The organism is Paenibacillus sp. OK076 (assembly GCF_900110055.1).
GTDB lineage: Bacteria > Bacillota > Bacilli > Paenibacillales > Paenibacillaceae > Paenibacillus.
This window is the reverse complement of record NZ_FOCH01000001.1, coordinates 922,743-1,153,428: the sequence shown is the minus strand read 5'-3', so window position 1 is coordinate 1,153,428 and position 230,686 is coordinate 922,743. Positions and strand designations below refer to the sequence as shown.

Here is a 230,686-nt window from a genome sequence, read left to right as displayed (position 1 = left end):
GATATTTTGCCCGTTATCGCAAAAAAGGCGGCAACGCCCTGCTGCGTTTTGGTTCATTCAACAGTCTGATGCGCATGCTTCAAGGCAGACACGGTAAACAGCTCCGCGGTTATGTCGTTCAACAAGGTATCCGGCTCATTGAGATTGAGGAATGTCCGATTGATTTCCGCTTTCACATGCATAAAAACGGAAACAATCAATGGGTGGTTGTTGGTATTGGCGCCAAGAAGGCTGGCCGAGGCAGCGTAACCACACATATCAAAAATGGCGGTTCCCTGATGACCCCTGAGCAGGCGCTCAGCCGCAACTTTGGCGACCGAGCGGGTGAAGTGCTTCAGCATGCCAAATCCGTCGCTATTACACTGGCCCAGGCGATTGAAACCCAGCACCAGCATCTAATTGGTGAGATTGGCTTTGATCTGGGCATTGATCAGGAGGAACATGTATGGATGTTCGAAGCGAACGCCAAACCCGGCCGCTCCATTTTCCGTCATCCTTCGCTCCGGCAGGAAGGAAAATCTTCGGTGGAACACATCCTGGAACATTGCCTGTATTTGAGCAAATTCCGGAAGAGAGACAGCATTTGATGAGCCTGCAGGATGAGTTCAAACCCATCATTGCCGTCCTGACCATGCACGATGATCAACGGATGTTCAGAGGAAACCATCAAAATTTCCTGGATATTGTGCAGACAGGCGAAAATATGGGATATGTGGTGTACGTCGTGACTGTACGAGATTTAAATGTGAGCGGCCCCACGGTGAAAGGATACACGTACAACAATGGGATTGGGAGATGGACTTCACAGTTCTTCCCCCTTCCCCATGTACTCTACAATCGGATTCCCAATCGGGAAGATGAACGCAAACCTTCAGTACAGCGAAAAATTGAAGAATGCATGCATTCTGGCATCGAACTGTATAACCCGTTCTTCTTCAATAAATGGAATCTGTTCGAATGGCTCAAGAAATCCAAGTCTACCCAGCAGCTGATTCCCTATACTCGCCGAATGCGAACAGCAACCGCTCTGGGGACGGTGCTTCGATCGTATCCTTACCTGTATCTGAAACCAGAGAGCGGCAAAGCCGGCAAAGGCATCATGATGCTCAAGCTCCAGGAAAGAGAACGTCTTCCTTACCGGCTTAAAATACAGAGTACCCGAAAAAGCACCACGTACAAAGCCGCAACCCTTTCCAAGTTATGGGCAAGAATTCGCAAGGAGACAGGACACACGCCTTATATCATGCAGCAGGGTATTGAGCTGGCTTCGTCCCATAAGCGTCCATTCGATCTACGGGTACTTGTGCAGAAAAACGGCAAAGGACAGTGGAGCGTAACCGGTGTTGGCGCCCGTCTCGCCGGCTCTCGAAGCATTACGACCCACGTTCCGCGTGGAGGTACGGTGGAGGACCCTGAGAAGCTGCTCACTGAACTGTTCGGGGAAGAAATGTCAACTTCACTGATGAAGCGGGTGAAGTCCACTTCATTGTTGATCGCGAGACAAGTGGAACGAGGCTCAGGGCATACGCTTGGTGAGATGTCTATGGATCTGGGCGTTGACGATCTGGGCGAGATCTGGTTCTTCGAAGCGAATGCAAAGCCGATGAAGTTCGATGAACCGCAGATTCGGCGCAGATCATTGGAACGTATTTTTCAGTACAGCGCCTACCTTGCCCGTCAGTCCAAACGATGATGAACAGGAATAACAGCTAAAGAAGGTGATTGTTTGTGTCCTCACCTGTTCTGGGCATTATGACGTTGTACTTAAATGAGCACCGCGCTCTGGAAGAACGGAGCATATACCGCAGAATGATCCTTGAAGGGCGCAAGAGGGGACTCGATATTTATGTGTTCACACCTGCCGATGTACATCCAGGAGGCAAACAGATTGAGGCCATGGTCTTTCGTTCGGGAAAAGGCTGGTCCCGGGAATGGCGTTCATTCCCGGATATCATCTTCGACCGCTGCCGCATACAGCGCAATCGCAGATTTCAGCAGTTGCTTGCCTTTCGGCAAAGGTATGGTCACTTGCTCTTTCTCAACCGCCCGTTGCGTAATAAATGGACCATCCATCAGACGCTCTCCGCGAAGTCAGCCTTTCACGAGCATTTGCCCGACACTCTTCTGTATCAGGATATGTCCGACGTCAATCGAATGCTGAAGGCCAACCCCCTAATTTATTTGAAGCCTATTAATGGAACCGGAGGGCGTGGAATTCTACGCATCGAACGCAATGACAACGAGGCCAATACAGTTCTTGTACAGGGACGGGACCAGAAACGCCGGATCATCACCCCACGCAAAGTCCATCTGTCACGCTTGGGTTCACTTCTCCAGAACTGGAATATGAAAGACAAATACTTGGTTCAACAGGGGATTCAACTCCAGCTTCCGAACGGCCGTGTTCATGATTATCGCATGCTGGTCCAAAAGAACGGTGAAGGACAGTGGGAGTTAACAGGATGTGCCGGACGAATGGGTGCGGAGAAAAGTGTTACCTCCAATCTGCATGGTGGTGGTCAGGCCATAGCGATGCACAAACTGATGAAACAATGGATCACCGATGAGAAACAGCGAGTAGAAATTTATGCAACGGCCGAGAAATTCGGGATTGATGTAGCTACGTTTCTGGAAAACACCTATGGCGACTTGTGTGAATTGGCTCTCGATTTGGCGATTGACAAGAGTGGGCACATCTATCTGATTGAAGTGAATCCGAAGCCTGCACGTGAGGTGTTTGCCCGTATTGGTGAGAATGATATCTATTCCAAAGCGATTACCCAACCATTGGATTACGCCTTGTGGGTGTACCGCAATCATGCCAATGCCATTCGTCCCCCTCGTGGGGTAAAGGTAACCAAACCGGTCAAACGCGTAAAAGGTAAATCGGCGACCCTCAAAAGGACTAGAGGATCGCAGTGAGGATCGGAGAATTCATATGATAGTGAACCGAATCCTCCTTGAACCCAAAAAAACCGACCACTCCAACGTCCGAATGGACTTGGGGTGGTCGGTTTTGTTCTACCGTTTCTACTCGGCTTCCCGATACAAACGAAGCAGTTCCGTAAAATCAGAGATCAGTACATCTGATCCTGCAAGTTCTTCGTCACGTCCGAACCCAGCATAGGCACAGCCGATGACGGTCTGGTTGTTCATTTTGCCTGCCTCCACATCAGAAGAGCGATCCCCAACCATCCATGCGTCCTGAATCCGATGCTTCTCAAGCAGGATCTGAACCAAGTTAACTTTGGAAGGGGTCTTGTACTGTCCTGCACTATACACGCCTTCAAAGAGCGGCATGATCTCATGGGCAAAGGCCACGCCTTTAACATAGTCCTCCAGCCCGTTGCTGGCGACAAACAACCGCACACCCTGTTCTTTCAACGCTTTCAGCGTCTCTTTTACTTGTGGGTACAGCTGCGAGCTCCCCCCATCCAGTCCTTCAATCTCCAACTGAAGCAGCAGTTCGTCTGCACGTCGATGGGCCGCAACTGAAGCTTCGGGCATAACCACTTTCCATATATCTTCTAGCAACATTCCCAGGCTTCCCAGCATTCGTTCTTCAGGAGGAGTCTCTCCCTCAAAATGTCCTTCGGCCCGCAATGTATCAAACAGCTGATGATAGGCTGGCAACAACAGGGTTTCCGTCTGAAACAATGTACCATCCATATCAAAAATCATCGCTTCCGGTTTACGCAATACCGTCTCTTTTGTCATGTCCAATGTTCCTTTCGGATTGGGATATGTATTCGGAATCGTTCCCCTTCCATGATAAACATAAACGTTTGGCAGTGTAAACCGCGCAATGTAAAACAACTGTGTCATCTACGTTATACACAATCCACAAACATTATACTTAAATTAAACAAACTATATACAATTGAACTTCCTTTCAGTATAATACGGAAAATAGTTCTTTAGACACCTAATCTTTAGAACTACAAGACCTATCATTCTAGTTTTTTCGACAAATACATATACCCCAGGGAGAGGAATAACAAACATGAAAAAGCACAGGACCTTCAAAATTTTTTATAAGATTGGTTTGGGCTATTTACTCGTACTCGCAGTACTTGCTGGCTCTATTTTATTAATTCAGAACAGCATCAGCCAGTTACAACGAGAACTGGACTTTCTGGTGGATCATGATATGAAGGTACATGATCTAACCTATGAGATCGAGAATATTATGGTGAACATGGAGACAGGACAACGAGGCTATGTAATTACAGGACAAGAAAGCTATCTGGACCCTTATAACACAGGCGTTCAACAGAAGAATGTGCTCAAGGATCAACTGGCGGTGCTTGTCTCGGATAACCCTGCACAGCTGGCACTTCTTGAAGAAATTTCAGCCAAAACGAATGACTGGATTCAAGTCGCTGGCGAGCCGGTTATTGCACTTCGAAAAGCGAATGATATAGAGGCGATCCGGCAATTTTTTGTGGAAGATCCTGGCAAGAAGGATATGGATGAAATTCGTGGTCTATTGAATACATTTCGCACCAATGAGCTGACGTTGACTGAAAATCGCACTGAAGCGCTAAAGCAAAAGAACAAAATTTTGAACTGGGAGCTATACGGAGCACTTGTCGTTGTAGCCTTGATCTCGATCTTTGCAGCCTTGATTCTGTCCCGTTCCATTGTAAAAAACATCCGTACAGTAATCCGCGCGCTGAATGACATCGGCTCCTCTAATGGCGATCTAACGCTGCGCATTGCCACGCCGATGAAGGATGAAACGCGGGAACTTGCGGAAGCAGCCAATACGATGCTTTTTGGTTTACAGCAGATGATGTTGGACGTGCAAAGCAACGCTACCACCCTGAACGCCGCATCTGACCGGCTGGATAAAGGCGTGTCGGATAGTCATCTGGCTGGAAAGGAAATTGCCGCAGCCATGGAACGTGTTGCCGAAGGCGCAGATGAGCAGGTTGCTCTTACTCAAACCATGGTCGCTGCGATGGAACAATCCCTAACCGGACTCAACCGAGTTGCTGGCTCCGCATCGGAGGCTGCTGAACGCGCTGTACGCACGGAGACCATTGCACTGGATGGACAACAGCGAATTAATAATGCGGTTGGTAAAATGGGAACTATCGAGCAATCCTTCCTTTCCGTCCAGGGAGCCATTCATGAAATATCGAAAATGTCCGATCAAGTCATCAACATTGCCGAGTCCATGTCAGGTATTGCAAGACAAACGAATTTGCTCGCACTCAATGCCGGAATCGAAGCCGCGCGTGCAGGAGAGCATGGCCGCGGATTCGCTGTAGTCGCTGGCGAAATTCGGAATCTCGCAGATCAAAGCGCCACCTCAGCCACAGAAATTACGAGCATTCTGGAGACGGTCGTAGCTGGTGTACAGAGTACCGTTCATGAAGTCGAAGCCAGTACATCTCATGTCAGCGAAGGCTTGCGAACGATTGAAGATGCAGGCCAAGCCTTTGCGAATATTACGCAGCACATTCAAGACCTCAGTGCTGAAATGCTGGATGTATCCGCTGTGGTTGAAGAGCTTACCTCGGGCAGCGAAGCAGTAATGACATCCATTAACGAAGTATCAGCTGTTGTGGAGGACACCGCATCTGCCACGGAGGAAGTATCCGCTATGACCGAGGAGCAGCTTGCATCGTTACAGGAAATGGCGGATACGTCCAAACAGTTAAACGAAATGTCCGATGCACTCGATCAATTGGTAAATCGATTCAAGCTGTCTTGACCCTATGGATCAAATCCAAATAACACAAAGAAGCAGCCCCTTCTCCATGAGAGGATCTGCTTCTTTTTTTCAAAAGGAAAGAAACTTTAACATGAATCTCTTCTAGCCTTGTACCCTATTGGGATCAAGATTGATCCGGATTACGAAGCGCTTCAAGAACAAGCTGTGCATGATAGCCATCGTTGAAATCGTATATTTGGGCAGGTTGGCCCTGAAGACGGGCAATGACGTGTTTGAGTACAGGAAGCTGGCTTAAGGATTCCTCGACTTCGACGGGGACAAGCGGCTCTCCGATGCGTCCACTCCATAGTTGATCCCAGTTTTCCAAAGCAATTGACCCTTCTTTACCGTAAACCACCATGGATACACGCTCTTCACCTGCAAAATGAGCAATCCCATTTAACTGAATTCGGGTTCCATCCTCCAGCTCCATCGCAGCCTGAACTTCATGTTCACATTCACCTGTATTTTGAGGAAATTGAACCTGACTGTTAATCACCCGGATAGCCCCAAACACTTTTTGAATCATATGAATCCAGTGGATTCCCACTTCAAGAATAAATCCACCCTGCTCGCGGCTGGTAATCCAGGCATTTTGCTGCCACGCTCGTGGCCACTGAGGAAATTGCAGAATCAGATCGATTTTGCGAATCTCACCAATCGTTTTCTGCCGGATCAATTTCTGCAGCATCACTACAGATGGTTCATGCGGCATGGAGAAATGGATTGCATGTACTACACCAGCCTTCTCGGCTGCCTCCAGCATTGCTCTGGCTTCCTCCACGCTGTTTGCCAGTGGTTTCTCACAGAATACATGAATCTTGCGCTTCAGTGCCTCCATAACGACGGCATAGTGATATTTAGGCGGGACCGCAATGTACAGCAAATCAACCGCATGTGTTTCGAGTAATTGCATAAAATCCGTGTACATCTTCGTCTCAGGATGAGAGGATGCAAACGAGGTCAAATGTTCCTCACTGGAATCGCATACCGCTACAATCTCTACTTTTTCGGATAGATCTGCCTGTGTTGCCTGATGTATCATATGTAATCCCATTTTGCCTAGTCCAATTACAGCCATTTTTATCATTGTCATTCAACTCACTCCCATCGAATTTCAGTATAACAGAAAGCTTAACATTGCCAATCTTTGCACGGATGTGAAATGGAAAGCACAGGATCTTCATTTGATCTACACAATACAAATCTATCATATTATATATAAATTTACATTTTATGATACAAATTAAGTTTATAGGTAATTTGTTGCAGGAATATATAACCAATTTATTTTTACTTATGGGACAAGACATTAAGCGGTTACAACTTAAGAATCAGGAATTTATACTCATAAAATCGGTTGACAAAAAACCACAAAAAAAGCTACTCTTCCTATTAACAAGGATTTATTTCCTTTTACACCTTAGACAACGACATATACTCCAAAAACGGAACTTGACCTATGGGTCCAAAAACCTATTTTGTGAAGCGAGGTGTCCCGCATGAGAACAGTTGCGGACTATTTGGCAGAAGCTCTGCGTAATTTAGGCGTTACTCATGTCTTTGGTATTATCGGAAAATCCATCTGTCCTGCTGTCCTGAAAATGGTCGATTACGGTTTGGAATTCATTCCAGGTCGCCATGAATCCAGTTCAGGCTTTGCCGCATCGGGCTATGCCCTCCAAACAGGAAAACTGGGCGTGGCCTTTGCCACCTCTGGTCCGGGCGGAACCAACTTGCTCACCGCCGCAGCCCATGCCAAGGCCAATAATTTGCCCGTCCTGTTTATTACTGGTCATCAATCCATTCAGGAATTGGGAATTCCGCAATGTCAGGACTCCTCTTCCTACTTGGCTGATCTGGCGGAGATGTTCCGTCCTGCCACACTATTCAGCAAGCTGGTGGAGCGCGGTGATCATTTCAGCACCATATTGAACCATGCCCTTTCCATTGCACTCGGTCCCAACAAAGGTCCGGTCCATCTCTGTCTTCCATTTGATGTACAAACCGAACAGCTCACTGACTTTCGGGTTGTCATCCCCGAGCCAGAACCCCTGATTAGCGTGTCCAACCTGAATCGTATCCTCCCCTTACTTCAACAGTCCAGTCACCCTTTAATAATTGCTGGTAAAGGCGTCACTCGCGCCAGAGCCCATGATGAATTGCTTCATTTGGCCGAACATTTCAATATTCCTGTCATTACTTCTCCTGGAGGCAAAGGCGCCATTGCCTGGGATCATCCCCTTTACCATGGGCCTTGCGGTGTTGGCGGCTTCCCTCATGCAGATGAACTACTGAATCAAAGTGACCTCTACATCGTACTCGGCTCACGTCTGAGTGATATGACGATCTGTAATTTGAAGCCTGAAAACCATCCTGCCCACCTGATTCAATTCGATGCTGATCCTACATTCGTTGGTAAAATACTTCACGCACAAACCTTACATATCACCGGCGATTTGAAGGACAATCTGCAGTTTTTGCTCGGTACACTGACAGAACAACCTGTCGTTCCAAGAGAAACGACCGCTGTGGATTACTCCGTAGCTCTCCCGGATCTGCCGCGTCTGTCCTTGGCTTCCATCTTGGAAGAAATGAGTGAATTGCTTCCATATGATCATAAGCTGTTTGTGGATGATGGCAGTCATGGGTTTCATGCGGTTCAACGATATAAAGTCAAGAAACCCGGCAGCTTTGTGTTTGACGCCTACTTTGCCTGCATGGGTAATGCCATCGGCATGGCTATTGGGGCCAAGACTGCCGCACCGGAAGAAACCATCGTATGCATTACAGGTGACGGATGCTTCATGATGCTTGGAACCGAGATTAACACCGCTGTGTGCAATAATCTGCCTGTCATCTTCATCGTCGTGAACAATAAACAGCTGGATATGGCACTGAAAGGCATGGAAAAAACGACAGGACGAATCGATGGCACCTTGTACGAGGTTCCCATGGATGCAGCAAAATTTGCGGAGTCTCTCGGTGCGGTTGCTTTCAAGGCGGAAACCCGGGCGGAATTCACCTCTGCTCTCCAGACCGCGCAGAAGCTAAACCAGGTTACTGTCATTGAGCTTCTTACCGATCGCGACGAAATTCCACCCACGGCTCACCGTACCGTGACTTTGAATTAGGAGGAACATAGCATGAGTGAACAAGTGACTCAAGGATTGGAGCGTTTTGCAAAGCTTTCCGGTGAATATGGCGCAAAAGCACTGGCACCCATTAAGGAGCAGTTCCCTGAGCTAGCCGAGTTTATTATGGGAACGGCTTACGGGGATATTTTTCAGCGTACAATCATTACCGATCAATGGAAGGAAGTTGCGATTATCTCCTCACTGATCTCCATGGGACAATATGAGCAGCTGGGAGTTCATTATGCAATGGCACTCAGCGTCGGTGTAACCGTGGATCAGCTCAAAGGAATTCTGCTGCATCTGGCACCGTGTGTTGGTGCTCCACGGATCATCAGTGCATTTAATGTATTGCTCGCTACACTGGATGAAATCCAATAATTCAATCTTCTACATTTTTATACATGATTCGACTTTTTTATTGATCTTATTACATCTCTACCTTTATAATATGGTTAAATTATCCTTCGAATCCGCCTACATCACAGAAGCAGTCAACGAGGGCCTCAAGGCCTATGTCTTGGGTAGCAGGATAGCCTTAACTCATTTAAAGGAGAGAGAACAATCATGGGAAGTTTTATACTGAAAACTGACGTTCCGAGCAAGGTGCTAAACATTGAACTGGAGGGCTCTTTCTCTCAAGAAGACGGTTTACGCTCCATTTCGGCATATCAGGACACAATCGCTTCGATTAATACCAAGGAGTATCAGCTGAACATCGATTGCAAAAAGTTGAATGTTACCGCTCCGGAAATTGTGCCTCTTCTCGAGGGCTGCCTGCAGATGTTCAAAAAAGATGAATATAAAAAAGTGGTGTTGACGCTTGAGAATAATGCCATTCTGAAAATGCAGCTGTCCCGTCTCGGACGGTCTGTCGGACTGGACAATCTTGAAATCATCTCCACAGTTACGACCTAATAAATCAGGCGGACAAGCTGAGGGTTCACCCATCCGCTCAAGAGGAGAATGAAGATGGCTGGAATTCGTATTGTAGATATCGATATCTATCATCCCACGAACAAGGTGGGCAATGACTTTTACATTGAACATTTTGATGCAAGAGGTGTAGATATTCGGGGATTGTTAAAGGCACTTGGACGTGATACACGTTACAAAATTGACAACGATGATGAAAACTCACTAAGCATGGCCTTTGAGGCCGCCAGTAATTTGCTCGAAAAGACCGGACTTACCGGTGCCGATATTGATCTGATTGCTTATGCAAGTCAAACGCCGGAATACATCTTTCCTACGAATTCCTTAATGATTCATCGCCTGATTAACGGGGCATCCCATACGATCTGCATTGACAGCAATGCCAACTGTGCGGGCATGACCGCAGCCTTTGAACAAGTTAGCCGCCAGATGCTGGGCAATCCCAGAATTCGTCGGGCTTTGATTATCGGCTCGGATTACGTCGCTCCTCACGCCAGTCCGGACGATCCAGTATACTTCGCGAACTTCGGAGACGCAGCAGCGGCTGTTATTGTTGAACGGGACGAGCAGGCTGTCGGTTTTATTGACTCGATCTATCAGACCGATACCTGTGTGTACGGCAATTCCCTCTTCCCGGCACAAGGTCTTGCAAAACTGGGCCAAACCGGCGTTGACGCAGGTGCCTTCCATGTCAAATTCATACCGTTTGATGATTCCATCTGTGTAGGTGCAGCTTCTGAATCGATTCGTACTTTGCTGAGTCGTAACGAGATCGGAGCAGACGAAATCAAAGCTGCTTGTTTCTCCCAATTATCCATTGCGAATATACGTGCTGTATCCGAAAACATTGGCATTGGCGAAGATATTGCCGTCTACATTGGAGACGAGTTCGGGTACACCTCAACCAGCAGTCCGTTTATTGCATTGCATCGAGCCATATCATCCGGACAAATTCAGCGTGGTGATAAAGTGCTGTTCTGGACCGTTGGCGCTGGGTGGCAAAATGTTGCCATGGTCGTTGAATACTGAGAGCTTGACACGTAACCCCAAAAAGCAGGGCAGCCTTTTTAAATAAAAAAGGATGGTCCTGTTTTTTATTATTTTATATTTGAAATGATAATTATTACTGGATAACATCGCATTCCCATTCACTCAAAACCAATGAGGAGCATGCTCTGAACGTGCCTTTCATTGCAAAAACCGTTCCCTTGGCAGAGAACGGCAATGAGGTCGATATGTTGTCCTTTTCAGAAAATCTTCTTCGTCTCCCGATCATCCTTCAGAATCTCGACTGCCTCACGAAAACGCAAGGAATGCACAATCTCCCGTTCCCTCAGAAACTTGAGACTATCCTGCAGATCCACATCATCCGTCAGATCGATTAACCATTGATATGTAGCCCGTGCCTTCTCTTCCGCTGCAATATCCTCGTACAAATCCGCGATAGGATCTCCCTTCGAGGCAATATAGGCTGCTGTAAATGGCACACCCGAAGAATTCGTATAGAACAAAGCAGAATCACGCTGAGCATAGTTTGGCCCAAGCCCCGCTTCTTCCAGCTGCTGCACCGTTGCATCCTTTGTTAGCTTGTAGATCATGGTGGCAATCATCTCAAGGTGAGCAAATTCCTCCGTGCCTATGTCGTTCAACAGCCCGATAATCTTGTCCGGAATTGTATACCGCTGGTTCAAATACCGCAGGGCAGCCGCCAGTTCTCCGTCTGCGCCTCCATACTGTTCCGCCAGCAATTTCGCCATATGAGGATCACATTTGCTAACCCGAACGGGATATTGCAATTTTTTCTCATACACCCACATGCAGACGCCTCCTTTTTTATATCAAATCCAATCTGTTACGATCCCTCGAGCTCCCGGCCTGGAATGACTGCAAGGAAACCCGAGGATGTTATCTCACACTTGCCAAGGCCATGGCGTCTGGGACCATTCCCACGGATATTTGGAGAAAGCATGCCCAAAGTTCATCAACGGTCCGTACAATTGCTGAAACTCATGTGCCACCCTCATCCGCTCCTGGCTGAATTTGTTGTATTGCTCAATGCTCTGATAGTCACCCGGGTGGGTGTCCAGATACAGATTCAGCTCAACCAATACAAAATCCAGGGCCTGAAGTTCCTCCAGCAGCTCATAGTATTTTGCATCACAGGCTTTGGGTGCTTCAGGTTCCATCTGCTTCCACCTTCCTTCCCTTCGAGCTCGCAGGTGTATACGGACTGTATAAAGCAGGCCACAAAGTTCCAATTCTTAAGGCTTCTGCGGGACTGTACTGCGGCCAGCCCATCGGCTGAAATGGGATAAACAATTGCGGAGGAACCAGGTACGTGCGAATCGTCTTCGGTGGACATGGATCAAACGGGCCCACAAAAGGGGCGTAAGCACGAAGCTGCGGATCTGACACAGAACAACGCCTCCTTCATCTTTGATTTGGTACATTTAACATCCCATCATTACAAGCTTTCATTTCCCGTCTCTATAACCATATGTCGCTGTCCCCAAGTTAATCCCAAATTTAGCTGAACGCAAAAAAAGACCTTCGAACGACTCACCCCGCTGGGCAGTCTCCGAAGGTCACTTCAATGGATATGGGGACCCTATGTATCGATGATTATTTCATCAAAACTCAGTCCCTGTTACGTTCACGATTACCATCCTGTAAGGAGGCTGGTTCCTGTTCTCCTAATTCCACCTTATTTTCTTCATCAGCAGGTCGCTTATATACCTTCACTCGAGTAATTCGGAGACGGGTGGACTCTTCCACTTCAAAGACATAACCGTTTTGCTCCCGTGTTTTACCTTTGACCGCGCTGCCTTCCAATTCCTTGAACAGCCAGCCGCCAATCGTATCGACTTCCTCATCCTCAATGACAGCACCGGTCCATTCATGAACCTCTTCAATCAGGGAACGACCATCGATGGAAAAGGCTTCTCCACTGCGCTCCATATGTGGACGTTCGTCCTCAAATTCATCATACAGATCACCGACGATCTCTTCCAAAATCTCTTCCGCAGTCAGCAAGCCGGCTGTACCGCCGTATTCGTCAACCACCAATGTCATCTGGGAGTGCTTTTTCTGCATCAGACGAAGTACATGACTGATCTCCATCGATTCAGGAACATTCAGAATGGGACGAACAAGCGCAGCCAGATCATGCTGCTGGTCTGGTTCAGCGAGAAGCAAATCGGTAATGTGGATAAATCCGATAATCTCATCCTTATCCTCAACAGCCACAGGGTAACGGGAATGCTTCGTTGCATTAATAATTTTCAGGTTTTCTTCCAGCGACATATGAGTATACAGACAGTCCATATCCGTACGTGGCAGCATAATTTCACGTGCCAGCATGTCCGAGAAATCAAAGATGTTATCCATCAGTTTGATTTCATCCTTGTCGATGACACCACTCTTCGCACTTTGCTTCATCAAAATGCGAAGCTCATCTTCCGAATGAGCCTCCCCTTCGCTGGCGGGTTCAATGCCTGCCAAGCGCAGCAGTGCATTGGCTGAAGCGTTCAGTACCCAGATGAATGGGAAGAAAATTTTATAAAATAACAGCAACGGTGCCGATAGCAGCAAAGCCACTCCGTCTGTTTTTTGAATCGCCAGAGATTTGGGCGCTAGCTCACCCAGCACAATGTGCAAAAACGTAATGATACAGAAACCGATGATGACCGATACCGTGGATATAAGTCCTGTATCCGTTACACCAAGCTTGAACATCAGAGGCTCGACCAGCAATTCGGAAATGGCTGGTTCACCGAGCCAACCAAGCCCCAGTGATGTCAGCGTGATTCCGAACTGGGTTGCCGATAGATAGGCATCCAATTTACCATTCACCTTCAGTGCATAACCAGCCAACTTATTCCCTTCACTCTGTAATTGAGTGAGGCGTGTTTGTCTAACTTTGACCAGAGAAAATTCCGCTGCGACAAATACGCCATTCAAAAATACGAGCAGAAACACACAGACCAGATTAAATACCAACTGCCCGAGATGAAATTCGGTATGAATACCCAAGTCGAAACTCCCCTTTTTGATCTATTTCAGGAATACACCTGGAATATCAACGTGTAATTGCTTTTCTCGATTTGAAATCCACACCTTTATAATACATATCTGCCACCAGCAGATTTGGACCGCAGCAAGAAGCAGCATCACAATGGCAGTTCACTGTCTGATTCAAGGGATGTTCCGCTGACCACTCATGGAATACATCATCCAGCTTCCGGTCACGGATGTTGCCAAACGCCGGGATGTCAGCAAAATCGGTAACATACACGTTCCCGGTGAACATGTTGACGTTGACGCGGTTACGACCGTCGGGATCATTACGAACCGTCACTTTAGGCTCGCTGTATAGTCGGTTAATCAGTTCGCGATCCTGCTCTGCTGCACTGCATGCGAAGAACGGAAGTGTACCAAACAGCATCCACATATCCTTGTCACGCACATCCAACAAACGGTGAATAGCCGTTCTCATATGATCAAGGGAAAGCACTGGCAGCGAAGAAGCAAAATTCGAATTATACATCGGATGCACTTCGTGACGCACACAGCCCATCTCACGGATCAATTGATGAATGCCCTCAAGCTTGTCATGGGTACGGAAATTAATCATGGACTCCGCAGAGATAAACATGCCTGCTTCACTGAGTTTTTGGGAATTTTCAATCATTTTCTCATACATCTTCACCGCGACTTCCCGCTTTACAGGTCTACCACTGTTGGCAAACCCGACTTGGTGAAAGTCATCGGCATTCAAATAATTGAATGAGATATGCATAACGTCCAGATAAGGCAGAAGCTGCTCGTAGCGACGGTAATCCAGGGTCAGATTCGAGTTGATCTGGGAACGAATGCCCCGTTCCTTGGCATATTTGAGGAGCGGAATGATCATCTCATCCACAGTCTTCTGGCTGAAGCTCGGCTCACCGCCCGTCAGACTGATGGTCTGAAGGTGCTCCACCTCATCCAGCCTTTTAAGCATCAAAGGCAGCGGAAGCGCTGGTGCTTCACGCATCGTTAACATATCTCCTACCGCACAATGCTCACAGCGCATATTGCACAGATGAGTCACGGTCATTTCTACACTGGTCAGCACATGGCGTCCATATGTACGCAAAGAGCCGATCGGATCCCAAGGATCATTAGTCGGCGATAAAGGCATCGGCTCTACCGATCCTGAGTTTAGCATGGTCATTGTTCTTCACCTTATTCCTTTTATTAACCTAAAAAGTTTTATTTACAACATACCCCGTCTTCATCTTTTGGAGTTATCTTTAATCATAGCACAATTTCCTGTACTCTGGCATGAGCATGCTCTGTCCATTACATGACAAAAAACGCCCGCGTAATATCGGGCCAGCTCGGCCACGATATTACGATATGAGCGTTGATCTATGCTCCATTAGACGTCAGGATATCAAAATAATTCGCCACGCGCTGAAGCTGGCGTAGCGTCTTCCACACCTTCAACACCTGTAATCATAACAGACAACGCTGTGGACAGATCGATCTCGTAGGGTGCACTTAATGTCTGGCCGTAAGCATCCTTGAGCACACGAATGCGTGGTCGTTGCGGAACGCGGGGATGGATTTCTGCAACAACGCCGATCTCCCCCGTACTTAGCGTTACGGAAATACCTAAAGGATAAATAGCTACACAGTCACGGAACCTCTCCAGCATTCGCTGTTCATAAAGTGTCCCTGAACCCGTGTATAATACTTCTACAGCTTGATGTGGCAGCAAGGCCTGTTTATACACCCGATTGGTTGTCATCGCATCATACGAATCGGCAAGAGCCAGCCATTTGGCATACTCATGAATCTCTTTGTCTTTCAAGCCAAAAGGATAGCCGCTGCCATCAATCCGTTCATGGTGCTGTAATGCGCAATGGGCAGCAAGGAGCGGTATACCCGGTTCGTCTTTGAGAATACGATGTCCATATGTAGTATGCTGCTGTATGATTTTAAATTCCTCATCGCTTAATTTGGCAGGCTTGTGCAAAATCTCTGGAGCGATCTGCGTTTTACCGATATCATGCAACAGAGCTCCAAGTCCAATCTCCATTAACTGCTGCCGAGTATAGCCCGATGCCACACCAAGAACCAGCGTATACACACATACATTGAGAGAATGATTATATAGGTCAAAATCACTGGCGTTCATATCCATCAGCATAATCATTGCTTCCTTCTGACTGCCAATGTCCTCCAGAATCGTATTCATTATCCCGCTAAGTGCTTTTCCGAAGTGTGGGATCCGGCTTTTGGTTTTGAGACCCGACATACTCTGAAACTGCTGTTTGATCTCTACTAGCGCTCTGCGCCTGGTCTCTTCCTGCAGCATATCCGGAATAATGATATCCTCTGTTGCTGCATCAGATATATACACATATCCAATCCCCAGATCCTTCAGACGTCCAATCAACCGACTGGTCAGCTCTACTCCCTCACTGAGCAGAACCAAACCCTCTTCACTATAAATTCGTTTCCCCAGCTTCATGCCAGGCTGCAATAGGTTTATATGTACTAAACGCACAGCCTATCCTCTCCCGCTCCGTAGATGTAATTTCCACTAGCCGCCGCTTCAGCAGAAGGCAAGTACTTGTTAGATTTCGTGCCAACGGGATCGCAGGCTGTCGTCCAGCGCCCCTGGCCTTTTTAATTCCGTTTCAAGCAGGTCACGTATGAATTCAGGAAGTCGATACGATGTATCCGTTCCAAGAGCAAGAGACGGATAACCTACGTTAAACGTAAACATGTCGAGTGTTCCTACCACATATTCATGTTCATCAAGAATCGGCTCGCCCTCAATATATATGGCACGGATTTTCTCGTATGGAGGCGAATGGGGATCATACTCCACATCCATTCCATCCATGCACAATGTTCCTAAAATATCCCCGCGGAATCCAAACCCGATAATCGGTTTACGCGAAAACTCTGACAACAGGGACTGCTCCAGAGCCTCCCGAATCTGAACTCCATTCAAGCATATTGTACAGGCATTAATGGGAGATGGACATAGGGAATGTAACATTCCCTTTGTAATATTCCCCTGGGGAAGATCTCCAAGAAGCTGCCCGGCGTTAACAAGAGACAACTTTGCCCCAGTGAACTGACGAACAGCCTGGGCAAGCAATGACGCAAACGGAGACTCATGATCGTAATCAATGGTCAGCGTCCTGTCCGTAATCACGGCTGTTTGACCAAGCGCACGCTCAGCTTCAGTCCGGTGTGTGTCTATAGCCAGCGATACGCTCTCTTCGAGCAACATGTTCTGGACTGGAACACAGCCGCTGCTCACTAATGTAAGTTCGTTCGCTTCATATTCCCACTCCAGTACCACCTTACCAAGCCACTGACCAAACTTGCCTGCCGCTCCAAGCACCGTCTGACCAATGACTAAGGGTTCTTCCAGTACATGATGTGTATGTCCACCCAGAATGACATCGATGCCCTGGATCTGTTCGGCCAATCTGCGATCTGTGGAAAGCCCCAGATGGGACAAGATAACGACTACATCCACCTGAGCACGCAGAGCTTCAACCTGCTCACGCAGCGTCTCTACCGGGTCCAATACATCCCAACCCAGCAATTCATAAAACGCGGTAAAGGGTGCTGTAGCACCAAGCAGACCAATGCGAAATGGCCCCTTCTCCAAAACGAGAGAGGATTTCATCCAGACTGGTGGCAGGCCTGTAGCCTGGTCTACCACATTTCCACATACAACAGGACACAGAAGTCCAGAGTAAGACTGCGCCAGTTGTTCGGGTGTAAAAGTTAGTCCTTCGTTGTTCCCGATCGTTATCGCATCGTAACCGGTCAGGTTAATGACATCCACGTTGGCTGCCCCGAGGGTACCCTCCGTCTCCACAGCCATCCGGTCCATATGATCTCCGATATCCACGACCAGAAATTCCCCAGCCTGTTCCCTCTCATGTCCGATCATGGCGGCGATGGAGCTCATGGAGCCAAAATGACTATGGATGTCATTGGTGTGTAATATCGTTAATGTTTGCGTCTTCTTGGTGCTCATCACACCGCCTCCCTCTTATCGTTTATAACGTACATTCCTCTAATGGACAAGCATAACATTTTCCGCGTCGTTATGATATATTTATAGGGTTTAGAGATTAAAAAGAGGTGAGTTATTCCCATGAAATTAACAATTCAACTATTTGCAGGCATCGCTGAACGTTTGGGCACATCCCTGCTTAAATATGATTACCCCGGAACAGATCCGACTCCAGTGGAATTAAAAGAAAAACTGAGCCTTGCTTACCCTGAAGCGGCTGCTCAAATACGTGTTTCTTTTCTGGCAGTAAACCAGCAGTATGCTTCTGCCGATATTATAATTAAGGCTCAGGATGAACTCGCCTTAATTCCCCCTGTGTCAGGAGGAGAGGGTACCCATTTGAATGGTGACGGACATCGCTCAGCCCATCCTGAGCATCGTACGGATGACGGATTATTCCTGATCACCCAGTCCCCACTGTCCGTGGAAGCTACAACGAAGCTCGTCATCACAGCAAACCATGGAGCAGCACTAACCTTTGTTGGGACCACCCGTGAAATGACCGGACAGCAACGAACGGTTCATCTTGAATATGAGGCCTATGTACCTATGGCACTTTCTCAGATGGCAGCGATCGGTAGGGAAATCAATGAGCGCTGGCCAGGCGTAAAATGTGCGATTAGCCATCGGATTGGGAAGGTCGACGTAGCAGAGATCAGCGTTGTTATTGCTGTTTCCTCTCCCCATCGCAGTGACTGTTACGATGCAAGCCGTTACGCGATCGAAAGACTCAAACAGACTGTCCCCATCTGGAAAAAAGAAATATGGGAAGATGGTTCCGAATGGAAAGGTCATCAACTAGGACCCTGGAACCCCACAGACAACTAAATAACTAGTCATTCGACCTGTTGAACAGGTGACGAAATTAGTAAATAAGTCGTTGTCAACCCATTTTTTTCTTGTTATTATAATGACATGTGTCGATATTAGTCGAGGAAAAGGTGGTTTATACGTGAGAGTGCATGTTACTGATCTTAAAACTGGCGACCTGTTAAAAAATGATGTGTACAACAGTTCGGGTCTCCACATGCTGATGAAAGGTTCCACACTCAGCGACGATGATATTGCCAAGCTGCTGCAGCATGGAATCGATTATGCAGATGTAGAGCATACAACATCTGACCTACACTCTGATGCACAAACCTTACCTTCCGATCAAACCCGTCTGTTAACTAACCTGTTTAACGATACGATCAAAGGTACAGAATCTCTGTTTGAACAAGCGATGGAGAAGGGTTTTATTGATGAGACTCAGGTCGATGAGATTTTGATGACCCTAACAGGACAGCTTGAAAAACAAAAGGACGTTGTCTCCCTGCTGCTGATGCTTGACGGGGATAACGACTACACCTACAACCATTCCTTACAAGTCGGAATGCTCGCTTTTTATATCGCCAGCTGGATGGGATATAACCCTGAGGAATGTCTAACCGTAGCCAAAGCAGGATATCTTCACGATATCGGTAAATCCAAGATTCCTTCTGAAATGTTACATAAGCCGGGCAAGTTAACGCCCGAAGAATTCGAAGAAATGAAGAAACATACGTTATATGGTTATGAGATTGTCAAAGAGTCCACTCAGGACGAGATTCTTGCAACCGTTGCCCTTCAACATCATGAGCGCGAAGATGGAAGTGGCTACCCTTACGGATTGAAAGGCGACGAGATTCATCCATTTGCCCGTATAACGGCTGTAGCCGATGTGTACAGCGCGATGACGACCAATCGGGTGTATCAGACGAAGCAAGAGCTCATCTCCGTGCTATGCGAATTGTACAGCCTCAGCTTCGGTCAGTTGAATGCTGAAGTTACGCAGGAACTCATTAAACATATGCTACCCAATTTTATTGGCAAAAGGGTTCTGCTCACGACTGGCGAAACCGGTCTGATTGTCCTGAACAACCCTGCGGATTATTTCCGCCCACTCGTTCAGACCTCTACAGCCTTCATCGATTTAGCGAAGGAAAGAGATGTAGCTATCGTTGAAATTTATATCCAGTAAGATTAGCATTCAGTTCAATGCGCAGCAGGCGTTAGAGGAACCATACTCAAGAACACATTTTTACACTTTTACATGGTATGCACGTAAAAAAGGGAAGCCGATAAGGCTTCCCTTTTGGTATTTCATTTCGCTCATATGAGTTTAAACGCAGAAGGCTTTTGTGATGATAACCAACAGAATGAACAGTACCAAGATCGCACCTGTGTTGGTGAACATATTGTATCCGCCTACGCCGCCTACGTTGCCACCACAGCCATATCCAACCTCGCTCATGTGATTGCCTCCTCTTCATCAGGTATACCCTAACATATGATATTTGCGTTTGGTTGAACCGGGCGAACTGGCAACATTCAATAAATGGTTGTCTGCCTGCTTTTTCCTAAATCAAGCTTCGCGCATACTCCTGATCTGTTCATTAATTTGAGGAACCGGAAGAGATCTTTATGCCCTTCTCCTTGCGATACATGATGACAAGCATTCTCCAAAAATCATAACTGCCCGTATCGTTCATTATATAGGGTTGGTAATAATGATAAGCTTCCTCTGCCCAGGACGGACAAGCCATACTGGAAATGCTTTTCTGCTGCTGTATCCAGGCCGACTGGGATTCCAGCATCTTCTCCATTGCTGTTAACCGCTCTCTTTCCTCCGTCGTCATTGGGGTCCCCTCCTGTTCTTCAACCGTTGAACTATATTCAGATTGCAAGTAGATTCCTGGATCAACAACACCATTCTCGCTAGCTGTGTATCCATACGAAGGGGAGCTCGTTTTGCGAACCTCATAATGCACATGCGGGCCCGTGCTTTCCCCTGTGCTTCCCTGGTTGCCAAGAAGCTGCCCTTGTTTCACTTGTTGTCCAACTTTTACTGCAATTCGGGAAAGGTGAGCGTAACAATGCAAGTAGCCCCTGTGATCCTGTACCGCTACCGTAAGCCCGTAACCCCCAAATCCTGAGCCTGTAGCCCCTTCTGCGGCAAAACGTACAGTCCCGTCCATAAATGCATGTATGGGCCCATTCCATGGCTCTGTGACGAGATCGATGCCACGATGAAATGTATGTCCGCCAGAAATAGGATGAATTCGGTAGCCAAATGAACTTGTAATCCGATATCCCTTGAACGGATTTATGCTCATGTGTTCACATCCTTTTCTATCATTAGATGCTTAAATCTAGTAAATGGCTTGTGCTATTGATCTTATTTTATTACAAAAAAGAACCGCTCAGAATGTTTATTGGTCCAAACCCTGCGGTCTTTTCCAATAATGCATATTCCAAGCGGTGCTATAGTTTATAGACAAGTTACAGTAAATCTGTCCTCTATCGTTCTAAACGTAAAATTAAGGTTGGACACGCTTATAAATAACTCCAAGCTGATCAATCTCCTGGTCGGCTCTTCCATAAAACCCGGCAATATACCATCCCGCAGGCGCGTCCAAAATGATCTGCTCTGAAGTCTTTTGACCCCCTGCAATTTTATTACCCAGATTGGTCATTAATTCAAGGTGAAAGATTCGTTTATCTCCATTTCGTGTCCCCTGACTGATCGTTGCTCGTGTTACATATTCACCATTAGAGAGATTCAGTGTGGAAGTATTGGATTTTCCTCCATGGGTCAGACTCGTTCCATCTCGATACAACGTCGTAATACCGTCAACACGGTTGCCTGTGTCCAGTACAATTGAGTCAGGCTGCACATCAGGGATGCGGTCCAAGTCATTAAACCCAGTCCCGCCTACCCCTCCTATGGTAGAACTGAGTCGATATTCAGGGGAAACATTGTATACAAAATTCGCTGTAATCGGAAAATGATCGGAAAGTTGATTTCCAGACGGATCAACGAATTTTTGATCCTCCACACGATAACTTGCGGCATTCAACGTTAAAGCTCTGCTTCCACGATATAAAATTTTGTCAACAATTTCATAACTGGGGCCATTGACGTTGCCAGAATCCATGAGGGCATCTCCGTCTGCAGGAATGCTTCCACCCCGAACGAGATCAATCCACGGATCATGCAATCCATTATCCGTCAGCAGCATCTCGATGTTGTCCGAAGCGCGGGTATAACGAGTATTCGTATCGCCGAATACAATGACCGCATTACCTTCAGAGTTCTTTTTTATGTAATCGGACAGCTGTTTGATGTTATCACGTCTGGCCTCAAGCGATTTATCATCATCACCTGCATCTGCATGCAGATTATATACATCCACTTTCACGTTAGGTGCAATCTCATAGGTTGCTGCGGTGAAGCCTTTGGGCGTCAGCTCATCACTCCCATTGTCAAACAGGCCGGAGCGCTTATTCCAGGTAACCCTTTTCAAATCACGGAACGGATACCGGGATAAACTGTTCAACCCGCTTCCAAAGCCCGCTACCCCACTAGTTTGAGTCAAATAAGGCAGGGTCACTTGCGAAATTAATTGATTATGGTAATTAAAATCCTCCTGCACATTAATGATATCATAATCGTTCAGCTTGGGGGAAATCTGCTCCGTATACTCTTGGGGCTTGGAACTGGAAACGAAACTGGGGAGACCTCCTACATTATAACTTAGAATATTGAACGAACCAGAGAACACTCCGTCCTCAGCAGCATGTACAGCAGGGGAATACAGGGGTAATATGCTGAATGTAACCAATGCTGACAATAATAAGGCCTTTGTTCTTTTCCCTACTCGTTGTCTCATCAAACTATCCCTCCTCATATTTAATTCCATTTAAATATATGTAATAAGTGTTACGAGAAAATAAATCAAATGTATAATTTTGTATTCTGAATCATTTCATATTCGCATACACGAGCAGCTGTTCCGCACAACAAAAAAGACCGAGGGAAAATCCCTCGATCTTTTGTTTTGCAGCGGTATTAACCGATACTGCCTTCCATTTCGAACTTGATCAATCTGTTCATCTCTACCGCATATTCCATCGGCAGTTCCTTCGTGAACGGTTCAATAAAGCCCATGATGATCATCTGTGTTGCTTCTGCATCAGTCAAACCACGGCTCATCAGGTAGAAGAGCTGATCTTCAGACACTTTGGATACTGTAGCTTCATGCTCCAGCATGATGTTATCATTCATGATTTCATTGTAAGGAATCGTATCAGATGTGGACTCATTATCCAAAATGAGCGTATCACATTTGATATTGGATTTTGCACCTTCCGCTTGGCGACCAAAGGAAGCCAGACCACGGTAGGTTACTTTACCACCATGTTTACTGATCGACTTGGATACAATGGTTGATGTTGTATCTGGAGCCAAGTGAATCATTTTCGCGCCTGCATCCTGATGCTGATTTTTACCAGCTACAGCGATGGACAGAACCGAACCTTTAGCTCCGCGGCCTTTCAGTACAACGGCTGGATATTTCATCGTCAGTTTGGAACCGATGTTGCCATCGACCCATTCCATCGTTGCATTTTCTTCAGCAACCGCACGTTTCGTAACCAGGTTGTAGATGTTTGGTGCCCAGTTTTGAATCGTTGTGTAACGAACACGGGCATTTTTCTTACAGATAATCTCAACGACCGCACTGTGCAGTGAGTTCGTGCTGTAGATCGGAGCTGTACAGCCCTCTACATAGTGAACGAAGCTGTCTTCGTCCGCAATGATGAGTGTACGCTCGAATTGTCCCATATTTTCGGAGTTAATCCGGAAATAAGCTTGCAGAGGCACTTCACATTTCACGCCTTTAGGTACGTAGATGAAGCTTCCTCCGGACCATACGGCACTGTTCAAAGCAGCAAATTTGTTATCTGCTGGTGGAATAACCGTTGCGAAATATTCACGCAGGATTTCCGGATGCTCTCTAAGTGCAGTATCCGTATCCATGAAGATTACGCCCTGATCTTCCAATTCTTTTTGCATGTTGTGGTATACAACCTCGGACTCATACTGAGCCGATACACCTGCGAGGAACTTTTGTTCCGCTTCAGGGATACCCAGTTTATCAAAAGTTTCCTTGATTTCGGAAGGAACCTCTTCCCATGTTTTCCCTTGTTTTTCAGAAGGACGAACATAGTACTGAATATCATTGAAATCCAATCCGTCAAGATCTCCGCCCCATTTAGGCATCGGCATTTTTTCGAATTGTTTCAGGGATTTCAAACGGAATTCCAACATCCACTCCGGTTCGTTCTTGATTTTGGAAATTTCGGTAACGACTTCTGCAGTCAGACCTTTACCGGTTTGAAAGATGGATTTGTGTTCATCGCGAAAACCATATTTATACTCTTCCATTTCTGGTGCTTTTTTAGCCATCTTGCTCTACCTCCCTATCGTTATTGTACATTGTCCTCTTCGTCAATTCCTTTGCGTAGTGCATTCCAGGCCAATGTGGCACATTTGATGCGTGCAGGGAACTTGTTCACACCGGATAGGGCTTCGAGATCTTCATAATCGTCGAAATCGACTTCTTCCCCTTTCATCAGTGAGGAAAAACGGTTAGCCATGTCGAGTGCCTGATCCATCGTTTTGCCTTTGACTGCCTCGGTCATCATTGATGCCGAGGACATGCTGATGGAACAACCTTCCCCCGTATACTTGGCCTCCTGAACGATTCCGTCTTTCAGCAAAAGTTGCAGTGAAATCCGGTCGCCGCACGTTGGATTGTTCAAATTCACCGTGACAGCTTCATTATCAAACGTTCCGCGGTTCCGCGGATTTTTGTAGTGGTCCATTATGACACGCCGGTACAGATCATCAAGTTGCATCGCCAAAATACTCCTTTGTCTGGATTAAGGCGCTGACAAGCCGGTCCACATCTTGTTCGTTATTGTATAGATAGAAACTGGCACGAGCTGTTGAACTGACTTCCAGCCAGCGCATCAGCGGTTGGCAGCAGTGGTGTCCTGCACGAATGGCTACGCCACTCGCATCCAGCACAGTTGCCACATCATGCGGGTGTACATCACCGAGGTTAAATGTAACCACTCCGACATGACGCTTGGCTGGTCCATAAATGGTCAGTCCGTCAATCTCGGCCATACGTTCCGTTGCATAAGCTGCCAGCACACTTTCATGATGAGCAATCTCATCCATGCCAATCTGCTCCAGGAAATCGATAGCTGCACCCAATCCTACCGCACCTGCGATAATCGGTGTTCCGCCTTCGAATTTCCAAGGAAGCTCTTTCCAATTGGATTCATAGAGACCAACATCATCAATCATTTCACCGCCGAACTCAACCGGCTCCATGGACTCCAGCAGCGCCTTTTTGCCGTAAAGTGCACCGATCCCGGTTGGTCCGCACATCTTATGGCCGGATAATGCGTAGAAATCACAGTCCAGATCCTGCACATCCACCTTCATATGTGGTGTGCTCTGTGCGCCATCCACGACGATGACAGCACCTTTGCGGTGTGCAATCTCAGCGATTTGTTTTACCGGATGAACAACACCCATAACATTGGATACATAAGCGATTGCTACAATTTTGGTATTGTTCGTAATCGTCTTCTCCACATCAGCCAAATCGATGTTGCCATCCGGCTGAAGCGGAATGTATTTCAATGTTGCTCCTGTTTCCTTGGCGACCTGCTGCCATGGAATCAGATTGCTATGATGTTCCATCTGCGTAATAACAATTTCGTCGCCTTCTTTGCAGACTGCGCGTCCGTAGGACGAAGCCACCAAATTCAAAGCAGTCGTTGTCCCACGGGTGAAAATGATCTCCTGTGTACGCCGGGCGTTGATAAACTTGGCAACCTTCTCGCGTGCGCCTTCATAAGCATCCGTTGCACGGCTTCCAAGCGTATGAACACCACGATGCACATTGGAGTTCTCATATTCATAATAATGTTTAATCGCTTCGATTACAGCCAGCGGCTTCTGGGAAGTCGCTGCGTTATCTAGGTATACAAGCGGGTGTCCGTTGATTTCCTGGTGGAGGATCGGGAACTGCTCGCGGATAGCCGGGTTCATTGTCCCAGTTTCCGTTCGATGAGAGACTGCAATTGGGTACGCAGTGCTTCCAGAGGAATATCCGCCACCACCGGAGCCAGGAAGCCGTAAATGATCAGGCGTTCCGCATCCGTACGGTTAATCCCGCGCGACATCAAGTAATGAATTTGCTCCACATTGACTTGACCTACAGAAGCCGCGTGACCTGCTGTTACATCATCCTCATCAATGAGAAGGATTGGGTTGGCGTCTCCACGCGCTTTCGGGCTCAGCATCAGTACTTTCTCTGTTTGCTGACCGTCCGCTTTGGTAGCGCCTTTCTCAATCTTCGTAATTCCGTTAATAATTGCAGAAGCCTCTTCACGCATAACTGCACGTGTAATCATCTGGCTTGGCGTGTTTTTGCCGAAGTGACGAGCTTCTGTTGTGTAGTTCAGTTTCTGGGAACCGGAACCTACTGCAATCACTTTGGAATCGGAGCTTGAGCCATTTCCTTTAAGAACCGTCATCGTGTTGCTTGCAGTATCACCGTTGTTCATCTCACCAACGATCCACTCGATCGAACCGTCATTCTCCACCACTGCACGGCGGAAAGATACGTCAGTAACATTCGTGCTCAGTTGGTGAACCGAAGCGAAACGAACTTTGGCACCAGCTTTCACGAATACTTCCACAACACCGTTATGGAATACAGGTGAAGACAGTTCGCCAGATACATAGTTATCCACATAAGTAACGGAGCTGTTGGACTCAGCAATGACAAGCACGTGCGGTGCAAACGTTGCAGTAGCATCATCTGTGAGCAGTACCGCTTGCAGCGGAACTTCAATCTCTACGTTTTTCGGAACATAGAGGAATACCCCACCGTTCCAAAGTGCTGCATGCAGTGCAGCAAGGGAATGCTCATCTGCTTTTACAGCTGTATTCAGATAAGGTTTTACCAGATCACTATGTTCGCGAACTGCTGTCGCCAGATCTGTGAAGATAACTCCTTTTGCTGCAAGATCCGCAGACAACTTGGAATATACCGCACCGGAATTACGCTGGATAACCAGACTGCCTTCCGCTTGGTCCTTAACCAGATCTTTAATGGAAGCTGGTACTTCCTCAAGGGAAGCAATCGCTTCACTAGCTTTGTATGTGCCGTACTCGCTGACATTCCAGCGTTCGATTTTTTGTTTTTCCAGTTTGGGAAGCGCAAGCCCACTTGCAAGCTTAAGGGCTTCGAGCCGCTGCTCGGTCAACCAGCCGGGTTCATTGTTGCTCTCCGACAAGGCGCGAAGCGCTTCAGATTCAACCGGAAGAATTGTTTGTGTAGTCATTGATTATCCTCCTCCGTTTTGTCTTTACGCTTCTTGACCTACAGTTTCATCTGTAATTCCCAGCTCTTCCTTAACCCAGTCATATCCTTCAGCTTCCAGACGGTGAGCCAGTTCAGGTCCGCCAGACTTCACGATACGACCTTGCATCATTACGTGTACATAGTCAGGAGTAATGTAGTTCAACAGGCGTTGGTAGTGAGTGATGATCAGGAATCCGCGATCTTCGCTCTTCATTGCGTTTACACCGTTTGCCACGATTTTCAGAGCATCGATATCCAGACCGGAGTCAATTTCATCGAGTACTACAATTTTTGGATCAAGCAGCATCATTTGCAAAATCTCGTTCCGTTTTTTCTCACCACCGGAGAAACCTTCGTTCAGGTAACGGTGAGCAAACTCAGGATTCATGTCGAGTTCTTTCATTTTACCTTCCATTTGGCGAATGAACTTGATCAAAGAGATCTCGTTGCCTTCACCACGACGTGCATTGATTGCGCTGCGCAGGAAGTCAGAATTCGTTACACCAGCAATTTCACTTGGGTATTGCATAGCCAGGAACAGACCTGCACGAGCACGCTCGTCTACAGCCATATCCAGTACATCTTCACCATCAAGTGTAATCGTACCTTCTGTTACTTCATATTTAGGGTGCCCCATAAGTGCAGAAGCCAGAGTTGATTTACCAGTTCCGTTCGGACCCATGATTGCGTGGATTTCTCCACCTTTCATTTCCAGGTTGATGCCTTTTAGGATTTCCTTACCTTCGATCGTCGCTTTCAGACCTTCAATGACGAAATTCGTAGCCATGTGTATTGTTTCCCTCCATTGATTAAATTGATGTTTACTGTCGAAAACGAAAAAGCACCTATTAATATCTGAACAGGGCTTCCCCTGAATTTCTCCTGTACTCCAATCTCCAAAGCAAGAATCACTTTAGAATAATTCTAAACTGATTCTCAATGATTATCAAGTCATTTCCTAAGAACTCTTGTCCCTTACAGGAAACATTATTCTATCTGATTCTATAATAAAAGCAAGATTGAATCAAATGACAAAACTTCTTCGTCATAAATAGACAGTGAGAAAAATCACAGGGATTCAATCTTTTATCCAATCTGCTCCTCTCAACCGAAAAAGGACCTATCCATATCATGGACAAGTCCTTTCGATAAATAACATTACATTTTGAGCGTCTCGTTAATCTTCTGTACCTGTTCGTCAAAATCCGCAACGTCCACCACCGGCGTCATTTCGCACGGCACCGAACCATTCGGAATGGAAATCCATGAACGGCATCCGTTGTATTCAGGTAATACGGGAATCTCCATCGGTTCTTTTAAACGGTACACTCGGAGTATCAATACATGGAGTGGATCTTTGCGTTTCCACTTTAGGCGGTCTTCGGCAAAATCCGCAGTCCACATATGAAAGTCAAGAAGTCGATCCAGCATCTCCTGATCTCTGATCTCCAAATCCTGTGTCACCTCAGCATACGCTGTGAGACGGATCGTCGAAGCTTCAGGCACCCAGTCGGCCAGTGATTCCTCAACATAGAAATGATCAGAGGACTTTATCAGTTCTTTACGCTGATGTTCATAAGTCGGATACAGATAGAACGCTGGACTTTTCAACTCAAAACGTCGGGTTTCCTCCACAATCCCGCCTTTGCGCATCACCATAATCTGGCGACCCGTTTCCAGTGCTTTGATTGCGGAGGCCCATTCTTTTAATGCGGGTACAGTTGTGCCTATCATAAGTTCTCCCCCCGAAGTCAGTCTTGTCAGCAGTATAGACGCTGGGCGCTATCCTGACAACGTGAAAGTTAGGGTGGAGTAAATGTATGTTTATAAGGCAGCAAACTCGGTAAGTGAAGGTGGAATCAGCCCAAGAAAGAGCGAAGCATCCACATATGTTTCTCCAGATCAGCCTTGAAGCCTGTCAGCATATCGGATGTTGGTTGATCTTCCGCAGCTTCTGCCACTTCAATACCTTCTTGGTACTCGTTCGATAATGTAGCAAAATCCTCGATCAGATTCTGTACCATTGTGTTGGCATCTTCGCCACCAGCGGCCTCTTGAATGGAGGACAACTCCAGATATTCTTTCATTGTAGCTGCAGGGCTGCCTTTGAGGGTAAGAATGCGTTCAGCGATTTCATCCATTTGTACAGTCACTTCGTTGTAGAATTCTTCGAATTTCACGTGCAGCGTGAAAAAGTTAGGTCCTTTTACATACCAGTGATAGTTATGGATTTTAACATACAGGACGTTCAGGTTTGCCACCTGACGATTAAGTACTTGTTCCACCGATTTTGCTTGATTTGTTTTGTTTTTTGTAGCCATCTTAATCCCATCCTTTTATTATAAAATTAGTCTGACATTCACTTGATTCAGGTCAACCTGAATGTAAATGACAGAGATTTAACATTTCGGCACCACCAAGTGGTGGGAAGCCTTGTCGGCGGTATTTCTGTCAACCGTCCGGCCTATTTGTTTTTACCCGTACACCGGAAGTTCGAAACAAGTTCGGCATAGGCTGTCTCAAAAAAAAGGGTACAAAAGCACAGTTATTTCCGATATACTGACATATACCAAGCAAAGAAGTGGGTTTTCCTGTTTCTTCATATATATGGAGGTGGCATTCTTGTCCCAATATCGCCCTTTAACACCCCAAGATGCAATCGAACTGGCCAAAACAATACCGGGTCCGTTTGAGGCAGATGCGAATCTGGAATGTCGTGAGATCGGTGACGGCAATCTGAATTTGGTCTTCCATATCACGGATCAGAACTCCGATAAAAGTATCATTATCAAACAAGCTCTTCCTTATGCGAAAGTGGTCGGAGAATCATGGCCATTGTCTCTGGTACGTGCCAGAATTGAACGGGAAATCCTGCAGGAAGAGCATCGTTTATGTCCGGGAATGGTGCCCGAAGTGTACCATTATGATGATGATCTCGCCTTAACCGTGATGGAGGATTTGAGCGATCATGTGATTATGCGTAAAGGCCTCATCGATGGCGGAACATATCCTCTTTTTGCAGAACATATCGGGGAGTTCATGGCGAGAACATTGTTTTTCACATCAGATCTTGGCATGAACCAGCAATTGAAGAAAGAGAAACAGGGCAGATTCGTCAATCCGGATCAATGTAAAATAACCGAGGATCTGATCTTTGATGAACCGTATCGCATTGCGGAGAAAAATAATTATGAGGCTTCTATTGAAGATGAGGCGGAAGCACTTCGTACAGATGGAGAACTTCATCTTGAAGTAGCTTTGCTGCGTGAGAAATTTCTCACCCATGGACAAGCCCTACTTCATGGTGACTTGCACACAGGCAGTATTTTTGTGACACCTGAATCCACGAAAGTCATTGACCCCGAATTTGCCTATTTCGGTCCAATGGGATTTGATGTAGGAGCCGTGCTTGCTAATCTGCTTCTCCACTACGCCTCGCTGCCAGGTCGAATTCAGGAGCAGAAGGCTCTTCATGAGCGTGAAACGATTTTGCTGGATATGGTTCGTGACGTGTGGACTGAATTTGAATCCCGCTTCCGTGGTTTGTGGACTTCCGACCTGGTTGATCCTATGGCTAAGGCGCCTGGATACGAAGATCTTTATGTACAACAATTATTCAGAGATTCTGCTGGCTTTGCCGGCGCGAAAATGGTCCGCCGTATCGTTGGACTTGCGCATGTCGCAGATATCGATACGATTGAAGATGCAACACAACGTGAATGTGCTCAGCGCAAAGCGTTGGCAATCGGTAAAGCACTTATCAAGCGTAATCGCAATCTGAATACCATTGGTGAACTTCTAGATACAGTAGCTACAGCGGTTACTTCTATTAAAGCCTGACTCAAAGAATGATACGGCTTAACTCAAGGAACGGAGGAACATCCATGACAACCCCTGAACATCAGCCTCTGTCCTCTCTTATATGGAAACAGGACAAGCTTGAAATGCTTGACCAGCGTCTGCTGCCTGAAACAATTCTTATGCTGAAACTATACACGCCCGAAGAAGTATGGGAATCCATCCACTCGATGAAAGTACGCGGCGCTCCCGCCATCGGGATTGCTGCTGCATTCGGCGTCGTACTAGGTGCCAAAGCATATGACGGACTTGCCATACAAGGCTGGCTGGATCACGTAAAATCCATCTGTGCTCACCTTGCCACTTCCCGTCCAACGGCTGTTAACCTGTTCTGGGCGCTGGATCGCATGATGCAAAAAGCCAGTGACCTCGCTGAATCCGGTGCAAGCATCGAAGATAGCAATGCTGCTCTCGAAGCGGAAGCTCTCTTGATTCAGAAAGAAGACGAAGAAGTTTGCCGCCTTATCGGTGAAAACGCTCTTCCTTTGTTCGCAGACGGTATGGGTGTACTTACCCACTGTAATGCAGGCGGACTTGCAACCGCAAAATACGGAACGGCGACTGCACCGATGTACCTCGCTCACGAGCGCGGCATCAACCTGAAAGTATTCGCAGACGAAACCCGCCCTGTCCTTCAGGGTGCACGCCTTACGGCCTTCGAGCTCCAGCAAGCTGGTATTGACGTTACCTTGATCTGCGACAACATGGCAGGCATGGTCATGTCCAAAGGCTGGATTCAGGCCGTTATCGTGGGTACTGACCGCGTTGCTGCCAATGGGGATGTGGCTAACAAAATCGGAACTTACAGCGTAGCGGTCCTTGCCAAAGCGCACAATATTCCATTCTATGTTGCCAGCCCACTGTCCACCATTGACCTGTCTACACCATCCGGCGATCTCATTCCGATTGAGGAACGGGCTGCCGAGGAAGTAACTGAAGGTTTTGGCAAACGTACGGCACCACAAGGTGTGAAAGTATTCAACCCGGCGTTTGACGTTACTCCTAACGAATATGTAACGGCCATTATTACGGAAAAAGGCGTCGTTCGCGCTCCCTTCAAAGAGAATCTCGCTGCCTTGTTCTCCAAGGATGAAGCTTAATTAGTGGAAATAAGTTTTAGCGCTAGTGTAGGATGGTGTACAAAAAAAGGCTTCCCAATGGGGAGCCCTTTTTTTGTAGTTGCAGATGTATTCGACGTTGAGATGAGTACTGGTGTCACAAAAGTCGACTTTGATAAAGGGATTGATCATCCATAATCATCTGTAATCACCCTTGGACTTAGATCATCTTGAGCAATGCTTCTACACCCGTCATGCCAACCGTAATGCCCATAGCTTCGGCTTCCGTGGTCACCGACTCCATAGGTGCATGCAGCAGCTGTTCCAATGTGCGCACGCCAACCGCCCGAGCTGCAATAATTTTGCGATCCCCAAGCTTCTCATTAAGTAATCCCACATCCAGTGCTCCGCACATGATATATCCTTTGGATGTATTAATCGTCAGTAATGTCGTTTTTGGCAGCTTTACCTCTACCCCGACCAGAACATGTTCTCCAACCACAATCGGCTCCATCGTCACCATAATTTCCCGATACACCTCCTCGTTCCGCAGGTCACGATAATTGTATGCCTCATTCTGGATAGCGGTGTGGACACCTGCGGAAAAGGATTGGAAATGCATATGGTTTTACTTGAATTAGCCTAAGGGGTTCCCCTCATTTTCTATGTCTCCAGCACTATGATTATTGCCATTTTAATGATATAGTGTATTGAAGCATGTTTTTTGCTGACATATCTTTTAACGGGGCTGGGATGAATGAAAGAAACCTTATCCAACGAAGAAGAAATCGGCTTTTTATTCAATGTCGATATTCTTATTAAGAGCCGCTCGAATGCATTGGCACTGCAGTCCCTGTTGGAGTTCATAAACAAAGAGGAACAAATTGCGGACTTCCGGATTCAATCCGGCATAGAGCTTGGCAAAATTATTGAAGTGACACTGCAGTCCAAAAAGGACTCATTCGCCTTTCTTCATAAAGAAAGAAAAAAATCACAATCCAATGCAAGACAAAAAAGCACATCACCAAATCAAGCGACGGCTTCAACCGTTCCAGTCACACCACAAAGTGAAATCGATACATCTGCTTCCCAGAAAGCTCCTTCAACTGAAGCATCCAACACTACCAACGGAAATTCATTCGATGTATGGATTGATACCCTTATCAAAGAAAACCGTCTTACTCGGATCGTTGTGAACAACAAAAATGGCAGGCATCAGAGCATTCCATGCCGCATTTTGAATTTTGATCGGGATACCAGTGTTGTAAGCGTCTACCATGTGGATGAAAAACAAGTGTATACGTTCCGAACCAATGAAATTGATGAGTTTCTTTAACTCCATGAACATTCAAACGAAAAGCAACTTACGGGGGAATTCCATAACATTTCCCAGGCAAGTTGCTTTTTTAGGTGTTCATTCACGTAACAATGAGTTGGCACATCGTTAGTTATCCTTAATCTACGCCCAAGCATTGTAAATCATCATTAGCGATCTTTTCCACGTTGCCATACGTCTATTGCTAATAACAACCATCCGACAATAAAGGCTACCCCGCCGATTGGCGTGATGGCTCCCCATATTTTAATACCTGAAATACTCAGTACATACAAACTGCCCGAGAATATGATAATTCCGATAAACAGCAAGCGTGCTGCCCACTTGAGCTTGGTAGAAGGTCCAAGTTGACCCGCTGTAAGACCAATAATGAGCAATCCGATTGCATGTATCATGTGGTACTGCACTCCGGTTTCATACACGGCTATGGCATCTGCACCAATTTTTTCCTTGAGCATATGTGCACCAAACGCACCAATAGCTACAGAAAGCATTGTCAGTACAGCACCAAGCATCATCCATTTCCGTTGCATTTGCCTTCTCTCCCTTAATTCATCTCTCAACTATTCATTTTAACGAATCCTTGCAGTGTTTACCAGCCAGCTACGATGTGAAGGCATTTATATGTCTGGTTATATATACTTTGCTTCGCTTTTGCCTCAAAATCGACGAAAACTGGCGTGAAACCTTGATTTTTATCGATTTTTATGGAAAAGTAAAAAGGAATGCCTTCATTCTCTTGATGGGAATCATAATACCCGGATTAGGTTAATTACACTCATGACCACGATTAAGGGAGGGATAAACCATTTATGGATAATCAAAATAACCAGAATCGTCACCATCCTTACGAATCCAGTTCCGCTGCGGATTATTCAGATCCCAATCATGATAATTTGTTTACACCTTACCCCTCCGACCTGAAAGATCCATCCATGGATCGATTGAAACATTCCGGGCCTGGTATTGCAAGTTTTGTGATTGGATTGGTCTCAATCATTGGTTACATGCTGACTTTATTTATTGCTACGATGGCTATCAACAGTGCAGTTGGCGTCGTAACCACACCGATTCAAGTGGAAGAGATTGCATTACATCCAGCAGTTGTTCTGGCTTCTCTGGCTGTTCTTGTTTGTTTGGTTCTTAATCTCGCCGGACTCATTCTCGGTGTGATTGGGCTAATTCTCAAGAATCGAAAAAAAGTCTTTGCTATCATCGGAACCATTCTCAGCGGAGTCATGATTCTGGCGTTTGCAGTACTTATTATTGCTGGTATCTATATGATGTAAAAGCTTATATCCGCTTGACATTCATTCCACAAAAATGATAGTGAAGTAACACTAATCCACCTCAACTGGATTCATATGATCCATTCTATTGCCAAATTTTCGTATCCAAAGGAGATTGACATGTCGCGAATTAAAATTTTCACGGACAGCACAAGTGATCTGGCCCCAGCATGGATCCAGCAGCACGATATCGGTATCATCCCTTTATATGTCGTGTTCGGTGAGGAATCACTGAAGGACGGTGCTGAAATGAAGCCGGAACAGCTCTATGAACGTGTAAGCAGAGATGGGCGTCTGCCCAAAACGGCTGCACCTTCACCTGCTGATTTCATGACGGCATTTCAACCTTACATAGAACAAGGGTATGATATCTTATATATCAGCTTGTCCTCTGAACTTTCGTCAACTTACCAAAATGCAAGATTGGCCAGTTCCGAATTTCCGGAAGGCCGCATCTCTGTCGTGGATTCTCTGAATCTTTCTTCCGGGATTGGCCTAATGGTCATGAAGGCAGTTCATGCAGCAGAAAAAGGGCAGAGCCTGACGGAGATTACACAACTCGTCGAAGCCATCAAACCGAATGTGCGGACTGAATTTGTTATCGATACGTTGGAGTATTTATACAAAGGTGGACGCTGCTCTGGCATGCAAAACCTGATTGGCAGTCTGCTCAAAATTCGTCCCGTCATTCGTGTAGCCGATGGCAAGATGTCTCCTGCGTACAAAGTCCGTGGCAAACGGGAAAAGGCGCTGGAACAAATGCTGCAAAACACACTTAGCCATAAGGAACAGATTGACCGCGATCTCGTTATCGTTGTGCATACCATGGCCGAGGAAGACGCGCTTGATTTACAGAAGTCTCTGCAGGAGCAAACCGGAGCACGAGTGGAATTGACTACGGCTGGCTGCGTTATATGTAGTCATTGTGGTCCCAAAACGATCGGCATTATTTATAACACAGTTCTATAAAAGTCCTTTCATCACACAACATGTTTCCTTAATAATTAGTATTACGTCCGTTAAAACCATCAAAAATCAAGCCAGAAAGGGCATCCCAAGCTATTTATCCTAGCTCAGGATGCCCTTTTTCGATGGTAACCATGTAACCTTAATAACTTTTTGTTTTCAGGTCATTCAAACTTTTGAACGCATAGCCTTGCTTACGTGCCTCATCAATAATGGAGGCGAGCGCCTCCGTGTTATCCTTCGACACAGAGTGAAGCAGAATGACTGCTCCCGGATGAAGCTGTTTCAGAACTTGCTGACGTGCATAATCTGTCCCACGTTGCACTTTGGTATCCCAATCTTTATAGGCAACGGACCAAAACACATTAACGTAACCTTGGGCGTGGCTCTCTGCAAGCGTCCGATTGTTAAAAATGCCACGTGGTGGCCGCAAGAAGGTCGCTTGCTGTCCAGTCAACCGATTGACCTCAGATCGTACCTGATCAAGTTCTGTTCTTATTTTTTCATTGGAAACTCGGGTCATATCGGGATGGCTCCAGGAGTGGTTACCCACAATATGGCCTTCTGCCGCCATTCGCTTCACGAGCTCAGGCTGGTCTTTCAGATAATGGCCGGTGACAAAAAAAGCAGCTGGCACTTTCTTATCACGCAGAACATCCAATATAGCTGGCGTGAACCCATTTTCATAGCCGTTATCAAACGTTAGAAACAGCTCTTTCTGTTTCGTATCCCCCAGGAAAATGGCATCGTTATGCTGCAATATCTCCTTAAATCCTTCCTGATCAATGGAAGGCAACTGTCCGTTTTGGCTTTTTTTGAAGCCAAAATGATAAGCTCCATTTATTGGCGATGCTTCAGTATGTGCCGGTAATATACCGAACGTCAATACAGCCAGCAGCATGTAAAGAACCATTCGCTTCATTGCTATCCGCTCCTGTTCCTGAAAAATTCGGTTTGTCGTTTCCTAGCACGAACACCTTCAGGTAATATGCCACAGGAACAGCTAATGTATGTAAATTTCGATTACAGATCACTTCACATACATACACCAATGGGACCCCACTTCTCATTACTTGATTCAAAACCGTTTATTATCTCGCTCGGGATGATGAAACAATTCAAGTAAAGTCTGAGGTTTCCCACTGGAAGCCAGCCACTCTCTAACCATTTCTATAGCACGTGTCTGACCGTCACCACTATCCCGCCAGGTAAGCAGCTCAATAACTTTAATAATCAGGGCAGACATATTATGGTTATCATGTTCAGAGCGATCTGCCCGCAATTTATGATATAGAGCCTCCTGCTCCCAATCCAGCAAAATCTCGTCACCAATGGTAGGCTTCATCAAGGTGTATGCTCTACCACATCCTGAACAGCGAACCGCACTGACCTGCTCTTGAGCAAAGATTACCTGGATATCCTGATCGCAATCCGCGCACTGGAAATAAACCTTTATGTTGTGTATGTTATTGTTCATGTTGGTGTTCCTCCTGCTATGTATGTACTACATCTATACCCGAATTGTCGTTGCTTCACGCTAAATTCCGCCAAATTCAGAAGGTGCTACAATCTTGTAAATATGTTAAAATATTATACATATCATAAGTAGGAAGAGGCGGATATTCATGTCGAAGGAAGAGCGTAACATTACCTGGCAGCAATCCAGCTTAAACAGGCAGGACAGGGAGAAACATAACGGTCATCGCAGTCGTGCCTTATGGTTTACCGGCTTATCCGGTGCAGGAAAATCATCGCTTGCATTTGCCCTGGAGCAGTACCTGTACGAAAAAGGGGTTCATTGTTACGTACTTGATGGGGATAACGTACGTCATGGACTGAATCGGGATCTTGGATTCACGGCCGAGGATCGGCAAGAAAATCTGCGCCGGATTGGTGAAGTATCCAAGCTGATGGTAGATGCCGGGTTATTTGTTCTTTCCGCCTTTATCTCGCCAGATGCACAAGATCGGAATAAGGTTAAACAGCTCTTTGAAGCTGATGATTTCATTGAAATTTATGTTCGTTGTTCAATTGAAGAATGTGAACGACGTGATCCAAAGGGACTTTACAAAAAGGCGCGCAGCGGTGCCATTCCACATTTCACAGGGATTTCGGCCCCTTATGATATTCCAGAAGATCCTACACTGATTATTGATACCGAAGAGCTGTCCATCGAAGAGGCCGTGCAAGAAATTGTGCAGCATCTGGAACGTGTTGGTGCTTTTCAGCTGCCGAAGCCTGTTAGCAATGCCATCGTTCACTAATTGAAAATGGCAATCATATTGAATTACTTCCCTATTACATATACATCAAAGGCGCTGCCTCAAATGGCGCGCCTTTTTGCTTTGTTCATTTCCGGATTTACCGAGAAACTCATTGCCCCACCACACCCGCCTGCATATTCAACAGTTTGCTGAACGTGCCCACCGGATCAGTAGACAATTGCTGATAACCCCCTTGTTGGATAACCCGGCCCTCATCCAATACAATCACTCGATCCGCTGTTCGAATGGTGGATAAACGGTGGGCGATAACAATAACGGTAACATGCCCTTTCAGGCGCTCAAGGGCCTCATGAATATGCTGTTCGTTCTCACTATCCAACGCACTCGTCGCCTCATCCAATATTAATACAGAAGGGTTCCGAAGCATGGCGCGGGCAAGCACCAAACGCTGACGTTCACCGCCAGATAAACGAATGCCCCGATCTCCAATAATGGTATCCAGTCCTTGCGGAAGTTTGCGGACGAACGTTGCAGACGAAGAAAACTGTAATGCCCGCCACATCTGCTCCTCGCTGGCATTTGGGTCAACCAGGCGCAAATTTTCACGAATGCTCGTATGGAACAGAAAAGGGTCCTGAGAGACATAACCAATTGAACTCCTCCAGGCTAACAATCGATTCTCGGTTAACGGCACCCCATCCACCAAAATCTGACCGCTCTCCGGACGAATGAGGCCCATAATTAGATCAATCATCGTGCTCTTCCCAGCTCCCGACTTGCCTACAATAGCCGTCATGCCTTTCGCAGGGATGGATGCATACGCTTCGAATAATGAGTAGGAATCACTGCCTTCGTAGCGATAATTGACTTGCTGACACTCGATGGACTCCTTAAGCACCAAGGGTTCAATAGGCGGCACATCGCCATATTCCTGCTCATTCGGCTTGACCTGGGCCTTCATTCTAACTGATCGTGGACCGGGAACCGTTAGCTCCTGATCGTATGGTTCACCAGCATTAACCGTTTGCTCGCTAATCTCACGGCTTTTCTCAGTCTCTGTCTGTAACTCTCTCACAATCTGAAACGCGGGCAGCATCGAACTCATATACTCCAGATTGGATTGAATGGATGTGAATCGTGGCCACAACCGTGAAAAGATCAGAATGATGAGCAATAAACTTGCCGGAGGGACAGCGAGCACATGTAGAGATAAATAGATAAAAGCAGCAATAATGACCGCCGCCGATATTCGATGAATCAATTGTGTGCCGCTGTTCAACTGGCTGAATTGAATCACGTTACGTTCAATCCGCCCACACATACGTTCAAACCAGTGAATATGTGATTTTTCGAGCATATTGCTCTTAATATCCTTGATTCCGTTAAAGTGTTCTGTAATACCGTTATAATAGCTCTGGGAATATTCCGACGTCTGATCACCAATCTGTTTTGCCCGTTTCACGAATTTTCTCAAAACAATAAACAATACCAATCCGCACACCAGAACTAGGGTAGTTAACTTGGCAGACAACCAGAAGGCCAGGCCGATTTGAATGCCGGTAAAGATCAAGGAAGCCGCCATTTGCAGCATAATATTCGTTCCTTGACTGACACGGGCAAGTTCGGTCGTTAATATATGATTAAAATCGGATTTTCGTTTTTGGAGAAAAAAAGACCACTGCGCCATAATGATGGCACGATAGGTTTCCATGCGCAGCGTTCGAACAAATTGCTGCTGAATGCGAGTGTTGCGAATCGTCTGAAGACGTTGTAGCCACGCCTGTCCAGAGACAATAAGGACAAAGGTCAGCAGCACCAGCAGCAGCCGGCCATTTTCCGGAAAACGATTTAAAAATTCAGATATCCAGGGTAAATGCAGACCTGTTGAACCCATTTCAAAAATACCAATAAGACTTAACATCGGAACGAGCATATATATGCCAATTCCTTCCATCAGACTGATGCAGATCATGCCCAGCAGGTTCCAATACAATACTGGGCCCGTTACACGATGCAGCTTGCGCATAAAAAATTGCAGTTCCGAAATCATACGTTATCCCCTCTCCGTCATCGTGTTCCTTTTGATTCGCCGCCAGAACCAGAGAAACGGACGTAACGGAAAATACAAAAAATGCAGTGAACGCGGAAGCGGTAGTTGGTCGACATCCCAGGTGCTCGGATACAAACGTTCGATGAAGAAAAACAGCTTCTGCCTTGTGCTTCGCAGAGCAAACAGATAAGAACGATAACTCTTTACATCTGCCGGACTCTCAATCATCTCATTCATGAACATTACGCCACGTCTGGCTAACTTCTCACCCGCACGTTCGTGGGAAGACAATAAGGCAAGATAATTGGCATCCAGAGGAGTGTCCATTAATACGGAAGCCAAATGAAGAGCTTGTGCACCGATAGATAATCTGCCTTCTGCTTTTAGGCGTCGCTCCACTTTTTTGACGTCCAGTGGCATATAGCGAATCATCTGGTCGATATCCAGTAACCAGCGCAGTCTGAACCATCCATGTCTTGCGCCGTGCGTCACCAAATATGCCCACAGATCTTCCCTTTCCAGCATACGGACAGGCGTCTGGGTGTAAGTGCTGAATCGACTGCGTTTCCACAGTAATTCAAAATCGGTTTCTCTTCCGGAATCCGGGTTAAGCCGCCAATGAATCTCCACTTGGGTTCTTTTCACCGGGTGTTTGTAACATATATGATGTTCCCGCCATTTCCAGCTGGCAACGGTTGGTGTTCTCTTACCTTCCTTCGATTCATAACCAAGTGATTCAAGGATCTCTTCAGCGGACTCCACGTCATTAAAAGGAATGAGAATATCCAGATCTTTCGATGTCCGCAACGAGATATCCCCGTATAGATCATGAGCCAGTGCAGGCCCTTTGAGCGTAATATTGCGAATGCCTCGTTCACGAAAAGCGCCACATACCTGCTCCATCTCGGCTGTCAGATGTAACATGCGGAACGTATTGGCTGTATATTGCTTTTTCAGGTTTTCCACTACAAAAGCGGGAATAAGCGCTAAGTCCAATTCTTTTATTTTCAAATAGAGAACAGAGTACAGTCGATGATGATGGGCGAGCCGCAAAAAGAGCTGCCAGTCCATACCCTTCGTTCGTATTTGGGCGTCCTCAGAGGTTATTGCTGTTAGATCGCCTTTAATCATGCTCAAAATCAGCTTAAGCTCCTGCGGAAAATCGGCTGTATATTGTTCCCACTCATGTATCGTAGACAATCTCCCCAGCTCCCTTCTCAGGACACCGCTTGCCAAACACGCCGACAACCGTATATTGGTCCATTGTATCTGCTCCGGTCACAATTAATTTCCCACTTCTCAGCCATGCATGAGCCATCATTTGGCCTTGTTCATTCCGTGCAGTACCCATATATAGAGTACTCTCGACTTTACGGCGTTCCAGCATTTTCATCGCTGCAATAGCCATCACCAGACAACGGCTTTCCCATAATGTGTATTTGCTGGCTACCAGTATGGCTTTGGAGATATTTCGTATCGTCTTCACTTCACTTCTTTGAAGTCCACTCATCGGCGTTTCGTACATTGGTGTACCCAAACCTGGAGCAATCTTGGCAAAGGGCATCGCCTTCAGGATTCGTGCCCATCCAAGATGGATGTAAGCCTCCCACACCAATCCACGAATTTCACGTGGCAACGAGAAATAAGCTTTTATTTTACGTAACATGGCTCTATTCTCCGCGGGTAACTTCAATTAAACCTTCTTGTGTCAGATGATCAAGAAATTGCACAACCTGATCTTGGCATAATGCTGGTTCAATATCATATTCAGAGGCTAACACCTCTACCAACGCAGCCAAAGTTTGTTCCTCACTCAGCAGATCCCAGATGCGTCCACCAGTGCTGCCCAGGTTATAGTACTTTCCGGTATGAATGCTCATCATGACTTTCTCTCCGCCCATGTCACTGACTAGGTTGCCTTCCTTTCGCATTACACGATCTTCGCCATTCATTGGTTTAGTTGTAGTCATTGTCCTGTATACACTCCTTTACGTACATGATCGATAATCCGGTCTGCCATCTCAAATGCAGTAAAATCAGGTCCTGATCTTGTGATTCTGAAGACTTCGATACTTGCGGACAAACGTGAAACCGTCGCAAATAGCCACTGCGCCAGACCTTGTCTGGAGACAAGCCCACTCCGGAAGGTATGAGAACAAAGCATATGCAAGCGTTCCAATCCGGCAACTTCCATCAGTTGAACGGGTATTTGTACTTCCTCCGGCTTTGGATCAAGCTCAAATACAGCAGCAAGCGGAACAGATCTATCATGAAAATAGTGCTGGACAGGAATCGCATATTTCGTAATCTCCGCATGCACGGTTGCATAATCCTGTTCCTTCATCCCGAATCCGTCCAGGCTGGGCTGCCACAACTTTTGCTGCGGATACCCGGGCGATACAATCGCTCTACCACCTGCATCCCACGTCAGTGCCACAACATCATCCGTCAAGAGCGGATAACCACGCGAAGCAAGTGCTGCGGACAATGTGGATTTGCCTGCACCGGAATGCCCAACAAATGCATACGCCCAGCCATCAATGACCACTGCACTTCCATGTAGAGGCAAAATGCTGCGTTGCATCATAATGACGGCCATACATGTGCCCAGAATAAATAATCGTACCTTTTTATTGTCAGCTCCCGGTTCAGGAGATACTATGATTCTATTTCCCTGTTCCATAAAAAAAAGACCGATATCCTCAATTCGAAAAAAAAGACTTCCATCCCGGGCAACAAAGTTGTCTCTCCCCACGTCCCACTCGTTCCAACGTGTTTTTAAATCAGCTACCTGGATGTATACATCAACAGTAGAGGTATCTAAATCTGCACCGCCTTGTACGATTTGGAGTTCGGGCAATGGAAATTGGCTCAGCCAACGCAAGCCATAAGCTTCATACTGCACAGGCAACAATGAATGACTCCTCCTTTGCAATTCTTCATGTAAATAAAAAAGCCCTTATATTCATCATGCTCAAATATAAGGGCGGAGGCGAAAAGATGGATTTGTTGCCTTTCCGCCCTTTAAGTATAATGGCACAGGTTAAAGCTTAATAACTTAGGAAGTAGACGGATCGTAAAGGTCAGCATCGTGAACAGTTACCCAGTCAATTTGTCTGTAACCTGTTCCCGCCATGGTTTGGTTCACTTCCAACACTTCCAGTGCTGGTGCTTGCCATTCTTTCTTTTGCATTTGCATTGTATTCACCTCCCTTCATGAGTCAACAGAATAGTGAACCTTTACTCCAGTTCATATCAATCATCCACTGGCAAGATCAAAAATTTTGTATGAATCGATATACGATCAGGCTATGCATCATCAAACGCAAGTCCGGGTGGGAAGCAAGCTCAGGCCGGGGATTAGGAAATTTGGACAGTGCCGATTGGATACGCTCTGTGTTCAATATGCCAGCGACCCGGCTGTCAGAACATAACACACGCAATTCGGCAGTAAAATCGCCCCAATTGGGAATCATGCGGTGCAACCAATCCGCGGGCTGAACACCGCGCACTCGCTGGTTTAACCTCACTTTGTCAGGCAGCTCAGGTGATGTAGCCCGCCGAATCAAAGCACGGTCTGTCCCTTGATTAACATATTGTTCAATCGGTACGGACAGACAGAAACGGATCACTCTGGCGTCACTCGTAGGATCACGCTCCCACGCCCGATAACGAAGAGAGCATTTGGTGGCGACAGCACCATTTTTGTTCGCAATGGCCAGGTTGTTGAATTTCTCTGCCCGTACTTTGAGTGCATCTGCCTGAGCACCGCCTTGCAGAACGATAATTGATTTGAGCCGTTCCAATACCCCTGTTCGCCTAGCAAACTCCGGATGGATTAATTGCACCGATGCGGCTTGGGCAGCTCCCTTTGCCATGGATTTGAATAATTCCGGATACGCTTTACGCCCCGTAATTTTGGCAATTCGTGAGAACTTCATCCCGGTGCGTTCACTGTACTGCTGCATTTCCCGGAGCCAACGGAACCAACGTCCGCTTTTCAGCAAACTGGCGTAATAATCTAGTGCTGGGCCCCAGGAGACCGTGAAGTTGCCCCGCGCTCCCGTCAATAGAATACCTGCATCCTGCTGGCTCGCTTTTTCATAGAAGCCACGAATCCAGAAGGAGTTCTCGAAGTATTTATAAGGCATTTCCATAATATCAAGCCAGGTGTCTACCTCACTAAGTGGGCTTCTCCCCTCAAAATCAAGATAATTCTCCGTGATATTACCAACATGATTAACCGTAGACTGGATAAACGGTCGTTCATCTGCTAGCAGTGTTTTCGATGTATAATCCGTAAAATCAGACACCGGAACATAGCTGTACGCATTTAACGTTTTCCCTTGACTCCGCAGTGTTCCTGATGCATATCCAACCACAGCCCCAGAATCCAGCCCTCCGCTTAAAGCAGCAGCCACCTGTCGATGCGTTCGCAAACGTGATCCAACAGCTTGACCAAATACCTCACGGAATGCTTCTATATATTCCCCGTCGGACTTGAGTTTTAGAGGCTCCACTTCGTCCCAACGATGGTATTGTTTTCGTTCCAGCCTTCCATCCCTGAAGCTGAGCGTATGAGCAGGGGGCAGTTGGCTCACTCCGCGATAGACGGTCGAATGGATATCTGCCGAGTCATGCATATCGGGAATGGCAAGAAATTCGGACAACCAGATTTCATCCAGTTCTTTATGTACACCTTCCAACTGCAGCAATGGATTCATTAAGGTACAGAAGGCAAACCGCTTACCATCATGCCGAAAATAAAAGGATCTCATGCCCGTAATATCTCTGGCAGCGAAGAGTCTGCGTTTGCGATCATCCCAGATTGCGAAGGCAAAATCACCGAGCAGCTTCTCGGCCATATGTTCATCCCACCGCTGATAGGCTCGCAGGATCAGTTCACTATCTGACAATCCAGCTAACTCCGCTCTCGATATGGACAGTTGATCTGCCAGCTGTTCCCGATTATCCAAAATGGCATCCGCTGTGATGGTCAGACCGCTCACTTCATCATACAAAGGCAAGTGCTCGCTGACCGATTCCGGGGTAATCCATTGGGCGTGGCAACTCAGAAAGGCTTCATTGCCTTTCCAGACCCCTGTTGTATCCGCTGGAACGTGGCCCAGACTGGCATATAGGCGCCAACTATCCTCCCATAACGCTTGCTGACCATCGGTATGAACAATTCCTGCTATAGCGCTCATGACTTTCCTCCCCGGAGTATCTTGCGCTGTGATGCCCAGGCGCTTATCTGGTTACCAAACGGAATCAAGGATTTGATACGCTGAATCTTGCTGTGAGCAGAGGCAAGCTGTACCTTCAATCGTTCCCGCTCATTGTACCCACGCTCCAGTCGATTATCGGCTGCACGCAGCGCGGCTTCCAACTGCCTGATCGTGGCCAGAGCGGCCAGTGTCGGGTCAGTCGCAGCCTGTTCATTCGCTGCTTGATTATCCCTGTTTCCATCTGGAGTATTGCTCGCTAGGTCTACAGGCTGCATCCGATAACCTTGCTGCCAGCTGCTGCCCGTTGCTTCGGAGAATTGACGCGTGAGCCTAGATATGACTTCCTCATCCGGGTCAGCTTCGTAACGTACACCCGTCCATTGCTCAGCTTCTTCGAGCTGTTCACTGTAGCCCATCCGATGAAACAGATCTGCGCCCATCACCCGGCAATACAATTCAACTTCCTGTGGATCGAGTACTTTTTTCCAGTTGTTAACAGAATCCTTATGAGCTTCCTGATGCGAAGATAGAAATGGATCGCCGACACCCATACTATAGAACATATTCGACTTTGTGCTATCCACAAAGCGTCCATATTGCTCTATCCCCTCTTCATATCCGATGCCAAGAAAAGCGCAGAGCTTTTCCATTTCGTCCCGAGGGTTGGAGACAAGTTGTTCGTACTGAACTTCATAGGCATTCACGTGTTTGTCCGCAAAATAATCATTCAAACGGAGCACACCCAGCGTGAGATCAACTGCTTTCATATTAAGGTTCGGACTCTGCAAGCTGCCAATCAGTTCGAACCCTTCTCCTGTATGGCGGTTTACCTTTTTGTAGGAAGCAGCTATGGCAAGGGGGTTACGCTGGAGATGAATGCGCTTGGACTGTGGAAACAGGCGATCAAGCCATTCCAGCATATAATAGTAACGAGGAGATTTATCTACGATGAAGTCTGCCCCGCTTCCCTCCAGAAATCCGTTATATATTTCAAGAGCAAAGCTTCTGCACGCCTTCTCAAAACCTTCGTCTGATACCATAGCGCTGTAAAACTGACGGATGATTGCACTTCCGCCATAGGGGCGGGAATCAGCCATCTTTAAATCTACAAGATTCATCAGAAACCACATCTCCTGTGTAGCAAATACACGGCTGTGATTTTGCAGCATCACGGTGGATAGCGAACTTCCACTGCGAGGTACACATAGGAGTAAGACAAGTCCGTTACCATGAACATCTACCAATGGCAGCCTCTCCTCTGTAAAATTAAAATAAGCATGACAGTTGGTATAGGTCTTTATATCAATACTCGCTAATATCCCCATACGAGAATAGGTAAAATGGATGATGTACTTTCGACAATCTTTAGATACGTTATGTATTCATGCTTTTACTCTATGATACAAAATGTATCATGTCAATCTTTTATTTTCACCTTTTCATAATATCTTTCTATCCACTCTATTCTGTTCTCTGTCGTTTAAGCACCTATACATATTCTATGATCGTCAACATTTGTAACTGTTGCATAAACAGGAAAAAGCTCCAGAGCAGTTTATGAATAAACAGGCCCACGGAGCTACTATTATTAATAATGAACATTAGTTATAAAAGTTAATAACCACTCATCCAGTTGATCTTGCCTCTGAGCCTTTCCCCGAAATGGGATGATGCTTCCAGCCCTGCTGCTCTTCTTCCTGATCTACCTGAATCGCATCCGACATGCCCTGCTGCACTTTAACCGTCAATAACACGGCAATCCCGGCTGCAAAAAAGAAAATTAGAGACAGAATTCCCCACCGGGTGGACCCTGTTAATTGGCCCACCCAACCAAATACGAACGGCCCAAAAATGGAAGAAAATTTGCCTGTAATATTCACAAATCCAAAATATTCTCCAGTTCTGCCAGCAGGCATCAAGTTACTGAACAAGGAGCGCGCTGTCGATTGACTTACTCCCTGCACTACGCCAACCAGGCCAGCGAGCAGATAAAAATGGATGGCTGATGTCATAAAATACCCCAAGATGACGATGCATATGTAAATGGACAAGCTTACCATCAACACCTGCTTCGCGCCCCAACGCTGTGCCCATGCCCCCAGCAGCAATGTGCAAGGGAACCCGATAAATTGGGTTAACAACAAGGCCAGCATTAGATCTGCTGTTCCGATCCCAATGCTTGTTCCATAGATCGTCGCCATCAGGATAATCGTGTTAATGCCGTCATTGAAAAACCAGAAAGCAACCAGCATGCGCATCAACTGGGGAAAACGCCGGATCTGGCGAAAGGTTTGGCCAAGTCTGCGTACACCCACACCGGCATATGCTTTCCATGACTTGGGCATATCCGGTGCTGCTGGACGGCGCGGCGCATGGCGAAATAACGGAATGGAGAACAACAGCCACCACAATGCAACGGAGATGAAAGCAAGTCTTGTTCCCGCAAGTGTACTTCCCATCCCAAACCACCCAGGCTGCTGAATCATCAGCATATTGACCGCAAGCAGCAATCCCCCACCAATATAACCATAGGCATAGCCTTTGGAGGAGACCATATCTCTTCGATCAGCTGATACCAGATCAGGCAGCATTGCATCATAGAACGTGTTACCACCCGCAAAACCGATCGTCGAAATAACCAGCAGTGCAGAAGCGAGCAGCCAGTCTCCCTCTCCAATGAAGCTGAATCCGAGTGTTGCAACGATGCCAATGATGGAGAATACTCGCAGAAAATCACCTTTACGTCCCGATAAATCCGCTAATGTCCCCAGCAAAGGAGTCAGCAGCGCTACACATAACATCCCGATGGAATGGGTGTATGCCAGATAGGATGCGGCGGTATCTGTATCCAGTGTAGCTGCAGCAACGGAAGCGTAGAAGACGGGAAGAACGGCTGCAAGTACCGTCGTCGCATAAGCCGAGTTGGCCCAATCATACATAATCCATGCCTTAACTGCCCGTTTATCCAAATGGTATCCTTCCTTTGCACACATCCCTCTCTGAGAGATGCCAAGTAAACACCTTGTCCCTATTGTAAAGGAAGTTCGTCACGCTTGTTCATCGTTTCTGTAAAAAAGTTCCGGACGATCTGTACAATTTTAGTTGATCCCGGAAGGGAAACTCGCGTAATTGTATCATTTTATCTACTCATGCATCACATATCGTCCCCGCCCGTGAATATACTTAATTACCGACAGGCCAAACTGTGCCGCGTAATCAATGGGGGGTGCCTACATGTCAAATTCACACCAGCCTTACTCGTTCGTCGTATCCCGGGAAGATTGGTCGCTTCACCGCAAAGGGTACCAGGACCAGCAACGCCATCAGCAAAAGGTTAAAGATGTCATCAAGCAGAATCTGCCTGATTTGATTACTGAAGAAAACATCATTATGTCCGACGGACAACAAATCATTAAGGTACCAATCCGCAGTCTGGATGAGTACCGTTTTGTGTATAACTACCAAAAGCAAAAACATGTGGGGCAGGGAGACGGTGATAGTCAGGTCGGGGATGTCATCGGTCGTGATCCCGCTTCGAAGAAGCCGGGCAAAGGTGAAAAGGCCGGAGATCAACCCGGGCATGACATTGTTGAAGCCGAGGTGAGCATCGAGGAATTGGAAGATATGCTTTTTGCGGAACTGGAGCTTCCGGATCTCAAGCAAAAAGACAAGGATCAGATTGAGACACATACAGTGGTATTCAACGATATTCGCAAAAAAGGCATGCAATCCAATATTGACAAGAAACGCACCATATTGGAGAACTTGCGCCGCAACGCCACTACCGGCAATCCGGGTATTCACCATATCAGTCCCGATGATCTGCGTTACAAGACGTGGGAAGATAAAATCATTCCACAGTCCAATGCAGTCATTATCGCCATGATGGACACTTCCGGGTCTATGGGCTCCTTTGAGAAATATTGCGCACGCAGCTTTTTCTTCTGGATGACCCGTTTCCTCCGCCGTCAGTATGAGAAGGTCGAGATTGTTTTCCTCGCCCATCATACCGAAGCCAAGGAAGTAACCGAGGAGGAATTCTTCACCCGCGGCGAAAGCGGAGGCACCATCTGCTCCTCTGTATATATGAAGGCACTGGAAATTATCGATAGCCGTTATCCGCCTTCCAGCTTCAACATCTACCCTTTCCACTTCTCGGACGGGGATAACCTGACCTCGGATAACGAGCGGTGTGTCAAGCTGATTGGTGAGCTGATGAAGCGCAGCAACATGTTTGGCTATGGCGAGGTGAATCAGTACAACCGCAGCAGCACACTCATGTCCGCCTATCGTCATATCAAGATCGATCAGTTCATGTATTATGTGATCAAAGAAAAAGGCGAAGTGTACAAAGCTTTGCGCAGCTTTTTCCAGAAGCGGGAAGGAGGCATCGTGAGATGACAGATGAAATCCGCGACCTTGAATACGCCATTGCCGAGATTATGGAAGTGGCCGATGGATTCGGCCTGGATTATTATCCGATGCGTTATGAAATATGCCCTGCCGATATCATCTATACCTTTGGCGCGTATGGTATGCCGACCCGGTTCAGCCACTGGAGCTTCGGGAAGACTTTTCATAAAATGAAGATGCAATATGATTTTGGACTCAGTAAAATTTATGAGCTCGTCATCAATTCCAACCCTTGTTACGCCTTTCTGCTGGATGGCAACTCACTGATCCAGAACAAGCTCATTGTCGCACACGTGCTGGCCCACTGCGATTTTTTCAAAAACAATGCTCGCTTCTCCAAGTCGAATCGCAATATGGTGGAGAGCATGGCAGCGACTGCTGACCGGATCAGCAACTATGAGATGGAATATGGTACAGAGGCCGTTGAAGCATTCATTGATGCCGTTATTGCGATTCAGGAACATGTCGATCCACAGTTGATCAAACCCCGTCATTTGGACAAACAACGTTATATGGAGATGAAAATGCGGGAGCAGCGTGGAGAGAAAACGCCACGGCCGGAAGGTCGCTATGATGACTTGTGGTCCCTTGATGATATCCAGACCGAGGAAACACCTGCGGAGGGAATACAGGTGCATCACTTCCCGCCAGAACCGGAAAAGGATATTATGTGGTTTATCCAGGAATTCTCTGAAGTGTTGACCGATTGGCAGCGGGATATTATGAGTATGATGCGTGAGGAAATGCTCTATTTCTGGCCGCAGATGGAAACGAAGATTATGAATGAAGGCTGGGCTTCCTACTGGCATCAACGTATTATACGGGAGCTGGATCTGAACAGTGAGGATACGATTGAATTTGCTAAACTGAACTCTTCCGTCGTGCAGCCATCCAAGCAAAGTTTGAATCCCTACTATTTAGGGCTGAAAATATTCGAAGATATTGAACGTCGCTGGGATAACCCTTCCCGGGAAGAAAGAGAACGTTTTGGGCGTCAACCTGGGCAGGGTCGTGCCAAAATGTTTGAGGTGCGCGAATTCGATTCTGATACCTCCTTTATCCGCAATTACATGACCAAACAATTAACCGAAGACCTCGACCTCTATGTATTCGAGAAAAAGGGCCCGGACTGGAAAATTACCGACAAGTCCTGGCAAAACATACGGGATCAGCTTGTATTTTCACGCATCAACGGTGGTTCTCCGTACCTCGTCGTTCAGGACGCCGATTACCTGCGCACAGGAGAACTCGTGCTCAAGCATCAATATGAGGGTATCGAGCTGGATCTGAAATATATGGAACGGACCCTTCCTTATCTGTACCGCCTTTGGGGGCGTACCGTCCATGTGGAAACACGGGTGGAAGATAAACCGATCTGGTTCACCTATGATGGCAAGAAGCACCACCGCAAGTTTTTAACCTAAGAATACAAAAAAAGCGGCAAGTCCCTGACATATGGCGGGGACTTGCCGCTTGGCATTTTAGTGAACTTAGAGAATCGACGGAGCTCCATGCAGCCGCAGCGGCACAAAAAAGTCATGCTCCACTTCGCTTGCTGGCAATGGACGGCTGAAATAATATCCCTGAATTTCGTGGCAATCATTTTGCATCAGAATATCCAGCTGCCCTTTCGTCTCAATCCCTTCCGCGATCACTTCCATCTTCAGATTCTGAGCCATCGATATGATCGTGGCCACAATGGCCTGGTCACTTCGGCTCTCCGTAATATCCGTCACGAACGAACGATCAATCTTCAGCCTATGAATTGGAAAATGCTTCAAATAACTCAGCGAGCTATATCCTGTTCCGAAATCATCCAGGCTGATTTTGACCCCAAGCGCTGTAAGTTCATTCAGAATACCTGTGGATACGGATGCATCCATCATCATGCTCTCTGTAATCTCCAATTCAAGATAGCGGGCATCGAGCCCCGTCTCCGTAAGTGCGTTTTTGACCTGCTCCACCAGGTTGGATTGATGAAACTGCTGACTCGACAAGTTCACGGATACCGGAATGAGCGGTCCGCCACTGGCATGCCAAAGCTTCATCTGTCTGCACGCTTCACGCAGTGTCCAGTTCCCGATCTCATAGATCAAGCCTGTCTCCTCAGCTAGTGGAATGAACACATTTGGAGACAGAACACCCTTGTCCGGATGATTCCAGCGAATCAAGGCCTCTACGCCAATCATACGGCTGTCTTCGGTACGTATCTGAGGTTGATAATACAGGACCAGTTCATCCCGTTCCAGTGCTTTGCGCAAATACCCTTCCAGTTCTATTCGTTCATACAGCTCCGAATCCAGTTGGGCCGTAAAAAACTGAAAACCGTTCTTGCCGTTTTTCTTGACTTCATACATGGCCGAATCCGCATGCTTCAACAACGCATCCGCTCCAGTTCCATGGTACGGATACATCGCGATCCCAATACTGGCTGTGACGTAAAAGTCGTTTTCTTTTAACCGATAAGGTAGCTGAATCGCTCGAACAATCCGTTCTGCCAGTTCGGCCACCCGTTCTTCATTCCCCTGCTCATTCGTAACAACCAGTGTGAATTCATCGCCCCCCATACGAGCAAGCATGACATTATCCGTCGCATTTGGGTCTGAATCCTGGATTGCACTCATAATTCTACTGCTCACTTCTCGAAGAAACACATCTCCAATGGAATGTCCCAGGGAGTCATTAATCATTTTGAAACGGTCGATATCCATCACCATAACCGCAAATGAACTTCCTGTTACCCCAGAAGCCGCGATCGTACTCTCCAGCACATCATCCAGCTTGCGTCGATTGGGAAGCCCGGTCAGCGGATCATGCAGAGCCTGATGGCGGATGCTCTCCTGAGCCTGTTTCTCCTCGGTGACGTCTTTGATCAGAATGTGGCTTCCTTGATGTTTACCATCAATTAGAACAGGTACTACAGAGATACTTAGGTCAAGATGATTACCTTGAACGTTTTTCATTTTGCCCATGAAATGCTGCTGCTCACGGCTATGATCATCCCACACCACATGCTGCATTTCACTTGTCCAATAAATATCAATATGCTGTGAAATCTCATCAATAGAACGATGAATGATCTCTCTTTCCGGGTACCCTGTAATACGTGTGACTGCAGCATTAATTCCCTTGATAGCCCCTTGCTTATCTACCGAAATAATGGCATCTGAATGGTTTTCGTACAGGGCCTGATACCACTGTTCATTTTCATGAATCCGGCGATCCTTCTGAGATAGGCGCTGATTAATAAAGATTCCGAACAAGGTTAACCCCAAGGCAATAAAAGTACCCGCAGCGATCAGATATGCGAGAAGTGAAGGTTCAATCTGCATCCCCGAACCAGCCATTACATCATGTGCATGATGAAATTGTGCTGCTGACATCCCTGTATAATGCATGCCCGAGATGCCCAGCCCCATAATGAGTCCGCTGCCCAGCTTGTACACCCATGTATAACTTGACTGATGCTGCCGGAAGAAAAACATGAGCCACAAGGCAGCAAATGAAGCTAAAGCTGCGATCAGGATGGATAAGACCACTATGCCTGGTTCATATGTGATGGTAACCGACATGGCCGCCATTCCGATGTAATGCATACTGCTAATGCCTGCGGTCATGAGAACTCCTGCGATCAGGAGCCTGCTTATTTTACCTGACTGCTGACCTGCAAGATTTAACGCCACACCAGATGCAATGATTGCAAGTAGAACGGATAGAAAGACCTCATCTGTGGAGTACGACACATGCATGGGAAGAACAAAGGCCAGCATGCCCACAAAATGCATGGACCAAATTCCCAAACCCATAGAGGCTGCGCCGCAGGTAAGCCAGACATTTCGGGACATGCCTTTAGCCAGACTTACCCGGCCCGCAAGGTCAAGCGCTGCATAAGAAGCCAACGCTGCAATAATGTAAGATAAAATAACCAGTTCTAAGTTGTACGTTCCATGTAGGTGATCCACTCACTTTGTCCTTTCAACCGGGAAATGCCTTGTATGTATGCAAAATGTAAAAAAAAGCGAGTGCGCTGTCTGGATGACAGGCACTCCCTCCACATCATTTGTCTGGAGACCACCGACTTGTTATAAAGCCAAAGTCATACATCTTTAACCCGTTAATATGATGTATATAGTCTAAACGTCCCAGGCTTGAAAATCAACACTTTTTTCCAGATAAAATGAATGTTTAAAATCCCCAAATTCCCATTCACTATGCACCTTGGAGGTGTTTATCTCCCCCTTCATCCTTTCCTCGAATACCTTATTCGCCTTGAACCAGTTTCGCCTTCTTGCGAACTTCGTTGGTCATCGTCTGCTCATAGCCCTTCACATCGAGCTTATTGAATTCTTCCACATATTCATCCCAGACCTTGTTAAACTCAGTTGGACTGGAGAGGACCAGTTTAGGCATATATTTCTTTTGTAAATCCGTACGTTTCTGCCCATAGATATAGGCTGGGGAACCTTGATCAAAAGCAATGCTCCAAGCCGGGTACCATGGACGTTCATCCGGCGCAGCAAACAGTTGGGAGAACGTCTCTACACCATACTTTTCCAGAATAAGCTTATCTCCATCCGTATAAGAGAATTGGGCAACTTCGGGCTGACGCTCTACACCGACAGAATTACCGTCAGGCAGAGTCGATCCATTACCGTAACGCGGCCAGCTGTACTCAAAATATTTGAATCCGAATGATTGTCGGAACTCATCTGAGTCCGTTTTCCGGATCATTTCTGGTGAGCGCGTAAACCGCCCCTTGTCATCCACTTCGTAGGTTTCTCCTTCGATCCCCCAATTGGACAGAATCTGATTCTCATCCGTTAACAGGTTATCGAAGAATTGAATGATACGGACCGGGTCTTCCGCGCTTACGGTAATGCCAACCCCCCTGTTATTAACAAAGCTTGGTGGATCAGTATACTGATCCTTGGTGTTTGCGTTGTATACAATAGGCAGTGCCATATAACGCAAATCGTCGTTGCCCGCTTCCTTCAAATCGTTCATTTCCTGCCCGACCTGCCAGGCATAATCAAAGAATCCAAGCACTTTTCCACGGGTCACTTTCGCAAGATACTGGTCATAGTTGTCGACAAAGGAGGACTTATCGAACAGCCCCAATGAATTCATTTCATTCAGCTTCTGCATCCAGCGTTTGGTCTCTTCGGTCATCCCATAATCCCTGGCTTCCTGTGTCTGCGTATCCACCATAATGGCTCCATCATTCGGATAACCTGCAAGATGCATGGCCGGGTTAGTGATCGTAAAAAATTTATCATCATACGTCAATGACAGAAATCCAGTCAATCCTTCATCGTTGTGTTTGTCAGCGTATTGTTTAATCAGAGCCATGTATTCATCCAGTGTGGTGATCTTTGGATATCCAGCCTCCTTCAATACACGCCGCTGTATCCAGAAGGCCCCTTGATCCACATTGGGATTAGGCAGATAGTCTCCAACTACAGCGCTCATTGGCAGAAAATAAATGTTGCCGTCTTCCTCTTTCATCAGATTGTAGTACGGCTCATACACCCGTTTAATGTTCGGGCCATACTGATCAATCAGATCGTTGAGAGGAATAAATGCACCGGCAGCCACGATTTTGTCAATAGCCCCGTCAGGCACCATCACATCCGGGTATTTATTACTCGCAATCATCGTTCCGATTTTGGTATTAATATCACCCACAAGGTATTCAATTTTGAAATTAACCCCCGTTTGTTCCTCCAGCTTTTTACCGATTGTGGTTTCATTTGTATTGATATCCTTGCCTGAACCCGCTTTAAAATACGAGAATGTTACTTTCTCTGTGCTTACTTTGCCGTCTCCCCGTGCTCCGGCTTCCGGTTTAATCTCACTTCCTCCCCAGGAACAAGCCGTCACCATGGTTAAAGCTAATACTGCCGGCAGCCAGCGCTTCAGCATGTGATTAACCAATATGAACGCACCCTCCTTCTCCCTCCACTAATGTAAGCACTTTCATTATAAGGTGGATGACGAACTTTGTTTACCGGATAAACTATAGGTTTATGCCTTAGAATGTATAATGCATTGGCCATTTGATGAATCTTCAAGGGGTAACCCAATTTCCACACGTGTGCCTGCCCTGGCTGCACTATCGATCTGAATATGGAACCGGCTATCGTAGATCAGCTTCAGACGATAGATGACATTCTGTACACCTACGCGATCACCCATTGATTCTTCCGTTTCCACGTAAGAGAGTAGCTGATTTCTTTTGTCCTCTGTCATACCCACCCCGGAATCCTCCACCACACAGATCAGTTCTGTACCGGTTCGCCGAATACAAAGCCGAATTTCCCCACCTTCCTTCAGTGGTTCGATACCATGAATGCTGGCATTTTCAACAAAAGGTAACAATGTCATCTTGGGAATGGAACAATCCGCTGCCTCCGGGTCCAGATCAATTGTATAATTCAGCTTGTGACCGAAACGATATTTCTGGATTTCAAGAAAGCAGGTTACATATTCCAATTCTTCCCTTATGCTGACTTTATCCCGATTCCAGGTTAGGGCATTTCGGAAAATTTTAGCCATATGATAAATAATTCGTGCCGTCTCATCTTCATCTTTCATGAGACTTCGCATGCGGATGGTCTCTAGCGCGTTAAACAAAAAATGCGGATTAATCTGGCTCTGTAATGCATTTAATTGAGCATGCCGCCGCTGTAACTCCAAATTTTTATGTTGAATGTCTGCTACATAGACGTCGTTAATCAAACGATGGATCGTCATCGTCATGCGATTGAATTCGGCTGTCAGCTGCCCAATCTCGTCCGATGATTCCGGCTGTCTGATCGGTTCAAATCGCTGATGCTTCACTTTTTCCATGTGTTTCAGTATTCGTGCCAGCCTCACGTGGATTGTGCGTGTCATCCAGATAATGATCCAGGTCGGCAGAATCAGATTAATACAGGCCAGTACAACGACGAGGTGACTGGGTTTGCCCAATTCCTTGTAAATCTCGGATTCATCGAACACCCCATTGATGTTCCATCCCTCCATTTCACCGGACAACGGATAAGCCATTTCGAACTCTTTCTTACTTTGTTGTTCCATGACCTCACTATAATTCACGAGTTGACTGGTCCATGGGATACCCGAATCCGTCGAGTAGTCTATTTGTCCAGCCGGATTAATCAGATAGAGGTTGCCCTGTACGTTAAGATTGGTGAAAATCTGGCGAATCGTCGACGGCTTCAGATCCAGTCGTACAAACTTTTCCTTCCACCCGGGCAGAGCTTCATAATAGTTGAGTTTACGTAAAATGCTGAACGTCTGCCGGTTCCCTTCAGGACCGGATCTCATCAGAAGGGGGGCGGAATGTTCACTGTTTGCCAGCAGCCTGTATGGCTCGGACTGTCGAACCTCCTCGGTCAGAAACTCAACTCCCCCGGAAGGCAGTACACTTTTGTTATCCACATATATCGTCAAGCCTTGGAGGGAGCGGTAGCCGGAGTAGTAGGTATTCAGGATTTTGCGAAGATAAGAATCGTAGGCTTCGATATACTGAACCGGATTGGTGTAATTCACATCCAGCATGTCATTTAATATACTGTCCGTATAAAAGCTTGAGGAAAAATCGGCCGCATTGCGAATCTCCCCCATAAATTGACTGCGAATCTGTTCCATTCCTTTGGAGAGATCGGCCATTCGCTGGGATTTTACGTTCGCTATAGTTACCTGATAGAAAATAACATTGGTGAGAATAACGGGTACAAGTACAAAGAAGAGGTATAAAATCAGCATTTTATCCCGTAGCCGAATATTATTAAAAAAGTTGAGCTTCACGCTTTCATCTCCCTATCCTTCATCCATGATGCGATTTCGATATTCTGTAGGAGCGCATGATTCCGTTTTCTCAAATTGAGTTGCGAAATAATCACTGCTTCCGAACCCAACCCTCTCGGCGATTTCATATACTCGCATATCCGTCTGACGCAGCAGCTTCTTGGCTTCCTCCATCCGCAGCTGAAGCAGGAAGTCGTTAAAATACACACCATACACCTTGCGGAAGCGTTGCCCCAAATAGACTGGATTCATGTAAAACTCGGAGGCAATACTTCTCAAACTGATATTGCTTCTGTAGTTGGCTTCAATATAATTTTTGATTTTTGTCATGGCACCCCTGTGATTGTACTGACGCTGTTCTGCCAACTTCCGCGCTGAATCCAGCATGAACACCGTCAACAGCTGCCTGGCCTCAGCCAATGTTCCTCGCTCCGCTTGCCAAGCCAGTATTGGTTTGAACGACGGTATCTCTTTCACATTCGCCTCAGCCGACTTCAGAATCGATAGTACAGCCGAGATGAGTTGATGGATTGCCGACGTCACTGCAACAGGAGCGTAATTGGCAGTTCTCATGTCGGTGAACCATTCACCTACTGCATGCTCCAACGCCTTAACACGTTGTTCCTCCATAAGTGTCAGGAGCTCCTGCTCCTTTTCATGATCGGTATGCACCCACTGTACAGGCTCATGCTGCATGTCATCATACAGGACGATCCCGCTCTTCTCTGAAATAAATTTATAGGAAATAGCATTAAGTGCGGTCTGATAGGCATGTCCAATGAGTAAAGGTTCATAACAAACCTTACCGATATATATGCTTACAAAGTCATGGCTCGTTTCGGCGAAGCAGGATTGCATTTGTGCGGCAATCACATGAAGATTCATTGAATAGGGACGTAGATGTTCCGCAGTTAACAGAACTCCGATACGTTCGCCGTGCTCTTTTACATGCAGATATGCGCGATTTGGATACATCTTTTCAAGAACAGACTGCACAATCCGGCCAAAATTTTCTCCCTTCCCGGCTTCCACGCTCTCCTCTTGAGCATTATCCGAAACCCGGAAATGTGGCGTGTTATTCTCAAACAGCAGATATGCCAGCGGATCGTCAGCACGGGTACCCGTCAGTTCAATCCACTGTTCAACCGTTTCCAAATCCGATTCGCCATAAAGAAACTGATTAAGTAATCTGACGTATTCCTGCTCACGTCGGGTTTGTTCAGCATGCTTGCGCCGATTCAACTCCTCCGCCAGCTTGTGTAAAGTACCCTCCAGTTCAATCTCATCAATTGGCTTCAAAATATAATCCTGTACTCCGTACCTCACAGCCTGCTGGGCGTAAGCAAAATCATTATATCCGCTCACGATGATAAAATACGGCTGTTTGCCCTTGGTCAGAACCTGCCCATCAGGCTCAACCGTACGCCGGATCAATTCCAGTCCATCCGTCTCCGGCATGCGTATATCCGTAATGACAACGTCAGGCTGCAGCTCTTCGATCCGGGTACAAGCCTCATCCCCATCATTCGCCTCTCCAACCACTTCAAAGCCGCATGCTTCCCAGCGGATCAGTTTTCGAAGTCCTTTGCGTGCGTATACTTCATCATCAACCAGCAGTACACGATGCATGCCCATCACCCTTCCGATTGAATTACAATTGCAGTGTCCATATATTCATCGGCAAAAAAAAGAAAGCGATTACATAAAATTTTGTATTATTCTGCCTTTATTGTTAAGGTCTGTACTGCAAAAAGTCAACAGCTTTTCCTGCCAGCTATTCACAATAACTTCTGATATCCGTTATTTCTTAAAATGAAATAGCATACCAAAAAAGCACAACCGATAGGCTGTGCTGGTTTGAAGACCTTTACGCTTGCACAGGTGCAGTCGTTTGGCGAATCACCAGATTGGATGGCTCCGTAACGACTGGAGGAGTGTATGCAGGATTCTCAATCATGGCGATCAGATATTCAATGGACTTGATCCCAATGGAATGAATATTTTGATTAATCGTGGTCAAGCCCGGTTTGAACACTTCCGCATAGTACGTGTTATCAAATCCGACAACAGATATATCTTCTGGCACCCGTAAACCATGCTTCTCAATTTCGTGGATTGCTCCAAAAGCAGACATGTCTGAAGCACAGACAATCCCCGTAGGCTGGTCCTTCAATGCAAGCAACCGGCGAGCTGCCTTACTGCCACCATCGAAAGAATAGTCACAGACCTCCAGATAAACCGTTGAATATGGAATGCCGCAGACTCGCAAGCCTTCCCGATATCCATCCAGTCGAAGATTCGCTACAGCAGGCCCAAGTGTACCTGAAATATAAGCAATTTTCTGGTGCCCCAGTTCATGCAAATGCTTCACACTCATGGCAATGGCATTGGCATTGTCCGTCGTTATGTATCCTGCCCGCTTGCCAAACAAGTCGGTGTCAATAAACATCGTCGGAATCTCCGCAGTAACCAATTCCTGAATACTCTTGTTCTCTCTTCCTTCCCCGAATACAACAACGCCATCCACATTTCGGCTGCGGCAATGTTTAATAAAGGAGTATGTTGGATCATCAAAACGTGTAGATAAGCGAACAAGATCGTATCCGCTGTTCTCCAGTGCTGTTTTGATTCCTTCAAGCAGTTCCGATACAAACGGATTGGTAAAAGGCACCGTCAACAATACACCTACCGTCCAGGAACGGCGTTTTACAAGTCCACGTGCAACAACATTCGGTTGATATTTTAATAGTTCGATGGCTATATTGACTTTTTTGCGAGTTTTGTCACTTACATCGGGATAATCGTTCAGCACTTTGGAAACGGTTGCAACAGATACGCCCGCCTCTTTGGCTACATCATGGATAGAAGCCACCTGATCACCTCAACCTCTTTCAAATCCCCTGTCTCCGGCTGCATTCACTATAACATCGGCAGGTTTGTCTCCCCATTATAGCTTAAAACAGCCAGAAACGGTATCGCAGGTTCCAGCCGGTATTACCGCCTATTCCTGATGATCCAATTTCCTTAGATCAAGTGCCAGTTTCTCCATAGTGGTAGCAAAAACCGCAAGCTCTTCTGAACGGGAGGCCTGACGCCTTGCTCCCGAAGCCGTGTGCTCCGACTCCTGTTGAACACTGCCCAGCTTCTTCATGATCTGTGCCAGATTCGACTGGATTTTCCCTTGGGCCTCACGGGAACTAGCCGCAAGCTTGCGTACCTCACTGGCAACCACCTCAAATCCCCGGCCAAATTCTCCTGCATGAGCAGCTTCAATGGCGGCATTCAGGCCTACGAGATGACTCTGATCCGAGATTTCACGAATGATCTCTCCCATTTTGCCAATCTGATGAATTTCCTTCGTCAGCTCTTCCAATAATCCATTTGCCTGATCCTGAGAGGCAGCCGTTTCCCTGGCCACATCCGAGATCGCCTGAGCATTTTCATTCAATTCACTAATCATGCCCGTCAACTGCTGGGTAATCTGCGTGATCGCCAGCAGCGTATGCTGCTGATCTTCAGCGAGTTGATTTAATTTTTCCTTTTCCTTCTTCTCGTAAGCCTCCAATACAAGCTGTGAATCGAGATTGAACATTTTACTAAGGGCCTGGATGACCAGATGCCAATGTTCAGGAATGACTTGCTGAAATATGCTTGTGGCAATATCGAGGTAAACCATATATGTACCCAGATAATAATCTTCGGACAAACCAATACGGGAATGGACGAGTCCAATCGCAATGCGCTGTTCAATGTATGCATCATCAACTACACCATCGGTCATGGATAACCAGTATTGCTTTTGCGTTTCCTTCAAACGGTCGATGGAGGAGAAGCGGGCAATCAGATCGACCAAATTCGGATAATTTCCCACATGATTGTAGAAGTGGTCCACCACCTCGTCAACGACTTTCTCAAAAGCAGGTCGATGATCAGCAAGCAATTGCAGATCTCCGGCGGTCAATCCAATATAATCAAGTTGTTGTTGTCTTGCTATAGCCATACTCATACCTAGTTCTGTCAGCTCCTTAATAACCACAAAAAATAATAAATTGTAAATATCTGTTTACCGATTATAGACTAAATGACCTAATTTTACATATACCATTAGAACTAATTTGTCATGAAATTGACCTTCTTTGTCAGTTTATTAGTCCTTAATATGCATCTAACGATATAAAAAGGCCCCTGACCCTGCTGTGAAGGAGCCTCACAGCAGGCGTCAGGAGCCTGATCCGGAATGGTTCGTTGCAGATTAGCGATTCAATAGACTGCCCACATAACGGAGCAGTTCATTCGCGCTGGCTGCGGTATAGCCATGTTCTTCGATCAACCGTTTAATTACTTCGTTCATTCGTTTTAGCTGCGTTGCATCTGGTGTCTTGGTTGAAGTAGTAATCTTCACAATATCCTTCAAGTCAGCGAACAATTTCTTTTCAATCGCTTCACGCAAACGATCATGACTGCTGTATTCGAACTTCCGTTCCTTGCGGGAATAAGCCGAGATGCGGATCAATATCTCTTCCCTGAACGCCTTTTTGGCATTCTCGGAAATACCGATCTGCTCCTCAATTGAACGCATCAAGCGCTCATCCGGGTCCATCTCCTCATCCGTCAATGGATCACGAATTTTGGACCAGTTGCAGAATGCCTCGATATTATCGAGGTAATTTTCGAAAAGTGTTCTGGCCGACTCTTCAAACGAGTAGACAAATGCTTTCTGCACTTCCTTCTTCGCCAGCTCATCATACTCTTTCCGAGCCAACGCAATAAAATTCAGATAACGCTCGCGTTCCTCTTTTGAAATCGAAGCATGTTGATCCAAACCATCCTTGATCGCCCGGAGAATATCCAACGCGTTAATGCACTGAAGGTTTTGCTTAATCAAAGCACTGGATATCCGGTTGATGACATAACGCGGATCAATGCCCGACATGCCTTCATCCAAATATTCATTTTGCATCTCACGCAGATCGGCTTCTTTGTACCCTTCAACTTCTTCACCGTCATACATCCGCATTTTTTTGACCAGATCCATGCCTTGTTTCTTCGTTTCTTTCAAGCGGGTAAGTATGGAGAAAATGGCTGCAGTCCGCAAGGCATGCGGTGCAATATGGACATGCTTCATATCACTTTGCTGAATGAGCTTGCCGTAAATCTTCTCTTCCTCGGAGACCTTCAGGTTGTAGGGAATCGGCATGACGATCATCCGGGATTGCAAGGCTTCATTCTTTTTGTTGGAAATAAATGATTTGTACTCGGATTCATTCGTATGCGCCACAATCATTTCATCCGCACTGATCAAGGCAAATCGGCCTGCTTTAAAATTACCTTCCTGCGTCAGCGATAACAGGTTCCACAGAAACTTCTCATCACATTTCAGCATCTCCTGAAATTCCATCAATCCACGGTTGGCCTTGTTCAATTCGCCGTCAAAACGATAGGCGCGCGGATCGGATTCGGAGCCGAATTCGGTTATGGTTGAGAAGTCGATACTTCCCGTCAGATCGGCAATATCCTGGGATTTCGGATCAGATGGGCTGAATGTTCCGATTCCCACCCGGTTATCCTCGGAAATAATGACCCGTTCTACCCTCACCTTGCTGATATCACCGCCATATTCGGTCCGAAGACGCATCTGGCAGGATGGGCAAAGATTGCCCTCAATGCGGACACCGATCTCCTTTTCCACTTCGGGACGAAGCTCCAGCGGAATCAGATGCAGGGGCTCCTCATGCATTGGGCATCCTTCAATGGCGTATACAGCACCCTTCTCTGTACGGGAAAATTGCTCAAGGCCACGTTTCAGCAGCGTTACCAGTGTGGATTTACCTCCACTGACCGGACCCATAAGCAGCAGAATCCGTTTACGAACATCCAGACGGCGCGCTGCCGAGTGGAAATATTCTTCCACCAGCTTTTCAATGGACCGATCCAGCCCAAAAATCTCCTGTTCAAAAAACTTGTACCGTTTGTGCCCCCCAACTTCTTCCACGCCAAATGATTCAATCATCTGGTACACTCGTGCGTGAGCCGTCATTGCCGGAGTCGGGTCCTCTCTCAGCAGTGCAATATAATCTTCAAATGTCCCGTTCCATGATAAACGGTCACTTTCTGCCCGATGTTCCGCAACGCGTTCAAAAATATTCATGCTTGGTACCTCCCATGGCTCCTTTAGTGTGATTGTCAACCATTCCGAATGGTATGAAGAAATCAATAGAATTACGGCTTGTGCTTGAATACCAATCTTGCGGTCCGGATTAGTCCCGCCACCCTCTGTCCAAACATCATGTATTGTTGTGAAAAGTGTATTACATACCTATGCGGCAAATCGGATAAGTTGACCTCTTTTTTTCAATCCGTAGGTCTTAATTTGAGGCCTTCCCTGTTCTATCAGACATCTTGTGCGCTCAGAAAAAAAAGAACGGATATGATATAATGAAGGTTCTAAATTCAGAAAACGGAACAATAGATGGCCAGAGACGAGCCACTTCAGGGAAGGAGCAGAAACGATGGCAGTAAAGTATGAAACCGAGTTATATTCGCCTGTAAAGGCTTTTTTCGAACGACGCGGCTACGACGTGAAAGCTGAAGTCAAAAATTGTGACCTGGTTGGGGTCAGATCGGATCAGAATGAACCACTCATTGTGGAGATGAAAAAAACATTTAATCTGTCTCTGCTGCTGCAGGGAATGCAGCGCCTGAAGCTTAGCCCCTTCGTGTATCTGGCTGTTGAGCGGAATCGCAGCAAGCGTGGTGCGGTGAATCAGCGCTGGGGCGAATTGACCACCCTATGCAGACAGCTTGGACTGGGGCTTATCACCGTCACGTTCTACAAAACCAAATCACCTCTGATTGATGTACTGTGCGAACCTGCTGCCCAAGTTCATATGCCTGGTAACAGCACCGGTGTACGTAAGGGCGGTATCCGGCGGCAACGATTGCTGAAGGAATTTGACGAGCGCAGTGGTGACTACAATACGGGAGGAAGCACACGCAGGCAGCTGGTCACCGCTTACAGGGAAAAAGCATTACGCGTAGCTTCCGCCCTTCGTGCTCAGGGAGAAGCCTCCCCCGCCTCCATCAGTAAACAGACAAGTGTGGGTTCTGCTGCGGCCATTTTACAAAAAAATTATTATGGCTGGTTCGAGCGGTTATCCCGTGGACGATATGTGCTGACGGTTAAGGGCGTGCAGGCACTGACTGAGCATGCTCACATGCTTGAGGATAATGATATGATTGAACGGAGTATAAATGAACTAGAAATGGATTTTTCCCTCATTCAAGATAAAGATATTGAACTGGAGCATATTGCGGAAGTAGCGGAGCCCTACCTGATTCATGCAAAGGATGACTAAGGCAGCAGACAGCTTAACTTTATGTCAAATGCAGATGCACATGTAGAAAAGCCCATCATCTCCATTGGAAATGATGGGCTTTTTCGTGTTTCTATATATTGGCTATTAGAAGCTTGCTGCTACTTCGGAAGCCAATTTCAGACCTGCTGCTACGATCTCTTGGGAACGGTCAGGTGAAGCATTGTGGCCTTCAACGATAACCAGTTCAGGGTTTTGGATACCCCAGAAGTTCAGTACATTTGTTACATATTTCACGGACATTTCAGCGGAAGCCATAGGCTCTACGGAGTAAACTCCGCCACGTGCGTTCAACAATGCCACTTTTTTGTCGCCTACCAGACCTACAGGGCCTTCAGCAGTGTATTTGAACATTTTGCCAGCTTGGCTCAGGTAGGAAATGTAGTTCACCAGTGGTGCTGGAACAGTGAAGTTCCACAGTGGGAATGCAAATACTACTTTGTCTGCTGCCAAGAATTGATCTTGCAATTGTGCCGCAAGTGCTGCTGCTTTTTGCTCTTCTGCAGTTGCTTCGATACCGTTAGCGGCTTTGTATCCACCTGTAATTACAGTGTTGCCGTAGTAAGGAATATCTGTATTGTAGAGATCCAGTTCGGTAACAGTGTCACCAGGGTGGGATTCTTTGTATGCGCTCAAAAATGCATCGTACAATTGTACGCTGACTGCTTGATCTGCAGGACGGTCGTTTGCTTTGACAAATAAAATGTTAGACATGTTCGTTCCCCCGTTAGTTAAAATATATGAGTGCTTCTCCTGAACTTGCAATGAATGCAGCTTATATAAAGAAAACAACAACTCATTAATACATATTATATATAAAAATGTTAGTGGATGCAATAACGTAATTACTTTGGGGGTAACCTATTTGCTTCCAAATCCAATGCCTGGAACTTCTGCTGTCCAATGTTCCAGGCATGAATTTGACTATACATTCTTTCTTTTCTATATCCGGTTTAGCTCCGGGCTGTAAACTCTGTTATGGACTCACTGATCAGATTCATGCCAAGAAGCAACTCATCCCGGCCGGGATGGCTGAAGTTTAATCGAATGTACCGATGATCCTGTTCACCCGTAGAACAGAGGGAACCTGGAAGAAAGGACACCCCTTTTAACAGAGCTGCTTTGAGCAGAGCTCCGCTGTCCAATCCATCCGGCAGCTGTACCCACAGATACATTCCTCCTTCAGGAATGCTGTATTGGCTCCCTTTCCAACCCGGACGCTTCAATAATTCGAGCATAAGCTTGAGCCTGGTCTTATACTCCTTGTTCAGCATGGAGAGGTGATCACTCCACTTAAAAGGAGAATGCGCGAGCAGTTGATACAACAATCGCTGATTCATGGGACTGGACTGTCCATCTGCTATCCGTTTCACTGAAGCCATAGCCTGGATCAAGGCCGGATGTCCGGCAGCCCAACCTGTGCGCAGGGCAGGTGCTACCGTTTTGCTAAACGAACCAATGTAGAGAACATGTCCACCCTGATCCGCTGTATCCAGCGCAAAGAGGGAAGGATACTTCCTGTAGAAGTCCCCCGGCTCCAGTCCATCGAAATGAAGTTCGCCATAGGAGTCATCCTCCACGAGCAGCACTCCGTAGCGTGAACACAAATCAAGCACAGCCTCACGCCGTTCCATACTCCACAACACGCCGGTTGGATTGGAAAAACTGGGTGCAGCAAAAAGCAGCTTCGGTCTAACCTGCTGCATGTGATGCTCCAAAAGGTCGGGCAAAATGCCATCCCCATCGCCTGTGACGGGTACGATTTTGGCGCCTTGCATCTCCAGAACCTCGAGACAGCCTGGAGAGGTAGGATGCTCGACCAGTACGGAATCTCCAGGCTCAAGCAGCAAACGCATCACAAGATCGATGGCCTGCTGGGTCCCTGTGGTCAATAGAATCTGCTCCGGGACTGTACGTATGCCCTTGCGAGCATTCCAATCGTTGTCCAACCATTCTCTCAACGGTCTGTACCCTGCCGGCTCGCCATACTGCAATGCGGAGGGTCCGGAACTAAATACAGACACCGCTGCTTCTTCCAGCAGTTTGAATGGAAACAGCTCCTCCGCAGGCAGTTCTTCTGCCAGTGAAATGAAATAATCCCGGCCAGACATCTCACGAATGTCCCTCAGCGGTGATGTCAAAAGCCTGTTTGTACGGGAGGCGAAGAAATATTTCATCGGTCCGTTCCCCTTTCATCCCTAATCCGAACTGTGCTCGCAGTCCGTAGCCCCTAAAACCTATTCCTGTTGAACACTGAATATGACCAGACCGGACACATGACAAGTCATCGTACATAGGGATTTATGGAACCATGCTCGTCAGGAAACGGTTTTGGTCTGCCTCGCATATAAAGCGTAACGTTCAATCGCCTGTGCCCTGCTGCTTACATCCAGCTTGACGTATATTTTACGCAGGTAATTATCAATCGAACGTCTGCTAACGTTAATCTCACTGGCTATTTTATCATAGGTTACGCCCTGAACAATTCTTTCCATGATAAAAGTTTCGGTTTCTGTTAATTCAACAATAAGTTCTTCTGCCGGAGATTCGACGGGCTGAGCCCATTCCGAACTGGCTAACCAGGATAGAGGAATGGATACACATCCCTCACGCAGCCCGGATATCAAATGAATCAGCTGGCTAGGGGAAGCCTGTTTGGACAGCATGCCACTTGCACCAAGACTGATTAGATGACGAAATAATTTTACATTGTCCTCGTCCGTTAGAATAATGATGTGACTATGAGCCGACAGATTTTTCATTTGGGATATATACTGATCCGCCTGGCCCTCAGGAAGCCGATAATCCATCAAAATCAGATCGGGCTGGTGAATGTTCACCAGTTCAAGACCTTCGGACCCAGTCGAAGTCATCCCCCGTACCAACAGATCCTGCTGTTCTTCCAAAATCAATTTCGTACCCAGCATGCTGGTGGGGTGGATATCTACGATGACCACCTGCCATACTTTTTTCATTGTTGTTCCCCCTGTTATGTATTGGACAAATTCCTTTTCCACCATCAGCCATGATGATGCCTCTACCCTTGCGACAGTCCGTGTATAGAAGAAGTAAAAGTCGGATAATGTCGAAAAATAGAAAAAACACTTGATGCAGCTGTAAGAACAGCTCTATTACTACTGTATTTTGCTGTCGTCACATCAGGACTTTTGTCTTCCCAAGTGAAGAAAGATCAAAATATAGTATAAATTTCCTGCATTTCTATCTAAAAAAGTCGAAAAACTTGCCCAAAGTTCCTACTTATTGCATCTATAAGAAATTGTATCCTAGGACTTCCTTCCGATGCAATCTCTTTTTATCCTATTACTCAAAGAATTTCATTTTTGCGTAATCAATAGGGGCGTGATAGAATGAGGACTGGAAAATTTTTTGTACCTATAAATAACCAGGAGTGATGATATGAAACCTTCTGTCCAACCTTCTGACATCCATCACACCCGGAGCGCCAAAGGTAAGGCCGGATCTTCAGTCAAGCTGTTTCTGGTCATGTGGATTGTTCTCATTGCACTTGGAGTACTCGGAACCTACTATTATAGTAACCACCTCCAGCAGCAGATGATTAATCAGCTTCAGACCCATAATCAACAGCAGATTGCAGCGCTCAAAGCCGACTACGAAAAGCAGCTAACAACGATATCCAAGGAAGTAGCCGACCTTCAGGGCCAGGTGCAGTCCTTTAATGAATTGCTGACTTTCACCAAGGATAATGCAAACGATAAAACCGACAACAGCAACAAATTGTATACCCAGCTGAGCGAAGTCAAAAAACAACTGGAGACACTCCAGAAAAAGATGGACCTGCTCAAATGATTACACCTGTAAAAAAGGTTAATCGTTTATTTATGCTTGCACTTGCTCCTTTTGTTGGATTGATGTTATGCATGCTGCTGATTCGTCCTCCGCTTGAACCCGGAGATTTCATTGATTCCGGTCTGGCTGAAGAGACCATTACACCCCAGACCCAGGCAATAAGCCAGGAGCTTGCAGGGGCAAAAGAAGCTGCTGTTCAGACTTCTTCTTCTATTAAAAGAACAACACAGCTGTACAAGCAGACAACGAGCACGATGACGACGCTTGTGCAGAAGGCTACGGTTCAAGCCGCTCGCCCGGAAACGATCTATAATCAACGAATCACATCCAAGCTGGGCGTTCCGTTTGAGCGGATAGACAGTGATCGACTTACGCTCGAACTCTATAGGGTTAACCCAGGCACCTACAAGGGCTATGCGATGAAAATCAAGCTAAAAGATCCCACGGCCATGAAGATGGCTCTGGACAGCGAGCTAGGCCGATCTGAGACAACCATGCAGGCGGTTAAGCGCAGCGGTGCCATTGCCGGAATTAACGCAGGAGGATTCGCCGACAGCGGCGGCAAACGGTATCCATTGAGTACAACCGTTATGGACGGCAAATATGTGAATGGTTTTCAGGCCAGCTTTAAGGATCTATTTTTTGTAGGTCTTGATCATACCGGTAAGCTGGTAGGCGGAAAATTTTTCGACAAAAGTTCCCTGGATCGCTTACAACCACAATTTGGAGCTACATTTGTGCCTGTGCTCTTGCAGAATGGACAAAAAGCGGTCATTCCGGCCAAATGGAAAGTCTCACCCAAGCGGGCTCCACGTACCGTGATCGGCAACTACAAGGACGATCAATTGTTGATTATCGTTGTTGACGGGTATAACGAAGGGGGCAGCTCCGGAGCCACCCTGGAAGAGCTACAAGGAAGGTTGTACAAGCTTGGCGTAGTGGACGCCTATAATCTGGATGGCGGCGGATCGTCCTCACTCATCGTGAACAACCGGGTTGTGAATAACCCTTCAGACGGGAGCCTCCGACCAGTTCCTACTCATTTTTTATTTTACAAATGATGGAGAGAAGCATTCCTTTTCTTCTTATAATGGTTATAATAGAAGTAAAGATTGTGCAGGAGGTGCTATGGTATGTCATTTTCACTGACATTTTGGATTATTGCAATTGTATTGGCTCTCTTCCTTACAGGCATTCTCACTTCATCCTACAACAATGACAAAACCAAGGGCCTTTAAGGGCCAAGCCTCTCCTGGTGAGAGGTTTTTTCATTTTATAATTGGTCAAATAAACAAGCTAAACAAGAGACAAGGCTTAAAAGAATGCTTCAATTCTTCTAAGCCTTGTCTCTTGCTGTACAGTCGTCGTTTGACACAACATCCATGGATGAAGAAGGGGCAGTGTCGTCAATAGTTAACCGCCTTTTCACCCTGGGCTTGCGCACTATACTCTGACTGAACCTGACTGTTTACCGACCCGCCCTCTACCAGTGTCACGTAGATGCGTTCATGATCGACAGGCTCTCCGGCAATAATCTTGATTAATTGTTCGGCTGCGAGTGCGCCCCATTTTCGTTTGGAATAATCAATCGTGACCAATCTTGGCTGCACATATTTGCTAAGTTCAATATTGTCGAATCCGATAATATCAATCTCCTGACCAATGTTTAACTCGCTATCAGCGAGCCGGTCACACATCCCAATCGCCATCTCGTCATTGAGGCAAAACACCCCAACCGGTTGGGTATATTCCTGAATAATACGTTCAGCTGCCCGTTCTCCGCCACTCTTTTCGAAATCTCCGGTGATCTCAATCCATTCCACATTCGCTGCCCGCTCCGATACTTGCCTCACAGCCTTCAACCGCTGAGCCGAATCAAATGAGCCTTCCGGACCTGTCACGACATAGATCTTCGTGTGCCCCTGTTCGATCAAATGCTCCATTGCAAGGGTTGCTCCTGCCTTGTTATCCAGCAGAACCTGATTAATATTGGGGTGATCCAGTTCCCGGTCAAGCACAACAATCTTGTGTCCTCTGTCTGCATATTGCAAGAGTTCCTTGCTCGCAAATGTATGATCCAGAATGACAGCACCATCAATCATTCGCTCCGGAAGCATTCGATGAGATTGTTTCCCGCTGCACACAATCAGGTCGTACCCTTGCGCGTTGCATACAGACTTCATGCCACTAAGCAAGTCTCCATATACATCCCCGCTAAAATCCGTCAGAAATACACCCAGAATTTTGGATTCTCTCTTCTTCAATGTTCTGGCAGCAGCATTGGGAACATAGTTCAGCTCTTTGGCGATAGCCAAAATTTTGGAACGGGTCTCATCTGTCACTTTGTTGCTGCCGTTCAGAGCATATGACACGGTAGAGATCGAAACTCCCGCCTGTTTGGCGATATCCTTGATACTGACCACATTCTTCGCTCCCCTGTGATGTTCATCAGGCCCTTCGAAATCGAAGGACCTGACATCTTAGATATTTATACTTGATAAAATGGACTACCGTTTACACGATTAACTGTAAATCTCAATCACGTTATTCTCGCTCAGGCTCTGTTCAAGAGCCGTGCGCGAAATACGCAGTCCACCAAGACGATAAGGTTGTTGCAATCTTGTCGCATCCATCTCCTTGCCATTCAGCACAATACGTTGTACGGCCTCACCGCTGAGATGATAAACGAAGGTTACTTTTTGGCCAGCAAATTGGAAATCAAAATGCAAGCCATCCAAGCTGACTGGCAGCACAGGGTCCAGAACCAGATCTTCTTCCTCCTGACGAATACCCAAGGCGTTCGAAATGAGCTGATTCATGTAGATTCCCGGTCCACTGGAGTAAATTCTCCAGCCGCCCTTCACCTGCACATCTCCGGTGCGAAGCTTATCGAATTTTTCCTGCGCTGCATAACGGTTGTTGAATTTTCCGTCAGAGCTGCTGAAATAGGCATTACTTTGACGCAAATCTGCGTTCGGAACAGCTTCCTGAATACCCACTGGATTGATAATGCCGAGGCCATTCCAGACCTCATCCGGGTTGCCCAGCTTCGCCATGGCTTCAATATAGCGGATGTGAGCATGAACATATTGCAAGCCCACTTCACGTCCAAAGTTGGATGCCTGCTCCGCACGTTTGAAATGCGTGCTGACGCCGCCATCATACTGTGCTGGACGATTCATCAATCGGACACCATCCGGGCAGTACAGCTTTTCCTTGATCAGTTCATAATGGGATTGAGCTTGTTCAGGCTCCAGCAACTCGGCAATCATGCTGCGTGTCATTGGCAGCAAACGGTACTGAATACCTGTCTCGCTGTCATCTGGATGCAGCATGCGCTTCGCTTGTGCCGGATCTTCCATATATACAAAGCCTGGAATCACATCGGTATCCAGCATGTACTTGCTGAAGTCCCTTTTCACACCCGCTGCCATATCGCTTAACTCGGAAGAAAGCTCCGGTTTCACAGGCGCAATCGCTCTGGATAGCTGCTTCAACGTTTGATAGGTGAGCGCCACAGTCCAGCTGCTGACCATATATTGCTTCAATTGAGCATTGGCAGGCTGTAATGTATCGTCCCAGTCCCCGTCACCATATGAAGAGAGGAATGTATCATGCAGGAAATGACTGCGAATATACTCCAGTTCTTTCTGGGCATGCTCCAGCACGCTGGCTGTCTGACCAGTAAAGTCAAAACCATGTTTGACGGTATAAGGCACTTCTTCACTCAGAATCGAATAATCCTTGGTAGCAATCAGATAATCACTTAGCACTTTAAGAGGCCACACAATAATGTCACCATGGCTTTCTTCCTGTTGAACCTTGAAATAACGATCGAACATAAACCATTGCGGCCAGTTGCCGTCATCCTCATACTGATGCGAGTAAACGGTCTTCAGAATGTCGCGAACCTGCTCATACTTTTGAGTAGCCATAAAGTATTCGACCGGACCCTGGCAGACATCACGCGTTCCCCAAGCTGCACCGCCATATTGCTCCAATCCGTGAGGAACGGAGTAATGCACCAGCATATTATGGGTGTACCACCATGCAAGAGCATTCACTTTGAACAGCTCGTCTGCTCCTTGCTTCTGAGGCTGCGATAAATGGAACCCATTCATCACCTGTGCATAGAAGGTACGATAAGCAGTCACTTCCTCTTCGAAGCTGCGTGTCGATGATGCAGTCTGTCCACCTTCCAACAGACCTTGAATGGTCAATGTCCATTCAGCACTGCTGTCCAGCCGTAAAGTGGTCAGCGATGCGTCGCCTGCGTTGACTCCACTAGCCAGTTCAGTCTCATCGCCAACCTTCACTCCTGCTCCGCTGACCCGCATACGGTACTCCAGATTCGGATACACTTCGGCACTGAGGGAGCTGTGATCTGCCTTGAAGCTCAGTTCACCATTCTGCTCGGTAACATGAACAGGCAGTTCATATTCATTCACATTCATCGTAATCTGATTGGTAACCAGGTATCGATAGGCTATTCCTTTTTCCGACTTCACATGAAGATGTACTTCAGGCGTATCCAGCGTTGTATAATTCGTGATGATCAGCGTATCCTCAGCTGTTTTGTAATACCAGCGAACATAGTTGAAGCCCATCTCAAACAAGGAAGGCATCGTGAGCAGGTGGAAGATTCCCTCCATCTCAACGTAGATCCGCTGACCGGATGATTTGGGTATGTTGAGTGCACTACGTGCATTGCTCATCATTTTATTGAAATTCGTATTCCCCACAACCACATGGGAATTGAAAATACCATACATATAGGAAGACGTAGTAATTACGTTCTGACCCAACTTCACATTGTTGCCACTCATCAGGATATGTCCATGTGGACGTTCCACACGCATTTCCTTTTCCTTGAGCACAACATGCTCATACGTATCGGTAAAGAACGCCAGCAATTCGCCATCCGCGCGCTCTTCCTGATGTCTCTTCGAAGCCGGGAAGCGGGAATTCACTTCTTCTTCGGTCATCGATAAAGTAGGCAAGGGTTCACCCACTGCCGGATGATGAGCTACTTTTGGAAATACGTTGGATACTGCCTGTACTGTGCCTGCAGACTCTTGACGCTTCGCTTCATACTCGTCCCAAGCCTGTTGGACAACATCCTGGTATTCGAGTTCCTTCACTGCTTCAGCGTGGTTGGCCTGAAAAAGTCCATAGAACACAAAACGAGCTTCGCCACTCAACACCACTTTTTCGGACTGCAGGGCTGTGTATGCAAATTCATACTGGTACACTTCATTCGCAAGTGTTGGCTTGCCCAGACTTTCAGGGACATTCGTTTCCTTGTAGCTCAAGCCAAAGAATTGAAATCCATCTGTAGAGTAACCTGCTGCACGGGTTAATGAACCCTGTTGAAGATAAGGAAAAGCCCCGCCCTGTGGCTGATTTTGCCGTGAGGTTACGATATATCCCAGCTTCCCATCCTCAAATACGGCATGGTCAATATACTGCGACAAGTAAGCCTCATTGCTGCGTACCGCACCTGGATCCGCATTGCCGACGTCCTGGCCATAGACTACATCAATTTCTTCTCCATTCCCGTTTACGGTTACATCCCAGAACCATACACCTTGTGCTGTTGGAGCAAATATAACCTGATAGCCTACGCCCTCGGCGGTACCTGTCCATTCCATACGACTGCCGTCGGTGCTCACCTGGCTGTCGGAGTGAATGCCAAGCATTGGCACAAAACGAATACCGGAATCACTGTGAAACCGCAAGTATAGATTGTTCATGGAGCCGTCCACCGGACTAGCCATCCACTGATTAATCATCGTTGTTCCACTTACGGCCTTGAACAAATCACCGCTTTCCCAGAACGTAAAGCACAGCTCGCCGGATTGTACGTTGATTTGAGATTTATTCATGGTCTTCATATATCTATTCATATCCTCCTATCCCCAATATCCAATTACACCAGTTTGAACGTACTCTCCAATGTATCGCGGCTATTCGGCCCTACAAAAATGTGGAATGTTCCTTTATCACTGCGATGACTCAAATCGGAATGATGATAACGAAGCTGTTCTTCGTTTAATGTAAATGTAGCCGTACCACTTTCACCCGGTGCGAGTGACAACTTGACATAGCCTTTCAGCTCACGCATTGGACGCACAACTTCACCGGTTACGTCACGTACGTACAGCTGAACCGTCTCCACGCCAGCACGCTCGCCAGCATTCGTTACACGCACTTGGATCGTCAGAGGTTGATCAGCAGTCATTTCATTGCTTGATACTTCCAGGTCACCATACTCAAACGAGGTGTATGACAAGCCGTAGCCAAATGGAAGCAGCGGATCATTCGGACTATCAATATATTTGGAGACATAACGCTCTTCCGTCTTTTGCGGATTGAGTGGACGTCCTGTATTAAAATGATTGTAATATACCGGTATCTGACCTACAGATTGCGGGAAGGACATTGTTAGACGCGCAGATGGATTCACCACACCTGTCAATACATCGGCGATGGCCGCTCCACCCTCACTGCCTGGGAACCACGCTTCAAGCACCGCATCGGATTCTTCAAATACACCATGCAAGTCCAGAGGGCGTCCGTTAAAGATCACGCTGGCGATTGGTTTACCCGCTGCTTTGAGCTGTTTAACCAATTCCAGTTGAGCTGCCGGCAAACGAATATCCGTACGTGATCCACCTTCACCACTCATTTCGGAATCTTCACCAAGTGCAAGCACGATCAGATCAGCTTTGCTTGCTACTTCAAGCGCTTCAGCAATCTGTTCAGCTGTGATCGTGTGAACGTTGCTGCCTTGAGCCATATGAACTTTCCCGACAGCAAGACGTTCCTGCAAAGCCGTTCCGAGTTTAACGGCATCCTCTTTGACACCTTCGCAGGACCACCATCCGAGAATGTCTTCACTTTGGGCAAAAGGTCCAATTAACGCTACATTGGCTTCTGGCTTCAGCGGAAGAACGTCATTATCATTTTTGAGCAATACTGCCGATTTGGTTGCAAGCTCGTACGATACCTGACGATGTTCTTTGGAGAAGACAATCTCCCGCTCACGCTCCGGATCAGCTGCTCGCAGTGGATTGTCGAACAATCCCAGCTTTTCTTTCAGTTGCAGAATACGCAGCACCGCTTCATCAATGAGCTTTTCTTCCACTTCTCCGTTCTTAATCAACTCTGGCAGATGATGGACATAACAAGGTGTCATCATCTCGATATCCACCCCTGCACGAATAGCGCGGTATGCAGCTTCACGGTCATCTTCAGCTGCGCCATGAGCAATCATCTCGCGAATGGAAGCCCAATCCGAGATTAATACACCATCAAAGCCCCATTCATCACGCAAAATGTCACGCATGAGCTTCTCATTTCCGCTCGCTGGAATACCCTCTACAGTATTGAATGAAGCCATTACCATTTCGACGCCTGCATCCAGTGCTGCCTTGTAAGCCGGTAAGTAGTACTCACGCAAGTTGCGTTCAGACATATCGACCGTGTTGTAATCACGACCACCTTCTGCTGCCCCATAGGCTGCAAAGTGTTTTACACAAGCCGCCAGACGATCCGGCTCATCCTTCAAACTGTCGCCCTGATATCCACGTACAAATGCCGCAGAGAACAGACTGTTCAAATAAGGGTCTTCACCTGTCGTCTCCATTACCCGACCCCAGCGCGGATCACGAACGAGATCGACCATCGGTGCAAACGTGACATGGAGGCCAGAGACGGCGGACTCACGAGCTGAAATCTCAGCACTTTTCTCAGCCAGTTCAGTGTCCCATGAACAGCCAATGGCTAGCGGGATGGGGAAAATGGTTTTAAAACCATGCACGACGTCCGCCATGAACAAGAGCGGAATGCCGAGACGGCTTTTTTTCAGGTAAGCTTGCTGTACATCAATAATGGCCTGTGCACCGGACAATCCCAGAATGGAGCCACTGGCATCTACGGACTGCTCCGTGATTCCCATCTCTTCCATTGGACCTGTGATCTGACCTTCAACATTGGTTCCTTCATAAAAGTTAGCGGTCAGCTGAAGCAGCTGGGCCGTTTTTTCTTCCAAGGTCATTTGGTTTACAAGGTCTAGCAACTGCTCGTTATTCATAGACATTATCCTCCACTGCATGTTGTTGAAATAAAGAACCCGGCTGCGTTCGGGGAGAGACCGCGCACCGGGTTCGATTGGATGGGACCGACAGGACACACCTGTCATATCCCATCTTGCTAATTACTGAATGATTACTTGAATTCTTTGTTCAGTTCATCCAGATAAGGTTGAACCAGGGACATTTTGCTGTTTATCCATTCTTTCCAATTCGCTTCCAGATCTCCACTTTTGAGGATCAAGTTGGCATATTCATTCTGGTAGTCGAATGAAGCCTGACTTTTAGCTTTGGAATCGTACAGGTTGACATCCCAGTCGTATGTTGCGAGTGATTGACCTTCTGTACCGAGTTTTGCTTTTTCCTCGAACAGCTTCACAGCTCTATCACGATAATCCTTTTTAATTGCAGGGTTTACAACACTGAAGTCGTCACCCAGAAGATACAGACCTTCGAAACGTGCTGGGTATTTATCTTCCAGAACAGTTCCTTCTGGCAGCAAGCTAACGAGTTCGTTGTTTTCGTCATACTTCCAATCTTTTCCTTCGAAGCCCATGTTGATCAGCAGTTGTCCTTCTTTGGTAGTTGAGTAGTCGATCAGATCCATGATCCGTTCGAATTTCTCGTCACTGATGTTCGGATTGAAGATCAATGCAGACCAGAAGTTGGCTTGCTCCATGTTGCGGTATTTCCCGTCATCGCCCAATACGATTGCTGTGTGTACCAGATCATCACTATCTACACCCAGATTCTTTCTCATATCGGAATCCAGACCTTGTCTGTACGAAGCCAGTCCGCCCAGACTTGTTACTGCAGCTGTACCTGTTACTTTAAAGTTGTTTTGACCTTCATTGTTTTTCCATGTGTAGAACTCAGGATTGAGCAATCCATCTTTGTAAGCTTTTTGCATCAATTTAAGTCCTGTCAAAGTTTCAGGATCTGCTGGTCCCCAGTGGAACTGGCCATCTTCTCCTTTATAGAACGGAGAGTCAGTCATGGCGTGCACACTGTTCGGCATAATGATATTCGTCATAGCATCTGCCGCATTGTAGGACAGAGGCACAAGTTTGTTGCCCACTTTGCCTGGATCTTTTTCTTTTACAAGCTCAGCGTATTCATTCAATTCAGTTGTTGTATATGCATCTTTCAGTTCGAAACCAACCGCTTCAGCCCAGTCTTTACGAAGCGCAATGACACCAATTTGGTTCGTCAATGGGTCAGCAGGTTTGTTCTCGAAATAGATTGGTCTTGGCAGGACGTATGTTCCACCCGTCAGTTCTTCCAGCTTGTCTCCAAGACCGGTCAACTTGTAGGCTGCTGCCACGTTAGGCCAGCGTTCTTTCCAGTCATCCGGGAATTTGTAGAACAGACCTTGATCAATACTGTTCATGGCATCGCCATGCACATAGTTCCATACTGCTACATCAGGCAAATCGCCAGAGTTGATCCACAGACGAAGCTTCTCGCCCCATGAATCCCAATCGATATAGTTGTAATCCCATGTTACATTGAATTTGTCTGTCCAGAACTTGTGGAAGTCATTATCCAAGTTCCCGTTTTTAATTTCTGTCAGGTTAGCTACAGAGATGGTCAGGTTGTCTTTGTAATTTCCCTCTGCATCTTTCTCGTTACCACCTGAAGCTCCTTGGCTGGAACAAGCGGTCACCATCAGCATAACTACACTAAGCGTGATGGCAAAGAGAGCTCTTACTGACAACTTTTTGTTCGTTTTCATGTTTTACCCCCATGTTTTTTAGTAGAATTTTAATGCAAAATCCTATACGTATAATCAGGTCTTGATAGCCCCTGTTAATACCCCTTTGGCAAAGTGTTTTTGCAGCATTGGGAAGAAACACATAATTGGTACCATGGTGACAAATACTGCCGCCATCTTCATACCCATGGAGAAATTGCTCGCTTGGGCAGCATCCACACTGGACGCATTGGATGCGTTCGTCTGGGATGTGACGATAATGTTTCTGAGTACATTCTGGAGCGGCAACTGATCCGCTTTTCGAAGGAATATCATCGCATCGTACCAACTGTTCCAGTACGCCACGCCGTAGAACAACGTGATTGTAGCCATAATTGGTGTTGCCAGCGGAAGAACTACCGAGAACAGAATTCTCCACTCTCCTGCACCATCCAGTCTCGCCGATTCCATCAGCGATTCAGGCAGTGTGTAGAAGTAGTTCATCATCAGAATCATGTTAAATGCACTGAAACTTCCCGCCAGGATAACAGACCACAGCGTACCCGTAAGGTGAAGTGATTTCATGATAAGGTACAGCGGTACGATACCACCATTAAAGATCATGGTGAACAGTACTAGGAAAAAGAGAAATTTCTTGAACGGAAATTTATTGCGACTAAGGCCATATGCCATGCTAGTTGTCAGGAACAAGCTGAGTGGCAAGCCGATGACTAGCAAAATAATTGTATTTTTGTACCCCGACAGAATCGTTCCGTCAGCGAACAACGCCTTATAGGAATCGAATGTCCATTCTTTAGGGAACATCAAAAATGGATTGTCAGCATATTCTTTTTGTGTTGCGAACGAGATCATGATGACATTCCAGAACGGAATCAAAATCATCAGGGCAAGCACAAGTAATATGGCGAAAATAATGTAATCGAGAAAAGTCATTTTTTCTGTACCAATTCTCGGTTTTTTGTTAGCTTTCTTGCTCATTTCATTTCTCCTCCTCTCTTATCGGAACAAACCGTCTCCGCCAAGCCACTTGGCAAATCTGTCTGCGAGAAGCAGCAAGACCATATTCACGAGGGAACGGAACAAGCTGACCGCTGTCGAGAATGAGAAGTCCGTTGAAGACTGGAACGTAATCCGATAGATATATACATCCAATACTTCCGATACATTTTTCGTTGCGGCATTTGCCAAGTTGAAGATCTGGTCGAAACCGGAAGACATCAATCCACCAACCGACAGAATGAACATGACGGTGATTGTTGGAAGAATGTTTGGCAATGTAATCTTGAACATCTGCTGCATACGGGAAGCGCCGTCAATCTGCGCCGATTCATACTGATCCTGATCGATACCGGAAATGGCAGCCAGGAAGATAATCGCACCCCATCCACTGGATTTCCAAATATCCGTCAACAGCAACATCGGTACAAAGTTAGACTCGGAACCCAGGAAGTTAATGGTTGGCAATCCAAGCAAACCAAGTGCGCTGTTTACCAGTCCGTCATAAGCCAGGACGTTGATGACTACCCCGGATACGATGATCCATGAAAGGAAGTGCGGGAACGTAAGAACCGTCTGGAACCACTTTTTCCCTCTGCGCATCCGCAACTCATTCAGCAACAGGGCCAGAATGATTGGGAACGGGAACTGAATAATCAGTTTTAGAATGTTGATGTACAGCGTCCGCCATACGGCGTCAATAAAGGTTGGATCCCGGAAAACGTATTTGAAATTCTCAAATCCGCTCCATGGGCTTCCCCAAATCCCCAAGTTCGCCTTGTAGTCTTTAAACGCAAGAGACAGGCCACCCATCGGCATGTAGGCAAACAGGATCAGCCAGACGAGCCCTGGAATAAGCAGGGTGTACGTCATTCTGTGCTTCCAGATTTCACTCCAGAGCGAATTGCCTTTCAAGTTTCCCTTCAGCTTTTTGCTAGGTCCTTCGGCTGCAGGTTTCAAATTGCATCTCCTCACTCTACTTTGGTCTTGTCGTTATACAGAAAATCAAACATGGTTCGCAGGTGTTGCTCCCAGAATCTCCATTCATGGGTACCCGGTGTCTCCACATACTGAAACTCAAAGTCCGTTTCCTGCATGTATTCCGCGAATTTGCGATTCATCTCCACAAACGGATCGATGTCACCACAACAGCTCAGAATATCCGGTAAATTTCCACCCTGCTTCAACAGCTTTGCAGACAGTGCGTACAGGTCCTGATCGGGTTTTACCTGTAACCGTTCTCCAAAAACCGCTTTCATTTCCTTGATCATACCTGATGGCATCTCCGGATCATGAAGCCGGGTCTGAATATCAGTTACACCTGATAAGGACACCACCTTGCGGTACCTCTCGGGATATGTCAGTGCACATTTCAATGCACCGTACCCGCCCATGGATAGACCGGCGACGTAAGTCTGGGCCGGGTCTGTATTCAGATTGAGCTGACGCCTACAGAATTCAGGCAGCTCCTGAGTGATGTAATGGAAGTAATTCAGGCCGTATTCCATATCGGTGTAATAGCTTCGGTTCGCTTCCGGCATAATGATGGTACAGCCATATTGTTGCGCGTACATTTCAATTGTAGTCAAACGTTGCCATGTACTTGCATTATCACCTGCACCATGCAGCAAATATAGCGTACCGCCTGAAGTGTCTCCGGAGTCACTGGACACTACATGTATGCTTGTATTCATGCATAACGTAGGCGATCCGGTTTCGATCGTTATATGCGCCATATGTAACCCCTTTCATCGTCGGCTGCTGTCTGTAAACTTCTGTTTCTCTGCCTTTTTGTTGCAACTTCCAGTGATTCCCCCGTATTTCGCTTGGTTATCGAAACGATTTTCTCGAATCGTTTCAAAACATAGCCAACGTTGATTTACTTGGACTTGATTACAACATTTTTTACGTGGAAGCGATTTCTTCGAATCGTTTCGAATAAATCATAATCCCGAAGTACAAACCCTGTCAATAACCTTTTTACAAATTTCGCGCTTTTTTCTCAAAAAACTAATTTTTCGTGATAAAATTTGCGTCAAAAGGCACTTTTAATGTAAAAAAATATCCTGTAAGTAACCGTTTGCACATCTTCATTGACATTGAACCAAGTTTGTACTAACATAAGTTCTAATTTTTGATCCGGATTGCGGAAACGTTTCACCAAAAACAAATTTCTTTTATTTATCTTCTTTTTAGAAAGGATGTTAAGATGTCGAGTATTATTAATTCTTTTGTTCAACATATAGATGAGCAGCAGTTAAACGTTCATTCTGTTCGGGTATTGCAGAAAGGCGTTACAATCGGAGCTTGGGATCGCACCAGCGATGTGCGCCGCTTGCAGCATTCTGTCAGCAAATCGTTTACCTGCATGGCGGTTGGATTGGCTTTGGATGAAGGTACACTTACACTTGAATCCAGACTCGGTGATTATTTCACATCACCAACCCCTGCTTCCCATTTAACGGCTTTCCCTCCTGCGGACCTCACCCTGTATGATTTGCTGCGGATGTCCTCGGGGCATGACGTACCCGTGTTATGGGCAGAAGAGCGAGCCACCCTGCCTGAGAAAGATTGGGCCAAATATTATATGTCTCTTCCATTGGACAGAGTTCCTGGTGAAACGTTTACATACAGCAGTGCAGATACGTTTATGATCTCCGCCATGTTTCAGGCTGCCTCTGGTCAAACAGTGAAGGACTATCTGATTCCGCGGCTATTCGAGCCACTGGGCATTTTGAATGTAGAGTGGGAAACTTCTCCCTTGGGCATTACATTGGGCTGTGCGGGCCTGCAGCTGACCAACGAGGAATTAGGCAGATTCGGTCAACTATTGCTTCAGGAGGGCAGCTGGAACGGCAAGCAGCTCATTCCTGCGGAATGGATCCGATTGGCGACAACACAACAGATCCCTACGCCGGGAGACGGCGACTGGGGACAAGGTTATGGATATCAATTCTGGAGATGTTCCCATAACGCTTACCGTGCTGATGGCGCCAATGGTCAACTATGCGTTGTCCTGCCGGAGTTGAAGTCCGTCGTTGCCATCAATAGTGATGAACAAAATATGCAAGCCATTCTTGACCATGTATGGTCGGATATACTGCCTATTCTGGAGGAGAACATTTGAATATACGAGCAGCCATCCAAGCAGATTATGCGGAGTTGAGAAACATTTATCTCGAGTCACGACGTGCCCGATTCCACTGGGCTAAGCCGGAGGAACTGTCCCTGCAGGATTTTGACGCAGATACCGTGGATGAGCATATCATCGTGGCTGAAAATGAAGATGGACAGCTTCTCGGCTTCGCTTCGCTGTACCTTCCCGACAACTTTATCCATCTACTGTTTATCCATCCCGGTTTTATCGGCGGGGGTACAGGCTCACGCTTACTTGATGCGTCAATTTCACTCATGCAGCAGCCTGTTCGATTGAAATGTGTATCTGATAATCATAAAGCCATTGGCTTTTACGAACGACAGGGTTGGAAAAAAGTGATTGAAGAAGGTGCAGCCGGGGCGAAATATTGGGTGATGGAGTACGACACTAATAGCTGATCGCATTCGTTTGATCCCGGTAAACTAGAAGTGGACATGGTTTTTCCACAAAAAAAAGTATCATGACCTTCAGAGGCCATGATACTTTTTATTTTACCCGTGCTGTGGAAGCTGGGTCATTTCATCTAAACATTGTGCGCATATGTAACGCTCTTTGAACTCATTGACTTCTTCCATCGATCCACAAAAAATACATTTTGGACGGTATCTCTCCAGAATGATATGGTCCCCTTGTACTAAGATCTCTACAGGATCTCCCTCATTCATTTGATACCTTTTACGCAAAGATTTAGGCAATACGATCCTACCCAATTGGTCAACTTTGCGAACGACTCCAGCTGGCTTCATAGCTACGGCACACCTCTCCTATCTTACTCTAAATTTCTAGGTACATTTGTACTATGTTTATTAATTCGCCAACATTTTGTCGAATCCTGCTGGAAATAAACATTTTTTGTCCTTTTTTTTGAAAAATGTTTTTTTAGCGAATTCTACCGTCACTTATAAGCGAATTGGATTAATCCAGACCCGGGAAATTAAGTTGACGCAATGCCTCATACACAATGATTGCTGCTGAGTTTGACAAGTTCAATGATCTGACATCACCTGACATTGGCATTTTCATACAAGTATCGGGATTGGCCGCAATTAATTCTGGAGGAAGACCTTTTGTCTCCTTACCGAATACCAGAAAATCTCCATCCTGAAACTTAAAATCACTATAACGGTTTTTCGCCTTCGTTGTTGCGTAGAAAAAACGACCTTCCGGATACTGTTCCTGAACCTCGGCAAACGAATCATGATATTCAATATGAACGGCATGCCAGTAATCCAGACCCGCGCGTTTCAGCGTGGCATCATCCGTACGGAATCCGAGTGGACGCACGAGATGCAAATGCGTACCGGTAGCCGCGCATGTACGAGAAATATTGCCCGTATTTGCCGGAATCTCCGGTTCAACCAGAACGATATGTAAAGCCATATGTGTTCAATCTCCTTTTCAATTCATATTAACGACAATTCTCTAATCTTAAAGAAAAGCCCTCCACACGTCAATGTGGAAGGCTCTGGTAAAGCACAAGTGTGAATGCTTGAATTCACAACTCACTGCCAGGTTGTTTATCCATTTGTCTTCTGGAAGTGGCTCATGAAGTCCGTAAGTGCTTTAACACTTTCATATGGAGCAGCATTGTAAATAGACGCACGCAGGCCGCCAACACTCCGATGCCCTTTCAGACCAACAAACCCTTCTTGCTCTGAAGCCTTGATAAACTGTTTCTCCAGCTCCTCGTTAGCCAGGCGGAAGGTCACATTCATCAGGGAACGATCTGCCGGATCTACACAACCACGGTAGAAGTCTCCGGAAGAATCGATCGCATTATAGAGCAAATCTGCTTTCTTCACATTCTTCTGTTCAATTCCAGCCAATCCGCCTTGTTCCTCGATCCACTTCAGAACCTCATTCACCATGTATACAGAGAAGGACGGTGGTGTATTATAGAGAGAATTGTTATCCACATGTGTACTATAACGAAGCATGGTCGGAATCGTTTTAGGAGATTCACTCACCAGCTCTTCGCGAGCAATAACAACCGTAATCCCTGATGGGCCCAGGTTCTTCTGTGCACCTGCATAGATCATGCCGAATTGATTAAGATCAAACGGTTTGCAGAAGATGTCACTCGACATGTCGGCAATAAGTGGTACTGAACCGGTATCCGGGAATGACTTGAATTGTGTGCCCTCAATTGTTTCGTTAGACGTCAAATGAACATAAGCTGTACGGTCCGTGAAGCTAAGATTCGACACATCCGGCAATTTCATATATTTATCCGCTTCGGAAGATGCAGCGACCTGTGTCTCCCCAATCAGTTTCGCCTCAGACAGTGCCTTCTTGGCCCAGCTGCCTGTCATGACGTAACTGGCTGTCTGCCCTTCCCCGAGCAGGTTCATCGGCAGCATGGCGAACTGAGTGCTTGCTCCGCCCTGCAGGAAGAGGACTTTGTATCCTTTAGGATTGCCTAGCAGAGACAACAAACGCTCCTGAGCTTCATTATGTACAGATTCATACACCGCTCCACGGTGAGACATCTCCATAATCGACATACCCGTGTTCCGAAAATCAACAAATTCTGCCTGAGCACGCTCCAAAACCTCAAGTGGCAACGCCGCAGGTCCTGCATTAAAATTATACGCTCTCTTTGTCACAAAATCCCCCGCCCTTTCCATCCGTAGCTGACATATGAAGTGAATATTATCGCTATGATATCAGTATTCCTTATCTGCTTCAAGGGCAATAAGCACCGAAGCAGCGAATCAGGGTTATCAAATTCCTTTATCACCCTGCAAAGTTAATGCACTACATCGTTCAATTCAAGGAAAAGCCTCCGAGAGCGAGTCCCGGAGGCTTTACATTGGGAACAGTTTCTGTTCCGACCGGATTAGCAGTCGAAGTAGAGGCTGTACTCATGCGGATGAATGCGAATTGCTACGGCTTTCGCTTCGTCACGTTTGAGGTTGATATAGTTCTCGATGAATTCTTTTGTGAAGACGCCGCCTTCAGTCAAGAATTCGTTGTCCGCTTGCAGAGCATCAAGCGCTTCTTCCAGGGAAGCTGGCACGCTGCGGATATTTTCTTTGTCTGCATCAGACAAATCGTAGATGTTTTTGTCGAGCGGACCATATCCAAGCTCAGTTGGGTTGATTTTGCGTTTGATACCATCCAGACCCGCCATCAGCATTGCAGCGAATGCGAGGTAAGGGTTAGCTGTGGAGTCCGGTGTACGGAACTCGATACGACAACCTTTTGGTGTCACAGCTGCAACCGGAATACGTACTGCTGCCGAACGGTTACCTTTGGAGTAAACCAGGTTAACCGGTGCTTCATAACCAGGTACGAGACGTTTGAATGAGTTCGTACTAGGGTTAGTCAAAGCAATCAAAGCTGGTGCGTGATACAAAATGCCTCCGATGTAGTGCAGAGCCATTTCGCTCAGGTTTGCATATCCCGCTTTGTCATAGAACAATGGGGAATCGCCATCGAAGATGGATTGGTGAACGTGCATTCCGCTACCATTGTCACCAAACAGTGGTTTTGGCATGAATGTTGCTACTTTACCATATTGACGTGCAGTGTTATGCACGATGTATTTGTATACAAGCAGGTTATCTGCTGTTTTCTTCAACGTATCAAAACGGAAGTTGATTTCGGCTTGACCTGCTGTCGCCACTTCGTGGTGGTGACGCTCGATCGAGAGACCCGCCTCTTCCAAAATGCGACACATTTCACTACGAATATCTTGTTGTGTATCCACTGGAGCTACAGGAACATATCCGCCTTTCGTGCGAACTTTGAAGCCCAGGTTACCGCCATCTTCCTTACGGTTGGTGTTCCAAGAAGCTTCTTCGGAATCTACGAAATAGGAAGAGCTGTTCGTGCCGCTCTCATAACGTACATCGTCGAAGATGAAGAACTCGGATTCAGGTGCGAAGAATGCTGCTGTACCTACTCCGCTTTCTTTCAGGAATTCTTCCGCTTTGACCGCGATGCCACGTGGATCACGCTCATAACGCTCGCCATCCGGAGTGAAGATATCACACATAACATTCAAAGTAGGGTGCGCTGTGAACGGATCGACAAAAGTCGCTTCAGGATCTGGAATCATAACCATATCGGACTCTTCAATTCCGCGGAAACCTTGAATAGAAGAACCATCAAAGGCTACTCCATTTACAAAAGTGTCTGCGTCAACTGCCGAAGCTGGTAACGAGATGTGGTGCGCACGACCGGATAAATCTACAAAACGAAAATCTACCCACTCGATGTTGTTCTCTTGAATTGATTTCAATACGTTTTCAACCGACATGTATTCGTCCTCCCAAATATTCCGAACATTAAACAACCCCGCTAAGAAAATGTCCATATTCGAATTTTTTTCTGTCGTCATTATAAAATCTCAAATGTGACATCGTCAATACTTATGTAAGGTATTTTTTGCGACTATGTAAGCTATGCTCACATTTTATAAACCTATTGATTTCATATAACAACGGAAATAATATATATTTAACTGGTTTAATGCGGTAAAGCAAGGGTATATTTACCCTAAATTATGGAAATAACATTACATCATAAATGTTTCTTATCACCTATGATTAATAAATGCGTTCAAAGCTCCAAATAACACAAAAACCGGACATTTTGTCCTAGCCCCATTCTCATTGACGGAGCCAGGGCAAATGCCCGGGTGAACTATATTACCTATACTATGAAGATCAGTTATACGCCAACTCGTGCTGGAAAGAACTCCGCCGGTTGTTTGGCTGTGTTGAATGTTTTACCGACGATTGGTGCCAATTTCTCCAGATCCTGAAGCAGGTTGGCAAATTGGTCAGGGAACAATGACTGCACGCCGTCACCCGTCATGGAGTTATCCGGGTCCGTATGCATTTCGATAATTAGGCCGTTAGCACCAGCAGCAACAGAAGCCTTCGTCATCGGTTCAACCAGTTCACGGCGACCTGTACCATGACTAGGATCCGAAATGACTGGCAGATGACTGAGAGACTGCAGGACAGGAATAGCCGACAGGTCGAGCGTATTTCGTGTGTAGGACTCGAATGTACGAATACCACGCTCACACAGCATCACGTTCGGGTTGCCACCCGCAAGAATGTATTCCGCCGCATTCAACAGCTCATCATAAGTTGCACTGAAACCACGTTTCAGCAATACTGGTTTGCCACACTCACCCAATTTGCGCAGCAAATCGAAGTTCTGCATGTTACGTGTACCGACTTGCAGAATGTCTGCGTACTCGGCACAGATATCCACATATTCAGGTGTCATGACTTCTGTAATGGTCAACAAGTCATGTTTCTTGCCGGCTTCTGCCATCATGATCAGACCTTCAACACCTGTCCCCTGGAAGCTGTATGGACCTGTACGTGGCTTAAATGCACCACCGCGCAACACCTGTCCACCAGCAGCCTTAACCAGTCCGGCAATCTCATCAATCTGTGCAGCAGATTCAACCGCACAAGGTCCGCCCATAACGACGAGTTCTTTGCCTCCAATATCTACTCCTTTGATGGAGATCACGGTATCTTGAGGATGGAAGTCACGGCTTGCCAATTTGTAGGATTTCGAAATCTTGACGACATTCTCTACACCTTTCATTTGACGGAGATGCTCAGCCATTTTCGGCTCTACCTTGCCAATCAAACCAATGATGGTGCGGTCCTCTCCACGCGAGATATGGACCTGAAGACCTTCCTTTTCAATTGTAGCGACGATATCCTGAATATGTTCCTCCGGAGTAGCTTTACCTGCAATAACGATCATTATAAATCCCATCCTTCCTTGTATAAGAGCGCCTTATGGGCGTCTGATTTAATCCTCAAAACTCTTCTACGCTTAAACGCTTGTTCGCTTTTAAGCTTTTATCTACTAAAGTAAATATAACATATTCCCCCTTTTCAGTCAAGCCAACTCTTAACCCCTTCAAAAAAAAGAATCCTGCAGTCAGTCACCGGATTTCGGCTCTGTACTGCAAGATTCTGATAATGATGTTCGTTTACGTCGTACGAGTCTTTTCCCTTACAGGTGGTAACAGCTTGCTCATATTCACCGTACGCTTGATTTCCCATGTTTCCGGCTTGTCATGTTCATACTGCTCCAGATACAGGATGACTTCCTTCGTGATCGGTGTTGGCGTAGAAGCACCTGAAGTCACCGCCACCTTATTCACACCTTTCAGCCATTCCTGCTGAATCTCAGCCACATCTGATACCCGATATGCCGTTACACCCGCAATTTCCTCCGATACTTGTGCAAGTCGGTTGGAGTTATTACTGCGAGGATCACCGACAACGATGACCAAATCCGCCTGCCCTGCCTGTTCTGCAACAGCTTCCTGACGAACTTGGGTAGCCAAGCATATCTCATTATGAATCTCTGCACCTGGATACTTCTCCAGAAGTCGGCTCATAATGTGTTTAATGTCCCATTGACTCATCGTTGTCTGATTAGTAATAAGGATTTTGCCCGGAGGTACGTTCAGTCCGTCAATTTCCTCTTCCTTCTCGATCAGATGAACATGATCGGGTGCAACACCAACCGCACCTTCAGGCTCTGGATGATTCTTTTTCCCAATATAAATAATGTCATATCCTTCAGCCGTCTTCTCCCGAATAAGGTCATGGGTTTTGGTTACATCAGGACAAGTTGCATCCACGGTAGTCAAACCTTTTTCACGTGCCATCTTGCGCACTTCCGGAGATACACCATGTGCCGTAAAGATCACTGTTCCACTCTCTACCTGGCTCAAAATATCAACCCGGTTCGGTCCGTCCAGTGTAATAATGCCCTCATCTTCAAAAGAGTCCGTCACATGTTGGTTATGCACAATCATACCCAATATATAAATAGGCCGTGGTAGGTCCAGATTTCGTGCCGCCTGGCGCGCGAGCACCATCGCATCCACAACTCCGTAACAATATCCCCGCGGCGAAATTCGCAGTACTTCCACTTGGTTGCCACCCGCTTTCTTTCTCGGCAAAGATAGCCGATGTAATTGCAGTCCTGTCTATTATAACCTTATTCGATAGGCGGAGCAAAGACAACCGGCAACCAAATGATAAAGGTCGTTCCTTCTCCACGTCTGGTTACAACCTCGACAGACCCTTGGTGTTCCTCAATGATCCACTTGGCGATCGACAGTCCCAGACCTATACCTGGTGTGGCCCCGCGGGACTCATCCGCCCGATAGAACCGGTCAAAGATAAACGGAACTTCATCCCGATCCATTCCGATCCCCGTATCACTGATGCGCAGTCCTACCTGCCCTTTATAAAGGATCGCATCAAGCGTAACCGAACCATTCGGAGTGTACTTGAAGGCATTCTCGATAAAAATAAACAGCATCTGCTGCAAATAGTCCTTGCTGCCGTTCACATATATGCCATTCAGAATCGTTAGATCTCCTGGACGCCAGTCTGCCTCATGATCAAGGAATTGTGATCTGCGAGCCACTTCCTGCACCAGAATCTGCAACGGAATCGGATTCAGTTCGATTTTCTGTCCTGTATCCGCTCTCGCCAATGACAGCATGTCACTGATCAGCCTGCTCATCCGTTTACCTTCATCCGCCATATCCTCTATCGCTTCAAGCGACATTTGTTTCACCGTTTCTTCATCCAGATTCGGTCTGTCCGTGCTCTCCTGATCCCAAAGCTTCTTGAGGAAATCGACATTTCCACGAATGGTGGTCAGCGGGGTTCGCAGCTCATGTGAGGCATCAGATACAAACCTGCGCTGGGCCACATTCGTCTCTTCCAACCCTCGGAAGGACAACTCTGTGCGCTCAAGCATGTTATTCACGGTTTCGATCAGACGTCCAATCTCATCCTTCGGCCCGCTATATTGAATCCGCACACTCAGGTCATCCCCGGATTGAATCTGATTGGCGGCATCAATCACATTCACAAGTGGACGCATCGACTTGCGTGCCAAAATCAGACCCGATGTAATGGCGAGTGCCATCGCCACAAGCCAGCCAAACACGAGAATATTGCGCAAAGCCTCCAGCAATCTTTCCTGAGAGCTAACATTGGTTCCAACTTGAAGAAGTCCCCTTATTTCATTGGTCCCCTGCAGAGATAATGGCTGCTGATTGACAAGAAAAGGTGTCCCATTCACATAGATTTTGGATATCCCACGCTCTTTCAGAATCTCATTGGTTTTCACAACAGGAAATTTAATTTGAAACTTCTTCATATTTTCAGAGATTTTGAACGTTCCGCTCTGATAATCCACGAGTTGAATATAGATTTGGGCTTCCCGAAGCTGACTCTCTGTAAAAGAGTCAATATCAAGCGATTGGGAGAGCGGGTTCACACCGATTTGATTTGTAATCCATTCAATTTTGTCCTTCAACTGCTGCTCGACTTCCTGATATGAATTAAAATAAACAAAAGCGTAGATCACAACTCCCCAAAAAATGAGCACGGCTGCCAAGATGCCTGAATACCACGCGGTTAATCTTAACCGAATGGACATGTCAGGAGTCACCTCTCAAAATATAGCCGGCTCCCCGGATGGTCTGGATCAAACGTTTGCCGCCGTATTCTTCGGTTTTTTGTCTGAGCATGGCAATATACACTTCGAGCACATTGGACTCACCACTGTAATCATAACCCCAGATTTTATCCATAATCAGATCACGGGACAGCACACGTTTCGGATTTTGCATGAACAGATTCAGCAATTCGAACTCCTTGGCAGTCAGTTCCAGACGCTGACCGTCACGCAACACCTCACGAGAATCATTATCCAGAATAATATCCTCATACATAAGTCGATTATCAGGCGTGTCTGCTATATCCGCTTTACGACGCAATAAGGCACGGACACGAGCCAAAAGTTCTTCAAGTGCAAACGGCTTCACGAGATAATCATCTGCACCTGTATCCAACCCGATTACCCGGCTCTGTACTTCATCTTTGGCAGTGAGCATCAGTACGGGAACCTTGCTCCCCGCTTCTCTGAGTCTGCGGCATACTTCAAACCCGTCTATTTGTGGCATCATGACATCAAGAACCACGATATCAGGCTCTTTATCCATTAGCTTATTGAGGCCCTCCGCCCCATTCGAAGCTGTCTGTACATCATATCCTTCAAAAGCAAGTCCCCGCCGAAGCATGGACACGATTTTTTCATCATCATCGACAATCAGAATAGTTGAGCGCATGGTCTTTCTCCTTTATCCCTTAACGTTTTAATCTTATTGTAACAGCCAAAAGTGCAATCTGCATCTTCTCCAAACACCTTGTTGCTTTTCATGTCCAACTTGATGGATTACAAGCATATATAGTGCAAAAAAAACGGAAGGGCCCTCAAACCCTTCCGCTCTTCTAAACCTTATTCTATAACTCATAATTCGGCATTATGGTTGTTGCTGCTGTTGTTCAGTCGTTTGTGTGGTATCATAATCGTTTTTGTTGCCGATTTTGATTTTCAGATCCATTTTTTTGCCATCCCGAACAACATTCAGAGTCACTTCACTGCCGATTTTCTGTTTCTTGATGAAATCAATCAAATCCTGACTTGTACTGTATGCTGTGCCATTGGCCCCTGTGATGATGTCATAAGCACGCAGGTCTGCTTGGTAAGCAGGGGATTGATAGATCGTGCTGGCTACAACTGAACCTTCAGTGATATCCGTTCCCATCTGTTTAGCCACTTCAGGTGTAAGGGCCATCAGAGATGCGCCAATGAACGGTACGGGCTCTTTTGGAACTTCTTTGTTTTCTTTCAGATATTTAACCGCATCCGAGATTACACTCGAAGGAATGGCAAACCCAATGCCCTGTGCATCCGCGCTAACCGCAACGTTCATACCAATGACTTCACCATTGAGGTTAAGCAACGGTCCACCGGAGTTACCAGGATTGATGGAAGCATCCGTTTGTAACAAGTGGCTGTACTCACGAGTTTTGCCTGTTTCTTCGTCCGGAATGCTGATCGTACGTTCTTTCGCACTCAACACACCTGCAGTAACTGTGTGTTCAAATCCTTCCGGGTTACCAATAGCTACAAGCCATTCACCCACTTGTGTGCTGTTGGAATCGCCCAGTGGAGCGACAGGGAAAGCATCATCGCCGCTGTTTTTCTCGATTTTCAATACGGCAAGGTCAAGGTCGAAGCTGCTTCCCAGCAATTTCGCTTCATAAGGCTTGCTGTTGTTCTCCAGCGTTACCTGAATCACATCTGCACCCTGAACCACGTGTTGGTTCGTCAGGATGTAGCCTTCTTTGTCAAAAATAAATCCGGAGCCAATGCCAAGCGGAACCAACTGATTGCTGCTTTGTTGCTGTTGCTGCTGATTTTGGCCTTGGTAGCTATCTGTTCCGCCATTGCTTCCACCGAAGAAGTATTGGTACAATGGATCGCTCATCGTAGAACCACCCTGGCTGCTGCTGCGTGTAGACTGCTTGGCAAGTGTTTCGATTTTGACGACAGCGGGACTTGTACTCGTTACTACTGAGGATACATCCTCTTTGCCCGTTGGCAGTAATGACGCTGTCACGTTATTGCTGCTGCCTGAGTTGGTAGGAGTAGATGACTGACTGGAGCTTTCATTTTCTGCACTTGTCAGCGCTTCCTGTGGTGTAAACATGTTTGTTCTGTCCGCTGTGTACATCAGCACTGTAATGACCAGCATCCCGGCGATGAAAGAGAACAGGAGCGATCTTACGGAAGAACGTGGCCGACGGTTATTATAATTCCAGTTGCCATTGTTCTTGCCGCCGTTCCCCTGATCCCCTCCGTTGCCGCCTGAACCATTGCCGCCGCCCCCTCTGGAGGACGTATTGGCTTGATCAGATGATTCGTTGCTGTAATTATTGTAATAAGTAGGTACGGGCTTCACGGGGTCAGGTCTTGTAATCTCTACATTTCCTTCTTCACGTTGATTATGTTCCCCATTATAACTTGCTGTATCTTCCTGATTCACGGACTGAAAAGGTCCATAAGAATAATAATAGGAGGAATCGTCCGTCCCGGATGAATTGCGATTCTCCGCTTGTTTCGTTTCATTTTCCTCGTCTTGACGGTTCGCTCTGTAATTACGTTCGTCCATGCCTCTCTACCTCCCAATCTCTTCTTCGCAAGAGATATTCTTTAACTGTCCTTATTTTGTACTTTAAACCTTAACCGTACCTTAAAAACAATTAAAAAGGAGATAAAAGCACGCTGTTATAGAACATTTTTCCCGCCAAATCTGCATTCTAACCCTTATTCTTCACCCAGCCCTGACGATGAGCGTAGATTGCCAGCTGTGTCCGATCGTCCATTTCACATTTCATCAGCAGGTTGCTCACATGCGTTTTGACGGTTTTGATACTAATATGTAGTTCTTCCCCGATGTCCTTATTGGTCTTGCCCTCTGCAATCAGCAAAAGCACTTCCTTTTCCCGTTCCGTCAGTCCGGATTCGTTCTCTCTTGCTGTGCGCTGTCTGATGCCACGGGTCAATGCCTGGGAAACGTCACCTGTCATTACAGGCATACCTCGGTATGCTCCTTGCAGAGCATAAATCAACTCTTCAGCAGATACCGTCTTCAGCACATAACTAACCGCACCGGCTTCAATCGCTTGAACCACAAGGTCATCCTCCAGAAAACTGGTCAGCATCACAATTTTCATGCCCGGAAATTCGGCCATGATCGCTTGTGTCGCTTCCGCACCATTCATCACCGGCATCATCAGGTCCATTAGAATCAGGTCAGGAAGTTCACTTTCTCCCAGCTTACGCAGCTGGTTCAATGCATCCTGTCCGTTTCCGGCTTCCCCCATCACATGAAATGTAGGCTCCAGCATTAGATATGTTTTTAACCCCATCCGCACCATATCATGATCATCCACGATCATTACATTCACTTTTTCGCTCATTCCGTTTCCCCCTCTGGTTCTTTCGGGAATTTCGGGATGAATACCCGCACCGTCGTCCCCGCTCCCGGCTTCGATATAATCTGAACCTGACCTCCAAGCTTCTCTGCCCGTTCACGCATTGTTGATAATCCGTATGAACCAGGCCGTTCCGCTTGCTGTAAAAAACCTTGACCATCATCGCTAATGCTCATGCTGATCTGATGTTCACTCTCACGTATGGACAGGCTGACCAGTCCTGCTTCCGCATGTTTGACCACATTAGCGACCGCTTCCTGAATAACAAGAAACAGCTGGTGCTCAATGGCATCGGAAATTCCGCCATCCAGTTCCAGCTCTTTCACTCCTTTTAAACCATTCTGCCTGCAATAATCCGGGAACCAGCTATCCAGCGCTTCGGCAAGGTCCCTTCCCTCCAACTCCACAGGGCGAAGCTGAGCGATAAGCCCGCGCATCTGCCGCTGTGCGATATGCGACATCTGAATAAGTTGATCCAGGACTTTGCCGCCATGCTCGGGATTCATCTCCAGCAGACGTGGTAAGGAGGAAGCGGACATATGCATGGCGAAAAGCTGTTGGCTGACCGTATCATGCAGATCTCTTGCCATCCGTTTGCGCTCTTCAATCACAGCGCGTTCAGATGCCTGTTCCTTTTCAATGACTTCCTGCTCACCGAGCCGCTGAAGCAATCTCATTTTTTTCTCAATCGAATCCATCATGACATTGAATTCCTGATATACCCGTCCGAAGGAGGCATCATCTGCCTCAGGCATACGAACGGCAAGATTGCCCTTGGACACTTTCAGCATGTTGAGATCCAGAAGATCAATCTTGCGTTGAAGCCTCAGGGCGGCAATATATCCCGTGATTATGGTAGCCAGGAGAACAACTGCAACATAGGTCCACGCACGCTGACGCCCTGTTCCCATCAGCACTTCCCCGTATAGCAAGTAAAACCCGCCCAAAGTAATGAGTCCGGTCAGCGCAAAATACATCATCAGTTCCCACTTATTTGCTTTGAGAATCGTTCGAATCATGCGTTAACCCACCTTGTTCACTTTGACATCTCCAATAAACACACTAACAACAATCCGTACTTTTTTTCCTGCTTCGCGATAATGCGCCGTTTCAGCCTGAGCGCTGCTTAGGAATCCACCCCGTTTTTGATTTAACAGCGACATGTCCCCAATAAACGAGTTCGTCGTCACGGTCACACCCAGATCCATATCTTCCGGTACAAATACCTTCACATCCCCGATAAAAGAGGAAATGTTAATCTTCGTCTCACCGTAAGGTATCTGTGCCTTCGTCAAATCAATCACCGTATCGCCAATAAATGCAGAAATGTTCATCGGTTTGAGGGAAAACACTTCCTGTCCCATATACATATCACCGATAAATGCCGATTTGTTAATCGTATTCCCGTGGCCATCATAATAATTCGAATCATCATCATAGTGGTCATCATCATCAAATGTTTCATATGCCTTTTTATTTGAACCGTAACCTTTATGCTTGTGATGATGATGTTGATGTTTATGATGGTGTTGATGTCCGTGTGATTTATCGTCCTCCTTATCTGTATAAAAAGAGCCATGCGAATCATTTTTTTGTTCCTGTTTCGGTTTGCCAAATGTTTTCTCGAACTGTTCGTCAAACGAAGATGGCATTTCCAGGTCCTCAGGGGACAATGGCTTATAAGGTGGCTCCGGCGGTGGAGGCGGTTGCACTTGGTCATGATGTTTCCGGTCACGACGACGAGGTCCGATCAGAACGAACAATCCCCCACCAATCAGCATCACTGGAATTAAGTAGCGAATGAACTCACCCATGGAGTAATCGATCCATCCCAGATTGCGTGCCAAGAAGTAACCACCAATCGCCAGTACAATGGCAGGCCCAATCAATGCATGACTCCCGTTGCGCCGAATTTCGGTTATACCTTTGACACCCCACCAAATCAAAAATAACGGCCAATATGTTCTGAACATGTATCCGATATCTATGTCATAGCCCAATTGCCTGAACAATATTATTGCGCCAATCGCAATAAGAGGAATGCCAACCCACCAGCGGTCCCGCGTAGATCGTTTCATCGCTCATGTCTCCTTTATCTGAATTCTGTATCCAGTGTACATCAGACAAGGGTTGGTTAACAGCGGCGGCAGATGGAATTGATCTCGGTCTCCAGACGGAGGTTGAAGGGTATTTATGTAAAATATTAAAAACACCCTGGAGAAAAATTCTCCAAGGTGTCTGTGCATTGATTTACTTTTGTGTTTTGCCTGTGTTCTCAGTACCGAACTCAGCATTGTATTTTTCATCAGGTGTTTGGAAGTTATCCTTCACTTTGTTTTGGTGCGATTGTTTCACTTTGCTTGCTACATTCTCTTCTCCAAACTCAGCATTGTACTTCTCGTTTGGCGTTTGTGAACCTTGAGATTTCTTAGCCACGACGATCACCTCTCTCTTCATATTTACATTGCATGTCTGCAACGCGGGGTTCGTCCCCAGAGAGTATTATGTGAAGAGTGCGCGTGTGTTATTCATGTATTAGAATTCATCATTAAACAGCCTTGTCCAGCCATGAATCCGGTACGGATTTGTACACATCGATGGCTTCCGATAACTCTTCCAGCATTTTTTCAGTGCATTTTCCAGCACCTTGTTTGATCACCTGTACTTCGACGTCCTTTTTGCCCCATTCTTTATACACTTGCTTTGTTGTAGGGAAATAAAGATCAATTTTATTGCCCTTGATCGCCGAGCCTGTGTCAGCAACGATGCCATAACCATAGCCGGGAATATATAAAATGGAGCCCAGTGGAAACAGCTTCGGATCAGCTGCAATCGTTGAGACCGTTTCTTTATCGCGGCGTACCTTTACACCTGAATACGTAATTCCGTATTGAGGATGTTTTGGACCTTTTCCGGTTGATTCCACACCTGCAGTGTACCCGGTAGCCGTTACCTTGTGCGTATCCAATACCTGTTCTGTACGCGGAGCGAGCACCGGCATGGATGGGTCCACTCCGATCTGCTTCTCCGGAATTTCCGGTCGCGGAATGACAATAGGCTGTGGAGACCATAAAAACCCCATATAGACCAAAGTTGTGATTTGAGCCTGATCGCTGTATTCATATACTGCCGTTTCTGAATGTATGCCTTCAAGCTCTCCTGAGATTTCGCTGTGCCGATTCTCCACATACCTGACTTCATTTTCCTCTTCAAAGATATAGGCTTCTGCCTGATTCCAGCCCAAGACTACTCCGGTGAGCACTACACAGCAAGAGATGATGAACCTTATGTTTTTCTTCTGAATTAAGAATTGCTTTTTCATTATAGAACCTCCCCTTACTGCAAAGGTTTTCCAAAATGAAAAATTTCTATACTTTTCTCCGTTAAGGCTTCTAAACCGGATGTACAGAAAACCTGAAAACAACAAAAAAAACCGTCTGAACCATTGGATTTACTCCAATATGATTCAAACGGTTTTCTATTATAGAGCCCACAATTCAGGATTACACCAGTCTTGTTGCAATCTCTTCTTTGAGTTGGGCTACAATTTCGCCCACAGGTTTCATGCCGAGATCGCCTTCTCCACGTTTCCGCACAGATACACCCTCTGCATTACGTTCATTTTCACCAACGACGAACATGTAAGGCATTTTCTCAAGCTGTGCCTCACGGATTTTATAACCTAGCTTCTCGTTACGCAGATCCGCTTCAGCAGAGATGCCTGCACGTTTCAGCTTCGCTTCCACTTCACGTGCATAGTCGTCGAAGTTGCCGGATACCGGGATAACCTTCGCCTGTACTGGGGACAACCACAGTGGCAGAGCCCCTGCAAAGTTCTCCAGCAAGAATGCTGTGAAACGCTCCATCGTACTGATTACACCGCGGTGGATAACGACCGGACGATGTTTCTGCCCATCATCTCCCACATATTCGAGCTCAAACCGCTCTGGCAAGAGGAAGTCCAATTGAACGGTAGACAATGTCTCTTCTTTGCCCAGTGCTGTCTTGATCTGAACATCCAGTTTTGGACCGTAGAATGCCGCTTCGCCTTCTGCTTCATAGAATGGAAGGTTGAGTTCTTCCACAACTTCACGCAGCATGCGTTGGGACATTTCCCACATCTCGTCATTCTGGAAGTATTTCTCGGTATCCTGAGGATCGCGATAGGACAGACGGAAACGATATTCGTGAATACCGAAATCCTTATACACCGTTTGAATCAACTCAATAACACGTGCAAATTCTTCCTTGATTTGATCCGGGCGTGCGAATATGTGTGAGTCGTTCAGCGTCATCGCACGTACACGGTGCAGACCTGTCAACGCACCCGACATTTCGTAACGATGCATCATGCCAAGCTCGGCAATCCGGATTGGCAGATCACGGTAACTGTGCATGCTGGACTTGTACACCATCATGTGGTGAGGACAGTTCATTGGACGAAGAACGAGTTCTTCATTGTCCATAACCATTTTAGGGAACATGTCTTCCTGATAGTGCTCCCAGTGACCGGATGTTTTGTACAATTCAACATTACCCAGCACCGGAGTGTACACATGCTGATAGCCGAGGCTCTCTTCCAGATCCACGATATAACGCTCCAACGTCCGGCGCAGCTTGGCACCATTAGGCAACCAGATTGGCAGACCTTGTCCAACCAGTTGGGAGAATGTGAAGATTTCGAGTTCCTTACCCAATTTACGGTGATCCCGTTTACGTGCTTCTTCCAGGAAGTGCAAATGCTCATCAAGCTGTGCTTTTTTCACAAACGCCGTACCGTAAATACGTTGCAGCATTTTGTTTTTGCTATCTCCGCGCCAGTAAGCACCGGCAACATTCATGAGTTTGAATACTTTGATTTTGCTGGTGGATGGTACGTGGGGTCCACGACACAAATCGAAGAATTCACCTTGCTCATAAATCGTGATAACACTGTCTTCCGGTAAGTCACGAATCAATTCGAGCTTGTAAGGATCGCCCACTTCTTCGAAGATTTTGATGGCTTCCTCGCGGCTAACTTCCTTACGCACAATTGGCAAATTCTCATTCACAATACGTTCCATTTCCTTCTCGATCTTCTGAAGATCTTCCGGATTGAGCGGTTGTTCCAGATCCATATCATAGTAGAAACCATCTTCAATGACAGGGCCAACACCGAGGTGTACCTCTTTGTTTCCATATAAACGCTTCACAGCTTGAGCGAGCAAGTGAGCTGTACTGTGACGCATCACTTCCAGACCTTCTGGTGAATCCAGTGTTACGATCTCCACCAACGCTCCCTCATGAAGTGTTGTGGACAAGTCCACTACGATTCCATCCAGTTTGCCCGCTACGGCATTTTTGCGAAGTCCGCTGCTAATCGAAGCGGCCACATCTTCAATGCTGCTTCCGTCGGCATACTCACGAACCGAACCATCAGGTAGTTTAATGTTAACTGCCATTTGTCTCATTCCTCCTGTAAATTCAACCTCTGTCCATGCATGATCATGGATGGATAATCTATTGCTGTTCCTGCGATTTTTGCAAAGGAACGCAAAAAACACCCGTCCCGGCAAAGGGACGAGTGTTGTATACTCTCGTGGTTCCACCCTAATTCAGCTGCTCATCCATATTGGAAGTACAGCCCTCATTGGCATGACGGTAACGGGCATGACCCGGCATATCCTTACTCATGGATGACTACCTGTATATATAGAGGTGATCTTTATATCCATTTTCAAAACTGCAGCTCCAAAGGGGTAAACCAAACGTGGCATCCGGAGGAAATTTCAGCCTGGTTCCCTCTCTCTGCACCGACCGTACGTGTGGTTCTTGTCTTTGTCAACGCTTTTGCTTATTGTTCCATAACAACTCAAATAAATCATGGATCAACAGTTATTATAATTGCCAAGATCACTTGCGTCAAGACCTGTCAACAACCCGGAGCGCAGCACTTCACACTCGGGGCAATGATGGCATAATTGCACCTTGTCCTCAAAGATCTGACGGATTGTAGAGATAATTGGCAGATCTGGCGTGCGCGTATGCAGCATGACTTTTTCAGGCGAGATGGAGATCAGTGTACTCACAATCATATCTTCGATATCCATTTCCAATTCAAGTCCTGGCATCTCCACAACGACCTGTTCATCCTTTTGAACGGGCAGCACATTAAGCGCAGCATCCAATACCTGAAATTCATGCAATCCTTTGTGTATCAAATGCACAAGAGGTACTTTCGCCTCCTGAAAAAACACAAAATACTTGAGCAGCCCCATAAACTCTTCATATTGACGATCCATCCAGAATTCATCCAACGCATATTCTACCAACTCATGAAGTTCCTGTTTATACTGCCGAATCCGGAAATTAAGAATACCTTCAAGGTGAAAAAAATGAACTTCCTCCAAATCCTGCTTCAATCCATTGGCCAAAGTGGTACGGCGACGCTCGCGCAGTCCTGGCTGATCCAAGTCCCCATTGAATAACAAAGGCATGCATATCCGGTTTACCTTCTCCACCTCATGTTCATCCATGACTGAGCAGGCCTTGGAGATCATCTCTTCCACCATAATACGTTCACGTGTATCCATGATGTAATCTGCAAGTCCCGTGGCCAGCAAATCACTGATCTGAGGCAGCCACTGCTGGAAGTCAGCGTGATTCTCATTGCCTCTGCATACCCAGGCCGCTCTTCCGTCATTATGTTTGAAGGTGAGCCGAAATCCTCTTTTGCTTATATGTAAACCTTTGGTTTTTTCCTTCACACAACGATAAAATTGATCCGCTTCCTCCTGCCCTGATACATCGGTCCATACGGCGAACAGTTCCATAAGAATCACTCCTTTCCTTCCTGTTCAAAGTATATGGCAAGGCCGATAGGGATATACGAAGCGGATTGATGGAAAGCGTGTCATGATTTCTCAGTATATTATCAATCCGTTTGGAGTTAAGACAAAAATGTGTTATTATTTTTATAACAGTATGTTTCACGGAAAAGGGGGAAGCCAAAATGAGACAACAACCAAGAATACTCCGTTACGCCTTTATTATCATTTTGTGCGTATTCCAAGCGTTGTCCTTCCCAATTCCGATGCAGTCGGAATCCGCTGTCGAGGTAACCGTTGAGACAACTTCCAACAAGGAAGTGCTTGTCCACACATTGGAGTCTCAGCAGAAACCTGCCATTCGCAAATACCCACAAGTCATGTCGAAGTTGATTGCGGTCACGCATAACAAACCTGTCTTTCTTGTGCTCGCTTTGTTGCTAATGCTGCGAATTCCTACACCGCGTCTACCCTTTAAACCGTTGATTTGTCTGTTTAAACGCAGATTATTTCTGCTACCTATCAAATTCACCAGTATGTATGTATCTCCCACCCCTATAGCACCAAATTACGTGAACGCTCTTAACTAGCCGTTACACCGTATTTTAGGTTGCTTTGCATGGAGACACCTCTGTCTGAAAGACGGTGTGCTTGTGCATAACTTATAACCCTATTAGCAAATGTTAGATATCGATCAGCCTCATTGGCAACACCTATTTGTTAACGTCTATTTTGTTATCCCCATTTTCATTAAAAATTCACAACACAAGGCTGTGTGTCAGGAGTCCCTGGCTCTGTTTACCCGCATCATTTAATGTTCCTACAAGCAGCAGATCATTCTATTTTCGGGAAATAAGCCTGTCTTCTGTGGCCAGCCCTCAATTTAAGGAGGCTACTATCCATGGATGTACGCGAAACAGATTTGCCGGGAATCGGCAAGAAATTTCAGATTGAAACGAGCAGTGGAGATAAAATTATTGTCATTATTCACGATGACGGTCGCCGTGAAATGTACCATTTTGAGTACGATGATCCAGACCAAAGCATCTCCATGATTACGCTGGATGACTATGAAGCAAGACAGATTGCTGCCATCGTTGGTGGTTTAACCTATAAGCCAAAGCAGCTTGAAAATATTGAAGTAACGTTTGACGATCTGATTATCGAATGGTACAAAATCGAGCCATCCTACGGATGTATCGGTAAATCTATTGGTGAACTGGACGTACGTCAAAACTCAGGGGCAACGGTTATTGCCGTTGTAGAGAAGAATCACAAAAAACATATCAGCCCCGGTCCGGAGGTCGTGATTAGTGCAGAGTCCACGGTAGTAGCCGTTGGCGAACGCAATCAGCAGAAGCTATTCAAATCCCTCCTCCTGACCGGAAGGGGGTGAGTCGATGGATCATCTGATATTCGAAGTGGGTCTGGCACTTGTGCTCATTGCAGCAGCCGGACTCTTATCCGCAAAACTGAGATTTTCGGTCGTTCCATTTTACATCCTGATCGGGATGGCCGTTGGACCTCATGCCATGAAGATCTGGCATCTGGACTTCCGTTTCATTGAAAGTCAGCCGTTTATTGAGTTTATGGGCCGAATTGGTATTCTGTTCCTGCTCTTCTATCTTGGGCTGGAATTCTCGGTTGGTCGTTTGATCAAATCGGGTAAATCCATTGCCGTCGGCGGTTCCATCTATATCGGAATTAACTTCACACTGGGATTGATTTTTGGTTTTGCTTCCGGTTTCCCAGCCGCCGAAGCTCTAGTCATTGCCGGAATTACCACCATTTCATCCAGTGCCATCGTCGCCAAAGTACTCGTTGATCTGAAACGAACAGCGAATCCGGAGACGGAAATGATTCTCGGAATTATCATGTTTGAAGATGTGTTTCTCGCTGTATATATCTCCATCTTGTCTGGACTTGTGCTCAGTGATTCATCCTCCATCGGAGGTGTCATTGTATCGGCACTCATCGCGCTTGGATTCATGCTCATTGTCATCATTCTTGGACGCAAAGCTACACCACTGCTCAACAAATTGCTCAAGATTCGCTCTAATGAGTTGTTCTCACTTGTGATTTTCGGTGCATTGTTCCTCGTTGCCGGATTCTCCGAAACCATTCACGTCGCCGAAGCGATTGGCGCCTTGCTTGTTGGTTTGGTGTTGGCTGAAACGGAACATGCAAAACGGATTGAGCACTTGATCCTGCCATTCCGTGATTTCTTCGGAGCTGTCTTCTTCTTCAGCTTTGGATTGTCCATCGATCCGTTGTCTCTTGGCGGCGAAGCTGTATGGCTTGCTTTGATCGCAGTTGTGCTCACCCTATTCGGAAACTTCCTTGCAGGCATGCTCGCTGGGCGCAGTGCAGGATTATCACCAAAAGCTTCAGCCAATATCGGTTTGACTATTGTGTCACGTGGTGAATTCTCCATCATTATGGCCAACATGGGTAAAGCCGGAGGACTTCTCCCGCTGCTGCAACCATTCGCCGCCTTATATGTACTCATTCTGGCGATCCTTGGACCGTTATTAACCAAAGAGTCCAAACACGTGTTCAGATTATTGGATAAAATATTCAAGTTCAAAGATCCTCGGAAAAAGAAAGAAGAGCCGAAGGTTCTGCAGAAAGAAGGATAACCCCCTTGTCTGTTCAGAACAGACAACGTATCGTAATCGCGGCTCTACCGCCGATCTTTCTGTGATTAACCCAGGGAGAATGGCACGAAAGCCGCACAAAGGAGGATGACCTATGAAAGCACCTCTGATATCGGCTAATCCAGTGCCACAAACCGCCAAGCCCAGACTAACATCTACCCGTCGCCTGTTGAATTTATTGTTTGTAATAGCGGGTGGAATTCTCGCCTCCGTGGGACTTGAGTTGTTTCTACATCCCAATAAGATCATTATTGGAGGCATTACGGGCATCTCTTCGTTGTTCGCCCACTGGACCGAGATGAGAATTGGTTTATTCCTGTTCTTGTTCAACGTTCCGTTTATTTTTCTGTCCTATAGACTCGTGCAAAAGAAATTCGTACTGGTCACTGTTCTGGGTTTGGTTGTCTTTTCGATTGGTGCCATTGTGCTTCATCCCATGCCGCCGCTTGTCGAGCACCCGCTGGCTGCCGCCATATTTGGCGGATTATGTCTAGGCCTAGGAATCGGTCTAGTCGTGCGGTATGGTGGGACACTGGATACGCTGGAAATCGGTGATCCGTCCTCCCGTCCACCTGAACGTGTGTTTAGCGGGAAACGGATGCTTATCGAAAAAATAATCATGCTGCTCAACTTGCTGATTCTAACCGCTGCTGGTGTTGTCTTCGGTTGGGATCAAGCGATGTACTCGGTAATTGCTTATCTCATTGCATATGAAATGGTGTATATTGCATTCCGCGGATTCACAGCTAAGCGCAAAATATGTATTTTAACCACACAAAGTGCTCAAGTTGAAAAAGTAATCCGTAAACGGCTGCGCCGTGAACCTCGAACATTGGATGTTTCAACGGATTCAGGGCACGCTGCTGTCGCTGAAGGTTGGATCCAACACGTACCGGGAGCACTCTACTATGAGATTCATTTCCTCGAAATGATCTGGCTCAAATCCATTGTGCGTCATATTGATCCACATGCTGGTATTGTGACGAACCCGGAAAAATAATCAAAATTCCTATAGGCTAGGCAAATAAAAACTCTCTCTGATTCCTATGGATGTTAACCATTCATTCTGGATCAGAGAGAGTTTTTCATTTATTCTTTTTATAAATCTACTATTGCTTTCACTACATGCGAATCCGGTTGTAACCATGTGTCGATCGAATCAGGTAATTGATCAAAACTCGCCCGGTGTGTAACGTAGCCATCCATGTTCAACTTCTTCTCCCGCAAGATCGACATGACCTGCTCAAAATCTTCCCTCGTGGCGTTCCGGCTGCCCAGAATGCTCATCTCCCGCTTGTGAAAGTCTGGGTCATGAAAGGAAATATCGGCTTTGACCAGTCCAACAAAGATTAATTGTCCACCATGAGCCACATAATGGATGGCATCATTCATTGAATGCATGTTTCCTGTTGCATCAAAGACAGCCGTCGCATAGTCCCCATCCGTAATTTCAGCAACTTGCTGTAACGCTTGTTCATCGGCCTGAACCATAGCATCCACGCCCGCCCACGTGCGGCTCAGTTCCAGCCTGTCCAGATTCCGGTCAATGGCAATGACCCGAGCACCCGCCTGTTTGGCAAAAGCCATCACACCCAGGCCAATCGGTCCGGCTCCAATGACCACAACCTGATCTCCAGGCCTTAGGGCTGCTCTTCTGACCGCATGAGCACCAATACTGAGCGGTTCTACCATCGCGGTTTCATCCAGTGTAAGTCCGTCGGCTTGGATCAGATGGGAGACGGGTACAACAATCTTCTCTCGCATGCCGCCGTCCACATGCACGCCCATCACCTGCATGGATACACAACAATTTGTTTTCCCTGATCGACAAGCGATACAATGACCACAATGCAAATATGGAATAATGCTAACCTGATCTCCCGCCTTCAGCCCCGCTTCATTGGCCCCGATCTCTTCAATAATCCCTGCAAGTTCATGACCCAGTACACGGGGATAAGTGAAAAAGGGCTGATTACCTTTGTAGGCATGCAAATCTGTTCCACAGATTCCAATTCGGCGGATGGTTACCAGCGCCTGATTCTCGGTTCTTTGGGGTTCTGCTATGTCTCGCAACGCCAAACGATTTATTTCTTCACATATAACAGCTCTCATTCCTGTTCCCCCTTCGATGATGCTTGTTGCTTAAAGTGATGTTCATTGTTATATTCAGGGCGGCCGCTGGCCCAGCTCTCATTATGAATTGGAGCGAGAATACGCAGCACTTCTGATAACAGTTCCTGGTCCAGCGGTTCATCAATCCAGGCTGCATTGTTGCGGATATTATGTTCACTTGCACTGCTGACCAGTGTTGTTGGAATCCGTTCATTAGCTGTTGCAAACTGTACGGCAAGCTTCGCAATATCCGTTCCCTGTTCCGCACAGAACCGTGCTGCGTGCAGACAGACCTGCTTCACACGATCATCTGCCGGGTGCCAGGCAGGAGTACCTCTTGTGCTTAATAAGCCCATAGAAAGAGGCGAAGCATTCACAAGGCCAATCTCTTTCTTTTCCAAAAGGGGCAATAAGGACAGCAGTGAAGTGTCATTCAATGCGTAATGGCAATAGGAAATGATGGCGTCAGCATCAATCTGTGGCAATACCTTTTCGAATAACGGCAGCGGCAATCCACAAATTCCTGCATGGCGAATGACTCCCTGCTCTTTCAGGCGCAGCAAGGTTGGGAAAGCTTCTTCAATAATAATATCGGCCGGGACAAACTCAATGTCATGCAGAAACAGAATGTCGATATAGTCGGTATGCAGTCGATCCAGACTCTCTCGAACACTATCATGTATCCGCTTACGCGAAAAATCAAATGTATTCTCCCCATAACGTCCAGCCTTGGTCGACAGCGTAAACGAGCTGCGTGGCAAACTGCGGATGGCTTCTCCAAGTACGATCTCGGCTTTCGTTAATCCATAATAAGGCGAAACATCTATATAGTTCATCCCTGCATCTACAGCGGCGTGAACCGTACGAATCCCCTCACCTCGATCAATATCACGAAATACCGAACCTAGAGAGGATGCTCCAAAGCTCAGTACAGGTACTTCCAGTCCCGTCTTGCCAAGTCTTCTTGTTTTCATATGCCTGCCCCTTCCCAGCATGTCTGCTTACTCACTTGTCCTTTCATTGTAACAGTTGAATTTCAAACTAAAATATCGCCAAATGCGTAATATGTACTGTTTGATGATCTATGAATAAACGTGGTTGTGAAGTGAAATTAAAAAGTCCGCCGATTCCCCTCATAAAGAGTAATCAACGGACTCATATCCCAACTGAATAAATGATCCTATCAAATCAATTCATCAGCGTGATGTATTATAAATATTAGTTCTGCATTACAAAATCTTGTTGAATGGCATTATTCTCATCAAACGTCCGCAGAATGTCATATCTTGTGTTACGCTGTGCCGGAATATAACCGGACTCCCGAATCAGTTGCGTAATGGAGCCAATATTGACTTTGTAAGTTGCGCCTGCAGCCGATACCACGTTCTCTTCAATCATGGTGCTACCAAAGTCGTTGCAGCCAAATTCAAGTGATTTTTTGCCGATTTCAGGTCCCATCGTTACCCATGAGGATTGAATGTTTTTGATGTTGTCCAATACCAGTCGACTGATCGCTACCGTCTTCAGGTACTCTTCAGGCGTCTGACGCTCCAGCTTCAGATTTGTATTATCCGGTTGGAATGTCCAAGGAATAAACGCCAGGAATCCTTCGGAATCATACTTGTTCGCAATGCACTCATCCTGAGCTTCACGTACACGGAGCAGATGCAGTGCGCGCTCTTCCATCGTTTCACCAAGGCCGATAACCATCGTTGCCGTTGTGTTCATACCGATACGGTGAGCTGTCTGCATAACGTCCATCCAATCGCGCCATGAACCTTTCAAACGGCTGATTTTGCGGCGTGTACGGTCATCCAGGATTTCCGCACCACCACCAGGCAGGGAATCCAGTCCCGCTTCGTGAATTGCACGTACAACCTCTTCCAGAGTGAGACCGTCGGATACTTCGACCATTTTCATAATTTCGGCTGGTGAGAAGGAGTGCATCGTAATGTTAGGGAAACGCTCCTTGATCGCTTTGAGCAGGTCAGTGTAATAGCTAAACGGCAGATTCGGATTCGTTCCGCCTTGCATCAAAATCTCGGTACCGTTCACGTCTTCGGTTTCTTGAATCTTCTGGAAAATAACTTCATCGGGAAGTACATATCCTTCGTCAGAGCCAGGTCTGCGGTAGAAAGCACAAAAACGGCAGTACACATCACACACGTTCGTGTAGTTGACGTTACGCCCAATTACAAATGTTCTGTATGGTTCGGGGTGCATGCGTTTTACAATCACATTGGCGGCGGCCCCGATTTTGTCTACTTCATTCGATTCAAACAGCTGAATCGTGTCTTCCAAGTCCAAACGTTCGCCCCGAAGGGCTTTATCTAAGATACGGTCTACCGTACTCATCGTAAAAAAGCCTCCCTCATGAAGAGAAAATAGTATCACGATCCGTCCCAACTTGTTCATATAGATGAAAGTTTTGGTGGCAACATCGCATTTCTGTACTCCACATATCGTAACACAGGTTACATGTGAAAAAAAGCACCTTATGAGCAGGTGCTTTAAAAATTAATAAAAATGTTTACATATGCCATCTATTTCATTTCTTTTTCAGCAGACTATAACACCCGTATTTCACTACTGTCGATTCTACGAATCCTGAAGTGCCTGATCCAGATCCGCAATCAGGTCATCGATGTCTTCCAGACCAACCGAGAACCGCAGTAATCCGTCAGTTATACCCCGATCGCGGCGAACCTCAGTCGGCATTGCCGCATGAGACATCATCGCAGGATAAGACAAGATACTTTCAACCGCACCCAAACTCACGGCAACAATTGGCAATTTCACACGGTTAAGTACAGCCTTGGCCCGATCTCCAGATCCAACGTCAAACGACACGACAGCGCCGTATCCGCTTGACTGACGTTCATGAGCTTCACGGCCGGGATGATCCAGCAGTCCCGGATAAAATACAGCCGTAATATCACTGCGTCCACTGAGCCAAGCTGCCAGCTTGGCTGTGCTCTGTTCACTGTGTGCCATGCGCGCACCCAAGGTTTTCATGCCCCGCATCAGCAGCCAGGATTCCTGGGCACCAAGCACAGTTCCAAGTCCATTCTGCAATTGTTTTAGCTGTCTACCCAGTGAATCCGTACGAGCAACGGCTAAACCTGCCAGCACATCACTGTGCCCGCCAAGAAACTTGGTTGCACTATGTACGACAATATCCACTCCGAGCTCAATCGGCCGTTGGTAATAAGGCGTCATGAAGGTGTTATCGAGAATTGAGATTAGCTCATGTTCCTGTGCCCAGGAGGTGACAGCAGCAATATCCGTGATCCGAAGTGTCGGGTTGGATGGTGTTTCCATATAGACTGCCTTCGTATTCGGTTTGAGCGCTGCCTTTACTTCCTCAATATTGGTCATATCCACAAAGGTAGTCTCTATCTGCATCCGACTCAGAATGGAAGTAAGCAATCGATACGTACCTCCATATACATCTTCCGTCACAATCATGTGATCCCCTGCCGAGAACATCATGAACACACTGGAGATGGCAGCCATGCCGGAGGAATAAGCAAATCCGCGTGCCCCACCTTCCAATAAAGTAATGTAATCCTCCAATGCCTGACGAGTCGGGTTACCCGAACGGCTATAGTCATGTTGAGGTGGATTAAAAATATCAAAATGATGGAATGTCGAGGCCTGGTAAATGGGTACACTGGAAGCCCCGGTGGTTTTATCGATTTCGTCACCGAAATGAAGCAGCTTGGTATCGAATTTCAGGTCGGAATGAACATTCCGTTCATGATTGTTGGCATTATTGTTTTGCTCACTCATGATGCGTTCCCCCTTCAATCTCCTGCTGTGCAGCTGTAAGTGCGTTGCCCAGATCGGCAATCAGATCATCGGCGTGCTCGATCCCAACAGAGAAGCGCAACAGACGGTCATCTACACCTACAGCGTCACGAATTTCAATCGGAATATCTGCATGGGTCTGTACCGCAGGATAGGTCATCAACGACTCTACACCCCCGAGGCTTTCCGCAAAAGCAATCAGTTTGATGTGACGCAGCAATGGTTCAACATAACGAGCATCCTTTACTTTGAAAGAGAAAATGCCTGTGTTCCCGCTGGACTGTTTATTCTGTATTTCAAATCCGGGATGATCCGACAATCCTGGATGATACACTTCATCAACGGCTGGATGCTCCAAAAGGTACTTGGCAATCGTCAAGGCATTATACTCATGTCGCTCCATGCGAAGAGCGAGTGTCTTCATGCCTTTCATCAGCTGATAGGAGTCGCTTGGAGACAACACTGCTCCAATGGAATTGTGCAGGAATGCCATTTCGGCCGACAACTCTTCCCCTTTGGTAATAATCAATCCGGCAAGTACATCATTATGACCACCCAGATACTTTGTGGCACTATGGATGATGATATCGGCACCGAGTTCAATTGGACGCTGGAAGAAAGGAGTCAGTAGTGTATTATCCACAATGGTCAGCAAGTTGTGGCTCTTGGCCCAGGAGCATACCGCTTCCACATCCGTAATCATCATTAATGGATTGGTTGGTGTCTCAATAAATACCGCTTTTGTATTCGGCTGACGAATACTTTCCAGAGCTGCCAGATCATTGGTATCGACGTAACTTGCCGTCACACCAAATCTAGATAGGATGCGCTCTAGCAAACGATACGTTCCGCCGTACAGATCCAGCGATACAATCAGATGATCCCCTTGTCCAAATAAGGCGAAAATCGTTTGCAAGGCAGCCATGCCGGAGCTACAGGCAAATCCGGCGTCACCGGATTCCAACGCTGCCGCTGCTTCTTCCAACACTTTACGGGTTGGATTGGTCGTACGAATATAATCAAATCCCGTGCTTTGTCCAAGCTTGGGGTGGCGAAACGCAGTGGATTGATAGATCGGAAAATTAATGGCGCCTGTTACCGGTTCATTGATAGACCCAATTTGGGCCAATCGGCTTTCGATTTTCAACTTGTTGTCTTCCATTGCAGCATCCTCCTGTAATGTCGATTAGATTTGCGGACCAATATCGTAAGGTGTCTCTTGATACACATAGTAATTGAGCCAATTAGAGAATAATAAGTTTGCATGTGCCCGCCAAGTAGCCGGGGGAACACGGGAAGGATCGTCATTCGGGAAATAATGTTTAGGCAGCGCAATGTTCATGCCTTTAGCTGCATCCCGGTCATATTCCCATTTCAATGAAAGCGGATCATACTCGGCATGTCCGGTTGCAAAAATCTGTTTGCCGTCTTTGGTAGCAACCAGGAAAATTCCTGCTTCCTCAGACTCAGCCAATATTTCAAGGTTATCATTTTTTTCAATATCTTCACGGCGCACTTCCGTATGGCGGGAATGCGGAACGTTGAATACTTCATCAAATCCGCGCAGCAGCTGCACATTGGATCTGTTGATCGTATGTGAGAATACACCGAAACATTTTTCATCCAGCGGAACTTTGGGAACTCCGAAATGATGGTATAAACCCGCTTGGGAAGCCCAACATATATGCATAGTCGAAGTCACATTGGTTTTGGTCCATTCGAAGATCTCCTGGATTTCTTTCCAGTAGTTCACGTCTTCAAAGTCCATTTGCTCTACAGGAGCGCCTGTAATGATCATGCCGTCAAAGCGGCGGTGTTCGATCTCATCAAAGGTTTTGTAGAACAAGTCCAAATATTCCTGCGATGTGTTTTTGGACGTATGAGACTTCGGATGAACCAGAACGATATCTACCTGAATGGGTGTGTTACCCACCAGACGAAGCAATTGTGTTTCTGTCGTTTCCTTTGTAGGCATCAGGTTTAATATAGCGATACGCAGCGGACGGATATCCTGCTTATAAGCGGATGTCTCGTCCATGACAAAGATGTTCTCTCCTGCAAGTACTTCCTTGGCAGGCAGTGTGTCTGGAATTTTGATTGGCATGGTGGTTCTAACTCCTCCTTGTGCATAAATAGATGCAGCCACTGCAGATGCGATACGCTTCGCATCCGTACAGTTATAGGCTGCCATGAGCTTGCCTGCAGGCGCTGAATTGCAACCACATTGCTGTCGGCAGGCTCAAGTTCCTTAGCGAAAATCACTGCTGAGAAGTCGGTGCATATAACAAAGACCTTCCTCGGATTCCGAGAAAGGTCATATGTAAATAGATATGCGCCTCTCTCATCTCTCAGTTACAACAGTGTCACTCGGACACTTGGTCGCTGCAAGAATTAGCACCGTGCGGTATACCGCCGGTTGCCGGGTTTCATCGGGCCAGTCCCTCCACCTACTCTTGATAAGATTTCGCTTTATTCAATTGTAAAAACTAGTGTGGTTCACCCTTTACTTTAAGACATTAATCCCCTCACGTCAAGGTGTAGTTCTATGCATGTTCCTCAGGATCGGAACCGTTCATCATCCGTTGTCATACACTGCTCCAGGGCGCGAAATCGACACATTTTTGCGCTTGAAAGGACCCTGTACCAGCGGTATACTAGACAAGTGTTATAAACCCTTATGTGAGAGGTGACATATTCAATGGATGGCGACCCGAGGCCTGACTGGCAGCCGAATTCCGACAAACTGCATAGAGAATTGATATCAGCATGCCGGCAGCGGGACGTTACTTCCGTTTGATTATAGAGCGAACGCAGTCCTGACTTCCAGGCTCCGCTGCCGACCGGCTGATCTGTTCTTTTTGCGCCCATATTGATGAAATCCGCCCATTTGGCGGGTGCAGAAGGAGTAGATGAATAATGAAAATCCGGTTGGTAAACAACGGTGTATTTATTCCGGTGGACGACATTCAGCAGGCGCTGACTCCACCAGCGGAAGGATTTTACTGGATTGATGCGGACGTAGACGATTTGGCGGTACTTCAACCCCTTTTCATGATGCATGATCTGGCCGTGGAAGACTGTTTGAGTGACGAAGAACAACGTCCGAAGATTGAAATTTATGAGAGCCATTATTTTATTGTTATTAACAGCATTCGTTTCGATGATGAAGAGATTTTCTTACGTGCCGTCAACCTGTTCCTTGGCAGACACTTTATTATCAGTGTGACCAAACAGAAAGTCAGCGAATTGCGGACATTGAAACCAATTCTGTGGGAACAGGAAATCAGTACACCGGATAAGCTGCTCTACCTGCTGGTTGACTTGATTGTTGATAATTATTTTACCGTCGGTGACCGAATTGAAGCCCGCATCGAGAAGCTGGAAGAAGACATTCTGATGCATACCAAAAAGTCTCACCTGAATGAGATTATCGGGTTGCGCAGTGAGATTTTATGGCTGAAGAAAGTGCTGGGGCCTCAGAAAGAGGTCATTAACACACTCAATAAAAAAGATCTGCGTCTTATTGATGATCAACTGCAGAAGTATTTCAGTGACATTTATGAGAATGCTGTGAAAATATCTGAAACCTTTGAGACTTATCGCGACTTGATGGGGAACTTGCGAGAAGCTTACCAATCCAGTATCGCCAATAGGGCGAATGAGATCATGCGTGTGTTCACCGCCATTACCACGGTGTTCATGCCGCTGACCGTGATCACTGGTATCTATGGGATGAACTTCACGAACATGCCTGAGCTGAACTGGAAGTATGGTTATTTTGTGGTCATTGGCCTGATGGTTACACTGGGCCTGAGCATGTTCTTTATTTTCCGCAAAAAAGATTGGGTTTGAAATAGCAAAAGACGAAGCGCTCCACATCTGGAGAAACGCTTCGTCTTTTTTTAAATTTATTCTATTTTAGAAAAATCCTTCTGCTGATCTATCTTAATTCTAGCCTGCATTCTGTTCCGTCTCCGTGTGACGGCGAAACCGGATGCGAATCATGCGCAGTCTTTCGTAGACCTGCTCCAGGTTGCTCCCGCCAGGCTTTTCTTCTCCATACACCTTATGTAACACGGGCTTCAGAAACGTATCCCCCAGCTCCTCGTAGGCACTCCATACTGCCTCTTGCTCCTCTTCGGGCATGACAGCAAGCTCCGCATCGAGCAGACAATCTGTGTCATACCCCTCCAAATCCAGTGTCTCCAACAGTTCAATTAGCTCCCGCCGGGACAATCCGGAACGATTCACGATCTCCTCCAACGTATATCCTTCCTTCATACCTTCAAGTACCTGCTTCCGTGTGGTGAATCTGTCCAGCTCCTGCTTGTATTTCTGCTCTCTCTGTTTGTACAGCCAGCTCTCATATTCTTGTTCCCTCAGAGCCGTGTACACCCAATCTAGCGGAAAAGATGTGGAACGTTCCATTCCATTCGTAAGCTCCAGCCATTCAGCACCGTACTCGGAAGCCTTGCTCTCTCCTACGCCAGGCAATTGCATCAATTCATCGATGGTTTGTGGAACAAATGCGCTGATCATGCGTAACAACCGGTTCGTTGCAATAAAATAGGGGGCCTTCCGGTCCGACGCCGCTCTCTTCCTGCGCCATATGCAAAGATCCATATAAAGCCCCTCGTTGCCATATAATTCACTGTAACAATGTAGACGCTGACCGCCATAATTGCGCGACTTCAAATCATCATTTTCGTGAAACAAGCCCTGCAGCAAGGGACGATATCCTTCGCCCATCTGAATGGCTAACTGATGACGATACACATGTAACAGCTCGTCCCACGAACTGCCAGCATACCAGATGGCATCCGTACGATCTCCTTCCTCATATTGGCTCCATCCCAGATGCCACCCCCCTTCTTCTTCACCGATCCACAGCTGGGCATGCTCTTCATTCTGATCTGACATTCTGGATAATCTGTTCATGAAAATGACTTCCATATCTTGTCCCTCCTTCAATAGTTCAGCTCTACACAGTCTGTATTGTGCTAAATTAAGCAACACAAAAAAACACCTCTCCTGCAAAATCCATGCAAGAGAGGTGCTTCCTCATTAACCGTGCTATGCTGTTGCTCATATATTACCACAATGGAAAAATTCGTCAACCACTTGTTTATAAAGCTATTTACATGTTCAAAGCCAGTTTCGCCAGGGCAAGCGAACCACACAGTCCCGCATTATCACCAAGTCCCGGAGAAACGACATACTGGTCAATATCGGACTGAAGTGCAGGATGCTGAACGTATCCAGCGAGCAATTCTTGCAGCTTGCTGCGAACCATCGGGAACAGATGCTCCTGCTTCATCACACCGCCGCCCATTACAATTTTCTGCGGAGTGAGAATCAACACATAGTTCATCAAGGCATGCGCCAGATAATGTGCTTCAATCTCCCAGGCCTTATGATCGGCTGGCAGTTCGTAAGCAGGCTGCTCCCAACGTTTATTGATGGCAGGACCTGCAGCAAGTCCTTCCAGGCAGTCTCCATGATAAGGACAGAACCCTTCATACGTATCTTCGGGATGCCTGCGTACAATGATGTGTCCCATCTCTGGATGTGACAATCCATGGACCATTTTGCCACCTACAACTGCGCCTGCACCAATACCCGTTCCGACAGTAATATACAGACAGCTATCCAGACCTTGTGCAGCCCCCCAGGTTGCTTCCCCAAGCGCAGCACCGTTTACATCCGTGTCAAACGTCATCGGTACATCAAAGTGCTCCTTGAGCTTACCAATCAGGTTGTACTGACCCCAATACGGTTTTGGTGTTGTTGTGATGTAACCATAAGTCGGGCTTCCTTCAATCGGATCAATCGGACCAAATGAACCTACACCCAAAGCTTCAATGCCTTTACCTTCAAAAAAAGCGATTACTTGAGCCATCGTCTCTTCCGGTGTCGTCGTTGGAAAGCTTACGCGTTCAAGAACTTCTCCTTCTTCCGTACCGATACCACATACAAATTTGGTTCCTCCAGCTTCAATTGCGCCTAAAATCGTCATGTTAGTCACGCTCCCAAGTCGTTTAAAATTAAAATGGATTTTCGAATCTGTTCTCTGAACGACGGAACGACAGCATGATTAATCCTGTTCAGCAGTTCCGAGCTTCGCCAATCGCTTTAATAAGGTCTGCTTCCAGCTGTCGGCTAGTGTTGGAATGGCCAGCAAAGCACGCATACCAGTGACATCCTGCTTCCCCTGATGCATAATTCGATTAGCTTCCAGAATGGTCATTGATGCAGGGTCCGTGCTTACTCGTCTGAATATTGCAGAAGAAGTTACCTCGCCCTCTTGCAATACTCGAAAATAAAATCCGGTATGCCCGCTATCCTGAAAATAAACAGGCAGCTCTTTGTAATCATACCGTGCACCAAGCTTGAAGCAAGGCTGTCTTGGCTGACTGACCTGTACCGTGGCTTCCCCCAATTCATATACATCACCAATCCGGACTTCTTCCTCCATACAGCCTTCAACTGTCAGATTTTCTCCACAAGCTCCCCAGTCCAGCTTGCGATCCATCAGTTGTTCTAGCGCCGGATAACGACTGTAATCGTATACACAAACCGCCTTGTCAGGCCCACCATGATGCTCAAGATCCGCCTGGGCATCCCCTGTCATTCCGGTGAATGACAGGAAAACCGGGCTGGATATGGGATGTTTCACAATGCCGCTCATCACTTCGCGCTTCTGGGCAGGCAAGGCCTGAGGCTGCCCTACGTTTACAGCTAATACCGCCGTTTTGTTTTCATCTGGCTTCCGGTTATGTGTGAGTGTCATCTGATCTTACCTCCCATATTAGCTTTCTTTTAACGAACAGAGCCACCAAAAACAAGTGTATTACTTAACAAGCGGCCGGGGGAAGTAAGCATTTTGCCGCCAGCATACATACCAGAAGATGCACCACCATCCAGGTTCATTGCCTGCTTGGCACCAAGCTTCTGCATGACAGCAGCCCATTCCTTAATCGTCGCACCTGGCACGGTAGCCAGCATAACCGAACCATCAGCCATAATGGCAATACCGCTTCTTGCGCCGGAGGCATTGAGAATTTTGCTATCCTTGAAGCCCTCACTCGCTGGATTGACGGCAACTTTGCCGTCTTTCACCAGACGTGGACCTGCGCCCACAGCGGTGACTACATCTTCCCAAGGGATCTCCTTGCCTGCTGCATTGGTGTATTTATAATCCATCTCTACAGTTGATCCAACGGTGAAGCGGTCCGAAGAAGCTTTCTGATTCCCCGTGAAGACCAGCACCGAGCCATTCTTCGGAATGGCTACATTGGTATTCGGTACTTTCTTGGTGACAATCCCTTTCTCCATCACAACCGCCGTACCTCCTTTGAACCCGACTGTGGAACCCCGCTCTGGCGTGTATAACATCGTAATACTCGCATTCGCGGAAGGTGTTCGGTTAATAAAGGTCGCATACCAACTGCGTGATTTTCCTTCTGTATCTGTTACTTTACCCGTCAGGCTCACTTGAAGCGAATCCATGATGGCAGAGCCATCTTCCTTAAACCCGATCGTAGTTCCGTATCTTCCAATATGTATAACCTTGCCGTTTGCTATTAACATGCCGTATGGATCTGGAGCTCCGTTATAAGCTTCAAAAAACGCTCCGTTAATGGCCGCTTGCGCGCCATAAGCTTTGACAATCGAAGGTAATGTTGCGGTCTGACCGACCTGCTTCTTCGCCAATCCTACGGTAACTGGTGTACCCTTGGGAATACTAACCGTCTGCACGGTAAAACTGCGTCCTGCTGCTTTTACTTTCTGTACCTTGGTGCTGATTGCCGCTTTGGCATCTGCTGTCTGTGGAGCACTCACCGCTCCTGAAAGGATTACAGGCAAAGCAAGGACGAGGGCCATAGCCCCTGTCCACCACTTTTTGCCCGTCCGTTTTGTCTGCATGCTACTCACCCTATTGCCACTCCCATCCAAGAGCCCAGGCTCTTCATCTCAAGTTGTTCAAACTTGTCCATCACCATATCCGGATCAAGACGCAATTCACATACATCCAGTGCACAAGCTACCGGAACAGCACAGTGAATCTCTGCCAGTTTGCGGGACAGATGCAGCATGTCGAGATCATTCTCAATCTTGTTACGTACCGAAGGGGTAAGTTTGTCCATATTGTCCAAAATACCTTCAATGGAGCCAAACTCCTGTACAAGCTTCAAAGCTGTCTTCTCCCCAATGCCCCGTACCCCAGGATAATTGTCACTGGCATCGCCCATCAGACCTTTCATGTCTATCACTTGACGAGGTGTCAGTTGTTTCTCCGTCATTAGGGATTCAGGCGTATACACCATGTAATTGCCATGACCTTTTTTCATAATAATAATACTTGTGCGGTCATCAATCAGTTGCAGCATATCGTGGTCACCCGTCAGTACCATCACGTTCATATCCGTCTGCTCGGTGTAATACTTGGCAAGTGTACCGATACAATCATCAGCTTCATATCCTTGAGCACCAATATTCGGAATGTTCAAACTATCCATCACTTCACGAATCAGAGCAAACTGAGGAATCAGATCATCCGGAGCTTCCGGACGGTTTCCCTTGTACGCTGCATACTCTTCACCGCGAAACGTCTTGCCCCCCATATCCCAACAGCATACGACATGACTTGGCCCAAAGGTTTGAACCGCATCCCAGAAATAACGGATAAAACCGTATACTGCGTTGGTTGGCACGCCTGCCTTTGTACGTCTGATATATCCGCTTGCAGATGTTGCATAAAATGCACGGAACAACACCGCCATACCATCTACCAGCAACAAAGTAGGTTCATTACGTTGATTCACTTGAATTTGTTCTCTCCTGTCCTGTATCTAGCAAATAAAATATCGAACTAATTCTATCATTATAGCATAGTTCCGCCAAGGATCGACCAGCCAAAAAAGCCCTGAAATTTGAACATTCAGAGCTTTTTTCACCTTGGTTCATTTAACAATCAATGAAATCATTCATCTAAAAATTACGCGTTGTTCCATTCCTGCTCATACGTATCTTCCTTGAATCCGACGGTTACTTTGTGACCATCCGTAACGATTGGACGTTTAATCAGACGACCATTGGAAGCCAGCAAACGAATCTGCTCTTCAGTGGAAAGCCCTGGCAGCTTGTCTTTCAATTGCTGCTCCTTGTATACTTCTCCGCTCGTATTGAAAAACTTCTTCACTTCAAGTCCGCTCTTCTGAATCAACTCCGTTAATTCTGCTTCGGATGGGGGTGTGTCGAAAATAGGAACTAATTCCAGTTCATGCCCCTGAGCTTCCAGCCATTTTACGGCTTTACGGCACGTGCCACATTTGGCGTACTGAAATACTTTTAGATTACTCATCGTGACTTGTCCTCCTATGTGTGCTCCGGTTTCGATTTCTCGCTTCCCTTGGTTTGCTTCGCAAATCCAAAAGTCGCTCCAAACCGATACCATCGCACTGTAATTTTAAACCTCTTCTCGAATGAGAAAAATGTCCATTCGGCTTTAGGGTCAAAAACTTTAAAACATAAAATCCTACAACCTAAAAATTTTTAAAATTAGCCTGTGGCATTTTGTTCGGATGCAGTTTGCATGCCTCACACGCATTTAATTGACTAGTCGTTGAACATACAGCAGGACACAATGCACTGAAGTCTGCACACAGCGCAAATAACATTGCGTTTGACAGCTTCCTAGAGCGTCTCCCTTGGAGATGCCTCAGCATCCAAACGTGCCTCCAGGGCAGCCATATCAGCGGGCAACGGGGCTTGGAACGTCATTCGACTTTGCAAAATGGGATGGTCAAACGCCAGCTCACATGCGTGCAATGCCTGACGAGCAATCCAAGTATCTTGTTCCTCCCGAACAGCCATGGTCTGCCCATCGATCTCATGCACAGGAAGGGTCTTGTACATCCGATCCCCAATTAACGGGCAGCCGATCGATGTCATATGTACCCTTATTTGATGGGTTCTGCCACTCTCCAGCTTCAGGTTCACTGCACTGGCACTTCCACCCGCCCACCTTGCGACTGTCGTGTATAACGTTCTTGCCGCATACCCGTCAGGTGTAACGATTCGACGATGCGGTACTTCGGGATCACGATCAATCGGGCCATCAATGGCTCCCTCTTCTTGGGCAGGACTACCGTGTACAAAGGCAATATATTGTTTATCCACCGTTCCTGCGATCATTTGTTCAGAGACATGCTGGTGCACATATGGATTTTTCGCGATTGCCAGTACTCCTGATGTTTCCTGATCCAGTCGATGAATCGGTCTGAAGCGGAAACGCTCTCCTTTGGACTTCCAATAATGGACAACCCCGTTTGCCAATGTACCTGTGTAATGCCCATGTGTTGGATGTACGATGACACCTGAATCCTTGTTCACGATAAGCAAGTGCTCGTCTTCATACAGTATCGTAAAGGGAATCGGCTCAGGTAAAATATCATCCGACTCTTCTTGCTCCATCCGGACTTCCAGAACGTCACCTGCGCTAACTTTGACGCTGATATATACCCGCTCGCCATTCAGCATAATTCCCTGCTCTGTAAGTTTGATTCTCGACAGGAGCTTGCGCGAAACCTGCAGGCGCCGCTGAAGCACGGTCTTCAGCAGCCAGCCATCTTCATGTTCGGGAACCGTGTAAGTAAGTGGTGAATAATAATCGCTCATTCTTTGTCTTTGCGGCGGAATACTTTTTTGCTCCGCACATACTCAATGTCAGCTACCTGTTGTCTCGCATTGGCAGTCCGTGCAACAACGAAGAAATAATCAGACAGACGGTTCAAATATCGTCGCACAGAAGGGTTGATATCCGTATGTTGTCCGAGGGTTACGGCGCGGCGCTCAGCACGGCGACATACGGTGCGGCAGACATGCAATGTGGAAGAGAGCAGACTGCCCCCAGGCAAAATAAACCGTTCCACTTTCGGATTCTCCGCATCATACTGATCAATCCACTGCTCAAGCCGGGCGACCATCTCATCCCGTACTTTATATTTGGATTCGCTAATTTTTACAAAGGCGAGATCGGACCCGCAATCAAACAATTCTTGCTGAATTTCGAGCAAATGTTCACGCAAATCCTCAAATTCCCCATTTGCTTGATCAATAAAACTGATGGCCTGCCCAACAAAACAATTCAGCTCATCAATTGTCCCATAAGCTTCAACCCGGTCATCATCCTTGATGACCCGTCCACCAATGACGGAGGTCTGCCCCTCGTCACCTGTTCGTGTATATATGCCCATTGTAATCCCTCCTATTGTTAATATCATTCGCATGGTAGAACGCTGGGGTTAAATATAAATGCATGACCCTTTTAGAGTTTAACTTAATCAGTATACTTGACCTGCTATGAATACGGGAATGCTATTATTTTCAGAAACCAGTGAGATCCTTCACACGTATATATGAATTGGTGTACTCTGCCGAGTATACGCCAAATCCTTGCAAACCAAAAGTAGAGGAGACGATTATGCAAAACTGGATAACCGATTTCATGGAACAATACGGCTACATAGGCATTGCACTCATTATTGCTCTAGAAAACGTATTCCCCCCCATCCCCTCCGAAATCATATTACCTTTTGGCGGCTTCATGACCACTTACACCAGCCTGACCCTTCCCGGTGTTATTATTGCGGCTACCATTGGTTCTGTGCTTGGGGCTGTCATTCTCTATGGGATCGGACTGCTGATTGATGTCAATCGGCTGGAGAAGATTGTAGAACGTTGGGGTCATATTCTGCGGATCAAAAAAGAAGATATCCACCGTGTCGATGCATGGTTTGACAAATATGGAATGTGGACCATATTATTCTGTCGCATGGTTCCCCTTGTTCGCAGCCTCATCTCGATCCCTGCCGGCATGTCCAATATGAAATTTGGTTTATTTGTCCTCTTCACAACCATTGGAACATTGGCCTGGAATATTATTCTCGTCTCGGTTGGTGCGGCTCTAGGGGCGTCATGGGAGAGTATCCTGCACTTTATGGACGTGTACTCCCTGGTCGTATATGTGCTTCTGGCGATTATTGTTGTGGGCTGTATCATCTGGTGGATCAGACGAAATAAAACTCGGAAATAAAGAAATTTACACGCATAGCTTTTGTCATAAAATAAAGCCTCCGCATCACTATTTGTGGTGACGGAGGCTTCTTTAGGCTCGTTCATCGTTTAACATTATGAAATGCTAATCTTCATATCGCAGCCCTCGATCTTTGAGATCAACAGCCAGGCCAGATATCAACAGATACATCTGTTCGGAATGCGCCTGCAGCGCCCGGTTAACCGACGCCATTCTTGCCGCAAAAATGCGTTCTTCCTCTGAAGGATACAAAGAGCCATGCATTTCATTGGTAATCACGAGCAGCTTTCCCTGGTAAGACAGAAGGGCGTCCAGCAACAGCTGTGTCTCTGAACGCTGCTGATCCAGATCATCACTTGCCCGGAACCCGGCAGCCATCCAGGCCGTCAGACTATCCACAATGACAATTCGCTGATCAGCCAGGAAGAGATTGGATTCCCGATTAATCTGGTGAAGCACCTCCGTCAGGTGCGGGCCGTTCCCAGCCTGGATAGCACGATAATGAGCGGATGGCAATTCGGGAATCACGGGATCATGATCACCAGTGGATAAATAGATGCCCTCCCGGCTAATCCGGGCTGCGTATGCAAGCGCAAATCGGGTTTTACCACTGCCTATGCCGCCTGTGACCGTAATTAGCAATCCGCTCCCCTCCTTCAGTAGCCATACTAGATTGCATTTACTCTGTCAGCGCCTTCAGCACTTTCTTGGATTCTTCGACATTGGACGCCGACACCGGAATGGTAGCAAACAGATTTTGCGCAGCATAATCTACATCTTTGAACATTTGCATATCTTCCAGCGGTATGCCATAAAGATGTGATTCTGTCTTGATATCTGAACCGTCATCTCCTTCACCCTTCTCAACCAAGACACCGCCTTCAAATACACCGCGCTTATACTTCTCCGAATCAAATGTATCATCCAGCGGAATATTGGAGCCGTTACTTCCGTACTGCTTCATATCAGCTTCAGGCAAAATGAAAATATCATGACCACCAGCCGCATACTCTACCATAATTTTCTGAACATCATACATTGCACTGGTGATAACCTCCACCTTGGGCTCCTCGCCCAGCTTCTGCTGCAAATTAGCTTGCAACTGCTCCGAGATCACGGATGGATTTCCTTGGTTATCAATGATAAAAATCGTAAAACCGTCCTTACCGCCACAGCCAGCAAGCAGAAAAATCATAGAAATGATTGCGGTAAGCCCCCAAAATCTCTTCATTCCAGTTCCCCCTTTAGTCTCCTATGTACAATATATCACAATTGTTCCACGCAAAAAAATAACCCTGCCTATCCGAAGCAAACTGTTCATAAGCAAAAAAAAAAGACCCCATCAGGGTCTTCTTCGATTCGCAATATGCGTAACGTTTCGATACAACGAAAAATTACTTTCCTTTAATCGGATTAGCCTTCATGTATTCATTAATCTTCAAATCTAGCAAACTGCTAATTTCAATTACAATATCGGATGTGAATGATTTCTCTTCAAGGAATATCTGTTCCATCTTGCGGCGTAGCATATGGATCTCATCTTCCAAGGAAACGTTATGCAAAGATGCGTGATCCGGTTTCACCGACCATCGGTCGCCATGATCGCCTTCTGCCAAATAATGCCCACGATTAGTCGGTAAATCATATTCAACACAAAACAAAGCCAACCCCTCCTTGGAAAAATTAGTTTCCAAATACAAGAAAAACATATTTCAAATTGAAATTATATCACAATATTTTGTAAAAGAAAGTTATTTTTTTCTAGTTTGAAGAAAGTTTATGTCGATCAGAAGCTTATAATCCCTATTAACCCTCTTTTTGCAGTTTGTAAACAAAGTTTCCGATTCGTTCCAATGCTTCATTCAATTGGGTCACAGATGTTGCATAGGAGCAGCGAAGAAATCCTTCACCTTGCGGCCCAAATACATTACCTGGAACAGCCGCTACTTTATTTTCCGTTAGCAGACGCTCAGCAAAAAGATCGGAACTCAGCCCTGTCTTCTGGATACTAGGAAACGCATAAAATGCTCCCTGGGGTTCATGGCAGTCCAGTCCAATATCTCTAAAACCCTGCACGATAAGGCGTCTGCGCTGATTATAGGATTCAACCATTCTATCCTTCTCACCCAAACCGTTTGTCAATGCCTCAAGCGCGGCCACCTGTCCCATGGCAGGTGCACACATCACCGTGTACTGATGAATTTTGAGCATGGCTGCAATCAGTTCAGGATGTCCGCACATATACCCAATTCGCCAGCCGGTCATCGCAAAAGCCTTGGAAAACCCACTAACCAAAATGGTACGTTCCTTCATATCCGGAATCGAAGCGAAACTAACATGTTTTTGCGTATACGTCAGCTCAGCATAAATCTCATCCGCAATGACGATCAGATCATGCTTTTTGATCACTTCAGCAATAGGCAGCCATTCTTCATAGGTCATGATGGCACCTGTCGGATTGCTCGGATAACAGAGGATAAGAACCTTGGACTTAGGCGTAATTCCCGCTTCCAGCGCCTCGGCAGTCAGCTTGAACTGATCCTTCGCATACGTTTCTACACCAACCGGAATGCCTCCGCCAATCGAAGCGATTGGAGAATAGGCCACATACGAAGGTTCTGGAATTAGAATTTCGTCTCCAGGTACGATCAATGCACGCAATGCCAGATCTATGGCTTCACTGCCACCAACGGTAACGATAATTTCGTCCTTTGGATCATACTTGGTATCAAATTGAGTATCCAGATACTCGCTAATGGCTTCCCTCAGCTTCGGCATACCCGCATTGGAAGTGTAACTGGTCATGCCTCTTTCCAGTGAATATACACAAGCTTCACGCATATGCCATGGTGTTACAAAGTCCGGTTCACCTACACCCAGTGTGATAATATCCTTGTTATCGCCAACCAGATCAAAAAATTTCCGTATGCCGGAAGGCGGAATCTGTTGAACCAAAGGTGCCAAATACGATGTCATTTTCTTGTTGTTTCCTGTTGTCTGTTCATTCACTATCATGACGCATCTTCCTTTACGGCGAGATCATGAGACGGTTGTCTTCCTGATGGTCTTCAAAAATAATCCCGTCCTGTTTATATTTTTTAAGAATAAAATTCGTTTTGGTTGAAAGTACAGAGTCAATCGGAGACAATTTCTCCGAAACAAAATTAGCGACTTCGCGCAGGTTGCCACCTTCCACTTCTACGAGCAGATCATATGCACCTGACATGAGATATACTGATTTCACTTGCGGATACAGATAAATGCGTTCGGCGATCCCTTCGAAGCCACGACCACGCTCAGGCGTAATCTGTACTTCAATCAAGGCTGTTACTTTCTCATCATCAATCTTGCTCCAGTTCACAACGGTTGCGTATTTCACAATCACATGGTCCTGTTCAAGCTGTGTCACGGCGTTCTTGATCTTATCTTCCGACTCCCCCAGCAGCGTCGACAGCAGTGCGGGAGTCCTTCTCGCGTCTTCCTTCAACAAATCCAGAACTTTTAATTGCAGATCGTTCAGATCCTTCATGTCTTTCCCTCCAGCGTCATCCAGGTTCCTGAAAATGAATTAATACTTATATTACATGAATTCAACGATCATGCAAAGACAAAAACCGCCCGCCCTGAATTCGGGCAAGCGGTGGTATGGTCTGCAACAGTACAGTACCTGCTTCAAACCATTATTACAAAGGTTACATGTAATAAGGGTTACCGTAATTCGGTTGATGCTGGGGTACATTAGGCGCTTGGCTGTAAGCACTCGTCTGAGTATTCTTTTCTTGAATGAACTGTTGACATTTCTGTTGGGTCTGGTGGGCCGATTGAATCTGCTTGTCCACATCCTGTCGCAATGCCTTCGAACCTACCGAATACATGTTGTTCTGCTGCATCACATTGAACAGCTCACCTTGCAAACGGAGTGTATCATTGGTCAAGTCTGTGAACATCCGGCGTGTCACGGGACAGGAAGCTTCGGTTGTTGCTGTCGTATATTCGCGCGCGGTTCGTCTTAAATCAGCAAGAATCGACTTCAACAAATCCTGTTCCTGCATAAAAGATCCATTCGATGATAAAGATTGAGAATACACAAAGTTTCCTCCTATACGGTTAGATTCGGCTTCTATTACTGTGCTTGTGTTGGAGCAATAGATTGATGTTGCTGCAAAACATTGACAAGTGTGTTCAGATGCTGTTCATGGGAACGAACATAGTGATTCAGTGCCTGCTGAATTTGCGGATGTTGTGAGATGGAAGCTGTGGCCGCACACTGTTTGATTAGCAATTCTTCATTGGTTATTGAATCCGCAATATAATTCAATTCTTTCGGACTCAGCGCTTGCATGGATTGATTCTGCATGTTCTGGTTGACCTCCTCGGCATTAAGTTATGCGCAATTATTGTTAACCCGGTCACTCAAAAGTATACAAACGTAATCACGAAGGAGATGTTTCTAATGGATTTGGTCTATGGTACACCGTTCTGGCCTTCCACTTTTAATCCGAATTCCACCTACCCCTCGCTACAAAACGACATTTCCTGTGACTGCTTGATTATAGGTGGTGGTATGGGGGGTGCACTGACTTCCGAATTGCTCTCGGAGCGTGGAGTTAAAACGGTTGTTATTGATAAGAGAAAGATTGCACATGGCAGCAGTTCAGCCAATACAGGACTTTTGCAGTACACAAACGACAAAACATTGACATCCTGCATCAATACCTTTGGCGAAAAGACAGGCTTGCGCTTCTATCAACTGTGTCGTGAAGCCATGCAGAAGCTCGCACAAATTGCAGACAGGCTCGATACCGATCCCTGGTTTATTCAGCGGACCAGTCTCTGTTTTGCCAGCAGCACTGATGATGTAGCCATGCTGGAGGAAGAATATCAAACGTTGAAGCATTATGGCTTTGAAGCTGAGCTGTGGAATTCCGACAAAATCAGCAGCCATTTCCCCTTCAGCAAACCTGCCGCACTATATACGTTGGGGGATGCTGAAGTGAACCCGTATCGCTTTGTTCATGCCTTGTTTGAATCGGCAAGTAAACGAGGAGCACGAATCTATGGACAGACGGAGATGATTCATTGTGAATTCGATGATGATGGTGTACTCTGCCATACTTCAGGTGGAAAAATCCGAGCACGCAAGGTTATTTTTGCTGCCGGTTATGAGACGCAGACCATCAAAAAGGATCAAGGAGCCTACCTGCAAACCACCTATGCTATTGCTACTAAGCCGTTGCCTGACCTGAAAGAATGGTACGAACACAGTCTGATCTGGGAGACAGCACGCCCTTACCTGTATATGAGAACTACACCAGATGGACGGATCATTGCTGGCGGTCTGGATGAAGAGACACCTAGGGAAGATCAGCGTGAAATTCGGGCAAGACACCGGGGAGATACACTCCTGGAAGAAGTCCGCTCTTATTTCCCACTAGAAGGTCTTGAAGTGGATTATGCCTGGGGTGCCGTGTTTGGCAATACACATGACGGACTTCCGTTTATCGGCCCACATCCTGAATACCCGCATTCTTATTTTCTCGAGGGTTATGGCGGTAACGGGACGGTGTACAGCATGTTCGCTGCTTCTATTTTGGCCGATGCTGTTACAGGAGTTGAGAATGGCGATATGGAACTTTTCTCATTAACGAGAACGAGTAAACCATCTCCTGTGTAAGTAACGTCTCACATAAATAAGGGTACAGCTCAGGATTCATCCCTGAACTGTACCCTTTTCCCTATGCTGAGGGTTCTTGCTGATCCGGATGCACTAACATGTTGCGCATGAATATCCAGCCAATGAGTGGAAAAGCCCCCAGCGCCACAATAAGCCAGGTTAACGTTTGCAACGAAGGGCCATTCATGACCGTCACAATAAATACAGCAAGGCCAAATAAACGACCGACCATCAAACAAAGCTCCCTTAATACGACAAGTTCAACCCTTTTCTCTACATTTTCGCCGCTCGCTCCCATCAGGTCGAATCCTGCCGAAATCATCGGCAAAATATACAACGGCATCGACAAGGCAGATCCAATTCCCATAATCAAAAGCGTACCATAGCTGACCTTCCATAATAGCGGAATCAACACGATGAATAACAATATCGCGCCGATTAACATCCCCCTGGACCTGTATTGCGGCTTAAACCATTTTCCTGCGGCCCAGTAACTCACCAGTGCTACGGCAGAAGTGATTAGCGAGAACTGTCCTAGCTTATACTCCTGCTTAGTTGCCACATAGACGAGCAGCGCAATCAGAAAGGCAAATACGCCTTCCCGCACGCCTTGCGCAAACAGTCCCATGCCAAGTGGCCTCCATGCACTATCTCTGGCAGACAACTGTCGCCACGGTTCAGACCAGCGGTATGTTCCGCTGACTTCCCTTTTTTTCAGAAAAAAACTGAACACAACGGCAATCACATATATGACCAATGACACCGTAAAAATAAGGCGATAACCCGAATTATCAATCATTCGTGAAATAATAAGACCTGAGAACCACGGGCCGATGATGCCTGTCATGGAACCCAGTAGACCCACCCAGCCATTGAACAGGTCCCGATTCTCCCGGTCAGTCACTTCAAAATAAACCACATTAAACGCAATCCAGAACAATCCAAGTGCGCATCCAAACAAAATTCCCAGAGGCCATATCCAGTCAACCGCCTTGGGTCCCGCCCATAACACAAGCATGTAAAAAATACCTGACAAGGCCGTTCCCAATCGCAACGCACTCATTTTGTTATGTTCCTTGACCCACTTTCCCGCAAGCCAAAACGTGAGCCCAAGTGCAATTTGCTGGCTGATCGTAAACCATCCCAGCATGGCGTAGTCCGGACGGCTTTTCCATAGATACACATTCAGAAACGTTCCCGACAAAGCTCCGGCTAACACAAACAATCCATTCACGCCTAGTAGCAGAATGGATTGTCGGCCCAGTGAAATCTTCATCTGCTCCCTCCTCATTCCACCTGAAGTCAGTACTTCACAGGCAAGGTATCAGGGTTAACGTACCCCAAGCAGAAGGAAAACATGATGAATTTCCCCGAATATTATATTTTCAGTAACGTTTTAATCCCTTATTTCCGTGCACTCAAATTCTGGATCAGACGCAGACGATCATCTTCTGACAAATTATATTGAACCTGGAAGCAGCCTGAGCATACATACATTTGTACAGAGAACGGCGCATCCAGCAACGAGTCCGTACCTAAGACAGCATTGGCAACAGGATTAAACGTATCCTTGGTAGCCTTCTGTGTACCCGTGAGGATCATGAATTCACGACAGTGCGGGCATTCCGGCACCTCTTCTTGCAAATCAAGCTGCTTCTCCACGCCTTCTTCGTATTGAATCAGATCATTGCCCTCATCCGCATACTTCGTCAATGTACGAAGCTCCGGCAATTTCAGCTCTACTTCGTCTCCCCACAGGTTGGCGAGATCCGAAGTTTGTTCATCGTCCTCGACATCATCCAGATCATAGATGTCTTCCTCGGCTTCATCGTTCTCTTCATCACCGATATTGATGTTTAGTGTACGATATCCCTTTAATTCATTGTGGCAGTAAGGGCATTCTTCTTCAGGACCTAACTCCTCATCCCATACAATCTCGGTGTGGCACCATGGACATACTGTTGGTTCCATATTGAATCAACCTTTCTCTTTCAGATAATCATGTGTTCAACACATAAATGACGCCTATGGCAAAAAATACAATCGATGCAGCAAACAGAATCCGTATCAATATTTTCATGAACGGTCCCCCTACATGATGCTCGCGCCAATAACAAATGACAACGAGACGGAAATAATCATGGATATCAATCCTACGGCCCGGTTATCCGCTGCAATCTCCTTGTCAATCGAGAACACCGGCGTCAGAAACTCGAATAGAAAATAGGCAATGAGCAGAAGGACAAATCCTACAAATGACCACGTCATAGCTTCATACACCGATGATTTGGCCTGAATGCAGAAATGAAGCACGTTGCAAATTCCAAAGATTTTGCCTCCTGTAGCCATCGCAACCGCCACATTGCCCTTCTTGATTTCATGCCAGCATTTGTACTTGGTCACCAGTTCAAAGCAAGCCAGAAATACAAGCAGCTCCATAATCGCTACGGAGAAAAATCCGAGCACCATCCCCAAGGGATGAGACAGCAATTCGTCAATCGTCCCTTTCACTCATCGTTCCCCTTCCCCATTCTGCTGCCTGAACTCACTCAGGCGGCAGAACTTCTTTGATTCCTGGTCGGGCTATTCCAATTCTGCGACGGTCACACCGTTTCCGCCTTCTCCGTAATTGCCCAGCCGGTAACTTTTTATATGTCTATGCTTACGCAGGTAATCCTGAATACCGGAACGCAAAATTCCTGTTCCTTTACCGTGGATAATGTAAACCTGACCCAGATTAGCAAGGAAAGCTTCATCGATAAAACGATCTGTCTCCATCAAGGCTTCTTCCAGATTTGTACCCCGCAGATCCAGTTCACTTTTCACATTGTCATCGCGAGTTCGTTTCACACCAGTTACCGGTTTCTGCTTCGGTTTGGCTTCTGCTGGTGCAGACTGCTGTAATTCAAGGTCATTCAGGGATACTTTCATTTTCATGATGCCCAATTGAACCATAGCATCCTTGGTGCCTGACATCTCCACCACATGACCTTTTTGATTCAAACTGTACACAAGAACTTCATCGCCCGGTCCAATGGCACGAGACTTCGTTGCCGTTGAAGTACGTTTAACTGTCTTCTTGCGTTTCTCAGGTTCAGCTTCATCCAGTTGTTTACGAGCAGCAATAAGTTTGTGCTCCTTCACGGATGCGCCTTCTTCCATGGCGAGCTGGCGAAGATCGGCTATAATCTTCTCAGCTTCCGCTCTGGCCTTGTCCACAATGTTACGAGCATCTTCTTCCGCTTTTTCAATGCGGCGGTCACGCTGCTGTTCCAACTTCTCCAGTTCGGCTTGATGACGGCTGCGCAATTTCTCCATATCCTGACGCAAACGCTCTGCACTCTCACGTTCTTGCTCCGCAGTAAGCCGGTTTTCTTCCAAGGAAGCAATCATATTCTCTACGCGCTGGTCTTCCTCTTTCACTTCACCACGAGCGTAATCCAGGATGTATCCTGGCAGGCCGAGCCGCTCCGCAATTGCGAACGCATTACTCCGTCCCGGAACACCGACGAGCAGTCGGTAGGTAGGGCTGAGTGTATTAACGTCGAATTCCATGCTGGCATTAATAACGCCTTTGCGCTCATAAGCGTAAGCTTTCAGCTCACTGTAATGAGTTGTTGCTACCATGCGGCATCCGGTCTGATGCATATGCTCCAGAATGGAGATCGCCAGCGCAGACCCTTCTGCCGGGTCAGTACCTGCACCGAGTTCGTCGAGCAGCACCAGGCTCTTGGTTGTCATGTTCTTCAATATCCGAATGATGTTCGTCATATGACTGGAGAACGTACTCAGGTTCTGTTCAATACTTTGCTCGTCACCGATGTCCGCGTAAATTGCATCAAATACGCATAGCTGGCTGCCATCTTCCGCTGGAACGAACAAACCTGACATCGCCATGAGGCTCAGTAACCCAATCGTTTTGAGGGTAACTGTCTTACCACCCGTATTGGGACCCGTTACGATAATGGACGTATAATCGTTACCGAGTTCAATGTCGGTTGGCACCACATTTTCAATCGAGATCAGCGGATGGCGCCCCTTTTTGAGCTTGATGAATCCACGATCATTCATGCGTGGCAAGGTGGCTTTCAATTCACGGGCAAGACGTGCTTTGGCAAATATGAAATCCAGCGATCCCAGCAGGTCAACATCAACCAATAACCACTCTGCCTGTTCACTGACAAGTGCAGTCAATTTCTGCAAAATCACTTCAATTTCGCGTTCTTCCCGAATCCGGGTCTCGCGCAATTTGTTATTCATCGCAACGATGGATTCCGGCTCAATAAACAGCGTTGCTCCCGAACCGGATTGATCATGTACAATCCCGCCAAAGTAAGAGCGATATTCCGATTTCACGGGAATCACGAAACGGTCTCCCCGAATGGTAATCAACTGGTCCTGCAGCATTTTGGATACCGTCGAAGAACGAATCATCGAATCCAGTTTCTCGCGGATGCGAGCTTCACCGCCACGCAGCTCACGACGAATCTGCGCCAGTGTTACACTCGCGCTGTCTGAGACTTCGGCATTGTCGTCAATACAGATACGAATTGCATCTTCAAGCGCTTTTTGCTCAGATAACTGATCACTGATATAGAAAATCGATTCCACCTTTTCATCATCGTGGAGCGCAGCGATCTGACGTTTCAGTCGACGTGCCGCCAAGGTGGTGTTGGAAATTCCCAGTAACTCATGTGGGTTTAACGTGCCCCCTATTTCGGCGCGTTTGATCGAAGCGGTGATATCCACAATTCCCCCAAAAGATGGAGAGCCTTTCAGACGATCAAAGGTAAAGGCTTCATCGGTTTGCTGGAGCAGTCTCTTCACTTCTTCCAGTTCACTGATCGGCTCCAATTGTTCCGCTTTCTTTTTTCCCATCGTAGTCTGGGCAAAGCTTTGCAATGTATTTAAAATTTTTCGATATTCCAATGTGTGTAAAATTTTCGTGTCCAAGTGTACAACTCCTTCCAAACTATAACTGTATTATAACGAAAGAAACTTTCGAGCGCTATTTAACGAATCCTTCCACACATAACTTGGGACATAGCGCAGCAAACTACAGGTGTCAGGATTGTGCAACCTCGCCATTCAACAGGATGTACAATGCTCAATCTGATCTGAATAAAGGAGGTATAACGCTATGAATTTTCTGGGACATGTCGTGCGATTTATCATCGCCGCAATTGTATTGATGGTCGTCAGCTGGATCGTACCCGGATTTGCAGTAGGTGGTTTCTGGAGCGCACTTATGCTTGCTCTGGTTATTGCACTGCTCGGCTGGGTTGTTGAAGGCATCTTCGGTAAAAGGGTTAATCCTTTTGGCCGGGGTATTGTCGGCTTCATCGTCAGCGCACTGGTGATCTGGATTGGTCAATATGTCGTAGATCATGTGCATGTCAGTCTGCTTGGTGCTGTTCTGGCTGCATTGGTCATTGGGATCATCGATCTGTTCATCCCGGTTTCCACCCCTTTTGATGCCGGAAGAAGGTCGAAAGATCACGCATAGGCTCCACGTACACTCTCCATAGGCTTCCCCTAAACCTCTGATGGCTTAAACGCCTGAAGAGGTTTATTTTTTGGGGGTTATAAGCATGCCCGGATGTTCAAAAAAACGACATAGGCAGCATGTACAGGCATCGACAATTTGCGGTATGATGACTGGAGCAATCATTCAAATTTTATCCATATCACGCTTTTTAAGGAGGCAATATGATGAAGAAAGGCATGGCATGGCTCGCAGCCTTTATGTTGATTCTGGTCCTTGCTGCCTGTGGTGGAACTGGACAATCCGCAGAATCAAATGGCGAGTCCGATTCGGGTGCAACTGCAAGCGAAGAACTGGTAATCAAAGCAAGCAACTATGAATTTGACCAACCTGAATACCATTTGAAAAAAGGTGTCCCGGTTAAGATTGTTTATGAAAATACAAACGGAAACCATGGTGTTCTCGTGCCTGAGCTGAACCTTCGGCTGGATACCAAGAACAATTCCAAAGTGATTACTCCCGACAAGGCAGGGGAATTTGAAATGTCCTGTTCCGTCTTTTGCGGAAGCGGTCACAGCAGTATGATCTCCAAAATTATTGTTGAAGAATAGTGTTCAAGACAAGGAGCCCCCGTAGGACGGGAGCTCTTTCTTTATTATAACAAATTGTACAAGAGTGCGCTGTTCAGGATTCCAGTTATGACATAATCATCAGCTAGGTCTGATCCTGCTCAATCAATTCAATCCATTCGTTATATTCCGTCTGCAATTTCGTATATTCATCCCTCAATTGGCGGTATTCCGTATTCAGTTGCTCCGCCTTCTCCTGCTCCATCTCACGTTCAACCTGCAGCAAACGTAACTGATTGGCCGCGAGTTCATACCGCTCACCGATGTCCAGCAGTTCATTTTCCATCGTCTGCTTTTCTTCGATTGCTTCCGCACGCTGCTGGGCAAGCTGCTGCCGCTCGTGTTCCAGCTCTTCTACCTTCTCCACACTGGCAGCACTTTCTTTCTGCCAGAGATTCAATTCATTCTCCAGTGCAGTCCATCGTTCTTGCCAGGACTGCTCCTGAGCCGTCCATTCATCTGCACGACGTTGCCAAACCTGATCTTGTTGTTCCGCATGTTGTTCTGCTTGTTCTACCCTGGAGCTTAGCTCAACTTCCCGAGTAGTCAGCTCTTGCAGACGAGAGGAGAGCTCTGCCTGTTTGGCAGACAATTCTTCATGTTTAATCTGCCACTCAAGTGCTTCTTCTTCTGTCTGAGCCAATAAGCTGCCTTGTTCATCGATCCGTTCAGATAGCCGATTGGCATTCTGCCTGGACTCTTCAAGCGCACGCAAGATTTCTTTCTTTTCTTCGCTCATCTCATTCAGCTGGCGAGCATAGTCTTCTTCACGCTGCAGTGCATCACCATATTCCTTGCGGATTTGTTTATAATTTTCCTGCAGCTTGTTTAGCTCTTCACGTGCATCATTCAATTCACCATCAAGCTCTTTATGTTGCAGTTCCAGACGACCAGCTTGTGCAATGTAACGTTCTGCTTCTTCGCTGGCGTGACGAGCTTCTTCTTTAACAACAGATAATTCATCATGAAGGGACTGCACACCAGACTCCAACGTTTCATTCTGTTCTGCAGCTTCAAGTACCTGTGTCTCTAATTCACCGATCTCGATCAGACGTTGTTCAGCCTGCTCTTTCCAGGACTGCTCGCTCTGCGTCAGTGCACCGAGCTCATGTTGCAATGTGCGTACTGCCGCATGGGCCTGCTCAAGCACTTTTTGCAGCCTGCGCTGCTCATCCTCAGACTTCACTTCAGCTTCACGAAGTTTCTTGACTTCCTGTTCGAGCTGTCCGTGCTGCTCCTGTACTTTTCGCAGCTGTGCGGTCAGAGAAGATTCACGTTCAATGGTTTCGTTATACTGCTGTTTCCATTGCTGCTCCGCTTCCCGGAACTGCTCCGCCTCAGCTTCTGTGTTGCGGAGTTGTTCAGTCAGCTGAGCACTATCTGCTTTTAATTGTTCCAGCTGCTGCTCCAATTCCGTAATTCTACGAAGCTGAATTTCCTGTTCCTGCTTGTATACGGCTTGTTCTTTGCGCAACGTTTCAGTCTGACTACGTTCGTGTTGGAGTTGTTGCTCCTGATCCACAACAACTTCTTGAGCATTCTTGAGCTGCTTACGCACCTCGGCTAATTGACTTTCAACATCGGCTAAGCGAGATTTAGCCTGTTCACGCTCTTCTTCCAACTGCTGCTTCAGCTTGCCTCGTTCTTCTTCCAGCAAAATCTCAGCAGTTACCGCAGCTTCGCTCGCCTGAGTCTGGGCCGCTTCATGGATTTGCTGAATCTGCTCTTCATAGGCCGCTTCTTTTTCCATCCATTCCAATTCGGCCTGTTCGGATGACTCCTTGAACGTAGCATTCAGCTGTTCAATCTCAGCCAGTCGCTTCTGCTCTGCTTGTTGCTGCAGTGCGGCTTGTTCTTGTTTTGCCTTTTCAGTCAGTTCTTGAGCTTGATTCACGGCAGCCTGCTCTGCCTGATGTAAACGCTGCTCCATCTCGGATTGAAGTTCACGGTATTGAAGCTGGGCTTCTTCCTGAACCTTTTGCAATTGAGCCTCGGCTTGTTCCAATTCAGACAAAATTGCCGCTTCGGCTTGTTCCTTCGCCGTTTGTACTTGCTGTGCGGCTTGAGCCTCAATTTTTTGACGTTCTGCCATGGCCCGAGCTTCGGCCTCTTTCAGTTGAGCTACCGTCTTATCCTGCAGCTCCTTGTATTGTGCAGCCGCTTTGGCTTGTGCTTGCTGCAATTCATTTGCGGAACGTGCCTGTGCTTCCTTCAGCTGGGCTGCCGCCTGAGTCTGTGCATTCTTCATTTGATTCGCTGCTTTTTCTTCTGCTTCTTTCAGACGCGCCTGCGCCTTCTCCTCGGCTGCTTTAAGCTGCGCCGCAGTTTGAGCCTGAAGCTTTTGCTCTCGACCTGCTGCCTGAGCGCGCTCCTGCTCCAGGAGTGTATTCAACTTGGCTATTTCTGCCTGCTGATCCTTCTGGAGCTTCGCGATGGCTTGTTCCGCCTCAGCCTTAAGCTTCAATGCTTCAGCGAGTGCTTGGTCACGGCGTTCCAGTTCCTGCTGATGTTCATTTTGTATGGCATTCAACCGATTGAGTTCATTTCTCATTTCGGTACGTTCACCGGTCAGCATTTTCAGCTCATTTCGAATTTCCTGAGTCTGAAGAGACTGCTCAGCCATATGTACAGCTGCCAGAACTGCAATACGCGGGGTATCCAGTCGGGAATGATGTTTGGAGATGGCGCTCATCCGCTCATCCACCAGGTTAGCTACTTGTTTCATATAGTCGGCACTGCTGCCAACCAGTTTATAGGAAGTCCCGTAGATCTCTACGGTGACGCGTGTACGATCAGGTGTAGTCACAGTTGTGCCCTCCTTCAAGTCTGTATGTTGATTCTAAGCTGTAAAACAAAAAAAGTCACATCGATCCTCTAATGCTAAGGATTCGATGTGACTTCAAGCAATTCCTGCTAATCTTTGTTCAAAAAATTGACTTATGTTCTATTTACGTAATTCGGCTGCAAATTGCTCCTCCAGACGTGCAACAACACGAGCATGAACCTCGGTAATTTCCTCATCCGTCAATGTGCGTTCACGGTTGCGATAAACGAGAGCCATCGCTACGCTCTTCTTGTCTTCACCGAGCTTGCTGCCTGTGAACACGTCGAATACCTGTACGGTTTGCAACAGTTCACCAGCAGATTCACGAATCGCACGCAGCATATCCCCAGCTTCGATATCTTTATTCACAACAACCGCGATATCCCGCTCAACTGCAGGGAAACGTGGAAGCTCACGATAACGGATATCCGCATCCGCTTCACTATAGATCGCTTCGAGCGCAATCTCCGCCAGATATACATCGTTCAAATCATACTGCTGCTGCAGTTCAGGATGCAATTGACCCATCGTACCAATCCGTTTGCCCTCTCCGCCATCTTTTACATCCAGGTATACCGATGCAGAGCGACCAGGATGGAAACCTTCCGGACTGTTTGCCACCAGGCGAATGCGCTGCTCCAGACCCACATAGGCGAACAGGTTTTCAAGTGCACCTTTCAGATCGAAGAAGTCCACTTTCTCTGCTCCCACATTCCACTGCTGGGATGCACGATTTCCCGTGAGTAACAAGCTCAGGACCGGAATTTCATGCGGTTGCTTCGTCAGCTTTTCTTCCTCAGTGAAGAACACACTGCCTACTTCAAATACAGCCAATGAATCTTGCTTACGGTTCATGTTATACACCGCTGCATCCAACATTTGCGGCAAAATGCTCTTACGAAGCACGCTGCGATCCTCACTCATTGGCATAGCCAGCTTCACGGCTTTACTGCCTTCTGTCAGAGCAGGGAACAAGGAGACTTTATCCGGGTGTACGAATGAATAGCTGATCATTTCCTGCCAGCCACTGCCTGCAAACAGACCACGAATGGTACGGCGCATTGCTTGCGAACGCGTATAAGCACCTGGTGTTGTTGGTCCTTCAATCAACGTAGTTGGAATATTGTCGTATCCGTACAGACGGGCAATCTCTTCAAACAGATCCACATCAAGTGTAATATCCCCTCTGCGGCTAGGCACTTCAACATCAAGCAGACCTTGCTGCGAATCACCACATGCAAAGTGCAAACGAGCGAAAATGGTTTTCACTTCAAGCAGGGACAACTCGGTTCCCAAATAGCGATTCAGTTTATCCAGCGACAGCTGCACAACATGTTTATCCGCTGCGGCTGTTCCAGCTTCCACGATCCCCTGATGAACTTCGCCTTCCGCATAACGCTGAATCAATTCAGCCGCACGGTTCAATGCCGTAATGACAGCAGCCGGATCGACCTCTTTCTCAAAACGCATGCTTGCTTCGGAACGCAGCCCCAGTTGGCGCGACGTTTTCCGAACGGTTCCGCCGTCGAACTTGGCGGATTCCAGTAACAGATTGACTGTGGTTTCCGTTACCTCAGAATTCTCGCCACCCATAACACCCGCGATGGCTACCGGTTTCACGCCATCCGTAATGAGCAGCATATGCGGCTCCAGCTTGCGCTCCTGACTATCCAACGTCACGATCGTTTCGCCTTCTTTGGCCATTCGCACTTCGATATGGCCCTTCTCCAGCTTATCTGCATCAAAAGCATGCAGCGGCTGTCCGTATTCCAGCATGACATAGTTCGTGATGTCAACGATATTATTGATTGGGCGGATGCCCGCAGCCATCAAACGGTTTTGCATCCACTGCGGGGAAGCTCCCAGCTTGATGCCAGTTATATAGCGGGCTGCATAATGACTGCATTGTTCATCAGCCGTAATCTCAACCGAGATATGATTTGCAGCCGCATCACCGATTTCCACCAACTTTTGAGTGGGATCAGGCAGTTTCACTTCACGACCGAGAATTGCACCTACTTCATAAGCGGCACCAAGCATGCTCAGACAGTCGGAGCGGTTCGGTGTCAGGTCCAGTTCAAGAACATGATCGTCGAGACCAAGCACTTGGCTGATTGGCGTGCCAATCTCCGTTTGTGCTGGCAGAACGAGAATGCCTTCCTGTTGGTCCTTCGGCAGCAGCTTGTCGTTCATGCCCAGTTCTTTGGCAGAGCAGATCATGCCAAGGGATACAACGCCGCGCAGCTTGGCTTTTTTGATATCGAGTCCACCAGGGAGCTTCGCTCCTACCAGGGCAACGACTACCTTTTGACCCGCATCCACATTTTTCGCACCACATACGATCTGCAGATCTTCTTCCTGTCCGGCATCAATCACACATACATTCAGCTTATCAGCGTCAGGGTGCTTCTCCTTGCTCTTCACGTAACCGACTACCACGTTGTTCACGCCCTGGTTCCGGTTCTCCACTACATCAATCTCAATCCCCGCACGGGTGAATTTCTCTGCCAACTCCTGCGGTGCCACGCCTTCCAGCGCGATATAATCAGACAGCCAATCTGTCGATACTCTCATGGACGTTCACTTCCTAATCTATGAATTGGTGTTGCAAATGAAGGGCGTTCGCCCTGTATGCTACTTCGGTAATTACAGTCGTCCGAATTGTTTCAAGAACGCCATATCACTGTTGTAGAAATGACGAATATCATCAATGCCGTATTTCAGCATGGCGATACGCTCTACGCCCATTCCGAATGCAAACCCACTGTATTTCTCCGGATCATAACCGCCCATCTCAAGCACTTTCGGGTGAACCATACCGCCGCCCAAAATCTCAAGCCAACCAGTCTGTTTACATACCCGGCAGCCACTGCCTCCACATTGCACACAAGTCACATCCACTTCAGCACTTGGCTCGGTGAACGGGAAGAAGCTTGGACGAAGACGAATTTCAGTGTGTGAACCAAACATTTCGCGTACGAATTGCAGCAAGGTACCTTTCAGGTCACTCATGCGAATGTTCTCGCTAATAACCAAACCTTCAACCTGATTGAACTGGAACGAATGCGTCGCATCGTCATCGTCACGACGGTATACTTTACCCGGGCAGATGACTTTAACAGGCACTTCGCCTTTCATGCTTTGCATCGTGCGAACCTGAACCGGTGACGTATGCGTACGCATTAACAGATCTTCTGTTAAATAGAAAGAATCCTGCATATCACGCGCCGGATGGTTCTTCGGCAGATTCAGTGCTTCGAAGTTGTAATAATCCATTTCAACCTCAGGACCTTCCGCTATGCGGTATCCCATACCAATGAAAATATCTTCGATTTCCTGTACCACTTTGGTCAGTGGATGCAGCCCGCCTTGGCGTCCGCGACGTCCTGGCAGGGTCACATCAATTTTTTCGGACTGCAGGCGTTTCGCCGTCTCTTCCTTCTGGAACTGCTCCTGCTTGCTGTCAATGACTGCTTCAATCGCGCCGCGAACATCATTCGCAACCTGACCAATCACTGGACGTTCCTCTGCACTAAGCGCACCCATGCCGCGCAAAATCTCGGTCAATGCACCCTTTTTCCCCAAATACTTTACACGCAGATCACTCAGCGTTTGTGGATCGTTCACGCCAGACAGTTGCTCCAGCGCTTCGATCTTTAATGCCTCCAAACGTTCTTTCATGTGTAAATGCCCCCTTTATGTGGTTAAATGCAACAAAAAAAGGCCTTCTCTCCCCTGAAGGGACGAAAAGACCGTGGTACCACCCTTGTTAGACATTCAGTGCTGCCCGGCCCTTCCGGCCTGCAACATGTTTGCCTCACTCTATACGGAATAACGACCGTTAACCGTTACCCCCTACTAACTCCTGCGATGAATCGCAAGACATGGTTCAGGGAACCGCTCCGGAGTGAATTTCAGCAGCCTTGTTCTACAGAAACGCTCTCAATCTACGGCGCTTCCTCCCTGTCCAGAGGCACTGCTTACTTGTCTCCATCATCACGTTTGCATGTCAGATAAACCTTCAAATTTACTGATGATCGTCCATTATTATATGCAAAATCGCTCGAAATAGCAAGCCGTAAAGCAGCATAATCAAACGTTAAGCCAAAAAGTAAACCCGCATAAGCTTTGTCAGTCAACTACTTCTGTTTTCGCAGCTCGTGCAACTGTTTTAAACGACGCTGAATTTCGCGAACCTCAGCAACCTCAGCCGCTCGTTCAATTATATCATCAGGCTTAGTCAGCACATCATTGCCCGCACTGTTCATGGGAGATAATAACTCGGTCAAACGCATTTCAAGCCGCAGCCGTTCATCATCTGACTCCCGAACCTCAAGGGCGGACTCTCTTAGTTTAATGGATTGCTCCCAGTCTTCCACGCCACCTTCGAACAATGTAGCCTTCCCCCCGGGCTCCAGATCAAGCAAGCGGCTGGCAAGCACTTTGGTCAACATACGGTCATGGGATACGAGCACCAGTGCTCCGGATGCCTGCTTCAATATATTCTCCATCACTTCCTGGGTGTCAATATCCAAATAGTTCGTCGGTTCATCCAGTACCAGTACATTAGAACCTCCGAAATACAACCGCAGGAAAGCAACTCTGCACTTTTCTCCCATACTCAAATCCCCTATACGCTTGAACACATCATCTCTTGAGAATAAAAAGCATCCGAGAATGGTACGTGCAGCACTTTGGGTCATGGATGGAAGACTGAGCAAACTGTCCAGAAGTGTCTCGCTTTCCGGTAACCCTTCAAGCTCTTGCGAAAAATAACCGATCTTCAGCTGTGGATGGCGTGTCACCTCGCCTTGAGAAGGTTCCAGTTCGCCAATCATCAATTTCAGTAGTGTCGTCTTGCCTGTGCCATTCGGACCACGTACGGCAAGACGATCCCCACGTTCGACCGCAATCCGAAGATTGTGAAGCAATGTCCGACTTCCCGGATAAGCAAAGCTAACGTCTTCCAGTGCAAGGAGCTGGCGGGCAGCCAGCGTATTCACTTGCAGCTCCATGTTTAATTTTGCAGCTTCGCGGGGTTTATCCACCCGTTCTTTCTCCAGACGCTCCAGTTGTTTTTGCTTGGCATGGTAGCGGGAAATGTTCTTGTTGGCTTTCGCTTTGTAAAAGCTCTGAGTTATTTTCACTTCCACATCGCTTGCTGAATTATGAGCCTGATGAAACCACTGCTGATAATTGCGAATTGTCTCTTCTAGTGCTTTTCGCTCCAGTTCCTGCTTGCGATAAGTTGCTTCCTGCTCACGCAATTCGCGTTCCTTATGGCCTTTGTAATCCGTGTAGCCGCCCTTATATTTGGTTAGGGCATCCGGGCTAAACTCAATGACACCCGTTGCAACCTGATCAATAAAGGTCCGGTCATGAGAGACAAATAATAATGTTCCGGTATAGGCGGAAAGCCATTCCTCAAGCCAGCGCATGCTCTCTTCATCCAGATGATTCGTCGGTTCATCCAAAATCAGAAATTTGGGTTTACTGACCAGCAATCCTGCGAGACGGGCCTTCGTTTTTTGCCCACCACTCAAAGAATGATACGGCCGACTCCAATGTTCCGACGATAACCCCAAACGCGTCAGTACCTTCTCTACCTCAGTCTCCCACATATACCCGTTCAATTGCTCATATTGTTCCATCGCTATCGTATAGGCTTCGAGCAGCCGCTGCTCATCTGCCGCTCCACTGCTGCTCATCCGTTGTTCTAATTCTTCCAGGTCACGCTTCACCTCGTAGATCCGCCCACTTTCCTGCCGGATAGCATCAAGCACATTCATCTCAGGTTTGATCAAGGAGCGCTGGCGCATGAAACCCCACTCCTGCTGCGGAATGTGGCGTTCGATGCGTCCACCGCCCTCTTCTTCTCCAAGAATGATGCGTAATAAGGTGGTCTTGCCACAGCCGTTGCGACCCAGAATAGCGAGCCGCTCACCTTCATTTATTTCGAGATTCAATCCTGCAAACAACTCATTTCCGTTCCACTCTTTCGATACTTCATGTAGGCGTACCATTGTCATCATGAGGCCTCATCCTTCCTGCAATTCAAAATAAAAAAACCGCTGGCATCAGCCGGCGGTCTGGCAATTCAGGATTGGATAAAGCGTCAAAAAACAAGCATAAGATACCCCACGGCATGAATAAAGAACCCTTAAAAGGGTATACACAAGCTAAGCCAGAACAGCCTGCCTGCTTCCATACCTGATCCCATAGCTGAATTTGGACACACGAATCCCCTCATTGCTCAGCCGCTTTGGCTGACTGCGTCAATACACTCTCTGCAGTTACTGGGGTTCAATTCATGTGTTTTACTTCATGGGACGTATGGTTACCTCTCATTCATGTGTAGTATCGATTTCTCCGTTATTGTACCAGATGATGGGGAAAAAGCAACCTCTCCATTCAATATAACTTTTAGTCATTTGATTTCAGAAAAAAAGAAAAAAACCTTGTTTTCACAAGGGCTTAAGGTGTTACATTAGTTAAGCGGGTGATGGGAATCGAACCCACGCTATTAGCTTGGAAGGCTAAAGTTCTACCATTGAACTACACCCGCGCGAATGACGATCGGGACGACACGATTTGAACATGCGACCCCCTGGTCCCAAACCAGGTGCTCTACCAAGCTGAGCTACGTCCCGTCAAGTTCCGAGGAACATTAACATGAATTTTACAAAATTAATATACCATGATCATCCAATGCTTGCAACTTCTTTTTACCACTTCCCTCTAACCTTTCGAAACAAAAACAAGACAGAAGCGTGTCCACGCCCCCGTCTATCCTTACCCCGTAGGTTTATCCACATCTCTCAAAAATTTTTTTTCAAAATCGGCTGCCACAATCGGTTTGCTGAAAAAGTACCCTTGAGCCTCATGACAATGCTGATCACGCAGAAACGATAGCTGGTCCTCATTTTCAACGCCTTCAGCCGTTACTTTCAGCTGCAGGTGATGAGCCATTGACGTAATGGTCGATACAATTGCCGCGTTATTGCTATCCTCCATCACTTCATTAACAAAGGAACGATCAATCTTGAGTCGGTCAATCGGCAGATCTTTCAGATAGTGCAGTGAACTGTATCCTGTGCCAAAATCATCAATACTGATGTGCACACCAATTTCCTTAATTTTGCGCAACTGCTCAAACGCACGATCCTTGTCAAACGTCATGCTCTCCGTAATCTCAAGCTCAAGCCACACAGGTTCCAAGCCTGTCTCCTTGAGAATGCCGCTGATGTTGTCCAGCAGATGGGAGTGCCTGAATTGTCTCATGGACAGGTTAACCGATACACAAAGCTTGCGGTAACCCGCTTCTTGCCATCGCTTGTTCTGTGCACAGGCCTCACGTAATACCCATTCTCCAAGCGGCACAATCAGCCCACTCTCCTCAGCAAGAGGAATAAATTCACCTGGGGATACTGCCCCTCTCAGCGGATGCTGCCAACGCACCAATGCCTCCATACCCACAATCAAGCCACTCGCCAGATTAACCTGCGGCTGATACACAAGATAGAATTGCCCACGATCCAGTGCTTTGCGCAAATCATTCTCAAGCTGCAAACGTTCCTGGGCTTTCATCTGCATCGCATGGGCATATCGGTTTAGCTCTATTCCCTGCTCTTTGGCATTATGCAGCGCCGTATCCGCATTCTGGATGATCTCTTCCGGTGAGTCTCCGTCATGCGGGAATATCGCCATACCGATACCTAACGTGAGATGATACTCGTTCCCATCCACCGTTACAGGTTTTTCGAACAGTTGCAAGATCGATCTTGTCCGCCGCAACGCCGTATCTGTTGTGAAGAAGTCTGTCATGGTCAGTACGAATTCATCTCTTCCCAGTCCGAACACTTCCTCTCCGGGGAGCGAAGAATGCTTCAAACGCTGTCCAACCTGACGAAGTACACGGTTAGCCGCTTGTTGACCCAGCGAATCATTAATCGTTTTGAACCGGTTAATATTCAATACCAGGACTCCGACAAGCTGCTCCTCTACCCTAGCTGAATTCATCATCACTTTCAGTCGCTGAGAAAGACGACGGCGATTCGGCAGCCCTGTCACATCATCATGGTGAGCAATAAAATTCATTTTCGCTTCCGCCACCTGTTGTTTGAGGAAAGGCGTATCCACTACAAACGAATACAGTCCCTTCTGGATGAAGAAATAGCCCAAACAATCGCTTAACAGACCTAACAAGAGATTGAGGTCATTAATCTTCGTAGCAGACACAAAGTAACATTCTCCAAAGAAAAAACAGAGAATGGCACAAAGGATGGTAGGCAGATCACCATCTTTGCCTTTTTTCCATTGAATGAATAACACGACCGCAGTCACGCCATACAGGATTCCGATCAGAAAATGAATTCTTGTAAACATGCCGCCAAGCACATTCCCCTCCAGCAAGTTCGGCAGTACAGACCATTCCTGAATGGCCACTGTATACAAAATAACAAAAATACCGACTGTTCCACTGAAGATTAAAAATTTGCGTGGTAACGCAATTTCCCTCTCGCTGACTGCATATATGACTAGCAAACCTGCCGCACAAACCAAAGATCCAAGCGACATCATCTTCAGCGAGAATTCGGACTCGACCATCGCGCCATTCGGCAATTCTTCGGCAAAAGAAACGATGTGAACCAATTCAAACAAACCAATCAATAAAAACAGCGTAGTCATAAGGACCCTTCGGAGGGTCAGTCGTTGAGTTTGAAACAACCAGCTTTGATTATAAATGCCGATACAGGCCGCTGCCGCAGCGAATCCACCCAAGAGTGTCAAAACCGGATAACCGGATATGATCAGATCAGAGCTTGCAGAGGAACGAAACCATTGACTTGCGAGGAAACACAATAAGCCGCCTATCGCGACCCAACCTATTTTTCTCTGATCTTGCTGATTAGCCTTCATGCCGTGTTTTTTCCTTCCCGGGATCACCTATCCTGAAATAACCTTAACGATATAAATCTACATTGTTACATAATTCGACATTTTTATATCTACCAACGTTCAATTCACATGTGAATACATGCTATCTGGTACATAATAACATTTATTTCCGCAGACGTGAACAGAAAAATAAGCACTTCTAGGAATATTTATTCATAGATATGTAAAAAAACAAGGCAATAAGAACTAAAAAAACATGAACCCCACAATGGAGTCCATGTTTTTTTAGTTTGCAACTGTATTTTAGACTAATTTTCGCTCGCCATTGATGCACCATTAACCATTCGACTTAAAACGCTAAAGCGCTAAAGTTATAGCGTATTAAATCCATCTCTTGTTGACTTGAAGTCAATCAAGAACTATAAAGATGCTTATTTGTCAAAATTCACTTCTGGTGTTGTCAATTTATCATAGAAATCAACAACCTTATCTTTATCTTCCGACGAACGCAGTGCCATCGCCGAGCGAGGATGCTCGTCCAATGTACCTGTAATCATATAAGGCAAAATGTAACCCCACTCTTCTTTTTCACGGAGAGGAACCATCAATTGCTCCAATACACCAAGTACTGGACGCAGATTGTATTTCGTACCTTTCAAATGAGCCACGAGCAGTTCAGTCGGACAGTTCCCTGCAGCACGTCCCATACCGTACACGGAAGCATCCAGCAGTTCAACGCCAAGCTCAGCTGCTACCAACGAGTTCGAGAACGCCAGCTGCATGTTATTGTGTGTGTGAACGCCAAGACGTTTGTTCGGCAGATGAGTTTTGAACTTCTCCACCAGATATTTTACATCGTTATGATCCAGGCTTCCATAGGAGTCTACTATGTATACAACATCCACAGCACTTTCCTTGATCAGTTCAAATGCCTCCAGCAGTTCATTTTCCATAACATTAGACAATGCCATAATGTTCAGCGTTGTTTCATATCCACGATCGTGGAACGTTTGAACCAGAGCAAGTGCCTTGTCTACATCTTTGCTGTAGCAGGCTACACGGATCAGATCCAGCATGCTTTCGCTGCGCGGCAGAATGTCATTCTCGTCCACACGTCCAACGTCAACGAGTGCAGACAATTTGGTGTTGCCTTTTTGCGGAATTACTTTGCGCAGGAAATCATCATTCAGAAAACGCCATGGTCCTGCTTCTTCCGCACCTTTCAAGAGCTTAGGTGAGTTTTTATACCCAATTTCCATATAATCAACGCCAGCTTCATTCAATCCAGCATAGAGCTGTTGAACAAAGTCCACGCTAAAGTCCCAGTTATTTACCAATCCGCCATCACGGATTGTACAATCTACTATTTTGCAATGATTTGTCTTCATTAATGTCTGCTCCTTTTCTAACCAACTTGTGTATTCCTCTCATGATACTTGAACGTAACAAGAAAAGTAAAGGGATTCCCGACTTATTTACTTCGATAAGATTTCCATATCCGATCAATCTCACTCATCTCGGAATGGTCTGGAGCTTTCTTTCCATAACGCACAGCGTTATAAGTATCGGGCAGCATTGCAGAGAGCTTCTGATCGTCTTCTCTGGCTCCATGCTGAACAATGGTCTCCGCAGCCTCCAGTGGCGTATGTGCACCCTGTATATCCACGCCTCGGTGTGCAGCTCTGTCAATCCACTTCCGATAATAATATCGAACACGTTCAGTTTCCTGTGAGGGCAGCGACTCCTTCTTGCGGAACCAGGATTTGCGCGTTTTGGCAGGCGCCTCTAACGTTTCGCTAATGTCCACATACTCCGTCCGGGGTTCTACCTTCTTCTGACCGGGCTGCAGCAGCCCTTTGAAACGCTCCATAAGTTTGTTTATCGCCTTCTGCCCCAAACGCAGGATAAGCCACAAGATCACAACTGCGACAGCCCCCATGACGACCCAGCCTAAGATATCCCAGAAAATAGAGGGCTCCCCTGCCGGTTCCATCCCTTCAGGTATCATTGGCGGTTCATTTGGAGCAGTAGGCGTAATAGGCGGCTCCTGATTGGAGCTCGAGCCTATTAGACTTCTGATCCATGCAAGCAGACGGTCACGCAATGGTCCTAACCAGGCAACAAGACTGGGAAAAGCGCCAATTCCTGCGATCACAATCAGCATCCATAACAGACGCTGGTGATTCGCACGGGCAAACTCACGTAACACGATTCGTTTTGAGCCGTCATTTAATATCGCACGATCCAGTTGCACACTGTATTGTCCTACTAACCAGCCAACAAAACTGATTACTCCCGCTGCATATATGGTTCCGGTGTAAGCCCGAAGAGGTTCCATGAATTCAACTCCATTTGCCGCCCCACTAAGCACAATTGCACTAACTACCCCCCAAATCTGCAAGCGCCAAATCAAAATCGAACGGAAGACAGGTTGAAAATTTATCCCAATATAGGCTGAAATAACCCCCCATACCATTGCCGTCAGCAAATCAGGTAAAGGAAACGCCCATAGCAGTGCGATCACCAATGAGACCAACAGCCCCATAAGCAGCGCTGCTCCCCATCGAATAAATGTGTTTTTTTCGCTGAGGGCTGGTAACCTGTGCTGTACCCACTGACCTAACCAGCCAGCAATAACAAAGACTGCCATTAAGGTGTAAGGCAAATGTCCCGTTGCATAGAGGGAAGTCAGCGTTAAAAGCGGATAGAAATATACTCCAATCAACAGAACGGCCGACATGGATAAAAATACTCTTTCCTTATTACTGCTGCTTTTGGACTCGTTCATGCACTCACCGCCTTGGCATCGCTTTTCCCGCTCTCTACCGGGAGTATGGTCACACGGTGGCCTTGCTCATGCAAACGCGCAATTTCATGTTCCATAGCTGGAGACACATAGGACGTAATTAAGAGATAACTGCGGACCTGCTGAGCTTCTTCATTCCGTTCAACTTCATCACTCAGGAACTGCTCCATGGGAACCATGCATTTCAGCTCCGTCTCTGCCATAGCTTCCAATAACATTTCCAGATGAGGACTGCCGTAATCCGGCTCAATCCGCAATGGATCACGCCCTCCGCTCACACGGTAGCCATTATGAGCAAATCCAGCGGGTAACCCTCTTCCAATCGCATCTGCCGCTGCCGTTGCTGCATAACGGAGTGCCCGTTCGATCATCTCTGGGCGGGTAACGACACTCCACATGTCTGCTGACTCCTGAATGTTAACCACAATCCACGATTGAGGGTCCGCAGTCCATCCCTGCTTGTACACCTGTAGTTCTCCTGTGCGTGCACTCGCTTTCCAATGAATACGGTTCATCGGATCACCTGCACCATACGGACGTACCCCGAGAATCAGAAAGGGATCTTCAACAATCCAACGGGATACTTCAACCTCACCCTGCCATACCTGATAAATCTCAGGCAGATCCTCCGCATGAACAAGTGAAGGATATACGACCATGGACAGATGAACGGGAATAGGCTTCGATGTACGCCACAGGCCGAACAAGTCCCCTCCGGTCATAGTTACGGTGTTTAACGTGTAGATTCCACGTCTGCTGCATACAAAAGGATGCTTGCGCGTAATACGGGTAAACGGTTTCAACGTAAAGATACTTTTATGATTCTGATAGATATCTCCCTGACTGATATCCATGCCTGAACCTGAACGGAATACAAATGAAACTGGCATCATAGCTTCAAGTCTGAGCCATGGAACCGAAATTCGTTTTTCATTCGCAATTGTCTCAACCATCTCCAGTTCATCCCCGGCGTAACAACGCATTTTGCTGAACTGTCTGGTGTATTTGAGCTTCCGTAAAGCCGGACGGCCGAACCATATGCCGTGTACTCCAATAACCATGCCTCCGACAATGACTAGCCATAGTAATGCCATATGTTATCGCCCACTGCCTGTAGCAAGATTCTCCGTCGGCACTTCAGTCTGGCTCAGAAGTTCCTGAATAATACGTTCCGCCAAGCCCTCTTGTTGTCTTACCCGGTTGCGGAATACAAGCCGATGGGCCAGCACGGGCTCCGCCAATATTTTAATATCATCAGGGAGAACGTAGTCTCTGCCATGCAAAGCAGCCCAGGCCTGACTTGCCTTGAGTAACGCCTGAGCTCCTCGTGGGCTTACGCCCAGTGAAAGCTCGGGATGCTGCCTAGTGGCTTCTGTCAGTCGGATAATATATCGTAACAGATCTTCGTCGATTTGGACCGAAGTATACGTGCTCTGTGCCTCAAGCAACTGCTCGCGACTAATAATAGCGGACAGATCGGCAACAGAACGGCTCGCTACCGTACGTCTCAGAATTTCTACACTTTCTTCACTACTTGGATAGCCCATTCGGATCTTCATCATGAAACGATCCATCTGTGCCTCGGGTAACGGAAAGGTTCCCTGATTGTCTACCGGGTTTTGTGTGGCAATGACGATAAACGGTCGCTCCAGCTGTCTGGTCGAACCATCAATACTAATCTGCCGTTCCTCCATGCACTCCAGCAAACTGGACTGGGTACGCGGTGTAGCCCGGTTAATCTCATCTGCCAGCACCAGGTTGGCAAACAGAGGGCCTGGTCTGAATTCAAAGTCACCTTCTTTTTGATTGAAAAAGTGAATTCCCGTCAAGTCAGATGGCAACAGATCCGGTGTGAACTGAATACGCTGGAAGGTGCAATCCAGTGAAGAGGCTACTGATTTGGCCAACATGGTTTTCCCCGTACCGGGCACGTCCTCCAGCAGGACATGTCCAGAAGCGATGATAGCTGTCATCACAAGCTCAATCGTATGGTCTTTGCCCACAATGATCTTCCCTACATGGTCCATTAGCTGTTTGTTCATTTGTTCCATTCCCTGGATATTCATAATTGGTTCTTCCTCCCGTAAATTGAGCTATGTATTCGCATTCATTCTAACTATAACCCTAATCGCCCCAACAAAAAACAACAGGAATCGGCGGGTTGGCCAATTCCTGTTCGCATAACTCTTTGCCTTTACACCAAAGGAAGCATAATGATGAACCGGGTGCCTTCCCCTTTTTTGCTATCCACAGAGATGTTGCCTCCGTGATTCTTGATAATCCGGTAACTCACGGAAAGCCCCAGTCCTGTTCCGCTCTCCTTGGTGGTGAAAAACGGGTCAAACAGGCGCACAAGGGTGTTGTGATCCATCCCCTGTCCATTATCAGCAATGGAGATCTTCACATACTTGCCCTCGGTTCCCGTAGAGATCTGAATCAAGCCAGCATGCTCTTCGCCCACATCCTCGATGGCATCCATTGCGTTTTTAACCATATTCAAAATGACCTGCTTAATCTGTTTGACATCAATGGACACATTTAACGGGACTTCTGCTTCATCCAGGGTGATCTCGCACCCCTTCATTAATCCTTCGCTTTCTGTCAGCAAAACCACCTCTTTGAGCAAAGAGTTAACAGACATAATGGTCTTCTGAGGAGCTGACGGTTTCGAGGAATTCAGAAATTCGTAGATAATGTCGTTCGCCCTGTCAATCTCCGTTAGAATGATTCGAGCGTACTCGTCTTTCCCCAATTGCAGCAAATGAGGACGAAGCAACTGGATAAATCCGCGGATAGCCGTCAAAGGATTGCGAATCTCATGGGCAATCGATGCCGAAATCCGCCCCAACATTGCAAGTTTGTCATTTTGATAAGCGGTCTGCTCAATCTGTTTATAATCGGAAACATCCTTCACACTGAAGAGGAAGTCCCCATCCATCTGATCCCCGTACGTTACTGTAACCAGCCAATGCCTGCCATACTCGTCAATCAATTCATGATAGCGCTTACGATGAAAGATAGTTTCCCGATAGATGCGTAAAATTTTCTTTTTCTTGAATCGGCTCATCTGTGGATGATGCAGCATTTGCATCAGGGTGCAGCCGCTCAAAAGACTCCGAGGAAGCTCCAACAATTTTGCCATCTGAACGTTAATAAACGTCAATACACCGTTACTGTCAAACAACATTATACCGCTATCCAGATGCTCCAGGACATTCTCATACTTGTTGTTATCCAGATGTACAGGCGGGAATCCATTCGTTGGTCGAGGCACTGTATCCTGAAATTCACTAATCATGTCAGGTTCCTCCTTTTCACGTAAATGATAAACTTGCCATTCGGACATCATATCATCACAGAAACAGGAAGGGCCGATTTTATTTTTCATTACCGGTGCCCTTTCATTAGGGGGCTGAGCCGAAAATACGGATGGCATGTCCGGAACCCAGGCTGGTCTATTCCGGGTAACCAAGAGTCGATCCGGAAAACATTATACGTTTGTTCCATTCTAAGCTTCTCCTATTCCCAAACACGAACATTTTTTGCTCCGCCTCTTTTGCAAGTCTGTTTTTATCATAGACAAGTTTATAGAAGGGAGTCAATCGGAGAAAGTGTCGAATGGAAATTATTTTAAGAAAAACCGTGAATTAGTTTCTGTATACAACAAAAACGAAGCTTATTCGCTCGATTAGCGAATAAGCTTCATTTGTATAGTTTAAATTTTAAATAATTAAATTCAATCTATAGTCCACTCTTGTTATGCTGAATTTTAAGTCTGCGCTGACTCATGACGGCTAAGCGACGCTTGAGTTCGCTTTCCCACTTCTCATCCTTCATTTCCTTGGCAAGACGAAGTAGATCCAGAGACATGTCGATCTGACGCTGAACAATGACCATAGCATCCTCGCTTTCACGATTCACGCAATTTTCAAAAATCGCATCTTCATCTTCCGTCACGTAATCTTGAAAATCAATCTCCGACGCACCATCTCCATGCGCATATTCAGCCAAAATTTCATATTCATTTTCCACTTTATAATGCACTTCTACCCGGTGACACACCGGACAAAAAAGCAGGGGAACATTATGAACCTGGGTGCGGTAATGCTTCAGCGTGCCCTTTGTTCCCACCATACTTGCCCCACAACAGTAACTCATTTTTGTTCACCCTCCTTATAACGTGCCGAGACTTTTTAATAAAAGCAGTCCCGTACACTTCAAGCACTTCCGAAAAAGGAATAGTTCCATCAGTGTATCACATTCATGTACAAATTATAAATGCAGAGCACCGGAATATTTACCGGGTTTCCATACCCTATTCGCCTTGAGGCCCTTCGATTCCTCTTTCCAGAGATAAAATGAAGGCTTTCTTCTATTACATCATTACCACGTTTATGTCCCTGTTTAAACACTTTTCTTCCTTTAGGACTTACATTCTCGCAAAAGGGTGCAAAAAGCCCTCAATCCCCTGAGGGATGAGGGCTTGAACAATAAACGTTCAAGTTCAATCAGGCTTACAGATTGCTGTCGCCTGGTTTCCAGTTCATTGCACACAATCCACCGGATTGCAGAGCTTGCAGTACACGAAGTGTTTCTTCAACACTACGGCCTACATCATTGTGGTTAACCACTTGGTATTTCAATTCGCCTTCTGGATCGATGATGAACAAGCCGCGTAGAGCAACGCCTTCTTCTTCGATCAGAACGCCATAATCTTTAGCAACTTGTTTTGTGATGTCGGAAGCAAGCGGGAAGTTCAATTGACCCAGACCATTGCTGTCTTTAGGTGTGTTGATCCAAGCTTTGTGGCTGTGTACGGAGTCAACGCTCACGCCAAGAACTTCAGTATCCAAAGCTTTGAATTGCTCAGCAGCATCACTCAAAGCTGTAATTTCAGTTGGGCACACAAAAGTGAAATCCAAAGGATAAAAGAAAAATACGAGCCATTTGCCACGATAATCGGACAGTTTTACGGAACCAAAGTCTTGTCCATCTCCCGATACTGTTTCCATTGCAAAATCCGGTGCGGGTCTACCAACCAAACGTTCTGCCATAACTAACAATTCCTCCTTTGGGATTATGTAAGCACTCAAGTTGAATGCTCATCATCAAGAAAAACGAGAACGCTTTTCCTGTAATTAAAATGGGTTTGTGACTTGATAACAAGTACAAGTAAAATGTTATCATCCGGACTTCTCAAAGTCAAGATTATAATCGTTGTTTTTTTATAATCATTATAAATAAGAATTTTTCGTGGCAAAAATTATAAAGGAACAGCCCTCTGCAATTCCGGATCGGAGCAAAGAGCTGTTCGGTTGTTACTATTATTAAGCTTGCTTTTGGATGGCTGCGACGATCAAATCGCCCATTTCTGTCGTGCTGATCGCTTTGCTCTTGTCTACAGCGATGTCGCTTGTACGATGTCCTGCATTCAGCACATCAGACACAGCTGCTTCAATTGCATCAGCACCTTCCGCATAACCAAAGGTTGTACGGAACATCAATGCCAGCGAAAGGATCGTTGCGATCGGATTCGCCAGTCCTTGACCTGCGATATCCGGCGCTGAACCGTGTACTGGCTCATAAAGACCAAAGCTTCCTTCACCCAGTGATGCAGATGCGAGCATGCCGATTGAACCTGTCAACATCGCTGCTTCATCACTAAGGATATCTCCGAACATATTTTCAGTCACGATAACGTCAAAGCTGGATGGACGACGCAGCAGCTGCATTGCACAGTTGTCTACAAGTACATGTTCCACTTCAACATCCGGATATTCCGGTGCTACACGGTTAACAACTTCTCTCCAAAGACGGGAAGTTTCCAGCACGTTGGCTTTATCTACTGAAGCCAATCTTTTGCTACGTCCTTGGGCAATTACAAACGCCTGACGAACGATGCGCTCCACTTCGGTTACATTATATACGCATGTATCCACTGCTTCTTCGCCTTGTGCACCTTCACGTCTGAACTTTTCACCAAAGTAGATTCCCCCGGTCAACTCACGCACGACCATCAGATCCGTACCTTCCAACACTTCCGGTTTCAAGGTGGAAGCATCTTTCAAGCAATCAAACACCACTGCCGGACGCAGGTTCGAGAACAGTCCGAGCGCTTTGCGAATGCCGAGCAAGCCTGTTTCGGGACGCAATTCCTTGCTGTTGTTGTCCCATTTTGGACCACCAACGGCACCGAGCAGCACAGCATCTGCACTCTTACATACTGTCAGTGTTTCTTCTGGAAGTGGTGTACCTTTTTCATCAATAGCGATTCCACCAAACAGCGCATGCTCTGTCTCAAAACGGTATCCGAACACTTCCTCCGTACGTTTGAGAACTTTTTCTGCCTCCGCTACGACTTCAGGACCGATTCCGTCACCTGCGATAACTGCAATTTTTTTCACGTCTGCCATGGGTTGTCCACTCCTTATATCCATTTCATTCGGTTATTCACTTCAATGATTAACGTGTCATTTTTAACTCTCTCTTTTGTATCATATTCAGAGGTCATTTGACCAAGATATACAATCTATGACTTTAATAGTTTTTACCTATAAGCTGTTTAAGATTGGTTGTTCTGCCCCTCTGACTGAGTTAAAATAAAACCTGAAGACAAATTCAGGTAACTCAGGAGGGATTGCAATCATGCAATACACGTACTTGGGAAAATCAGGTCTTAAAGTCAGCCGGATCTGTCTCGGCACGATGAACTTTGGTCCTGCTACAGACGAAAAAGAGGCATTCCGTATCATGGATGCGGCACTCGATGCCGGTGTGAACTTTTTTGATACCGCTAACATTTATGGTTGGGGCGAAAATTCGGGTCTCACCGAGGAGATCATTGGTCGCTGGTTTAAACAGGGCGGAGGCAGACGTGAAAAAGTCGTTCTTGCTACCAAAGTCTATGGCTCCATGCATGACGATACAGACGGTCCAAACAATGATGCAGGTCTCTCCGCCTACAAAATTAGACGGCATCTGGAGGGTTCCCTCCGCCGCCTGCAAACCGATCATGTTGAACTGTACCAGATGCACCATGTTGATCCCGCCATCTCATGGGACGAGCTTTGGGGCGCGTTTGAGAACGCTGTTCATCAAGGCAAAATTGGTTATGTAGGTTCAAGTAACTTTGCCGGTTGGCAGATTGCCGTTGCACAAAGTGAAGCCAAAAATCGCCATTTCCTCGGTCTTGTATCCGAGCAGCATAAATACAGTCTCAACTGCCGGTTGCCTGAACTCGAAGTCCTGCCCGCAGCGAAAGAACTGGGCCTTGGCGTAATACCATGGAGCCCGTTGGATGGTGGCTTACTCGGACGTAATGCACTCCAGAAGCTGGAAGGCACACGCAGTGGTGGCATTGCTGAGCGGATTGAGTCCCATCAAACTCAGCTTGAACAATTCGCAGCACTCTGCCGCGAACTCGGCGAACCGCAGGACACCATCGCTTTGGCATGGGTGGCCGCTAATCCGGCAGTTACCGCACCTATTATTGGGCCGCGTACGCTGGAGCAGTTTGAAACGGCTCTCAAATGTCTCGATGTCACTTTGGATGAAGCGGTCCTCAAACGTCTGGATGAAATCTTCCCTGGACCGGGAGGACATGCTCCGAACGCATATGCTTGGTAAAAGCTTATCGGCTTAACTGAATACGTCTTTTCCATGGAAATACTCTAATAAAATGCAATTATCCTATACGTAACAACAAAAAAGTCTGACCTTCAAATGTTGAGGGTCAGACTTTTTATGTACCTCACTGAACTACAATACTTAGGACTGGGAACCCCACCTCAGCTTCTCCAGCCAGACGAATTCCAGTCCAATGAAGAGCTTTGCTTGCTGCAAATGATGTGTTACAGGTTCACATTAACGCGATCCGTATAGGTTTTGCGTTTCTCAATCAACTTGTTCAATCCATCCACATAAGCACGTGCACTGGCACCCAGTATATCGGTACTTACGCCACGTCCTTGTACAGAAATCTGATTTTGAGTAAGTACGACGTGTACCTCACCCAGTGCATCCTTACCATGCGTAACGGATTTGATCGAGTAGTCGGATAGCGTTACCTCTTCCCCGCTCACTTGGTCAATCGCATTATAGATCGCATCTACCGATCCATTTCCTTCTGCTTGTTGTTCCAACGTATCCCCATCAAGTGTAGCAATGCGAACTTTAGCTGTTGGAGTGGATTCATCACCATACGTCACAAAGATGGATTCCAGTTTAAACACCTCAGGTGCATCCTGCAATTTCTCTTCGATGACTGCCAGCAAATCCTCATCCGTCACTTCTTTTTTCTTATCAGCCAGATCTTTGAATTGGGCAAAAGCACGGTTCAAGGCTTCATCTTCCAGTTCATAACCGAGCTCAATCAAGCGCTCACGGAAGGCATGACGTCCTGAGTGTTTACCCAATACGAGCTTGCTTTCCTTCAGACCGATGGTCTCTGGCGTCATAATTTCGTACGTTGTTTTCTCCTTCAGCATGCCATCCTGGTGAATTCCGGATTCGTGTGCAAACGCATTCGCACCAACAATCGCTTTATTTCCAGGTACAATCATACCCGTCAAACGACTCACGAGACGACTTGTGCGAGCAATTTCAGAAAGTTGCAGCGAAGTTTTTGCCTGGAAAAATTCCTGACGTGTCTCCAGTGCCATGGCAATCTCTTCAATCGCGGTATTACCTGCACGTTCACCAATGCCGTTAATAGTGCCCTCAATTTGATCGGCTCCATTCAGAATCGCTGCAAGCGTGTTGGCAGTTGCCATCCCCAGGTCATTATGACAGTGTGCACTCAGCTGCACTTTATCGATGTTGTGAACGTTTTCCTTTAGATGCTTGAAAATATTACCGTACTCGTATGGGCTCAGATAGCCCACCGTATCCGGGATATTTACAACCGCTGCGCCTTCTTCCACAGCCATATTCACCATCTCAACGAGGAAATCATACTCGGTCCGACCTGCATCCTCCAACGAGAATTCGAGCTTCGAAAAAGTTTTCTTCGCATAACGAATGGCGGAACGAGCTGTATCGAGAACCTGGGCTCTGTCCATGCGCAATTTGTGCTGACGGTGAATAGGTGAAGTTGCCAAAAAGATATGGATACACGGATCTTGAGCGCCCTTCAACGCCTCTTTTACGGCATCAATATCCTGCTCTCTGGAGCGGGACAAGCCAATGACCGTAACGTTTTTGACCGCTTTGGCTACTGCATTAACTGCCGCCAAATCCCCTGGAGAGGCCGCGGGGAAACCGGCTTCCATTCGGTCAATACCAAGCCGCTCGAGCTGGTGCGCAATTTCCACCTTTTCACGAGTGTTCAGATTGACCCCCGGGGATTGTTCTCCATCACGCAGCGTTGTGTCAAATACATAGATTTTACGCACGCCTCGCACCTCCTAGACTTGTATTGTGTGTTCCTCTAAACCAGTAATAGCGGCACACGCATATGCACGGCCGCTATTCCCGGTTAAAGCTGTAAGTTTACTAGATTACCTTAAAGGGCATGCTTACTTCTTGATCCAGTGCATCATCTCACGCAATTGTCCGCCAACCACTTCGATTGGGTGTTCAGCTTCGTTGCGACGAGTTGCTGTCAGGAACGCACGGCCGGATTGGTTTTCCAGGATGAAGTCGCGTGCAAATTTACCTTGTTGGATATCTGTCAGAACTTCTTTCATTGCTTTCTTCGTATCTTCAGTTACCACGCGAGGTCCAGTTACATAGTCACCGTACTCAGCTGTGTTACTGATGGAATCACGCATGCTTGCAAGTCCACCTTCATACATCAGGTCAACGATCAATTTCAATTCGTGCAGACACTCGAAGTATGCCATTTCAGGAGCGTAACCTGCTTCTGTCAATGTTTCGAATCCAGCTTTTACGAGGGCACTTACACCGCCACACAGAACAGCTTGCTCACCGAACAGGTCTGTTTCTGTTTCTTCACGGAAGGAAGTTTCGATAACCCCTGCACGCGTACAACCGATACCTTTGGCATAAGCCAAACCGATATCTTTTGCTTTACCTGTAGCATCTTGCTCAATTGCGATCAGGCCTGGTACACCGAATCCTTCCACGTAGGTACGACGTACCATGTGACCAGGAGACTTAGGAGCTACCAGCAATACATCGCTGTCTTTTGGAGCAACGATTTGACCGAAATGAACGTTGAAACCGTGGGAGAAGAGCAATGCAGCACCTTTTTTCAGGTTTGGTTCGATTTCGTTTTTGTATACAGAAGCTTGTGTTTCGTCAGGCAGCAAAATTTGAACTACGTCTGCACGGCTAGTTGCTTCAGCCGGGGACAGAACTTCGAATCCGTCATTTTTTGCAGTGTCAAAAGATTTACCTTCACGAAGTCCGATGACTACGTTCAATCCACTGTCACGCAGGTTTTGAGCTTGGGCATGGCCCTGGCTACCGTAACCGATGACCGCAATCGTTTTTCCTTTCAATACGCTAAGCTCTGCATCCTGTTCATAATAAGTAGTTACTGGCATGTTTATAAGTCCTCCTTTGTATTGTAAAGAACCCTTCATTAATGAGCGGGTGTCTCAAGGGACCGGCACGCTTTTCCCTGCTTTAGCGTCTCTGGTCTGATCCGATCCATTCAGACACCCGCCCGTTAATGCGGGTGTGTGGCTATATTGTCAAGCGTTACATCACTAAAATGTTAAATTGCAACTTGTAAGGGACTGGCACCTCATCTAAGATTAACGGTATTTCTCAGCTTAATGCTGCTAACGCACCTTAGTCGTTCCGTTGATAAGCATCAGACCATGCTTTTTTTTCAATATGACTGTTTACACGTTGCCTCGTACCAATGCAGTTACGCCTGTACGTGACAGTTCGCGAATGCCGTATGGCTTAAGCAGTTCGATCATCGCATCAATTTTATCTGTGTCTCCGACTACCTGTACAATCAGGCTGCCTGGACCAACATCTACAACAGATGCGCGGAATGTCTCCACCACACCCAGAATTTCTGGACGTTCGGATGGCTCTGCCTTTACCTTGATCAATGCAAGTTCACGGGCAACCATCGGTTTCAGACTGAAATCAACCACTTTGATGACATCGATAATTTTGTACAGTTGCTTTTCAATCTGTTCCAGCGTTTTGTCATCACCGACCGTCACAATGACCATCCGGGACAAACCCGGTTCCTCGGATTGACCTACCGTGATGCTCTCAATGTTGAACCCCCGTCGACCGAACAACCCTGATACCCGCTGCAGGACGCCAGGCTGATCGTTGACCAATATCGAAATCGTATGTCTTATCATTCCTCAGCATCCCCCATCAGCATTTGATCGATTGTCGCTCCTTGCGGAACCATTGGATATACATTTTCTTCCTTGCGTACTACGAACTCAACAACGACCGGTCCTGGTGTATCCAGGGCTTCTTGCCAAGCACGCTCGGCTTCTTCCTTGTTGGTTGCACGCAATCCTTTTACACCATAAGCTTCAGCAAGTTTTACAAAATCAGGGCTGCCTGCCAAGTCGATATGACTATAACGGTTCTCGTAGATGATCTCTTGCCACTGACGTACCATTCCAAGGACCTGATTGTTGATAATAACAATTTTCACCGGGATGTTGTTAATGGCACAGATCGCAAGTTCTTGAGAACACATCTGCATGCCGCCGTCACCGTTGATCGAAATAACGAGTCTGTCCGGGTTGGCCATTTGAGCACCAATTGCAGAAGGGAATCCAAAACCCATCGTTCCCAGTCCACCGGAGGTTACCCATGAACGTGGCTGGTTGAATTTGTAATACTGAGCAGCCCACATTTGATGCTGTCCAACGTCCGTAGTCACGATTGCTTCGCCTTTGGTTGTATCATTCAGCATTTCCACAACCCATTGCGGTTTCAAAACTTCGTCTGAATCTGTGTAGCTGTAAGGTTTCTCTTGTTTCCACTGTTTGATCTGATCTCTCCAAGCATCCGCACGTTCAGCGCGTTGAACCTCTTTGTTCGCTATTTCGAGAACCGTTTTCACATCACCAACGATTGGAATGTCCGTTGCGATGTTTTTGCCAATTTCAGCCGGATCAATATCAATGTGCACAATTTTCGCATGTGGAGCGAATCCGTCCAACTTGCCTGTTACCCTGTCATCGAATCTTGCGCCGATGTTGATCAGCAAATCCGATTTTTGAATCGCCTGATTGGAAGTGTATGTTCCGTGCATACCCGGCATCCCGGTCCACAATTCATGGCCACTTGGGAATGCTCCAAGTCCGAGAAGTGTTGTCGTGATTGGAATGCCTGTCTTCTCCACAAATTCGAACAGCGCTTCGTGTCCACCGGAGTAAACTACACCGCCGCCTGCCAGAATCATCGGACGTTCTGCTTCCTGAATCGCCTGAGCCAGACGATCAACCTGAAGTTTGTTTGGCACTGTCCGTGGGTTATACCCTCTCAATGTAACAGGTTCAGTTATCGGTTCAAACAACGTTTTGTTGGCCGATACATCTTTTGGAATGTCGATTAATACTGGACCTTTACGGCCCGTATTCGCAATATGGAATGCCTCATGAATGACACGTGGCAGATCTTTTACGTCTTTTACCAGATAACTGTGTTTGGTTATTGGCATCGTGATTCCGGTAATATCAGCTTCCTGGAAAGCATCTGAGCCGATCAGGCTGGAGATTACATTCCCGGTAATGACAACGAGTGGTACCGAGTCCATATACGCTGTTGCAATACCCGTAACCAGATTTGTTGCTCCAGGTCCGGAGGTTGCGATACAGACACCCACTTTTCCACTCGCCCGTGCATATCCGTCAGCCGCATGAATGGCGCCTTGTTCGTGACGGGTTAATACGTGCTTGAAATCCTCGAAACCATACATCGCATCGTAAATGTACAACACTGCGCCGCCCGGGTAACCAAAAACGCACTCTACACCTTCCAGCAACAAGCTTCTCAGCAGAATTTCGGAACCGCTAATGACCTCCGGCTTCATCCATTTTTCACGTAATTCATCTGTCGATCGTACTTCTGGAATTTGAGCTCCCATCAGTCATCCTCCTCTCGGAATTTACATCATTCTGACATTTAAAGTTACAAAAAAAACCTTCCATCCCTGCAAACAAGTTTATGCTTGCGAGGGACGAAAGGTTGTTGCTTCCGTGGTACCACCCAACTTTGTCCGAAATTTCGCAATAACGGACCTTACCAGGTACAAAAAACGATAGATCAAACGGATATACCCGTTCTCCATACCTGTTGTCTGTAACGCAGACATACGATTTCCCCTAATACGCGAGTGGAGTGACATCCAATGCTTTTCAGGAAAACAGCTCCGAGGTGAGCTCGTATATAAGGGGTAATGGTGGTGGTTTCAGCAATTCCAGCCACTCTCTGAGCAAAAGAGCCCTTAAAACTTCGTCCTCTTCATAGCCGATGAAATATTCTCGTTAAATGTTAGGAACATTATATGATTCCTCCAACCGATAAGTCAATACCCCTTTTGTATAAAAATTCAGAACGTCCCTAATCCTTCATTCTCCATCTTTAACGTTACCCCAATCACACTGCTTCATTCAGTCACCTTTCAACTTGCTTCAGGCATAGGATATACGAGCAGCACGACTGGTCCTGAAAGGAGGCTTCCGATGGTGATTCGGCAACGTAAATCCAAGCTGGATGATGCCGCCATAATGAGGCTGATTGACTCTCAACTTGTTCCTCTATCTCATATGAGTGAAAGTGAAATCAATAAAATACGCAAAGATATACCCCTGCGAATGAACAGGGGCATGACCTTTGTTGTCTCATCGAATCCTGACAACGAAGCTGTCGCATTCATTCATTTTCTCATGCACGGCGAACTGCTGTATGTGGATATGATGGCTGTTGCCACAAAAGAACAGCGAAAGAGATATGGTCAGAACTTGCTGCTCAAAGCAGAAAATTTCGCAGCATCTCGAGGTTGCAAAAGATCCAAAGTGATGGTTGATGAAGGCAATACAAAAGGCCTGCAATTTTACCAAAAAAATGGATATAGCACGATTCGATACATTATGTTAAGCCGCTGTTACGAGTTGGAAAAAACATTATAACTCGGTCTAGAAAAATCCTGGTGGCCGTGGTCCGTAGGGTCCATATCCAGGGCCTGGTCCATATCCACCACCAAAACCTGGTCCATATCCAGGGCCTGGTTTTGGTCCCGGGCCATATCCTGGTCCAACACCTGGACCAAAACCATATCCAGGACCAGGGCCGTAAGCATAAGGCAGCGTTGCAACAGCGAGTAAATCAAATAATACCAATGGCAAAATGGCTTTGGTGCGTACTTTTTTGCCAATGGGACGTTTCAAAACCAATTTATTACCTGATACTTTTAAGAGTTTTCCCGTCACCCGAGTTCCGTCTTTTTTGATCGCGACAATATTTTTGCCTATTAATTTCATCGCTTCATCACGCGTAACATGTTGTTTCATACTTTCCCCTCCTCCTCGGATCGTTCAAAACAGTGTATTCGTCCAGGGCCAGCTTCGCCTGTTTCTTTGTCCCTAAATGAAAATATGGGTTTCTTTCTCTATATCAGTTAAGAGAGCTGGTTATCTGTTATTTTTCTTTATGAAACAAAAAAAAGGTCCGCACGAGGCGAACCTTTTCTAGTAAAGCATTATGTGGCAAAACATCATTTCTCTTGTTACCTTTTCCCCGGATCATACGGTTCCCCGAGTGCGGACGGAGCAGAAGAGCGTCCAACAGCCGCAACGAGCACGATGATGGTGAGCAGGTATGGCAGCATATAAATAATTTCCTGGGGAATACTTTGAGACCATTCGAACAACTGTACATAGTTCCGGATAGCTTGAGAGAAACCAAAGAACACAGCCGCCCCAAAGGCGCCAATCGGATTCCACTTACCAAAGATCATCGCTGCAATCGCAATGTAACCTTGGCCGGAAACAGTATTATGAGAGAATGTACCCGTCGTAGTCAGCGTGATTGCAGCTCCACCAATAGCAGCCAGCGCACCACTGATCATAACCGCAACATAACGGTAACGACGCACTTTAACACCTACGGTATCCGCAGCACTAGGATGTTCACCAACCGAGCGAAGACGAAGACCGAATGGGGTTTTGTACATAATGTAATACGTCAGAAAGACGAACAAAACAGCCAGATAAGTTGTCGGGTACACATTCTTGAAGAAAGCTTCCCCAAGCAAAGGAATATCTTTTAACAGTGGCACATCAAACTTGCTGAATCCTTGCACCAATGGTGAATCGCCTGATCCTTCAAACAGCAGCTTTACCAGATAAAGTGTACTTCCTGCTGCCAGAAAGTTAATAACGATACCGCTGATAATTTGGTCTGCCTTAAACGTAATGGAGGCAACCGCGTGGATCAGTGAAACCACTACGCCCAGCACAACTGCGAACAAAATCCCCATCCATGCAGACGTTGTTCCACCCATGCCAGCTTCTTGTGCATAATGCGCAGCAATCCCCGCAGCAAACGCACCAAATACCATGAAACCTTCAAGTCCAAGGTTAGTCACACCGGATTTTTCCGAGAAAATCCCGCCCAGGGATGCAAAAATCAATGCCGTGGCAAAGACAAGCGTCGTATTGATAATTTGCCCAATTGTCAACAAGTCCATCTACAACACCTTCTCTTTCTTGCGCTTGGAATAGAACGGTTTAAGTACCCAGCGCACGATGCCTTGTGCCGCAATGAAGAAGATAATCGAACCGATAACAATCCGAATAATCTCGGGCGGTACATCCGCAGCAAAGCTCATTCCCGCAGATCCATAAGTGAGCGTACCGAACAACAACGCGCCCAGCAACACACCGAACGGATGATTCAAACCAATCAGTGCAACCGCGATGCCGTCAAAACCTGTTCCCGGCGAGCCTGACATAACGGTCTGGTATTGGAACACACCAAGTACCTGGAATGCACCGCCAAGACCTGCAAGCATACCACTGATAAACATAGCTTTAACGATATTGCGATTGACATGCATACCCGCATACTCTGCCGCATTCGGGTTATATCCTACGGCACGAATCTCGTACCCTTGTTTGGTTTTCCACATGTAAATATAAAAGAGTACAGCCATGACAAGAGCAATCAATGTTCCCATGTGGACACGAGAGTTGCCCATCAGCTCGGAAAGCCATGTCAGACTAATCGATGCGGTATCACTGATATCCACCGAACGATTTTCACCTTTTAACAGCAGGAATTGGCGCACGATCAGGTTGGCCAGATACAGACCAATCCAGTTCAGCATGATACTACTGATAACTTCGTTAACCCCACGCGCTGCTTTCAGGTAACCGGCAATAGCTGCCCACAGACCACCAAATACTGCACCAGCAATCAAAGCCAGTGGAGCATGAATGTAGATTGGCAGACCTGCAAACTTCACACCTACAAAAGTTGCCGCAGTCATACCGACGAGAAATTGTCCTTCTCCCCCGATATTAAACAGTCCTGCACGTGCCGCAAATGCAAATGCAAGTCCTGTCATAATGAGCGGTGTCATTTCCCGGACTGCTTCACCAAAGTTGTACATGTCTCCGAAAACCTTCGTAAACAATGCGCTGTAAGCTTCAATCGGGTTGTATCCGCCGATCAGCATGACAATACCACCGAGGATCAGACCCATAATGATGGCTACAATAGGTAATATAAATGAATCACGGGTAAACCATTTCAATACGTTACTCATGCACAGTACCTCTCTTTTGGGTGCTGCCCGCCATCATCAAGCCGAGCTCCCTGTCATTGGTTTCTTCCGGCAGCACCTCGCCCACGATCTGTCCTTCATAAATGACAGCAATTCGGTCGGATACGTTGATAATTTCATCCAGCTCGAATGAGATCAGCAATACCGCTTTGCCCTGATCACGTTGTGCAATCAATTGTTTTTGAACAAACTCAATAGCACCTACGTCCAGACCACGAGTTGGCTGGGCAGCAATAAGCAGTTCTGGGTTCTTATCAACCTCACGTGCGATAATGGCTTTCTGTTGGTTCCCTCCCGATAAAGAGCGGGCTTTCGTTTCAATGCTTGGTGTACGCACATCAAATGCCTCCACAAGACGTTTCGCTTGCTTCTTAATGGCATCGAAGTTAAGGAATCCTTTACGCGTATAAGGAGCTTTATAATACGATTCCAGGACGATATTTTCACTCACAGAAAAATCAAGGACAAGTCCATGTTTGTGCCGGTCTTCCGGAATATGGGCTACACCCGACTCCGAAATATGGCGCGGAGAATGATTAGACAGTTCTTTACCCTCGAGACGAATCGAACCGCTATCTACTTTACGCAGTCCGGTAAGAGCCTCAATCAGTTCGCTCTGTCCATTACCATCGACACCTGCGATTCCTACAATCTCTCCTGCACGTACATTCAGGTTAAGTTCGTTCAGAACCGAGATACCTTCTTTGTTTTTGGCGGTCAATTTGCTAACTTCAAGCACATTGTTTCCTGGTGTAGCCGGCTTTTTGTCCACTTTAAATGTGACATTGCGACCAACCATTTTTTCTGCCAACTCATTCGGATTCGTTTCTGATGTTATCACGGAATCAATCACTTTACCCCGGCGAATAATCGTTACCGTATCTGAGATTTCCATGATTTCTTTCAGTTTGTGTGTAATCAGAATAATGGATTTGCCTTCGGCCACCAACTTTTTCATGATTACCATCAGTTCTTTGATTTCCTGAGGTGTTAATACAGCAGTAGGCTCGTCAAAAATAAGAATGTCTGCACCACGATACAACGTTTTTACAATCTCAACACGTTGCTGCATTCCGACAGAAATGTCATGAATTTTGGCATGCGGATTCACTTTGAGTCCATACTGTTCAGACAGACGCTGCACTTCAGCAGCAGCTTTTTTATAATTAATGTTGAGACCTTTCCTTGGTTCAGATCCCAAAATAATGTTCTCTGTTACCGTGAACGGCTGTACAAGCTTAAAGTGCTGATGCACCATGCCGATGCCAAGATCGATTGCTTTGTTAGGGCTGTCGATGATGACAGGCTTGCCATTCACTTCAATGGAACCTTCATCCGGCTGATAGAGACCAAAGACAATATTCATCAACGTTGATTTACCAGCGCCGTTTTCGCCCAGTAGAGCATGGATCTCGCCTTTACGAAGCTGAAGGCTGATGGCGTCGTTGGCAACAATGCCTGGGAAACGCTTCGTGATTTGTTTCAACTCAACGACGGGGGTTGCTGCACCCATGTAATCACCCTTATACCTGATATAGTGTGGTTCCGCAAACGTAAGAAAAACGTCTAACGACGTTTATTCAAGGAAGATGACCGCATTTCAGCGGTACTTTTTCTTAGGATTATCGAATCCTTCAGTTTCATTGAAACTTCTGCATTCCATAATCTTAAGAAAAGCTCCTACCGGAGCGTTGATACAAAGTCTTCTTGCTTTTGCCGTGGGCTTATGCCCAAGCACGTATTACGTAGCTTGTACAATTGTTATGATGACATGAGCAAATTTTCCTGCTCTGACAATCATAAGGCCGGTCAAGACCGGCCTCGATGATTATTTATTTTCACAGCAGAATCAGATTACTCTGTAGGAACTTTGATTTCGCCGTTGATGATTTTTTCTTTGTATTCGTCCACTTTTGCAAGGATATCAGCAGAAACATTTTTCGTAGAAGTATCAGCGACACCTACACCATTTTCTTTCAAAGTCAGATTCTCAGCTCCGCCTTTGAATGTTCCATCAATGATTTCTTGGTTTACGCGCTTAACAGCTTCGTCAACTTTTTTGATCATGGAAGTCAGTGTTACATCATCACCAAACTCCAGGGATTGGTCTTTATCTACACCGATAACCCAAACGTCTTGGCCTTGTTTCTTACGAGCGATTGCTTCATTGAACACACCATTACCCGTAGCACCGGAAGCGTGGAAAATGATATCTACGCCTTTGTTGTAAAGTGTAGCTGCTGCTGCTTTACCAAGGTCAGGCTTATCAAATGCACCTGTGTAGTTCGAAATGAACTCAGCATTAGGATTAACAGCTTTAACGCCTTCTCTGAAACCTACTTCAAACTTTTTGATCAGTGGGCTTTCCATACCGCCTACAAAACCAATTTTGTTTGATTTAGTTGTCAGACCAGCTACAACACCTACCAAGTAAGAACCTTCTTCTTCAGCAAATGTTACGGATTTAACGTTAGGAGCATCAACAACACTGTCGATGATCGCGAGTTTGGAATCAGGATTTTGTTCAGCTACAGTCTTGATCGCATCAGCCAATTGGAAACCGATACCCCAAGTCAGATCATATCCACCTTTAACGAACTCGTTCAGGTTTGGAATGTACTCTTCATCGGATTTACTTTGCAGGTATTTAACAGCTACACCTGTTTCAGTTTCAGTTGCTTGCAGAGCTTCCCAAGCGGATTGGTTAAACGATTTGTCGTTAACTCCACCTACGTCAGTAACCATACCGATTTTCAAATCGGATTTAGCTTCAGTGTTTTCGCCACCTGTAGTTCCTCCGGCATTTGTTTCCTCTTTCGGTTTGCTACCGCAACCTGCGAGCATAACCGATACTGCCAGCAACATGACCAAAGACAAGCTGAGCATCTTTTTCATTTCTCTTGTTCCCCCTTAATGATATATACCTAATTCCTGTCCAGGCCAAAATGGAACGGATCAACAGATCGATAATAAGGCTTTTAAGCAGAATGTATGGTTTCTTCGACATTAAAAGCGCATTCTTACCCCTTAAAGATTGTGTCACCTGTCGAAAAACCGAACATTATGACATGAAGAGAAAATTTTAGGACTAGCCTACTAGAGGTGATTATACATTCAACCCGTGGTAAAATCCAGATGTTTCATCACCAAATATCACTTATTTTTGCTCTTTTTTTATTGAAAGCGCTTAATAATTTAACGATTTAACACACTAACGTTACAACGATGTGATGTTATATAACAAAAACATATCGTCCTCACTAGAAAGATGTGGAATTGACCTGTTTTGGTTTGCATTATTTCACCGTTCGTATTTTATGTAATATCACAGCCTGTTATTCAACTGTTATATGCTTTCATTGTGTCCTTACAGGCTACAGCATATTCGTTGCGAACCCCCTACTCCTTGGAGTAGATCAATCTTTAAGCCGTAAAAAAAGCCGCCATAGGTACGGCGGCTTGCATAAACAATTTTAAGCGTTGATTTTGCCTTTAGCTACAGTAGCCAAAGAGTTGAACGCATTGATGTCGTTAACGGCCAGATCAGCCAACATTTTACGGTTCATGTCAACTCCAGCAAGTTTCAATCCATGGATCAGTTTGTTGTAAGACAAACCATTCATACGTGCTGCAGCATTGATACGAACGATCCACAGTCTGCGGAAGTTACGTTTTGTGTTGCGACGGTCACGGTATGCGTATACCAGGGATTTCATTACTTGCTCGTTAGCTGTTTTAAAAATACGGTGTTTGGAACCGAAATAACCTCTTGCCAGTTTCAAAACCTTTTTATGACGACGACGTACTACAAAACCGCCTTTTACTCTTGCCATATTAAAGAACCTCCCAATAAATATTAAATGTATCCGTGGTATGTGTACGGCCTAAGCCGATCCCCCATACGGAATTACTATTTCAAGTTAGCCAGACCTTGTTTCAAACGTCTTACGTCCCCGGCAGCCATAACTGGGTTACCGTTCAGAACGCGCTTAGCACGTTTTGATTTGTGGGAAAGCAAGTGGTTTTTGTGAGCTTTGTAACGCAGGACTTTACCGGAACCGGTAATTTTGAAGCGTCCTTTCAAACTGCTGTGTGTTTTCATTTTAGGCATTTTGTGTTTCCTCCTTCAATGTTATCAGGCTTTAGGAGCCAGAATCATGATCATACTGCGGCCTTCCAATTTCGGCTGACGTTCGATGGTGCAAAGTTCTGCAACCTCCACCTTAACACGCTCCAAAATCCGTTGACCAATGGCGGCATGCGCAATTTCACGTCCGCGGTAACGAACGGAACATTTTACCTTGTCGCCTTCTTTCAAGAACTTAACTACATTACGAAGCTTCGTTTGATAATCATGCTCCTCAATATTGGAACGGAACCATACTTCTTTAATGTCAACAATTTTCTGGTTCTTACGGGCTTCTTTGTCTTTCTTTTGTTGCTCATAGCGGAATTTGCCATAGTCCATGATGCGGCATACCGGCGGTTTAGCCTGTGGTGCCACATTGACCAGGTCCAAGTTCAGGTCAATCGCCATTTGCAGTGCTTCCCGAATCGGCGTGATCCCAATTTGTTCTCCTTCAGCTCCGACAAGGCGTACTTCCTTCGCCCGAATCTCATCATTAATCATGTGATCTTTACTAATAACCGTCCACCTCCAGGTCATTTTGAATATCCTGTTACACAAAAATAAAAGGGATGCCGGTTAAGCTACCGACATCCCTGTAATCAACACAATTCTTCATGAGTAAACACTTCATAAATTATTGGGATCGTTGACCAGTCAACATGTTTGTTGATCAGGTGAGAAGTCGGACTTCTACTTGTGATTCCATAGCTATTCATTTAACGCACTTGAATACTATAACATCTTGCAAAACCATTGTCAACGTCTCTACAATATTTTTTCAGAAATGCTCTCATCCAAGTCATTCATTAACCCTGCTTGCTCTGCACCTCATCCAAACGTACAACACGTGTATGTTGGGTATGGCTCCATTGTTTATTGTTCTGCGTGAAGAACGCGTAGAACGTAATTGGATACCATGAAAGAAGGTAAATCGGGAACAAGATCAGGTACAGATACACTTTGGCAAAAGTAACCTTTTCCAGTGCCATGGACAACAAGAATGTCAGGATGTTCAGACCAATCGCTACAAATCCTACCCAAAGCGGGAAGTACCCGTATATGTTTGCGATATGTGGACCACTGAAGATCGCTGTATCCACCCATAGGACAGCTGTCATCAGGAACGTAAGCAAAACAACGTACACGTTTGCGCCATACACAGCAAGGTCAAATTTCACCAAGCTTCTTTCCTTGATACTTTGCCACAGCAGCGGGAAGAAATATCTACGCGCAACTGTAAAGTGACCTTGCATCCAGCGAAGACGTTGTCTTGCTGAAGCTTTAAAGGTTAACGGCTTCTCATCAAATACTTTGGCATCATAGTTAAAGACAGGATATACATTACGCTGAACACTGCGCATCGTAAATTCCAAATCCTCCACCAGACTTGTAGCGCCCCAACCAATTTCTTTCAGCAGGTTGGTCTCGAAGCACATTCCAGTACCTCCGAGGAAATTCGCCATATTCAAATTATGACGGGACAACTGCCACAAACGGTTGATGTACCAGTAAGATACGCCATAAGCTGCAGTGATCCAGGAATCCTCCGGATTTTTCGTATCAATGTATCCTTGAATTACACGCGAACCATTGCACAAGTCGTCATTCATCTCAAGCAAGAAGTTACGGTCAACCAGATTATCCGCATCAAACATGACAACTGCGTCATACTGACGTGGCAATTTCCACAGATATTTAAGCATCCATTCGATGGCATACCCTTTACCTCTGAGATCAGCATTGGTACGTACACAAGCATTCAAACCATGCTGTCTTACAATTTGAGCTGTTCCATCCGTACAGTTGTCACAAATGACAAACACATCGTACAGATCTTCCGGGTAATCCAGTTGTTTCAAGTTCTCCATCAAAGCACCAATAACTTGTTCTTCATTGTGTGCTGCGACGAGTACAGCGAATGATTTTGTCGCCGGATAATGTTTCTTTTTCTTTTTCTTAATCAGACCGAACAGCGAAAACGTGAATTGGTACACGGCTAGCAGTGCCAGAATGACCTGCATCGTGACGAATATAGCGTCCAACATCGTTCTCTGTTACCCCCTTTTTTTCAAAACCAGATTACTTTAAAACGTTTCTCTTCCTGGATTCTGCACTTTTTATTTTTTTTGTGATGCGCAGAATATGACCCTGTTCTTTTGTTTACTACGCAAATATTTCAGACAATGTTTCAAGCATGGTTAATGCCAGTTGGCTGCTTTATCGATTTTGTATTCTTTTCAGCCATTTGTCAAAACCGCAATTCCACTTCCTGAAGCAGAAATGTGAACTTTAAACGCTGAATAGGCACTTCGTGATACTCCAACCTCGCATTCATGCCTGTTATATCTTATTTTCAGCCGTTTACTTGATTTTTATTTCTAAAGTCCCTGCTTTTTTCATCAGGCTGATGCATATCAACAGAGGCTCTATATCAAATAACGTAAACGGACCTCAAAAAGTTCAGTCTTAAACTCACATTTTTTTAACCGCATTTCAGCCATGTTGAATCATTGTATCTTTTTTAGATCGTCCGAGTCAAAAAGTTAAGTTGGGTGTATATCCACTCTTTAACATGAATTTTACCTTATTCACATGTGTTCTTCTTGAAAAGGACAACATTTAAAAATATGATAAACATATACCTGAAATAACCTCAAGTTCACGAAAAAACGGTTATATACTAATCAGGACGAAACCGGACACAGCAATTTACCGGAAATACTGCCGCCAACATGGGGCCTGACTGGCAGGAGGCCAATATGAGCCGTTTATTCGTAAAGTTTCAAGAGTATGATCGAAATGTATTTATGTGGATTAATGGTCGACTTCATAATCGATTTATGAACTTTTGGCTGTATTATTTCACCCATCTGGGCGGAGCAACTTCTTCTATTGCAGTATCCTTACTAATTTGGCTGCTGGCTCCCGCTCCTTGGAGCACAACAGGACTTCAGGCATGCATCGCTCTAGCGGTTAGCCACATTCCCGTAGCAATCGCCAAAAAACTGTATCCGCGCATTCGGCCTTACCTGGCTCTACCGGATACGATTACGTTCCGCAACCCCCTGACGGACCATTCGTTCCCTTCAGGGCATACTACTGCCGTATTCTCAGTTACGGTTCCTTTTATGACGATGGAGCCGTTCCTGTTGCTGTTGTTACTCCCTGTTGCATTAATTGTCGGATTTTCACGAATTTACCTCGGATTACACTATCCCTCAGATGTGCTCGCAGGTGCTACGATCGGTACTTTAGTCGCACTTGCAACAGTTGCTTTATGGACATAATGTGAATATGTTAGACTAAGGAAAACCTAGCAGGAACAGGTGAAGCAAGCGTGGAAAAGAAAAGAGTATTACTATTATCTGAAGGCTTTGGCGCTGGTCATACTCAAGCCGCTTATGCGCTGTCCAGCAGTTTGCGAAAACTTTCGCCGAATGTGCAAACCAAAGTGCTTGAGTTGGGGAGTTTTCTGAACCCCAGAGTTGCGCCACTCATCATTACAGCATACAAAAAAACGGTCATTAATCAGCCCAAGCTCATCGGGTATGTATACAGGCATCAATATAAAAAATCCTTGAACCGGCTGACTACACTTGCGCTGCATAAACTGTTTTACACCCATACACGCAGTATCGTGCGTCAGCTTCGTCCAAATGTTATTGTATGCACCCACCCTATTCCCAGTGCCGTCATATCCAGACTGAAACGTCTGGGTGTGCAGGTTCCACTTTGTACAGTCATCACGGATTATGACGCGCACGGGACATGGATTAGCCCAGAAGTGGACCTGTATCTTGTTTCCACAGATGAGGTAAAGTCCAAATTAATGCTGCGGGGTGTATCTATAGACAAAATTCGAGTTACCGGCATTCCGATCCATCCCAACTTCTGGGAACATCCCGGGCGGGACGAGATTCGAGGCAAATTCAAATTGAAGAACATGCCTACTGTGCTTGTGATGGGCGGTGGTTGGGGAATGCTTAGTGATGAAGTGGTTAACCAATTATTGACACGCTGGCATGAGGATGTTCAGATTATTTTCTGCCTTGGCCGCAATGACAAAAGCCGAATCAGCATGGAACAGAATCCGTTGTATCAAAAAGATAATATTCATATCATCGGGTACACCAATGAAGTGGACAAATTAATGGAAGTATCTGATCTCCTGATCACCAAGCCAGGCGGAATGACATGCAGTGAAGGGTTGGCAAAAGGAATCCCCATGTTGTTCCATAATCCCATACCAGGCCAGGAAGAAGAAAATGTCCAGTATTTCACCGCACGAGGTTTGGGGGAGTCCATAACTTCCCTTGACGTTGTTGTAAAATGGATGAATAAACTGGTCCATAACTACTCTGACATTGTTCGCAAACGCAAACGCCACATGGCACAGATTGCCAAGTATCACCCCATGCAAAGCGCACAAAGTATTATCGACCTTCTGGACCTGCGTCCCTACTCGGCAGACCAAGCCGGACTATAACGGCTTCAAACAAGCCTGCATGTACACAGTAAAGGTGCCTTCGATTCGAAGGCACCTTTTTTTAAAAATATGAAGAAAAGTACAAACTATTGAATACCAGCCGACTTCAAGTAATCCTGCCACTGTTTGGTATACTCACTCTGAATCTTCTCAAGGCCTGCCTGTTTGGCTTTTTCCATAAATGTATTCAGACCCGCTTCTACATCGTCCACCAAGCCCACATTCAACGGATAGAGATACTGCTTCTCTACCTGCTCCAGTGCAGCTTTCTCAGCTTGGTAAGGCGTCCAATCCTCAGCAAATCCGGTGTAGATGTCCGGCTTTTTCATTTTGTCCAGCTCTTTGAAAATAGCCAGCACATCATCAAAGCTCTTATCATAAAGCATGAATTCCGGATTACGCCAAGCCCAGCCATTCATGCCTTCTCGCGGGAATCCGTTGGTCTGGGCATCGCCCACCATTTTATAATAGCCGTCTTGAACTTCAAAGTTTTTGCCTTCGACACCATATTCGGTAAGCCAGTTGTAACGTTTGTCGGTAACCAGTTTCTCATAGAATGCGAGAGCTCTCTCCGGGTTTTTGCTGCTGCGCGGAATTGCAAAACCATTGTGAATCGGGTGAACGGGTTGTGCAAACCCTTTGGCATTCGGGTATGGGAAATAACCGAGCTTCCAATCCGGGTGCGTGGACTGAACCTTGATCACATCCGCGTTAAATTTGTTCGGGTTCTCTCCCGACAGAACAACAGCTGCTTTGCCATTTTGCAGCAATGAGTTGGACGTATCCTTTACATTCAGCACGTTTTTCGGGAAAAAGCCTTTGTCCATCCAGCGTTTGTACGTTTTCAGGTCTTCCAGATGCTGCGCTGACCCCCAATAGGAAGTGATATTGGATGGTGTATCATACATGATGTCCAGTCCATAAGGGAGCTGACCTGCCGTATTCACCAGCTTGGATGTTAATTGACGAATACCATGAGTATGGTTCGCATTGCTATCCGCGATTGGAATCATATTGGGTTCATTAGCTTTGATTCCCTCCAGATAGGCTTCGAGTGTCTCCAAAGATTCCGGTTTGGGCAGATTGTACTTTTCACGCAAATCCTCACGGTACGCAATACCCTCAGTAACATATTCAGTCCATGTCGATGGCACAGTATAGATCTTGTCATTTACTTTTACCGCGTTCCACATGTCATCAGGTACATAACCTTTGAGCGTTGGTGCTGCCTTAGGCAATAGTTCATCCAGAGGCAGGAATGCTCCTTTTTTCGCATAGGACTGATAGAACGTCCAATCCGCGGTAAAGATCAGATCAATCGGTTGACCGGAAGACAGCAGCAATTTGTATTTTTGGTCCCAGTCTGTCCATGAGGTATAGTTGAATTTTACATTGACGTTCAGATCGGCCTCAGCCAGCTTGTTGATTTCCGACTCAATCACAGGCAGATCTTTGGGGGCATCACCAAGCATGTAGAATTGCAGCGTTACCTTCTCCCCTTTGTTTTCAGAAGAACCTCCCTGCTCACTTCCTTGCGCCGATCCCCCCGAACCGTTATTACACGCGGCAAGCACCCCGGCAAACAGCATCAGGGCAAGAACCATAGACAGGTGCCGAATTGTTTTGTTACGCATACGCATCCTCCCTTTTTGTGATCAACCTTATATGTTAGCGCAGACTCGCCATGAATCAGAGGCAGACGGGCAGACAGCTATCCCGCAATCCGTACCCACAGCGCGTACACGTTCTAACCTTTCACCGCACCAATGGTAAGACCCTTGACAAAGTAACGCTGTACAAATGGATACAGGAACAAAATGGGGCCAGTAACCACAATAGCCATCGCCATTTTGGTTGATTCGGTAGGTACATCCTGGCTAAGTGTTATGCCGGTACCAATCGCCATCTGGTCAATGAAGGTAATTGTGTTCATGGTGTTATACAAATAAAATTGCAGCTGGTACATATCCGGGTTGTTAATGAACAAGGAGGATGTGAACCAGTCATTCCAGTATCCCAGCGCCAGAAATAACCCTACAGTGGCAATGCCGGGCATCGCCAGTTTCAGTACTACGCTAAAGTAAATGCGGAAATCATTTGCTCCATCGATTTTGGCTGACTCAATCAGCTCATCCGGAACGGCTGAACGAATGAAGTTTTTCATCAGGATAATGAGAAATGGTGTCATCAGTCCCGGAAAAATCAACACCGTATACGTGTCCGTAAGATTGAAATAGTTTGCCAGCATGATGTACCAAGGAACTAATCCCCCACCAAAAAGGGTTGTAAAGTAGATGAAAAAAGAGAAGGTGTTTCGGTACCTGAAATCTTTGCGCTGCAGTACAAATCCCGCCATCGTAATGAAAAACAGTCCAAGGGCCGTACCCACAACGGTTGTAAAAACCGTCACGCCATAAGCTTTGAGCACCTGGGTCGGAAATTTGAACACCATCTTGTAACCTTCCAAGGAAAAATCGGTGGGAAAGAGGTGATACCCATCTCTTACAATCGATTCGTTGCTGCTGAATGAGCCGGATAAAATCAAAAGAAATGGAATGATACAGATTAAGGAAAGAATCAGGATCATGCTGTAAGCGATGATTTGAAACAACAAGGTGAATTCCGTATCTCGGGCACGAGTATGCATAGTGGTTCTCCCTTCTGCTTATTGGCGTTTTAGAACAAGGCGTAGTCCTCATTTACTTTACGGATGATATAGTTAACGGTCATGATCAGGATAAAACCGAACAGAGATTGATACAGTCCAGCTGCGGTAGCCATTCCGATATCAAACGTCACTTTCAGGGAACGATACACATACGTATCGATGATATCTGTAGCGTTATATAAGACGCCGTTGTTTCCAATGAGTTGGTAAAAGAGATCAAATTGTCCCTTCATAATGCTCCCGAGCGAGAATAACAGGAGGATGACAAAGGTCGGTTTTAGCATCGGTACGGTGATATACCAAATACGCTGAAAGATATTGGCCCCGTCAATCCGGGCTGCCTCGTAATACTCATCACTGATTCCTGTAATAGCTGCAAGGTAGATGACCATGCTGTACCCAAGATTTTTCCACAGATAAAAAATGATGATCAGGAACACCCAGATCCAGGGTGTATTGTAAATATCGACGGGCCCTGCCTCGAAACGTTTGAGTACCGTGTTCACAAAACCGGATTCATAGTTGAACATGTTGTAAGCGATTACACTTAATAGAACAAACGAGATGAAATACGGTAAAAACATGACCGACTGCGTAATTTTCTTAAACACTTTTCCCCGAATCTCACTGAGCAAAATTGCACAGAAAATCGCCAGCCCGTTTCCCAATATAATGAAGGCCAGATTATACCCCACCGTGTTGGTTGTCAGCTTCAGCAGCATTCCGGATTGCCACAGGAACTTGAAGTTCTCCAGGCCCACAAACGGACTGCCGAACAACCCACCTTCAAAATCATAGCGGGTAAACGCATAATAGATGCCGACCATCGGAAAATACGAGTTAATCAGAAAAAAGATCAGTGTAGGCAGCAGCATGAGAAACATGATTTTGTTTTTGTTCAATTCTTTGAGCATGGCTCGATCCCTCCCGAATTTCTTACGGCGCGGCGCGCAGTGGAGCTCTGTTTTTATTGTAGATGCCCTGAGTGCTACCGGATACTGAATCATTCGGCCAGATCATGAACGATTCTGCGAAACAGAATATGAACAATATGAACGAAAACTGAAATGAATGTCTGCGCGTTCACAAAAGTTGATATCGTGCATAGGTTGAACCTAGTGAACAATATCGCGAAAGTTGAACTTTAGCTAAGGAAATCGGCCTTAGCATGCCGTCCATCGTTGATGTAAACGCATACATAATATATAATTCAAGTTACATTCGTGATTCACCACGCCCATATATGAAATCTTATCCTTCGCTATGAAGTCTAACTTTGTTCATCCAAAACAGGAGGTCCATGGGAGGAAAGGTCATGCATAAACGTTCAGAGGACAGTCAGAAGGTGTTTGCACGGATTCTTATCGGCATTATTGTTAGCACCGTTGCCACCTTGCTTGTGGCTTCTACCATTTTGTACGTCAACTATAATCGTATTGCTCTTCGTCAGGTCTACCGAACCGATATGAACGGCCTTACTCAGACCAGTCGGGAAGTCTCCAAGATGACCGAGACCGCCAAATCACTGTCTTATCAGATTTATCAGGATTACACCATCTCTGCTCTGCTGCTCTATTCGAATCCGAGTATCTATGAAATTACGCCAGCGATGGAACAACTCGACAACTATCGCATGTCCCTCCCTTTTATCGAATCCATCTATGTATATAACTCCAAAAATGATGAGTTCTTTATCAGTTCTAATGAAGTTCGCAATGGACAACAGTCCATCTCGGAAATTGACGATCAGGGGATTACAAGCATCCTCGACCGTTTCCATGATTACAAACCTTTTGTCCCCATTCCGCGTACATACCAGGTTGGCTCCACCGAGGAAACTCAGGTCAGCAGCTATACGTACCTCTGCTATGACACGATCAATGACAATGCCACACTGAATTATGCGGTTGTCGTAAATATTAAGGACGACTGGCTCAGTCCCAATATAAACTCAGCAGATCAGCCAGGGAAAACGTTTATTATCAATGAACAGGGACAGTTATTGTCCGACTTCAGCGATCGTGCTTTGATGAAAGATCTGTCCAATGAAACGTTTATGCAGCCAATTCTGCAAAATAAGGAGCAATCCGCTTACTTTACAGCAGAGGTAGATGGAGAAAAATCACTTATTACCTACACTGCTCCAGACAACCTCGGGTGGCGTTATGTACGAATCACGCCTTATGACCTGATCACCTCCGATATTCGTAATATGCGAACTCACACTGTTCTGTTTTGTCTCGGGCTATTAATTGCGGGAGTGTTCTTGTCCTACCTCGTGTCACGGAAACTATATCATCCCATTGATAAAGTGCTTGTCCGTATGCGTGTGATGGAAGCGGAGCGTCGTGGCAGTCTGCATCTATTACGACAGGACTTTCTACGCGGGGCTTTGCAAGGAAGGGAAACGGTAACGGGAGGCATGCTGGAGGAACGAATGAAGTTCTATGGCTCTTCTGTTGATGTTCATCGTCTAACCAGACTGGTGCTGCTTCGGATTGATCATTTTACCGACTTCAGCGATACCTACCGGGAAGAAGTCCAACTTGTAAAATACGCGATGATGAACATTTGCACGGAGACGGCCGACCTCTACTACCACACCGAAGCTGTGGATATGGGGGGCGATCTGATCACACTTATCTTTAATGATAAAATTCGGGATGAAGCTGATTATGAGGACAGCCCCATTGAGGACCTGCTGCGCATGATGCAGGCTGCCGTGATGACACATCTAAGATGTTCCATTTCATTTACTATCGGACCAGCGGAAGATTCACTGGAAAACAGTATTGCTTCTTATACCCGATCAGCAGAAGCATCGCTTCATCGTTTGTTCATGGGTCCTGGATGCCTGATTTACACCTCGGACATCATGGCGTACCATGCCAAAGAATATGCTTTCCCTGTTGGAAAAGAGAGACAGTTGATTGATTGCCTGATGACAGGCAAAACAGGCGAAGCCAAACAGGTCTATGCAGACATCGTGAGCGAAACGGCAACTTATCCATTTACCGTATTTCAACTCGCTCTGTCCCATCTGACCATGACCCTGAATCATGTAAGAAACACACTCAAAAAGAACAACCAGCTTACACTTGAATCCATCTCCGATCGTTCAATGCTGCCGATCCATGATGCCGAGGATCTCAGTGAAGTTCACGCCCACTTTTATCGTATGTTCGACGAGCTTGGATCCAAAGTTGAGGAAAAAAGAACACTTAAACATGAAGAACTCATTCGCAAAATTAACTGCATTATTGAAAGAGATTACGCAGACACCAATCTTTGTCTGACCTCGATTGCAGATGAACTAGCCATGTCACCCATCTATGTCAGCAGACTCTATAAACAACTAACGTTAAAAGGTCTAACCGATGTTATTAACGAGACGCGGATAGCCAAAGCGCAAAATCTGCTTATTGAGACGGAACACTCTGTAGCTGATATTGCCGAGCAAACCGGCTTCACCAACAGTTCTTATTTCTATCGGATGTTTAAGAAATTCAACGGGGTTACTCCCAATGATTATCGACGTAAGGAGCTTCATTCAGAGCTTTAGCAGACTTCAAACGAAAAACGAAGAGCCATAAGCGGTGTCATGAGGTTTAGTTCGATCAGAACAGAAAAAAGCGTGATATGAGAGTCTGATAACCAGACACATTTCACGCTTTTTTTGGAATATTATTCTTGATCTTCGCCAGACTCGTCCGCTGCTTCCCGCACTTTATACTTGTCCAAGCGGATTTGTTGATACTCGCGCAAGGCCTCTTCACCAACGATGACTTCAACCCGGTGAATGTTCATGCCTTTACCCATGAATTTCTGCTCGTACTCAGTCATGACATGCTCTTCATTCAATCCATCGCGGTGCAGGTTCAGGGACAAATTGGTCATTTGCAGACCAAAGTCGGCGATCGCATTGAGAGAGAAATCAAACAATGTCTCCGAATCGGTTTTGAAATGAATCTGTCCTTTGGTGTTAAGCAGTTCCGTATATTTCTTCAGGAAACGTGGATGTGTCAAACGACGACGTGCATGCTTGGCTTTCGGCCAAGGATCGCTGAAGTTCAGATAAATCCGTTCCAGTTCTTCCGGTTCAAATACATCTTCAATCTGTTCGATATTAGCAAGCGCCAGCTTCAGGTTGGGAGGTGTCTCCACTTCTGCCTGACTCCATGCTTTCCGAGCCTTCTCGCTGGCACGACGCACCAATTCATCATACATATCAATACCGATAAAATTATATTCCGGATATTTATAACTCATTTGGCTGATAAATTGACCTTTACCCATGCCAAATTCCACAAAGATCGGATGGTCATTGCCAAACAGTTCAGACCATTTTCCTTTGTACTGTTTGGGATCAAGAACAACGAGGTCAACTTGTTGCTCCAGATTTTCCCGAATCCCTTTTCTGCCACGTAAACGCATCTTATTCCTCCGTTTATCCATACTTGTCTCAGAATCATTTTGCCGAAGAACCGGCTAATTGTAAAGAGCAATGAAAAAGGAATCTTCGGATCTGCCACTTTGGGGCAAATCTCAAAGATTCCCTCTTCGATTTATTTGGAATTGGGGTCCAACTACTTTAATAGTTCATAGTCTACCTTATCTTGGTGTGAAAAATCAAATGTCTTTTCGAAAGCATCGCGAACTTTTTGTCTTGCAGCCGCTTTCACTTTCGGATTGCCATTGAAACGAACACCTGTCAAAGCCAGAGCTTCTTCTGCCGTCAGTTCTACAGAAACATGATGAAGATCATTATTTTTAACTTGGGAATTCATTCATATCACCTCACGGTATAGTATGGTCCATGACGTCAACATTAATTCAAATGCTATGATGAATAGTACCCATTAGATGGTGTCTGACGCTGGTTTAAATATAACATAATGTGTAAACTATAGCAAGGATAAAACCTCGTTTCTACGGCCTATTTTTGCGACTAGATTCCCCTTTTTTTGAGTTTTTTGATACAATGGTAAAAGTTCAAAAAGAGTCGAATTCCGTAATATAACAAGCAAGCCATTAGGTTAGCCAAAGGAGTACCCTGAAGATGAATGCACCTTCAATACAACCTCCTCTTCTGTGGGGAGATAAACGATTCCATACCTGGAATTATGAAATGAGAGACGAATTTAACAATAAGGTTTTCAAAGTGATGCTGGATGCGGGTTTCACCTGCCCGAACCGAGATGGATCTATCGCCAAAGGGGGCTGTACATTTTGCAGCGCTCGGGGATCGGGTGATTTCGCCGGTAGCAGACGGGATGATCTGGTCACCCAGTTTAATACCATTCGGGATAAACAGCATCTGAAATGGCCTACAGCCCACTACATTGGCTATTTCCAAGCCTATACCAACACATACGCGCCGGTTGAAGAACTGCGTGAATACTTTGAAGAAATTTTGAAGCAGCCCGGTGTCGTGGGTCTTTCCATTGCCACTCGCCCTGACTGTTTACCAGATGACGTCGTTGATTACTTGGCTGAATTGAATGAACGCACTTATCTATGGGTTGAAATGGGTCTGCAAACCATTCACGAGTCCACGTCAATCCTAATTAACCGTGCGCATGATACGCAGTGTTATGAGGAAGCCGTCGCGAAGCTGCGTAAACGGAATATTCGGGTGTGTACACATATTATTTACGGACTGCCTCAGGAAACCCATGAAATGATGCTGGATACCGGACGGGCTGTTGCCAACATGGATGTGCAGGGGATCAAAATTCATCTGCTTCATCTGATGCGCAAAACGCCGATGGTGAAACAGTATGAAGCCGGGCTTCTTCGTTTCCTGGAACAGGACGAGTACATTAAACTGATCGTCGATACGCTGGAGATGCTGCCACCCGAAATGATTGTGCACCGCCTTACAGGGGATGCACCACGTGATTTGCTGATCGGACCGATGTGGTCCATGAACAAATGGGAAGTGTTGAATTCTATTGATCGTGAACTGCGTGAGCGGGATTCCTGGCAGGGTAAATACTGGAGGGGTGCTTAGGATGGGCTTTCTTTCAGTTTTAAGTTGTGCCCATCAATGGATTTCTTCCCGTTTACAGCCTGGAGATTTAGCTATCGACGCAACGGTAGGAACGGGGGCAGACACTCTGTTTCTGGCACAAAAAGTTGGTAAACGTGGTCAAGTCATTGGTTTCGATATTCAGAGCGAGGCACTTACCCTGGCACAAGCCCGTATTCGCAAACAAGAGGACAGCGCCAAATTGGGCTCCATCTCCATGCTTCAATTAAGCCATGATCGAATGGCTGAGGCCGTTCCTGAAACATGGCAGGGTAACGTCGGTGCTGTAATGTTTAACCTGGGGTACCTGCCTTCGGAAGGTGCGGACTCCACTATAATTACGGAAACAGACAGTACCATTGCTGCGCTCCAGGCTGCACTGGCATTGCTCAAGCCGCGCGGCATTATTACCATTGTGCTGTATCCGGGTCATGATGGAGGATCACAGGAAGCGGATGCGGTTCTTGAGTGGTCCTCTGCTCTGTCTGTAGAGCAGGCACAAGTGGTAATCTATCGCCAATTGCAGCGTGAGACCTCCCCTTTTCTGATTGGCATCGAGAAAAAATAATTTCCTTTGTCCAACAAATGCAATAAACTAGACACAATCGCAACAAAGTACTCTTTGGGTTCAATTTATGCGATTTGTGTTCTACATAAAGACGTGCAACCGTATTCACTTTCTCACATTCATGTCAGCTACCTGGTCATGATTGATTAAAGCGATCCACCATTTCATATACTAGAGGAGAGATTAGGAATGCCTACACCATACCCACTGCAATTCCAACCAGAGTTCAAAGAACGTGTATGGGGAGGTCGCGCGCTGGAACAATTCGGCCTGACGCCACCTGAAGGACATATAGGAGAAGGCTGGATGATTGCGGATCATCCCAACGGTACAACCAAGGTATTGAATGGAGCACTTGCTGGAAAAGGACTGGACGAAGTTCGTGAACAGCTGGGCACAGCATGGCTTGGAACCAAAGGCGTTTCGGAAAAGGGCGGACGATTCCCCCTTCTGATCAAACTGCTTGATTGTAACGATGATCTGTCCGTACAAGTTCACCCAACAGATGATTACGAAGCGCTCCCTCCCGGCGAGCTTGGCAAAACGGAAATGTGGTATGTGCTGGATGCCAAACCAGGAGCACATATCATCTACGGCTTGAATGAAGGCGTTGATCGTGAAGTGCTGAAGGAAGCGCTGGAAAATGGTACGGTCATGGATACCCTTCGTCAAGTACCTGTAGTGGCTGGAGATACATTCTTTATCCCTGCGGGAACGGTACACGCTCTATGTGCAGGTGTCGTTGTGGCTGAGATTCAGCAAAACTCGGATACAACCTACCGAATTTACGATTATAACCGCCCAGGCCTGGATGGTAAACCACGTGAGCTGCATGTTGAGGATTCATTGAATGTAACGGCTTATGAGGGTGCTGGCGCCACAACGATGAACACCAACAATGCAACTCCAGGTGAGTGGCTGAAGCTTGCGGAATGCCCATACTTTGTAGTGGAAAAAGGGATTGTTACCGGACGTTGGGAGCTCTCTACAAGTGCGGATAGCTTCACTATTCTTGTGGTCTGTGAAGGTAGCGGAACGCTGGAGTGGGATAACGCGGAATCGGATAAGATTGAACTAAAAGCTGGACAATGTTACCTACTGCCTGCCAACCTGGGCTCCTATACGCTGGATGGTAACACTACTGTTCTTCGCTCTTATTTGCCTTAATCCAATAACCAATGATCTATTCAAGTGATTCACAGCTTATATGGCTCTAATGTGACCTGAGAAGGAGGATTTACACGAGATGCAGGAATCTACCTTTAGCCTGGTTGGCAATGAAGGTACCCGTATTCATGTGTACCGCTGGCTTCCCGATCCGGAGTGCAACATCAAAGGTGTGGTCCAGATTGCACATGGCATGAGCGAGACTGCTGCCCGATATGCTGAATTTGCCCAACATCTCACCACGCACGGCTACGCGGTCTACGCGAATGACCATCGTGGTCATGGTAAAACGGTAGAAAACCCGAATTTATTGGGCAATGCCGGCGTCGATGCTTTCCGCTGGATGGCGAGTGACATGATGAATCTGGGCGAAGTTGCCGCCAAAGAAAACCCTGATGTGCCCCTCTTTCTGATGGGGCATAGCATGGGGTCGTTTCTGGTACAGCATCTAATGTATGCTGGCCACGAGCGTTACCATGCATTTATTTTGTCCGGCACCAATGGCAAACGTGGTCTTCTTCGGATTGGAGAGAAACTGGCTTTCTTGCAGTGTGGCATTCAGGGGACGGGTCATCCAAGTATGCTGCTCAACGCGCTCGTATTTGGCGGGTTCAACCGTTCTTTCCGACCGGCAACTACGCCGTTTGATTGGCTGTCTCGGGACCCCGAAGAGGTCAAGCGATTTATCGATGACCCTTTGTGTGGAGCCATCTGCTCCGCAGGTTTTTTCCGTGACTTTTTCAAACTGCTGTTGGAGATTCACTTGCCACGCAACATGAAACGTATTCCCAAGGATAAATCTGTATATCTGTTCTCGGGTGAACAAGATCCGGTGGGACTTCATGGCAAAGGAGTGCTTAACCTGGTCTCGCAATATCGGGAGCTTCAGCTTGAGGATATCGAATACCGCCTCTATCCGGGGGGACGCCACGAAATGCTGCATGAGACGAATCGGACTGAGGTTGCAGGGCATGTCGTGGAGTGGCTGGAGAGGCATACACCCGACTACAGTGCATATCATTCCAAAGCACATGCAGAAACAGCCGATTCCATATAATGCGACATAAATTACTTATACAATGACGAAAGCCCCTGAACGGGTGCACAGCATACACTGTGCTCCGTGTTCAGGGGCTTTCTTTTTTTTATTTATAAGATGGCAATTTAATGTTAAACGTTATGGATTACCCTTCGATCAGCAAAGACTCTGGATCTTCAAGCAATTCTTTCACCGTTACGAGGAAACGTACGGCTTCGCTACCATCGATGATACGGTGATCGTATGACAGAGCGATATACATCATCGGACGGTTCTCCATCCGCTCTGCATCAATCGCTACTGGACGAAGCTGGATTTTGTGCATACCCAGAATACCTACTTGAGGTGTATTCAATATTGGTGTGGACAACAGGGAGCCAAACGTTCCGCCATTGGTAATGGTGAAGGTTCCTCCTTGCAGATCAGACAAGGCCAGCGTGTTGGAACGCGCTTTGGATGCCAGATCAGCAATGCTTTTCTCGATCTCAGCGAAGCCAAGACGATCTGCATCACGTACAACCGGTACGACAAGACCTTCTTTGGCAGATACCGCAATACCGATATCATAGTACTTTTTGAGAACTACATCTTCGCCATCAATTTCCGCGTTAATGGTTGGGAACTTTTTCAGTGCGCCTACAACCGCTTTGGTGAAGAAGGACATGAAGCCGAGATTAATTTCATGTTTCTCTTTGAACTTGTCCTTACGACGTTTACGAACATCCATGATTGCCGTCATATCTACTTCGTTAAACGTAGTCAACATCGCTGCAGTCTGCTGTGCTTCTACCAGGCGTTTTGCAATGGTAGCACGACGGCGGGACATACGTTGACGCTCTACTGGTTTGGTATAGGTGGAACCACCTGCTGCCGGCGCACTAGGTGCTGCTGCGGGAGCTTTAGCAGGAGGCGCTGTAGGAGCGGCAGCCTGAGTGTTGTGAGTTTTCACATCATCCTGATAAACACGGCCAATCGGATCTTTGCTCTGTACCTGATCCAGCTCAATACCACGTTCACGTGCAAGTTTACGAGCAGATGGTGAAGCTGTCTTCGAACTGCTATCCGAAGATTCCGGTGCTGCAGCAATGGGTGCCGGTGGCGGAGTTGGAGCTTCCGGTGCAGGAGCAACTGCTTGTTTCTGCTCCGTCGCTGCTGGTTGGGAAGCGGGCGCGCCGCTTCCTCCCCCAGTTCCTGCCGAGAGTGTTCCAATCGTTTCACCGATTTCAACAGTCTCGCCTTCCTGGCGAACAATTTTCTCAAGAACACCGCTCTCTTCAGCACTGATCTCAATATTCACTTTATCCGTTTCCAGTTCCAGAAGAACATCACCCTGATTAACGGTGTCGCCTTCTTTGACCAGCCATCTGGATACAGTTCCTTCCGTTATCGACTCACCCATTGCAGGTACTTTAATTTCACTCACAGCTGTTACCTCCCCAGTGGAATATTATTCTTCGTCGTTTGCTTCAATGCGGATGTAATGATCTGTTGCTGCTCCATGCCATGCACAAGTTGATAACCGCTGGAAGGACTCGCATGTTCCGGGCGACCTTCGTATTTAACGGTTATTCCTTCTGGCGCGATTTCACGAAGACGAGGCTCCATGTATGTCCAGGCACCCATGTTTTTGTTTTCTTCCTGTACCCACACCAGCTCTTTCAGCTTGCTGAAACGTGCAAGCACACGCTTGATTTCTTCCGCCGGGAACGGATACAGCTGTTCGACACGAATAATGTGAAGCCAAGACCAATCTGCTTTATCCTTCTCAAAAGCATCTTCCAGATCGATGGCGATTTTACCACTGCATAAGATGATACGCTCTACGCGATCCGGTTTCGTGCCCAATCCTGCTTGCTCCAGCACAGGCTCAAACTTGCCTTCGCTGAACTCTGTTGCAGGTGAAGCGACGCGAGGATTACGAATGAGACTTTTCGGCGACATCATAACGAGCGGACGAGCATCTTCTGTTTCAGTCAATGAAGCCTGACGACGCAGCAGATGGAAATATTGCGATGCACTTGTCAAGTTCGCAACGGTCATATTGTCTTCTGCACAAAGCTGCAGGAAACGTTCCAGACGAGCACTTGTATGCTCAGGTCCCTGACCTTCGTTCGCATGCGGAAGCAGCATAACCAGACTGGATTTTTGTGACCATTTGGCACGGCCGGCAGATACGAACTGGTCAAAAATAACCTGTGCACAGTTGGCAAAATCTCCGAATTGAGCTTCCCAGATTACAAGCGTATCTGGAGAGTAGACGTTATAGCCGTATTCGAAACCAACAACCGACTCCTCAGATAATGGACTGTTGTAGATTGCAAAGGATGCTCTTGCCTGTGGCAGATGATGCAGCGGGCAGAATTTCGCACCATTCTCGGAGTCATGCAACACCAGATTCCGATGGGCAAACGTTGCACGCTCTGCATCCTGCCCGCTGATCCGGATCGGTTTGCCATCCGCAAGAATAGTAGCAAACGCAAGCGTCTCTGCAAGACTCCAGTCTACCTTCTCACCTTCGTTCAGAGATGTGCTTCTGCGCTGCAAAATGCGCTGTAACTTCGGATACACATTAAAATTCTCTGGCCATTTCAGCAAGTCTGCATTAATTGCCCGCAGATTTTCCAATGGTACCGCTGTTGGAATAATCGAAACGGCTTCAGGCTCATTAATTTGACGTTGGTAATATTCATGTACTTCATTGTTCTTCATCTGCTCGTATGCTTCTTTTAAGCGGTTCGTCACAGCCTCACGAATGCTGTTGATGGAAGCATCGTCGATTACCGATTCCTCTTTCAGATGATCCTGGTACAAGTGGCTAACCGTTGGATGAGCTTTTACTTTGTCATACACCGTCGGCTGAGTTGTTTCCGGATCATCCGTTTCGTTATGACCATAACGACGGTAACCAATCAGGTCAATCAGGAAGTCCTTTTTGAACAGGTTACGATATTCTGCTGCCATACGAATAGCTGCGATACATGCATCCGGATTGTCTGCATTGACATGCACAATCGGAATTTCATATCCTTTGGCAAGGTCACTCGCATAATACGTTGAGCGTGAATCACCGCTGTCTGTAGTGAATCCAAGACGGTTGTTCACGATAATATGAATTGTTCCGCCATTTTGGTAACCAGGCAATGCTTTGAAATTGAGCGTTTCTGCTACAATTCCTTCCCCAGGGAAAGCCGCATCACCATGCATCAAGATGGTTGCCGCTTTGGTTACATCCTGCTTCGGATATCCCGGATCACGGCGGTCATCCTGTGCTGCACGTGCAAAGCCCTGTACAACCGGGTTTACATATTCCAGGTGACTCGGGTTATTGGCAAGTGTAAGACGCGCTTGTACTGTTTCGCCGTCTTTTACATAACGGTTTGCGCCCAGATGATATTTGACATCCCCCGTCCAACCGTAATTGATTCCTGTTGACCCTTCGGAAGGAACCAAATCCTTGTTCGGAGAATGATGAAATTCAGAGAAAATTTTGCTATACGGCTTGCCCAGTACATGAGCAAGTACGTTCAACCGACCACGGTGAGCCATCCCCATCAGAATATGACTAGAACCAGCGTGTGCCATAATTCGGACTGCTTCATCCAGCATAGGGACTAACACATCGTTACCTTCAATGGAAAAACGTTTTTGCCCAACAAATGTTTTGTGGAGGAAATCTTCAAATTGCTCCACTTCTACCAAACGTTCCAGCAAAGCTTTACGCTCCTCTGGATTAAGCGGTGCCGGCGAAGTACGAGATTCTGCACGGCGGTTCAGCCACTCCCGCTCATGAACTTCATGCACATGGCTGAATTCATAAGCGATAGGACCCGTATATATTTGCCGCAGGCGCTGGATGGCATCCAATCCTGTTACCGTCTGTCCATCTGCACCTTCCCAGATCAGGGAAGCTGGCAGAGCTTTCAAATCTTCTTCATTCAATTCAAAATGCTTCGGTTCAAGCAAAGAAGTATCTGAATCTTCACTGATTCCTAGAGGATCAATGTCGGCCGCAAGGTGACCATAGGTACGAATATTCATTACCAGTTTCCCTGCTGTAACCGCTTTCTGTAATAGTTGAATATCCACGCTTCCGGAAGCCTTTTGGGCATTGCCAGAATACGAGGCTGTGTGTGCATCCCTGCCAGACATCGGCGGTGCACCCCATTGTTCAAATAATTCCCGATAAGCCGGTGTAACTGCACCCGGGTCTTGGGAGTATAATTCATATTGTTCCTGTACGTATCCCATATTCGGGCCATAGTAACTTTCCCAGGGTTTCTTGTTGCCTTCCTCGATCGTCATCGACGTTCCCTCCGTCTTGATTTAGTCATAAGTTTTTGACGGAAATCATTGACTAAGCCGTAATTTGCGTTCGTTCAACATTTTAAGCTAAATTTTTCATGAAGTCCAATAATCGTGCTGTTGGTGGTAGTAACGTTGTTCCGACGCTCCCGTCAAGGTTTGTCTGCGTTTTCAAAATCATAGTAAACTGATGATTGTATATACCGTCGCACAGATGTCGAATACTGTCCTGATCCGTTCGAGGGTTACACCTTCCTCAACTTTTCCAAGTGAAGTCCGTGTTCTAATATCTATTCTATAAACTTTTACGCTCAGGAGCATTTCCTATTTTTAGTTCAATTGATGCATAAATTAGATGAATCGAATAATTGGAACATTTCCAACCCACAAATGTGCTCTGATTGTATGGCGTTATGTTGTTAATCGCTTGTCCTAAGATGGCTTCTACATACTTTCAGTTTTCTCCCGATTTTTAGCCTCCTTATTTAGAATTGTGGTCCATATTGTGCAAAAACAAACCGTCAAGATAAATATTAACCATTTGGCTTGGTATTCAACAAAAAAATGGGTGTTTCTTGCAATTCAATGTTATACACCAAAAGCCGCCTGTAATGCGTAAAAGCATCCGGGCGGCTTCTTTTTGAATTGGTTTATTTAGGCTGACAGTCTTTTTATTTTTAATGTGGCACCTGAGACTGGAAATCGCTCCGGCTGGACTGATCTGCGTGGTAAAAGACCACATCGCCATCCTTCAAAGGCCAAGTTCGGCCTTGACTGTTTACTGGGCTAATGTTGAAACCTTCCATCTGCCACTGATTCATCAGTGGAGCATAAATGTATTGCAGGTGTGGAGCTTCTGTATTCCCATCTCGAAGTGTCTCGATATTAAAGTTGACCACGATATATCCGTCCTTCAGAAATACAGAAGCCTTTTCATCCAGTTGATTTTTTCTTGCGAGCGATTCAAGATTGGTTCCCTTTGGCACGGTGTATACATCCGCAGGCAGGCTGTATTCTCCGTACCAACGCTGGATCGCCGCATTCGCTCGGTCTACACTCACACCCGAAGGAATGTCTGTCTTGGGTCCAATCAGTGTACGAATGGAAGCGGGCAGAATCATCCAATCATAGCGGCCTACCCACGTTTTCTGGTGAGAGGTTTGATCTACAAGCGTAACCATATAATCAGCGAGCGAACTCTGATTGCGTTCATCGGCAGTCAGTTCATACGTATACTGATAACGCGCCGTATCCCCCAATTCCGTACCGGGTACGTTACGCAACCTCGAGTTCAGGACAACAAACCTTTTCTCCAAATCCTGCGCCGATCCTATCCGAATAAGTCGCTCTTGACCGCGGTGGTAGTATAGATCAACCTCTTGTCTGGAAGAGCCGTCTTTGCTCACAAAGTAGAATGTTGGAGTAATTCGAACACCATCCTGTTTGCCAAACATATTGCCTTTTGTTTTCAGGTCAAACTTGATATGGTAACCCGTTTTCACCGCAATATTACTGAAACCCTGCACTGGATGACTGCCTGGGCGAACAGGTAACACGAATGGTGCCAGATTCCCTCGCGGATCACCATCAATACTGTTAAGTCCTGTCCAGTAGCTCACTCCTGTCGGTTCCGAACTCCCAAGCTGCTTGCGGAACACGTTCTCCCAATTATAATCAGCGATATCCGTAACGTGAAAATCATACAATCGCCCAATAACCTCCACCGGAACCGTATCTGCCGCAACATGATGGGTCAGATTCGTGTTGGCATCCTGCTGTTCGGTGAATGTCGAAGGAGCATTTTCTGCAATATTGCGAAATTCAATTCGGTAATGTCCTTCATCCACCCATACTGGAAGATAGAAAACGGTATCCAGTTGATTGACCGGAATGTCCACCCAGGTCTTGGCTGGAATAAACTGACTCCTATCGGCGTTATAGACGTCAAAGGGGAAACGAATCTGCTTGATACGAAAATACTTGGCATAGTCCCTATTGCCATAACCCGGGTAACTGTTTGCGTCCAGATGCTGCCCTGCGGTAGGGATGCGCACGATAAACGGTCGTTCCAGAATAAGTGCCGAACTGGTCGGATCAGGTACTGTTTTCTGATTATGCGGCTGATCATCAGACACGGAGGCGTAGTTAACAACAGGCGTGTGCACCGTGACAGAATTGATGCCTTGAATAGAAAACTTCTGATCCTGACCTCCTTTAATGTTGCCAGGAATCAAGCCATATGCGATCTCTCCTGTTGTCGGTTGATCCGCCTTGTTGACCAGTGTATTTTGAATAGTTAAACGATTCTGGTACAGCACGTTGTCGCCGAACATACCAGGCTGAGGGATAGTCCCAGGTCGCGGAGCAGTCTTATCCATCGGAGCAGGATCCATCACAGTGGTACCGTTAAACACTACCTTGTCATTATTTACAGTATTCTCTTTGACCTCGGCCTCTGCTTTGGATTGGAATAATGACGTCTCCTCAGGTGTAGGCGGCTCGCTGTCACCGCCTGGCTTTGTCTCAGTGCCAAGGTCGATTGCCTTGCAAGGTGCTGGTTTCACATGTGCGGTAACGGCATCATCATTAGCCGATTGTAAGGTCGGCGGTGTATATCCGTTTGGAGTCAGCGTTACTGTACCACCGTAGCCACCAAGTGCATAATTGGATATCGTAGCTTGATTGAGCTGATAGACTTCCAAATTATCAATCTGCCAAAAACTATATTGCCGGATAACCTGCATTGGTTTTTCCACAGGAACGTCTAGCTCCTTAGGTTGTGCAGGTGTGCCTGGATCATTCGGTCCTGTCGAGGCTCTGCCCGGAATCGTCCACGTTTTGTGATAATTCTTTTTTACGTTGACCGTATAAGTGACTGTACCCGTCATGTTCACCCAACGGTGCTGGAACAAGTATCCTTTAGCCATGACATTTGCATAGAGATCTTCAGAAGTCGGGATGCCTCGAGTGACATCAAACTTCTCAGATCCCCGATCATCAGCCTTAAGCACGCCCCGCACGGAGGGGTCCATGGCAGCCGATTCGATCAACGTTCCTTTATTAGGGGGACTGATGGTCACGGGGCAACCCACAACACCGCCGTTACCTGGATCAGTTCCCCCGTCTCCTCCGTTGCCTGTGCAATCCTTTACATCTAACACCTGCGTTCCTTGCTCATCCAACTGCTGGGCAGTGTCCACAAATCGCGCAGTGATAGTGGTGCTGCCGACAATACCTTTAATCGTCATTTTCCCATCGGCACCTATGGTTGCTACCGCTTGATTGGAGCTTTGCCAGGTCAATTTGGGATGAGCGGTAAGCTCATGAACAGAAAGGTCTGACTTGGTCAGGATAGCTTTCGCTTGCAGCGGTGTAGCTGTGTCAGCTTTACAGGCGTTTGGCAGGTTCACAATGAGTCCTGGTTCGGACGTAACTGTAATGTCAGCCGTATCCGAGATGAGATATGTACCGTTGTTCCAGATTGCACGTACAAAAGCAGTACCCGGCTTTTCAGCCTTCACCATTCCGGTTTTGGGTTCAATACTTACAATACTCGGATCGGATGACCACCAGGTGGTCTCAGCCTCGCGTCGACTTACGTCGATGCCTTCACTAAATTGAGTAGCTCCATAGTTTTTCGTTTTAACTTTGGCTACCATCTGTTTAGTTTCTCCAACCGTTAGGGTGGAATCTGGGGTTACGTCAATTTCCTTTTCTTCTTCGAGATCCCCTTCCCAGATGATGTCCATTGGAGTGTAATAAACGACATTGTATTTTGGACATCCTTCCGTTGTCTCACCACCATTTAAAAAAGGTTTTTTTTCAGTCGGGGTATGGTAGCCTCCAGTAATTGTCCTTATTGCTACAATAGTAGACGGAAATGGAGGACTTGGGTCACCTACGCCAGTATAAGAATTTTGATCTGCTCTACCTTGATAGTCAACATCATGTATTCGAACATTTTTAATATTTGTTGCATCTACTTTGTTTCCATTGTAGTCAGGCCAACTTTCTGGAGGCCATTTACTGAAATCAACATTATCAGGTATTTCTTTAGCTTCAGGATATGGACTCGAACAACTTCCTACATTTCTCGCATAGGTCGGCCCTCCCGCATGTTCAGCTTTGAATCGCCCGTCATCGACTTGGTACCAGTACACTCCTGGTGTTCCTATAGTAGGTGTTGCTAAGACCGTGATTTTATAAGGATTTTTCATTGATTTTGGCCCATACTGATCAGTTGCTGCATTAATGATATTAAAGGGAAGAATGAAATTATCTAATAATTCACTAACACACACAGCTATCAAAATGAGACTAAGGAAACGTTTATTTATTTTGTTCATACATTTTGTTCACCACCCGAATCAAGCTATCTTTGAATTTTAAACGCTCCTTCTGTATCAGACTTCAAGAAATAGGACCAAGACTTATTTCTTAAAGTTGATGTAATCCAAAATTTTGTTTCAACACCCTTTTTAATCAGTTCACCGGAATTCATGGGTAACGTTGTAAAGCCATTCTGTTTTGCCAATTCCAAATCTAAGCGATTAAATTGTATAAGTGAATCGGAAAATCCCTTGTTAAATGTTAATAAATTTGATTCTTCTAAATTTGAAGTGAAAGAAACATCAGAAAATGTTTTATACGAACCAGGAACATAATTTTTCTCCAATAGTAATGAGCCATAAATACCTTTTGGTGTGCTCTTAGTGGTATCCACGACTATTAGTCGATGTATCTTCATTACACCAGATTTGTTAGTTAAGGTAATGTATCCTTTGGATAAGTCTGAAATATTAGCAGAACCCGAACTATACTTATAATTACTAATCGTCGTTAAATTCGTCCCTGTCGTGCCTACCTCACGCATTTCATTCAGATCACTGTACTTCCCTGCATCCGTACCTTCTACATCCATATAACGCAGCAAAATGGCAGACACTTCGGCTCGCGTTGTTGGATCAGCAGGCTTCAGGGAACCATCCTCAAATCCGCCGACAATGCCAGTGCCGCGAACAAGTGCAAGATAAGGAATTTGCTCTGCACGAATCGTTCCCCGATTCACTTCAGGGGTAGGTAGCAGTGTATTTTGGGTATCGTCAAAAGCATCCTGGAAACTGGTTCCCGATTTGATCAGTCCGTTTGCAATCCATTTCATCATCTCATAGCGTGTCAGCTCAGCATTGGGATTGAATCCTTTCGGATAATCATTAGCGTTAATAAAGCCTTGCCCAACCAACTGTGCCACAGCTGATTCAGACCAGTGTCCCTTGAGATCAGCAAAAGGATTCTCGCCTTGTACCTTTTCCAAGCTGGTTGCACGGCTGAGAAGTGTAGCATACTCACCACGGGTGATTTTGGCATTGGGGCGGAACGTACCGTCCTGGTAGCCGGAAATTAGATTTTTATCATAGGCTTTAACAATTGTAGCTTGCGCCCAATGCCCTTTGATATCTTTGAACTTCGTAAGTGCAGAAGCCGTAGTCCCCACTCCATTCGTGCTTGTAGCAGCATCCACAGTAGACACCAGACCGACGGTTCCAGTAGTCAGCAGCGTTCCTCCTATCAAAACCGTCGTCAACATACCGACTATCAACACATTCCTTTTTGATTTCCTACCGTTTAATCTCATCTGCTTCTTCAAATCTACTCACTCTCCTATGTACCTTAGTATGGGGCAAACTTCTGCTTCTTCAGCACTCGTACTACTCTTCAAGCCAAAACCTAAATTTGTCATAATCATCAATATTCTACCATGCAAATCTAGGCTATTGGTATTATTTTTCAGCCATCCCCATCACTACAAGGCATGCAACCTCCCCTTCCAAAGACCCAATTCACCCCTAAAAACACAAAAAAAGGCCACGAATCCGCAGATTCATAGCCTTATGCTTTAAGGTGTCAGTCCTATTCAATTGAAAAAAATGTAATCTATCTATCACAGAATAAACGATTCTGTTCCATTTGACCAGTCCTAAAATTAAACCAAAATAGGTTTCTATCAAAATTGTTCATTCAAAACTGTTACCTGACAACCCTAACACTCCACTATTTCTAATCATATACGCTGCAAATGGCGTCAACGATAACGCTCCGGCCTCTTCCATAGTAAACCATTGTGCGCCCAATGAATCTTCACCATCCGGTTCACTTTTGATCTCATAAGGCCGACTTTCGCTTGTCAAATATACATCGTACAGAATTCCAATATGGTGCAGCTCTTCCGGCTCGCCTTCGTAAACCCACACCAATACGTTTGATTCCGCAGAACGAATCACCAATTGTAGATTGGAAAGACCCGTCTCCTCCTCGATCTCACGGTGCAGGGCGGTCTCCGGTTGCTCACCAAACTCCAACCTTCCTCCAGGCAAATCCCATTTCCCCATATAGGCTCCTCTAGCCTTATGTATTAACAGGAATTTTTGCTCCCAAGTGACTAAACCGTATACCCCCATGTGTGTGTACCGATCCATTTAAAGGTTCTTCCTCTCGTCTGAGAGATGCCTAACTTGCTCTTCCAATCTACGAATACGCTTATTCATCTGATAGAACGATGGAGTAAAAATCACCCCAATAATAATAACAATGACCCAAACACTCAAATCATCAGCCCCTATCTAAAAGTCTCCCGCCTCTAGCGATAACCGAACAATTAGTTCTTCACCCTCAATCAACAATGCGGTTAACCCTATATCCGAGCCAGATTGGTGATTCTCTCCGTTGGTCCAATACGCAGCTTCTCCCGATCGTACAGCTACCCGTTCGCCTGTCTCACCTTCCACCCAACCTTCCCCTTCAAGCACCAGAAACACCTGCTCACCCACTGCTGCATGCAAACCTACACTTCCTCCTGCAGACAGTTTCAGTTGTGCTACGTGGCAGGCTGTTGTGCTTCGGAGTATCGGCGTAATCTCTGCTCCCTCACTACCATAAGAGGTAATACTGCGACGGTCCTTTGATTTGAGGCGATATATCTTCACTTCTTGTTCTCCTCTGCCACGGTATCTAGGTCCAGAGCCAAACGGATCATATCGACGCAGCGAATACCATCTTCTATAATCTCTTCTTCATAATGTTTCACAAAAAAATCCCGATCGACCCCTATAATGCGAAAACCACAGCGTTGATACAGCTTCAACTGATGAAAACTTGAGTTGCCTGTCCCAATTTCTATCGTTCGACCACCGAGCCTGCGTGCTGCTTCTATCGCTTCCTTGATCATGTGTTTGCCAACGCCCTGTCCCTGTAACTCTTCCTGTACGGCAATATTAACAATCTCTACCGTCTCTGGACGCGTCTTAAGCAAAACAAACTCTCCTACCATTTCTCCTTCATATTCAGCGATAAAACAAACACCGCGACTCAGATATTCGTCAACTATGGCTTTGGACGGATCAGCCATCAATAAAAGTTCATAAGGTTTTTCTTCTTCCCAGTCCAAAATCCGGAACGACAATTTCACACCAATCTCCACCTTTTCCTCGTACATATTCATTTAACGTCCCGTTTGCAGAAGCCTATGTATGGCTAGTCACCAAATATATAACAACCTTCCGTATATAAATGTTTGGGTCTGAATTCATATTTTTCTCTTTTTATAACCTCGGGTTACTGCGGAACGATATTTATCCTTTATTTCATTCATCTAGTTCACCAAATCTATTAGCTATTTACCGCTCCAGCCTGATTTTGATAATGACGAATCACCATGCCAGAGGCTTTTTGCATGCCCTGTTTCTCATAGAACGACTGAAGTTCTCCCGTTTCTTCATCAACAGCCAGTTCGACAGCATAGGATTGTTCCAGCAATTTCAGAAATGTAGGCGTAGATGGAGGGTTTGGCCAACCTTCGAAAAAATTCCCGCTAAGTTGGTCGATACCTATTCCCTCCAGCGATTCACGAAATGTAATCTCCATAATAGCAAGTCATCTCCTTTTAAAAAAAGTAAACTTCATTATATCATAATATATGGATATAAATATATATAATTGGCTGATAAAATATGAGGCATGCTTCAAAATTGAAGCCTTAATTATTAGCTTTATTCAAGTGAACTGATCTAAACACGCAACGTCCTATTCCTCACGTTAACCCCCCGTACTTAAATGCTCGTGGATTAATTTCCATTCTCCATTGAGGTCTGCAACAAATACATTGGTAGCCCGACCTTTTCCCGAAGCCAGCTCCCCTTGATACATTCCTTTCCAGTGATAGGTATAAATACAGACTGCCTGCTCTTCGCCAGTCGTAATCCACGTGACATCTTCTGCACGATATACCTCATCCTTGACTGTCTCCCAAGCGTTTTCAAAATAAGCCCGAATTTCGTTAAGGGTAGTGCAAGACGTTCCCGTAAACCAATATACGGCATCCGGTGATAACCATTTGCTTACCTCATCAAACTGATGTGTATTAGTTGCTGCAATATATCCTTCAAGCGCATGCTGGTATCCCATGATTTCTTCCGCCTCCTGAGCGTTTTTAATTATTTGACTTCACTCTGTTCAAGAACCGAATCGCTATACACCATAAACGTCTCTTTCAGTGTACGTCCGGTTGATTTCTCCCAGATTACACTTCGTTCAAACGTTCCTGCTTGAAAAAATCGCGGGAAACGTTCTGCAAACCAATCCTGCATGGGCAGCTCAACCGCCTGTCCTAGAGACACCCACAACAGTTCACCTTCCGGTGGCTCGCTCAAAAGCTCCCCCTCATAAGAAGTAGCCACGTAGTTGAATACCATATAACGTAATCCTTGCTCCGGGTCACAAAATTCATCAAGACCTTTGTATGTAATTTCTTTTACCACAAGTCCTGTTTCCTCTTTAACTTCTCGCACGGCACCATCCACAATACTTTCCGGAAAATCAACTTTCCCTCCAGGAGCAATATATCCCGGAAATCCTTTTCGGTTCGGTCGATTCATTAATAGCACCTGATCATTTCGTTTGTCCCATACCATACACATCGTTAAAATCTCAGTTCTAGTGTCCATGTTGATCCTCCCAGTTGCCTTATACAAAACTTAATCCCTTGCAATCCACACATATTCACTACGACAACAGAAGGCCTTTCCCCCCTTTTATCCCTAGTTTTTTTCTGTCTTCTTCGTTCTTGTGGAATTGTTGAATTCATCATATATATTTCCGTTGTACACTAACACTTCTGGTACGTAGATAGATTTTCCTGCTTCAATCTCTATTCCAAATCCATCTTAAATTTTCCTAACTTCTGCAAAGTCAATTTGGATATAAAAGCATACGAAAGACGGACACCGGAAATTTCGGAGGCCCGCCTCTTTGTGATGTATGCAATGTTTTGTTTTTGAGCCGAATATCGATTAGGCGATCCTCAGCTCATGCCTGTAATTAACACTCGGCGCTCTTTCCACTCGGCACGACGATAAGCCTGCAGCAGACCAAATTTGCGGATACTTGCTTTTGGCACCGATTTGTAAGGCATAACGACCGTAAAGTCCTTATCAAACGGCACAAAAGACAATCCTACTTTCTCATTGGAAAGCCACTCGGCATGAATGGGTTCCCTTGAACAGGCATCGAAGGTACAGCCGAGTCCATCAGCGAAAAAATCATAACGTGCAGCAGGTGTTCCGGGTTCCTCCATACAGAGAAAAAGGCTGAGCTGATCACAAAAAAGCATGATTTCCACATCACTTTTCAGCCTGAGTTTCAACGCCTCACCGCCACCAAGCTGCTGTTCCCAACGTAACTGGTGTTCCTGTTCATCGTCTAGATACTCCCTGATATCTTCATCATCATTGGCGTTAGCACCCAGATTGTTTTGAAACAATTCTGTATACATCATGCTGCACAACAACCCGGCGTACAGGTTTTTCTCACGGACCTCTTCAATACCTTTACGGTAAAATACAAATCGCGGACGTAGCGGAAAATCACGAAACGAATACGGTATCTGACTATAATCATTCCAGAATGGAGCAGAATCCAACTCAATCCATCCCCGATCATGCTCTTTTGCGGCAAGAATCAGATCTTCTCGATGCGCTTCATCCGTTAACAATTCCGTTTTCCAATGGGAAGCCATTTCTCCGGCTACTAGTCCATGCTCATGCTGTGCGGTCAAAACAAAATCATGCTCTCTCTCATATACGATCATTTGCTGTCACCCTTCCGCATGGTATACGTTGACTTTAACATAATTTGGTTTACAATTTCCTATAAGTTGCTTTTCATTCAACTTTCAGGGAATATACTAAGGAGCCATCAATGTAAAGGTGTTGTCAGTTCCCTGAAATTTGGTACACTAATGATTGTGCCAACATAACATTACATACAGAAAGCGGGATCTCATGAATTTATACTCTCCTTACACCGAGTTTAACCGCAAGGAATGGGCTGACTTGAAGAAATATCAGACCACTCTTCCACTAACGACAGCGGAATTGGAACAGCTAAAGGGATTAAATGAAGAGGTATCCATTCAAGAAGTTGAGGATATTTATTTACCTCTTACCCACTTTATTGACTTATACGCAGGAGCTTCACGAGAGCTGAATCGCTTAACGGCATCTTTTTTAAAAAAAGAAGCACATCACGCTCCCTACATTATCGGTATTGGGGGCAGTGTTGCCGTGGGCAAAAGTACAACCGCCCGCCTGCTTCAGGCTCTTCTGGCCAGAGGCAAAGGCAATCCCAAGGTGGATCTGGTCACAACAGATGGTTTCCTGTATCCCAATGCCGTGCTGCAAGAGAAAGGCATTATGAACCGGAAGGGATTCCCGGAAAGCTACGATATCAAGTCCCTGATTCAATTCATGGGTGATGTCAAATCAGGCAAACCCGAAGTGATGGCTCCCGTATACTCCCATCTTGCCTACGACGTTATTGCAGGTGAGGAGACGGCTATCTGTCAGCCGGATATCCTCATTATTGAAGGAATTAACGTGCTCCAGGTTAAAAAGGAAACCCCACTGTTGGTCAGCGATTTTTTTGACTTCTCCATCTATATTGATGCGGAAGAGGAGCATATCCGTCACTGGTACATTGAGCGTTTCAAGCTGCTGCGTAATACAGCATTTCAGAATGAGAATTCCTTTTTCCACAGTCGTTTTGCCAATTTAGAAGAAGATGAGGCTGTTCTTACAGCAAGTCAGATCTGGAAAGATATCAATGCCAAAAACCTGCACGAAAATATCCTGCCAACCAAAGGAAGAGCCAGACTGATTTTGAAAAAGGAAGCGGACCATTCGATTCAGCGCATCCAATTGCGTAAGCTGTAAGCTTCATAATGAGCAGAAACATTCTGCTTCATACTCATTAAAAAGGAGACAAGACCACATGCAGACCTTGATTATACTTGGAAGTATCATGATGTTTCTTGCTGTTGCCCTTGGAGCATTCGGTGCACATGCGCTCAAACGCAGATTGTCTGCTGACATGATCAAAATATACGAGACTGGCGTTCAGTATCACCTTGTTCACGGAAGTGGAATCATCCTGCTCGGACTGCTCGCTGATCGACTGGAGCAGCCATCTCTTGTGTTGCTGGCTGGATGGTTGCTATTCGCCGGCATCCTCTTGTTCTCGGGCAGTCTATATGTCCTAAGCGTAACTGGCGTTCGAAAACTGGGGGCGATCACACCCCTCGGCGGAGTAGCTTTCTTGGCCGGTTGGGTCATGTTATTCGTTGCCGCTTTGTAAAACCAACATCGTAAACTGAAAAGAGCGTTCTAGTCGATCTCAAAAATCGCTGGAGCACTCTCTTTATGTTTAACTTCGCCATATACGGCGAATGCTGTGTGTAACTTTATCCCCCTGCTGTTTTTCCATGACATATACATCAGGATTAGATAGATTTTTCCACTCCTCGAAACCAAAGGATGCATCATGACTGCGAATGAGCAGAGATAACAGATTGCCGTGTGTAATCACAGCCCCGCTATGCTCCGGCCTGCTCCACAACTCGTCCAGCACCTCAAGGCCCCGAGCTGTCGCAAAACGTGAAGATTCACCACCTTCTTCTGTACAGTCTTCGTCCGTGTATGTACGTTCAAGCACATCCATCCAGTTATCCAGATGAAGGGTACTAAGCACCCTTTCTTGAAGACGTTCATCCGTATGTATATGTTGCAGGACGGTTTTGCCCAGTGGCGCTGCGGTTTGAAGTGCCCTTTTCCACGGACTCGACACAATGTATTGTATAGGGTGCTCCGCCAACATCTCAGCAAGTTCTTCCGCCTGACGACGTCCTTCATCCGTAAGCTCGGCATCCGGTTCTTGCCCTGTAGCTTTGGCATGACGGATGAGATAAATAGACTGCATCGCCCCTCACCTCCTGTTGATTCAACTTACCTTCAATGCTTCTCCAGATATTGGAGTGCAATTCGCATATTTTCCTGGTCTTCCAGACGGCCAGATGAACTAAGAAAAGTAACCTTTTCTTCTGTCCACACGCCCTTTTGTTCTGTTAGCCCAAGAAGCTGCTTCAAGCGGTTAACCGTGCCCGTACTGCCATCAATAATCTGAATATGATCTGGCAGAACCGTACGAAGAATTGAGGTATAGAACGGATAATGTGTGCAGCCAAGCACAACTGTACCGTATAAATCCAGATCAAGATCAGCCAATTTGAAACGGAAATACGCAGCAATCTTCTGTGGATCAAAGTCCAGCTGCTCACACCACTCCACAAGTTCAGGTAATGGCATGGAATCAACACTGTGGTGATCATCGACACGGGATACTAATTCATGATATTTTGTTTGACTCAAGGTCAGGGCTGTAGCAAATACAAGCACTCTCTTACCGCTTCGTCGATTCATTTCCACAGCTGGTTTCACAGCGGGCTCCATCCCGATAACGGGGATATCATATTTGGCACGCAAATCCTTCACGGTCAGACTGGTCGCTGTATTGCAGGCAATTACGATCGCTTTCACATTTTCCTGAACAACCGCCTCCACACAATTGAAGATATGTCCTCTAACCTCATCGGCGGACTTGGTCCCATAAGGAACATGCAGCGTATCGGCATAATACAGAAATGCTTCTTCAGGGAATTGATGCAAAGCCTTATGCAAGACGGTTAAACCACCGATTCCCGAGTCAAAAAATGCAATTTTCTTCTTCAAGGATTTCACCTCTATAACGTATTCTTTCAGGTTCCTGGAACCTCTCATTCCTGCTCATGATGACTGGGAGGTGAGCTATGTTATTCTACCTTCATTTTATACTGTCTGAGCCAGTCTTTGCCACTTTGCCAGTGCTCCACGAGATTACGCTCCCCGAGCAGCTCCGTACTTGCCTGAGCCATAAGCCATTCCTTAAGCCCATCATTCGAACTTGAGTCCAACTGCTGAATCAGGAAGTTCAGTCCCTCTTCACCCGTATCCAGAATCTGAGCATACGCCTCTGTATTAGCAGCAATATAATCACCTGGATTACTGCTGGTCAGAATCTCAGGTTCGTTCACGATGTGCTGAAGATTGCTATCAATCTTCCAGCTCACGTTCTGACTTTCCGTCTGATTCGAACATGCTACCAACATCATTGCAGCACACAGCATCATCGTGCCGCTTGCAATACGTTTGCGAATCATGGAATCACTCCTGTCCCCGCTCAAACTTATGAATAGCATTCTCAGTAAACTCGATAAAGCTATGATTATAATTATACTCATCCCGATAGAGACTGATATGCGCTACAATGACTTATTGCAGGTTCTTTTGTACAAAAATCCTAACCATTGCAAAAACACCAACTTTAATTCCGGGTAACCAACTCAGCAGATTGATACTCTATATTTAACATAAACAGAATAAATGAAACCATCTTTTTATGACGAAGTCGTGATGCTGAAATCCACACCAAACTGGATTAGTCCCAGCTTCCGGGCAACAGCCTGTGAAGCTATATTATCCCATGATGTACTATAGATTGGAATGCGCCCGCTCTCTTTAACATGATACTGCCAGCACTTTACCGCCTCTGCTGCATAACCCTGTCCTCTGAAATTAGGCGCCGTATACAGACTCGCCTCAGCACCCTGTTGGGATACACGGGCTGAACAACATACAGCGACAGCCGAATCCTCAATGACATAAGCGGCAACGGGCATTTTTCCATGCAGATGCTCTATTAAATCAGGAAAATGCTCTTCCAGAAGAAAAGTACGATGACTCTCTATAAGCTGAACATTTGGATTCCATTCGCCACACGTCTCGGGAAATGTGTATGCCGGGCCCATCCATACACTCTTCACTGGCTTAAACGTCTCCACTCTCCGAATCAGCTTCGCAACATCGAGCGAAAGCTCAGCGTCACAGCCCAGTTCCTCAATCAGAGTGAACGGCAGCTGATGATGATAATAGGAGCATTGCCCGACAGAGGTTATCCCAATAAATAAGGCTGGAGCCTGCCCACCATCCGGTTCATTAATGCTTAACAGACGCTTCTGATTGTCCATCGTATACAATGTCTCTGCCTGAATTTTCATCATATCCATGGGTGATAGGTTTGAAATAGGTTTCATAATTACGGAATGAACCTCTGCAATAATGGTTCGCCTACACTTCTTTTTCCAGCGTCATCCTGCTTCAGAAAATCAGTTATTAATCCTGAAATCGTATATTTGCACATTGGCTATACCCCCTCATTAATTTCCATTATACGGTATATCCCGTGCAGATACGAATGCAATGTGCACAATTGCGTATGTGTAATATACGAGAGGATTTTAAGATCCAGACAATGATCCAATATCGCTTAATTATCCTGCAGCACGGCTGTTTTCCATGCATCACTCAATTCAGCAACCGACGCATAGCGACTCGCTCGCTCAGGGTCTATCGCACGAATAACCACTTGATACAATGCTTCTCCAGCATCCCATCTGGTATATGAACGATCCAACTCTCCACCCAGCAGGGAGAAAGCCATCGCTCCTAAGTTGAACACATTCGTGACTCCATCCATTGGTGCACCCAACTCAAATTCCTCAGGAGACATAAACCGGGATGATCCCCACATCCGTCCCATCGTATTCGTGAAAGAACCCTTTCGATACAAATCAATATCACATATTTTCATCGTTTGTTTGTCAAAATCATAGATTAGACTGCCATCGTAAAAATCAACAGCCACATACCCTCTCCGTTGCACTTCGATGTGAAAATCCAAAATACGCTCCATCGCCTGAATACGTGTCTTTACCGGAAGCTGTCTGAATCGAAAATAGGGGGAACGAGGGTCCTCATACTTGGCTGGTGGTGGAAAATCCCAATGGGAATGCAGACATTCTCCTTCCACCCAATCGAATACACAGGCATAGCCATGTTCCGTTGCAAAATGTTCTTTTAAATGAATCAATGTGTCATGAGCCAAATCTTCGTATATGGAAACGGATGATTTCAAATAATGAATCGCTTCGGCAGGTGCACTTAAACTGTTCGCATGTATCGTGCGTGCTCCAGCATATTTTACGAATTTTCGCATTCCGTCCTGACCCAGAACACCAAAGGACAAATTGCCGGAATCCTGCTGATCAAACACACGAAATACGGTACCCAGACGCGCGATCCACTCGAATGAATGAGGTTCTTTTAACTCAAAAGAAATGCCGTCAAGTTCAAGCTGAACCGTGTCCGTCATATGTCACCACCTTGTTCAACATGCTCATTGCTCTCATTCAAACAATCAGTATAAAAGTACGTCATATGCGCTTCATCGTAACCTTTTCCCTGAACGAACAGCGCATTACGCTCAATGCCATAGGTTTCAAATCCATACTGCTCATACAATCGCCTTGCTGACTCGTTTGTGGTAACCACACTGAGATTAATTTGCTCTATGCCTTCCAATTCCCTTCCCCGATCCAACACTTCGCGGAGCATGCGGGAAGCAAGTCCACATCCACGATAAGACGGTGAGACATAAACTCCCCAGATGTATCCTTTGTGCCTCAGCTTTATTCCCTGTTCTCTTTTGAACCCCATCGTTCCTGCGAGGATGCCTTCTTCTGTATATGCACCCAGAATGTAATCATCGGGTTCGGTATGTATGCGTTCCTGCACTTCACTCATGGGAAGCTGAATGGACATTTCAAATGAAGCCCCGAAGGCTTCCGGATGATTTTTCAGCGCTTCCAGCCGCAAAGGCCAATATTTCTCTGCCTCATCTCTGCGTATGTTGCGAAGGATGAACACGTTCTCCTTCCGATCTCCCTTCATTCTTCAATCACTCCCTGCATGTCATAAGGATAATCGATCTGGAGCTTCACATGTTCTGCTGCTTCCTGGCCTGCAAGCAAACCTACAACATAGACCCCAAGATCAATAGACGTCGCTACCCCGCCGGCTGTAATCACATTTCCGTCTTTCACAATCCGGGTTTGAATTACCTCGGCAACGTATGGCTCAAGCAATTCATAGACATTGGGATGTGTCGTTGCTTTTTTACCTGTTAAAAACCCAGCTGCCCCCATCAGCAGAGAGCCCGTGCACACGGATACCTTTAGCGGAACATTCTCAGCCTGTCTCAGCCAGCCCACAAAAGCCTCATCGAATCGAAGCTTGCGTGTTCCCATGCCACCAGGCACAAAAACGAGATCATATTCCGCCAAATCAGGCTTCACCCGGTCCACCTTCAACGTTAGGCCTGATTCGTCCGTAACCTGATCTGTCATCGCACATGTTTCCCATGTCGTGCCTTTGGTTTGTTCAAAGAAATTCAACCGATTGATCACATCATAAAATCCTGCAAAATCAAGGAAAGTCAAACCATCAAACAAAACAAAAGCGATTTTCATATCAAAGCCCTCCAGTGTTTTTTTATTTGGACGCATCCCGCTCCATGGCTTCTTTCACCCAATCACGTTCCGTTAGTTTACTGTTGATACGGAAGAGCAGGCCAACAATGGATAGCAGTAAAATAATGACGATGATTTCGAGCATAGCTCTTTACCCCCAGCATATTAGTTGAGTGCGTTTTGCTCTACTTCAGTCCACGAGCTATAATCCACTCCAGCCATTTCCATGGAAGCAGCAGCTTGCCGATGATAAGCAAACGCGAGCCTTTGCCCAGCGCGTAACGAAGCCTTGGTGCACGCATCCGTGCAATGCGAGCAATCAGATCGGCCACTTCCTGCGGGTCAGGTGCAGTCTCTCCAGCATGCTGGGAATAACGAAGAACCGCATCGAGCTTATCTTTATAGGGAGAATGGTCACTTCTATGAATTTCACCCAACCCTTTATTCCATATGGGTGTACGATAAGCACCTGGCTCTACGAGCACAACCCGGACGCCGAACGAAGACATCTCATGACGCAAACTTTCCGTGAAACCTTCCACGGCGAATTTGGATGCAGCATACGGCGCATACCCGGGAAAACCAGACAATCCGCTGACGCTGGACAAGTTGATGATCAATCCCTGCTTTTGCTCACGCATGACAGGCAGGACCGCACGTGTAACGGCAATCAAGCCGAACAGATTCGTTTCCATTTGCCGACGCCAATCTTCCATGGATACTTCCTCAATAAATCCGCCAAGCGCAAACCCTGCATTGTTCACCAGCATATCGATCCGCCCATTGTTTTGAAGTACCGTCTGAACAGCCTCCTGCAGCGAGTCAGCATCCGTCACATCCAGTCGAATAACCTGTAACCGATCCAAGATACCCGCTTGCTCCGCCAGCCTTGCCAATTCCGTATTTCGACTCAAATCACGCATCGTTGCTGCAACACGATAACCTTGTTTAGCCAGCGTAATCGCCGTAAGCATACCGAATCCACTTGATGTACCCGTAATTAACACCACGGGAGCGTTTGGGGCGAACTCTTTCGATTTCCCTACGATTGAACCTGTTTCGCCCCGAATATGATCGTTCTCTGTCTGTGTCTTCTGTTCTGTCATCTGCTTCACCTCTTCCCTAGGTGGATTTCATGAATTTCGTAATTTAGTGAATTTATTTTCGTTACCACTATCCACATACGCTTCATTCAAGTGTGCTGTCTCTCCACTCGGCGCAGCTTCGTTATTCCCGGTTCAAACGTATAAGGAACGAATCGGATCTCGGGTACGATGCATTCCAGCCGCTCTCCAAGCTTCATCAGCTCCCGCTGCACATCGGCTTCCACCTGCTGCATCCCTTCTCCTCCTCCAAGCCGAAGCAATACTTCCAACATCCCATTACCTCGCTGTACGACCCGATAATGATCAATAGCCGGAGAGGCCGCAATCACCGCACGCGTAACAAAATCCGGAAATACAGGTACGGCTTCGCCCGTTTGTCGATGTGGAAAATAAAGCGTGTCATCACAGCGACCTTCGATCCGCTCAATGGCAGTGAATGGAGAACCACAGGCACAAGGAACCGCTGCCTCGGTCAGAATGTCGTTCAGCCGGTACCGGATTATCGGCTGTGAGGTTCTGGAGAAGTCCGTAATCACAGGCACGAACCTCCGGGTCGCGGGATCAATGAACTCTTTTTCAATATGAACGATATCTTCATTCAAATGCAACGTACCGAAGCTACAGGTTGCGCCCAGAAATCCTTCCGTGCACTGGTACACCTGATGAATCGTTTGTCCAAAAACATGCTCCAGCACCTTGTGATCCAGCGGGTCCAGCACTTCAGCAACCGAAATGATTTTGTCCGGTACAGTGGTCAATGTGCCAGACGTATAAGCGTCAGCCAGCATTCTCAGCATGGAGGGCGGCGCTACCCATACGGTAGGTCGGTATGTTTCCATACGTTTAACCAAAGTATCGACACGCTCTAACAGATCAAAATATTGAAATTGCAGCTTCCCCCGCTGCACCGATTCATACAGATTACTGTTGGCCCGGAGAAAAAAGGCGATTTTGGCAGGCTTCCACAGTCCGCCAGGCAGGAGCTTGGCCAGCACAGTCCCTGTCCACGCATCCTGCTCCTGATCACTCACCAGAAACAACCCCCGGTTGCCCGATGTGCCTGAGGACAATCCTACCGTCACACCCTGAACGGATGGCTTGAAATCACGCGTTTCCTCGCTTTGCCCGGCGAGAGCCATCGCTTCGTCCTTGGAGATGCCAACCGTGTTGAGCCGATCGAAATGCTGCATCATGATCGTTTTATCAATTAGCTTAAAGCTTCTCCAGTTGGATGCATCCACGTCACCCCACCACTCCCGGTAAAAAGGCGACTTTTTACGAACCCGCTCCACTTGCCGAATGATCTGGCGTTCCTGCCAGCGTTCAAGCTGCGTTCGTGTTTTCCATTTTCTCAATCCCCGTGCAAGTGCATAATGATAGACAATACGCATTGTATTACTCATACATCCTCAGCCCCTATACCCCAAGCATTCAGCGCTTCACGGCAATGACTGGGCACAATCCGTATCTCCGGAAACTGCTGATGCAACTGAACCAGTCTGTCAAAATTTCTTCGATACACCTGACGATCCGACATAATGATTCCAGCGAGTGCGTGAGGTCTGCGTTTTTCCTGAAAAGCACGACTCGACCACACGGCGTCCGCGCACAGAAAATAATCATGCGACTCGGTACTGAGCAAAATTCCCATCATGCCTTCCGCATGACCCGATACGTCAACACCCAGCAGACTGCCATCACCGAAAATATCGTATACCTCGGGAAAAGGAAAATCCTCACCCGCTCTCACCCATCGCTCTGGCTGCTTCGTAACAGGTAATGATCGCGCATCAAAATCCTCTGGCAGCAGCCCGGACAGAAAGCCTGCCTTTACAGCCGCAATGGGGCCAAGTAAACGCACGGCGTCATAGGCTCTTGGCAGGTAGATCAATTGCGCCTGTGGAAAATCCCGCACACCTGCAATATGATCCCCATGAAAGTGCGAGAGGATGATGTACCGAATATCCGAAGCTTTCAACCCTATACGGGCCAGAAAATGTACCGCACTGTCTTCTTCACGATAGACCACAGGTGTAATGTGACGATACAGCGCGTTTGGCAAATGAGCGGTTTCCTTGAAAAAACGGGAGCTATATCCCGTGTCCAGCAGAATCGGACCATGTACAGGATGAATGATGCACGCAAAGCCGGCCGGAAAGGCCACCGGACGCAAACTTCCACCACGCAGCGTCAGAAACTCCGGATGTGTGCAGTAACCTGCTGCGCCCAGATGAAGTTTTACCGAGGTTGTTGTCAGCATGATTCAGCCCTCCACCAGTCTGCAAATTGTTGTAACCCCTCATCAATGGTCAACCGAGGCACATACCCCAGCTTCTCGCGGGCATCCGTAATATCCAGCGTCTGCGGGATCGATAACGAACCAACCGTATACCGAGTCAATTGAGGTTCTCCTAACGCAGGAATCAAGCGATGTACACGTTCCAGCACTCCGGCTGCTCCGTATGCTGCTCTGTAGGGAATGTTTCGACGGCGTAAAGGCATTTCCAGCATGCCAAACAACGTGCTCACCAGATCCTGGAACGGTCTCGGATCTCCATTGGAAATATTATAGGCACGACCCAGCGCTTCTGTCTTGGCATCCCGGCATAACAACAGCGCATCCACCACGTTATCCACACAAGTCAGGTCAATAAGTGCCTGTCCGCCTCCGATCATAGGTACACCCGATTTTGCATTTGCTGCTACGATTCTGGGAAAAAGGGTCTGGTCATACGGGCCAAAAATGGCTCTCGGACGAATCATGATCGATGGAAGTCCATTAGTATGAGCCTTCAAAACCACTTGCTCAGCAAGCCGCTTGGTGGCAGCGTAATGATTGGCTGGTTTGGATGGCAAGGGGTCATTCTCATGTATGTCATATCGCGGACTGTAGTTAAAATATAAGCTCGGTGTTGATACATGAATGAAGCGCTGTACGCCACCTTTCATGCAACGGTCCACCAAATGCTGTGTCCCCTCCACATTACTGCTGTAAAAATCCCGGTATTTGCCCCATGGCGACGATAACGCCGCACAGTGAAACACAACATCCTGACCCGAACAGACCTCATTCACCGCCGCCTGATCTCGTATATCTCCGTTATAAAAGCGAATGCCTGCTGCCTCAAGCTGTGCACCGTGCCTTTGCTGGCGTCCCATACCAGTAACTTGCCAGCCTTGCTCTGCAAGCCGTATCGCCAGATGCCTGCCCAGACATCCGGTTGCTCCTGTAACCAATGCTCTATTCATCGTTGTTCACCGTTCCATTCTATGTCGTGAGTCAAAGCTTCAGTCAGCGAAAACTTATGTTCCCTTGCCAGCCGCCAGGCGGATAGTACAATTGCAAATTGCTCAAACAAAGGTTTCACATCGTGTCTCATATACACCACATCCCTCGTTCCCCGCCAAGCTGTCATCCAAGTCCGCAGGCTGCCCTTCCCCCAGAGCTGCTGCAATCCACTTCCCAGCATCGGAAACATCAACATCGCTTTGCTTCCTTGCTTAGGGACGATTACCTTTGCTGCTTTCACCAGTTCTTCAGGTGCAATTAAAGCACGTACCAAACCATCACCAGGGTGAAACAGATGGATTCCACTGGTCGCCCTCGGATTACACTCAATGGCATACACTTGTCCGTCCTCTGTTTCAATAAAATCAAAACCAATCTGCCCGCTAAACCCTGTCGCCTGTACAAATTGCCTTACCCACTCGTAAATCCCTTCATGTTCCACATGTTCAAAAAAAACACTCGCCCCTACGCTGCCCGTTCGATAGCGACTGTCGTAGGTCGTATGTGCAACGATTTTCCCTTCATAAGCTACGCTGTATGTACATAACATTTGCCCGGCAACATAAGCCTGCGCTACCCAAGGGGAAGCCGAGGATATTTCCATGTCACCAGGAGGATCATTCTGTAAACGGTGCTGCTTCATTTTACCCGCGTATATCTTCTGATCAGGTTCAGGTGCGCCTCCATCAAAGTCTGCTGTGGAGGATATCGGCATACGAACTCTGGCAGCAAAACGGGAATATACGGGCTTCCATACCCATTCCCCCTCTATTTCCAGATCAGCCTGCGCTTCCATCCATTCCTGCCGACTGTTGATTAGACGGGTATCTGGAACCGAAAGGCCAAGCGACTCTGCAAGCTGGATAAAGTGATATTTATGATGCAATTCATGCAGCTGCTCTATAGGCGAAACAAGTACACGGCAGTGATCACGCAGCCGCTCTGCTCCTTGAGCAATATAAAAAACTTCTTCACACATCGGAATCAACAAGTCGATCTGCCAGGCTTGAACCAGACTCTCCATCTCTAACAAGTAATTCTCTGTGTCATGACGTGGAGATGGAACCATGAAGCATTGCTCCACCGCACTGGACAATCTGCACAAATGACGCACCACGCTCTCCGCGACGTAAACCCGGTGACCCGCACGATGAAGCATACGCGCCAGATCAAGGGTTACCGGAGCCCGGCCGCCTGTGAGCAGCACATTTAAGGACGTGGATGATTGATGTCCATTCTTCGTGAATCTAGTAGTCAAAAATAAGTCCTCCCAGTGATAATCCGGCGGCTGTACCGATCATTAGCACCCGATCTCCCCTCTGAATGCGCTGCTGCTTGATCGCTTCATGCAGCCCCATTGGAATGGAAGCGGCAATGGTATTGCCGTGATTTCGTGTAATGTCCATAAAACGGTCCTCTTCGATTCCCAGCTTCTTACGGATCAGCCTCATCGCCATGGCACTTCCCTGATGCGGAATCACCAATTGAAAATCCTTCATCTGATTACCGGTTGCCTGCAACATATCGTCCATAAATGCTGGCAATAACCTGGAAGCCATACGGAAGATGGCCTGTCCATCCATATGAAAAAGATAGGGCTCCGGCTGATCTTCCCTATAAGTCGAGGCAGGTAGACGAGTGCCTCCACCGGCAATTTCCGAGAAGCGTGCGCCGCGGCTGTACGTTTTCAGCGAAGCATGTACAATCTGCGAAGACTCTCCCTCAGCGGATCGTTCAATAATGACAGCAGCCGCTCCATCACCGAACAGGGCAGCACTTTCCTTGTTCGACCAATTCAATCCCTTCGAAGCGATCTCTGTAGCTACAAGCAGCACCCTTTTATAACGCCCGGCATCCACCATATAGGAGATAACATCCAACCCGTTCAGAAAACTTAAGCAAGTCGCATCCATGTCAAAAGCCGGTACCCCTGAATCCTGCTGCCCCATCGCCTGCTGAATGAATACCGCCGTACTGGGTAAAGGTTGTTCCTTCGTACCGCTCGTGCACACCAAGCAGTCTATATCTGTGAACGTCAATCCCGCATCCGCTAGTGCGGCTTCAGCAGCCCTCGCTCCCATGAAGGAAGAGGTCTCTCCCCCCGAAGCGTAATGGCGAACACCTACACCTGTTGCTTTGCTGACCCAGCCCGCAGGCACCTGCAAACGGTGATCCAACTCCTCGTCGGTTACTTCCTGTTCAGGCAAGTACTTGCCTGTTCCCACAATTCTCACTCTTCTAAGCTGCATATGACCTACCTCTTTCTCTTCTTCTGACTGATCGATATAAGTACAACTAATGAATATTTACTTACATTAAAACTCCGATGACAGAACAACCTTCCGATCGCTGTTATCCAGTGAATGTTTAGTCGAACATATCTAAATGAAAATTACACTTCACCCCGCCTGCCTAAACGCCATGACGAAGTGCAGAAAATACAGCAGAAGGGCAGATATCTCTGCCCCTCCGATGTGTTATCTTTTTTATTCAATCACGTTGATTCATTTCCTTACTTCAAAATCTCGGCCAGTGCAAGATCGAGCGTATCATATTTGAATGTAAATCCTTCTCTTTCCAGCCTTTCGGGAATCACCCAGCGACTTTTGAGAACCAGTTCTGTTTCGGTCCGAATGAATCGCGCTCCCAGTTCCAGCATCCAGCGAGGTGAAGGAAGTCCAATCCGAACTCCCATCTGCCGCCGCAGACTCTCCATAAGCTGGCGATTCGTAACAGGATGCGGAGAGGACGCATTAAATACACCCTCCAGCTGCGGATGCTGCTGAACATAGATCACCATGCGGAACAAATCTTCTATATGAATCCAGCTAAACTGCTGGGTTCCAGGCCCTTGTGATCCACCCAGCCCAAAGCGGACCAGATTGGTCAGCGGCTCCATGACGCCACCATCTCCCAGCACAATGGCAATCCGTAATGCAATCTGACGTGTAGACGGCAGACTGAATTCAAAAAAAGCCTTTTCCCACGCCTTGGCGACATCTACCGAGAATCCGGAGCCAATCTCGCCCTCTTCCTCCGTCATGGGGCGATCTTCTGCATGTCTATATATGGTGGCCGTGCTTGAATTAATCCATAGTTCAGGAGGATTGCTGCACGCCAGAACAGACTCGCCCAAAATGCGGGTTGTGCGTGTTCTGGATTCCAGAATGATTCTGCGGTTCTCGTCCGTGTAACGGCAGTTTACGGATTTTCCGGCCAGGTTAATCAGCAATTCTGCACCTTCAAGTGCCTGTATAATTCCAGCCTGGTTCTCCCAGGCAATATGACCGGGCTGGCGTGAGATAATGAGCACCTCATACCCAAGCTTCTTGAATCTTTGGGCAAAATCCTGACCTACAAACCCTGTTCCACCCGCCAACACAACCTTTTTCACGGTATCCCCTCATTTCCCCATACTGGGTAAAGCAAGTACGCTATATAGGACTAACACCATCTGCGACCGTTTTGTTTGATTTTAAATTGCGCCCAAGGCTGCGTATAAGCGATTGCGTTCTTCGATCGCCCATGCATTCGATGGGTTTTGCTCCAACTGATACATGAGCTCATCATGGAAATCATGAATCATGAACCCTTCAGGCAAATTCCCCAGCATGGCTGTAAAATTGTAATCAGGCAGTTTTCTTTGTCCTTTACCGATCTGCTTCAACCATTCCATCCATTCGGCAAGCGTCAGCACTTCTGCCTGCCATAGTTCGGCCTGTAATCCAAGTGCATCCTGAAGCTGCTCATAAGCAGATGACTCGGAGAAGGGACGACAAGCTTGCACAGCCAGTTCATACAACTCGATGACTGCGCGCCGCACCTCATGCTCAAGCTCAATCTCCAACCCTTCCATGAAGTCCTGAACTTGAATTGTCCGCCCGTCATCATATAGTAATGGTGCGTGTGCCAACAGACGTACAATCTCTTCCATGTCATGCGCTGAAACTTTCTTTTGCTCATAGAGAGCAGGTAACATATATGCTGTAATGATCATTCACTCCTACATCGTTCTTCTATTAATGACGTATATTATATCATGATTTGGCGTTGAAATATTTGAACACTTGAATCGTTTCTTCCAGATCTTCAGCATCTGAATAGATATTCATCACTTTACCGATTTCGATTCCAAAATCCACATAAGCACTCGCCTTGGCTGTAATGATATGTCCATCAACAACAACGCCTTCATTCACATATTGCCCTTGGCCCGTGACTGCTCTCATCTCGGATTCAGCATTAGTCGTAAATGATCTGCTGTCCAATATTTGCGCTTGACCGAACAATAATGTTCCTGCACAGATGGCTGCAATGGGCGTCTTGCGCTCATGAAGTTCTTTGATGAAGTACATCAAGTCCGGACGTTGCAGCATTGCCGTAACATCTCCTCCGGGAATGATGAAAAGGTCCACTTCGGACGGATTAATCTCATTTAGTAGAGCAGAGGGATTAACTGAAAATCCCTCATATGACTGTAACGGTCCCTTTTCCAACGCCACCGTTATGATGTCTCCTTGCGTTTTCATAAAATAGCTGGCTAACATAATCTCAAAGGATACGTATCCTTCAAATAATAATATGTATGTTTTCAAATTTAACTACCTCCTTCCTTATGGTTCTACTCTTGATACATTCCAGTCCGTAATTGTTGTAAAGCCTGCCTCCCATTGCATCCCATCAGGCACACCGTCCAGTGGTTTCCATCCGACAAAACTCATGGATGCGTCTGGATCATACGGTTGTAATAAAAGCCCATCAGGTATTGTAGCATCTAACAAAGTCCCGGATTCTGTGCATTTATAAACGTAGAATTGATGTGATGCTTCTGCCTGAGAGACAAACATATTATTTACGTTAGCAGAGTACAAACAAACGCTGATAGACGTGTATGTATCTATCTGACGGTTGTTGCTTATCAGCTGATCATGAGTCGACCTCATGAATTCGTCATAAGCAGTTTTGGTGCCCCATATCGCCAGGATTACAGCTTGCCGGGGGTTCAACAGATTCCAGCCACCTCGTTGCATCACAAAACCCGGTGCCTTGATTAGTTCCCCCCACTTGGATTGCGCCGAATAAAATGCTTTTTGATGCTGCTCTTCTACTTCACACCAAATGATCTTAAATAGCATCGTAACACCCTCTCTTTCAAGTCACCACCCAATTCTATTTCAGTCTTCCAACCATCTCATTGTACAAGATCCTTTCAGAATATTGGTATTTTTCACCACAAAAAGACAGCCCTTTACGCTACTTGGCGTCGGTGGCTGTCTGCATGTAAGCACATTATAAATGATCAGTAAGCAAACATAATATGTAGGATTATTAAAGATTATTTAAGATGTGTAAGCATTTTCTTTTCCTAAGGAACATAAGACGTCTTATTTGGCCTCTAAACCCTCTTTTTCAAACGTAAGGAACTTCAGACGTGTTATTTCCTAAAAATGCCCTGAAAAAACGCTATTAACAGCCCTAAATTCCGATATAGCGTGTCTCAGATTCCTTAGCCTTCTCAGAATACTTTAAACTCCTTAATAACACCTCTCATGTTCGTTAGGGCTCAACCCTCTGCTTCAACCGATAGGGAGAGGGACATCCACGATTTCGACGAAGCGGAAGTTGAACGAATAGATCTTACAATGAATATTTTGCCCTCAAATCATTTTTCGATCGCAGTTACCCTCATATTTTCCTTTCCATACTTTTCAGAATGTAAAGATATTAGATAACAAAAAAAGCAATGCTCCACTCGTTTAAGAGTGAGGCATTGCCTATTTTAATTTATACGTCGTAAACTGAAAAACCTTCTCGGGTTTATCGCGTTAACAGATAGAGTAATGCTTTGATTGTCCCAAAATACTCCCGGATCATATTGATCGGTTTCAGATAACCCGGTGAAGGAGCCGATATACCATATTCGGCGGCGTAACCGTTCTTGGCGGCCAGATACTTGGATCTGAACATATGGTAATCACTTGTGACAATCATGATCTTGGGATGCTCCAGCCCGGATGCATCAATGATTTTTTTGGAAAAAGCCATATTCTCCTGGGTGCTCGTCGATCGATCTTCCATAATGACTTGCGCAGGGCTGATTCCCTGATCAACAAGGTAGTTTTTCATGGCGAGCGCTTCCGGAATGGATTCCCCCGGCCCCTGCCCGCCGGATACAATCACTGGCGTCTGAGGATGACTGCGGATATAGTCCAGACTGGCATCCAGCCTTTGTTTCAAAGTCAATGTCAATTCCGTTCCTTTGATGCCTGAGCCGAGAATGATGACATAGTCCGCTTCTTCCGGATCATTCGCGTTAAGCTGAGTAAACACAAGGGCTTCGATAATGACGAATGAAACCGCAACGATCCCGAAGCCGGTAAGCAGAATGCGTTTTAGGAGAATATGCTTTTGATAATCAATCCGCCTTAACACGATAAAGACTACAGTGATCATGCCATAAAACTTCACTGCGAAGTTCCAGCCCCAGAAGACCAGAAAGAACACAAAACATGCAATGAAAATAAGATCAAGGATTAGGCCTTTTTCTCGTATAAACTTTTTCATAAATCCAGTAACACTCCTTCTTGGGCCTTCACTTCCGTCATATGCCCTTGATTCAGGATTTTATGATCGTGAGCTTGGGCCACTGTTGTTGCCAGCATTTCTTTTTTACACGCTGATTATAGTAGTCTGCATCCGAGAAAAACGGACTTTGGCGTACGATTAACGCATACAGATCCTCCAGCCCATGCGGGGCACAGATACGCACCTGACCCTGTTCATCTAACCTCACACCTATGGCTGTGACGATTTCTGGCCAATATCGAAGAGCGTCTTCTGTGGATTGATAGGGCTTATTTCCATTGCGCAGATGCATCCTCGCCTGATTTTTCACCGACCACTTGGAATTGCCTGTTTGCTCGCGAAGCCCTTGTTCCAGCAGCAAGTCCCTTTTCTCACGTATGTCTTTCGTATCGTAGTAAACCACATCAATATCGCTGTGCAGTTCGCGTAGAGGATAGCCATGAAGCACATCCCAGATATAATTGCGAATATACCCCGCACCTATGTAACACTGAGGCAAATCCAGACTGCGAACCCGCCGCAGGTCGTGCATTAATGGTTCATGCTCCGTAATCGCCTGGATCAACTTTTCCTCATGCAGCATATAAGTCTCTCCCCATCACTCTGTTCATTTCATTGTAGAGCTATCATTACTCCCTTTTACATTATCGACACGTTGTTCCTTCCAATATATCATGTTTGAGTACCTGCGATAAAATAAACAAATCCCCTCGGGCAGTCATCCTAAGCTCATCTTGAACAGATGTTCCTTAAGATCATTTACCCTGAGGGGATGAATTGAAGAGTTAATTAAGTGATTAGAACAGTGCCTTTTCCGAATACGTGATCTGCATTTTCAGCATTTACATTGGATTATCCATAAGCGTCAGTTGTCCGTTCTTCTCCTGCATTCGGAAAATAACGGGTCGTTCATTCGGATGATTGTTCGGAGCGTGAATGGTGAGGCACAGTTGTCCTTCGAACGTTCGAAACAACATCCCGTGTCCTCCATTATTGGCGAACAACGGCCTGTCATCCTGCTTCCATGGACCTTGCGGTCTGCCGGACAGCGAGCGGGCCAGCCCCATTGTATAACCGTCTTGACCGGATGTGGACCACATCATGACGAGTTCATCATTTTGCATGCGATATAGAAACGGACCATCCGTGACATAACGGTTTCGCTGTTCTCCACCTCCGACAGACCATGACGCTTCGGAAGCTTTGAATAACAGATCAGGTTTGCCTATCGTTCCTTTCAGATCGGGCTTCAGACGTACCGCGTACATCTCCCCATCCTCCACCTGCACCCATTCTTTGCAAAAGATCATCCATGGATCACCCTGATCGTCCACATACAATGTACCGTCCAGGCATTCCCAATCGGGAGGCGTCAGGGAGCGACACCACAATTCAAAAGGTCCTTCCGGCTGATCAGCCACCAACACACCTGTTACCCGCGGAACACCTTCCGCCTTGAAGCTGGCAAACATATAAAAGCGACCTTCCCATTCATAGACTTCCGGGGCCCAATAGTGGTGATCGGACCAGAAGTCCGCAGGTGCACGGAAGCAGGGGGAAGGACCACTCCAATGGATCAGGTCTTCACTCTCATAGACATCAAAACCGATGGCTGGGCCATTCCACACATTTTGACCGATAGAGCCGTATAAATAATATTTCTTGCGCGATGGTATAGCCAGTATGTAGGGATCACGAAAATGAATATCTTCCAAACGGTGCACGTTCAATGGCTCATCCTCCTCATGAAAGCGGTTCATTAACCATGAGTATACACCATATCTCCAAATACTGGAATTCCATTAACCCCACATGCCAATCAGCAATATGCCGCCAAAAATAACGATGGAACAGAGAATCCGCTTCTTCCCCTGCTGTTCTTTTAGTAACAAAATACCGAGGAAGGCCGCAAATACGGTTCCTACTTCCCGAAGCGGGCCGAGTCTGGCCATTGGCGACTGCTGCAATGCGAACAGGAACAACAAGTACGAGCCCGGATTCAGCAGTGCTCCAAGCATAATGGTTGATCGATTCTTCTGCCACTCCTGACGCAGTTGGCGGGAAGCGAGCAGAGCCGGAGTCAATCCGGCAACAAAGCCAATGTTCGTCACTTCAAGTAACGACAGGGGTGAAATATGCTCTAGATTTAATTTGTCCACGAACACATAACTGGTTGTACATAACCCGACACATAAGGCCATCAGAACCGGCTTAGATCCTATTACCCTTGAGCCAGATTTGCCGTCTCTGCTTCCCACACCACTCAGCACCGTAAATCCTACAATCATGCAGGCAATACCAAGCCAGCCAAACATGGATAACGTTTCCCCCAGAAAAGCAACACCGATCAATGGCACCAGCAAGGTGCTCGTTCCCCGCATAATCGGATAAATCTGCGACAAATCGCCCAATTCATACGTCTGCGACAGCAGCCAGGAATACAAGGCTTGCAGTGCCATCGATAACACAAGCAGCGCATAGGCTGACATGGATAATGGTTCCCGTACCAACTCCACGATGAGCACAGGCAGCAGTATTACGGTCGGAATCATCATGATGGACCATAAAAACACACTTTTGTTTAAGCTGCGTTTGGTGAACATACTCCAGACAGCGTGAGCCATCCCGGAAGCGAGCACCAGAACTATAGGTAAAATCATAATTCAAACGTTCCTCTCTAATGCCTTGCTCTTCTATATTCTCTAATGTGCCGAAGTGCTCTCAGGTTGATGTTCTGGCTGTTCCTTCACGACCGATCCGTCTTCCAGACGAAGCCAGGTATCAAAGCCTCGTTGTCCCGCCTGCAATTGAATGACCCGTCCTCCGCGCAGCATGCCTTCCCTTCCATATGTACTGTGTCCACTCGAACGCCCGTAGCAGAGTCGAATACCGTAGTAAGTCCCCTGAAAATCATTCACATGATCATGTCCGCAAAAGGTCCCCATCACATCGCCCATCTCCAGCAGTGCAGAGAACAGACCCGAGTTCACTTGAGCAGAGCAGACAGGCTCGTACTTGCTGCCATAACAGATCTGTGTGTCCCACATGGACTGATATTCAGGAATCGGGATATGGAAAAACGCCAGGGCTGGGAGCTTCTCCCCGCGGCTGCGGCCGGGATTGACGCGTGTGGATTCAGACATCAGCCACTGGATCTGATTGGGCTGAATCCAGCCATAACCGGGAACGGACTCGAACCGGGAATAGCTCCCTGAATCGAGTAAATACAACACTGCTGCCGGACGGCCATCCGCTCCGGCAATCTCCAATGTGTAATTGCCTAGTCCCGCAATCTCACGCGGTCCCGGTTCCGTCACGGTATGCGCATGCTCCTGAATCACATCCATTAATCCATCGGGGGTAATCCGATTCTCTGTATCATGGTTGCCATACACAAAAGCCCACGGAATACCACGCTCTTCCACTACCGACACGGCATCCCGGAATGCCTGCTGCGGGTGTTCACATTCCTTATTGCCAGGATCAACCGGTCCCGTGTAGATGACATCGCCTGTAAATACAACCAGATCAGGCTGTTCCGCTTCAATGACCGTTTTCATCAATTGCCGGGTCCGAAGATCTTCAGGTCGCCCGTCCTTCCAGTGTAGATCTGTAAACTGCACGATTTTGAATGTCCCATTTTGTTGAAAAGCAAGCTGACGTTTCACCCTTTTTCCTCCCTGATGATCCATGTACTATGGATTAAAATTCCAATGTTGTTTGTTGTGGTTTTTCGTTGTTTTATATGATCTTATCGCCACATCATATTACTGTCAATACATATTAAGAACAGAATATTCTCCTCGTTAGCATTTCAAAATTGACAAGGTCTTCTCTCCAACTTAAACTATTAAAACAACAACAATCCACACTATCTCACAACTCTAAACTAAATAGAACTTAGAATCGAAACTTCAGGAGGCACGACCCATGTCTTTAACGTATGAAGAACGAAGACACACCATTCTTATCCAGCTTGCTACCCAGGGCAAGGTTCAGGTACAGGTTCTCGCGGATCTGTTCCAGGTATCCACGGAGACAATTCGGCGGGATCTGGACCGACTTGAAAAGGAAGGCGAATTGCGCAAAGTATACGGAGGTGCTGTACGTGTACGTTCAGGCATGATCGAAGCCCCTTTTCAAAAGCGTGCGCAGCTTCAACTGAACGAAAAGCAGGCCATTGGCGTGGCAGCCGCCTCTCTGATTGAGGATGGAGAGACCGTAATGCTCGACAACGGCACAACAACGCTGGAGATCATGCGACAGCTGCGACATCGGTCTCAGGTGACCGTCATAACCAACTCCGTCCCCATTCTTACCTGTGCACTGGAGGAATTTGCAGGCAAAATCATTTTCGCCGGAGGAGAAGTCACCCCGGTCGTACAAGCCTCTACTGGCCCCATTGCTCATGAATTGCTCAGTCAATTCAAAGTCAACAAGGCGTTCATCTCAGCAGGCGGTGTTTCGTTAACGGATGGGATCACAGATTATGTACTCGAAGAGGCACTCATCTCGCGCAAAATGATGGAGCGTGCGGAGGAAGCCATTTTGGTAGCGGATCATACCAAGTTTGGACGTTCCACCTTCGCCCAGATTGCACCTATTAATCAAATATCCATGGTGATTACAGATTCAGGATGTCCCACAGAATGGGTAGATGCTCTCCACCAAATGGAAATCGAAATGGTTCACAACATTTGACAATGTGAGCCATTTTCTATATTTTAGAAGTATAATGATCGTTCTATCTCATTCTGAAAGGAGCGTATTACTTCTTATGAGCAGTAAAAAGGAAATGCTGTTGAACGTGGCTGAGGAATTATTCTACCTGCACGGCTTTCATTCTATCGGCTTGAAGCGAATCATCACAGATGCCGGGATCGCCATCATGACGTTATATAATCACTTCAACTCCAAGGATGATCTCATCGTTGAAGTACTTCGGCGGCGCGAACAGCGCTATCTGGAGCAGCTGCGGCAGTATGCCGACAACAAAGCGCAGCCCGTATTCCTCAATCTGGCGGAAGGACATGCACGCTGGTTGATGGAGCATGAGTCAAGAGGATGTCTGTTTCTGCGTGCCAAGGAGGAATTTGGCGGAGATCCAGACAACGTCATCGTACAAACTGTCAACGCGCATAAGAAACATGTGATGACCTTGATCAAAAATCTTGATCCTGCCGCAAGCGACCGTGCAGTGTTGCAATTTAACCTGCTGCTGGAGGGTTCTACTGCACTCGCTGAGACAGAAAATGTAAATAACGTATGTCGGGAACTCATTGACATGACGCAGAATAGTTTCAAGTAGTCCCACACAGGGTGAGTTAGTAGTTCAACTCACTTTTTTATTTCAAAGAAAATATAATGATCGTTCTATATAAAAGGCGGTGGATTTGATGAAAAAAATTATTTTCCCAGGGATTGCCCTTATCGCTGTATGTTATGCATTCGGGAGATTCAGCTATGGGCTGTTTATGCCGGAGATCTCGGAAGCACTCCAACTGGACGATGCCCAATCCGGAGCAATTAATTCCGCAACCTACATTGCTTATTGCCTGTCTCTACTTAGTGCTCCACTGTTAATTAATCGCATCGGGCACTATCATGTCATTCAAATCGCGGGTATTAGTGCTGTGCTCGGTTTATTGGGCATTGGCTTATCTCCAAATGCATTTGTTCTCACACTCGGCGTTTTTCTTGCCGGATTAAGTACAGGCTTGGCCTCTCCTGCATTGGGTAACACCGTCTATGCTGAGCTTGCGCCTGATCAGCAAGCCAGAGGGAATAGCTGGATTAACACAGGTACCAGCTTTGGCATTATCGTATCCGGTCCGATCTACTGGCTGTTCACCGAGTATTGGCGTTTGACCTACATCTTCTTTGCTGTTCTGGGTATTGTGGTGGTGTTATGGAATAGTCGCGTTCTCTCCACACGCAAAACAGAGCCTTGTACCAAGTCCCTCTGGGCATGCATGAAGCCGACCAGACCCGGCGTGGCTCTGCTCATGGCTTCCCTTCTGACAGGTATCAGTTCTGCGATCTATTGGACCTTTGCCCGTAACTTCCTCACAGACGAAAAAGGGGCCTCCGATTCGGAAGCCGTACTGTTCTGGATTGTGATGGGAATTATGGGGATTCTCGGCGGATGTGCTGGCCGGATTATTGAACGCATCGGAATTGGATGGTCCTATCGGATAGGCCTTTTGCTCTTGTCTGTTTCACTTGGCGTGATCCTTCTTCCATCGATGGCCGCCAGCCTGGTCTCAGCCGTTATGTTCGGCAGTACCTATATTTTCCTGACCAGTGTATTCATCGTGTGGGCGACCAGGCTATTTCGTCCAAATACGTCCATTGGGATCAGCCTTGCTTTTCTCGCGCTTGGTGCAGGACAGTTCATAGGTTCATCGTTAGCGGGTTACACCATTGAGATGTTCTCTAACACTAGAGCATTTCTGGCCTTTGCTGTACTGGGTCTGTTCGGATTACTTATTCGGGTGAAATAGCCCGAGCCTTACTCTACAAACAAACAGACCATAGACTATACATCCGCTGCACATCTGAAACCGATATGCCCGGTAGATGTATCAGGCGTGTTGGGGATTCTCGCCGCCACTCTATAGCGATTGCAGTAGGAACGGTGGCATAGATAGGAACCACCTTTTAACACCTTGCGATCTTCATGAGGAGATAATTCCGTGTCAGCAGCCGCAGCCTTCTCATGATCCGTAATGTAGTTGTCAGCGCACCACTCCCATACATTGCCTGACATATTATAAAGTCCGTATGCATTGGGTGGAAACGATTGGGATGGAGCGGTGCCTGCATAACCGTCGGCTGCATTATTTTTCGTCGGAAATACACCCTGCCAGATGTTGCAATTGTGCTGTCCATCCGGCCTTAACGTATCGCCCCAGGGATATTTTTTCTGTATCAGGCCACCCCGGGCTGCGTATTCCCATTCGGCTTCTGTGGGCAGACGTTTACCCTCCCAGCGGCAATACGCATTGGCATCATTCCATGAGATATGAAGAACCGGATGATCAGAGCGATCATTCACATGAGATTCGGGTCCTTCGGGATGAGCCCAATCTGCACCTTCAACAACCCACCACCAGGGTGTCTGTTGTACAACGGTTCGAACTTGAGCCGCCGTTTGCGGAGAAACGAACAGATGAAAAACAAAAGACCAGCCAAACCGCTCCGCCTCAGTCCGATACCCCGTCTCACGTACAAACTGTGCAAACTCCGCATTGGTTACCGTACAGGTATCAAGATAAAAGGAGTTCACCTGAACTTCCCTGACGGGGCCTTCCCCGTCTGCTTCAAAAGCTTCGGGGTCATTTGTGCCCATCAGGAAACGTCCACCTTCAATACGAATGCTTTCTTTCTTCACTGCTCTATCGGTTAGAGCTATCGTGAAGTCAGCTGAATAACTAGTATGACTGGATGGCTTGTCTTCAACAGCCTCTACCGATGCAGCCGTTTCCTCTGACAGACTCTTTTCCTCCAGCTTGCCGCCCCGACTTGCAGCGCAGCAGCAGGAAGAAGATTTCTTTGGCAGCTGATCATGCATCTGGGAAGCATCCCCTTCCATAGGTAGTTTAAGACTCGTTGTCCCTATTGTACACGGCAGGGCGAATATTCGGATACGGTGGTGTTGTCATTCCTTCACCCAGATAATAATCGGTTAGCAAAGACTGCATATATCCTTTGACAGCCAGTCCGTTACGGTATGCCGGATTATGCGGCAGTGTGTAGATGCGGACATCCGACGGTATAGTGGTTGTGTACAGACGCAATTCTTGGAAATCACTCGTCTCATACAGAATCTCTTCCCGCCAGTCCCCGAGCAGATCCCCATACATTACAGGGGCGTTTCTGGAATTCACGCGAACATCATCAGCTGTAAACAGACGTGTCGTCGTGTTCTGCTGCCAGTTCCACTTTTCCACAAAGTTCTTATCCAGCAGCTCGCCGAGCACATCTCCATCCCACCAGATTTGGAAGTTCGTTGATGGTTGAACCGAACTGATCACTTCACCATCCACATTATAGATATTGCCTGAACTGGACCACATCTCAAGCCCTCTGTGCCGTGGATCAATATCCGCCAATGTCCCTCTTGCCACGTCCTGGGGCACTTCTCCCGTACGAATGATCTCACCCGTCACTGTATCCGCGTAAAACCAAGGAAATTGATTAAAGTTGCCGTTCTCCGCCTGCTGGATTCCGAACTGCTCCAGCCCCGGCCGATCCGGATCAATATCCGCAATGTGGAACCGATCACCATGGACTACACCTGGCAGACTGTATAATGTCTCTCCGTTATCATCCAGTGCCCAGCCGCCAAAAGACACCTCATCCTTTCCATCCCCATCGAGATCCAATATGCGAATCTGATGGAAAAACTCACCGTCAGTCCCTACATGTCTCCATCGCTCGGTTAGGGCTCCGCCTGCGTAGTCATAAGCTGACGTCACATACTGGAAATTGCGGCTGAGCGCACGATTCTTGAGCGCCGTAATCAGGCTCGGATGTTCACCATCCAGATAAGCAATACCAAAGTGCCCGCTGAGCGGTCCATCAGCTGCATAATCATTCGTAATTGTAGTGCGTGCAGCTTCTGTACCCGCCAATCCATCCACGACAGATACATACTGTGCGCGCTGCACTGTAGCAGGGACGACCTGACCATCGGCAAACGTCACACCTTCAAAGGTACGCAGCAGTACCTCAGCCTTTCCGTCACTATCCAGATCAAATACTGTAATATTGTCGTTGTCACGCCAGCCGCCCAGTCCAGCCACACCGAATTCGCTCACCGAAGCAGGTGGCGCATTATATGTATCGATTGTGGTCACGCTGTAAGGCCCCAGATCAATTCGCCATAGGAAACCTTCAGTCAGGCTATACGCCTCCACGTATTTGTTACCTCCGTTCACCGGAATCCGGGTGACTACAACTTCATATTCCCCATCGCCGTCCAGATCGCCTGGCCAGCCATGCTGGACAAAATAATCGGACGGATTGGACGTTATGTTTTGCAGCGGAATACTGAAATAATTGCGAATCTCGGGATTTGCGGCCAGCACCACCTCTGCACTTGTACCCTGGAAAGTACCATCCACATAAGACTTCACGATATACGTATGGCTCTGGTTAACATCCACGTCTGTATCCGTATAATTGGTTCCCTGCGTCAAAGGCTGGGTATTCAGCTTCACCTCTGCTGTGCCCGTCCGTCGATACACATCGAAGGTTACCTGCTGCGGTTCGGTCCCAAGTAAACGCCAGCTCAGATAAACTTTGTTCTCACCCAGGTACACGGCAGTAAGGCCTCGTCCCAAGTTTTCTACCAGTCGTGGGGCAGACACTTCTGCGGCCTCTGCCTTGGGTGCTATACCTCCGGTTGAAGCCAAGCCTGTCAATCCAATGACTCCACTCAATAGCCATGTGAACAGCACTTTCTTTCCTTTTGCCACAGTCATTTCGGTTTTCATCAATAATTACCTCCATTGATTAGATTGGCAAAAACTCATAAACCGTCTGATATCTTACGCCAAGCTCCCCTCCTTATCCGGTCATAAAAAAAGCAAAGCAGATGATCTCCACCCTTTAGCCGACGTCTCTCAATCGTCTAAGGGGGGCAATAATCTTCGCTTTGCCTCCGGTTGCCCGGTCAACGGATACACTTGGTACTTCACACACTTATAAACAACTCAATGTTACTCTTTTTACGTCTCCAACGACTTGGTGCCACCACGATCATAGAAGAACGGTCCCTTGGCCCAGCTAACGGCCAGATGCATCAACAGTTCAGTCTTTAACTGCTCCCGGACTGCAGCATGCTGCTCTTCATCATACAGATTCGTCCATTCATGGGGGTCAACGGTCAGGTGATATAATTCACCTTTTGTTTCATGTACCCTGGAGGCCGATTCCTTAACAGAGCCTTCGATGTACAGAATGAGCTTCCACTCCGTTGTACGCCACATATAAGCCGGGGCCGAATGGGGTGCTGTTACACCTTTACCATGAAATTCACAGAACGTTCCACGATGCCGGAGCTCGTCCAGTAAGTTCACACCCGGTAGCATCGGGTTGGCCTCTAACCCTGCTGCTTGCGTTAATGTAGGCACAAGATCGACCAATTCGGCTGGTTGCTGATCCATAGTTCCTCGCTTCTGTTCCGGGATGTACGTACCGGACAAAATCAGCGGCACTCTTACGCTGCTGTCATACAGATTATATTTGGTGAAGCGGTATTGCCTTTCCCCCAACATCTCTCCATGATCCGATACAAATACAATCAGCGCATTCTCCAGCCTTCCGAGCTGCTCCAGCTTATCCAATGCCAACCCAAAATAGTGATCCAGCCAGGAGCAATTCGCCCAGTACCTCAATGTGGTTCTTCTTCTCTCCTCCGAACTGCGCTGCTCCCATACGGCCTTCTTGTCCAGATAAGACTGACGACTGTTCACATTCAGATCATCCGAGGCTGCCAGATGAGTATTCAATTCGTCTTCCCATGGTGGCTGCGGAATGTCCGGGATATCCTCCAGTCGGTAGAGGTCTTCAAATTGTTGGGGTACGTTGAACCCGGCATGCGGCTTGAGAAAGGACAAATAAAAAAACAGCGGCCTCTCCGGATCTACTCCGTCATCCAGAAATTGCAGTGCCTGTTCGGCTACCCATCCATCCCGATGCTGGTTCATCGGAATTCGGCTGGTGAACCCGGTATAACCGTTGACATTTTCCTCCCCGCCCCCAAAGTCCTTCGTCTCCTGATGATAAGCCTCCAGCGCTTCGGGATGGGTGTCCCCCATCATCCTTGCCCCCTGCTCATAATGACCACTCTGGCGGGAGAGACCGATCGATCTCACTTCAAACCCGCGTGTAGATGGCTCGTCTATACCCTCGCTATGGTTCCAATGCGTTTTTCCAAACCCCGCCGTCTGATACCCTGCGCGATGCATCAACTCAGGCAACGGCTGAGAAGGCAGCTTGTCTTCCTCAAACAAACCACCATAATTCGTTCGAACTCCAAGCTGCGACGGATAGTATCCCATCATCATAGAGCTTCGGCTGGGTGCACACATCGGGGATTGGCAGACCGCATCCTGGAAAGTAATTCCCTCGGCTGCAAGCTTATCCAGATTCGGCGTATGAATATGCTCATTAAAGGTCCCAATACAGTCCCATCGCTGCTGATCCGTCATAAGAAAAATAATGTTTGGCTTGTGCTGTGACACGTTAGATCCTACACTCCTTTCGGCAGAAAATTATACGGAACGGTTACCACGTGAATGCCCGGTTTGCTTGCGAACGTCTTCCCGATAGCGACTCGGCGTCGTTCCCTCGCTTTTCTTGAACAAACGATTAAAATAACTCGCCTGATAACCGACCTGCTCCGCAATTTCATTGATCTTGACGTCTGTTGATTCAAGCAGCTCTTTAGCCCGATTTAATCTAATTTCGGTTAAATAATCCACAAAATTCTGACCAAATGTCTGCTTGAAGGCCCGGCTTAACGTGTAGGCATGAATCCCGTGAAGGTCTGCCAGTTCATCCAGAGATAATGCTCCAGCATATTGCTGCTCGGCGTGCTCCTTCATCTGATGAACGGCCATCTGTATCTGCTTCTCTTCCTTGCCTGTGAATTCCTCTACACATACATGCACGATGCGTTCCCTGAACCACTGAAACAATTCATCCAGATCATGCAAATGTACCACTTCCTCATACACTGCCAAGCCGAACAGTTCAACCGGATCTTCACCTAATTGCAGCAGGGCATGCTGTATCCGCGCCAGCAATTGGAATAACGCCTGGCGAATGTGCTCCTCTGGCGATTCAGATCCTGCGTATGTGTCTATAAATCGCCTGAAATACTCCAGAGCTAATTCCTCATCCCCACTGCGCAATGCTGAAATAATGTCCTGCTCCAATTCGAGTGGATAAGCTCCTTTTTGCTTCACATCCTGCTCCGCCTCCTCATTCATATCCATGATAGACAGATTGGAAGAGAACTGCCTTTTCCTCAATACGGATCGTGATTCTCTAACCAGCTGTGGAATGTGTGAAGCATCCAATGTGAGTTTGCTAAGGACCACCGTCAACCGGATATTCAATTCCGAATGTACACTGTCCATCCACTGTTGGCCCATACGGATCAGTTCATTTCTGAACTCAGCCGTATCCGGCTGGATCTCTGGAGGAACAGCAAGCAGCAAGGCAATGGACATATCATGATAATTGAGTGTCTCAGCCCGATAAGGAAGCTCTTGCAATTGTCTGCCCAATATGTCGGTTACGGCAAAACTGATCCACTCTTGGGATTCACGCCCATGGTGTTCACTCCCCTGAAGAAGAACAACTTCAGGACGAATATGGGCAAGCATAATAACGAACTGTTCATCCCTTAGATCCCATCCGAGCTGGGACAGTCGTTCCCGCCATTCACGGTCTGATGGCAACAAGAGATGACCAAGGGTTAGCTGGATTAACAGGCTTTCCCGGGCAAGCGGCAGATGTTCTTCCAAGCGCTGTTGTAACGATTCCCGTTCACGGTTTATCCCGATCCAGCGCTGTTCGATATGCTTGATTTCATCCAGATGTACAGGTCCATTCGAGCGGACCGGTGCCGATGAGAACACTTGGAATAACGAAGACATTTCCGTTTCCTTAGCTTCTATCGGTGCCTCGGTCAGGGTAAATATCCGCAACAATTTGGTAAAAGGTTTATAGAGTTGAAGTGAACCGACCCAGGACAGGATTAGTGCCAGCAACAATCCCGCTCCGTTCACAAGCAGCACGATACGGGGTACGGACACGATTGGAGCGACAATTTCATTGAGGGGAGCCGCGGAGATATAAGTCCAATCTGTCCCCAGTCTGCGGAAGGTCCCTGATTGAACGGAATAGGTTAAGTCGCCATACTCCATCAGGAAGGAAGACGGATTGGTTTCAAAATTTAACACATGTTCCCGAACGGCTTGCTGTAATCTTCCCAGCTCTTTGTCCTGTGGCAGCATGGGCTTCCCCTGCTCGTCCAGCAAAAAGGTTGTTCCGCCGTTATACGGGGACAAGGTCTGCAGCATGCTTCCAAGCTGCTGGTTATCCAGGGTGACGGTCAACGCACCGAGTGCATCCTCACTTCCACCCGGAAGTCGATTCACCATCATCATGGAACTGCCCTCCAGGGAGCGGGACCAATACGTCGCCTGCGGCTGTTCGGTCAACCGTTCCATCTTTGTGATCTCACTGGGGTCACTTATAAAATCATATCGTTCCGAATCCATCTTCACGGCTCTGGGTTCATCCAGATACAGCTGAACTTTGCCGATAAGTGTATTGGAATTCTGAATCATGAGCAGCAAACGATACAGTTCATGTACCTGCTTATATTTGTATACAAAATCAAGCTCTTTCAGGCGGTTATCAAATACCGGATCGAACGCCCACTGGGAAAAGATCAATTCAAGCGCATCCAATTGCTCACTAACCCATGCGGTCCGCTGCTCGAATTGTCGCAGATGGGATTGCTGCAAAATGTTCTCCATTTTGACGGTAACCCAGCCATACAAC

Annotated in this window: 206 protein-coding genes, 2 tRNA genes and 1 riboswitch (2 of these 209 only partly in view); of the genes, 46 read left to right on the top strand and 162 right to left on the bottom strand. The window is 46.6% G+C overall.

What is annotated here, in order from left to right:
- The 3 genes in view from BMY78_RS05330 to BMY78_RS05320 are tightly spaced (at most 35 nt apart) and all read left to right on the top strand, a layout consistent with a single transcriptional unit that may run on beyond the window.
- A protein-coding gene (locus BMY78_RS05330) for a YheC/YheD family endospore coat-associated protein (protein ID WP_090895374.1) crosses the window boundary here: on the top strand, positions 1-587 show its 3' portion. The gene continues 787 nt to the left of window position 1, outside the view; 587 of the gene's 1,374 nt are visible here — the last part of the coding sequence; its start codon lies off the left edge, out of view; the stop codon is at positions 585-587.
- Complete coding sequence (locus tag BMY78_RS05325; protein WP_090895372.1) at positions 587-1,693, top strand: YheC/YheD family endospore coat-associated protein; 1,107 nt, start codon at positions 587-589, stop codon at positions 1,691-1,693. The genes BMY78_RS05330 and BMY78_RS05325 overlap by 1 nt, the downstream gene beginning before the upstream one ends.
- A 35-nt stretch (positions 1,694-1,728) precedes the next feature.
- Positions 1,729-2,922 carry a YheC/YheD family endospore coat-associated protein gene (locus BMY78_RS05320; RefSeq protein ID WP_090895370.1) on the top strand — a complete coding sequence of 398 codons (1,194 nt, stop codon included), beginning with the start codon at positions 1,729-1,731 and terminating at the stop codon, positions 2,920-2,922.
- Positions 2,923-3,030: 108 nt separating this feature from the next.
- Here the strand turns inward: BMY78_RS05320 and BMY78_RS05315 are convergent, their stop codons facing one another.
- Complete coding sequence (locus tag BMY78_RS05315) at positions 3,031-3,717, bottom strand: HAD hydrolase-like protein (protein ID WP_064640984.1); 687 nt, start codon at positions 3,715-3,717, stop codon at positions 3,031-3,033.
- A gap of 286 nt (positions 3,718-4,003) precedes the next feature.
- On the opposite strand from BMY78_RS05315, the gene BMY78_RS05310 reads away from it, so the two are divergent.
- On the top strand, positions 4,004-5,722 hold the full coding sequence (locus BMY78_RS05310; RefSeq protein WP_090895368.1) for a methyl-accepting chemotaxis protein: 1,719 nt from the start codon (positions 4,004-4,006) through the stop codon (positions 5,720-5,722).
- A gap of 124 nt (positions 5,723-5,846) precedes the next feature.
- Here the strand turns inward: BMY78_RS05310 and BMY78_RS05305 are convergent, their stop codons facing one another.
- A complete protein-coding gene (locus BMY78_RS05305; RefSeq protein WP_090895365.1) occupies positions 5,847-6,818 on the bottom strand; it encodes a Gfo/Idh/MocA family protein in 972 nt (323 codons plus the stop codon).
- A gap of 406 nt (positions 6,819-7,224) precedes the next feature.
- Between BMY78_RS05305 and BMY78_RS05300 the strand changes: the two genes are divergently transcribed.
- From BMY78_RS05300 to BMY78_RS05285, 4 genes are all read left to right on the top strand, one after another.
- A complete protein-coding gene (locus BMY78_RS05300; protein WP_090895362.1) occupies positions 7,225-8,856 on the top strand; it encodes a thiamine pyrophosphate-binding protein in 1,632 nt (543 codons plus the stop codon).
- Between the two features lie 12 nt (positions 8,857-8,868).
- A complete protein-coding gene (locus tag BMY78_RS05295) occupies positions 8,869-9,237 on the top strand; it encodes a carboxymuconolactone decarboxylase family protein (protein ID WP_090895360.1) in 369 nt (122 codons plus the stop codon).
- Between the two features lie 186 nt (positions 9,238-9,423).
- Positions 9,424-9,774, top strand: coding sequence for a hypothetical protein (locus BMY78_RS05290; RefSeq protein WP_090895358.1), 351 nt, complete (start codon positions 9,424-9,426; stop codon positions 9,772-9,774).
- A 54-nt stretch (positions 9,775-9,828) separates the two neighbouring features.
- A complete protein-coding gene (locus BMY78_RS05285; RefSeq protein WP_090895356.1) occupies positions 9,829-10,821 on the top strand; it encodes a 3-oxoacyl-[acyl-carrier-protein] synthase III C-terminal domain-containing protein in 993 nt (330 codons plus the stop codon).
- Between the two features lie 218 nt (positions 10,822-11,039).
- Here the strand turns inward: BMY78_RS05285 and BMY78_RS05280 are convergent, their stop codons facing one another.
- The 7 genes from BMY78_RS05280 to BMY78_RS05250 all read right to left on the bottom strand — a co-directional run bounded on the left by BMY78_RS05280 (position 11,040) and on the right by BMY78_RS05250 (position 17,848).
- The gene (locus BMY78_RS05280; RefSeq protein WP_090895354.1) at positions 11,040-11,609 is read right to left on the bottom strand and encodes a manganese catalase family protein; all 570 of its coding nucleotides are present in this window, start codon (positions 11,607-11,609) and stop codon (positions 11,040-11,042) included.
- Positions 11,610-11,702: 93 nt separating this feature from the next.
- Positions 11,703-11,978 (bottom strand): spore coat protein CotJB, encoded by a 276-nt coding sequence (locus tag BMY78_RS05275; RefSeq protein WP_063564297.1) that lies wholly within the window; start codon positions 11,976-11,978, stop codon positions 11,703-11,705.
- Positions 11,968-12,207 (bottom strand): spore coat associated protein CotJA, encoded by a 240-nt coding sequence (locus BMY78_RS05270; RefSeq protein ID WP_063564296.1) that lies wholly within the window; start codon positions 12,205-12,207, stop codon positions 11,968-11,970. The genes BMY78_RS05275 and BMY78_RS05270 overlap by 11 nt, the downstream gene beginning before the upstream one ends.
- A gap of 222 nt (positions 12,208-12,429) precedes the next feature.
- Positions 12,430-13,818: a hemolysin family protein gene (locus tag BMY78_RS05265; RefSeq protein ID WP_371129148.1), complete on the bottom strand. Its 1,389-nt coding sequence runs from the start codon at positions 13,816-13,818 to the stop codon at positions 12,430-12,432.
- Between the two features lie 52 nt (positions 13,819-13,870).
- Positions 13,871-15,007, bottom strand: coding sequence for a radical SAM/CxCxxxxC motif protein YfkAB (yfkAB, locus tag BMY78_RS05260; RefSeq protein WP_090895350.1), 1,137 nt, complete (start codon positions 15,005-15,007; stop codon positions 13,871-13,873).
- Between the two features lie 222 nt (positions 15,008-15,229).
- Positions 15,230-16,348 (bottom strand): HD-GYP domain-containing protein, encoded by a 1,119-nt coding sequence (locus BMY78_RS05255; protein ID WP_090895348.1) that lies wholly within the window; start codon positions 16,346-16,348, stop codon positions 15,230-15,232.
- A 69-nt stretch (positions 16,349-16,417) separates the two neighbouring features.
- Positions 16,418-17,848 carry a bifunctional metallophosphatase/5'-nucleotidase gene (locus BMY78_RS05250; protein WP_090895346.1) on the bottom strand — a complete coding sequence of 477 codons (1,431 nt, stop codon included), beginning with the start codon at positions 17,846-17,848 and terminating at the stop codon, positions 16,418-16,420.
- A 120-nt stretch (positions 17,849-17,968) separates the two neighbouring features.
- On the opposite strand from BMY78_RS05250, the gene BMY78_RS33610 reads away from it, so the two are divergent.
- Positions 17,969-18,715: a molybdenum cofactor biosynthesis protein MoaE gene (locus BMY78_RS33610; protein ID WP_090895345.1), complete on the top strand. Its 747-nt coding sequence runs from the start codon at positions 17,969-17,971 to the stop codon at positions 18,713-18,715.
- 124 nt (positions 18,716-18,839) lie between these two features.
- Positions 18,840-19,889 carry an HD-GYP domain-containing protein gene (locus BMY78_RS05240; RefSeq protein ID WP_090895343.1) on the top strand — a complete coding sequence of 350 codons (1,050 nt, stop codon included), beginning with the start codon at positions 18,840-18,842 and terminating at the stop codon, positions 19,887-19,889.
- A gap of 141 nt (positions 19,890-20,030) precedes the next feature.
- On the opposite strand, the gene BMY78_RS33070 is transcribed toward BMY78_RS05240, so the two are convergent.
- The 10 genes from BMY78_RS33070 to BMY78_RS05195 all read right to left on the bottom strand — a co-directional run bounded on the left by BMY78_RS33070 (position 20,031) and on the right by BMY78_RS05195 (position 29,462).
- Positions 20,031-20,162 carry a YjcZ family sporulation protein gene (locus tag BMY78_RS33070; protein WP_208642727.1) on the bottom strand — a complete coding sequence of 44 codons (132 nt, stop codon included), beginning with the start codon at positions 20,160-20,162 and terminating at the stop codon, positions 20,031-20,033.
- A gap of 142 nt (positions 20,163-20,304) precedes the next feature.
- Positions 20,305-21,024, bottom strand: coding sequence for a M23 family metallopeptidase (locus BMY78_RS05235; protein WP_090895341.1), 720 nt, complete (start codon positions 21,022-21,024; stop codon positions 20,305-20,307).
- A 204-nt stretch (positions 21,025-21,228) separates the two neighbouring features.
- Positions 21,229-22,581, bottom strand: a complete 1,353-nt coding sequence (locus tag BMY78_RS05230) for a jacalin-like lectin (protein WP_177185661.1) — start codon at positions 22,579-22,581, stop codon at positions 21,229-21,231.
- Between the two features lie 179 nt (positions 22,582-22,760).
- Positions 22,761-24,158 (bottom strand): Fe-S cluster assembly protein SufB, encoded by a 1,398-nt coding sequence (gene sufB / locus BMY78_RS05225; RefSeq protein WP_062319997.1) that lies wholly within the window; start codon positions 24,156-24,158, stop codon positions 22,761-22,763.
- A gap of 20 nt (positions 24,159-24,178) precedes the next feature.
- Positions 24,179-24,610, bottom strand: a complete 432-nt coding sequence (gene sufU / locus BMY78_RS05220; RefSeq protein ID WP_063564289.1) for a Fe-S cluster assembly sulfur transfer protein SufU — start codon at positions 24,608-24,610, stop codon at positions 24,179-24,181.
- A complete protein-coding gene (locus BMY78_RS05215; protein ID WP_090895337.1) occupies positions 24,600-25,820 on the bottom strand; it encodes a cysteine desulfurase in 1,221 nt (406 codons plus the stop codon). The genes sufU and BMY78_RS05215 overlap by 11 nt, the downstream gene beginning before the upstream one ends.
- Positions 25,817-27,121: a Fe-S cluster assembly protein SufD gene (sufD, locus tag BMY78_RS05210; RefSeq protein WP_090895334.1), complete on the bottom strand. Its 1,305-nt coding sequence runs from the start codon at positions 27,119-27,121 to the stop codon at positions 25,817-25,819. The genes BMY78_RS05215 and sufD overlap by 4 nt, the downstream gene beginning before the upstream one ends.
- Positions 27,122-27,145: 24 nt before the next feature.
- Positions 27,146-27,928 (bottom strand): Fe-S cluster assembly ATPase SufC, encoded by a 783-nt coding sequence (gene sufC / locus BMY78_RS05205; protein ID WP_090895331.1) that lies wholly within the window; start codon positions 27,926-27,928, stop codon positions 27,146-27,148.
- Between the two features lie 371 nt (positions 27,929-28,299).
- A complete protein-coding gene (locus tag BMY78_RS05200) occupies positions 28,300-28,875 on the bottom strand; it encodes a DUF1802 family protein (RefSeq protein ID WP_090895329.1) in 576 nt (191 codons plus the stop codon).
- Positions 28,876-29,000: 125 nt separating this feature from the next.
- Entirely contained in the window at positions 29,001-29,462 is a 462-nt protein-coding gene (locus BMY78_RS05195; RefSeq protein ID WP_079345979.1) for a Dps family protein, read from the bottom strand.
- Positions 29,463-29,763: 301 nt separating this feature from the next.
- Between BMY78_RS05195 and mtnK the strand changes: the two genes are divergently transcribed.
- A complete protein-coding gene (mtnK, locus tag BMY78_RS05190; protein ID WP_090895326.1) occupies positions 29,764-30,981 on the top strand; it encodes an S-methyl-5-thioribose kinase in 1,218 nt (405 codons plus the stop codon).
- Positions 30,982-31,025: 44 nt separating this feature from the next.
- A complete protein-coding gene (gene mtnA / locus BMY78_RS05185) occupies positions 31,026-32,099 on the top strand; it encodes an S-methyl-5-thioribose-1-phosphate isomerase (protein ID WP_177185660.1) in 1,074 nt (357 codons plus the stop codon).
- Between the two features lie 178 nt (positions 32,100-32,277).
- Here the strand turns inward: mtnA and BMY78_RS05180 are convergent, their stop codons facing one another.
- Positions 32,278-32,580 (bottom strand): YunC family protein, encoded by a 303-nt coding sequence (locus BMY78_RS05180; RefSeq protein ID WP_017689545.1) that lies wholly within the window; start codon positions 32,578-32,580, stop codon positions 32,278-32,280.
- Between the two features lie 234 nt (positions 32,581-32,814).
- On the opposite strand from BMY78_RS05180, the gene BMY78_RS05175 reads away from it, so the two are divergent.
- A complete protein-coding gene (locus tag BMY78_RS05175; protein ID WP_090895321.1) occupies positions 32,815-33,393 on the top strand; it encodes a hypothetical protein in 579 nt (192 codons plus the stop codon).
- Between the two features lie 149 nt (positions 33,394-33,542).
- Here BMY78_RS05175 and BMY78_RS05170 read toward each other — a convergent pair whose 3' ends face one another.
- Positions 33,543-33,926, bottom strand: coding sequence for a DUF423 domain-containing protein (locus tag BMY78_RS05170; RefSeq protein ID WP_090895318.1), 384 nt, complete (start codon positions 33,924-33,926; stop codon positions 33,543-33,545).
- A gap of 279 nt (positions 33,927-34,205) precedes the next feature.
- On the opposite strand from BMY78_RS05170, the gene BMY78_RS05165 reads away from it, so the two are divergent.
- Both BMY78_RS05165 and BMY78_RS05160 read left to right on the top strand, forming a co-directional pair.
- Positions 34,206-34,682 carry a hypothetical protein gene (locus tag BMY78_RS05165; RefSeq protein WP_090895316.1) on the top strand — a complete coding sequence of 159 codons (477 nt, stop codon included), beginning with the start codon at positions 34,206-34,208 and terminating at the stop codon, positions 34,680-34,682.
- 120 nt (positions 34,683-34,802) lie between these two features.
- A complete protein-coding gene (locus BMY78_RS05160) occupies positions 34,803-35,651 on the top strand; it encodes a DegV family protein (protein WP_090895314.1) in 849 nt (282 codons plus the stop codon).
- Between the two features lie 139 nt (positions 35,652-35,790).
- Here the strand turns inward: BMY78_RS05160 and pdaA are convergent, their stop codons facing one another.
- Positions 35,791-36,570: a delta-lactam-biosynthetic de-N-acetylase gene (gene pdaA / locus BMY78_RS05155; RefSeq protein WP_090895311.1), complete on the bottom strand. Its 780-nt coding sequence runs from the start codon at positions 36,568-36,570 to the stop codon at positions 35,791-35,793.
- Positions 36,571-36,726: 156 nt separating this feature from the next.
- Positions 36,727-37,125 carry a hypothetical protein gene (locus tag BMY78_RS05150; RefSeq protein WP_090895309.1) on the bottom strand — a complete coding sequence of 133 codons (399 nt, stop codon included), beginning with the start codon at positions 37,123-37,125 and terminating at the stop codon, positions 36,727-36,729.
- Positions 37,126-37,273: 148 nt separating this feature from the next.
- Here BMY78_RS05150 and cysC point away from each other — a divergent pair, with 148 nt between their 5' ends.
- Entirely contained in the window at positions 37,274-37,912 is a 639-nt protein-coding gene (gene cysC, locus BMY78_RS05145) for an adenylyl-sulfate kinase (protein WP_090895306.1), read from the top strand.
- Between the two features lie 109 nt (positions 37,913-38,021).
- On the opposite strand, the gene BMY78_RS05140 is transcribed toward cysC, so the two are convergent.
- The 9 genes from BMY78_RS05140 to BMY78_RS05105 form a co-directional block, all read right to left on the bottom strand.
- The gene (locus BMY78_RS05140) at positions 38,022-39,923 is read right to left on the bottom strand and encodes an ABC transporter ATP-binding protein (protein ID WP_090895304.1); all 1,902 of its coding nucleotides are present in this window, start codon (positions 39,921-39,923) and stop codon (positions 38,022-38,024) included.
- Between the two features lie 3 nt (positions 39,924-39,926).
- The gene (locus BMY78_RS05135; RefSeq protein WP_090895301.1) at positions 39,927-41,123 is read right to left on the bottom strand and encodes a nucleotidyltransferase domain-containing protein; all 1,197 of its coding nucleotides are present in this window, start codon (positions 41,121-41,123) and stop codon (positions 39,927-39,929) included.
- Positions 41,107-41,589 (bottom strand): lasso peptide biosynthesis B2 protein, encoded by a 483-nt coding sequence (locus BMY78_RS05130; protein ID WP_090895298.1) that lies wholly within the window; start codon positions 41,587-41,589, stop codon positions 41,107-41,109. Before BMY78_RS05130 ends, BMY78_RS05135 begins: the two co-directional genes overlap by 17 nt.
- Positions 41,590-41,593: 4 nt before the next feature.
- On the bottom strand, positions 41,594-41,893 hold the full coding sequence (locus BMY78_RS05125) for a lasso peptide biosynthesis PqqD family chaperone (protein WP_090895296.1): 300 nt from the start codon (positions 41,891-41,893) through the stop codon (positions 41,594-41,596).
- The gene (locus tag BMY78_RS05120) at positions 41,890-42,837 is read right to left on the bottom strand and encodes a hypothetical protein (RefSeq protein WP_090895294.1); all 948 of its coding nucleotides are present in this window, start codon (positions 42,835-42,837) and stop codon (positions 41,890-41,892) included. Before BMY78_RS05120 ends, BMY78_RS05125 begins: the two co-directional genes overlap by 4 nt.
- Before the next feature lie 144 nt (positions 42,838-42,981).
- Positions 42,982-43,116, bottom strand: coding sequence for a paeninodin family lasso peptide (locus tag BMY78_RS32485; RefSeq protein ID WP_143067051.1), 135 nt, complete (start codon positions 43,114-43,116; stop codon positions 42,982-42,984).
- 82 nt (positions 43,117-43,198) lie between these two features.
- A complete protein-coding gene (locus BMY78_RS05115) occupies positions 43,199-45,130 on the bottom strand; it encodes an asparagine synthase-related protein (RefSeq protein ID WP_090895292.1) in 1,932 nt (643 codons plus the stop codon).
- Complete coding sequence (locus tag BMY78_RS05110) at positions 45,127-46,395, bottom strand: sulfotransferase family protein (protein WP_090895289.1); 1,269 nt, start codon at positions 46,393-46,395, stop codon at positions 45,127-45,129. Before BMY78_RS05110 ends, BMY78_RS05115 begins: the two co-directional genes overlap by 4 nt.
- Positions 46,396-46,776: 381 nt before the next feature.
- Positions 46,777-48,120, bottom strand: coding sequence for an MFS transporter (locus BMY78_RS05105; protein ID WP_090895285.1), 1,344 nt, complete (start codon positions 48,118-48,120; stop codon positions 46,777-46,779).
- Between the two features lie 265 nt (positions 48,121-48,385).
- Here BMY78_RS05105 and yhbH point away from each other — a divergent pair, with 265 nt between their 5' ends.
- Both yhbH and BMY78_RS05095 read left to right on the top strand, forming a co-directional pair.
- A complete protein-coding gene (gene yhbH, locus BMY78_RS05100; protein WP_090895282.1) occupies positions 48,386-49,552 on the top strand; it encodes a sporulation protein YhbH in 1,167 nt (388 codons plus the stop codon).
- Positions 49,549-50,988: a SpoVR family protein gene (locus tag BMY78_RS05095; protein ID WP_090895280.1), complete on the top strand. Its 1,440-nt coding sequence runs from the start codon at positions 49,549-49,551 to the stop codon at positions 50,986-50,988. Before yhbH ends, BMY78_RS05095 begins: the two co-directional genes overlap by 4 nt.
- A 66-nt stretch (positions 50,989-51,054) precedes the next feature.
- Here BMY78_RS05095 and BMY78_RS05090 read toward each other — a convergent pair whose 3' ends face one another.
- The 7 genes from BMY78_RS05090 to BMY78_RS05060 form a co-directional block, all read right to left on the bottom strand.
- Complete coding sequence (locus BMY78_RS05090; RefSeq protein ID WP_090895277.1) at positions 51,055-53,526, bottom strand: bifunctional diguanylate cyclase/phosphodiesterase; 2,472 nt, start codon at positions 53,524-53,526, stop codon at positions 51,055-51,057.
- Positions 53,527-53,824: 298 nt separating this feature from the next.
- The gene (locus BMY78_RS05085; RefSeq protein ID WP_090902056.1) at positions 53,825-55,486 is read right to left on the bottom strand and encodes an ABC transporter substrate-binding protein; all 1,662 of its coding nucleotides are present in this window, start codon (positions 55,484-55,486) and stop codon (positions 53,825-53,827) included.
- 102 nt (positions 55,487-55,588) lie between these two features.
- On the bottom strand, positions 55,589-57,373 hold the full coding sequence (locus BMY78_RS05080; RefSeq protein WP_371129118.1) for a sensor histidine kinase: 1,785 nt from the start codon (positions 57,371-57,373) through the stop codon (positions 55,589-55,591).
- Positions 57,374-57,385: 12 nt separating this feature from the next.
- The gene (locus BMY78_RS05075; protein WP_177185659.1) at positions 57,386-59,002 is read right to left on the bottom strand and encodes a response regulator; all 1,617 of its coding nucleotides are present in this window, start codon (positions 59,000-59,002) and stop codon (positions 57,386-57,388) included.
- 238 nt (positions 59,003-59,240) lie between these two features.
- Positions 59,241-60,245 (bottom strand): LacI family DNA-binding transcriptional regulator, encoded by a 1,005-nt coding sequence (locus BMY78_RS05070; RefSeq protein ID WP_090895271.1) that lies wholly within the window; start codon positions 60,243-60,245, stop codon positions 59,241-59,243.
- Between the two features lie 129 nt (positions 60,246-60,374).
- Positions 60,375-61,379 (bottom strand): globin-coupled sensor protein, encoded by a 1,005-nt coding sequence (locus BMY78_RS05065; protein WP_090895269.1) that lies wholly within the window; start codon positions 61,377-61,379, stop codon positions 60,375-60,377.
- A gap of 246 nt (positions 61,380-61,625) precedes the next feature.
- Positions 61,626-63,521, bottom strand: coding sequence for a PrkA family serine protein kinase (locus tag BMY78_RS05060; RefSeq protein WP_090895267.1), 1,896 nt, complete (start codon positions 63,519-63,521; stop codon positions 61,626-61,628).
- A 361-nt stretch (positions 63,522-63,882) separates the two neighbouring features.
- Between BMY78_RS05060 and BMY78_RS05055 the strand changes: the two genes are divergently transcribed.
- The gene (locus BMY78_RS05055; RefSeq protein ID WP_090895265.1) at positions 63,883-64,728 is read left to right on the top strand and encodes a DUF2161 domain-containing phosphodiesterase; all 846 of its coding nucleotides are present in this window, start codon (positions 63,883-63,885) and stop codon (positions 64,726-64,728) included.
- 105 nt (positions 64,729-64,833) lie between these two features.
- On the opposite strand, the gene BMY78_RS05050 is transcribed toward BMY78_RS05055, so the two are convergent.
- The 3 genes from BMY78_RS05050 to BMY78_RS05040 form a co-directional block, all read right to left on the bottom strand.
- Positions 64,834-65,460, bottom strand: coding sequence for an FMN-dependent NADH-azoreductase (locus BMY78_RS05050; protein ID WP_063564259.1), 627 nt, complete (start codon positions 65,458-65,460; stop codon positions 64,834-64,836).
- A 239-nt stretch (positions 65,461-65,699) separates the two neighbouring features.
- Entirely contained in the window at positions 65,700-66,923 is a 1,224-nt protein-coding gene (locus BMY78_RS05045) for an aminotransferase-like domain-containing protein (protein ID WP_090895262.1), read from the bottom strand.
- A gap of 141 nt (positions 66,924-67,064) precedes the next feature.
- Positions 67,065-67,721, bottom strand: a complete 657-nt coding sequence (locus tag BMY78_RS05040) for a response regulator transcription factor (RefSeq protein WP_090895259.1) — start codon at positions 67,719-67,721, stop codon at positions 67,065-67,067.
- A 442-nt stretch (positions 67,722-68,163) separates the two neighbouring features.
- On the opposite strand from BMY78_RS05040, the gene BMY78_RS05035 reads away from it, so the two are divergent.
- Together BMY78_RS05035 and BMY78_RS05030 are read left to right on the top strand one after the other, a co-directional pair.
- Complete coding sequence (locus BMY78_RS05035; RefSeq protein ID WP_063564256.1) at positions 68,164-68,574, top strand: hypothetical protein; 411 nt, start codon at positions 68,164-68,166, stop codon at positions 68,572-68,574.
- A complete protein-coding gene (locus BMY78_RS05030) occupies positions 68,571-69,635 on the top strand; it encodes a phosphodiester glycosidase family protein (RefSeq protein WP_090895256.1) in 1,065 nt (354 codons plus the stop codon). The genes BMY78_RS05035 and BMY78_RS05030 overlap by 4 nt, the downstream gene beginning before the upstream one ends.
- A 345-nt stretch (positions 69,636-69,980) precedes the next feature.
- On the opposite strand, the gene BMY78_RS05025 is transcribed toward BMY78_RS05030, so the two are convergent.
- The 7 genes from BMY78_RS05025 to BMY78_RS04995 all read right to left on the bottom strand — a co-directional run bounded on the left by BMY78_RS05025 (position 69,981) and on the right by BMY78_RS04995 (position 81,113).
- On the bottom strand, positions 69,981-70,997 hold the full coding sequence (locus BMY78_RS05025) for a LacI family DNA-binding transcriptional regulator (RefSeq protein ID WP_090895253.1): 1,017 nt from the start codon (positions 70,995-70,997) through the stop codon (positions 69,981-69,983).
- A 99-nt stretch (positions 70,998-71,096) separates the two neighbouring features.
- Positions 71,097-74,468 carry a GH36-type glycosyl hydrolase domain-containing protein gene (locus BMY78_RS05020; protein ID WP_090895251.1) on the bottom strand — a complete coding sequence of 1,124 codons (3,372 nt, stop codon included), beginning with the start codon at positions 74,466-74,468 and terminating at the stop codon, positions 71,097-71,099.
- 35 nt (positions 74,469-74,503) lie between these two features.
- On the bottom strand, positions 74,504-76,669 hold the full coding sequence (gene bglX / locus BMY78_RS05015) for a beta-glucosidase BglX (protein ID WP_090895248.1): 2,166 nt from the start codon (positions 76,667-76,669) through the stop codon (positions 74,504-74,506).
- Positions 76,670-76,803: 134 nt separating this feature from the next.
- Entirely contained in the window at positions 76,804-78,402 is a 1,599-nt protein-coding gene (locus tag BMY78_RS05010) for a type 2 periplasmic-binding domain-containing protein (RefSeq protein ID WP_090895246.1), read from the bottom strand.
- 54 nt (positions 78,403-78,456) lie between these two features.
- Positions 78,457-79,359 (bottom strand): carbohydrate ABC transporter permease, encoded by a 903-nt coding sequence (locus tag BMY78_RS05005; protein WP_090895244.1) that lies wholly within the window; start codon positions 79,357-79,359, stop codon positions 78,457-78,459.
- A gap of 18 nt (positions 79,360-79,377) precedes the next feature.
- Positions 79,378-80,337: an ABC transporter permease gene (locus tag BMY78_RS05000; RefSeq protein ID WP_063564249.1), complete on the bottom strand. Its 960-nt coding sequence runs from the start codon at positions 80,335-80,337 to the stop codon at positions 79,378-79,380.
- An 11-nt stretch (positions 80,338-80,348) separates the two neighbouring features.
- Positions 80,349-81,113, bottom strand: a complete 765-nt coding sequence (locus BMY78_RS04995; protein ID WP_090895242.1) for an alpha/beta hydrolase — start codon at positions 81,111-81,113, stop codon at positions 80,349-80,351.
- 473 nt (positions 81,114-81,586) lie between these two features.
- Here BMY78_RS04995 and BMY78_RS04990 point away from each other — a divergent pair, with 473 nt between their 5' ends.
- Both BMY78_RS04990 and BMY78_RS04985 read left to right on the top strand, forming a co-directional pair.
- Positions 81,587-82,504: a serine hydrolase domain-containing protein gene (locus BMY78_RS04990; protein WP_090895240.1), complete on the top strand. Its 918-nt coding sequence runs from the start codon at positions 81,587-81,589 to the stop codon at positions 82,502-82,504.
- On the top strand, positions 82,501-82,932 hold the full coding sequence (locus BMY78_RS04985) for a GNAT family N-acetyltransferase (protein ID WP_177185658.1): 432 nt from the start codon (positions 82,501-82,503) through the stop codon (positions 82,930-82,932). Before BMY78_RS04990 ends, BMY78_RS04985 begins: the two co-directional genes overlap by 4 nt.
- Positions 82,933-83,025: 93 nt before the next feature.
- On the opposite strand, the gene BMY78_RS04980 is transcribed toward BMY78_RS04985, so the two are convergent.
- The 16 genes from BMY78_RS04980 to BMY78_RS04905 all read right to left on the bottom strand — a co-directional run bounded on the left by BMY78_RS04980 (position 83,026) and on the right by BMY78_RS04905 (position 101,210).
- The gene (locus BMY78_RS04980) at positions 83,026-83,280 is read right to left on the bottom strand and encodes an AbrB/MazE/SpoVT family DNA-binding domain-containing protein (RefSeq protein ID WP_024629045.1); all 255 of its coding nucleotides are present in this window, start codon (positions 83,278-83,280) and stop codon (positions 83,026-83,028) included.
- A gap of 169 nt (positions 83,281-83,449) precedes the next feature.
- Entirely contained in the window at positions 83,450-83,914 is a 465-nt protein-coding gene (gene trmL, locus BMY78_RS04975; RefSeq protein ID WP_090895234.1) for a tRNA (uridine(34)/cytosine(34)/5-carboxymethylaminomethyluridine(34)-2'-O)-methyltransferase TrmL, read from the bottom strand.
- Between the two features lie 137 nt (positions 83,915-84,051).
- Positions 84,052-85,140, bottom strand: a complete 1,089-nt coding sequence (gene serC, locus BMY78_RS04970; protein WP_090895232.1) for a 3-phosphoserine/phosphohydroxythreonine transaminase — start codon at positions 85,138-85,140, stop codon at positions 84,052-84,054.
- A 233-nt stretch (positions 85,141-85,373) separates the two neighbouring features.
- Entirely contained in the window at positions 85,374-86,798 is a 1,425-nt protein-coding gene (glnA, locus tag BMY78_RS04965; protein WP_090895229.1) for a type I glutamate--ammonia ligase, read from the bottom strand.
- 413 nt (positions 86,799-87,211) lie between these two features.
- On the bottom strand, positions 87,212-88,276 hold the full coding sequence (gene aroF, locus BMY78_RS04960) for a 3-deoxy-7-phosphoheptulonate synthase (protein ID WP_063564242.1): 1,065 nt from the start codon (positions 88,274-88,276) through the stop codon (positions 87,212-87,214).
- 232 nt (positions 88,277-88,508) lie between these two features.
- Positions 88,509-89,462 carry a 4-hydroxy-3-methylbut-2-enyl diphosphate reductase gene (locus tag BMY78_RS04955; protein ID WP_090895228.1) on the bottom strand — a complete coding sequence of 318 codons (954 nt, stop codon included), beginning with the start codon at positions 89,460-89,462 and terminating at the stop codon, positions 88,509-88,511.
- 68 nt (positions 89,463-89,530) lie between these two features.
- Positions 89,531-90,991, bottom strand: a complete 1,461-nt coding sequence (locus BMY78_RS04950; protein WP_090895226.1) for a sensor histidine kinase — start codon at positions 90,989-90,991, stop codon at positions 89,531-89,533.
- Position 90,992: 1 nt separating this feature from the next.
- The gene (locus BMY78_RS04945) at positions 90,993-91,682 is read right to left on the bottom strand and encodes a response regulator transcription factor (RefSeq protein WP_090895224.1); all 690 of its coding nucleotides are present in this window, start codon (positions 91,680-91,682) and stop codon (positions 90,993-90,995) included.
- A gap of 195 nt (positions 91,683-91,877) precedes the next feature.
- On the bottom strand, positions 91,878-93,572 hold the full coding sequence (locus BMY78_RS04940; RefSeq protein WP_090895222.1) for a S1C family serine protease: 1,695 nt from the start codon (positions 93,570-93,572) through the stop codon (positions 91,878-91,880).
- 148 nt (positions 93,573-93,720) lie between these two features.
- Positions 93,721-94,383 carry a response regulator gene (locus tag BMY78_RS04935; protein ID WP_090895219.1) on the bottom strand — a complete coding sequence of 221 codons (663 nt, stop codon included), beginning with the start codon at positions 94,381-94,383 and terminating at the stop codon, positions 93,721-93,723.
- The gene (locus BMY78_RS04930) at positions 94,380-95,417 is read right to left on the bottom strand and encodes a HAMP domain-containing sensor histidine kinase (protein ID WP_177185656.1); all 1,038 of its coding nucleotides are present in this window, start codon (positions 95,415-95,417) and stop codon (positions 94,380-94,382) included. The genes BMY78_RS04935 and BMY78_RS04930 overlap by 4 nt, the downstream gene beginning before the upstream one ends.
- A gap of 3 nt (positions 95,418-95,420) precedes the next feature.
- A complete protein-coding gene (gene liaF, locus BMY78_RS04925; protein WP_090895216.1) occupies positions 95,421-96,476 on the bottom strand; it encodes a cell wall-active antibiotics response protein LiaF in 1,056 nt (351 codons plus the stop codon).
- Between the two features lie 172 nt (positions 96,477-96,648).
- Positions 96,649-96,834 carry a hypothetical protein gene (locus BMY78_RS04920; RefSeq protein ID WP_090902048.1) on the bottom strand — a complete coding sequence of 62 codons (186 nt, stop codon included), beginning with the start codon at positions 96,832-96,834 and terminating at the stop codon, positions 96,649-96,651.
- A 112-nt stretch (positions 96,835-96,946) separates the two neighbouring features.
- Positions 96,947-97,720, bottom strand: coding sequence for a 3D domain-containing protein (locus BMY78_RS33605; RefSeq protein WP_305729124.1), 774 nt, complete (start codon positions 97,718-97,720; stop codon positions 96,947-96,949).
- Between the two features lie 181 nt (positions 97,721-97,901).
- Positions 97,902-99,839 carry a threonine--tRNA ligase gene (gene thrS / locus BMY78_RS04910; protein ID WP_090895214.1) on the bottom strand — a complete coding sequence of 646 codons (1,938 nt, stop codon included), beginning with the start codon at positions 99,837-99,839 and terminating at the stop codon, positions 97,902-97,904.
- A gap of 426 nt (positions 99,840-100,265) precedes the next feature.
- Positions 100,266-101,210 (bottom strand): putative sporulation protein YtxC, encoded by a 945-nt coding sequence (locus tag BMY78_RS04905; protein WP_090895212.1) that lies wholly within the window; start codon positions 101,208-101,210, stop codon positions 100,266-100,268.
- A 179-nt stretch (positions 101,211-101,389) separates the two neighbouring features.
- Between BMY78_RS04905 and BMY78_RS04900 the strand changes: the two genes are divergently transcribed.
- From BMY78_RS04900 to BMY78_RS04885, 4 genes are all read left to right on the top strand, one after another.
- The gene (locus tag BMY78_RS04900; protein WP_090895210.1) at positions 101,390-101,794 is read left to right on the top strand and encodes a hypothetical protein; all 405 of its coding nucleotides are present in this window, start codon (positions 101,390-101,392) and stop codon (positions 101,792-101,794) included.
- 311 nt (positions 101,795-102,105) lie between these two features.
- Entirely contained in the window at positions 102,106-102,600 is a 495-nt protein-coding gene (locus BMY78_RS04895) for a cation:proton antiporter regulatory subunit (protein WP_053780467.1), read from the top strand.
- A gap of 4 nt (positions 102,601-102,604) precedes the next feature.
- Positions 102,605-103,843, top strand: a complete 1,239-nt coding sequence (locus tag BMY78_RS04890) for a cation:proton antiporter (protein WP_090895207.1) — start codon at positions 102,605-102,607, stop codon at positions 103,841-103,843.
- 112 nt (positions 103,844-103,955) lie between these two features.
- On the top strand, positions 103,956-104,861 hold the full coding sequence (locus tag BMY78_RS04885) for a YitT family protein (RefSeq protein WP_090895205.1): 906 nt from the start codon (positions 103,956-103,958) through the stop codon (positions 104,859-104,861).
- Between the two features lie 98 nt (positions 104,862-104,959).
- Here BMY78_RS04885 and BMY78_RS04880 read toward each other — a convergent pair whose 3' ends face one another.
- The 6 genes from BMY78_RS04880 to metA all read right to left on the bottom strand — a co-directional run bounded on the left by BMY78_RS04880 (position 104,960) and on the right by metA (position 111,887).
- The gene (locus BMY78_RS04880) at positions 104,960-105,973 is read right to left on the bottom strand and encodes a zinc-binding alcohol dehydrogenase family protein (RefSeq protein ID WP_090895203.1); all 1,014 of its coding nucleotides are present in this window, start codon (positions 105,971-105,973) and stop codon (positions 104,960-104,962) included.
- Positions 105,970-106,947: an aldo/keto reductase gene (locus tag BMY78_RS04875; RefSeq protein WP_090895201.1), complete on the bottom strand. Its 978-nt coding sequence runs from the start codon at positions 106,945-106,947 to the stop codon at positions 105,970-105,972. The genes BMY78_RS04880 and BMY78_RS04875 overlap by 4 nt, the downstream gene beginning before the upstream one ends.
- A gap of 244 nt (positions 106,948-107,191) precedes the next feature.
- A complete protein-coding gene (mqnC, locus tag BMY78_RS04870) occupies positions 107,192-108,328 on the bottom strand; it encodes a cyclic dehypoxanthinyl futalosine synthase (RefSeq protein ID WP_090895199.1) in 1,137 nt (378 codons plus the stop codon).
- Positions 108,329-108,571: 243 nt separating this feature from the next.
- Positions 108,572-109,765, bottom strand: a complete 1,194-nt coding sequence (locus BMY78_RS04865; RefSeq protein ID WP_090895195.1) for a trans-sulfuration enzyme family protein — start codon at positions 109,763-109,765, stop codon at positions 108,572-108,574.
- The gene (locus tag BMY78_RS04860) at positions 109,758-110,945 is read right to left on the bottom strand and encodes an aminotransferase class I/II-fold pyridoxal phosphate-dependent enzyme (RefSeq protein WP_090895191.1); all 1,188 of its coding nucleotides are present in this window, start codon (positions 110,943-110,945) and stop codon (positions 109,758-109,760) included. The genes BMY78_RS04865 and BMY78_RS04860 overlap by 8 nt, the downstream gene beginning before the upstream one ends.
- 24 nt (positions 110,946-110,969) lie before the next feature.
- Entirely contained in the window at positions 110,970-111,887 is a 918-nt protein-coding gene (metA, locus tag BMY78_RS04855; protein ID WP_090902042.1) for a homoserine O-acetyltransferase MetA, read from the bottom strand.
- Between the two features lie 234 nt (positions 111,888-112,121).
- A riboswitch (SAM riboswitch) is annotated at positions 112,122-112,246 on the bottom strand.
- A 453-nt stretch (positions 112,247-112,699) separates the two neighbouring features.
- Between metA and corA the strand changes: the two genes are divergently transcribed.
- The gene (gene corA / locus BMY78_RS04850) at positions 112,700-113,635 is read left to right on the top strand and encodes a magnesium/cobalt transporter CorA (protein WP_024629019.1); all 936 of its coding nucleotides are present in this window, start codon (positions 112,700-112,702) and stop codon (positions 113,633-113,635) included.
- A gap of 99 nt (positions 113,636-113,734) precedes the next feature.
- Here the strand turns inward: corA and BMY78_RS04845 are convergent, their stop codons facing one another.
- From BMY78_RS04845 to BMY78_RS04810, 8 genes are all read right to left on the bottom strand, one after another.
- Positions 113,735-114,736, bottom strand: a complete 1,002-nt coding sequence (locus BMY78_RS04845) for an HRDC domain-containing protein (protein WP_090895189.1) — start codon at positions 114,734-114,736, stop codon at positions 113,735-113,737.
- 184 nt (positions 114,737-114,920) lie between these two features.
- A complete protein-coding gene (locus BMY78_RS04840; RefSeq protein WP_090895188.1) occupies positions 114,921-115,799 on the bottom strand; it encodes an ROK family protein in 879 nt (292 codons plus the stop codon).
- 78 nt (positions 115,800-115,877) lie between these two features.
- On the bottom strand, positions 115,878-116,573 hold the full coding sequence (locus BMY78_RS04835; protein WP_090895186.1) for an MOSC domain-containing protein: 696 nt from the start codon (positions 116,571-116,573) through the stop codon (positions 115,878-115,880).
- Positions 116,574-116,602: 29 nt separating this feature from the next.
- Positions 116,603-117,709 (bottom strand): phosphodiester glycosidase family protein, encoded by a 1,107-nt coding sequence (locus BMY78_RS04830; protein WP_256221960.1) that lies wholly within the window; start codon positions 117,707-117,709, stop codon positions 116,603-116,605.
- A 5-nt stretch (positions 117,710-117,714) separates the two neighbouring features.
- Positions 117,715-118,608 (bottom strand): 5'-3' exonuclease, encoded by an 894-nt coding sequence (locus tag BMY78_RS04825; protein ID WP_072734037.1) that lies wholly within the window; start codon positions 118,606-118,608, stop codon positions 117,715-117,717.
- 173 nt (positions 118,609-118,781) lie between these two features.
- Positions 118,782-119,147, bottom strand: coding sequence for an arsenate reductase family protein (locus BMY78_RS04820; protein ID WP_090895181.1), 366 nt, complete (start codon positions 119,145-119,147; stop codon positions 118,782-118,784).
- 332 nt (positions 119,148-119,479) lie between these two features.
- Positions 119,480-120,463 carry an RluA family pseudouridine synthase gene (locus tag BMY78_RS04815; protein ID WP_090895178.1) on the bottom strand — a complete coding sequence of 328 codons (984 nt, stop codon included), beginning with the start codon at positions 120,461-120,463 and terminating at the stop codon, positions 119,480-119,482.
- Positions 120,460-121,041, bottom strand: a complete 582-nt coding sequence (locus BMY78_RS04810; RefSeq protein ID WP_090895176.1) for a cob(I)yrinic acid a,c-diamide adenosyltransferase — start codon at positions 121,039-121,041, stop codon at positions 120,460-120,462. Before BMY78_RS04810 ends, BMY78_RS04815 begins: the two co-directional genes overlap by 4 nt.
- Before the next feature lie 227 nt (positions 121,042-121,268).
- Between BMY78_RS04810 and BMY78_RS04805 the strand changes: the two genes are divergently transcribed.
- Positions 121,269-121,880 (top strand): DedA family protein, encoded by a 612-nt coding sequence (locus tag BMY78_RS04805; RefSeq protein ID WP_090895174.1) that lies wholly within the window; start codon positions 121,269-121,271, stop codon positions 121,878-121,880.
- Between the two features lie 105 nt (positions 121,881-121,985).
- Here BMY78_RS04805 and BMY78_RS04800 read toward each other — a convergent pair whose 3' ends face one another.
- From BMY78_RS04800 to BMY78_RS04770, 7 genes are all read right to left on the bottom strand, one after another.
- Positions 121,986-122,522 carry a bifunctional adenosylcobinamide kinase/adenosylcobinamide-phosphate guanylyltransferase gene (locus BMY78_RS04800; protein ID WP_177185655.1) on the bottom strand — a complete coding sequence of 179 codons (537 nt, stop codon included), beginning with the start codon at positions 122,520-122,522 and terminating at the stop codon, positions 121,986-121,988.
- 37 nt (positions 122,523-122,559) lie between these two features.
- On the bottom strand, positions 122,560-123,111 hold the full coding sequence (locus tag BMY78_RS04795; protein WP_090895169.1) for a type 2 periplasmic-binding domain-containing protein: 552 nt from the start codon (positions 123,109-123,111) through the stop codon (positions 122,560-122,562).
- Between the two features lie 163 nt (positions 123,112-123,274).
- Positions 123,275-123,541 (bottom strand): aspartyl-phosphate phosphatase Spo0E family protein, encoded by a 267-nt coding sequence (locus BMY78_RS04790; protein WP_053780449.1) that lies wholly within the window; start codon positions 123,539-123,541, stop codon positions 123,275-123,277.
- Positions 123,542-123,686: 145 nt separating this feature from the next.
- Positions 123,687-124,895, bottom strand: a complete 1,209-nt coding sequence (locus BMY78_RS04785) for an aminotransferase class I/II-fold pyridoxal phosphate-dependent enzyme (protein ID WP_090895166.1) — start codon at positions 124,893-124,895, stop codon at positions 123,687-123,689.
- Between the two features lie 13 nt (positions 124,896-124,908).
- Positions 124,909-125,409, bottom strand: a complete 501-nt coding sequence (locus BMY78_RS04780; RefSeq protein WP_090895164.1) for an Lrp/AsnC family transcriptional regulator — start codon at positions 125,407-125,409, stop codon at positions 124,909-124,911.
- A 163-nt stretch (positions 125,410-125,572) separates the two neighbouring features.
- Positions 125,573-125,968 (bottom strand): spore coat protein, encoded by a 396-nt coding sequence (locus tag BMY78_RS04775; protein ID WP_090895162.1) that lies wholly within the window; start codon positions 125,966-125,968, stop codon positions 125,573-125,575.
- 35 nt (positions 125,969-126,003) lie between these two features.
- Complete coding sequence (locus BMY78_RS04770) at positions 126,004-126,237, bottom strand: hypothetical protein (protein WP_090895159.1); 234 nt, start codon at positions 126,235-126,237, stop codon at positions 126,004-126,006.
- Between the two features lie 96 nt (positions 126,238-126,333).
- Here BMY78_RS04770 and BMY78_RS04765 point away from each other — a divergent pair, with 96 nt between their 5' ends.
- A complete protein-coding gene (locus BMY78_RS04765; protein WP_090895157.1) occupies positions 126,334-127,554 on the top strand; it encodes an NAD(P)/FAD-dependent oxidoreductase in 1,221 nt (406 codons plus the stop codon).
- Between the two features lie 61 nt (positions 127,555-127,615).
- Here the strand turns inward: BMY78_RS04765 and BMY78_RS04760 are convergent, their stop codons facing one another.
- The 4 genes from BMY78_RS04760 to BMY78_RS04745 form a co-directional block, all read right to left on the bottom strand.
- Complete coding sequence (locus BMY78_RS04760; protein WP_090895155.1) at positions 127,616-128,830, bottom strand: MFS transporter; 1,215 nt, start codon at positions 128,828-128,830, stop codon at positions 127,616-127,618.
- A 128-nt stretch (positions 128,831-128,958) separates the two neighbouring features.
- Complete coding sequence (locus BMY78_RS04755; protein ID WP_090895152.1) at positions 128,959-129,525, bottom strand: hypothetical protein; 567 nt, start codon at positions 129,523-129,525, stop codon at positions 128,959-128,961.
- A gap of 120 nt (positions 129,526-129,645) precedes the next feature.
- A complete protein-coding gene (locus BMY78_RS04750) occupies positions 129,646-130,023 on the bottom strand; it encodes a DUF350 domain-containing protein (RefSeq protein WP_090902038.1) in 378 nt (125 codons plus the stop codon).
- Positions 130,024-130,137: 114 nt separating this feature from the next.
- A complete protein-coding gene (locus tag BMY78_RS04745) occupies positions 130,138-132,507 on the bottom strand; it encodes an endonuclease MutS2 (RefSeq protein WP_090895150.1) in 2,370 nt (789 codons plus the stop codon).
- Positions 132,508-132,694: 187 nt separating this feature from the next.
- On the opposite strand from BMY78_RS04745, the gene BMY78_RS04740 reads away from it, so the two are divergent.
- Complete coding sequence (locus BMY78_RS04740) at positions 132,695-133,060, top strand: phage holin family protein (protein ID WP_053780442.1); 366 nt, start codon at positions 132,695-132,697, stop codon at positions 133,058-133,060.
- Between the two features lie 206 nt (positions 133,061-133,266).
- The gene (locus tag BMY78_RS04735) at positions 133,267-133,650 is read left to right on the top strand and encodes a cupredoxin domain-containing protein (RefSeq protein WP_090895147.1); all 384 of its coding nucleotides are present in this window, start codon (positions 133,267-133,269) and stop codon (positions 133,648-133,650) included.
- 103 nt (positions 133,651-133,753) lie between these two features.
- Here BMY78_RS04735 and BMY78_RS04730 read toward each other — a convergent pair whose 3' ends face one another.
- The 15 genes from BMY78_RS04730 to leuB form a co-directional block, all read right to left on the bottom strand.
- Complete coding sequence (locus tag BMY78_RS04730; protein ID WP_177185654.1) at positions 133,754-136,474, bottom strand: cell division protein ZapA; 2,721 nt, start codon at positions 136,472-136,474, stop codon at positions 133,754-133,756.
- Positions 136,475-136,612: 138 nt separating this feature from the next.
- Entirely contained in the window at positions 136,613-139,066 is a 2,454-nt protein-coding gene (gene pheT, locus BMY78_RS04725; protein WP_090895144.1) for a phenylalanine--tRNA ligase subunit beta, read from the bottom strand.
- A 72-nt stretch (positions 139,067-139,138) separates the two neighbouring features.
- Positions 139,139-140,173, bottom strand: coding sequence for a phenylalanine--tRNA ligase subunit alpha (gene pheS / locus BMY78_RS04720; protein ID WP_090895143.1), 1,035 nt, complete (start codon positions 140,171-140,173; stop codon positions 139,139-139,141).
- A 458-nt stretch (positions 140,174-140,631) separates the two neighbouring features.
- Positions 140,632-142,524, bottom strand: coding sequence for a ribosomal protection-like ABC-F family protein (gene abc-f / locus BMY78_RS04715; protein WP_090895140.1), 1,893 nt, complete (start codon positions 142,522-142,524; stop codon positions 140,632-140,634).
- A gap of 462 nt (positions 142,525-142,986) precedes the next feature.
- A tRNA-Gly gene (locus BMY78_RS04710) sits at positions 142,987-143,057 on the bottom strand.
- 11 nt (positions 143,058-143,068) lie between these two features.
- A tRNA-Pro gene (locus BMY78_RS04705) sits at positions 143,069-143,142 on the bottom strand.
- Positions 143,143-143,284: 142 nt separating this feature from the next.
- Positions 143,285-145,411: a bifunctional diguanylate cyclase/phosphodiesterase gene (locus BMY78_RS04700; RefSeq protein WP_090895138.1), complete on the bottom strand. Its 2,127-nt coding sequence runs from the start codon at positions 145,409-145,411 to the stop codon at positions 143,285-143,287.
- A gap of 410 nt (positions 145,412-145,821) precedes the next feature.
- Positions 145,822-146,778, bottom strand: coding sequence for an aldolase catalytic domain-containing protein (locus BMY78_RS04695; protein WP_090895136.1), 957 nt, complete (start codon positions 146,776-146,778; stop codon positions 145,822-145,824).
- An 83-nt stretch (positions 146,779-146,861) separates the two neighbouring features.
- Positions 146,862-148,178: a hypothetical protein gene (locus BMY78_RS04690; protein ID WP_090895133.1), complete on the bottom strand. Its 1,317-nt coding sequence runs from the start codon at positions 148,176-148,178 to the stop codon at positions 146,862-146,864.
- Positions 148,175-149,290 (bottom strand): DUF58 domain-containing protein, encoded by a 1,116-nt coding sequence (locus tag BMY78_RS04685; protein WP_090895131.1) that lies wholly within the window; start codon positions 149,288-149,290, stop codon positions 148,175-148,177. The genes BMY78_RS04690 and BMY78_RS04685 overlap by 4 nt, the downstream gene beginning before the upstream one ends.
- 3 nt (positions 149,291-149,293) lie before the next feature.
- The gene (locus BMY78_RS04680; protein WP_090895128.1) at positions 149,294-150,262 is read right to left on the bottom strand and encodes an AAA family ATPase; all 969 of its coding nucleotides are present in this window, start codon (positions 150,260-150,262) and stop codon (positions 149,294-149,296) included.
- Between the two features lie 128 nt (positions 150,263-150,390).
- Complete coding sequence (locus tag BMY78_RS04675) at positions 150,391-151,494, bottom strand: ATP-binding protein (protein WP_090895126.1); 1,104 nt, start codon at positions 151,492-151,494, stop codon at positions 150,391-150,393.
- Positions 151,495-151,937: 443 nt separating this feature from the next.
- Complete coding sequence (locus BMY78_RS04670) at positions 151,938-152,354, bottom strand: hypothetical protein (RefSeq protein ID WP_024628323.1); 417 nt, start codon at positions 152,352-152,354, stop codon at positions 151,938-151,940.
- Between the two features lie 356 nt (positions 152,355-152,710).
- A complete protein-coding gene (locus BMY78_RS04665; protein WP_090895124.1) occupies positions 152,711-153,250 on the bottom strand; it encodes a peroxiredoxin in 540 nt (179 codons plus the stop codon).
- 273 nt (positions 153,251-153,523) lie between these two features.
- Positions 153,524-154,609, bottom strand: coding sequence for a 3-isopropylmalate dehydrogenase (gene leuB / locus BMY78_RS04660; protein WP_024628321.1), 1,086 nt, complete (start codon positions 154,607-154,609; stop codon positions 153,524-153,526).
- A 232-nt stretch (positions 154,610-154,841) separates the two neighbouring features.
- On the opposite strand from leuB, the gene BMY78_RS04655 reads away from it, so the two are divergent.
- Positions 154,842-155,822, top strand: a complete 981-nt coding sequence (locus BMY78_RS04655; protein WP_076289930.1) for an aldo/keto reductase — start codon at positions 154,842-154,844, stop codon at positions 155,820-155,822.
- Positions 155,823-156,046: 224 nt separating this feature from the next.
- Here the strand turns inward: BMY78_RS04655 and BMY78_RS04650 are convergent, their stop codons facing one another.
- The 5 genes from BMY78_RS04650 to BMY78_RS32745 all read right to left on the bottom strand — a co-directional run bounded on the left by BMY78_RS04650 (position 156,047) and on the right by BMY78_RS32745 (position 161,466).
- Positions 156,047-157,588, bottom strand: coding sequence for a 2-isopropylmalate synthase (locus BMY78_RS04650; protein ID WP_090895122.1), 1,542 nt, complete (start codon positions 157,586-157,588; stop codon positions 156,047-156,049).
- Between the two features lie 123 nt (positions 157,589-157,711).
- Positions 157,712-158,704, bottom strand: a complete 993-nt coding sequence (ilvC, locus tag BMY78_RS04645; RefSeq protein ID WP_024628318.1) for a ketol-acid reductoisomerase — start codon at positions 158,702-158,704, stop codon at positions 157,712-157,714.
- Positions 158,705-159,007: 303 nt separating this feature from the next.
- Positions 159,008-159,490: an acetolactate synthase small subunit gene (gene ilvN / locus BMY78_RS04640; RefSeq protein ID WP_090895120.1), complete on the bottom strand. Its 483-nt coding sequence runs from the start codon at positions 159,488-159,490 to the stop codon at positions 159,008-159,010.
- Positions 159,487-161,238, bottom strand: coding sequence for a biosynthetic-type acetolactate synthase large subunit (ilvB, locus tag BMY78_RS04635; RefSeq protein ID WP_090895118.1), 1,752 nt, complete (start codon positions 161,236-161,238; stop codon positions 159,487-159,489). Before ilvB ends, ilvN begins: the two co-directional genes overlap by 4 nt.
- Before the next feature lie 78 nt (positions 161,239-161,316).
- Positions 161,317-161,466: a hypothetical protein gene (locus tag BMY78_RS32745; RefSeq protein ID WP_163759509.1), complete on the bottom strand. Its 150-nt coding sequence runs from the start codon at positions 161,464-161,466 to the stop codon at positions 161,317-161,319.
- Positions 161,467-161,839: 373 nt separating this feature from the next.
- On the opposite strand from BMY78_RS32745, the gene BMY78_RS04630 reads away from it, so the two are divergent.
- The gene (locus BMY78_RS04630) at positions 161,840-162,283 is read left to right on the top strand and encodes a GNAT family N-acetyltransferase (RefSeq protein ID WP_090902036.1); all 444 of its coding nucleotides are present in this window, start codon (positions 161,840-161,842) and stop codon (positions 162,281-162,283) included.
- A 6-nt stretch (positions 162,284-162,289) separates the two neighbouring features.
- Here BMY78_RS04630 and BMY78_RS04625 read toward each other — a convergent pair whose 3' ends face one another.
- The 9 genes from BMY78_RS04625 to BMY78_RS04585 all read right to left on the bottom strand — a co-directional run bounded on the left by BMY78_RS04625 (position 162,290) and on the right by BMY78_RS04585 (position 171,114).
- Positions 162,290-162,664, bottom strand: a complete 375-nt coding sequence (locus BMY78_RS04625) for a hypothetical protein (protein ID WP_090895116.1) — start codon at positions 162,662-162,664, stop codon at positions 162,290-162,292.
- 215 nt (positions 162,665-162,879) lie between these two features.
- Positions 162,880-163,842: an ABC transporter permease gene (locus tag BMY78_RS04620; protein WP_076289934.1), complete on the bottom strand. Its 963-nt coding sequence runs from the start codon at positions 163,840-163,842 to the stop codon at positions 162,880-162,882.
- Positions 163,843-164,922, bottom strand: coding sequence for an ABC transporter permease (locus BMY78_RS04615; RefSeq protein ID WP_090895115.1), 1,080 nt, complete (start codon positions 164,920-164,922; stop codon positions 163,843-163,845).
- Positions 164,915-166,453, bottom strand: a complete 1,539-nt coding sequence (locus BMY78_RS04610; RefSeq protein WP_064639494.1) for an ABC transporter ATP-binding protein — start codon at positions 166,451-166,453, stop codon at positions 164,915-164,917. The genes BMY78_RS04615 and BMY78_RS04610 overlap by 8 nt, the downstream gene beginning before the upstream one ends.
- Before the next feature lie 341 nt (positions 166,454-166,794).
- Positions 166,795-167,835, bottom strand: coding sequence for a BMP family lipoprotein (locus BMY78_RS04605; protein WP_090895113.1), 1,041 nt, complete (start codon positions 167,833-167,835; stop codon positions 166,795-166,797).
- 578 nt (positions 167,836-168,413) lie between these two features.
- The gene (rplT, locus tag BMY78_RS04600; protein ID WP_017689664.1) at positions 168,414-168,773 is read right to left on the bottom strand and encodes a 50S ribosomal protein L20; all 360 of its coding nucleotides are present in this window, start codon (positions 168,771-168,773) and stop codon (positions 168,414-168,416) included.
- A gap of 77 nt (positions 168,774-168,850) precedes the next feature.
- The gene (rpmI, locus tag BMY78_RS04595; RefSeq protein WP_062320217.1) at positions 168,851-169,051 is read right to left on the bottom strand and encodes a 50S ribosomal protein L35; all 201 of its coding nucleotides are present in this window, start codon (positions 169,049-169,051) and stop codon (positions 168,851-168,853) included.
- Positions 169,052-169,075: 24 nt separating this feature from the next.
- Positions 169,076-169,570 (bottom strand): translation initiation factor IF-3, encoded by a 495-nt coding sequence (infC, locus tag BMY78_RS04590; RefSeq protein ID WP_024628309.1) that lies wholly within the window; start codon positions 169,568-169,570, stop codon positions 169,076-169,078.
- Positions 169,571-169,875: 305 nt separating this feature from the next.
- Positions 169,876-171,114, bottom strand: a complete 1,239-nt coding sequence (locus tag BMY78_RS04585; RefSeq protein WP_024628308.1) for a glycosyltransferase family 2 protein — start codon at positions 171,112-171,114, stop codon at positions 169,876-169,878.
- Between the two features lie 714 nt (positions 171,115-171,828).
- Between BMY78_RS04585 and BMY78_RS04580 the strand changes: the two genes are divergently transcribed.
- Together BMY78_RS04580 and BMY78_RS04575 are read left to right on the top strand one after the other, a co-directional pair.
- On the top strand, positions 171,829-172,356 hold the full coding sequence (locus BMY78_RS04580; RefSeq protein ID WP_063564190.1) for a phosphatase PAP2 family protein: 528 nt from the start codon (positions 171,829-171,831) through the stop codon (positions 172,354-172,356).
- Positions 172,357-172,406: 50 nt separating this feature from the next.
- On the top strand, positions 172,407-173,555 hold the full coding sequence (locus BMY78_RS04575) for an MGDG synthase family glycosyltransferase (protein WP_090895111.1): 1,149 nt from the start codon (positions 172,407-172,409) through the stop codon (positions 173,553-173,555).
- Positions 173,556-173,641: 86 nt separating this feature from the next.
- On the opposite strand, the gene BMY78_RS04570 is transcribed toward BMY78_RS04575, so the two are convergent.
- The 3 genes from BMY78_RS04570 to BMY78_RS04560 all read right to left on the bottom strand — a co-directional run bounded on the left by BMY78_RS04570 (position 173,642) and on the right by BMY78_RS04560 (position 177,137).
- Positions 173,642-175,195: an ABC transporter substrate-binding protein gene (locus tag BMY78_RS04570; protein ID WP_371129117.1), complete on the bottom strand. Its 1,554-nt coding sequence runs from the start codon at positions 175,193-175,195 to the stop codon at positions 173,642-173,644.
- 107 nt (positions 175,196-175,302) lie between these two features.
- Positions 175,303-176,142: a carbohydrate ABC transporter permease gene (locus tag BMY78_RS04565; protein ID WP_371129147.1), complete on the bottom strand. Its 840-nt coding sequence runs from the start codon at positions 176,140-176,142 to the stop codon at positions 175,303-175,305.
- An 89-nt stretch (positions 176,143-176,231) separates the two neighbouring features.
- Entirely contained in the window at positions 176,232-177,137 is a 906-nt protein-coding gene (locus BMY78_RS04560; RefSeq protein WP_063564186.1) for an ABC transporter permease, read from the bottom strand.
- 401 nt (positions 177,138-177,538) lie between these two features.
- Here BMY78_RS04560 and BMY78_RS04555 point away from each other — a divergent pair, with 401 nt between their 5' ends.
- Positions 177,539-179,785 carry an AraC family transcriptional regulator gene (locus tag BMY78_RS04555; RefSeq protein WP_177185653.1) on the top strand — a complete coding sequence of 749 codons (2,247 nt, stop codon included), beginning with the start codon at positions 177,539-177,541 and terminating at the stop codon, positions 179,783-179,785.
- A 122-nt stretch (positions 179,786-179,907) separates the two neighbouring features.
- Here the strand turns inward: BMY78_RS04555 and trmB are convergent, their stop codons facing one another.
- Both trmB and BMY78_RS04545 read right to left on the bottom strand, forming a co-directional pair.
- Entirely contained in the window at positions 179,908-180,657 is a 750-nt protein-coding gene (gene trmB, locus BMY78_RS04550) for a tRNA (guanosine(46)-N7)-methyltransferase TrmB (RefSeq protein ID WP_090895103.1), read from the bottom strand.
- Positions 180,658-180,809: 152 nt separating this feature from the next.
- On the bottom strand, positions 180,810-181,010 hold the full coding sequence (locus BMY78_RS04545) for a hypothetical protein (protein WP_062320234.1): 201 nt from the start codon (positions 181,008-181,010) through the stop codon (positions 180,810-180,812).
- Between the two features lie 272 nt (positions 181,011-181,282).
- Between BMY78_RS04545 and BMY78_RS04540 the strand changes: the two genes are divergently transcribed.
- The 4 genes from BMY78_RS04540 to BMY78_RS04525 all read left to right on the top strand — a co-directional run bounded on the left by BMY78_RS04540 (position 181,283) and on the right by BMY78_RS04525 (position 185,046).
- Positions 181,283-182,236, top strand: coding sequence for a tRNA modification radical SAM protein MnmL/YtqA (locus tag BMY78_RS04540; protein WP_090895101.1), 954 nt, complete (start codon positions 181,283-181,285; stop codon positions 182,234-182,236).
- 1 nt (position 182,237) lies between these two features.
- The gene (locus BMY78_RS04535) at positions 182,238-182,822 is read left to right on the top strand and encodes a tRNA 5-(aminomethyl)-2-thiouridylate-methyltransferase MnmM (RefSeq protein WP_090895099.1); all 585 of its coding nucleotides are present in this window, start codon (positions 182,238-182,240) and stop codon (positions 182,820-182,822) included.
- A gap of 189 nt (positions 182,823-183,011) precedes the next feature.
- Positions 183,012-183,989, top strand: coding sequence for a type I phosphomannose isomerase catalytic subunit (locus BMY78_RS04530; protein ID WP_090895097.1), 978 nt, complete (start codon positions 183,012-183,014; stop codon positions 183,987-183,989).
- A 79-nt stretch (positions 183,990-184,068) separates the two neighbouring features.
- Entirely contained in the window at positions 184,069-185,046 is a 978-nt protein-coding gene (locus BMY78_RS04525; protein WP_090895095.1) for an alpha/beta fold hydrolase, read from the top strand.
- A 127-nt stretch (positions 185,047-185,173) separates the two neighbouring features.
- Here the strand turns inward: BMY78_RS04525 and odhB are convergent, their stop codons facing one another.
- The 11 genes from odhB to BMY78_RS04470 all read right to left on the bottom strand — a co-directional run bounded on the left by odhB (position 185,174) and on the right by BMY78_RS04470 (position 199,471).
- On the bottom strand, positions 185,174-186,451 hold the full coding sequence (gene odhB / locus BMY78_RS04520; RefSeq protein ID WP_090895093.1) for a 2-oxoglutarate dehydrogenase complex dihydrolipoyllysine-residue succinyltransferase: 1,278 nt from the start codon (positions 186,449-186,451) through the stop codon (positions 185,174-185,176).
- 5 nt (positions 186,452-186,456) lie between these two features.
- On the bottom strand, positions 186,457-189,330 hold the full coding sequence (locus BMY78_RS04515; protein ID WP_090895091.1) for a 2-oxoglutarate dehydrogenase E1 component: 2,874 nt from the start codon (positions 189,328-189,330) through the stop codon (positions 186,457-186,459).
- 677 nt (positions 189,331-190,007) lie between these two features.
- A complete protein-coding gene (locus tag BMY78_RS04510; RefSeq protein WP_256221956.1) occupies positions 190,008-193,490 on the bottom strand; it encodes a DUF5704 domain-containing protein in 3,483 nt (1,160 codons plus the stop codon).
- A gap of 212 nt (positions 193,491-193,702) precedes the next feature.
- Positions 193,703-194,977 carry an S-layer homology domain-containing protein gene (locus BMY78_RS04505; RefSeq protein ID WP_090895087.1) on the bottom strand — a complete coding sequence of 425 codons (1,275 nt, stop codon included), beginning with the start codon at positions 194,975-194,977 and terminating at the stop codon, positions 193,703-193,705.
- Positions 194,978-195,344: 367 nt separating this feature from the next.
- Entirely contained in the window at positions 195,345-195,806 is a 462-nt protein-coding gene (locus BMY78_RS04500; protein WP_090895085.1) for an NUDIX domain-containing protein, read from the bottom strand.
- Between the two features lie 144 nt (positions 195,807-195,950).
- Entirely contained in the window at positions 195,951-196,313 is a 363-nt protein-coding gene (locus BMY78_RS04495) for a cupin domain-containing protein (RefSeq protein ID WP_090895083.1), read from the bottom strand.
- A complete protein-coding gene (locus tag BMY78_RS04490; RefSeq protein ID WP_371129116.1) occupies positions 196,310-196,828 on the bottom strand; it encodes a GNAT family N-acetyltransferase in 519 nt (172 codons plus the stop codon). Before BMY78_RS04490 ends, BMY78_RS04495 begins: the two co-directional genes overlap by 4 nt.
- Positions 196,829-196,995: 167 nt before the next feature.
- The gene (locus BMY78_RS04485) at positions 196,996-197,250 is read right to left on the bottom strand and encodes a hypothetical protein (RefSeq protein ID WP_143067006.1); all 255 of its coding nucleotides are present in this window, start codon (positions 197,248-197,250) and stop codon (positions 196,996-196,998) included.
- A 171-nt stretch (positions 197,251-197,421) separates the two neighbouring features.
- Positions 197,422-197,790: a YybH family protein gene (locus BMY78_RS04480; protein WP_090895081.1), complete on the bottom strand. Its 369-nt coding sequence runs from the start codon at positions 197,788-197,790 to the stop codon at positions 197,422-197,424.
- 29 nt (positions 197,791-197,819) lie between these two features.
- Entirely contained in the window at positions 197,820-198,329 is a 510-nt protein-coding gene (locus BMY78_RS04475; protein WP_090895079.1) for an 8-oxo-dGTP diphosphatase, read from the bottom strand.
- Positions 198,330-198,685: 356 nt separating this feature from the next.
- Complete coding sequence (locus BMY78_RS04470; protein WP_090895077.1) at positions 198,686-199,471, bottom strand: DUF3891 family protein; 786 nt, start codon at positions 199,469-199,471, stop codon at positions 198,686-198,688.
- A 193-nt stretch (positions 199,472-199,664) separates the two neighbouring features.
- On the opposite strand from BMY78_RS04470, the gene coaA reads away from it, so the two are divergent.
- The gene (gene coaA / locus BMY78_RS04465) at positions 199,665-200,594 is read left to right on the top strand and encodes a type I pantothenate kinase (protein ID WP_090895075.1); all 930 of its coding nucleotides are present in this window, start codon (positions 199,665-199,667) and stop codon (positions 200,592-200,594) included.
- Positions 200,595-200,652: 58 nt separating this feature from the next.
- Positions 200,653-201,015 (top strand): DUF423 domain-containing protein, encoded by a 363-nt coding sequence (locus BMY78_RS04460; protein WP_090895073.1) that lies wholly within the window; start codon positions 200,653-200,655, stop codon positions 201,013-201,015.
- Positions 201,016-201,084: 69 nt separating this feature from the next.
- Here the strand turns inward: BMY78_RS04460 and BMY78_RS04455 are convergent, their stop codons facing one another.
- The 23 genes from BMY78_RS04455 to BMY78_RS04350 all read right to left on the bottom strand — a co-directional run bounded on the left by BMY78_RS04455 (position 201,085) and on the right by BMY78_RS04350 (position 220,767).
- Positions 201,085-201,636, bottom strand: a complete 552-nt coding sequence (locus BMY78_RS04455) for a histidine phosphatase family protein (RefSeq protein ID WP_090895071.1) — start codon at positions 201,634-201,636, stop codon at positions 201,085-201,087.
- A 32-nt stretch (positions 201,637-201,668) separates the two neighbouring features.
- Entirely contained in the window at positions 201,669-202,493 is an 825-nt protein-coding gene (murI, locus tag BMY78_RS04450) for a glutamate racemase (protein WP_090895068.1), read from the bottom strand.
- A gap of 32 nt (positions 202,494-202,525) precedes the next feature.
- Positions 202,526-202,912: a hypothetical protein gene (locus tag BMY78_RS04445; RefSeq protein WP_090895066.1), complete on the bottom strand. Its 387-nt coding sequence runs from the start codon at positions 202,910-202,912 to the stop codon at positions 202,526-202,528.
- A gap of 237 nt (positions 202,913-203,149) precedes the next feature.
- Complete coding sequence (locus BMY78_RS04440) at positions 203,150-203,845, bottom strand: GNAT family N-acetyltransferase (protein ID WP_090895064.1); 696 nt, start codon at positions 203,843-203,845, stop codon at positions 203,150-203,152.
- A gap of 233 nt (positions 203,846-204,078) precedes the next feature.
- A complete protein-coding gene (locus BMY78_RS04435; protein WP_090895062.1) occupies positions 204,079-204,963 on the bottom strand; it encodes a serine/threonine-protein kinase in 885 nt (294 codons plus the stop codon).
- Positions 204,960-205,541 carry a GNAT family N-acetyltransferase gene (locus BMY78_RS04430; protein WP_090895060.1) on the bottom strand — a complete coding sequence of 194 codons (582 nt, stop codon included), beginning with the start codon at positions 205,539-205,541 and terminating at the stop codon, positions 204,960-204,962. The genes BMY78_RS04435 and BMY78_RS04430 overlap by 4 nt, the downstream gene beginning before the upstream one ends.
- Entirely contained in the window at positions 205,538-206,119 is a 582-nt protein-coding gene (locus BMY78_RS04425; protein ID WP_090895057.1) for a DJ-1/PfpI family protein, read from the bottom strand. Before BMY78_RS04425 ends, BMY78_RS04430 begins: the two co-directional genes overlap by 4 nt.
- A 22-nt stretch (positions 206,120-206,141) precedes the next feature.
- The gene (locus BMY78_RS33190; RefSeq protein WP_256221955.1) at positions 206,142-206,264 is read right to left on the bottom strand and encodes a hypothetical protein; all 123 of its coding nucleotides are present in this window, start codon (positions 206,262-206,264) and stop codon (positions 206,142-206,144) included.
- 40 nt (positions 206,265-206,304) lie between these two features.
- Positions 206,305-207,225, bottom strand: a complete 921-nt coding sequence (locus BMY78_RS04420) for an SDR family oxidoreductase (RefSeq protein WP_090895055.1) — start codon at positions 207,223-207,225, stop codon at positions 206,305-206,307.
- 86 nt (positions 207,226-207,311) lie between these two features.
- Complete coding sequence (locus BMY78_RS04415) at positions 207,312-208,628, bottom strand: F390 synthetase-related protein (RefSeq protein ID WP_090895052.1); 1,317 nt, start codon at positions 208,626-208,628, stop codon at positions 207,312-207,314.
- The gene (locus tag BMY78_RS04410) at positions 208,625-209,485 is read right to left on the bottom strand and encodes an MBL fold metallo-hydrolase (RefSeq protein ID WP_090895050.1); all 861 of its coding nucleotides are present in this window, start codon (positions 209,483-209,485) and stop codon (positions 208,625-208,627) included. Before BMY78_RS04410 ends, BMY78_RS04415 begins: the two co-directional genes overlap by 4 nt.
- Complete coding sequence (locus BMY78_RS04405) at positions 209,479-210,474, bottom strand: NAD-dependent epimerase/dehydratase family protein (protein WP_090895048.1); 996 nt, start codon at positions 210,472-210,474, stop codon at positions 209,479-209,481. Before BMY78_RS04405 ends, BMY78_RS04410 begins: the two co-directional genes overlap by 7 nt.
- Positions 210,471-211,772 (bottom strand): ATP-grasp domain-containing protein, encoded by a 1,302-nt coding sequence (locus tag BMY78_RS04400; protein WP_090895046.1) that lies wholly within the window; start codon positions 211,770-211,772, stop codon positions 210,471-210,473. Before BMY78_RS04400 ends, BMY78_RS04405 begins: the two co-directional genes overlap by 4 nt.
- Positions 211,762-212,763, bottom strand: a complete 1,002-nt coding sequence (locus BMY78_RS04395) for a beta-ketoacyl-ACP synthase III (protein ID WP_090895044.1) — start codon at positions 212,761-212,763, stop codon at positions 211,762-211,764. The genes BMY78_RS04400 and BMY78_RS04395 overlap by 11 nt, the downstream gene beginning before the upstream one ends.
- A gap of 263 nt (positions 212,764-213,026) precedes the next feature.
- Complete coding sequence (locus BMY78_RS04390; protein WP_090895041.1) at positions 213,027-213,908, bottom strand: TIGR01777 family oxidoreductase; 882 nt, start codon at positions 213,906-213,908, stop codon at positions 213,027-213,029.
- An 81-nt stretch (positions 213,909-213,989) separates the two neighbouring features.
- Positions 213,990-214,511, bottom strand: a complete 522-nt coding sequence (locus BMY78_RS04385) for a hypothetical protein (RefSeq protein WP_090895038.1) — start codon at positions 214,509-214,511, stop codon at positions 213,990-213,992.
- 40 nt (positions 214,512-214,551) lie between these two features.
- Complete coding sequence (locus tag BMY78_RS04380) at positions 214,552-215,109, bottom strand: DJ-1/PfpI family protein (RefSeq protein WP_090895036.1); 558 nt, start codon at positions 215,107-215,109, stop codon at positions 214,552-214,554.
- An 18-nt stretch (positions 215,110-215,127) separates the two neighbouring features.
- On the bottom strand, positions 215,128-215,649 hold the full coding sequence (locus BMY78_RS04375) for a DUF4937 domain-containing protein (protein ID WP_090895034.1): 522 nt from the start codon (positions 215,647-215,649) through the stop codon (positions 215,128-215,130).
- A 682-nt stretch (positions 215,650-216,331) separates the two neighbouring features.
- Positions 216,332-217,078: a YdcF family protein gene (locus tag BMY78_RS04370; protein WP_090895031.1), complete on the bottom strand. Its 747-nt coding sequence runs from the start codon at positions 217,076-217,078 to the stop codon at positions 216,332-216,334.
- A 52-nt stretch (positions 217,079-217,130) separates the two neighbouring features.
- Positions 217,131-217,682 (bottom strand): nucleotidyltransferase family protein, encoded by a 552-nt coding sequence (locus tag BMY78_RS04365; protein ID WP_306459223.1) that lies wholly within the window; start codon positions 217,680-217,682, stop codon positions 217,131-217,133.
- A 259-nt stretch (positions 217,683-217,941) separates the two neighbouring features.
- The gene (locus BMY78_RS04360; RefSeq protein WP_090902025.1) at positions 217,942-218,823 is read right to left on the bottom strand and encodes a glycoside hydrolase family 43 protein; all 882 of its coding nucleotides are present in this window, start codon (positions 218,821-218,823) and stop codon (positions 217,942-217,944) included.
- Between the two features lie 78 nt (positions 218,824-218,901).
- Complete coding sequence (locus BMY78_RS04355; RefSeq protein ID WP_256221954.1) at positions 218,902-219,759, bottom strand: DMT family transporter; 858 nt, start codon at positions 219,757-219,759, stop codon at positions 218,902-218,904.
- 42 nt (positions 219,760-219,801) lie between these two features.
- The gene (locus BMY78_RS04350) at positions 219,802-220,767 is read right to left on the bottom strand and encodes a metallophosphoesterase family protein (RefSeq protein WP_256221953.1); all 966 of its coding nucleotides are present in this window, start codon (positions 220,765-220,767) and stop codon (positions 219,802-219,804) included.
- A gap of 262 nt (positions 220,768-221,029) precedes the next feature.
- Here BMY78_RS04350 and BMY78_RS04345 point away from each other — a divergent pair, with 262 nt between their 5' ends.
- The 3 genes from BMY78_RS04345 to BMY78_RS04335 all read left to right on the top strand — a co-directional run bounded on the left by BMY78_RS04345 (position 221,030) and on the right by BMY78_RS04335 (position 223,602).
- On the top strand, positions 221,030-221,800 hold the full coding sequence (locus tag BMY78_RS04345) for a DeoR/GlpR family DNA-binding transcription regulator (RefSeq protein WP_090895024.1): 771 nt from the start codon (positions 221,030-221,032) through the stop codon (positions 221,798-221,800).
- A gap of 76 nt (positions 221,801-221,876) precedes the next feature.
- On the top strand, positions 221,877-222,407 hold the full coding sequence (locus tag BMY78_RS04340; protein WP_090895021.1) for a TetR/AcrR family transcriptional regulator: 531 nt from the start codon (positions 221,877-221,879) through the stop codon (positions 222,405-222,407).
- An 88-nt stretch (positions 222,408-222,495) separates the two neighbouring features.
- Positions 222,496-223,602: an MFS transporter gene (locus BMY78_RS04335; RefSeq protein WP_090895019.1), complete on the top strand. Its 1,107-nt coding sequence runs from the start codon at positions 222,496-222,498 to the stop codon at positions 223,600-223,602.
- A gap of 35 nt (positions 223,603-223,637) precedes the next feature.
- Here the strand turns inward: BMY78_RS04335 and BMY78_RS04330 are convergent, their stop codons facing one another.
- The 4 genes from BMY78_RS04330 to BMY78_RS04315 form a co-directional block, all read right to left on the bottom strand.
- Entirely contained in the window at positions 223,638-224,672 is a 1,035-nt protein-coding gene (locus BMY78_RS04330; protein ID WP_090895017.1) for a formylglycine-generating enzyme family protein, read from the bottom strand.
- Between the two features lie 28 nt (positions 224,673-224,700).
- Positions 224,701-226,599: a rhamnogalacturonan lyase family protein gene (locus BMY78_RS04325; protein ID WP_218152268.1), complete on the bottom strand. Its 1,899-nt coding sequence runs from the start codon at positions 226,597-226,599 to the stop codon at positions 224,701-224,703.
- A 234-nt stretch (positions 226,600-226,833) separates the two neighbouring features.
- The gene (locus tag BMY78_RS04320) at positions 226,834-228,351 is read right to left on the bottom strand and encodes a sulfatase family protein (RefSeq protein ID WP_256221952.1); all 1,518 of its coding nucleotides are present in this window, start codon (positions 228,349-228,351) and stop codon (positions 226,834-226,836) included.
- A 30-nt stretch (positions 228,352-228,381) separates the two neighbouring features.
- Positions 228,382-230,686 carry the 3' portion of a helix-turn-helix domain-containing protein gene (locus tag BMY78_RS04315; protein WP_090895014.1) on the bottom strand. 110 nt of this gene lie beyond the right edge of the window, so the window shows 2,305 of its 2,415 coding nt (coding positions 111-2,415); its start codon lies beyond the right edge, outside the window; its stop codon occupies positions 228,382-228,384.

Excerpts from the sequence above, each read along its gene's own strand:
- BMY78_RS05325 (WP_090895372.1), top strand. The coding sequence starts at position 587 with ATGAGCCTGCAGGATGAGTTCAAACCCATCATTGCCGTCCTGACCATG.
- BMY78_RS05315 (WP_064640984.1), bottom strand. The coding sequence starts at position 3,717 with ATGACAAAAGAGACGGTATTGCGTAAACCGGAAGCGATGATTTTTGAT.
- BMY78_RS05310 (WP_090895368.1), top strand. The coding sequence starts at position 4,004 with ATGAAAAAGCACAGGACCTTCAAAATTTTTTATAAGATTGGTTTGGGC.
- BMY78_RS05305 (WP_090895365.1), bottom strand. The coding sequence starts at position 6,818 with ATGACAATGATAAAAATGGCTGTAATTGGACTAGGCAAAATGGGATTA.
- BMY78_RS05300 (WP_090895362.1), top strand. The coding sequence starts at position 7,225 with ATGAGAACAGTTGCGGACTATTTGGCAGAAGCTCTGCGTAATTTAGGC.
- BMY78_RS05295 (WP_090895360.1), top strand. The coding sequence starts at position 8,869 with ATGAGTGAACAAGTGACTCAAGGATTGGAGCGTTTTGCAAAGCTTTCC.
- BMY78_RS05290 (WP_090895358.1), top strand. The coding sequence starts at position 9,424 with ATGGGAAGTTTTATACTGAAAACTGACGTTCCGAGCAAGGTGCTAAAC.
- BMY78_RS05285 (WP_090895356.1), top strand. The coding sequence starts at position 9,829 with ATGGCTGGAATTCGTATTGTAGATATCGATATCTATCATCCCACGAAC.
- BMY78_RS05280 (WP_090895354.1), bottom strand. The coding sequence starts at position 11,609 with ATGTGGGTGTATGAGAAAAAATTGCAATATCCCGTTCGGGTTAGCAAA.
- BMY78_RS05275 (WP_063564297.1), bottom strand. The coding sequence starts at position 11,978 with ATGGAACCTGAAGCACCCAAAGCCTGTGATGCAAAATACTATGAGCTG.
- yfkAB (WP_090895350.1), bottom strand. The coding sequence starts at position 15,007 with ATGACCATGCTAAACTCAGGATCGGTAGAGCCGATGCCTTTATCGCCG.
- BMY78_RS05250 (WP_090895346.1), bottom strand. The coding sequence starts at position 17,848 with ATGAGCACCAAGAAGACGCAAACATTAACGATATTACACACCAATGAC.
- BMY78_RS33610 (WP_090895345.1), top strand. The coding sequence starts at position 17,969 with ATGAAATTAACAATTCAACTATTTGCAGGCATCGCTGAACGTTTGGGC.
- BMY78_RS33070 (WP_208642727.1), bottom strand. The coding sequence starts at position 20,162 with ATGAGCGAGGTTGGATATGGCTGTGGTGGCAACGTAGGCGGCGTAGGC.
- BMY78_RS05235 (WP_090895341.1), bottom strand. The coding sequence starts at position 21,024 with ATGAGCATAAATCCGTTCAAGGGATATCGGATTACAAGTTCATTTGGC.
- BMY78_RS05230 (WP_177185661.1), bottom strand. The coding sequence starts at position 22,581 with ATGAGACAACGAGTAGGGAAAAGAACAAAGGCCTTATTATTGTCAGCA.
- sufB (WP_062319997.1), bottom strand. The coding sequence starts at position 24,158 with ATGGCTAAAAAAGCACCAGAAATGGAAGAGTATAAATATGGTTTTCGC.
- sufU (WP_063564289.1), bottom strand. The coding sequence starts at position 24,610 with ATGCAACTTGATGATCTGTACCGGCGTGTCATAATGGACCACTACAAA.
- BMY78_RS05215 (WP_090895337.1), bottom strand. The coding sequence starts at position 25,820 with ATGAACCCGGCTATCCGCGAGCAGTTCCCGATCCTCCACCAGGAAATC.
- sufD (WP_090895334.1), bottom strand. The coding sequence starts at position 27,121 with ATGACTACACAAACAATTCTTCCGGTTGAATCTGAAGCGCTTCGCGCC.
- sufC (WP_090895331.1), bottom strand. The coding sequence starts at position 27,928 with ATGGCTACGAATTTCGTCATTGAAGGTCTGAAAGCGACGATCGAAGGT.
- BMY78_RS05200 (WP_090895329.1), bottom strand. The coding sequence starts at position 28,875 with ATGATAGGCACAACTGTACCCGCATTAAAAGAATGGGCCTCCGCAATC.
- BMY78_RS05195 (WP_079345979.1), bottom strand. The coding sequence starts at position 29,462 with ATGGCTACAAAAAACAAAACAAATCAAGCAAAATCGGTGGAACAAGTA.
- mtnA (WP_177185660.1), top strand. The coding sequence starts at position 31,026 with ATGACAACCCCTGAACATCAGCCTCTGTCCTCTCTTATATGGAAACAG.
- BMY78_RS05180 (WP_017689545.1), bottom strand. The coding sequence starts at position 32,580 with ATGGTGACGATGGAGCCGATTGTGGTTGGAGAACATGTTCTGGTCGGG.
- BMY78_RS05175 (WP_090895321.1), top strand. The coding sequence starts at position 32,815 with ATGAAAGAAACCTTATCCAACGAAGAAGAAATCGGCTTTTTATTCAAT.
- BMY78_RS05170 (WP_090895318.1), bottom strand. The coding sequence starts at position 33,926 with ATGCAACGGAAATGGATGATGCTTGGTGCTGTACTGACAATGCTTTCT.
- BMY78_RS05165 (WP_090895316.1), top strand. The coding sequence starts at position 34,206 with ATGGATAATCAAAATAACCAGAATCGTCACCATCCTTACGAATCCAGT.
- BMY78_RS05160 (WP_090895314.1), top strand. The coding sequence starts at position 34,803 with ATGTCGCGAATTAAAATTTTCACGGACAGCACAAGTGATCTGGCCCCA.
- pdaA (WP_090895311.1), bottom strand. The coding sequence starts at position 36,570 with ATGAAGCGAATGGTTCTTTACATGCTGCTGGCTGTATTGACGTTCGGT.
- BMY78_RS05150 (WP_090895309.1), bottom strand. The coding sequence starts at position 37,125 with ATGAACAATAACATACACAACATAAAGGTTTATTTCCAGTGCGCGGAT.
- cysC (WP_090895306.1), top strand. The coding sequence starts at position 37,274 with ATGTCGAAGGAAGAGCGTAACATTACCTGGCAGCAATCCAGCTTAAAC.
- BMY78_RS05140 (WP_090895304.1), bottom strand. The coding sequence starts at position 39,923 with ATGATTTCGGAACTGCAATTTTTTATGCGCAAGCTGCATCGTGTAACG.
- BMY78_RS05130 (WP_090895298.1), bottom strand. The coding sequence starts at position 41,589 with ATGTTACGTAAAATAAAAGCTTATTTCTCGTTGCCACGTGAAATTCGT.
- BMY78_RS05125 (WP_090895296.1), bottom strand. The coding sequence starts at position 41,893 with ATGACTACAACTAAACCAATGAATGGCGAAGATCGTGTAATGCGAAAG.
- BMY78_RS32485 (WP_143067051.1), bottom strand. The coding sequence starts at position 43,116 with ATGCAAAAGAAAGAATGGCAAGCACCAGCACTGGAAGTGTTGGAAGTG.
- BMY78_RS05115 (WP_090895292.1), bottom strand. The coding sequence starts at position 45,130 with ATGAGCGCTATAGCAGGAATTGTTCATACCGATGGTCAGCAAGCGTTA.
- yhbH (WP_090895282.1), top strand. The coding sequence starts at position 48,386 with ATGTCAAATTCACACCAGCCTTACTCGTTCGTCGTATCCCGGGAAGAT.
- BMY78_RS05095 (WP_090895280.1), top strand. The coding sequence starts at position 49,549 with ATGACAGATGAAATCCGCGACCTTGAATACGCCATTGCCGAGATTATG.
- BMY78_RS05085 (WP_090902056.1), bottom strand. The coding sequence starts at position 55,486 with ATGCTGAAGCGCTGGCTGCCGGCAGTATTAGCTTTAACCATGGTGACG.
- BMY78_RS05075 (WP_177185659.1), bottom strand. The coding sequence starts at position 59,002 with ATGCATCGTGTACTGCTGGTTGATGATGAAGTATACGCACGCAAAGGA.
- BMY78_RS05065 (WP_090895269.1), bottom strand. The coding sequence starts at position 61,379 with ATGAGTATGGCTATAGCAAGACAACAACAACTTGATTATATTGGATTG.
- BMY78_RS05060 (WP_090895267.1), bottom strand. The coding sequence starts at position 63,521 with ATGAATATTTTTGAACGCGTTGCGGAACATCGGGCAGAAAGTGACCGT.
- BMY78_RS05055 (WP_090895265.1), top strand. The coding sequence starts at position 63,883 with ATGGCAGTAAAGTATGAAACCGAGTTATATTCGCCTGTAAAGGCTTTT.
- BMY78_RS05050 (WP_063564259.1), bottom strand. The coding sequence starts at position 65,460 with ATGTCTAACATTTTATTTGTCAAAGCAAACGACCGTCCTGCAGATCAA.
- BMY78_RS05045 (WP_090895262.1), bottom strand. The coding sequence starts at position 66,923 with ATGAAATATTTCTTCGCCTCCCGTACAAACAGGCTTTTGACATCACCG.
- BMY78_RS05040 (WP_090895259.1), bottom strand. The coding sequence starts at position 67,721 with ATGAAAAAAGTATGGCAGGTGGTCATCGTAGATATCCACCCCACCAGC.
- BMY78_RS05035 (WP_063564256.1), top strand. The coding sequence starts at position 68,164 with ATGAAACCTTCTGTCCAACCTTCTGACATCCATCACACCCGGAGCGCC.
- BMY78_RS05030 (WP_090895256.1), top strand. The coding sequence starts at position 68,571 with ATGATTACACCTGTAAAAAAGGTTAATCGTTTATTTATGCTTGCACTT.
- BMY78_RS05020 (WP_090895251.1), bottom strand. The coding sequence starts at position 74,468 with ATGAAGACCATGAATAAATCTCAAATCAACGTACAATCCGGCGAGCTG.
- bglX (WP_090895248.1), bottom strand. The coding sequence starts at position 76,669 with ATGAATAACGAGCAGTTGCTAGACCTTGTAAACCAAATGACCTTGGAA.
- BMY78_RS05010 (WP_090895246.1), bottom strand. The coding sequence starts at position 78,402 with ATGAAAACGAACAAAAAGTTGTCAGTAAGAGCTCTCTTTGCCATCACG.
- BMY78_RS05005 (WP_090895244.1), bottom strand. The coding sequence starts at position 79,359 with ATGAGCAAGAAAGCTAACAAAAAACCGAGAATTGGTACAGAAAAAATG.
- BMY78_RS04995 (WP_090895242.1), bottom strand. The coding sequence starts at position 81,113 with ATGGCGCATATAACGATCGAAACCGGATCGCCTACGTTATGCATGAAT.
- BMY78_RS04990 (WP_090895240.1), top strand. The coding sequence starts at position 81,587 with ATGTCGAGTATTATTAATTCTTTTGTTCAACATATAGATGAGCAGCAG.
- BMY78_RS04980 (WP_024629045.1), bottom strand. The coding sequence starts at position 83,280 with ATGAAGCCAGCTGGAGTCGTTCGCAAAGTTGACCAATTGGGTAGGATC.
- trmL (WP_090895234.1), bottom strand. The coding sequence starts at position 83,914 with ATGGCTTTACATATCGTTCTGGTTGAACCGGAGATTCCGGCAAATACG.
- glnA (WP_090895229.1), bottom strand. The coding sequence starts at position 86,798 with ATGTCGGTTGAAAACGTATTGAAATCAATTCAAGAGAACAACATCGAG.
- aroF (WP_063564242.1), bottom strand. The coding sequence starts at position 88,276 with ATGATCGTTATTGCAGGTAAAGCTACTCCGGAGGAACATATTCAGGAT.
- BMY78_RS04950 (WP_090895226.1), bottom strand. The coding sequence starts at position 90,991 with ATGTCCATTCGGTTAAGATTAACCGCGTGGTATTCAGGCATCTTGGCA.
- BMY78_RS04945 (WP_090895224.1), bottom strand. The coding sequence starts at position 91,682 with ATGCGCTCAACTATTCTGATTGTCGATGATGATGAAAAAATCGTGTCC.
- BMY78_RS04940 (WP_090895222.1), bottom strand. The coding sequence starts at position 93,572 with ATGGACGAACGTAATTACAGAGCGAACCGTCAAGACGAGGAAAATGAA.
- BMY78_RS04935 (WP_090895219.1), bottom strand. The coding sequence starts at position 94,383 with ATGAGCGAAAAAGTGAATGTAATGATCGTGGATGATCATGATATGGTG.
- BMY78_RS04930 (WP_177185656.1), bottom strand. The coding sequence starts at position 95,417 with ATGATTCGAACGATTCTCAAAGCAAATAAGTGGGAACTGATGATGTAT.
- liaF (WP_090895216.1), bottom strand. The coding sequence starts at position 96,476 with ATGAAACGATCTACGCGGGACCGCTGGTGGGTTGGCATTCCTCTTATT.
- BMY78_RS33605 (WP_305729124.1), bottom strand. The coding sequence starts at position 97,720 with ATGAAAAAGCAATTCTTAATTCAGAAGAAAAACATAAGGTTCATCATC.
- thrS (WP_090895214.1), bottom strand. The coding sequence starts at position 99,839 with ATGGCAGTTAACATTAAACTACCTGATGGTTCGGTTCGTGAGTATGCC.
- BMY78_RS04905 (WP_090895212.1), bottom strand. The coding sequence starts at position 101,210 with ATGGAACTGTTCGCCGTATGGACCGATGTATCAGGGCAGGAGGAAGCG.
- BMY78_RS04900 (WP_090895210.1), top strand. The coding sequence starts at position 101,390 with ATGAGACAACAACCAAGAATACTCCGTTACGCCTTTATTATCATTTTG.
- BMY78_RS04895 (WP_053780467.1), top strand. The coding sequence starts at position 102,106 with ATGGATGTACGCGAAACAGATTTGCCGGGAATCGGCAAGAAATTTCAG.
- BMY78_RS04890 (WP_090895207.1), top strand. The coding sequence starts at position 102,605 with ATGGATCATCTGATATTCGAAGTGGGTCTGGCACTTGTGCTCATTGCA.
- BMY78_RS04885 (WP_090895205.1), top strand. The coding sequence starts at position 103,956 with ATGAAAGCACCTCTGATATCGGCTAATCCAGTGCCACAAACCGCCAAG.
- BMY78_RS04880 (WP_090895203.1), bottom strand. The coding sequence starts at position 105,973 with ATGAGAGCTGTTATATGTGAAGAAATAAATCGTTTGGCGTTGCGAGAC.
- BMY78_RS04875 (WP_090895201.1), bottom strand. The coding sequence starts at position 106,947 with ATGAAAACAAGAAGACTTGGCAAGACGGGACTGGAAGTACCTGTACTG.
- mqnC (WP_090895199.1), bottom strand. The coding sequence starts at position 108,328 with ATGAGTACGGTAGACCGTATCTTAGATAAAGCCCTTCGGGGCGAACGT.
- BMY78_RS04865 (WP_090895195.1), bottom strand. The coding sequence starts at position 109,765 with ATGAGTGAGCAAAACAATAATGCCAACAATCATGAACGGAATGTTCAT.
- BMY78_RS04860 (WP_090895191.1), bottom strand. The coding sequence starts at position 110,945 with ATGGAAGACAACAAGTTGAAAATCGAAAGCCGATTGGCCCAAATTGGG.
- metA (WP_090902042.1), bottom strand. The coding sequence starts at position 111,887 with ATGCCAATCAAAATTCCAGACACACTGCCTGCCAAGGAAGTACTTGCA.
- corA (WP_024629019.1), top strand. The coding sequence starts at position 112,700 with ATGAAAATCCGGTTGGTAAACAACGGTGTATTTATTCCGGTGGACGAC.
- BMY78_RS04845 (WP_090895189.1), bottom strand. The coding sequence starts at position 114,736 with ATGGAAGTCATTTTCATGAACAGATTATCCAGAATGTCAGATCAGAAT.
- BMY78_RS04840 (WP_090895188.1), bottom strand. The coding sequence starts at position 115,799 with ATGACGATTTTAGGCGCAATTGAAGCTGGAGGAACCAAATTTGTATGT.
- BMY78_RS04835 (WP_090895186.1), bottom strand. The coding sequence starts at position 116,573 with ATGACACTCACACATAACCGGAAGCCAGATGAAAACAAAACGGCGGTA.
- BMY78_RS04830 (WP_256221960.1), bottom strand. The coding sequence starts at position 117,709 with ATGCAGACAAAACGGACGGGCAAAAAGTGGTGGACAGGGGCTATGGCC.
- BMY78_RS04820 (WP_090895181.1), bottom strand. The coding sequence starts at position 119,147 with ATGAGTAATCTAAAAGTATTTCAGTACGCCAAATGTGGCACGTGCCGT.
- BMY78_RS04815 (WP_090895178.1), bottom strand. The coding sequence starts at position 120,463 with ATGAGCGATTATTATTCACCACTTACTTACACGGTTCCCGAACATGAA.
- BMY78_RS04810 (WP_090895176.1), bottom strand. The coding sequence starts at position 121,041 with ATGGGCATATATACACGAACAGGTGACGAGGGGCAGACCTCCGTCATT.
- BMY78_RS04805 (WP_090895174.1), top strand. The coding sequence starts at position 121,269 with ATGCAAAACTGGATAACCGATTTCATGGAACAATACGGCTACATAGGC.
- BMY78_RS04795 (WP_090895169.1), bottom strand. The coding sequence starts at position 123,111 with ATGAAGAGATTTTGGGGGCTTACCGCAATCATTTCTATGATTTTTCTG.
- BMY78_RS04785 (WP_090895166.1), bottom strand. The coding sequence starts at position 124,895 with ATGATAGTGAATGAACAGACAACAGGAAACAACAAGAAAATGACATCG.
- BMY78_RS04780 (WP_090895164.1), bottom strand. The coding sequence starts at position 125,409 with ATGAAGGATCTGAACGATCTGCAATTAAAAGTTCTGGATTTGTTGAAG.
- BMY78_RS04770 (WP_090895159.1), bottom strand. The coding sequence starts at position 126,237 with ATGCAGAATCAATCCATGCAAGCGCTGAGTCCGAAAGAATTGAATTAT.
- BMY78_RS04765 (WP_090895157.1), top strand. The coding sequence starts at position 126,334 with ATGGATTTGGTCTATGGTACACCGTTCTGGCCTTCCACTTTTAATCCG.
- BMY78_RS04760 (WP_090895155.1), bottom strand. The coding sequence starts at position 128,830 with ATGAAGATTTCACTGGGCCGACAATCCATTCTGCTACTAGGCGTGAAT.
- BMY78_RS04755 (WP_090895152.1), bottom strand. The coding sequence starts at position 129,525 with ATGGAACCAACAGTATGTCCATGGTGCCACACCGAGATTGTATGGGAT.
- BMY78_RS04750 (WP_090902038.1), bottom strand. The coding sequence starts at position 130,023 with ATGGTGCTCGGATTTTTCTCCGTAGCGATTATGGAGCTGCTTGTATTT.
- BMY78_RS04740 (WP_053780442.1), top strand. The coding sequence starts at position 132,695 with ATGAATTTTCTGGGACATGTCGTGCGATTTATCATCGCCGCAATTGTA.
- BMY78_RS04735 (WP_090895147.1), top strand. The coding sequence starts at position 133,267 with ATGAAGAAAGGCATGGCATGGCTCGCAGCCTTTATGTTGATTCTGGTC.
- pheT (WP_090895144.1), bottom strand. The coding sequence starts at position 139,066 with ATGAGAGTATCGACAGATTGGCTGTCTGATTATATCGCGCTGGAAGGC.
- pheS (WP_090895143.1), bottom strand. The coding sequence starts at position 140,173 with ATGAAAGAACGTTTGGAGGCATTAAAGATCGAAGCGCTGGAGCAACTG.
- abc-f (WP_090895140.1), bottom strand. The coding sequence starts at position 142,524 with ATGATGACAATGGTACGCCTACATGAAGTATCGAAAGAGTGGAACGGA.
- BMY78_RS04700 (WP_090895138.1), bottom strand. The coding sequence starts at position 145,411 with ATGAAGGCTAATCAGCAAGATCAGAGAAAAATAGGTTGGGTCGCGATA.
- BMY78_RS04695 (WP_090895136.1), bottom strand. The coding sequence starts at position 146,778 with ATGAAGACAAATCATTGCAAAATAGTAGATTGTACAATCCGTGATGGC.
- BMY78_RS04690 (WP_090895133.1), bottom strand. The coding sequence starts at position 148,178 with ATGAACGAGTCCAAAAGCAGCAGTAATAAGGAAAGAGTATTTTTATCC.
- BMY78_RS04685 (WP_090895131.1), bottom strand. The coding sequence starts at position 149,290 with ATGGCATTACTATGGCTAGTCATTGTCGGAGGCATGGTTATTGGAGTA.
- BMY78_RS04680 (WP_090895128.1), bottom strand. The coding sequence starts at position 150,262 with ATGAATATCCAGGGAATGGAACAAATGAACAAACAGCTAATGGACCAT.
- BMY78_RS04675 (WP_090895126.1), bottom strand. The coding sequence starts at position 151,494 with ATGATTAGTGAATTTCAGGATACAGTGCCTCGACCAACGAATGGATTC.
- BMY78_RS04670 (WP_024628323.1), bottom strand. The coding sequence starts at position 152,354 with ATGAGTTACTGTTGTGGGGCAAGTATGGTGGGAACAAAGGGCACGCTG.
- BMY78_RS04665 (WP_090895124.1), bottom strand. The coding sequence starts at position 153,250 with ATGGCAGAACGTTTGGTTGGTAGACCCGCACCGGATTTTGCAATGGAA.
- leuB (WP_024628321.1), bottom strand. The coding sequence starts at position 154,609 with ATGGCAGACGTGAAAAAAATTGCAGTTATCGCAGGTGACGGAATCGGT.
- BMY78_RS04655 (WP_076289930.1), top strand. The coding sequence starts at position 154,842 with ATGCAATACACGTACTTGGGAAAATCAGGTCTTAAAGTCAGCCGGATC.
- ilvC (WP_024628318.1), bottom strand. The coding sequence starts at position 158,704 with ATGCCAGTAACTACTTATTATGAACAGGATGCAGAGCTTAGCGTATTG.
- ilvN (WP_090895120.1), bottom strand. The coding sequence starts at position 159,490 with ATGATAAGACATACGATTTCGATATTGGTCAACGATCAGCCTGGCGTC.
- ilvB (WP_090895118.1), bottom strand. The coding sequence starts at position 161,238 with ATGGGAGCTCAAATTCCAGAAGTACGATCGACAGATGAATTACGTGAA.
- BMY78_RS32745 (WP_163759509.1), bottom strand. The coding sequence starts at position 161,466 with ATGTCTGCGTTACAGACAACAGGTATGGAGAACGGGTATATCCGTTTG.
- BMY78_RS04625 (WP_090895116.1), bottom strand. The coding sequence starts at position 162,664 with ATGAAACAACATGTTACGCGTGATGAAGCGATGAAATTAATAGGCAAA.
- BMY78_RS04620 (WP_076289934.1), bottom strand. The coding sequence starts at position 163,842 with ATGGACTTGTTGACAATTGGGCAAATTATCAATACGACGCTTGTCTTT.
- BMY78_RS04615 (WP_090895115.1), bottom strand. The coding sequence starts at position 164,922 with ATGAGTAACGTATTGAAATGGTTTACCCGTGATTCATTTATATTACCT.
- BMY78_RS04610 (WP_064639494.1), bottom strand. The coding sequence starts at position 166,453 with ATGGGTGCAGCAACCCCCGTCGTTGAGTTGAAACAAATCACGAAGCGT.
- BMY78_RS04605 (WP_090895113.1), bottom strand. The coding sequence starts at position 167,835 with ATGAAAAAGATGCTCAGCTTGTCTTTGGTCATGTTGCTGGCAGTATCG.
- rplT (WP_017689664.1), bottom strand. The coding sequence starts at position 168,773 with ATGGCAAGAGTAAAAGGCGGTTTTGTAGTACGTCGTCGTCATAAAAAG.
- rpmI (WP_062320217.1), bottom strand. The coding sequence starts at position 169,051 with ATGCCTAAAATGAAAACACACAGCAGTTTGAAAGGACGCTTCAAAATT.
- infC (WP_024628309.1), bottom strand. The coding sequence starts at position 169,570 with ATGATTAATGATGAGATTCGGGCGAAGGAAGTACGCCTTGTCGGAGCT.
- BMY78_RS04585 (WP_024628308.1), bottom strand. The coding sequence starts at position 171,114 with ATGTTGGACGCTATATTCGTCACGATGCAGGTCATTCTGGCACTGCTA.
- BMY78_RS04580 (WP_063564190.1), top strand. The coding sequence starts at position 171,829 with ATGAGCCGTTTATTCGTAAAGTTTCAAGAGTATGATCGAAATGTATTT.
- BMY78_RS04570 (WP_371129117.1), bottom strand. The coding sequence starts at position 175,195 with ATGCGTATGCGTAACAAAACAATTCGGCACCTGTCTATGGTTCTTGCC.
- BMY78_RS04565 (WP_371129147.1), bottom strand. The coding sequence starts at position 176,142 with ATGATCCTGATTCTTTCCTTAATCTGTATCATTCCATTTCTTTTGATT.
- BMY78_RS04560 (WP_063564186.1), bottom strand. The coding sequence starts at position 177,137 with ATGCTCAAAGAATTGAACAAAAACAAAATCATGTTTCTCATGCTGCTG.
- BMY78_RS04555 (WP_177185653.1), top strand. The coding sequence starts at position 177,539 with ATGCATAAACGTTCAGAGGACAGTCAGAAGGTGTTTGCACGGATTCTT.
- trmB (WP_090895103.1), bottom strand. The coding sequence starts at position 180,657 with ATGCGTTTACGTGGCAGAAAAGGGATTCGGGAAAATCTGGAGCAACAA.
- BMY78_RS04545 (WP_062320234.1), bottom strand. The coding sequence starts at position 181,010 with ATGAATTCCCAAGTTAAAAATAATGATCTTCATCATGTTTCTGTAGAA.
- BMY78_RS04540 (WP_090895101.1), top strand. The coding sequence starts at position 181,283 with ATGAATGCACCTTCAATACAACCTCCTCTTCTGTGGGGAGATAAACGA.
- BMY78_RS04535 (WP_090895099.1), top strand. The coding sequence starts at position 182,238 with ATGGGCTTTCTTTCAGTTTTAAGTTGTGCCCATCAATGGATTTCTTCC.
- BMY78_RS04530 (WP_090895097.1), top strand. The coding sequence starts at position 183,012 with ATGCCTACACCATACCCACTGCAATTCCAACCAGAGTTCAAAGAACGT.
- BMY78_RS04525 (WP_090895095.1), top strand. The coding sequence starts at position 184,069 with ATGCAGGAATCTACCTTTAGCCTGGTTGGCAATGAAGGTACCCGTATT.
- BMY78_RS04515 (WP_090895091.1), bottom strand. The coding sequence starts at position 189,330 with ATGACGATCGAGGAAGGCAACAAGAAACCCTGGGAAAGTTACTATGGC.
- BMY78_RS04500 (WP_090895085.1), bottom strand. The coding sequence starts at position 195,806 with ATGGATCGGTACACACACATGGGGGTATACGGTTTAGTCACTTGGGAG.
- BMY78_RS04490 (WP_371129116.1), bottom strand. The coding sequence starts at position 196,828 with ATGAATATGTACGAGGAAAAGGTGGAGATTGGTGTGAAATTGTCGTTC.
- BMY78_RS04485 (WP_143067006.1), bottom strand. The coding sequence starts at position 197,250 with ATGGAGATTACATTTCGTGAATCGCTGGAGGGAATAGGTATCGACCAA.
- BMY78_RS04480 (WP_090895081.1), bottom strand. The coding sequence starts at position 197,790 with ATGGGATACCAGCATGCGCTTGAAGGATATATTGCAGCAACTAATACA.
- BMY78_RS04475 (WP_090895079.1), bottom strand. The coding sequence starts at position 198,329 with ATGGACACTAGAACTGAGATTTTAACGATGTGTATGGTATGGGACAAA.
- BMY78_RS04470 (WP_090895077.1), bottom strand. The coding sequence starts at position 199,471 with ATGATCGTATATGAGAGAGAGCATGATTTTGTTTTGACCGCACAGCAT.
- coaA (WP_090895075.1), top strand. The coding sequence starts at position 199,665 with ATGAATTTATACTCTCCTTACACCGAGTTTAACCGCAAGGAATGGGCT.
- BMY78_RS04460 (WP_090895073.1), top strand. The coding sequence starts at position 200,653 with ATGCAGACCTTGATTATACTTGGAAGTATCATGATGTTTCTTGCTGTT.
- BMY78_RS04455 (WP_090895071.1), bottom strand. The coding sequence starts at position 201,636 with ATGCAGTCTATTTATCTCATCCGTCATGCCAAAGCTACAGGGCAAGAA.
- murI (WP_090895068.1), bottom strand. The coding sequence starts at position 202,493 with ATGAGAGGTTCCAGGAACCTGAAAGAATACGTTATAGAGGTGAAATCC.
- BMY78_RS04445 (WP_090895066.1), bottom strand. The coding sequence starts at position 202,912 with ATGATTCGCAAACGTATTGCAAGCGGCACGATGATGCTGTGTGCTGCA.
- BMY78_RS04440 (WP_090895064.1), bottom strand. The coding sequence starts at position 203,845 with ATGAAACCTATTTCAAACCTATCACCCATGGATATGATGAAAATTCAG.
- BMY78_RS04435 (WP_090895062.1), bottom strand. The coding sequence starts at position 204,963 with ATGACGGACACGGTTCAGCTTGAACTTGACGGCATTTCTTTTGAGTTA.
- BMY78_RS04430 (WP_090895060.1), bottom strand. The coding sequence starts at position 205,541 with ATGAAGGGAGATCGGAAGGAGAACGTGTTCATCCTTCGCAACATACGC.
- BMY78_RS04425 (WP_090895057.1), bottom strand. The coding sequence starts at position 206,119 with ATGAAAATCGCTTTTGTTTTGTTTGATGGTTTGACTTTCCTTGATTTT.
- BMY78_RS33190 (WP_256221955.1), bottom strand. The coding sequence starts at position 206,264 with ATGCTCGAAATCATCGTCATTATTTTACTGCTATCCATTGTTGGCCTG.
- BMY78_RS04420 (WP_090895055.1), bottom strand. The coding sequence starts at position 207,225 with ATGACAGAACAGAAGACACAGACAGAGAACGATCATATTCGGGGCGAA.
- BMY78_RS04415 (WP_090895052.1), bottom strand. The coding sequence starts at position 208,628 with ATGAGTAATACAATGCGTATTGTCTATCATTATGCACTTGCACGGGGA.
- BMY78_RS04410 (WP_090895050.1), bottom strand. The coding sequence starts at position 209,485 with ATGCTGACAACAACCTCGGTAAAACTTCATCTGGGCGCAGCAGGTTAC.
- BMY78_RS04405 (WP_090895048.1), bottom strand. The coding sequence starts at position 210,474 with ATGAATAGAGCATTGGTTACAGGAGCAACCGGATGTCTGGGCAGGCAT.
- BMY78_RS04395 (WP_090895044.1), bottom strand. The coding sequence starts at position 212,763 with ATGCAGCTTAGAAGAGTGAGAATTGTGGGAACAGGCAAGTACTTGCCT.
- BMY78_RS04385 (WP_090895038.1), bottom strand. The coding sequence starts at position 214,511 with ATGATCATTACAGCATATATGTTACCTGCTCTCTATGAGCAAAAGAAA.
- BMY78_RS04375 (WP_090895034.1), bottom strand. The coding sequence starts at position 215,649 with ATGCTATTTAAGATCATTTGGTGTGAAGTAGAAGAGCAGCATCAAAAA.
- BMY78_RS04370 (WP_090895031.1), bottom strand. The coding sequence starts at position 217,078 with ATGAAAAAGTTTATACGAGAAAAAGGCCTAATCCTTGATCTTATTTTC.
- BMY78_RS04365 (WP_306459223.1), bottom strand. The coding sequence starts at position 217,682 with ATGCTGCATGAGGAAAAGTTGATCCAGGCGATTACGGAGCATGAACCA.
- BMY78_RS04355 (WP_256221954.1), bottom strand. The coding sequence starts at position 219,759 with ATGATTTTACCTATAGTTCTGGTGCTCGCTTCCGGGATGGCTCACGCT.
- BMY78_RS04345 (WP_090895024.1), top strand. The coding sequence starts at position 221,030 with ATGTCTTTAACGTATGAAGAACGAAGACACACCATTCTTATCCAGCTT.
- BMY78_RS04340 (WP_090895021.1), top strand. The coding sequence starts at position 221,877 with ATGAGCAGTAAAAAGGAAATGCTGTTGAACGTGGCTGAGGAATTATTC.
- BMY78_RS04335 (WP_090895019.1), top strand. The coding sequence starts at position 222,496 with ATGAAAAAAATTATTTTCCCAGGGATTGCCCTTATCGCTGTATGTTAT.
- BMY78_RS04330 (WP_090895017.1), bottom strand. The coding sequence starts at position 224,672 with ATGCATGATCAGCTGCCAAAGAAATCTTCTTCCTGCTGCTGCGCTGCA.
- BMY78_RS04325 (WP_218152268.1), bottom strand. The coding sequence starts at position 226,599 with ATGAAAACCGAAATGACTGTGGCAAAAGGAAAGAAAGTGCTGTTCACA.